The organism is Paraglaciecola sp. T6c, from assembly GCF_000014225.1.
Lineage (GTDB): Bacteria > Pseudomonadota > Gammaproteobacteria > Enterobacterales > Alteromonadaceae > Paraglaciecola > Paraglaciecola atlantica_A.
Genome location: NC_008228.1, coordinates 2,076,172 through 2,306,857, shown reverse-complemented (window position 1 = coordinate 2,306,857; position 230,686 = coordinate 2,076,172). Strand labels below are relative to the sequence as shown.

The window sequence follows — 230,686 nt, the reverse complement described above, 5'->3', positions numbered from 1 at the left end:
TTTCTCATTCAGTATTTCCTTATGCGCGAAATCTAATGTGCGTTTAATTCAGCGCTAAACTGGGTGAATCAACTTAGGATAAGATCATATAGCGTGATGGGAGTAACGCTTTCACAGTGCGACTTTGTGCGCTTTGCACAAAGCTAGCAATGAAAAAGTACCATTGCTGTCGTTAATAATATCGACACCTAAGCGAAAACTATTTAAACAACGTCAATATCATCCATACCCTAGCTCGTGTCACGAAGATACTTTTTGAGACATGCCGTGACATACTGATTTACCAGTTTATGAACTCAGGCGCTGTCTGCCGTTTGCTCCCTTCCCAATCGCAATGATTGAGCGTTTTCTCGTCATTTTGAGGGCATCGAAGTCACTTTTAATACACGGCGCGAACATAACGTTGAGGTGCACCACTGACTCAATTCAGCTGCGCTGGCTAATTAATTAAAACATCGATTGACTGTGCTCACTTCTCTTTCTAAAAGCAGGATCCTTGCACGAACCAAAGCTGCTAACTTGCGTGCTGAAGGCCCAATAAACTGCTGTTATGTCCTTTTAAGCTAGTTATCAAAATTCACTCAAATTCCGCTCGGTTACGATCACCAACGGCAAGGCCCATTGCGATTTCCTTAATCTCGAAGGTTAAATTCCTGATAGGAAAGTTACGGATATTCGCTAAGATAATAACAGTCAGCTTGTCATCTGTATAACGGTGTAAATTTGTTAAAAAGCCATCCATCGACCCGCCATGTCTTGTTAAGGTACCATTATTTTTGCCAGCGGCTCTTTGATATTGCTGCACCCTAAATCCATAGCCATAATCTCCAAAATCATTGTTCTCACCGGCAAACAACAACCTTTGGCTCTTTTCTGATAAAAGTTGGTTGTTGTATAGTGATTGTTCCCAAGTGAGTAAATCATCCACTGTAGAATAAATATCCCCAGAGCCCAACGCATAAGACACAATGTTTTCTGCCCTGTTGGTACCCAAAAATCCTTTGCGGTAACCATTTGCTCTATTAACAGGGACATTATTCAGACGTTCAACGCCTGAGCTGCCCATTTTCAAGGGAGAAAAAATCTCATCTTGAAGAACTTGAGCATACGTCTTGCCCGTCACGTTCTCTATTGCAATGGCGGCTAGGTGATAATTTAAATTTGAATATTGATATTGTGTTCCAGGCACAAAGGCCAAACTCGCAGTATTGATAATGGCCAATATCTCGTCTGAAGAAACATCTTTATCTTCAAAACTCGCTAGTCTTTCTAAATGCTGAGGAAGACCTGACTGATGCTTTAGTAACAGGTGTAACGTTAAGTCTTGGCCAATATTTTTACGTAAATTCGGTATGTAGGTAGATATCGGGGCGGTTAAATTCAATTTACCTTTATCAACTAATTTCATCACGGTAACAGCGGTAAATGATTTTGTTAATGAACCTATCAAGAACTTGTGATCCACTGTGTTGGGTATACTATTATTTTCATCAGCATTTCCATATGCAGATTTAAAGATCACCTTCCCTTCTTTAGCAACTAATACGACCCCTTTAAAAGCTTCTTCCTCAACATATTTCCCAATATGCTTATCAATTTTTTGTGATACAAAACTTGTTTGTTCTGCAAAACAAAAATGGCTAATACACACGAGAATAAGAAACTGACCTAGTAATTTTATGAGCATGAAAATCCTTTTTTAAATACAAGCTCGTTATAATGACACCCATGATAAAAATGGTCAATTTTCAGGGCTAAACTAGACTAGATTTGCGTCTCATTTTTGTCAGGTAGATGGATAATGCCTCAACCTCGAAAAAGCCAAATTAGTTTAATCGACACGCCCTATTTTATTCACGACATCCATGTCGTTCACTTCTTAGAAGCCAGCTAAAGCTGCTCAAATTTTTCCCGATAAATTTGTTATTGTGTTTCTCGCTGCGTTCGCCAGTCATATTTATCCGGCATTAATAAATATTCTGGTCAAAGTCACGAGCATCGCCGTGGTTGGGTAGAAGAGCGTATGTTGTTTTTATCAACGGTGTTTACCATCGATAGCGCGGCTACCGTATTTGTGCCTGTGCGGTTATGAATAATCAGTAAAAATGTCAGGAGCATTTTACAACAGCTTTAGCTGGCCCTAAGGGTGTATGGCAGGATGCTTTAAGCAGACTCTTGTGGCACTTTGTGTTGATAATGCGTTGGCAGTTAACTGAGCCGTTAACGAAGTGTTGAAGTGTTATGACAAATTACGCAAGGATACCTTGTTGACTCAAAAATTTATAAGAGGCAAAGCATTGAGCCATGGGGAACTCATTATTGTGCATGGGGTATGTGTATATTTTTCCATGTGTTTTTTGATTAAAAAATGTGACTCCGCTTCAATATTGAATCGAAACGATGCCAACTCTATGCAGTATAGAAAAGGCTTAACGTCGTTATCACTCAAAAGCTATTTTCACACTCTCTTTCACACCCTCTTTCACAATTCATTACATGATAAAGCACATTTTATAATCCACTCGAAGCGGTCTAGACATAGTCATTAGCTCAATGAGCAACAAACTATAAATCTAGACCAAATGTGTTGTGTCAGGTTCGCGTCCTTTGATTTTTTAAAGTGATCGCGTAATCTCGTCACTACTGTTAACAACCTGCAAAGCTGCGCTTGTTACAAATCCGCCGGCATCATCAAAGTTGATACGTATCCAATTGCTGCCTTGTAGTAGATCATGTGACACAGGTATTTCAATGACGCCAAAGAAACTTGCGCGTCCGTTGCGAGTTTTACCTTGTTTCTGGTCATACCCTCTGAAGTCAGTAGGCACTTCAACTGGTACGTTATTCACGTTTACTGTCGGTGTGAGCGATTTACCGTGTTCTCGACCAATACCTAAACGTAAAACGGCTTCGCCTTGTGCTCCTACCTCCACATCTTTGATATTAAAATACATATCCACGTTCGCTTTTATAGGCTGCTTATAGGTAGTGGCATAATATTTGTTCTGTTGGTTCACCTTATCAATGTTAATTTTATTGTGGTAAGTAATTGTCATGATTTGGGTACTTTCTTTCGGCAAAGAAACGGTTTTAGGTACCGATGACATTGTTTTAGTAGCCAATTTTGCATGGTTGTTATTATCATAAGACAAGGTTTTTACTTGGACTGATTTGATCGTATTTCCATCGATCCCAAGTGCTTTTAATGCAACATCAGTATCTTGAAACTCTAAACTCGTCATTATGATATGTGCTTTATTATTCTGTACATATGCATCGACCATGATATCAAGATCAGATGCCCAACTGTCTACATGTATACCTTTAACCTCAGACCACAATTCGAAGAATTTTACTAAGTCAGTGTAGATCCAATCGGTTCCTGTTTGCCCTGCTTTTTCAAATTGTTGTCTCATTAATCTATTTTCATAAGGGTAGCCGGTGTCGCCATGACGACCCCATTCAGCTTTCACGGGAATAAAAGGAATTGCTTTAGCTATAACGTCAGGACGTTCTAGAAAATGGGTTAATAGTGCATTATAACCGCGTAACTTTTCAGCATCTCTTACCTGTGACCATGGTTTGTTTCGCAAAGCATGTACAGATGCACCATATTCTGAAATTAATAATGGTTTAGTACGACCGAATTTAATATTTGAATATTGCTCTAGCATATCGAGTGTTGCTTCGACATTACTGCCTCGTCGATATTCCTCTCCTCGAGGGTGAGTTGGAAAGTCATACAGATGAATAGAAAATACGTCCATATCGGCACCTGCCGTATCAATGAAAAATTTGTCATTACTTTCCCAGCGTTCAAAATTATCCCAATCATAGTTAGGAAAGGCAACGGTATAGCCTGCAACCTTAATATTTTTGTTTAATGCTTGATTATTACTTTTACGAATTTCTTGCGCGACACTTTTATGGTATTTGAAGATATCAGCTATAGGTGCCTTATCTCGTCCGTCTTTAGGTGCAATATTTAGATCATACAAAGGTTCATTTACAACTTCTAAATAAGCAGGTTTAGGCGCACCTGCAGCTGTGTTCGTTTGCGCAAAATATTTTTGTAGAAACTGCCCCATGTAATGGCCTGTGGCGGTACCAATAGGCTCTTGGTCAGTGTTTTTTTGTGAGAATGCCCAATTACTATTACCAATATTAGTGCCGTCAGGATAATAAGGATGTACTTGCCCACCAACAACCATATCTTTAGATCTATTTTTAAAGCGTCTGGCGTTAACAAACCGAGTAGCGTTACTGTTTTCAAACGAGTTAATTGCGGCATTGCCCTTCGTAGTTAAAACAGATTCATCAATAAAGCCTAAACGATTACCATCTTGCTTTTGAGCAAATAATTGATTTTTCATGTATCCCGTATCACGGCCAAAATACACATCATAACCATTAATAAAGCTACCAATTAGATCTGATTTGGCGTTGTTGCCTTTGTTATCATGATCCCATTCATTTTCTGTTGGGGCCGAATGCAATGAGATGAATTTTTCACGGTTAAAGCGCTCAATATTACCTATACGATGTTTAGTGTCTAAATTAACATCAACAGAAACTTTATTTTCCGCTGCATGAACAATGTTAAAACTGTTGGAAGTCGTTGTAAGCAAAAGCGTTACAGCGACTTTTTGTAGAGACCATTTATTATTGTATTTTTTTATCATTATAAATTTTACCTTACCATTTCTTATTTCAATAACTTACCAGATGTCGCGTTTATCATTTTGCGTTGTAGCAACGTAAAATATAGCGTTTAGTACTCAACAAAAATCAACACTGAGTAAGAAGGCTTAAATGTTGTGTCGTAATAAAATATCCATGTTGCCATTATTTTTTCATAGTAATTCGAACAAGCTATTACCAATGGCCACAGACTAGCGATAGATTACCCATTCATTAACCCGTTAACTTTAGGTTAATTTTTTTCACGCTAACGATAATATATTTATTAACAATAAATTGTCAACAATGCACAAAATTTCATATGTATTTAACAATTAGTGATAATACTCATCTTAAAACTGAGTGATTTGCGGTGCTCAAATACACTTGATTTTTATGGGTCGATGAATATTCTGAAAAAACTTACGCGCATCCCCGAGGCTCGGTAGCAGAGCGTTTATTGTTTTTATCTACGGTATTCGCCATAGATAGCGCGGCTACCGTATTTGTGACTATGCGGTCATGAATAATCAGTAAAAATGTCGGGAACATTTTACAACAGCTTTAGCTGGCCCGAAGGGCGTAAGGCAGGATGCCTGAAGTAGACTCAGGTGGTGCTTTGTGTGGATAAAGTCTTGGCTGATAATTGGGATAGCGATGAAGTGTTGAGGCGCTATCACAAGCTACACAGAGGCACTTTGCTGACTCAGAAATTTATGAATGGCGATACGCTGAGCCAAGGCGAGCTAATCACCTTTGATGAGACCGTTGAAACCTATCGGTAACGTTTGTATGACATAAGCTGGTTTATGCGTGATTTGAATGAGTATATTGCTCGTGAAGCTAATAAAGAGGATGGTTGCACCGGTCGTTTTTATTCGCCGCCATCCTTGGCGCTCTCCCTGCGGGCCAGCTAAAGCTGTTCTAATTTACTCCTGATAAATTAGTGGGAAGGACGATTTAAATCACAAGCCCTATTAGATGAGAGTGCGGTCTTAGCGTGTATGGCCTATGTGGACTTGAATCCCATTCGTGCAAAAATGGCAAAAACACCCGAAACGTCAAAGCACACCAGTATCAAAAAACGTGCTCAGGCGGTTAAAAATAAACGAGAGCAACCGAGTGCTTTAATGCCGTTTGTAGGAAATCATCGTGAAAATATGCCTCAAGGTATCGCTTACTCACTCAAAGGCTATTGTGAATTGGTAGACACAACAGGCCGATGCATTCGAGGTGATAAGGCCGATCATATTGATAACACTCACAGTCCTATTCTACAAAGATTGGGATTAGACGCTGCTCAGTGGTTAACCTTAACCACTGAGTTCGAAAAACACTTCTGCTACGCAGCTGGCGCGGAGCAAATGATGAATGCGTTTAAGCGCCATACCCATCATCAACGGCTGCGAGGAATGACCAAAGCGAAAGCGTTGTTAAGGCGCGCCTAAATCAATTTCGAACCGTACAATCATGCATATCTTGTAGCGTTGCCGCGTGCACAAAAACTGACCTTGCGCTGCTTTTTCTTCGTAAAAGCGCAATATTCCAGTAAAAATTCTCGATCATTGAGATCAAAAGTACCTTGACGCTAGTTGAGTGGTATTGCCCCCTTCTGAACAATAGAGTTTTTATACGATTCTAAAGATGGGTGTCTATGTAATTGTGCCAGTAAGAATCCCTGATCGTTCAGATGAAAAGTACCTCAACGCTTCTTTAGGGGCATTTCCCACTCTGAGCAAGAGTCTTTTTATTAGATTCTAAAGATGGGTGTCTATGTAATTGTGTTATGTGGGGCTTGTTGCTCATTCAAATTGATGAATAAAAGTGATTTGCAGATCACGCTGACTTGTTTTGTTGCTCATAATTAAGTCCTGTTTAGTAAAGCTCAGGAATAACTAGTTTCAAGCCTAGAAAAATTTATCACTTCTAATTCGATAACAATCCAAATTAAGACCCAGAGTAACGATGTCATTTTGGTGAACAAAATATGCAACTGATATCCAAGATACAAGAACTGTATATTGTGACAATTATGGGGCGATTAAAGGACGCTAATTTAGAGAGGCATTCAATGAATGGGGTAAATCATTGAAAAATAAGAGATAGATTGCTCGGTGTGATAGGATTTACTCCGCACATCCCTTCCCCTATAAATATGTCGCCCTGCGGGCCGTGCTGCGCACGTTCAAAATTGTTCCCGACAACTTTGTGAACACGACTGTGATCGCTTCGCGCTGATTTCATAGGTTCAGAGATATTTGATAGAGTAGGAATTCTTGGTATAGGAATTTGAGGGCAGTTGAATTGGTCGGTGTGATAGGATTTGAACCTACGACCCCTGACACCCCATGACAGTGCGCTACCAAGCTGCGCTACACACCGACCGAAGACGCGCATAATACGGAAATCTGGCGTTTTTGCAATGAGAAATATGCTTTACCTTGTTCGTTCGCTTATTTGTTGTTCAAACTGCAGCTTATTCGATCGGTTTGACCGTTTTTCTGTCACGTTCTTCACTCTTTTTATCCGTCACTTTCGCTTGCCATTGTGCATATTCTGGCGATCTACCAGCTCGAACGTCTCTGGCGCCTGACTTTGCGCGCAGTGCAACTCGATTAATCACTTGCCCAAGCCTTAGCACCCTACCCGTCTTCGTATCGCACATTATAAAACTGATTTCCAACGATACTGTATTCACTCAACAGTGTGCGGCTTTAAGGTCAATCAAAGTGAATGAATACCAATGTCGCTCCGGTCTGATGTGACACTACCCGACAAAGTAACGAACAAACCCCAACGTGTGGGGTTATGCTTTCGTGCTGCGCTCACTCATTGGCAGTAAAGACGCACTAGCCATGCTTTACGAACCATGGCATAGCGAATGAGTGCGCCGCTAATAACGGCATATGAAGCGAAACGCCACACTAGTCGATAAGATTAAAGCTCGTTACTCGGCGTGAACTCAATGCTTGGCCATTGTTCGTTGGCTTCAACCAAATGCTTAGGAATGTCTTCTTTCCACGCTTTGTACACGTCAGGGTTTTTGTTTACATACAAGGTGCCATCAACGATTTCAAAAGCTTTGCCGTCGATGTCGAATTTTTTACCGAAGGTAGCACCAAAGGCACAGAAACCGCCATATGCAGGAGCATATTTATCTGGGTTGCCATTAAATGCATCTCGGTTCGCAGCACTGCTAAAACGATAAATGGCATCATTATGCACAGCAGTATATTCCGCTTTACCTAGCACAGGTTTGTTTTGCGTAAAGTAAGCAACGGCGTCATGACCGGCTAAAATAACGTCGTTGCTATCGGTTTGGGTATCAACGCCGGCGAAACTGAAGCTTGATACCGTAATGGCAACAGCAGTAAAGAGTGATTTAAGGGTAAATAGTTTTTTCATTTTTATGTCCTCGGTTTAGATGTTCAAAAATTGAAGCAGTCAACGAGGAATAGTGTAAACAGTGGTGAGTATTGCCACTATGTCTATAAAACCAGAGGTTATGTCACAACGTCTATGGATGTATTAAATCAATTATTCGCGACCTTTAAAGTCTCTGCAAACGTCTTCCACAACGGGCAATACTGTGGCAGTTGGGCCATCAATACTTCGGGCACACATTACATGAACTTTCATGTTGTTAGCCACGGCACGTGTTTTTTGACCTTGCCTAGCGTTAAACGTGAGAGTGAACATGAAGGTGATAAACACAGCGAATGCGACCAAAAGCAAAACACCGTTATCGAATTGGTACAGGGCGATGTCGTGTTGTTCCCCCGCGATAGCGAGCACGTCATCAGTGGCGATTTAGGATCGTCGGCAGTGGTCAATACCGCGGCTTCTCAGAACTATGCAAGTGGCATCCATCCCAGTGCTACCGGGTTAGTCTGTGGTTATTTCAGCCATCACCATCCGCTTGTCGCTAGTGTAACAAAGCATTTACCCAGCGTTATCATCATAAAACACCAAACAGTCAGCACCAGTGCGTCGGGGTTAAACTATTTACTTGATGCCCTGCTAGATGAATCAAAGCAGCCTAATAAAGGATCTGCACTGATTATGGGCCGTATCGCCGAGGCGATTCTAGCCATCATTTTTCGGGAACATTTGCCAGCGGACAATGGCATGCTTGCGGCCACGGCTCACCCAAAACTGGGAGCCGCTATGGCAGCTATTCACAGCGAGCCTGACAAAAAATGGACCGTGGAAATGCTCGCCCAGCGGTGCTTTATGTCGCGAGCGGGTTTTAACGAATTATTCAAGTCTGTGCTGCACCAATCCCCGATGGAATATGTTACGCAGTGGCGTTTAGGCCTAGCCTACAGGATGTTAGCCGATGAAAACGTGACGACCTTGCATGCGGCGCTTGCTAGTGGCTACGAAAATGAGTCGTCATTTTCAAAAGCGTTCAAGCGGGTACTTGGTGTTAGCCCCGGTGCGGTGCGGGCTTTAAGTGAACAGCAGTAGCATAAAATGGAAGCAAAACGGTTGGCGTGTCATTCCCAACCACTGTAATAGGCGCGTGCAATTTAATAGGCACATGCAATGTTAAATAACCAAGCCTTTACTGAGTGCTTGTTTTGTCATCGCCGCTAATGCGGCTGGCAATGGCGCCTTCTTGGTTTTTGTATTTGGCATCAACACGCGCGTTATAAGGCTTTTCTGCAAAATCTGACATCACTTCAAAGCTCAGCGCACCTATTTTCATGCCTGGCTTTAACGCAAGTGGCAATTTACCGCTGTTGAAAAACTCTAGCACTATGTTGCCTGACCACCCGGGATCAATGCGATGCGCAGTAACATGCACCATCAGCCCTAACCGCGCCAGTGACGAGCGACCATCTAACCAACCAACAATGTTGCCGGGCAAAGTCACTGACTCAAGGGTCACTGCGAGCGCTAACTCACCTGGGTGTAAATAGAATGACTTGTCCTGCCCAACGCTGATTTCGTCACTCATCACAGTGTTTAGTGCTTCTTGAACCTGCGCCTTAGGGCCGCTCAAATCAATGTATGGCGCTTGGTGCTCAGTGAACACACGAAATTTGTTGCCTAATCGAATGTCGACGGTTACGCCACTGATCTCAGCATAATCAGGCTCAGGGGTAATCGATATCTTGCCTTCTTGAAGATGGGTCAGAATGTCTTTGTCGCACAAACGCATAATGTTTAACTCAGTAAATAGGTTTTGGGTATTTGGCGAATCATAAAAGATGACAGCCGCTTAGCCGCGCAATTATGCGTAGCTAAGAGGCTATGTTCAACGTTTTTAAATATTTTGTATGCGCAAGTCCATCAAACCATTCATATAAAGCTGTTTTGAAACAGCTGCTGCACATTTTAGGTAGGTGTGGCTTAGGGGGTCGTTTGGCTCTGCCACCAATAAAGGCGTACCTTCATCGGTATGTTGACGAATTTTAATGTTTAATGGTAATTGGCCAAGTAATGGCACCTTATTACGCTTGGCCAATTCCACTCCGCCGTCTTGAGCAAAGATATGCTCTTGATGACCGCACTTGGGGCAAATGTACAAGCTCATGTTTTCAATGAGGCCCAGCACCGGCACATCGACCTTATTAAACATCGCAATGCCTTTTCTGGCATCTGCTACCGCTAAATCTTGTGGGGTGGTCACGATCACAGCAGCACTGACTGGCATTTGTTGAGCGAGCGTTAATTGAATGTCCCCCGTGCCCGGCGGCATATCAACAATTAAGTAATCTAGCTCTGGCCAGTCGGTTTCACGCAATAATTGTTCAAGGGCTTTACTGGCCATCGGCCCTCGCCACACTGTCGCATTCTCAGCTGGCACAAAATAACCAATAGAGCTTGCAACCAAGCCGTGGGCCGCAAAGGGTATTATGGTTTTATCATCTCGAGAGGCAGGCGTTGAGTCGGTATTACCCAACATGATTGGGATTGAAGGGCCATAAATGTCAGCATCTAATAACCCCACTTTTGCCCCTTGTGCCATCAATGCATAGGCGATGTTCACACTGGTGGTCGACTTACCCACCCCGCCTTTACCTGAAGCAACGGCAATGATGTTTTTAATGTTAGGGACTTTAGCTACTTTCGTGGGCGATGCGTGAATGTCTGTTTCGATGACTACGTTCTGTATAGGTAGCTTTTGCTCGTCCGCTACTTTTTTAATACGCGCTACTAGCACATCATGAACGGCTGCGGCAGCAAAAGGTAAAGTGATGAGAACATCTTCACCGGAGACCGTCACCCATGTACCGACGTGCTTGTCAGTGAGTTCGAATTGCGCCGCGAGTTGCTTTGAAACCAATGACTGACGTTTTTGCTCTGGTGTTGACCGGCTAAATAACATGACACTCCTACTTAATAACGATGATTTTGGCCCTAGGTAGCTATTAGCTAATGCAATGGCGGCTTATTTTCGATACCATTTGCGGCCTTTTTAATTAAACTAAGAAACCGAAATAAACATGTCGTCACAACCACGTAAAATTCTTGTTACCAGCGCCCTTCCCTATGCAAATGGCTCCATTCACTTGGGTCACCTTTTAGAGCATATCCAAACGGATATCTGGACGCGTTTTCAACGAATGTGTGGCCACGAAATATACAGTGTATGTGCCGACGATGCACATGGTACGCCCGTTATGCTCAAAGCCCAAGAGCTAGGTATTACGCCAGAGGAAATGGTGGCGCGTACCCGTGAAGAGCATCATCAAGATTTGCTCGACTTCTTCGTAGAATATGACAACTACCACGTTACCCACAGTGACGAAAACAAAGAGCTGTCTGAACTGATTTACAACCGCTTAAACGATGCGGGATATATTTCAAAGCGCACTATCAGCCAGTTGTTTGACCCTGAAAAGAACATGTTTTTGCCGGATCGCTTTGTAAAAGGCACTTGCCCTAGCTGTGGTGCTGAAGATCAAAACGGCGATAGCTGTGATAACTGCGGTGCGACTTACGACCCCACAGAAATGAAGAACCCACGCTCAGTGGTTTCAGGCGCGACGCCGATTTTAAAAGACTCAGAGCATTTCTTCTTCGACTTACCGCAATTTTCAGACATGCTGCAAAACTGGCTGAAAAGCGATGCCTTGCAAAGCGAAATCAGCAACAAGCTTGAAGAATGGTTTGAAAAAGGCCTACAACAGTGGGATATCAGTCGCGACGCACCTTACTTCGGGTTTGAAATTCCCGGTGCACCCAACAAATTCTTTTATGTATGGGTTGATGCACCCGTCGGGTACATGGCGAGCTTTAAAAACTTGTGTGATCGCAGCGGCATTAACTTCGATGAATACTGGGGCGCTGACTCTGACGCTGAGCTATACCATTTTATCGGTAAAGACATTACCTATTTTCACTGTCTATTCTGGCCAGCCATGCTTGAAGGCGCCGGTTTCAGAAAGCCTACGGGCGTTAACGTGCACGGTTTTGTCACCGTTAACGGTGCCAAAATGTCTAAGTCAAAAGGTACTTTTATTAAGGGCCGGACTTATTTAGAACATTTAAACCCCGAGTATCTGCGTTATTACTTCGCCTCTAAACTGGGCGCGAACGTGACAGATATCGACCTTAACTTTGAAGATTTCGCACAGAAAGTTAATTCAGACTTAGTAGGCAAAGTCGTTAACATCGCCAGTCGTTGTGCCAGCTTTATCACCAAGCGTTTCGACGGCAAGCTGTCAGACAACGTGCTTGAGCCTGCGTTAGTAGCTGAATTTCAACATGCACAAGCGAGCATCGCCCAAGCATTTGAAGAGCGCCAATATCACAAAGCCATTCGCGAAATTATGGCACTAGCGGACAAAGCTAATCAGTTCATTGATGCCAACGCCCCTTGGGTCACCATCAAAGATGAAAGTAAACAAGCCTTCACTCACGATGTATGTTCATTGGGTATAAACTTGTTCCGCCTGTTAATGGTGTATTTAAAACCCGTTGTGCCCAAATTAGCCGAGCAAGCCGAAGCCTTCTTGAACGATGATTTAAGCTGGAGCAGCGCCCAAAGTGTACTAACTGGCCATGAAATCAATAAATTCAAAGCATTAATGCAACGAGTAGATATGGACAAGGTGAACGCCATGGTGGATGACTCAAAAGAAAACCTAGCACCGACGGTAACGCTAGACCCAAACAGCCCGTTGGCGAAAGACCCTATCAGTGACACGATCGAGTTTGATGACTTCGCTAAAATAGACCTGCGTATTGCTAAAATAGTGGTCGCTGAGCACGTCGAAAAAGCGGACAAGTTATTGCGTTTAGAGCTTGATTTAGGCGGTGAGACCCGCCAAGTATTCGCAGGCATTAAATCTGCTTACCAACCAGAAGATTTGGTGGGTAAGTTAACGGTTATGGTGGCAAACCTAGCGCCGCGTAAAATGCGTTTTGGCATGTCTGAAGGCATGGTGCTAGCAGCAGGTCCTGGCGGCAAAGACTTGTGGATCATGGAGCCACACGAAGGCGCACAACCTGGCATGAAAGTGAAGTAACACCTTACTTCAGCCAATTAACTAAATAGCCAATAAGCCCGCTTAGGACAACTCCTAAGTGGGCTTTTTTATGTGTGCAACACCTGCTCGCTGATGTCAGCTTTGCGGCTTTTCACTGTTGACACTACCCGCACGAATACTCGCCCCTACCGCACTAAATTTTGGTTTAAGCTGCCATTTAGGCTTGATAGGCGACAAAGGCACCGTGCGCTTTTTCGCGACGATAACGTACATGCTAGCCAACTGAGGTAAAAAACGCTTGCACCAACGGGTGATGATATTATTCGGTTTAGTGATAAAAAATTTTGAGTACGGCCGGTAAGTAACTTGAGTCACTTCAAACCCCAATAAATGCAACCAGTCTTTAATACGCGGGACGCTAAAAAAACGCGCTTCTTGCAAAATACTCTGGCGGTTAAACCAGACTAACTTTCGCAAGCCAGTTAAGCTGAGCGGGTTAAAGCCCACAATCACCAAATCGCCATCAGGCATAATGGCTCTGTCTACTTCCCGTAAAATTTGATGAGGGTCTTGGGCAAAGTCCAATTCATGGGCTAATACAAACCCGTCTACACTGCTCTCTTTTAGCGCCATGTCGCGAGACAACGAGCGCATGCCAGCCGTCTCATGCTCTTTTGCAACCATGTTGACACAATGCTTAATTGAGCACTTACTTAAAGTTAACTCACTGCTTAAATTACCCACCTTAACCAAGTGGTAACCAAAAAACTGTTGAGTGATGATATCGAGTTCGCTTTCTACAATGGCTTTGCGCTCTGCACCATTGGGTAGCGTCGACCATGAGCGGGGGTAACGTGGTTTTTTGTCAAGTAACGCTGGCTTCATCAATACAATACAAACCTATTTTTACCGAAAATGTAGCAACATATTACACATTTAGTAGTCAACATATTGCAGACTAGTACATGCACATGGATTTTGAATATGTATAATGTCGGATTACTTTACACCTGTTTCATTATTGTTGTCACTGGAGATTATTATGTCATCCCTGAAAATAAGACCAATTAAAGCATTCGAGGATAATTATATTTGGTGCCTAATCAACGGTGAAACCTGCACAGTGGTTGACCCAGGTGACGCTAAACCCGTCATTAAATTCTGCAGCCGCAACAATTTAACGTTAACAGACATACTGATCACCCATCATCATAGCGACCACACAGGTGGTGTAAATGACTTGCTACAAGCCTTCGAAAACGTCAACGTTTATGGCCCACAAAACCCACAAATCCAATCGATTACTCAGCGCTTACAGGCTGGCGACACCGTTCAACTACCATCACTAGATGTTGAATTTAAGGTACTAGAAGTGCCCGGCCATACGCTTGATCATATTGCGTATGTAGGTTCATGCGGATTATTCTGTGGTGATACGCTCTTTTCTGCTGGTTGTGGCAGACTGTTCGAAGGAACGCCACAGCAGATGTATCAATCTTTAGGGCAACTAACGGCTTTGGCTGACGACACGAAAGTGTACTGTACACACGAATATACCTTAGCCAATATTAAATTTGCTCAAGCTGCTGAACCAAATAATGAAGCACTATTGAACTATAAAGGTTGGGCAGAATCTCAAAGGGTTGATTTAAAACCTACCTTGCCCTCAACAATAGGCCAGCAAAAAGCGATTAATCCGTTTTTGCGCGCGAGTAGCAAGGAAGTCATACAACATGCTGAGCATTACGCCGGTAGAACACTCGCAACACCTGAATCAGTGTTTACTGCGCTTCGTGCATGGAAAGACAATTTTTAAAACAGAATAAACATAAAAGGAACGCCTAGTGCGCTTACATACCCTACTATGCCTATCGCTAGTGTCTATTTTACCGGCCTGTCAGATGATGGAGCCTCATTCAGACATAGCTGAACAGATAGACCAAGAGCACGAAATAGCGCAAGAAATTGCCATGACATGCGAACAATCCGGTGAGTTAGCTGATCAGGCATTCGACTGTGAAGCGGCGGATGAAGGTATTATACCTGTCACCCACCCAGAAGAAGAGGTCGAGGTCACAATTGAACCAGAGCCAATCCCGCAAGACGTTGCCGCACTCGACGTATGGCAATACGTGGGTCAACACCTCGCTTTGGACTTTGAAGACAACAAACGCATTGCTAGTCAGCGCAACTGGTACCTAAAACACCCCAGCTACATGCAACGTGTTGCAAAGCGTGCTAAGCCATTTTTGTACCTGATTGTAGAGCGCCTTGAAAGTGAAAATATGCCTATGGAACTAGCGCTTTTACCCATAGTAGAAAGCGCCTTTGACCCTTTCGCCTATTCACATGGCCGCGCTGCGGGTATGTGGCAATTCGTACCGGCAACGGGCAAACGTTTTGGCATGAAGCAAACATGGTGGTATGACGGGCGCCGTGATGTCATGGCATCAACTGATGGCGCAATTGCTTACTTGAAGTACTTAAACGAAATGTTTGACGGCAACTGGTTACACGCCCTTGCAGCTTACAACAGCGGTGAAGGTCGTGTTATGCGCGCCATTAAAAAGAATAAAAAAGCGGGTAAAAGCACAGAATACTGGGCCCTAGATTTACCCAGAGAGACCCGCGCTTACGTCCCCAAATTATTGGCCTTGGCAGACATACTTAGAAACGCAGAAACCTATGCGTTCAAATGGCCTGTTATCGAAAATATCAAAGTGACTGAAGAAGTCGATGTCGGCTCGCAAATTGATTTGGCCCTTGCTGCTGATATGGCAGGTCTTACGGTTGAAGAGCTGCATGCGTTAAACCCAGGTTATAATCGCTGGGCTACCGACCCCGAAGGGCCGTTTAAGCTGCTTGTGCCAGTGGATAAAGCAGACACCTTTAGTGACGCTATTGCGGCAACCGAAACCAAAGAGCGTTTAAACTGGGTTCGCCACAAAATTAAGAGCGGCGACAGTCTGTTGAAACTAGCGCACAAATATCACACTACCACAGACATTATTAGCCAAGTAAATGAGTTAAAAGGCAATGTGATCCGCGCTGGGGAATACTTGGTTATACCTGTGGCATTAAAATCACTGGACTTTTATTCACTCTCTCAAGAGCAGCGCTTAGCGGATACGCAGTCTAAGCACAAAAGCGGGACGTATCAGGTCAAGCACAGAGTCAAAAATGGCGACACCATGTGGGATATAAGTCGTAAATATAAAGTCAACATGCGCAGCTTAGCCAAGTGGAATGGTATGGCCCCTACGGACATGTTGCGCCCAGGTAAAGAGCTAGTGGTATGGCTTAAGGGCAAGGACAGCAAAAAACACAGCGATGCGGTAATACGCACCCTCACCTACACAGTGCGCGGCGGTGATTCATTGGCCAGAATCGCGCAAAAATTTAAGGTCAATGTGTCAGACTTGGTCGCATGGAATCAAATAAGTACCCAAAAATACCTACAACCCGGCCAGAAGCTTAAAATCAAGGTGGATGTCACTCGCACCTAAGTGCGAGTGCTTTACTTTATCAAGAGAAGCTAACACTTTTGGTTTCTCTTGACCCGAGTTCTCTTGGGTCTACGTATTTTCCCTCTTTCTCATTAACCAGCCTTTCTTGTTTAACCAATCTTTCCTTTTGCTAAGTGCCCCTTTAGCCAAGCCCTTCCAGCCCTAAATGACCGTTATCGGATGCCTAGCTAGGAAAGTGCTTGGCTAATAAAGGGCTTGGCCAAGAGAGTGCCCGGGCAAAAAAGAGCCCTGCGAACTAGCGCGCTGCCGCTCGATACATAAACTCAATCCGATTGCCGCTAGGCTCATACACCATCATATGCTTGTTCGGCCCATTACCCGCTTGCTCAGGCGCAAACTCTATCTTTACCTGCTTGTCTTGCAAGAAGGTCTCATGCAGCGCATTCAAGGTCGCTTCGCTGCTGACTCTAAGTGCCAAGTGATGCAAGCCAACATTATTTTTGCGATCAAATGCCACAGCCGCACTAGGGTCAGTCACGCGCCACAACGTAATAACAACACTGTTATTTGATAGAAACACAGATGGGTACTTTTCATCACGGCTCAGTACATGAAACCCTGCATACTGGGTAAAAAATCGCTCTGATGCCTGCAAGTCACTCACCGCTAGCCCGACGTGATCAACGCCTTGAACGCTTTGTTCTTGCGCTTGTATCTGCTTGGGTGCCTGTGCATGCACTAACGTGGTTGCTGAAAACATTACGCCCAGCCCAACCGATAATAAAAATCGCTTCATTAATACTCTTCTCTTCGGATAGTTAATATTCAAATGAACAGAACGGGATGCTCAATACTATCTTTCATCGATACATGACTTCCCCTGACTTAGTTACGCCTTTTATTTTACGCCTAATGCTCCCTAGAAGGGCTCATTACACCCAGCCAGTTCAAAAGTACCATAACCCTTATTTGTGATAATTCCGTCATAAAACCAGAGAGAAACAGTGCGGCCTTTTTATTCAGCATGTCCAAGTAAGCTTCATTTTATGAGTGAATGTATAAGTGTCTTTGCTAAAAAATGGCTAGCGTGCATTTCAAGCCAATCGGACTCAACACCGGCGCGTATTATCAATCATAGGATCAATTAGAAGATTAGGCAGAGAAGTCAGGAAACAAACAAAATGCCACAAGCAACCGATGACAGAATGTAACGCTGGCCCAAATTGCATGGGCCCTACTTTCCTTAACAGCATCACTATTACTTGGGTTCACAAAAAAGGGAGCTCTATTCTACGAGAGGATCCCCCAGCGCCTCGCTAAGCGGCTAAAAAACGTAGGCTAAAATGTGAAGCGAAACAGAGCAAACTCTTAGCAGCCCCATTTGAAGTACTTGTTGTATTGGTGTAACACAAATAGGGAATAGATTATTAACTAGACTTAAAATCCGAGCTTAAAACATCAAGCTCTTTAAGTTTACTCTCAAGTTTGTCCACCTTTTTCATTGTTATGATGGCAAAAGTAAACGCTGACATACCCATTGACATGCCTATGATCCCAAATATAAATCCTAAATCTTCCATAATGTTATTCCTCTATGACATTGCGCATTAATGAAAATGAAACTCTAACCCTCTTTGGCAATATAACGCTTAGTTAAACAGAAAACACGAAGTGCTTTGGCCGAGGGCCAGCGAGTGATTTTCTGATTGAGCTTTTTGTATGAATTAAATTCAAAAAAAAAATATATAAAGACACCCAATAAAAATATAAAGACACCCATGATAAAAATGGTCAATTTTAAAAAAATATAAAGACACCCATGATAAAAATGGTCAATTTTCAGGGCTGAACTAGACTTGATGTGTGTTTCATTATGTCAGGTAGATGGATTATGCCTCAACCTCGAAAAAGCCAAATCAGTTTAATCGATACCCCTTATTTTATTCACAACATCCATGTCGTTCACTTCTTCGAAGCCAGCTAAAGCTGTTCAAATTTTATTCCCGATAAATTTGTCATTGCGTTTCGCGCTGCGTGCGGCGTTCTTTCTTGTGTGGAATAGATAAATACTCTGGCCAGAGTTACGAGCATCGTCGAGCTTGGGTAGAGGAGCGTTTGTTGTTTTTATCTACGGTATTTTCCATCGATAGCGCGGCTACCGCATTTGTGCCTATGCGGTCATGAATAATCAGTAAAAATGTCGGGAACATTTTACAACAGCTTTAGCTGGCCCGAAGGGCGTAAGGCAGGATGCCTGAAGTAGACTCATGTGGTGCTATGTGTGGATAAAACAATGGCTGATAATTGGGATAGCGATGAAGTGTTGAGGCGCTACCATAAGCTGCACAGAGGCACTTTGCTGACTCAGAAGTTTATGAATGGCGATACACTGAGCCAAGGAGAGCTAATCACCTTTGATGAGACCGTTGATACCTATCGGCAACGTTTGTACGACATAAGCTGGTTTATGCGTGACTTGAATGAGTATGTTGCTCGTGAAGCTAACAAAGAGGATGGTTGCACCGGTCGTTTTTATTCGCCGCCATCCTTGGCGCTCTCCCTGCGGGCCAGCTAAAGCTGTTCTAATTTACTCCTGATAAATGGACGATTTAAATCACAAGCCCTATTAGATGAGAGTGCGGTCTTAGCGTGTATGGCCTATGTGGACTTGAATCCCATTCGTGCAAAAATGGCAAAAACACCCGAAACGTCAAAGCACACCAGTATCAAAAAACGTGCTCAGGCGGTTAAAAATAAACGAGAGCAACCGAGTGCTTTAATGCCGTTTGTAGGAAACCCTCGTGAAGAAATGCCCAAAGGCATCGCTTATTCACTTAAAGACTATTGTGAATTGGTAGACACGACAGGCCGATGCATTCGTGAGGACAAGGCCGGTCATATTGATAACACTCACAGTCCTATTTTACAAAGATTAGGATTAGACGCTGCTCAATGGCTAACATTAACGACCGAGTTTGAAAAACACTTCTGCTACGCAGCAGGTGCGGAGCAAATGATGAATGCATTCAAGCGCCACACCCATCATCAACGACTGCGGGGAATGACCAAAGCAAAAGAATTGTTAAAGCGTGCTTGAAACAACCCTAAAGGACACATTCCCTACATATCTTGTAGCTTAGCCCCTTGCCTAAAAATTGACCTTAAACGCAGTTTCCTTCCTGTAGGTGCAATATTCCAGTAGGAATACCTAATCGTTCAGATGAAAAGTACCTCAACGCTTCTTTAGAGGCATTTCCCCACTCTGAGCAGGAGAGTTTTTGATACGATTCTAAAGATGGGTGTCTATGTAAGTATTATTAAGGCGCGCCTAAAACATTCCAACTAACACATATCATGCATATCTTGTAGCCTAATCCCTTGCCTAAAAATTGACCTTGCGCGCCGTTTCCTTCCTCTACGCTCACTTTTCCAGTAATAATCCCCAACCATATAGACCAAAAGTACCTTGACGCCTGTTGAGGGGTATTTTCCGTTCTAAGCAGGAGAGTTTTTTACACGATTATTAAGATGGCTGTCTCTTTAAGTAAGTATCCTATGCATGTGTTTTTATAAAATTCTAAAGATGGGTGTCTATGTAAGTATTTTCCTAAACAGGAGAGTTTTTTACACGATTCTCAAGATGGCTGTCTCTTTAAGTACTGTCTCTTTAAGTAATGGGCTACAATCCGAGCGAAGCGACAGTGCCCACGTGTTACTGTCCCAGCGAGCCTGCGAGCGACTTAATGTGGTTGTTAGCTCCCGATCTATTTTTTCGCATTCCAATCTTTAAGGATTTTCTTTTGGCTTACCATGCTGAAAACCCATTCACGACCTTGTTTTTCCTTTTTGAAGAGTTTCATATCTACAAGGCCATTTAGTGCAGAAGATGCAGTATTATAGGAACATCCTAAGTTTTCTTTAACATTCGAAGCCGTAAAAAAATGAGCAACACCACTCCGTGCTACTTGGAATATTTTCTGCTGTTTATCAGATAATTTTTTATATAAACCAGATTTCCATAGCCAAACATTAAACTCTTCAGCTTCTTTTAGAGTCCGTTGGTAAGAACCCTTAAACTTGTTTATAGCTCTAATAATTATTGAGCATTGATAATCAATGAAATAAGTCAAATCCATTTCGTCTGATTCTGTATAAAGATAACTTTTCCCGTATTGAACAGGTGCATTTTTCAATAGCAGACTTATAGTGATGTATCTAAATGCAGAAAAATCATTTTTAAACATATACCAATAGAAAAGAGCCCTTGCAACTCGCCCATTTCCATCTCTAAATGGATGCTCAAAACCGATGAGAAAATGAATTATGATTGCCTTTACCAATGGATGGAAGTAGTCACGATTATCTGTATCGTGATGACATTTATTTACCCAACTACAGACTTTTTTCAAACGAGCTTTCAGGTTTTCTGCTAAAGGCGGCTGATGAACAATATTACCCTCAGCATTAACAACTTTCACATCGTCAGTTTTCCGAAACACACCGGGTGTGTAGTTGTCATCGTCAATCCCATCAACGCCGATTTGATGTAAGTCCCTAATAAAATCAGGTGTTAGATCTTTTTCTCTATTCTCCCATGCGAAATTCATCATCTTGAAATTACCGATGATCATTTTTTCATCTAAGCTTCTAGGCTTTCGTTTCCTTTTCAACAAGTCTTTTGCAACTTCAGTAGTAGTAGCAGCCCCTTCGAGTTGACTGCTGCTTATTGCTTCATCTTCGACCAAATCATTTAATAAGTATTCGAGGTGCTTTTCTTCACCGATTTTTGAACACATCCACTCGAGAGAAGCGCTTGTTGTATTCCTGTCTGTTTCACTTATGGCTTTTTGAATGTTGGGAGTCAGAAAAAAACGCCCCACTTCATTGGAATCACCAAGAGGAAGAATTCTTTTTAATTGTCTCAATCTAGCAGTTTTTACAATTGACCATGCTAAATCTTTATCTAAATCTTTGGAAAATCTATACCGAAGCTGGTCATAGTGAAGGTACCTTCCTTTATTATCGGTAGGAGATAAAAGTTCGATATATTCTTTCAGGTGCTCACTGTGCTTCTCCAAAGCGAGCTGCAAGGGGTTACTGATAAGTTCTTTTGGTGGAGAAGCAATCATAGTAATCTCAAAGTTGTGAATAATTGAGATAAGAGTATATTAAAAACTAGATTTTGTCTCAAAAAAGTTTAAAATTGAGATAAGGGAGCTAACAATATTAATAGGCGGAAAAGTTCCGTGATTGCATCCGCATATTAAACACGGAACTTTTCCGCCTTTCTCCATCTGTCTTTCTTAGCATACACTGTAACTTGTTGTACAGGTTAAAATTTTTCCATCTTTATGTTTTTTGGTTGTGGAAACATGGAAAAATTACGTGATCCTGCTGTTTACTGGAATAAGCAACCAACTTGTATATAAACACAGCAACTACCTCCTACCCACATTTGTATTTAATGGCATTTTTTATTGAGGCGAGAGGCGCGAGCTTTGGTCTGAACTTTATGATGACTCGTTGGGATATTCTTGTTTTGCATTCTTGTTTTACATTCTTGCGCAGCCACTCGCCAGGAAGAGGCTGACTAAAGCCGTCGCAATAAAAAGGCCAGCTAATCAGCTGGCCTTGAATGTCACTTTTAAAACCCGAAAAAGACTAACCCTTGCGCCACGTTGTGCCGCTGGGGCCATCTTCAAGAATAATATTGAGGGCATTTAAACCATCTCGCGCGGCATCGGCTGCGGCCCAGTCTTTAGCGGCGCGGGCATCGTTACGCGCTTTGATTAACCCTTCGATTTCTGCCACTTCATCATCATCTTGCTGCTCGCCTTGCAAATATTCACTTGGGCTGCGTTGTAAAATGCCTAGCACCTTGCCTAAATTAATCAGCACGCCGGCCAAATCACTGGCTCGCTCATGCCCTTCTTGCCCTTCAGCTTTGGCTCGGTTGAGCTCTTTGGCTACGTCAAACAACACTGCCATGGCCTCAGGTGTGTTGAAGTCATCATCCATGGCTTTATCAAAGCGAGTGAGGTAATCAGCACTGTGCATATCGACTTGGGTATTTGCTTTTACGTCCCGAAGAGACGTATACAAGCGCTCAAGTGCACTGCGCGCTTGGGTAATATTACTTTGTGAATAACTCAATTGACTTCGATAGTGAGCTGACATCAAGAAATAACGCAATGTTTCAGCATCATGTTGCTGTAACACATCCCTTAATGTGAAGAAGTTGCCTAACGATTTAGACATTTTCTCACTGTCGACTTGCACCATACCCGCATGCACCCAATAATTTACGTACGGGGTGTCATAAGCGCAGCATGATTGCGCCACTTCATTTTCATGATGAGGGAAAATCAAATCAGAGCCACCGCCGTGAATATCGAAGTGCTCACCCAAATGTTTTTGATTCATGGCTGAACACTCAATATGCCAGCCAGGGCGTCCGTCTCCCCATGGGGATTGCCAACTTGGCTCACCAGGCTTTGCGGTTTTCCATAAAACGAAATCCATAGGGTCGTCTTTGTCGCTGTCAACATCAACGCGCGAGCCCATGTTCAATTGGTCTAGGTCTTGTTTACTTAGTTTGCCGTAATCCGCATAGCTGCTCACATCAAATAACACATCCCCTGATTTAGCCTGATAAGCGTGGCCGCGCTGAATGAGGCGCTCGATAATCGCGATAATTTCAGGCATGTGGGTCGTCACGCGGGGTTCAATGTCTGGGGCAAGCAAGCCTATCGCGGCGAAATCGTCGTGCATCATGGCGATAGTGCGCTCAGTTAGTTCACTGGTCGTTTCGCCATTTTCATTCGCACGTTGAATGATTTTGTCATCAATATCCGTGATGTTTCGCACATAATTCACCTCATAGCCTTTGTGGCGTAAGTAGCGCACCATTAAATCAAAACTCAAGTACGTGCGTGCGTGCCCCATGTGCGACAGGTCATACACTGTGATACCGCACACGTACAACCCCACCTTTGATTCATGTAAAGGTGTAAAGAGCTCTTTTTGTCGAGTCAGGGTATTGTATATGTGTAGCATTAACCGTTTTCCTATTAATAAAAGTTCAGTAACGTAAAAGGTGAGCAAAGGAGCCCAGAGCGCCGATTCTATCACTGTGTCACTCCCCTCGCATTAATCAATATGAATCAACTGCTTAAAAAGCGCGTCGCTTTACGTTAGAATGGCGAACTTTTATTTTTTATGATTCACCTGAGGGCATTAAAATGGTCACAATTCATACTAACTACGGCGTCATTAACGTAGAGCTTTTCGCAGACAAAGCGCCTGAGACAGTTGCTAACTTTTTGAGTTATGCCAAAGAAGGGTTTTACGACAACACAATCTTTCACCGTGTTATCGATGGTTTCATGGTACAAGGCGGTGGCTTCGAGCCCGGCATGGAGCAAAAAGCAACTAAAGCGACCATTAAAAATGAAGCTAACAATGGCCTTGCCAACGAAGTAGGCACATTGGCTATGGCACGTACAAATGAGCCGCATTCTGCTAGCTCACAGTTTTTCATCAACGTGGCTAACAACAGCTTCTTGAACTTCCGCAGCGAATCTGGCGATGGCTGGGGTTACTGCGTATTTGCTAAAGTGACTGACGGCATGGACGTGGTCAACAAGATCAAAGACGTTAAAACGGGCAACTCTGGTTATCACCAAGATGTGCCTGTAGAAGATGTGGTTATTCAGAAAGTTGAAGTTAGCGAATAATCTATTTTTCGAGGCCTGTTTATTCTGAACAGGCCTTTTATCGAGTCTCCCCCATGTCTTTTACCTACTTTATTGCCGATTTACATCTATCTGCTGAGCGCGAAGATATTAGCCACTGTTTATTTCAGTTTCTTGCGCACGACGCACGACAAGCAGATGCACTTTATGTGTTAGGCGATTTGTTTGAAGCTTGGATTGGCGATGACAATCAAACCCCATTCAATCAGCAGGTCGCCAGCGCGTTCAAGCAGGTGGCAGAGGCTGGAGTAGAGGTCTTTTTTATTCATGGCAATCGCGATTTCTTGATCCGCGAACGCTTCGCGAAACAAGCTGGCTTTACCTTATTGCCAGAACAAGTAGTGATTGATTTATACGGCACACCCACCTTGATCACCCATGGTGATGAACTGTGCACAAAAGACGTGGCCTATCAAAAATTCCGTAAAAAAGCCCGTGGTTGGTGGTGGCCAAGGTTAGTCTTGTGCTTACCCTTGAAAACACGGCAAAAAATTGCTGATAACGGCCGAGCAGCCAGTAAAGAAAACCAAAAGCAGCTCACCAATGACATCATGGATGTGACGGAGCAAGAAGTGATCGACACTATGGCGCGCTATAATGTACAACGCTTAATACATGGGCATACTCATCGCCCAGCCATTCACGAACTGACTGTCAACGGCCAACCAGCCAAGCGCATCGTCTTAGGCGATTGGTACGATCAAGGCAGTATTTTGAAAGTGACAAAAGACTCGCTCTCGTTAACGGCACATCCCTTCTTTACGCCTAAAGCGTAAGCAGCCCTTAGGGGCCTGATTCTGCTTCCAGTTAATAGTGCATGTATCCTGTTTAAACAGACAACATTATTCAACGCAAAAAAAACGGTTGCCATTTTGGCAACCGTTTATATGTTTTAGGATCAGTTGTATGAGCGGTTAACCCCTACAATACGTGCCCTACTCGAACACCATTGATTTGCCTCTACCATGGGACTCAGAGCCGGCTTGTAGCTCCCCACCACGATTGATGATCGTGTGTAAATCACCGAACCGGCGAGCTTCCATGGTGTAGCCCATATCTTCTAATGATGTAATCACTTCTGGTGCAATCCCATCATGGTGGCGAATGACATCTTTAGGCAATAATTGGTGATGAAAACGCGGTGCATCCACGGTATCTTGGGCGCTCATATTAAACTCTAACGCGTTCAAAATAGACGTATAAACCGAGCTAATAATCGTGGTGCCACCGGGTGAGCCCGTCACTACACTCACCTCACCGTCTTTGAGTACGATGGTGGGAGTCATTGAAGAGAGCATGCGCTTTTTAGGATGAATTTCGTTTGCTTCGCCGCCAACTGCACCAAACACATTTGCTACCCCTGGCTTAGCACTGAAGTCATCCATTTCATCGTTTAATAAAAAGCCTGCGCCTTCTACCACCACACCACTGCCAAACCCTAAGTTGATCGTGGTGGTGTTTGACACTGCATTGCCCCATTTATCCACAATCGAAAAATGCGTGGTTTCTTCGCTTTCTTTCAAACCTGGCTTGATTAACTCAGTGACTGAGATGCTGTCCATGCTGATATCAGCGCCGCGCTTAGCAATGTAATTTGGGTCAATTAGCTCAGATACCGGCACTTGAACAAAATCTGGGTCCCCTAAGTACTCAGCTCTATCGGCAAACACGCGTTTACCTGCCTCTGCTAATAAATGTATGTAGGGCGCAGAATTATGCTCGAGCTTGTCTTTGCCCTTGGTGAGCTGGTCATACATGGTTAACCACTGAATTATCGCGATACCGCCTGAGCTCGGTGGTGGTGAGGTTAGCACATCGTATTCACGCCATTTTGCACTGATAGGTTGGCGAGCTTTAGCTTCATACTCTGCTAAATCTTGTTCTGTGATCAGGCCCTTATGGTTAGCCATAAAATCAGCGATGATTTTTGCTGTTTTCCCCTTATAGAAACCATCACGTCCTTGATCGCGAATAAGTGCTAACGTTGCGCCAAGCTCAGCTTGTTTAAACACTTCCCCTGTTTTGGCAGACGCGAAATAATCATCAAAATTGACCTCAAAGCCTTTGTCTTTTAACCGCTTGCTATAACGGCCAATGTAACCAGCGAGTTTTTCGGGCATGACGAAGCCATCCTTCGCTAATTTAACGGCAGGGTCGACTAGGTCTTTCCACGGCAATGTGCCGTACTTTTCATGGGCTAGCCACATGCCCGCCACTGTGCCGGGTACGCCTGATGATAAAATGCCAATCACAGATTGATATGGCACCACATTACCCTGTGCATCAAGGTACATATCACGATGGGCTGCAAGTGGCGCTTGCTCGCGATAGTCGATAAAGTCAGACTCCTTGTCTTTGTACACCAGCATGAAACCACCACCGCCAATGTTGCCTGCTTCAGGTAATGTGACCGCAAGCACAAATTGTGCAGCTATTGCGGCATCAACCGCGTTTCCACCTTTTTGCATGATCTGCTTTGCCACGTCCGCACTAAAGGCATCGGGCATAGCGACTGCCGCTTTTTGCTGCTGCGCTGCTGAGGTGTCATGCTGGCTTTGTGTTTTTGCTGCGCCCTGCTCTTGCTGAGCTCCACAAGCGCTGAGCATAAAAATTGAAAATAACACGAATGAAAATTTCATCAGACTTCCTAATAGTGACTGTTTAAAACGTTCAGCACATCACTTTTGTCAGCGTAATTTTTGTGATTAACAAAAGCACAAAAGTGATGCACGAGCAATAACGCTTATAGCATGATCAAGCTAGCAATAAAGTACGCAATAAATGCCAAGGCTCCGCCAAATAAGGCGTAGGGCATTTGTGTACGAACGTGCGTGAGCAAATCACACCCTGATGCAATCGACGATACGGCTGTGGTGTCAGATATCGGCGAACAGTGATCGCCAAATACCCCGCCGCCTAAAATTGCGGCAAGCACTAGCGAAGGGGGTAAACCTAAGGTTTGAATCAGTGGCACACCAATAGGAATAAGAATGGCGAAAGTACCCCAACTTGTTCCCGTGGTGAAAGACATGATCCCTCCCGCTAAAAACAGCACAGGAACTATCAATGACAGTGGCAAATAATCACCCACTAAATTAGCGACAAAAATGCCTGTTCCCAGTTCTTTGAGGCTGCCGCCCAACGTCAGTGAAAACAGCACAATAGTCACTAGTGGTAAAATTTCACCCATCCCTTTGAACCCTTCGTCTACCAATTCTTTATGGGTGTATTTTTTAGCGCTTATTAATAATAAATACGCGACCATACACGCCAGCACAGTTGCATACAGCACAGATTTGCTACCGCTTCCTGCGGCAATATCTCCATCCCCCGTCCACAACATAAAGCCAATCATACCGAATATCATGGTACCAAGAGGAACAAGCATGAACCGCGCTTTACTAGGGGGGATGGGCAAACTGACATCGTTATTCTGCTGCATCTCGCGCTCGGCTTCGCGCAAGGGCCCGTGTACTTTATCTGTGACGATAGTGTAGGTGACGATAAGTAACGCAATAATAGCGTAGAAATTAAACGGAATAGTGCCCCATAAAATGGAGACTGGAGACTCTTCTAATTCGTAATTACTTAATAAGCCAAGAACAAACGCCCCCCAGCCATTAAGTAAAATTAAGATACAAACAGGTGCGCTGGTACTGTCGATAACATACGCTAACCGTGCGCGACTCATTTTAAATTTATCGTATAATCCGCGAGATAAAATGCCCGACGCTAATACACTCAAGTTGGACTCAATAAACACTACTATGCCAGTAAACATTGTCAACAAACCCACTTGCCGCTTACTTTTAGCCACGCCTTTATTGATCAACATTTCAACTGTTGCGGTTACCCCACCCGAGTTACGTATATAGGCTAGCAAAGCACCAATTAACACACTGAATATGAGAATGCGTGTATTACCAGCGGAACTCGCTATTTCAATGACTCGCTCAATGGAGCCAATAATGCCGTTGAATAAAAACTCACTACCGTTTCGATAGGCCAGCAATGCTTCAGCTGAGAAAATGGCGAGAATCAATGCCAAGATGACTTCTTTGCGCCAAAAAACCACCACGATTGCGATAATCGGCGGCAGGATAGAATACCATTCCATATAGAACCTTATATATGCGCCAGTGCGCTATTATTATTGTGTGTTGAACGGGGAGTGTTGCCTCAAATAAATATTTACTCTTAAGGAGTAAGTATTTGAATAAATTATCACGCTTTGGAGGTACTCGTCAGCAACATTACACTATTTTTCGTAAGGTTTTAAATACTATTGAATTGCTAGAGCCGTGGTGTACTTAATTTGTTCCATGGCAAAACTGGATGTGACATCCGACAACTCAACGCCCCCTACCAGTTTTTTATAAAAGACGTCGAAGGCCTTCATATCGGCGACCACCACTTTTAGCATATAGTCGTACTCGCCACTCATACGGTAAAATTCAACAATTTCTTCTATTCCGGCGGCGTACTCAGCAAATCGGCTCAACCAATTAATATCATGTTGCCCGGCTTTGACTTGCACAAAGACGGTCATTCCTAGGTTTAATTTGTCTGCATCTAATAAGGCCACACGTTTCTTAATCACCCCCTGTTTTTCTAGGTTTTGAATACGCCGCCAACAAGGCGTTGTACTCAAACCGATGCGCTCAGCAATATCGTTAACAGATAGCGTGGCATCATCTTGCAATAGCCTTAAAATTTCTTTATCTAGCCTATCCATAAAAATTATTTCCACAATTACCAAAATTATAGGAATTAATTTACAAAAATAGTCAAACAAACGCAATTGTTAGAAATTTATTCCTTCGCGCTCATGGCATAGTATTTAGTAGATTTTTCTTCAATCAATGGAATACCAAGCATGTCGACCGAAGCCCTATCAATTGCTGTAAACAATACGCATGATGACAACCACAATCTACCAGCTGACCCTAAAAGCCCTTCAGCGACCTTCACCAGAGGGCGTATTTATGAAGATATCACTCAAACCATTGGCAACACGCCTCTGGTACGCTTGAGTCGCTTGGGCAAGAAGTACAGTACGCTTGGTGAAATACTCGCTAAAGTGGAATACTTTAATCCTGCAGGTTCAATTAAAGACCGCCCTGCACTGGCCATGATCAATGCACTCATGCTTTCAGATTCATTTGATGAAAATACTCAGATCATTGAAGCAACCTCAGGCAATAACGGCGTTGCCTGCGCATGGATATGTGCCATGAAAGGCATTCCTTTGACCATAGTGATCCCTGAGCATATGTCGATTGAACGTCAAAAATTGATTAAGCACTATGGCGCGAAAGTGATCACCACACCAAAAGACTTAGGCACTAAGGGCGCTATCGATAAGGCAAAAGCCTTGGTAGGAGAAACGCGAAGCGCTGTGATGCTTGATCAGTTCGGCAACCAAGCGAATCCTGATATGCATTTTAACAGTACCGCACAGGAGATTTGGCGCGACACCAATGGAGAAGTTGACGTGCTGATCGCTGGCGTCGGCACAGGCGGCACCATCACTGGTATCGCCAAAGCGCTTAAAATTCGTAACCCTAAAATAAAAATCATTGCGGTAGAGCCGGCATCTTGCCCTGTGTTGAGTGAGGGTCGTGGCGGTGTGCACAAAATTCAAGGACTAAGTTCAGGGCACGTGCCTGACGTATTAGATGTCAGTTTGTTAGATGAAATCATGACCGTGAGTAACGAAGACGCTATTGCGTATGCTAGGGAACTTGCTCGCGTAGAGAGTTTGCCAGTGGGTATTTCATCCGGCGCAGCGGCATACGCGGCTGTTCAAGTCGCTCAGCGAGCAGAGCTTACGGGCAAAAATATAGTGACTATCTTAGCGGATACCGCAGAGCGTTATTTCAGTACTGACTTATTTGCTCAGGAGTAACGTGAATGCTCATGACGATACGCAGATATCGGTGAGCCGAAAACCTTCTATCACCATCCCGATTTTGGCGCTAATGTTTTAGCGCCTTTTTATCGCCGCCAATGTGCTAACGCGCTTTTACGAATGATCTATAGAGCAGCGCGTTATTTTGGCGAATGGCCGTTATAGGCATGATTAAACGGCTGTCGTTTTCCCTCATTTTGTTGATTGCCTTGGGCAAAGTTGATGTCGTCAATATGACGCAGCTTGCGCCACGGTCTATCACTGACAAAGAGCATCACCAAGATACCCGCTGAAATAGCACCGGCAACTTTAAACAATAAAATTGCGGCCATAAAAAATAAGGCACCAGAGGTCTGTTGTGGGATATTCGCCAAAGGCAGAAAAGCAGTTATAACGATGGCAAGAACGGCGACGGCAAATAGAAGTGATACAAGTGTTTTATTATTAGACATTATTAGTTCCTCTAAAAATTCCTTTTTGTGTGACTTGTCCCTAATGCACTTTCGTATGCAAGACCACTACAATATAGCCATCAAAGTGAGGGCTATCAAACTGATTTTGAGGGAATATTGAGCGTAAAATGAGGCGTATCAATTTTACGGTAAATAAAACTCGCCCAATACATAAATGGGCACTACGCATTAATTAAATTCGAAAAATAACGCCGCAAGGCTTAAAGACGCGACCAACAATAATACCAATCCATTGATACCGAAATTGTCGTTCTTTCTTCTAGTTCGCTTACGCTTCATTAGTAAAACCGTCAAACTCAACGCTACGCAGGCAAATAGCAAAGCGACTAAATAGGTACTTAAAGAAGACGACCATTGTTCGCGGCCAGTCACCCCCCAAAAATCTTGCACACCTGTCACGAATTCCGGGCGGGCATAATGAAACACGATTAAGGCAGCCAGGAAGACCACCCAGCCCACAACATTCACCCCAACCATGGTTTGAAATAATTTATCGTTCTCTACCCGTGTTTTACGACGGTTTTCGCCTTGCCAACTTTGCTTGTCTATTTCCATTGTCTGCTCGTATCCGATTTTTCTTGAGTCTAAGCGCCACCTGAGTAAGATTACACACCTTGTGAAATTAGCCAACAAACGGACGTAAAATAATAGCCATCAGCGCCTATATTTCACACAAATTGGATCGTTAAGTACCGAAGATTAGCTATTTTAACCGAATATACAGCGTTATCATGGCACTTCCCCCTAAAAGAATGACATAATTTAGCATTGCTAAATTTTACTAAATACCCAAAGTGGTTTGGAGAGAAAACATGGCGCAAGCCCCAGTGGCAGATATTTTTGCCGGTAAATATTCAGTAGGTCAGCAGGTCACCGTAAAAGGTTGGGTGAGAACCCGCCGTGACTCGAAAGCTGGTTTATCCTTCGTTGCTTTGCATGACGGAAGTTGCTTTGACCCTATTCAGGTCATCGCCCTGAATACCCTGAATAATTATGCCGACATTCAACGGTTAACCACTAGCTGCTCCATCATCGCCACTGGCGTGCTTAAGGAATCGCAAGGCCAAGGCCAATCGCTTGAAATAGAAGCCGATGAGATTGAAATCGTTGGCTGGGTAGAAAACCCAGATACCTACCCTATGGCCCCGAAGCGCCATAGTTTAGAATACCTTCGCGAACACGCTCATTTGCGCCCAAGAACAAACGTGATTGGCGCAGTGACCCGTGTACGAAACTGTTTGTCTCAAGCAATTCATCGCTTTTTCCATGAAAACGGTTATTGCTGGGTGAGCACACCTATCTTAACCGCCAGCGATACCGAAGGCGCAGGCGAAATGTTTCGCGTGTCTACTCTAGACATGATGAATGTACCAACAACCGAACAAGGTCAAGTTGATTTCAGCCAAGACTTCTTTGGGAAAGAAACCTTCCTAACGGTATCAGGGCAATTAAACGGTGAGACATACGCGACAGCGATGTCAAAAATCTATACGTTTGGTCCAACGTTTCGTGCAGAAAATTCAAACACCAGCCGTCACTTAGCTGAATTTTGGATGATTGAGCCTGAAGTGGCGTTTGCCGATCTGAGCGATATCGCTCAATTGTCTGAAGATTTGCTTAAATACGTGTTTAAAGCAGTACTGGCTGAACGCGCTGATGACATGGCCTTCTTCGCACAGCGGATCAACAAGGATGCGATAACGCGGTTAGAAAAAGTCATAGAGCAAGACTTCGTGCGCATGGACTACACCGACGCCATTGAGATTTTGCAAAATTGTGGCAAGAAGTTCGAGTTCCCAGTTTCCTGGGGCGTTGACTTGTCGTCAGAGCACGAGCGCTATTTGGCAGAAGAGCATGTAGGCGCGCCAATTATCATGCAGAACTATCCAAAAGACATAAAAGCGTTTTATATGCGTATTAACGACGACAATAAAACCGTTGCCGCTATGGATGTACTCGCTCCCGGGATCGGTGAGATCATTGGTGGTTCACAACGTGAAGAACGCCTTGACGTATTTGATCGTCGCTTAGCTGAAATGGGATTAGATCAAGAAGATTACAGTTGGTACCGCGATTTACGTCGCTATGGCACAGTGCCTCACTCTGGTTTTGGTCTCGGTTTCGAACGGTTAGTTGCTTATGTCACTGGCATGCAAAACGTCCGAGACGTAATTGCTTTCCCACGTACACCGGGTAATGCAAACTACTAAATCTGTCCCCTCCAATATAAGCCACCTACTTGGGTGGCTTTTTTATACCAGTCAGTAACAAAAGCCCTCTGTTTTCAGCTATATGCTTGAATTAAAGCACTTTATTACAATTTCTTACATCCAAGCGTCATTCTCGTTCTATTAATTTAATGAATGTTCTGTATAATCCAACATTACCTCAAATGATGGATTATTTAGGCTACCCTAAGCCTAATTAGAGCGTAAAGTGAAAATACTATGAATTTAAATAGAATAGATCTTAATCTTTTTGCCGTATTCGATGCGATATATACCGCCGGTAGTTTGACTAAAGCGGCAGACGTATTGTGTATCACACAACCGGCGGTCAGTAACTCACTCGCACGCCTACGAGAAATGTTGAACGACCCGCTGTTTGTGCGCACAGGCCACAGCATGACGCCGACTCCAGCGGCGCAGAATATCATCGGTCCCGCTCGCGAAGCACTGGGCTTATTGCGTAAAAGTGTGCAGGAAAGTCATACATTCGATCCCGCTACAGCAGAAATAAGCTACAACTTCGCTGCCAGAGACTTACTCGAAGCGAGTATTATGCCGAGGCTCACCGCTCAGCTGCAGAACGTAGCGCCAAACATAACGCTCACCAATTACGATATTTCGCGCAGCAATATTGTGTCTGCGATGGCAAGTGGTAGTTTAGATTTTTACGCGGATGCCTCCTCGGCATTTGTTGATCCACATTTGTGTAAACAGAAAATTGCAGAAGATAGGTTTGTTGTCATCGCGCGGCGCAATCACCCAGCACTAAGCCAAGGGTTAAATTTAGACACTTTCTTACAGCTTGGGCACATCAATATTTCTCAGCGCCGCACGGGTGCGGGTCCAATTGATGTTGCACTGGATAAACTCAATTTAAAACGGCGTGTGGTGATGCGTGGCCAACACTTTTTGACCGTGCCTGCGGTGATTGTAAAGACCGATTTAATCGCATGTGTGCCATATCATCTTGCTAAGCATTATGATTGCTCAATATACGAATTACCTTTTGAATTGGCTCCAGTAGAATACTTTTTGTACTGGCATGTGAGTGCGGATCATGATCACGCGCATATGTGGCTTCGCGAACAAATCGCTGAAGTTGTCACGACGTTTCATCCCAGTGTGTCAGTCTCATAACGACTATTATACGTTTTCATTGAATCACGCCCATGTGCTTTATGCTTGGGCGTTTAATCTTTTCGTTTATGACTTCTCGCTTCTCACACTCACTTTAAAGCCGCTTTTTAAACCTCTTCCCCGCCATACTGATTGGCCAAATCGTCAAGTTCAGAGCAGGTGTAATCAAACCCTTTACCGTCGAATTGGTATTTAACACTCACGGTATCAGAACCTTTGGACAGTTTGGCTTTAACAGCCACATTGCCCGATGATGACGTCCAATGCGTCAACTCATTAAGAAATCGGTTGGCCACTTGGGCGTCACTAAATTGAAATTGAAGTTCGCTGATCAACACTGTGTTCTCACATTATATAATTAGGCTATGGTGGCGTGCGGCGCATTCTGCAAAGAGCGACTTTGCAGCCGCGCATATTAATAAAGGTTATGTTAGCTGTCTAGGGTGGTATTTTCTCGTCCCCCCTTCACCCTTAGCGTTTTCCATAAAAAAGCCGCTTCAAAGAGCGGCTAGGTAATCTAAGAAGAAAGATGATGTATTTTAACGCAAATCCATCTCTTGAATAATTTCATGGGCGATATCAGGGGTGGTGCACTCAGGTTTTTTGTGTAAATCCCCTTTCAACTGACCTTTGCGGTGCTTGAGCGCAGCATCTAGCTTTTTGGCTGCCTTAGAAATAGCAGGATACATAACCGGATTCTCTGCTGAGGCCGAAATACGTGAGCCCTCATATTGGGTGCTGATTTCTACATCGAACTCGCCATGCTCTTTGGAAATAATGATATCAAGGGCGATTAAAGTTGGAAAATGGCTGGCTAGCTTAGAAAATTTTTCGTTTACATGTTCTTTTACGGTATCGCTTAATTCTACATGGTGACCTGAAAGATTTATTTTCATAGGTTTTCCTTTTGGATTAACGTTACTTCTTTGTTGTACTGTATTTCTTACTGTACGTCTTCTTGTTGCTAGTAATAGACCTTGGGGCTGCGTTTTAAAAAACAAGCACTCCACGCGTCATTTCACATTTAATTGCTTTTATTGGCTATCATTCGCTGAACTTACGTACAACATGTACATTTTGCGTGCGAATTGCTTTTCTTATTCCCTCCCTATGGTCTTTATCGCATAGATCGTCGTACGAATGCTAATAACCTCTTATTCATTGAAATCAATAAATAAGACCCCAGTGTTATTAGGCCATGAGCAAAGATATGCTCAGCCTTATTAAAACAACACCGCCATCATAAGCGGTTTATTTACGCGAGGAATACTAGACTTTAGGAGAAATAAAATGAGCAAGACGTTAATAATAGGTGCAAGCGGACAGATCGGCAAAATGACCACACAGAAGCTACTTGACGATGGCACGACGGTTGTTGGGCTAGTAAGAGACAAGTCTAAATTAAGCGATATCAAGAGCGAGAACTTAGACGTAGTGGAAGGTGATTTAGAACAAGATTTTAGTCATGCATTTAAAGGTTGCGATAGAGTCATATTCGCAGCGGGTTCTGGCGGTAGTACCGGCGCAGATAAAACCATGCTTATCGATTTATGGTCTGCGTGCAAGGCGGTAGATTATGCAAAAGCAGCAAATGTGTCTCAATTCGTTATGATCAGCTCTATCGGCGCCGATGACCCAGCGCAAGGCTCAGATGAGATGAAGCCCTATTTAGTCGCTAAGCACATGGCCGACGAGCATTTAATAAATAGCGGTCTCAATTACACTGTTTTACGTCCGGGTAGTTTAAAAGATGAAGATGCCAAAGGCGGTTTCCAAACCGCTAAACCCGACAGTAAAGAAAAGATGATCATCACCCGAGAAGACGTCGCCGATGCGTTGGTATTCGTGCTAGGCAACCAAAATGTAAACAACAGCACGTACGAGTTGTTTAATGGTAACCAATCCCTTGAGCAAGCTTTCGCTTAAAGCGCTGTACCATCATTAGTTCATAGAAACCGGCCCTCTTCACACTGAGGGCTTTTTTATCCCTACTACTTAGCTATTAACAACCGAAGTCTCCCTTCTAAACCCGCTGTATCCCGCTATAGACCTATATCCTACTTCTAAAGTATGAGTTTTTTTGTGCAAAGGAAGCATGGTGCTGAGCAACGCTTGCCGCCTATTCTAGTACCCGAACTAGCACATTGGCTTCATCCCTTAAGGGTAAATCCTTTGAACCAAACATACGCTGAATTTTCCAGTCAATGATACGAGGTACATTATGATCTATGCAAACCCAGGCAGCGCTGATGCTGTAATCAATTTTAAAGCTAAGTATGAAAACTTTATCGGCGGTGAATGGGTAGCGCCAGTTAAAGGTGTTTACTTTAATAATCTAACCCCTGTTACTGGCGAAGAATTTTGTGAGATCCCTCGCTCTAGTGCAGAAGATATTGAATTGGCGATTGATGCAGCTCATGCCGCAAAAGACGCATGGGGTAAAACCTCTGTGCAAGAGCGCTCAAATATCCTATTAAAAATAGCGGACCGCTTGGAAGAAAACCTGACCAGACTCGCTGTTGCAGAAACGTGGGACAATGGTAAACCCATCAGAGAGACCATGGGCGCAGATATTCCATTAGCCGTCGACCATTTCCGGTATTACGCTGGCTGCATAAGAGCCCAAGAAGGTACACTCTCGCAAATTGATGACAACACAGTTGCCTATCACTTTCATGAGCCAATGGGCGTTGTAGGGCAAATTATCCCATGGAACTTCCCTATTTTAATGGCAGCATGGAAATTAGCGCCAGCACTCGCAGCAGGTAATTGCATCGTGCTTAAACCTGCTGAGCAAACACCTGCAAGTATCCTTGTGTTGGCCGAATTGATTGCTGATATCCTACCTGCGGGCGTGCTTAATATCGTTAACGGTTTCGGCAAAGAAGCCGGTGAAGCTTTAGCAACAAGTACACGCATTGCAAAAATTGCTTTTACTGGTTCAACTGCGGTAGGCGGCCACATTTTAAAATGTGCAGCTGAAAATCTCATTCCCTCTACGGTAGAACTTGGTGGTAAATCCCCGAATATTTTCTTCAAAGACATTACCAACTTTGAAGATGATTACCTCGATAAATGCGCTGAAGGTTTTGCTTTGGGTTTCTTCAACCAAGGGGAAGTCTGTACATGCCCTTCACGTGCCTTAGTGCAAGAAGATATCTTCGATGAGTTTATGGAGCGTGTTCTAGAAAAAACGAAAAAAATCATTCGTGGCAATCCTCTTGATGACAGCACTATGGTAGGTGCTCAGGTATCGAAAATTCAGTTCGATAAAATTATGGGTTACATTGATATTGGCCGTGAAGAAGGCGCTTCCGTGTTAACTGGAGGGTTCTCTGAAGAATCTGCACCGGCAATTGATGATGGGTACTACATTCAGCCTACTATCCTCAAAGGCGACAACTCAATGCGTGTTTTCCAAGAAGAAATTTTTGGGCCTGTTATTTCAGTCACTACGTTCAAAACGCCAGAAGAAGCGGTCGCTATCGCTAATGACACCGCTTACGGTTTAGGTGCAGGCGTTTGGACCCGAGACGCTAATTTAGCGCACAAGATGGGGCGGGCAATAGAATCAGGTCGCGTATGGACCAATTGTTATCACCTGTACCCTGCTCACGCAGCTTTTGGTGGATACAAAAAATCTGGCATAGGCCGCGAAACGCACAAAATGATGTTAGATCATTATCAACAAACCAAGAACTTGTTGGTGAGTTATGACACTGCTCCACTAGGTTTCTTCTAAGCTGAAGAAGTACATGCCGCCTGATTCTGTCCGCAGGCGGTATGTACATTTATTCGCTGATCCAACATGCGTTTATCTTACCAACTGAATTACCTAGCCTTGATTATTGGCACATTGTTGACCCTTTTTTCATTGGTCAGTCACGCCGATACTGTTCCGGCGAACATCGCACATATATTTCCAAGCGCAACCCGGATCGAGGCCCCCCTTGAGGATGTTGCTGTTACGCCTGTATACCAATTGAACGAGTTACTTGGCTATACCTTTGAATCTGACGATTTCACACAATTCATTGGTTTTTCGGGGCAAACAATCAACCTTCTCATCGGTTTGGATACCAAAGGTATCATCACTGGTATTAAGGTCCTTAATCATAATGAACCGATTTTTTTGCATGGCCTAGGCGAAGAAGCCATGTTCAGTTTTATCGCACAATACCCTGGGCACTCAATCAAAGAACGTTTCATCATCAATAGCCGTGAACAACACTCGGCTGATAATACCTACTTTGATGGCGTGACCCGAGCGACAATTTCCGTTCTTGTTATCAATGACACCATCATCGCATCGGCGCTTAAAGTCGCTAGGCAAAAACTTGACGGATTTCTAGCGGCGCATCCTCATCAAATTAAGCAAGATTTCTATCATCCATTGACCTTTAAACAACTGCTCGAAAAAAAGTATATCCATCATTGGGTGGTAAGCACCAAAGAGGCAATGAACATTTCCCCCAAGTTAGCGCAGAAAGTGAAACGCTTAGCGGATGGCCACGATGACTTTATTGATATCTACGTGGCGTTCGTCAACATCCCTATGATTGGCAGAAACCTGTTGGGCGACCAAGAATATAAGCGACTTATAGAAGAGCTGTCGCCCGGCGAGCACGCGTTAATGCTATTCAATAAAGGACAATACTCCTTTATCAGTGAAGAGTTTATTCCCCAAACAACCTCGAGCCGGTTAAACGCTGAGCAAGGTGGGTTTCCGGTAGACGTTCGAGATATAGATTTTTACAGCTTCTACCCACCAAGCTTTGCTATGCAGTTACCAAAGTTTGATGATCAGCGTGTGTTCCGCATTAAATCTCAATCTGGATTTGATATAAGCCAACCATTCAATTTGAACTTATCAGTAAGCTATCACTCGTCCTTCTTGAATCAACAAGAGCATGCATTTCCTTTTACGATCACCCCAAACCCAGACTTGTTTGAAGAAACACCTGATGCTTTAAGTCAAGTCAGTCAGCGTCCATTATGGCAGAAAATATGGTTAGATCGCCCGGTGCAAATTGGTCTCACCCTGCTCTATCTACTGTTCGTTTTATGGGTGTTCGTCACGCAACACTCCCTAGCGAAAAGCCAAACCAAAGTACATCGACTGCGTTTTGCCAGTTTAATATTTGTATTATTTTTTGTCGGTTTCTACGCCCAAGGCCAACTCTCCGTGGTGAATATATACACCCTACTCCTTGCCCTAGGAAGCGACTTTAATATTACGGTTTTCCTGCTCGACCCGGTTATTTTTATCTTATGGGTGTTTGTGTTTGTAACCCTATTTTTATGGGGTCGGGGGGTGTTTTGCGGCTGGCTATGCCCTTTTGGCGCACTGCAAGAATTTATGGGCATGCTGGCAATTAGGCTGCGTATTCGCCAACTAAAAATTTCACCGAGACATCACAAGTTTGCCCAAAAGATAAAATACTTAGTGCTTCTCGGGCTAGTGGCATGTTCATTCTATTCCCTGACATTGGCAGAAAAGCTAGCCGAAATTGAGCCATTTAAAACATCAATTACATTGAATTTCGTGCGCTACTGGCCTTTCGTTCTTTATGCTCTGGTATTGCTGGCTCTGAGTTTAAAGATTCACAAAGTGTACTGTCGCTATTTATGCCCATTAGGTGCTGGCTTAGCAGTACTAGGACGTTACCCGTTGTTTAAGTGGCTAACGCGCCGCAAAGAATGTGGTAGCCCTTGTCAGCTTTGTCGCAATAAAAAATGTGCGATCGACGCCATAAGACCCACTGGTAACATTGATTATAATGAATGTATTCAATGCCTTGAGTGTCTTGTTACCATTGAGAGTCCGCAACTATGTGTGGTGGACAAATACAATAAAAAATCAATAAGAGTACGAGAAGTAAAATAACGCTGAGCAGAAAATCAGCGTAGTTGGTGCACAACGTGTGCAATATCAGTGTGATTGCAACATAAGCTAAAGCTAGGCTTTTACCCTACTCATCTGCTTTGGTAAACGCATTTTGCACTATATGATGAGTTAAAGAGCAGTATGAGCAGTCAAAAAGCAGTCGCAACGTGACGTTAGATTTCGGCTCACAACAAAATATAAAGGCTTTAAATAATGTCCAATATAAAAACAATAACAGCCATCACCCGCTCCATTGACCCAGCGATTGCCGCCCAAGAATTACGTCAACAACTATCAGCCCCACATATTACGTTTGTACTTTTCTATTGCTCATCTGTGTATTCATTACAGCGCTTAGCATCCAATATGGCGTCCGCTTTTGACGGCGTTGATTTAGTCGGTTGCACCACCGCCGGTGAAATTACCCCTAATGGCTACGAACAGCACTCCATTATCGCCATTGGCTTTAGTGCTTCTCATTTTGCTATTAGCGCGCAAATCGTCGAATCAATGGAGAACTTCACGTTAATAGATGCTCAGGAAACCATTAACAAGCTAACCGAAAATTGCTATGTCAAAAAACTTACTACGATCAAAAATCATTCATTTATATTGACGTTACTCGATGGTTTATCCGCCGACGAGGAGCAATTCTTGGTGACTCTTAATTCTGCGTCAGGCGGCATACCTCATTTTGGCGGCTCTGCGGGTGACGACATACATTTAGCCACAACGCATGTGTTCTACCAAGGGTCCTTCTACCAAAACGCGGCTATCGTATTGATGGTAAATACCACATGTGCTTTTGAAGTCTTCAGTTGTAATCATATCAAACACCCCACAAGTAAAGTCGTCGTCACCGCAGCGGATGCTGACAGTCGTACTGTGTTTGAGTTAAATGCTGAACCTGCCGCGCTCGAGTATGCAAGACTATTAAATGTCACCGTAGGTGAGCTTAGCCCAGAGTTATTTGCTCTGTACCCCTTGGCAGTTAAAGTCGGAGGGCAATACTATATTCGTTCTATTCAAAAAGTGAATGAAGCTGACTTGAGCCTGACCTTCTACTGCGCCGTAGATGTAGGTATTGTGCTGAGCACTGTGGTGATGGATGATATTTTCGCATCCCTTAGCAGCGAGTTGAGCCGCATGACCTCCCAATATGGGGAGCCTGAATTAGTATTGACTTGCGATTGTTTCTTACGCCGCCTCGAAATCGAGCAGCGCCAGCAACTCAAGCAAGCTAAGGAATTGCAACAGCGATACAACATACGTGGTTTCAACACCTATGGAGAACATATTGATGGCACGCATTTAAATCAAACGTTCACCGGCGTTTTCATTGCCGGGGGTAACGAATGAGTGGTCAAGACGTGCAGCAGGAGTTGGCCCAGTTAAGGGCTGAAAACAAGAAGCTTAAAAAAATTAACGATGCACTCATATCTAGAGTTGAACAAGGCGGCGGTAATCAATATGCGCCCTACGCGGCGTTCGAACATTCTGTACATTTAGCCGAACAAGTCAGGGAAAAGACCCAAATTTTAAATGAAACCTTGGCCGAGGTTGAGCATAGTCATCGCGCACTAAAGCAAGCCAATGAAGATGCGAATATATTTAAACAGCGTTTTATCGATGCCATAGAGAGTATCTCTGAAGCCTTTGTACTGCTCGATAGTGACGGCTTGATACTGCTGCAAAATTCTAACTTTGCCACGTTCTGGGGTAAAACAGGGTTGGCCATTCAAGAAGGTGCTAACTTCAACGATTTGAAAGATAGAGCAAAATCCAGCGGTATGATCAGGCGTGCAAGCCCAGGTGGCGAACAAAGCAGTCCTGTGTATCAATTAGCCGATGGACGTTGGTTTCAACTCAACGAGCGGCGCACAAGCGAAGGTGGTTGGGTGATGTTGTACACTGACATCACAGAAGTCAAGGTAGCTGAAACCGCCCGCTACGAACAAGGCATGATCCAAAAGTCCATGTTGCTACAAGGCCTAATAGACAACTTATCCCAAGGGGTTGTCATGATCAGTAGCGCCAACCAGATTGAGGTATGGAATAACCGGTTTGTGCAAATGAGTCAGCTCTCCCCTAATCAATTGCGCTCCATGCCTTACTTTCAGCATTTAACCAATTTAACCGAATTGGAACTTGGCGAACGACCTCGAAATAAAGACGGTTACTATGTACAAACCCTCTCAAACGGCACCGTATTAGAAATACGCGACCACAGATTACTCAACGGTAAATTAATCAAAACCTATACGGATATCACAGTTCGACATCGCTATGCGGAATCTCTGGAGAAAAGCGAACGTTGGCTACGACTCATCACAGATAACGTACCCGCCATGATCGCGTATATTGGCAGTGATTTGAAATTTCAATTTACCAACCAAGTCTATGTAGATTGGTACGGTTGGCCCCAAGGCAGTTTAGATGGTGAATCAATCAAAGATAGTCGGGTAGATTCTGATTACCGCCAGCTTCGCCCCTATATTGAACGTGCTCTAAAAGGGGAGAGTGTCAGCTTTGAGATAGCGGAAAAAAATCACGCTGGTGAATCTCGGTATTTGTTAAAGTCCTACGTACCTAATCGCAGTAGTGACGGTAATGTACAAGGATTTTTTGTTTTAGTCAGAGACGTAACAGAACGTAGACGCAACGCTGTCGCCTTGCAAAAAGCCCACGACCAGCTTGAAATTCGTGTGGCTGAGCGCACGTCCCAGCTCAAAAGCCTCAATGATGAACTCATTATTGAGGCAGAAGAGCGCAGGCTTGCACAGGTCAACCTCACCACGGCTAAACGTGAAGCTGAGTTTGCCAACATTTCAAAAACAAAGTTTCTTGCCGCAGTCAGTCATGACTTACTGCAGCCGCTTAACGCAGCCCAACTTTTCACCAGCTCATTAGGCGAAACGCTCGTTAATGCGGAGTCCCTCCCGCTGGTCAACTCATTAACCAATTCCTTAGATGATTTAGAAAATTTGATCAGTACGCTAATAGACATCTCCAAGCTAGATGCCGGCGTAGTCAAAGCAGATAAAGGAATATTTAAACTCTCAGAGCTACTGGATAACTTAGCCAATGAATACCGGCAAGCCACCGGCCAATACAATATCGAATTGCGCTATGTGCCATCAAACATCATGGTGTATAGCGACAGCGTATTACTTGCACGCATTCTACGTAATTTTATGTCGAACGCGTTTCGATATGCCGCTCAAGGTAAGGTATTACTAGGGTGTAAACGCAGGGGAGATCACGTGGCAATAGAAATATGGGATACCGGCTCCGGCATTGCACAAGATCAACTCACCGAAATTTTTAAAGAATTTAAACGCTTAAAATCATCACAAAGCGCCTTTGGCAATGGCCTAGGCTTAGGGCTGGCCATAGTCGATAAAATTGCTCATGTGTTAGGCCATAAAATCACCGTCAATTCTGAGTTGGGCAAAGGTTCTGTGTTTTCCGTTACCGTACCCATATCTGCGAAGCAGGAGCTGCCAAAACACTTGGCCAACGTACAGACGTTCGTTAGCCCAACAGATTTTTCACATTGCCGGATTTGGTTAGTCGATAACGACATCAGTGTTTGCGAAGGAATGTCGCATTTACTCTCCGGCTGGGGCTGCCATACGGTTACCGCGGTGAGCTTAGAGGCGTTAAAGGAAAAGGTGAATATTGCTCACGATGAGGTGGATATTCTAATGGTCGATTACCACTTAAACGATGGTGAACTGGGCGTGGATGTGGCACACCATATTAATCAAACTCGGCGAAGCGCCCTCCCGACTATTATGATCACAGCCAACTACAGTCAGTCACTCAAAAACGAAATCAAGAACAGCAAAATATTGTTGCTTAATAAACCGGTAAAACCCATGAAACTGAAAACATCAATGCTCTATTTGTTGCGTAAAGCTTAGCGTTTTAAATATTGATTAAAGTCGATATCGCCGCAACCCACCACCACTTTCACACGGTTTGTAGCGCCCAACTTTTTAAGGATAGATGACACATGAGACTTAATGGTTGTCTCTGAAATATGCAGATTATAAGCAATCTGTTTATTGGCCTCACCTTTGGTTAAATGTTTTAACACAATGAGTTCACGGCGAGTCAAGAGTGATATTTTTTCGGGAGAAATTTCACATTCATTGGTCTGATTAGCAACAGCCTGACTGCGCATAATATTCGGCGGTAAATACACGTTTCCAGCAAACACACTCTGAATAGCCTCGCCAATCACCTGCTTTGAGGAAGACTTAGCAATGAAGCCAACAGCACCATAAGAAAGGGTCTGCAATATTTTTTGCTTTTCAGTTTCAGCCGAAACAATAACCACTGGCGTGGTGGGGCATTCATTACGAACATCCAGTAAACCGTTAAGCCCCGTCATGCCGGGCATGTTCAAATCGAGCAAGATCAGGTCTATTTCGTCATTGCTTTTGACTAACTCAAGCGTTGATTCAATATCTTCTGTTTCGTAGGTAGTAGAGCCTGGAAACGCAGAACTGATCGTATTGATTATCGCTTCACGAAATAAAGGGTGATCATCAGCAACTAGAATTTTATACATGATGCTTAACACTATGTTTTAAATAAAATATTCTACCTTATTTAGCGCTCCTAACCCACCCGAAATTAACAGTTTTTTAACACAAAAATGCAGTAAAACGGTGGGTTTTACTGCATCAGGTAATAAAACTTTCCGATTAATCATCAACTCCAATTAAAATACTCGGCGTTCCCCCAGATGATATACGAACAGCATCGTTTGCCACCCTTTGCATTTCTTCGCTTGCCAGTGTTTTTTGCAATGCATTTATCGAGCTAAACAGCATACTAAACATCTGATAGTACTTGGGTATTTCATCCCCGACAGCAGTAAACTTAGTCACTGTGTAAGGTAGCTCGTCCGTTTTAGGAATGTGTAATGCCTGATGAAGCATGGCTAAATGCAAAACATAGTCCCCCTCAAACTGTACTTTGTCTTTTGGTTGTGGATACAGCACCATTAATTTTACGCTTTGCATTATGCTAACTCCTGTGTTCGTTGCTTTTCATTCAGCTTAAAATGTCACCACGGCACCAACAGAAACCGTGTCATTGTCCTCCCCTGCCAAAGAATTCGTTACGTCTGCTTCAGTGTGGTTGTATTCGAAAACGGCGGTGAGTCCCGGGCGCAGCGTATTGAAATAAGCCAACCCCGTATTGGTATGTTCGGCATCCAATACACTGTCAGTGTTTTCCACTTCAGTTCTGCCGTGGGTGACAACAAATCTATGGTCGTGCAGGGTATAAGACGCTTGAAATAACATACCGTCAGTCTCGATCACCTCAGGGCCAACCAACTGATCTAGCCCTGCAACATGCCCTAAGCCTTTAGTGCTATACCCCGACGCACTCAGTGCCAAGCCCGCAAACTTTACTTTCGCACCATAGCCCACGCCTGATTGATCTTGTTCTATTCCATCAACTTCACTGGATTGGCTAACACCACTTAACCACGCCATAAATGAGCCACTGTCAAACGTGGAGTTGTACATTAATTCGGCCTCAAAACGCGGTAAATCTTCAGAAGAATCAGATGACACTTTGTTAGGGTCCATCAGGCCCACCGCAATTTTGAAACCATTGAATTCAGGCGACCTATAAGTGATCTGCGCCTTAGGGAAAGGATACGTATAGCCAGTACTAATGTTACCGAATGTCACATTACCGCCATCGACTAGACCAAAAAAGTCAGAGGTTTGGCCAAAGCCCAAGAGCAATTCATCGTTTAAAATATTGGCGCGGTTAAACAGACCGAAGTCTTTACCGATAAGCACTTCCCCCCAATCGGCTTTGACTGTTGCATAAAATTGGCGAACGTCAATCAACGAGCCGGTCCCTAAATCAGCGGGAGAGGCGTCCCGATTATTATCAGAATCGTTTATGGACACCCAAAAAGAAGAGCGCATTTCAATCTTCATGTCTGATAACTGATTTGAAAAGTTAAAGCCTACATTATTCGGTAAAAACCCCATACGTACTCGAGATTGATCTCTGTCAGTACCGACCCCGCCTGCATCGGTGGTTTCAATTGAACTATTGGAATAGAAAGCATTGACCAAGCCGTCAGCGCTGAAGCTCAAACCGTCGTTTTCGTATATGTCTATTTTAGCCGCAGCACTGAAAGAAGAAGCGATCGCCACTGACAAGAGGCCAAATTTCGTTAATGTGTTCATGATTGTGTTTCCCGTTTTTTGTTATCGTTCAACGGGATCATATAAACACCAGACTGGGTAAAGAATTGAACGAGATAACGAAATCACGCGTTATTTAGTATGACGAAAAAGAACTAGTACTTAAGGAGGGACGCATTTTGCAAACACAACCGTCGGTAGTAGCCGAGCAAAATCGAATAAATAAGTCAGTGAGTGTGTTTTTTGATAGCCCTTAAGAGCAAGCGCATCGCTAGCCAAGTAGAAAGTAGAAGTACAGGAACAGAAATGCCCTTCACTAGGGTTTTATCCAGCGCTAAATCAACCGATGCGAGCGCATTTAGTACGTAATCCAGCAGACTCATGGAGTAATACACAATCGCCACAATTGACACACCTTCCACTATTTGTTGCAAGCGTAACTGCACTTCCCCCCTTCGGTTGATCGCAGCGAGCAATTTTTGGTTCTGTTGTTCAATCGATAAATCAACACGTGTTCGCAGTAAACCACTTGCCCGTTCGATGCGACAGGTTAACGCGTCTAATCGGCGCGTTAACGCCTGACACGTTTTAACACCAGGGCCAAGCCTTCGAGTGACAAACTCACTTAAGCGTTCTTTGTGGTTTAGCTCTTGCTCTTTGAGCTGAGTAATGCGTGAGCACACAAGTTCGTAGTAGGCATCCGTGGCACTAAATCGATAGCTAATATCAGCCAGTATTTGCTCTGTTTGATTGGCTAAATGCGATAAAGCGCTGAGCATTTCTCCATCATCAGCATCCTTAGTGCTCGCCATACTTTGATTTATTGCCACTAAGCGCTGCTCTATTTGTGCTACATCAGCAGACAACGCTTTAGCAATGGGCAAACTTAACAGCGCCATCATTTGATATGTTTCAATTTCCAGCAAACGCTGCACTAAGCGACCTGCTTGATAGGTATTCAATGCCGATGACTGAATATAAACTCGGGAAAAACCATCGCTGTGAACTCGAAAGGAAGTGAACACGTTGGCTCGCCCACTGGCTACCGTGCTACCGAAGACTTGATAGTTTTCAAACGCTTGAAAGAGTGATGTATCGCTGAAGGGCTCATCACTCAATACCAAGTTAACCGCACTAACAAGCTCACCCACTAATGAGTCAAACCATTGCTGGGGCACAAACTCAATAGCAAAACTGTCAAATAAAGCCTCACTGACGCCCTTTCTGATAAAGGTGTAACTGGAGAATTCTAAGTGTCGTTCCCAGCGGATCTCGAAACCCGTGAAATGCTGATAATAGCAACACGCATCCAACTCTGGAGGTGGCGCATTATAACGTGCACACAAGGTGCATAGTTGCTGAAACTCTTTCCCTCTCTGGTCTTGGTTAATTCGCACAGCAATGTGGCTAACAGTGGAACAAGTCGCCATTTGGACACTGGGCCGGTTATGCAATTCTTGACTCAAGCTTTGTCGTGTTTCTGATACCCAAAGACGAGGTCTATTTTTAGTAACGTCGGTCACAGCTTCGCTATTAACTTCCCTATTAGCTTCTCTATTAAGTCGTATCGTCATTCTGATGACTTCATCATTTTGCTAGTCAGCGCACATCAAATAACACTGCCTGCAAGCAAGCTTGGGTATTTTGCTAATAAAGCGGCTTGCCAGCTAAGTTCAGCAGCGCCGGATTCTGTTCGCGGACGCGTTAGAACAACTGATTCTTGATGTACGATACGACTCGGCGACTGACTCAAGAATAGAATTCGATCGGCTAAGTACACTGCCTCTTGCAAATCGTGCGTCACAAAAATCACGCTGCACCCTTGCCGCTGACAAAATTTAATAAGCAATAAACGCAGACGAGCTGCCGTAGGGGCATCAAGTGAATTAAACGGCTCATCAAGTAGCAACAATTTGGGGTTAATAAGAAAAGCACGGGCGATACTGACTCTGCGCTGCATACCTCCAGACAACGTGCGAGGGTAGCAGTTTTGTTTGCCTTCTAGCCCAACACTGGACAGTAATTCATCGATGGTGTCCGAGTGGCTGTTTGGCTGTACTAACCTCAAGTTTTGCTCAACCGTTAACCAAGGCATCAATCTGGGTTGTTGAAAGATGTATCCAATTGGAGGACACATTTGTTCGTTCAAAGGCTCGCCATCAAATACAATATTGCCCGCCTCGCTTGGTTCGAGGCCACTTATTAAATTGAGCAAGGTTGTTTTACCGCAGCCCGAAGGGCCAATGATCGCAACGAACTCCCCTGCCCCTAAATCAAATTCGATATTATCGAGTACATTCGTGCCTTGTATGTACTGTTTATTTTCGATGCGAACGGTAAGTTCAGCCATGCACACTTCCCCGAGCGATTAACCTATCAAGTGGACGAAAAACAACGGCTTCGATACACAGTATGATGCTGATAAAGGCACATGTGTAAGCTAAAATACCAGTGATATCAAAGAACTGAAATTGGGTATTTAGTGCAAAGCCCACTCCGTCACTGCGTCCAAGTAACTCTACAACGAGGACAATTTTCCAGATCAATGACAGCCCAGAGCGAGCGGATGCCATGATAAAGGGATACAATTGCGGCAAAAACACCTTGAAAAAGGTACGCCTGGGTGACAATCGATAGATTTTAGCCACGGCCAGCAAATCGTGATCCACGACCCGCGCGCCTTCTCGGATCATCACCACAACCGTAGGGATTTTGTTTAGCACCACCGCGGCAATCGCAGCACTTTCCACCAAACCGAACCAAATATAACACAGCAAAATGGTTACCAAAGCAGGTACATTTAAAGCGATGATCAACGCCGTATCAGTCAATCGATTGAGCTTTGAATACGTTCCCATCAGCACGCCTATGACGACACCAATGAGCATTGAAATAACAAAACTGATGGCCACACGCTTGAGCGTGACCCATAGATTTAAAAGCATATCTCCTTGGGTGAGATGAAAATGAATGCTGCTGAGCACCCCAGTGCAGCTAGGGAAATCAGGGCTGGCCACAAACCACGCGGCCGCTTGCCAGATTGCCCCAACGAGCAAGACTGTCCCTATACGGATAAACAACCAGCGACGCGTAGCCTGGCTCAAAAATGACATTGAGGACAAGCAGGCAACAATAGCAGGCAGGTTTGCGCAACGAGAAGGAATGTCATTGAGCGCTTTCATCTTCAACCACAGGGTGCCAGGTCAATAAACGCTGGTCAAACGCATAGAACGTATGCTCATCTAGGGATGTGGCATTGCCTACCAAGTTGTGTCCACCATGCTCCGCCAACACAGTAAATATGTCTTTCGTTGCCATTAATTCCTCAGGACCAAATCGATGCAACAAGCCCCTTCGATATTCGGTTTGTAACCCCGTAAACACCTCATCATTTTCAGCTTTAGTTAAATGGCGAATTCGCGCCCATTCATCATCTGATGAGTAAAGAATTTGCTTTGCGGCCAGTGATGCTCGCAAGAAACCTTTGATGCTCTTCGCATGCTGATCAGCCCAAGGTTTTTTGAATGCCCAGCCCAGCAGAGGCACATCGTTTTCAATGTGAAGGGCGTGTAATATTTCTGGCACCGTGACCAATAGTCGATACCCTTTGGCTTTTAAGCGTGCACCGTAGTGCCAAAAGTTGATCCCCGCATCAAGCTCGCCTCTGAGCATAAGGACGTTAAGTAGAACAGGAGACATAAAACTCGGCGCGGTTTTGTTTTTTATATCAAAACCATATTGAGCTTTTGCATATGCCTGCAGTAACAACCAGTTTTTATCCACCTCGCCACCAGCAATACCGACTTTTTTATTCGCTAAATCGCGAACATCCTTAGCAGATGAATCTTTTGGAACATACAAGCCCCCGGTAGCAATAGAAGTGGGGAAAAGTGTAATGTCTTTATCGTTAGCGCGTTGGCGATTTACCCATAGCCAATCAGTTAGAATGATGTCCACTGCATTACTTTGCAAAGCCACAGCGGAAGCATTTTTACTGCCCAAAGATAATACGTCTAACGTGAATCCGTATTTTTTATCCAGCTTGTGGTGTTTAATTACATCCACTTCCCAATTAACCGTGCCGTATTTCAACACCCCCAGGCGCACGTTCGGCGTCGTCTGTGCAAAGGCTTTCATACTCATAGCCATCACGATCACAACCAAGCTAAATATCAGTAAACGTCGTATTTCTGCGCCCTTGAACATTGACTACTCCTCTTACGCTTAATCGCCCCAATTGCTGACTAGACTTGTTTAAATCTGTACCCGCTTTTTAATAGCTGACATGTAATTCAAGCATTAAAATCTTGCTTCAATGCCCAAATGAATCGCTCTGGGTTGGCCTCCAAAGTAGCGATAAGAGCCAAACGCATAATCTGCGCGACTGGCATATCGCTCGTCTAGTACATTCTCTAGTCGCGCCAAAAGACGCACTTTATCAGTCAGCGAAAATTGACCACGAAGTTGCAACAAATTGTGCCCTTGGTATTCATGTTCATTCGATGGATCTAGGTAGTAACTACCCACGTGCGCCCATTCGAGCTCCAACGATGAGTCTTCAGTGGGCTGCCAAGCGAGACGCACATTGCCCAACTGACGTGGAGCCGTATCAATGTCGTTCCCTTTCAGTACACCGCTATTGGCATGTTCTGATTCGTATTGGTGAATCGCGTAGGTGTAATTAACCGCAATAGATACGTTACTAAGTATTGGATAATCAAGCCCCACTTCCACGCCTTTGTGAGACGTTTCAGCATCAGTTACATTCAGGCCATCATCATCTCTGAAGAAGAAGTGATCTTTAGTCATATAAAAAGCCACCAGCTCAAAGTTCATATCAAGTGCTAAGCCTCTTACCCCAACCTCTTGGCTCCGAATTTCTTCTGATTCAATTTGTCCTGCTACTTGCTGGTTTTGAATTCGGTACAAGTCGGTCGTCTGCGGTGCTCTGAATCCCTGAGACCAATCAGCAAAAAGCGCGACGCTCTCGTTCATCAAATAATTAAACCCTATCTTGCTGCTGACGTTATCGAAATCATCTTTGCTGTCAGCCGGGCGTTGATACAAACATGCCACAGGCTCATTGTTACCATTAACACATGGGCTGCCGTCAGCCTGTGTGGTTCCATCAGCAAGCCTGTTCTTGTAATCGTAATGGGTACTATCAAAACGCACACTGGCAGACATTCGCAACGCGTGACTGTATTGCCAGTCGGCTTGAACATAAGGAGCTAACGTCAACACATCAACCTCATAGTCGTAATGCACACCTTGCTGGCGCGCTTTACCAAAGCTAAAGGTACTGGCCTTTTGTTGGGTTTCAGTGAGCTCGCCTGAAGTCCACTCTGCATCAGCCCCCATAACAAGGGCGAGGCGCGGGTCAAATTGCCAATGATAACTACTGGTCAATCCAAAACTGGAGTGGCTATTTTCTTCTATCGCTTCAGAGGGTAAGTAATGCTGGCGAAACTCCATATCATTCGTTCGAACGTAAGGCGTAAGCACAAAATATCTGTCATCAGACAAAGTACGTTGCCACTTACTCGCAACACGCATTGATGACCATTTTCGGTAGGCGTCGTCTTCGCAGTTTTTTTCCATTGCTTGGGTGTCTTTAAACAAGCGGTCATCTGCGTAAGTAGATTCAAAGCAACCTTCCCCATTGTCGCCAGAGGCAATAAAACCCGCGGTATTTTGGTCAAGTACGAAGCCCGCAACACTGGTCGTTATCGCGTTGAGATCATCACGGTATTCATGACGCAGCCCCACTTTGGCTGACGTGAAATCACTGTCGTCTTGGTAGCCGCCATTGTCTATTAATTGCGTATTAATGCTTAAGCCGTGTGCACCAAAATCATTGCCCAGAGTACCTTGCACTTGATAGTGCTCGTTTGGCCCAAGTAACAAAGATACGTCCCCGCCGTCACGTACCGCTTGATTAATCACATTCACCACACCGTGAACCGCATTTGACCCATAAATCGCGCTCGCTGGGCCACGTACGATATCCACTTCTTGTGCTTGTGCTAAGTTAAGCTCTGATAAGCCGTTGTTATTTGCAAAACCTGCTGCACGTGTTGCAATGCCATCTTCTAAAATTAAAAAAGCCCCCCCTGCACCCGGTCCGGTCAGTACGGGAGAGCGCAAAGAAGGCAAAGACTCCATGCCATTATTGGCTTGTACATACACTCCACTCGCGCGATTAAGTAGATCGCTTGGATAAACCGAGCTTACCGTTTGAATATCTTGGCGATTGATGCGCGCCAAATTACCAGTCAGTGTTAATAGGTTTTCCGCTTGACGCGTGCCTGTCACAACAATGACATCAGATATATCAGTCGTTGTAACCTGTGACTCAGACCGGTCCTCTTTGAACATATTGGCTTTGGCAGTATTTGCCTCGGCAGCTTTGGCTTCGGCGATACTCGCTGCAACCAAGCTGGTAACAGCCAGCATGGAAAGCTGAAAAACGGGGATTCTTTTTTTAACTGACTCTCGAAACATCACAGTTCTCAAAGTATTCGATAATGTATGTTTTATGCTATTGCTCACCTGGTTTTTATTCTTTCCTCCTTTAGTATGACTACTCTCGTCAATTAAGGCAGAAAGACGGCATTTTCGATGAATGTCAGCATGCTTAGTCATTAAAACTGTACCTGCACATTGGCCGTTACTCGTCTTGGACTGCCTGGGCCAACAAAAAAAGCCTCATCAATTTCAGGGTATACATCCTCTAACACCTCGTCTGGCTCACCATAGGTACCAAAGGTATGGTATTGGCGGTCAAAGGCGTTATCGATCCGCGCTGAAAGCTGCACAGACTCACTTACTTGATACTTGGCATACACATTGGCAATCGCGTAAGACGATATTTTTTTATTCTCATTTGCTTCATCCCCGCGGTAATACGATGACGATGAGAACAACCACTCGGCGCCTACACTCAGTGCTTCGTTCAGTGCCCAATCGGTGTGCATTTTCACTTGATGCTGAGGCTGGCCAGGGATCGTGTCTCCAGCTTCCACTTGTCGACCTCCTCCTAAGGGATTATTCGGACTAAATGTGACAAATTCTGATTCGAAAGTAGCGTCTAAGTAGCTGTAATTGGCACCAAAGCTAAGGTTTTCTCGCTGATGCAAGAAAGACAGTTCTGCCCCTTGCCGATTGGTTTTATCAACATTGATAAAGTAGCCCTCTGACTGCGTCACACCCGCTTGTTGAAAAATAATGTCATCCACGCTTTTGGTGCGATATAAAGTGGCCGTTAGCGTATTAGCATCAGTGTGATAATCAACTGACGCCTCAATGGTTTTCGCAACGACTTTATTCAATGGCGGATCGGCCACAAAACCATTGGGTAATTTACACGGGTCATCTTCATCGGCACAACTTAGCTCTGCTGGGCTTGGCATACGTGACGACTCGCTGTAACTCAGTGATATATCCCATTTTTGAGAAACAGAATACTGAACGCCTAACGCTGGGTTGAAACGATTGAAATGGTGCTCGCCGTTTAACGAGCCCTCACCAACATCTATCCTGTCATGCATCGATATTTTACTGTCGTTATAGCGCCCAGAGACACTGAGTAACCAGCGCTCATCAAAGCGCACTGAGTAACCTGAGTAGAGGTAGTGTTCATAAGTTTTTACCCCTAGTCTCACTTGAGACTCACTATCAAAAAATCCTGTGGGTGATACTGAACGGTCATCCTCTGGTGTGCTGTTATGCAAAATACCAAACTCGGTATCACTGATAAAATCGATATCAGCTTGATCAATTCCGCCACCAATGACCCACTCATGCTCTGCGTGCTGAGTTTTTTTACTGTGCATAAGCTGCAAAGCTACGCCATAACTTTTGTTTTCAGTAGCGCTTTGGTTCAACGTGCCGTCTATATCGTCAGCGTCCACATCAGAAATGTCACTGAAGCTTACCTCTGGGGCATGACCCACAAACTCAACCCGCTCTACCTCGTCATCTTCTTCCTCACACAAGGTAACAACATTATTAAACTCACATTCTTCGTAGTCGCTGTCATCACCGTTAGTGGTGTCAATATTGTTGCGTCTGTAATAGCTGTTTGCTTGCATTGTAAAACCGTTGCCTAACGCTGACTCACTACTAAGCGCAAACATGCGGTGATCGTTTTCGGTTTTATCCGGGTAGGTGTAAATGGCGTCGTACCCCTGGGCGACTTGTAATCCCTCGGGCACAGCACCATTGCCGGTCAGGGCGTTGTCATTAGCCGCGGCGAATAACTCAAGGTGATGAATATCCCCTTGGTAGGTTAGTGTGCCTAGCACCTGTTTCAAATCACTGCTTGAAAAGTCTCGCCAGCCGTCTTCGCTCAAACGGTTAATCGCCACATAATAGCCCCAACGGCCATTGTTTCCGCCGCTTTGCACCGTCGCTTGGCGTTGACCGAAGCTGGCTATTTGTAGGTCCAGTTCATTACGCACGAAGGTGAAACCATTTTTGACCCGCATGTCTAATGCACCGCCTAAGGTATTTTGCCCAAAACTAGGGTTCGAGCCCGAGTACAACGCGACGCTATCAAGGGCAGCAAAAGGAATAAGATCCCAGTTGACGGTATCGCCAAATGGTTCGTTAAATCGAATACCGTTGAGGTATAAAGAAATACCTTGTGGTAACCCAAGCAAAGGCGACGCGGTAAATCCGCGGTACTGCACGTCAGGTTGAAAAGGATTGTTCTGTACATCGTTGATATGCACACTGTTTAAGCGATTTTTCATGTGTTGCGACAGCGAGAGCGCATTGCTTTGCGCTAGCTCCTCTGTGCTAATGGTTTGTATACTGCCAATGATACTGGTGGTGTTGTGTTCACTAAAAAGAGGATTTTGGCCAAACACACTGATTGTTTCAAGACTGGCGATTTCACTTGCCATGCCCTCAAAACTTAACATTACACCGACTGCGACTACATATCTCATCATCAATTCCATTGCGTTAGTTAACACTTCAACAAGGAAATTAACGGATAGATGCCTTTGCTACAACTTACGCCAAGAAAAGAAAAAACCAAAACAATCCATATAATTCATAACGTTAACTAAAATTCATTCTTAAGCCTCCTTCTAAAGTAGGAGGCCATTCCTGCCAAAGTCAGCGCACATTACTGCTTGTAAAGCAGGGAGACATTATCCACGACCTCGAAACGTCACTAGGGCTATAACGCAAGTCACCAAGGCGCTGCTAAAAACCACGGTAAAAGCAAGTTCATTAACTTGCCCGTACAGCGCAAATCGCAATAACTCGACACAGTGCGTAAAGGGGTTAAACTGGCAGATCCAAAACAACACGGCGCTTGCTTCTTGCATTTTCCATAAGGGATACAGTGCACTGGACAAGAAAAACATCGGAAAAATGACAAAGTTCATCACGCCTGCAAAGTTCTCTAGCTGAGTAATAAGATTCGCGAGCATTAATCCCAGCGCGCTGAGAAAAAACGATATCAAGAAAATAGCAGGTACAGCATATAGGTATCCGGTAAATTCAATATCGACTCCCACTAATCGAGTGATGAACAAAAATATAAGCACTTGAAAGGTCGACAAAATAGCACCGGCCACGAGTTTACTAAAAAGCAAAAAGGGCCGAGGCATTGGGCTCATAAGTAAGACTTTCATACTGCCCATCTCTCGGTCATACACCATAGACAACGAGCTTTGCATGCAATGAAACAAGATGATCATGCCGCCAAGCCCGGGCGTAATATATTGCTGATAGGTGATGTAGGTACTGTAGGGTTCCATTATTGAGATCCCCAGCGCAGATCGAAACCCAGCCGCAAACACAACCAGCCACAGCAATGGTCGCACCAATACGCTCAATAAGCGGGTCCTTTGTTGTAAGAAGCGCAATACCTCTCGCTTAACAATGCCCTTCATGCAGTATAAGTACGTTGCAAGGTTCATAGTGCCTCCATGCTGGCGGTTAACGTACGGTAAAGCTGAGGCACATCATCGACATCGAATTGGGCACATAAATCTCGGGTAACCCCTTGCGCTTTAACTTGCCCACTATTAAGCACAACCAAGCTGTCTTGTGCACTGACTTCATCCATCAGATGCGTCGCCCACAACACACAAAGGCCTTGTCGCTGGGTTAAGGTGCGCACGTATTTGATGATCAGCGCGCGGCTCTCTATATCAAGCCCTACGGTAGGTTCATCAAGTAATAGTACCTTAGGCTGATGTAACAGGGCTCGGGCTATTTCTACCCGCCGGCGATGGCCCCCATTCAAGGCTCTGACTTTCACAGCCAGCTTGTCATTGAGGGATAACCCCAACAGTATGTCACCAATATTACTCAGAGCATTCGCCGACGAAATACCGTGCAGCGATGCGTGGTACAACAAGTTTTGTTGAACGGTTAAATCTAGGTCCAAGGTGTTTTGTTGAAACACCACTCCCATTGACCGCATGATGTCCTTGCGGGCGCTTTGCAGGCTCAAACCACATACTTTGATGTCACTATTGGCCTCATGGTCAGCAAGGCGTTTGTTGGCGCTTGCGTTAGCTCCCGGGGCAGACTTTAAACCGGTAAGCAAAGAAAATAAGGTACTTTTACCCGCACCGTTTGGTCCAAGCAGAATATTGATACCCTGTGGTAGGGTTAAATTCACGCAATCAAGCACGCGCTTTTTGCCATAGCGGTATGACAAATTTCGCACCTCGATACTGGAGTGGGTTATTTTATGACTGGGTTGGTTGTTGTTCGAAATTTTTTGCCCAACCGGGTTAAGCTTCGCGTCTGATGGCTTGTTCATTGCGCACCACGCACAACTACGCCCCATGGGTAACGCCCTACTTTGATAGAATGCGTGACCTTACGCTTTGCAATATTGATTACCGACACATCCCCGCTAACACCATTGGTGGTTAACAGCTTGCTTTGGTCTTGATTAAACGCCAGTTGCCAAACCCGTCTGCCTACCAGTAAATATTCTTCGATATTCATGCTAGGCACATCAATGACCGCCACATGATTGGCTGGGCCAAGTGCAACGAATGCTGTTTTTCCGTCACCGCTTAACTCTACCCCTACTGGCTGTACTTTGTCCCTATGCACCCCTGAAATAGCGAAAGTAAATTCATGAATAACCTGACGGGTATTAACGTCAAACACGCTCAAGGTGCCACCAATTTCAGAGCTAACCCAGAGCTGCTTGCCATCTTGTGAAAACTTTGCCGATCTGGGGCGTGCGCCGACTAATGAATTATCGATGTTTTCGTAGGTTTCTGTGTCTATCCAGTGCACCATATTGGTTGTTTCCGAGGTAACCACAACCAGTTTACCGTCGGGGCTGACAGCTAGCCCCTCGGGCTCTACACCCACATCGATTTGTGTAATCACTTGTCTCGATGCTATATCAATTACCGTGAGCAGGGCATCATCTTCGTTCGAGGTATAAATGATTTTGCCATTGGGATGCAGCGCAATGGTTTCGGGGTCTTCTCCTGACGGTAAGTCTCCTATAACGGTTTCATTAACTAAATCAATGATCTGAATACTGTCAGAATCACTGGCACACAGATAAGCAATAGTGCCATCATGGCTCTGTACCAACCCTCTGGGTCGTTGACCAACGTCAAACTCTCGCAGCACTTTGTGCTGTGCAAGATTGATGACCGAAATCGTGTTGTCCTTTTCATTGGAAACGTAAGCGAGTTCTTGGGCGTGTACCAAAGTGATTACATTGCAGCCAAGCAACATCCCCAGCATTAGCGATATATTCAAAACGTTCTTTTTCATATGTGACCTCTGGTGATATTGGCGGCTCATTCGCAGCGCATCTCGCGTGCATCAAAACCCAAGGTATCAAGTTCGTTTGTGGGATGTAGCATGCCCGCTTGGGGCGATTCAGACACAAAAGCGTTGGGTTGCACCAACGCCAAAGGCATTCTTAACTGACCATTCCATGAACGAAAGCTGAGCTTACGCCCTTTATATGCAGCCAATTCAAAGTCATCAGAATGAATATAATCAATCAACTCTGCCGGTTTACCTGAACCTGTTTGCTGGGCCGCTTGAGCGACACTTCGCACTGCCAAATAAGCACTGAAATCTAATTCATTCATGTCTCTTGCCGCCATTTTGCGAAAACGACTTTGCAATTGCGCCGCCCCCCACTGCTCTATGACTCGATGCCATGCCAGTGCTTCTAGCCCTGCTGAACCGATAACTGGCCTTGGCAAATATGTGTTGTAAGGAATGAATTCGGCGAAGTCCTTGTGAGCATCAGCGACAAAGACCACATCATAGGGGCGCGAAGTTTGGGTAAATAGCGGAATTTCTTGCTGAGTACTGCGGCGCAAGTCAGTGTTAAAGTCCCACACTTTTTGTTCGATAATGTTTAATCCAAAACGTTTCGCTGCAAGAGAAAACGCATATGCTATATGCTCATCGGCCACTCCCTTGCCTTTGATCAACAGTATTTTAGATAACCGTTTTGCCACAAGCCATTGTGCCAATGCGTCTGACTTCATTCGGTAACTTGGGACTGTGTGTAACACAGATGACAAACACAAGGTGTGGCGCATATCATCCGCCGGCTCACTGACATTAAACACCAGCACAGGTTTGTTTTTCGCCCATTTGTCTATGGTTTCAAACACACCGCTGTCCGCACTGACAAGAAATACAAACACACCCTTTTTAAACTGCTGATCAATACGCTTGAGCACTTCTTGAGGAGCGTGCAACTCAAACTGAGATAATGTGAAAGATTGACCAATGAATTTACCTGTTGAGTTAGCATCAGCCACCGCTAACTGCGCGCCAGGCAAACCACTGTTTTCAGGTAACACATTGATATTGCTGAACGTTGCCACGGGCGCGTTCAATAGCTTCAAATAATTCACCTCATAGCTAAGGGGAACATTTTTAGCGACCGAATGGCCATTCCATAGCAAAATACAAACCGTAGACAAAACCCAAGTGAGACGGTTAATAACGCTTATTTTCTGCTTCTTTAAACGGCTTGTTTGCGTGTTCATAGTCCGCTCTTCTCCTTACGCTAAATTTCACATTACTTTGCACACTACAGTTCATGCTAAAACGACTTTTAACATCAGCATATAGAAGAACACCCCTGTTGGAAATTCTAGGCCACATCCGCTAACCGCATGAATTTAAAGAGTTAAGTGTGTTTTCGCTGAGAAACTTTGTTAAAAATCATCCTAAAGGATGAGATTTAATCTAGCTAAAGTGCAATGTGTGAATGCCCCGTAGATGGGTAAGCTAACCCTCGTTGATTAAATGACTAACCAGTTACATACAAAGAGGATAAACGGTGATGATTAGACATACATTAAGCCGCAGCATTTTTATAGCAGCCATAACGACTTGTTCTTTTGGTTTGGCTGCACATGGCTCTGTGACGCCGCAGAGTGTTGATACCTCAACCATACCCGAGTTAGGCGAAGAATGGTCTGACACAAATCCGTACCGTGACGTAGAAGGTCACGATCGGGACGAGATTTTGCGAGTTGGCTCATCAGCTTACAATCAGAACTGTGCCCGGTGTCATGGCTTAGGCGGTGTCTCTGGTGGTATAGCACCGGATTTACGCATGCTAGCCCCTGACTACGATGGCGACGAATGGTACGTATATCGCGTGCAAAATGGGGCTGTCCGAAACGGTGCTGTTTACATGCCTAAGATGACCGAACACCTCAATCAAGAAGCATTGTGGGCCATTCGCAGCTGGTTAGAGTCTGTCAGTGACACCCAGTAAAACCTTACATCGGGTTATATGGGCGGCTTACGCGCTGTTTATCTGCCAAACAAGTCTGGCCCGCCCTTTCGATGACATCATACAAACCGACTTTATCACGGTAGCGGTTTATCGCGATTTCGTGCCTTTTTCGTTTCAACAAAATGGCCAAGATCTGGGCATTGATGTGGAAATAGCCAAGCATATTGCCCAGCAACTAGGCGTAAAGCTCAAGTTAAAATGGGCCACTGCGGATGAGTCCGTAGAAGATGACCTGCGAAATAATATCTGGAAGGGGCATTTCCTCGATCGCACCGTGGCAGACCTAATGCTGCGGGTCCCCTACGATAAAAAATACAGCTTGAAACGCGATGACATAGGTGAATTGGTGAACGGCCAAGTGCATATGTTTGCGCCTTACCACGTGGAATCTTGGCAGATAGTGTTTGATCAATCAGCGATTGAGTCTGTGCCAACAATTGCGGTTTTCCAATACCACGATATAGGCGTTGAAAACGATTCTATCCCTCAGTTTTATTTGATGTCAGCCTTTGCTGGCCGCATGCGCGACAGAAGCAAGCAATTTGTCACCATCCCTTTGGCGATACAAGCAATGCAAGCAAAAGAAGTGGATGCTGTGATGGGCATGCGCAGTCAAATCAGTTACTACCAAAGCCATTTAAACAACCAGCGCTATCCTTTGGCACAAAACGGTTTCCCGAATATTGGCAAACAAAAGTGGGACATCGGCATGGCCGTCAAGGCGGATTATCGCCAGTTGGGTTATGCCATAGGCGATATTGTTGAGCAAATGACGAAAGACGGCAGCATGAGAAAAATATTTGAGGATTACCAGATTACATATGAAATCCCTGAATATTACTCTCCCTGAACGTACGCCTTAAGCTCTCCTACTAAGTGATGAATAAATATCCTACGCCTGAGTCATAGAGCCAATTAAACGCACAGAATACTATGCATCTACCCTAATAAAGGTTCCGTTTTAACGATATGAAATAGACAGCAATGACCTTAATTAGACCCTGAATTCAAACACGCAAAAAACTAAAATTTCATGAGGAAATAACGATGAACAATAAAGGTATGAAAGCAGTATTGTCATTATCAGTGCTCATATCCATTGCACTGTCCCCTGCGGTATCCGCAAACGTTACAGACAAAGATATTTTAAATGACCAAGCGACCACAGATGATGTGGTGTCGTATGGCATGGGTCTTAAAGGTCAACGCTACAGCCCCCTGTCAAAAATTAACGGCGACACGGTGCAAGAAATACGTCCCGTTTGGGCATTTTCATTAGGTGGCGAAAAGCAGCGAGGGCAAGAGTCACAACCTTTAATTAAAGATGGCGTTATGTACGTCACGGGTTCGTATTCTCGGGTTTATGCCATTGACGCCAACACGGGTGACGAACTTTGGCAATATGATGCCCGCTTGCCTGACGGTATTATGCCCTGTTGCGATGTGATCAATCGCGGTGTCGCCCTGTATGGTGAACTCGTTATTTTCGGTACGTTAGACGCCAAATTAGTCGCTTTGAATAAAGACACAGGTAAAGTGGTTTGGAAGAAAAAAGTCGAAGATTATAAAGCCGGTTACTCTATCACCGCAGCTCCCATTATCGTTAAAGGCAAGATCATTACTGGTGTAGCCGGCGGTGAATTTGGCGTAGTCGGTAAAGTGCGTGCTTACGATGCAGTCAATGGCCAACTCGTGTGGGAGCGCCCTACGGTTGAAGGCCATATGGGTTACATATGGAAAGATGGAAAGAAAACCGAGAACGGCATATCGGGTGGAAAGCCCGGCCAAACGTGGCCTGGCGATTTATGGAAATCCGGTGGCGCTGCGCCTTGGTTAGGCGGCACTTATGATCCTGATGTAGATTTACTCTTCTTCGGCACAGGTAACCCTGCCCCGTGGAACTCTCACCTTCGCCCGGGTGACAATTTATTTTCTTCGTCTCGTTTAGCCATTGACCCAGACACAGGTAAAATAGTGTGGCACTTTCAATCGACTCCTCACGATGGTTGGGATTTTGATGGCGTAAATGAACTGATTTCTTTCGATTACAAAGACAATGGCAAAACCATCAAAGCGGCAGGCTCTGCGGATAGAAACGGCTTCTTCTATGTATTGAATCGTGAGAACGGTGATTACATTCGAGGCTTCCCGTTTGCTGATAAAATCACATGGGCTTCCGGATTAGACAAAAATGGGCGCCCTATCTTCGTGGATAGCAACCGCCCTGGCGATCCATCGGAGTCAAAAGACGGCACGCAAGGCACATCCGTGGTGTCTGCACCTGCTTTCTTGGGTGCTAAAAACTGGATGCCTATGGCCTACAGCAAGGACACCGAATTGTTTTATGTACCATCCAACGAGTGGGAAATGGACATATGGAATGAACCTACCGCCTATAAAAAGGGTGCTGCTTACCTAGGTGCTGGTTTTACTATTAAACCCATCAACGAGGGATATATAGGCGTATTAAAAGCAATCGACCCTAAAACAGGCAAAGAAGTGTGGCGCTACCAAAACTACGCGCCATTATGGGGAGGCGTTTTAGCCACCGCAGGTAACTTAGTGTTTATGGGTAACCCTGAAGGTTATTTACTCGCGTTTGATGCTAAAACGGGAGAAATAAAATACAAGTTCAATACCGGCTCAGGCATAGTTGGCTCACCCGTTACCTGGGAAATGGACGGAGAACAGTACATTTCAGTATTATCAGGCTGGGGGGGCGCCGTTCCACTTTGGGGTGGTGATGTAGCACAGCGCGTTAAACACTTTAACCAAGGTGGCAGCGTCTGGACTTTTAAACTTCCTAAATAGTCCACGACCGATCTGCTCGCTATTCCTACGGTGTTAAAGATAGCGCTAAAGAGAGTCTTAAAGAAATCAAGACCAGCCTAGCTGGTCTTTTTTTTTCGCAACTCGGTAGCATCATACGACGCTTTAATGCCAGTAAACAGCAGCTACGTTTTATCTGCACATTTCACTATTAACCTTATTTATATAATGACTGACACCTGTTTGCACACTCTGCTTTATTTCCTTGCTACTATTTCTCATATCTATGCTGTGTACGTTGAAATCTACTTTAAGATGTACACTGCGAATTTATAAAAAGAATAGGGAACGAGATGTATTATCTGCTGACGTACGATGTTGAGCCTGACTATCTAAAAAAGCGTGAAGCGCACCGAGATGAGCACTTGAAGCTGGCCCAAGCAGCCTGCGAACGGGGTGAGCTGCGTTTAGGCGGCGCACTCACCGAACCTACGTTAGGCGCGGCCTTGGTATTCGAAGGTGCCTCACCTAACGTCGCCGAAGAGTTTGCAAAAAATGACCCTTATGTGCGCCACGGACTAGTTAAAAACTGGCATGTGAATGAATGGGCGATTGTCATAGGTGCAGGCATTGAGCCTATCTAACCCAAGAATTTAAAACTCAAAACCTGATGTTACTGACAAACTTGACGTCGATTACTCACTAGGAGCCCTGATGCCGTTAGCCCAATTAAATATTGCCACCACTTTATACCCAATTGACGCACCTGAAATGGCTGATTTTGTGAATAATTTAGCGCCTATTAATGCCATAGCAGAGGCAAGCGCAGGTTTTATTTGGCGCTTACAAGATGACAGCGGAGATGCCACGCACATCCATGCTTTTGATGATCCGAACATGATTGTGAATATGTCAGTGTGGGAATCAATTGATGCCTTAAAGGCTTTTATGTTTAAGACACATCACAGAGATTTTATGCGCCGTAAAAAAGAATGGTTTCAACACAGTGACGTAGACACCTATGTGTTGTGGTGGATCCCACAAGGACATACGCCCAGCCTTGATGAAGCTATCAGCAAGCTTACTCTTTTGCGCGATAACAGTGAATCGCCCAGTGCATTCACATTCAAACGTCAATTCAGTGAAGATGAATTTCTCTCACTTAATCAACATGCCATGTAAGTATCGGTTTAACGCTAGTCGCTTTATTATTAGAAGCAAATATCATAAATGAACGGCGCCTATTTCGCCGTAAAACAGCAATATCACACCAAGAAGTTTAACAGTGAGTCTATTTACGTCATAACGGAGCGGCAATGAGACACCTTATTCTTTTAGGACTTCTTTTTTATCTAGGCATGAATAGCAAGGTCAATGCATTGACAATATCGCCGTTATTCTCAGACCATATGGTATTGCAGCGAGAAAAACCTGTTCGAATTTGGGGTGAAGCACCTGCAGCCCAAAAAATCACAGTTAGTTTATTGGGGCAACACTACCTTACCCAATCGGATCACAATGGTGATTGGGAAATCGTGTTGCCAGCGCACGATAAAGCCGGGCCTTTTACGCTAACAGTTGAGGCTGATGAATCAAAAACCCTACATGATGTGTATTACGGCGAAGTATGGATAGCCAGCGGACAATCCAACATGGAGTGGAAGTTAAAAGGAGATGTTGTTGGCAATCAACAAGAAATCATTACGGCAAATCGGCCTCTCATTCGCTTTTTCGATATACCCGATACAGTTGCTGCCACTAAACAGCGTCACTTACCTGATAGCCATTGGCAGGTCGCTTCGCCCCACACCGTTGGTTATTTTTCTGCGGTTGCCTGGTTTTTTGCTCGAAAACTACAACAGCAAGAAGATGTTGCTGTGGGCATTATCGAGAGCAATTGGGGCGGCACACCGGCTGAATCTTGGATTGATTTGGACGTTGTCGCTGCCACGCCAGGGTATGCCGAAAAGAGTGCAAAGGTTAAAGCACAGCACAACTGGCCCAAAATACTTGCTGATAACAAAGCGAAGAACGTAAAAAAATGGCAACGGATAGACGATCTCGAAGGGGCAAAGCGACAAGAAGCTAACGGATTAAATTATGACGATAGCCATTGGCAAAACATAGAATTGCCCAACAAAACGCCGTTGCATCATTTCGTTTGGCTACGCAAAGAGTTCACGTTGACTAATCTACCCAACTCTCCCATCACGTTAAGTTTCGGCGATATCGTGCAGAACGCTTTTATCTTTATTAACGGCCAACACTTAGCGAGCGAAGACTGGAAGACCCATGAGTCAGTTCACGCTATACCCACAGCATTGTTGCGACAAGGCACAAACATTATCACGCTGCGTGTTAATAGCGACTGGGATAATCGAGTGATTGTCGGTAAAAAAGGGCAAATATTTTTAGACATAGACGGCTCAAAAATCGACCTCTCTTCACACTGGCGGTTCAATAACAGCATCGAAGCTCCGATGCCTAAAGTGACCAATTACAGCTTTACCCCAGGCTTTGTGTACAATGCGATGATCTACCCATTACTGCCTTTTACCACCCAAGGCGTGATTTGGTATCAAGGTGAAAGCAACATCAACAAGCACGAGTATTACCACACCCTTTTTAGCAACTTAATCGTTAACTGGCGTGAGCGAGCTCAAGCTCCTGAATTGCCATTCTTTTTCGTACAAATATCCGCTTATCTTCCACCAAGTGAATTGCAGCCTGATAGCAAATGGGCTTACCTGCGAGATGCCCAGCGACAAACCTTATCAGTACCGAATACCGCAATGGCGGTGTCAATAGACGTTGGCAGTGCTGACGATTTACACCCCAAGCAAAAACGCCAAGTCGCAGAGCGTTTGTGGCGCCAAGCCGCATTCAAGATATACGGGCATAGCCTGGTGACAAGTGGCCCCGACTTTGTGCGCTCAAATACTAATCAAGGCGCAATTAAGCTTGAATTTAACAACGCCGAGGGACTCAGAACGACTGACAATACCCCATTAAAAGGCTTTATTATTGCCGGCGCTAACAAAGTATTTCGTAAGGCGCTTGCGCACATTGAAGGCGCAACAGTCATCGTTTCTCACCCAGAGATTAACAAGCCCGTTGCAGTGCGTTACGCCTGGGCCAATAACCCTATTGCCAACCTTACAAATAATGAAAACTTACCTGCGGTGCCCTTTAGAACAGACGACTGGCTTGAAGGTGATGTCAGCGCAAATTAGCACTGCGTTTTGTTAAGTATTTAGTGTTCAAGATTAATGTTGAGACTTAGCATTAGGATGATGATTAAGGCAAGAGGCACAGCGCTTGACACTGATGGCGCTGAGTTAAGACTGGATGCGCGCTTTTGAGCTAAACGCTGACACTGCATAACCGACAACTAGAGCATTCAATCGAAATAGCGTAAATCGATGAGCGCCAAATCGCTGAAACTTAGTTAACTTTAAGCTCAGCGACGATAAATAATGCTGCTTAGCTATCAACGTAGCGGTATTTATTGATAAGCTAAATTTGCGATTTTAACCGCAGCCGACCTTGCTTTGATGCAATAGCCTAAGGGTTTTGCTTTATGCGAATATCACGATAAAAGACTTCTGCTCCCTCTGATTGAAATTCAATTCTTCCTTTTGTGAGCGGCACGTGTTCCCCATCAATCACTTGCCTTGACTGATAACCACGAAACACCTCGTGGCCGTTAATTTTATGAATAACCATAGTGTCATCTGCAATAACTTCCATGGAGTCCCACTGGCCGATCGGATTCTCAAACTCGCCTAACTTCAATACACGGTTAGCGATGTCTTTACACAGTGGCATATCCGGATCGTAGCGGTAGAAATGCCAGTCTCCGTCATTTGCATCGCCGCAATGAGTATCAATTAAAACACCATCAAGACTGTGATAATCACCGCTATCGCCTACTTGAATTTGCATTTCGTGGCTACGCATCCAGTGATTCATCGATGCGCCAGCCTCTCCTACCGCAAAATACAATACACCGCTGTCACGGGGTAAGTTTTCTCTGGGGGGCCATTTCTTATCGCCCCATTTCACGTCAAATTTAAGATGAAAATTCTCGTATTCTTTGATAGTGCTGATACCGCCCCATTCTTCTCCTGAAATACGTAGCATCCCATCATGCACGCTGAACACATTTTTAGGGTCATTGTTGATACCGCGAACAGGCAAGTTGTCAGGATCTTGATAATTGCTGTCTTCAGGTTGGTAACTCACAAAGGTGTACCAGCCTTGCAAGTCTTTACCGTTAAAGAGCGACACCCACTCATCTTCAGGCTCGTCTACTGCAGAGGCTTTTACGTCCAAAGTACGGTTATTCACCGCGTTATTCATCTCCCCTTTAGCTTCACTGGTAGAGTTTGATGATTCAGGTGTTTGTTCACGGTTACAACCTGATAAAGCTAAACACACGGCTATTGAAAAATGTAAGAGGGTTTTATTGTTCGCCATTTTAGTTTCAATTTTTATTATGATTTATTCATCCCACCAGTGTAAGGAATTAGACGCCAAATTCGATAATCAAAACAGGTAACCGGTTTGTGTTATTCCACAACATAGTGGCTGACAACCTCACCGAAAAACAAGCCAGACAGTGTACCCCGCGTTTTCACACTTTTTTGCGGCATTTCCCCCTCTGAGCAAGAGTCTTTTTATAAGATTCTAAAGATGGGTGTCTATGTAATTCCGTGTATGCGTCCCAGCGAACGAAGTGAGTGACTTGATTTTTTTGTTAGGTGACATGCTAAATACTACCTTGAATAAGCATTGCTAACACACCCAGCGAAAAGTAAATGATTGGCAACAAATCCCAGTGGCCGTAATGACCATAAATTTTGTAACTACGGACTGATTGCCAAACCGACAATGCAAATACTACTAAATATGATGCTGCAATAGCGACAACCTTAATGCTAGAAACTGCCGGCTCATTAGTGAAACCAGCTCCAAAAGCGAGAGACATTAAGCATATAAACAAGGTTAGCGGCAACAGGATGATGCCCCCGATTAATAAACTAAAATTCCTTGTAAGCCATGAGAACACTTTGGCACCTAACGCTTCACATATGGGGCGCAGACTTGCTGGCTATAATTGCGCGAAGCGCCAGCCAGCGAGTATGCGTCCCAATGAGCAGAGCGAATGAACATAATGTGTTTGTTATGTACCATTTTCAATTAGTGCACCGCTCTTGGAGTTTGCTTAAAAAGCCTTTAGATAGTTGGAATGAAGCTGGAGTAAAAACCTCCAAGCTATCGTTACCAGCTTGCCCGTCAATAGTTAACTCGTAATAACTAATTTTTCCGTTTTCTTCACTGGTGGAAACCATTAGTGCATAGTTAGTTTTAGCTTTAACTTCAGCAAATACACTAAAGAAACATTGCTTATCAACTGTTCGTTCTAAAGCTTTTCCATAGCCAACTTTCTTATCAAGCTTAGCTTCGCAGCCTCCAAGAACTACCAACATTAAAGTAACAATAAATACCTTCATTTTATCTTGGTACATAACGCTCAACACTAACGAATCCCCTCATAATTATGAGCAGAAACAATAATATAGACACGCATAGCGCCATTTGATGTCTTTTATCAAGAAAGAGGATTTCGCCAAAAACCAACTAGATAACAACACCATGCGTGATATTCATATCTTACACGATTTGCTTAAAAAACAATGCCCTAATCTACATGCCAAACGTCTTTCCGCTTTGATGGTTGCCACCCAATCTTTGCTAGATGGCCAGCAACTATCGTTGACCGAATTAGGACGCAATATCTCAGGCTCCGTGGCCCCGAAACACAACATTAAACGCATCGACAGGCTGCTTGGTAATAACAACCTACATAATGAACGGCTCGACATCTATCGTTGGCACGCTCGCTTGCTTTGCGGTGCTAACCCCATGCCCGTTGTCCTTGTGGATTGGTCTGATGTGCGTGAGCAGCTCAGGCATTTAACCTTACGTGCATCGGTCAGTGTTCAGAAAGGAAGCAAGACACCCGTGGTAAAAATGGTCAATTTTCAGGGCTGAACTAGACTTGGTTGGTGTCTCATTTTTGTCAGGTAGATGAGTTATGCCTCAACCTCGAAAAAGCCAAATTAGTTTAATCGATACGCCTTATTACCATTGTGTTTCCCGCTGCGTACGCCAGTCATTCTTGTGCGGAGTCGATGCGCATTCAGGGCAAAGTTACGAGCATCGCCGAGGTTGGGTAGAAGAGCGTTTATTGTTTTTATCTACGGTATTCGCCATAGACATTTGTGCCTATGCGGTCATGAATAATCACACGCATGTGGTGCTATGTGTGGATAAAACAATGGCTGCTCATTGGGCTAACGATGAAGTATTGAGACGCTACCACAAGCTACACAGAGGCACATTGCTGACTCAAAAATTCATGAATGGCGATACGCTGAGCCAAGGAGAGCTAATCACCTTTGATGAGACCGTTGAAACATATCGGCAACGTTTGTACGACATAAGCTGGTTTATGCGTGACTTAAATGAGTACATTGCTCGTGAAGCCAATAAAGAGGATGGCTGCACTGGCCGTTTCTGGGAGGGGCGATTTAAATCTCAGGCCTTATTAGATGAAAGTGCCGTACTGGCGTGTATGGCCTATGTAGATTTAAACCCCATTCGCGCAAAAATGGCAAACACACCCGAAACGTCAAAGCACACCAGTATCAAAAAGCGCATTCATGCCGCTAAGAATCAACAATCACAACCGTGCATTTTAATGCCCTTTGTAGGAAATCCTCGTGAAGAAATGCCTCAAGGTATCGCATATTCACTCAAAGACTATTGTGAATTGGTAGACACGACAGGCCGATTCATTCGAGATGATAAGGCCGGTCATATCGATAATATCCACAGTCCTATTCTACAAAGATTAGGCTTAGATGCTGCTCAGTGGTTAACATTAACCACTGAGTTCGAAAAACACTTCTGCTACGCAGCAGGTGCGGAGCAAATGATGAATGCATTTAAACGCCACACCCATCATCAACGGCTGCGAGGAATGGCCAAAGCGAGAGAATTATTAAAGCGTGCTTGAAACAACCTTAAAGGACCCATTCCCATCGCAGCTTGTAGCTTAGCCCCTTGCCTAAAAATCGACCTTAAACGCCGTTTCCTTCCTATAGGCGCAATATTCCAGTAGGAATCCCTGATCGTTCAGATGACAAGTACCTAAACGCTTCTTTAGAGGCATATCCCCATTCTGAGCAGGTGTGCTTTTTAATACGATTCTAAAGATGGGTGTCTATGTAATTGGCTAAAGATGGGTGTCTATGTAATTCTAAAGATGGGTGTCTATGTAATTGTCTATGTAATTGAAGATGGGTGTCTATGTAATTGCTCAGAGACGGGGTCATGTGGGAAGCGCCAAAGGCTACAAATTAGCTATTGACGCCATAGTCTCTTGTTAGGTTGCGAGCTATAACCCAGAGTAGATAACTTCAACTTCATGCCCCGTATATCTTCGTTCATGGTCTGTATAGACGTATATTAATACTGCACAATCATAAAGAAAGTAACGTACGCAATTATAATTATTGTCTTTAAGCGACGCCTCAAATCGTCCGAAGTCACTATCATAGTGATACCCAATGTAGAGCTTATCGAGTGAGCTTTTTATTTTTTCTAGTGGGTCTCCAGACTGAAGTAAGTTACTTAGGTCTTTATCGAGTTCAGAGGCTGTGACGCCTCCAATATTCTTTTGGCAATAGGTCAACAAAAAAACTACTGGGACCAAAAGAATCAAAAATTTCTTCATAGCAACCTAACGCCCTAATCTAACGAATCCCCTCATAATTATGAGCAGAAACAATAACATAGACACGCATAGCGCCATTTGATCTAATAAATTTCGCCAAAAACCAACTAGATAACAACACCATGCGTGATATTCATATCTTACACGATTTGCTTAAAAAACAATGCCCTAATCTACATGCCAAACGTCTTTCCGCTTTGATGGTTGCCACCCAATCTTTGCTAGATGGCCAGCAACTATCGTTGACCGAATTAGGACGCAATATCTCAGGCTCCGTGGCCCCGAAACACAACATTAAACGCATCGACAGGCTGCTTGGTAATAACAACCTACATAATGAACGGCTCGACATCTATCGTTGGCACGCTCGCTTGCTTTGCGGTGCTAACCCCATGCCGGTTGTCCTTGTGGATTGGTCTGATGTGCGTGAGCAGCTCAGGCATTTAACCTTACGTGCATCGGTCAGTGTTCAGGGGCGCTCTGTCACGCTTTATGAGCGCGTATTTTCATTCGGTGAATACAATTCACCTGTTAGTCATAATCCGTTTTTACGGGAGTTGGCGAGTATCCTGCCGTCGGGTTGTTGCCCGTTGATTGTGACCGATGCAGGCTATCGTAACCCTTGGTTTCGTGAAGTCGAAAAGCATGGATGGTTCTGGCTAGGCCGAGTGCGCGGTGATGTGGGATTTAAGCGTGATGGGCAAGCATCATGGCAAAGTAATAAGTCGTTTTATCCCAGTGCAAATTCTCGGGCCAAATACCTTGGGTGTGGGCAATTAGGGCGTAAAAGCCCGCTTCATGCACACCTGCATTTGTACAAAGCAAAGGCCAAACATCGAAAGGACAACCGCTCTTCAAAGGCAGGTCGAAACCACACCGCCCAGCAAAGCTATCGTGCCGGTAGCAAAGAGCCTTGGCTACTCGCCACTAACCTTCCCGAGAACGATAAACTTAACTCAAAACAGCTGGTTTCTCTTTACGCAAGACGGATGCAAATAGAAGAAACCTTCCGCGATATTAAAAGCCCTCAATACGGAATGGGACTGCGCCACAGCAACAGTCGCTGTACCAAACGATTCGACATATTACTGCTGATAGCGATGCTCGCAGAATGGCTATTACGGTTACTCGGTATCATTGCTCAAAAACAAAATTGGGAAAGAGCATTTCAAGCTAACACCATCCGTCATCGGCGCGTGTTATCTATCATTAGGCTAGGCAGAGAAGTCAGGAAAAGGGCAAAAGATTACAGGATGAACTCAGCCCAAATGACATGGGCTATCGCCCAATATATTACCTGGGTTCACAAAGAAGGAAGACCAATTCTATGAGGGGATCCCCCAGCGCCCTAATAACGGGCAAAAAATTGTTGGCTAAAATGTTGAACGAAGTGAAAACAGCAAACTGTTTTTTGTCCGTTTGAAGGTCTTGTATGGATAATAACTCAGGTAAATCATCCTGATTTTAATCGGGGTGAGGTAAAGTGAGACCCAAGCTTTAGCAGCAACTAAAGCCTTCTTTTGTGGTAGTTCGATTGAGCGATGGCTCCTCAGTTGAGAGACCGATAACAAGAAAGAACACCACAAAGGACTCCAAGCAAAACACTCGAATAGTCTACTGGGTCTCAACCCGCATTATGCAAGCAAGAGTTAGCTTATTATGAATCCAAAAACAAATCAAAGCGTTAACGTCGGTGTCGATACGGGCAAGTTTCAATTGGATATTTATATCCGCCCTCACGATATTTATTTCACTGTTTCTAACGATGAAAAGGGTATCAAAGAAGCCATTAAAAAAATCCAACAGCATTCGCCTGGGCGTATCGTCATTGAAGCAACTGGCCGATTAGAAATGCCGTTTATTATCGCGTGTGCAAATGCTAATTTACCCTTCGTTGTCGCCAATCCCATTCACATTAAACGCTTTGCTGGGGCGATAGGTCAGCGAGCTAAAACAGACAAACTAGATGCTCAATTGATTGCTCATTATGGTGAAGCTATTCAGCCTAAGTTATCTCAACTAAAACCAGATACTATGCAGGCTATGAGTGATTTAGTTGCAAGGCGAAATCAATTGCTCGTCATGCAAACAATGGAAAAAAACCGCCTGCAAATTCTACCAAAAGAACTCGCCATGACCATCAAACCTATTCTCACTGCCTTTAAGAATCAGATAACCAAAATCGAGAATAAAATTGTCGCGCTCATTGAATCTTGTCCTGATTATCAAGCGAAGAATTGCATCTTACAGAGCATGAAAGGAATAGGAAAAATAGCCTCCGCTTCCATCATCAGTAACCTGCCAGAGTTAGGTTACATGACCAACAAACAAGCCTCTGCGTTAGTCGGTGTGGCTCCCATGAATCGAGAAAGTGGGCGCTATAAAGGGTTGCGGAAAATCCAAGGTGGCAGACATCAAGTCAGAACCGTTTTGTACATGGCGATGATGTCAGCGATACAAAGTAACCCCGTATTTAAGGAAACATATCAACGATTAGTCGCAGCAGGAAAGCCTAAGAAAGTGGCTATTATTGCGTGCATTAGAAAGATGGTTGTTATCTTAAATTCAATGCTCAGAGACGGGGTCATGTGGGAAGCGCCGAAGACTACAAATTAGCTATTGACGCCATAGTCTCTTGTTATGCATTTATTTGCGGCTAACTCTAATTGGCGCTGGACTTTTATAGGTGGAATCACGATAAGAGTTTTCACACTGAGTGCAGTTCCAGTACCCATTTTTATGGGGAGATTGAAGCCTGACTAATTGAGTGTCAACATCATAGCAACGTTGACAAAAGGGCCCGTCTTTATTATCGCCTTCGACTTTAAAGTAATATGGCTCTTGCCAAGTGATATTTTGTTGTACAAGTAGCGATTTTTTAAGCTCACTTATTTCATTGTCTTTATCTGACATTAATTCTTTAAAATCTGCAATTTCAATTTTCGCATCAGCAAGTGCATCGATTAATTCTGCTAATTGAAATTTCATCTCAGCAGCCTCTAAAGAAGCACCACTATCTTTGATTATTTTTGCAATATCTGATGCGGCTTTTATTCCTGACAAAGCACCTGTGATAGCTGCGATTTCCATTGCGACTCCTTGGTATTAATGCATAACAATATTAATAGCCGGAAAGGTTCCGTGATTGGATCCGCGTATTAAACACGGAACTTTTCCGCCTTTCACCATCTGTCCTTTTTAGCATACACGGCAACTTATTGTACAGGTTGAACTTTTCCGGTTATGGGCTTCTCACCTGTGGAAACACGGAAAAATTCCTAAATCTTGCTGTTATACGGATTATTCACCAATACTGTACAGGTATACAGTTATTTGAAGAGAGTTATCTTATGCCTAAATCGATGTTCTTGAATATGATAAAGGATGAAATGTACCAATTACGTTATTCAAAGCGCACTATTGAAGCTTATCTTAAGTGGATCAGTAGCTATATTCATTTTCATCAGAAAAAACACCCTAATTTAATGCATGATAAAGAGGTAGAAGCCTTCCTTTCACATTTAGTTTTAGAGTTAGATGTGGCTGCATCAACCCAAAAATCAGCATTAAATGCCTTGGTATTTCTATATCGCGATATAATTCGTCAACCGTTAAATTTTAAACTTAATTTTATTAAAAGTACTCGCCAGCAAAAACTGCCAATCGTTCTCACTACTGATGAAGTGAGGAATTTACTTGCAGTTGTAAGTGCTCAACAGAAACTTGCGGTATCAATTTTATATGCAAATGGCTTGCGTTTAATGGAATGTGTGAGATTGAGAGTCCAAGATATAGATTTTGATTTCAAATCCGTACGGGTTTGGAATGGTGAAGGTGGTAAACATCGAATTGTTACATTAGCCGATGAGCTTATACCTAGTTTGCAACAACAGATCACTGTCGTAAGACAATATCTGGATGCAGACTTGTTAAACCCAGAATACGATGGCGTTTATCTACCTCATCGTCTAAGGCTTAAGTTTAAGAACGCCAATCGCTCGTTACCATGGCAATATGTGTTTGCTTCGCGTCAACTATCGACAGATCCTGAAGACCAATCATTAAGGCGTCATCATATTGATGGGTCTACGGTGCAAAAAGTAATACGACATGCCGCTAAAAAAGCCAATATCCCTAAAATCGTTACCCCGCACACGCTTCGCCACTCATTTAAAAAATGCGTCCTTGCATTTTTCCCTACGGGCCATCCTTCGGATGTTCAAATTTAATTCCAGACAAATTTGTGCGACCCATCTTTTACAATCAGGCGCTGATATTCGCACTGTGCAAGACCAGCTAGGCCACAGTGATTTACGCACTACGCAAATATACACCCACATTTTACAGCGCGGCGGTAACTCTGTGGTTAGCCCTTTATCAAGGCTATGATGCACTTTTAAAAAGGCCCGTAAAAATAACCAGCGGCCTATCCTGTTTACGTGCCTGAAAACGTAACGAGTTATAGGAAGGCCTATGTAAAATCCTATATGAAGGCTTAAACAAAAGATGACTTAGCACTTTATGCAATGTATTAAAAAGTGCTTATAACGACCGTTCCCTACTTGTTATTTGTTATTTGCTTATTGGCTATATCTGAAGCCTTTTTCGATAAGTTGTTGGATCTTTTGCTCCATGGCATTCACTAGCGCTGGGTAATCCTTGGCACGGTTCGTTTGCTCACCAACATCATCCGTTAGGTCAAATAGCTGTGGCGTTAACGCAAATCCCATTTCTATGTCTTTATTACCGAGCCAATTTGGTAACCCTTTTTCTTTACTGATTGCTTTGATGTATTTCCAATTATGCTTACGCAGACCTAACGTCCCGACGGCTTCTTCTAATAAGTAGGTGCGCGCATTGTTGGTTTTGCCTAAAAACGCGTGCATTACATCAAGGCTGTCAATGGCTTCTGTTTTTGCCAAAGGCTGCTTTACTAAACCTGCCAGTGAAGCATAAATATCGACTTGAGAAATAAGCGCGCTGCTACGTATATGAGTGGTGTTACCCGGCCAATATACAATCATAGGGACGCGCGTCCCTCCTTCAAAGACACTGTATTTACCGCCGCGAAAAGGCCCAGCGGGCAAATGTTCGCCTAGCATTTCGGCGGCCATATCATCGTAGCCATCGTCTAATACCGGTCCGTTATCACTGGTAAATATCACTAAGGTGTTATCGGCTACACCTTGAGTGGTTAGCGCTTGCATAACTCTGCCGACAACCCAATCCATTTGTGCAATCGCATCACCTCTTGGCCCCATGGTACTTTTACCTTTGAAACGTTCGTTAGGTAACCTTGGCACGTGTATATCCTGAAAGGAGAAGAACAAGAAGAACGGGTCTTTCTTACTTCTTTCAATAAATTCGACCGCTTTTTGCGAAAACACGTCGGGAAACTCTTCATCTACCCACAAGGCCTTTTCTCCACCACTCATGCTGCCGATGCGGCTTATCCCATTCACGATCGTTTGGCTGTGCTGTAGGTCTGCTTTCATGCGCAGCAACTCTGGGTTGTCAACGCCGGTAGGCCTATCTCCTACTTTGTGATCGTAACTGACTTCAATAGGGTCACTGCTTTCTAAGTTGACCACTTCATGACCTTCTAAATACACAGTGGGTACCCTGTCGCCGGTTGCCGGCAACAAAAAGCTGTAATCAAACCCAATTTCTAATGGCCCTGGTTTAACGTCTTGGTTCCAATCAACTGAGCCTTCGCCTAAACCTAGATGCCATTTTCCTATCACCCCCGTGGTGTAACCGGCTTTTTGCAACATGCTTGGCAAAGTCGCTTTGCCCGGTCGAATTAGTGCGGGGGCATCGCCAGGTAAAATAGCGGCGTTTTGCCGAAATCCGTGTTCACCGGTGAGCAGGGAGTAGCGCGAAGGCGTGCACGTTGATGCAGTGCTGTGGGCGTCAGTAAAATTAACGCCTTTGCTCGCTAGCGCATCTAGATTAGGTGTGTCTACCCCTATCGCACCATTTGGAGAAATATCCCCATAACCTAGATCATCTACGTAAAAAATAACTACATTGGGCTTTTGAGATGCCTGCTGTTTCAGTAAAGGATGTTCTACTGCGCACGCTGAGGCCACAGCTGATAAGGCAGTAACGCCCATGATCAAGGGTAAATAGCGTGACATTGCTGTTCTGTTAAACATCATTTTGAATTTGCTCCTAAATAGTGAATGAACTCTTGAGCTCTTGATCTCTTAAACTTTTACAGCAATTAACCAACGACTTTACTGGTAGTGCCATTTAGCGATCCAAGGATCCTGAGTCTCTTGTTGAAATATTTTAAGCTGGTGTATGAGTTCATGTTTTACACGACTGAACTGGGGTAAGTCAGCGAGATTATGCTGCTCTTGAGGGTCGTTTTGCATATCAAACAACTCAAACTCAGGGCGATGTAAAAAGTCCTCGATCTGGCGACCCGCATATTGAGTGTTTCCGCGGCGACGCACATCTTGCCAGATTAAGGACTGCTGCAAGTCCGCAGCAAAGGGGTAACTTAGCTCATGGGCAATATTCCAAATCAACTTATATTGCTTGGTTCTAACCATGCGCATGGGGTAATACATCATCACTTCGTGCATGGTGTGAGAGGCATATACATGTTCCCAGCCTTTAGGCTGTTCGTTTTCTAAAATTGCTTTGAATGATTTGCCCTGAACAGTGGTCGTCATTGGTTTAACGTTTGCGTAATCTAAAATAGTCGGGGTTAAATCAAGCCAAGAGACCAACTGATGGTGACGGGTACAGTTTTGAATGTTTTTTGTACAGGAAACAGCGTTATTTTTCTGCGCTGGCGCTTTGACAATTAACGGCAGATGAATACCTGCATCGTACAAATTGGTTTTCGCACCAGGAAATGCAATGCCATTATCTGACAAATACAAAATTAACGTGTTGTCGTATTTACCCTGTGCTTTGAGTATTTCAACCAGCTTGCCTACACCTTGGTCAAGACGAGAGATAGCCTGATAGTATTGAGCTATTTCTTTTTGTGCAGCGGGTGTGTCGGGTAAGTACGGTGGCACCAACACGTCATCAGGCTGATACACGACCTCTTCGATGCCCGGGTACCCCTGTTCACGGTTACCAAATCGGTTTGGCTCGGGATAGGTCTCAAACGGGTAACCTCGATGCGGGTCGTCACTGGCAAAATACAAAAAGAACGGCGCGCTGTCGCGACGGATAAATGCTTCGCTTTTTTGAGCCATTTCAACTGGGCTGCGTGCGATTGAGGTCATATCATTGGCTGCGCCTTCTGATAACACGTCATCAAATTTAAATACGCTGTTTGGCCCTAAGTGATATTTACCTATTCTGGCTGTTCGATAGCCGTTTTCACTGAGCGTGACCGGCAATGATTGCACGTCATCAAAACTACTGAAATGGTGCTGCTTATGCTGCAAGCCATACATCCCATTGGTGTGATTATGTTGACCGGTTAACATAACTGAGCGACTAGGGCTACAACTTGACACAGTGGCAAACGCATTCACAAACCGAGCGCCCTCTCTTGCCAGCGCATCGATATTTGGGGTTTGGATCACGTTATTGCCGTATGCCCCTATGGCATCTAACCCGTGATCATCTGCCACAATCATTACCACATTTGGCCTGTTAACTAGGTTATTCTTACTTTGCTCGCTTTGTGCAGCAACGGTTGCTGCACAAAGCACCAAGGTAATGATGCACAGAATATGCGCTTTAATGCATTTCACGATAAACAACCCTACTGATTTGCGTGGCACATCCACTACCCGCCGTGTTAACGCCGAGCGAAGGAGAATAAAACAACAGAGCAAGCATACCGCTAAGCCCCCTGTTCTTTTTCTTACGCGAAGGATACAACCAACACACTTAGCTATTGCTGACTCATGCGCTGCTGAGGCATCCATCGCTTAAAAACGACCTCTAAGGTCAGCCCAGCGGGTTGCCATACAGCTAGGTGGATCAGAAAGTATACGACACACCGACCAACACTTGTCTTTCAGTGGCGATCCAATGATATGGGTCATACTTATCCCCTGCGCGATATTCGAAATGATCGCGTCTAAGCAGGTTTAAAGCATCCAAAGTGAATCGGAAGCTCTCAGAAACGTTGTAGGCCAGCGATAAATCGAGTTGGCCAAATCCTTCTTGGGCGACTTCTGTGGTCACTAAAAAGTCTGAACGGTAGTTATATGACAAACGGCCTGAAACTAAATCATCTTCGTAAATGGCGACCAAGTTGTAACTGTTGTCTGATAGGCCCTCTAGTGAAATATTAGGCAGTAATGGATTCGGCGAGGGCACATCTGAGTCCACGTAGGTGTAATTCGCCTGTACGCCTAAACCATCAAATGGTGCGGGTAAAAAATCAAAGAACTGTTGGTAAGCAAGCTCTAAACCACGCACTGTGCCAGAACCGCCATTGCTTTTACGCAGGATAACAAAGTCATTGCCACCAATGGTTTCTTGGCTTTCAGAGGTTTGTAAGAAGCCGTCAATGTCTTTGTAGAAAATAGCAGATGACGCCATACCACCACTGGCAAAGTAGTACTCAAGGCTTAAATCTAAATTGGTTGCGGTGAATGGGTCTAAATCTGGGTTACCGCCGGTGCCGCGACCTTGCTCAAAGTTGAGGTTTAACGACGGGGCCAAATCACCAAAATGAGGGCGCGAAAATGTTTTCGAACCCGCTAAGCGAAGCAGCAGCTCATCGTTCAATTCAACTTTCAAATTGAACGAGGGCAAGAATTCACTGTAATTCTTTTCACTTTTTGTGCCTTGGTAAATAGGCGCTCCACTTTCGTCCGCATTTCCGGTATCGAAAAAATAATCCGCTGTCGTATCGGTTTGCACGTAACGCCCGCCGATATCGCCACTTATGAAATAGCCCCCCACTTCGGTTTCAAGGTTGGCTTTTATATATAGGGCGGTCACATCTTCTTCATATTCGAATGAATCTCTGGGGTTTTCAGTTTCTGATTGCCCTGTGAAGCCATAAAATTCACGAATTTCATCGTTGCGAGACAACAAGTAATTAGGATTAACGCCAACATAATCATTGGGGAAATTGCCACCGTCATACTCGTCCATAAAATCGTCCCACGCACTGGGCTCGACTAAATTAAGCGGGTCGTCACTGCCATAGGTCGCGCCCGAGGCATCAAATATATGGTTGTTTTGAATATTCTTGGTGGTGCCTAAACTGGCGAAGCGCAAACCCGCTTCGATGGAACGTACCAATCCTTCGTCAAATGCGTAATCAATATCCAGCTTGGCCGCAGATTCATCTGCTTGTAACTGGCGGCTTTCATGACGCCATTGAACGATATCGAAATTACCCTCATCTGTTACGTCAAAAGTACCAAAGTCCACCGAGGGCGGCTGATTTGGTATCCCGCTGTTATTTATCGTAACAGGCAAGGCGTCCCAACTGTCACGAATACGGGTATTGTGGAAGTTGGTGTCGTTGTCGGTATCAACGTAACTCACCTCCCCTTCGATACTCCACGGCCCAGCAACTGTTTCAAAGCCCAGCGCTAAATCGTATGTCGTGGTGTACCTGTCATCAATCATGCTCAGAACATCAAAGTTCATGTCGCTCAACGTAACCGACCTAGGGTAAACGTTGTTTTCATCTATATTAGAAAAATCAGCGTCAACGGTATTTGCACCATCAAAGCCCCACACGAACTCTTGGCGCAACTGCGTTGTGGAATAATCGGTGTAACCAGAGTCGAAATAGAATTTAGTATCGCTGTTCAGAGAGACATCAATGCCTAAAGAGTAAACCGTACGCTCTCTATCCCCCCATGCTGGGGATGAGTTGAGAGAAGCACTGGTTTTGGCACCATCAGGCGCAGTGCCACCTGCAAAATCGCCCACGATGGACGTGGCACTAGAGTTACGCACTAGGTCTTCACGGTATTCTCGCTCTAAGTAAGAAACACCAAAGATAACCCCTATTTCACCGCCATTGTTGCCGTAATCCCAGATATTGCCAGCCACTAAAGAACCGCGTGGTGACCATTCTTTGGATAAATCACCATAGTGCTCTTTCACACTACCGGCAATTGTAGGGCCGCTTAAACTTAAAGCATCGGTGCGCTCTATATCGACCACTCCCCCAATGCCGCCCTCTAATATGTCAGCTGAAACTGATTTATATACCACCACGGAGCCAACCAATTCTGCGGGAATATCTTCAAAGCTGGCAAAGCGGTTGATACTGACACCGGAGGCACCGCCAAAATAGTTTCGCCCGTTTAATAAGGTTGCGACTTCGTCTAAGCCACGAATAGACACACCGGATGCTTCACCCCGAGAGCGCGATATTTGAATCCCTGGAATACGTTGCAACGATTCAGCGACATTTAAATCCGGAAACTTACCAATATCTTCCGCTGAAATAACGTCTGCTACCTGACCGGACTCTTGTTTGCGCGCCACTGAGCTGGCAATACTCGAACGTATGCCTACCACTGAAATTTGCTCGATATCTTCATTGGCACCTGTGTCAGTCGGACTTTCTTGGGCCCATAATTGACCAGTGCTGATAATCATAGCGATGGATGATGCTAGAAGGGTGTGTTTTGTTGTGGCTCTCATTTCGTTCTCCATGAATTCAATTCTTATGTATTCGTTATTCGGTCTGTTCTATGAGCTTATCTTTGCCAGGTCTCTACATTCCCACCAACTTCAGCAATTACCCACTTCAAACTTGTAAATAAATTAGCATGTGATTAACAAGATAACAACACTTCAAATGAAAACAGTTTCCTTAATATAAGAAAACAAACAATGCGAGCACCCCCCTAACTATATAGCCTTATAGGATTAAAATATTAGTAAAACCTTACGAACTCTGTATCAAAAAGAATAAAACCACTACCAATGATAACGGTTTACCCTAAAATGACACGATACAGGGAAACGTTGCAGTGGATGAAAAAAGGACGGGTTATATGCAGAAAAAGCCCATAGTCGCAGCAGGGGCATGAGAAGCTTTTGTATATGGCGGGTATAGAAGACAAGGACCCAGATAGGTGAACAAGAGGAACAATAGGTAGAAGAACAGGTGGAAGAACAAGGAGGTGAACAGGCAGGTAAACATCCGTGTTTGGCACTGGAAAAAGCAGTACTGGTGCAACGCGTAGCCTGTGATAGCGACTTATTTAACCAGTACTACAAACCCGAAACGTTAGACAAACATAAAGGGCGCGGTTCGACTTTGCTTGTTGATTGCGACATGTTTCGGTTCGCCTTGGGCAACCACAGCCCCGCCCTTATCACCGGCTTCTGGGCCAATATCAATGACCCAATCACTGCTACTGGCGACACGCATATCGTGCTCAACCATGATCACCGTGTTGCCGGCATCCACCAGTCCGTTTAATTGCGACATCAACATAGCAACATCTTTTGGATGTAAGCCTGTGGTGGGCTCATCTAAGACGTACAGCGTGTCACCTTTTTGTACTCGCTGTAGCTCAGTGGCTAGTTTGATACGCTGAGCTTCACCGCCTGATAGCTCCGTGGCAGGTTGGCCAAGGCGTAAGTACCCCAGCCCTACTTTGAGTAACGCATCTAATGCTCGAAGCACGGGCGGCTGACCCGCAAAAAATGTGTGGGCTGCCTCGACCGTCAAATCCAGCACATCAGCAATGTTTTTGTCGCGATACGTAATTTCTAAGGTTTTGTCGTTATAGCGACGACCTTGGCAGACCGGGCAAGGTGAATAAACACTAGGTAAGAAGAGCAACTCAACACTCACAAACCCCACCCCGTCGCAATTACTGCAGCGGCCTTTGGTGACATTGAACGAAAAGCGACCTGCGTCGTAACGTCTTTTTTTCGACTCATCGGTGTTGGCAAACAAGGTACGGACGTGATCAAATAACCCAGTGTAAGTCGCTAAATTGGAGCGCGGTGTTCTGCCTATGGGCTTTTGATCTACCGTTATTAAGCGTTTCACGTGCGCTAGGCCGTCAACAATATGCCCACCTGTGCTCGTCTGGGTTTCTTGTTCCAGCAAATCGGCTTCATCAGTTGGCACATCAACGGTTTTCTTTACGCCTAAGGCCTCATTCACCAGCTCAACCAATGCTTGACTGACTAAACTTGATTTGCCCGAGCCAGACACCCCCGTCACTGTTGTCATCACGCCTAAAGGAAACGCCACGTCGATGCCTTGCAAATTATTTCGCTCGATTGAAGCAAGCTTTAACCACGCCTTTGCCTCGCGTGGTGTACGCTCCTCACCCACTGACTGTTCGAACAAATGCTTAGCCGTATGCGAGCGTAAATTACCTTCGAGTCCTTCAACTGGGCCGTTATAAATAATGTCGCCGCCATGCGTCCCTGCATCCGGCCCTACATCGACTATCCAATCAGCATGGCGAATAACACTCACATCATGCTCGACCATAAACACTGAATTACCCGCCGTAATCAATTCATCAAGAGCCGCCAGTAGCGCCTTTTTATCGGCTGGATGCAGTCCAGCGGATGGCTCATCTAGTACATAAACCACACCAAATAGCTGGGAGCGGATTTGTGTTGCCAAGCGCAAACGCTGCAATTCCCCCGGCGAAAGTGTAGTAGTGCTTCGCTCCAGTGATAAATAGCCAAGACCAAGATGCGTTAGAGCCTCAACTCTCGCTAAAATATCACTGGCTAAGCGCTGAGCCACGATGATCTTTTCTCTGTCCTGTAATTCATCACTGGGTTTGGTACGCGCTGTTGCACGTAATCTTTCGGCCAAGTCCGTTAAGGTTAATTGCGATAACTGTCCAATATCCAAACCCGTAAAGGTGACCGATAATGACGCCCGCTTGAGCTTCTTACCTTCACACTCGGGGCACTGTGAAATCTGCATAAACTGCGATACGCGCTTTTTCGTACGCGGACTTTGCGTCGTGGCAAAAGAGTGTAAAACAAAGCGCTGGGCGCTGGTGAACGTGCCCATATAGCTGGGCGCTTCGCCATTTTCAATGGCGGCTTGAGTCTGGGCTAAATTGTACTCAGGATAGACTGGCACTGTGGGGGTTTCATCGGTGAATAAAATCCACTGCCTGGCTTTTTTAGGCAAGTCCCGCCATGGGGTATCGATGTCGTAGCCAAGAGAGACCAGAATTCGGCTTAAATTGGCCCCTTGCCATGCAGGAGGCCACGCGGCAATTGCTTTGTCTCGTATGGTTTTACTGTCGTCAGGCACCAATAGTGCTTCGGTCACATCGAAAACACGCCCGATGCCATGGCATTTGGGGCAAGCGCCTTGGGCGGTATTTGGCGAAAATGAGTCAGCGTATAAAATAGATTGACCAACGGGGTAATCACCCGCGCGGGAATAAAGCATCCGTAGGCCATTTGATATGGTGGTAACACTGCCAACAGAAGAACGCACTGAAGGCGTGCCTCTTTGCTGCTGCAGGGCAACAGCGGGCGGCAAGCCATCAATAGCGTCAACATCAGGCTCTTCTACCTGATCAATTAGTCTTCGTGCATACGGTGAAACCGAGTCTAGGTAACGTCGTTGAGATTCAGCAAACAATGTACCAAATGCCAGCGAGGATTTACCTGAGCCTGAAATGCCGGTAAACACCACCAAGGCGTTACGTGGTATATCAAGACTCACATTCTTTAGGTTGTGTACGCGCGCACCACGCACCCCAATACAGTGCTCTGGTCGGCTGAGTATATGGCTGGCTTTGTCTTGAGGGATGATTAACTCTCCTTTGAATCAGAAAATACTTGTGGTTTTAGTACATGACTCGCTGAAAAAAGTTCACAACAATGCTTTATAAAAACACTGTAAAACTCAGGATAAAGCCCTCAAGAAATCAAGAGAAATGGTATTGTGTTTGCAGATAAGCCAGTAGAGCATTGCCTTAGGGATTTACACCAAAGGGAATGCCCCCTAGATAGGCATTTACTCAGTTAATTTTTTAACACCGGGCTTGGCAAGAATTTCCAAGTAAAAAGAGGCTAGTTCGTTTTTTTCGGCTTCATCAATATGTTGGTTAATCGAACCAAGATGGATGACTTGTGCATTGGCCTCATCCACGCCAAAACGACAGTCAAAATCCCAGTAATCAGCGCCCTCTGGAAGTGACTTTTTTCTCTCTCGTCTAAGGTATTTCTTTACTTCAAACTTAATTGCTTCGACTAATCTTGGCAGTTTGATTTTCGGATGAGACAGAACGAAGGTTTTTTTCATGGTAATTACTCGTATTAGCCAAATTCATATATGGCATTCAATAGAAAGGGTATGGTGTTGCGTTTGGGCTTGTACAGGCCAGTACGCTAGCAAAGGTAGGTTAATCTTCACCCAGTTAAATAAGCTTGTTTAAATAAGAAAAGTGTCACCAACGGATGTTTTCATAATAAAGATTATACAAGAACTGATGTTCAATAGATGTACTTATTCACAATTAATCCTGTTTCGTATTTGCTAACGTCATTGCGCAATGGCGCGAATAAAACCGTGATCCCCTTTTAATTGCATGATTGCTAACAACCCAGCTAAGAAAATGTCACTTCAGGGCCTTTACTTACCCAATTCAACACTGCTAACGATGTACATAAGACGGCTTTCATTCACCGCCACAATAGTCTTTGACATCAAGCCAAAAGCGCCATAACAATACCCGTTAAGGGAATCACTCGTTTCAAAGGCCATCTATGCTGTTACTCATAAGTGCGTATTTACCCGTTGCAGTTCTCATCTACTTGATGACGAAAAAACACAGTGTAGCGGCCAGCAAAGCATTGCCTTTGAGTGCATTAATTGCCTACCTGTTAGTAGTGTTTGTATTTGATTTTGAGCTACGGCTCGTGAATGCCTCGGTCATCAGCGGTTTGTTGTTGGCGCTTACCCCTATCATGATTATCGCCGGGGCAATTTTTCTGTTTCGGTGCATGGAGGTTACCGGGGCGTTAGGTATCATCCGTAGCTGGCTAAATCACATCAGCAGTAATGCAATCGCCCAGCTTATGGTCGTAGGTTGGGCTTTTGCCTTTTTGATTGAAGGCGCAAGCGGGTTTGGCACCCCTGCGGCCATCGCAGCGCCAATACTCGTCGGATTGGGCTTCCCTGCCCTTAGGGTCGCCATTGCCTGTCTTATTTTCAATACCATACCAGTTACGTTTGGCGCCGTGGGGACACCTATTTGGTTTGGCTTAGCCTTAACCGAACTCCCCCCTGTGTTACTGCAAGATGTTGCTTGGAAGTCGGCGGCTATTAATACGGTTGCAGCCCCCTTTATCGTCATGGCGGCACTGGCGTTAGTGGTCGAGAAAAAAAGCCAGCTTAAGCAAAACTGGCTATTTATTGTGTTATCAACCTTCTCTTGCACCCTACCGTATTTGATATTGAGCCACATATCGGTGGAGTTCCCCTCCCTAGTGGGCGGCTTTATCGGCCTAATACTTACCTTGTTATTGGCCAAGTATAATATTGGCCTACAACAACGCCAAAATAACCGCCAACCTTCGGCGCAAGCATCGGTACAGGTATCAATGCCCACGCTGATAAAAGCCAGTTTTGCGCTGTGGGGAACAATATTGCTATTGGTCGTGACACGTATCCCTGAGCTGGGCATCAAGAGCTTACTGCAACTCACATCACCCGCATGGGTCAGCAGCGCTGGGCCCTTAGGCGACATCAGTATCAGTGCATCTCTGGTTATTAAACTCGAACGCATACTGCAAACGCCCATAAACTGGCAGCACAACACCTTGTATGTGCCCTCCATTTTACCATTCGTATTAATGGGTTGTTTAACGCTGTGGTTGTTTAAGAGTGGCTCATTCACAAACGTAGTGAGTCACACTAAAAACAGTATGAAAAAACCAGTGATTGCGCTTTTGGGCGCCTTAGTCTTTGTCAACATGATGATGCTCACTGAAGAATATTCTGCGGTGAGTTTAATCGGTCAACATTTAGCAGGCATTAGTGGCCAGTACTGGGGGTTCTTCGCCCCATTTCTTGGTGCATTGGGCTCTTTCTTTTCGGGTTCAGCCACCATATCAAACCTCACATTTGCCGGTATTCAGCAGACCATTGCCAGCGATTTGCAGTTGAATGTCACAACGATTTTGGCTTTACAATCGGTAGGCGCCGCCATGGGGAACATGGTTTGTATCAACAATATAGTGGCAGTGTCGTCTATTCTCGCGCTACAAAATAGTGAGGGCTACATTCTCAAACGCAGCATGCTGGTATTACTACTCTACGGTTTAATTGCTGGGAGCATGGGGATGGTTTTCGCTTAGTGGCGTTTGGTTTTGGTTTGTTTTTCATGCGCGCCCGCGCCCCACGTAAAGGTGGCTCGCGTAAGCGAGCTTTGGGCTACTGTTCTGTTATTTCGTGTCATTGTTAGCCAGCGCACGCGCTAATCTAGTCTCTATTTTTAGGGCCTGCGTCGCGTGCACAATGTCGGCGTTAACGATGAGATTCAAATAGGCTAAATATTCTTTATATTCTGCGTTAGGCGATAGGATCCACTGTTAACAAATTGATCACATACCCTTACTACATGTTTCAGCCGACACACTGCCCTCTAGCGACCGTAAAATCACCAAAGAAGCATAAAATCTAGGCGCTGAATACCTCTGAGAATTTGCTTAAAAAGTGTGCATGCAATAGTCTACGTTTCACATAACCACTTGATACTTAAGATTTTATATATTCATGAATTGGATCAAACGTGTTGTTTTCCTTACCTGTGGTTGCGTGTTTCTTATGCATGGCGTCCATGGTCAACAATATAGTGAGGTGGGTTTACCCATCAGCAAAGTGTTTGGCTTACAAGAGCACAATGGTAGTGATCAGAACTGGTGGTTAAGTCAAAGTGAAAATGGGTTTATTTACGTAGGTTCAGGTACCGGCATCACTCAATTTGATGGTGAACGGTGGCGTAAATATGTCACACCGAACAGTACACGTGTGCGCGCGTTAGCCCATTGGAAAAATAACCATATTTACGCGGGCACAATCGATGATTTGGGGGTTTATCAACCCGATGATTCTGGGCAATTGATTTTTCGGTCTTTGATAGCTGACTGGCCTACTGAAACCCGTCAATTTGGTGAAATCTGGTCCGTGGCGGCCAGTGAAGAAGGCGTTGCCTATGTCAGTAACAAGCAAGTTTACTTTTGGGATGGAACACAGATACATACCGTCCCTGGCGCAATAGGCGGTAAGCATCGCATATTTTCCGTCGGTAAGGGGTTTGTATATAAAACGAAAGACAGCAGCACAATACACAAGCTCAGCATTACCAGCACAGATAGCACAACCACGTTTTTAGTCACCTCAACCCCTTTAGCTCTTCCTAAAGACGCTTATGTACGTAAAATATTCACCAACCGTCAAAATGAGATGACAATCATTACTGCACAGCACGGTATTTTCGTTGAGCGAAACAACGCTTTGCAGCGCGTACTGGCACCTCATGCGTTGCCCCCAAAGACCCATCTATATAATGCTATTCAGGCCAGCGACGGTCTTTACTACCTCGTCTCTTTGTACAACGGCCTCTTAATCATGAATGAATCGTTTGAACTCGTCAGGCGCTATCAAAGCGAACACCACATCCACATGAGCACGCTGTATTCAGCGCTTGAAGATCACCAGGGTAATATCTGGTTATCCGGTATTCCTGGTCTGGTCAAAATGCTGCCGCCTCAGCGAGTCAGTGAGTTTCCTATTGGTGATAACTCCACCATCATAGATAAGCTCAGTCACATCAATGGGCATGTAGTTGCCGCAGGAGACGGTCTGTTTCAGCTAAACGCGTCACAATCTGTAACGAGTCCCCCTGCGTTTTGGCCAATCATTGCGTCGAAAAATATCAATTTTGATGCCATCGAATACCATGATTTCTTACTCTTTGCCGGTGAAGGCGGCGTTTATGCGCGAGCGCTGGGCGATCCCCAAGGCGAATTGACTAATATATTACGCTCTAGCTGGGCCCGTTCTATTAAGGTCGATCCTGTTACTCAAACCCTTTTTGTTTCCACGTATGACGGGTTGTTCCATATCGAGCACGCGCAAGGGAATTGGAATAGTACCTTTATCGAAGGCACAGCGGACGAACTGGAATTTGTCGCAATTGAAGATGAAGGCGTCGTTTGGGCAGGCACCGCCAGTCAAGAGCTTTACCGGATCGAGAACGCACAGTTCTCCCCGCACTCGTTGAATCCACAACACACTTTGAGTGTACAAAAATTTACCGCGGCCGATGGCTTAGGGCCGGGTAATGTTATGCCATTTACGTTATCTTCTGGGGTGGTTATGGGCACCAGCAACGGCATGATGGACTATCAAGCAAACCGCACTCCCGCCCTTCAATACGTTAAGGACTACCCCGCAATATTCACCACAGAACAACAGGACATATTTCGGCTCTATGAGGATGCAAATGACAGGATCTGGTTTCGTATAGGCCAACACACGGGCTACATTAAAAAAGACCAGAGCGGACAATGGCAAGTATTCGATGCCATGTTCAAGCCGTTTTCAAGCGTTGGGTTTAACGATTTCTTAACCACAGATCAAAACACCCTGTGGTTTGCGCAAAAATCTGGGCAGCTCTACAAAGCCAACATCAAACATTTTGAGACTGTACCCCAGCGTGCAAATCTTCATGTTCACCAAGTCAGTAATGTCGATAACAATGCTGTTATTTATGGCAATATCGCCAGCGAAAATGACATGCCTGAGTTAGATCAAACTAATAACTCTGTGCGCATGCACTTTGCGCTTAGTGATAGCCATATTTTACGCCCCACACGTTACCGGCACCGCCTGTTAGGCAGCAGCCACGATGCATGGAGCGATTGGAGCCATGAACACCAAAAAGACTTTACCCTGCTACCCGGCGGCGACTTTATATTTCAACTTGAAGCACAAGATGCCTGGGCAAGAGAGTACAAAACCGAGCTTCCCTTTGCCGTAAAACCTGTGTGGTATCTCAGCACCCTCGCTTGGTTTGCGTATCTGCTTATACTCCTTACATTACTGGCCCTCAGTGGTTGGCTCACTCAGCGCTGGCGCACAGGGAAACTACGAGAGCACAATGCCCTGTTAGAAAAAACTGTTGCAGATAGAACGTTAGAAATCAGTCACAAAGTGCAAGAACTTGAACAACAACAAGTGCTTAAAGAGCGTTTTTTCAACAATGTTTCACATGAATTTCGCACACCGCTCACACTGACCATTGCGCCGTTACAAGATGTGCTCAATGACCACCCCGCCCTTGACAGCAGCTTGGCATTACCCGTTAAAACCGCGCTTAGAAACGCAAAAAACATGCTGCAATTGGTAGGCAACATTTTGGACATCAACCGCTTGAATATCGGCCAATTTCCCCTGCGCGTAGCCCAATACAATGTCGTTGACCTCGTACATCGCGTTACGACAAGATTCGAGGGATTAGCGAAACAACAGCAGCAAACTATCTCACTGCACAATATTGCCGATCCTATTAGTCTGTATTTCGACTTAGACCAACTCGATAAATGCATGACAAATTTGTTATCAAACGCACTGAAATACAGTGGTCGTGATAGTGAAATAGACATCACGCTGATTAATACCGAAACACACGTAGGTATTGAGGTGCGCGATAATGGCCCGGGCATCGAGCCCGCTCAACAGAACAATGTGTTCGAACGTTATTTTCAAGGAGAGTCATCAGAGCATATAACTCAGCCCGGCACAGGAATAGGGTTAGCGCTAATTAAAGAGCTGATTGAGCTGCATCATGGCACAGTCGAGTTACAAAGCGAAAAGGGTCAAGGTTGCCGTTTTACCTTATGGCTGCAACGCGGTCAGCAACATTTTTCATCAGCCCAATTAGCCGAGTCGATTTCTTATCCGTCTGAACCTTGTCCACCTCAAGCCAATGTTACTCACGTTTTACCCGATAAACTCATCAAAGATGAAACCTGGAGCGATACAGAGCAGCACGATATCACCACAGTATTGGTGATAGATGATAATGCCGAACTGCGGCAATTCATCGCGCTTCGCCTATCCGGCTATTATCGTATTACGCAGGCAGAAAATGGTGAAGAAGGCTTAGCTAAAGCGATATCAGTCCTGCCTGATGTAATCATCTGTGATGTGATGATGCCTAAAATGGATGGCTTAACGCTTATGCATCACCTGAGGGGCAACCAACACACCCGTAGCATCCCCATTATTCTTCTCAGTGCAAAATCTGCCAAGCGCGATACCGTTGAAGGATTGCAACGTGGAGCGGACGATTACTTGACTAAACCGTTTGACACCTCTGAGCTAGTAGCTCGCGTCGACGCCCAATTAAGAGGCAGAAAGTTAATTCGTGAAAAGCTGGAAGCTGAATTTGCTAGTGCCGATTTACCGGTTAATGACAGTCCTAATTTTACCGATAAACTGCGTTCGAACATCATTCAACATTTAACCGATCCAGAATTTACCGTCGATCAACTCGCTGAGTCGTTAGCCATGAGTCGACGCTCTTTAAGCCGAAAATGCCAATCTGAGTGTCAGCAAACGATTGTTCAATTTATGACAGAAGTACGCATGCAAAGCGCACTCAAACTATTGAATGAAAGTAAACTCAGTGTCAGTGAAATTGCCTACGGTACGGGATACGAAAGTTTGTCTTACTTCTCTCGTACTTTTAAAAAGTTCTACGGAAAAGCTCCCTCTACCATAAGTCAGTCATAATCTGCGGGGTATCCCACAAGCCCATCAAGGAGACACAGAATCCTCAATTGTTATTTCGGCATTGCGCAATGCCTGATATCCGCTGCATTAAATAACTAGCCCCTCAGCGAAAATTCGATGGAATTGGGGTTAACCAAGCCCCCTGTCTATCAATTGGCCATTTTGTACAACTAATTGGCTCAATACTTCAAACCTATTTTGCTTTCTAACCCTATGATAATCCTTAGTAAATCGAACTAGAAAAAGATTGATTCATTGAGCCTAATCGAATGGGTTGTGCACATTATTTCAACTCGCGAAAAGCAGCAAAAGCGAATTTGCAACGCCATAACCAAATGCACATGACCCAGTAAAATTGATTAATTGACACTTTGAGTAAAACGCCATTTAGAGCGCCCATAGCAGCAAGGAACTACCACTATGAATACACGAGCAGTCCACATTAGATCTCTAACGAATGATATCAGTGCAATCCAGCCTACCAGCGCGCAGGCAATGCAGCCGTTACATCACCCCAATAGACTAAGCCAAGTCGCTTTAGCTATCACCATTGCACTGGCAAGTCAGCAGTCCTTCGCTGGTGTGCAAACCGACGAGAATACCCGTTCAAATGTGTCAATGGGCAGCTTTAATTTTGGCGTGTCAGACCAAAGCGTTTGGGCGCCTGATGGCCCGAGCAGCTTCAAAGTGGACTGGGAGTTAACAAGCAAAGAGTGGGACTCTGTGTTTGGCAGACCGCCCAGAGCCCGCTTAGGTGTAGGCAGAGTTGAAGGCGGTTGTTTTCTAGGAGCCTGTGCGTATTTTGGCGCAGCAGCGGGCGTGCAGCTTGAAGCCTATATGTTACCTTATTTGAACCTTAACCTTGAGCCTGGCACCTTCGATGCCACTGCTCATTACACCCCTACTGTCAGCTATCAATTTGAGGGCTTAGGGACCGATAGATTTTCCCTCGATACGCGTTCTGGGTTACATGAAGAAAACTCTAGCTTCTCAGTAGATGCGCCGCGATTTGAGCTTAAAACGGGGTTAAATATTCAAACCAATTTAAGCCTATTTGCTGAGGCGTGCATAGTAGACTGCTTTATCGATGAGAAATACGTCATACCCGGCACCACCACTAATTTTGATATCGACTTACTAAGAATTGATTCCTTCAAGGGCGAGTTTGCGTACCTCAATCTTGATATAAATGAAGTATCCGCTCAGGACATTGTCGACTTTATCTCGGGTGATGCCAACGTCGTGGATGCGTTTTATCATCAAATTACCACCGAAGATGTGGCGAATAAAGTCAAAGAGCAAGCGGACAAACGACTCAGTGAAGGGAAAGCCAGCACCGTTAAAAATTTACTGGAAATTGATACCGGTCCTATCTCTATTGATCTATCAAACCCTTTTACTGAAAACGCACAAGGCAGTATTAACAACGGCAGCTTTTCCGCCAGTCTTGGGGGCGATTTACTTGATGTCAGCTTGGATATAGACGAAGTCATCGGCTATGCCTTTGGCTTGACCAGTGGCGGCACGCTTGCGTTTGAAGAAGGTCCATTAACGGCTCAACTCACAATAGGTGACATCAACGCTGGGCCCACCGTTGATTTAATTCAAGATATCAGCGTGACGCCAGAGCTGATGGTCAACATGCAGTTCGATAATGAAATATTTGTCGCCGGGCGCATCGGTAAACAAACCTCTTACTATGGTGCATGGGACAGCCTGCCAGATTTCGCGCTACTCGCTGACTCAAACATACTGCGTGATGGTGAGCAACCTCAAGACAAAACCGTTAATGCCAGTACCGCATTTTCATTAAACGCCACGGTTAAAAATCGCACATATTTGGATATCGGAGCACAAGTATCAGGCGAGCTGCTATCTGCCTCAATCGATATTGATGATTTTACCGCCCTAGCGATTGGCCCCTTGTTGTCATTCCAAGAAGAAGCATCGTTATTTGAAGTGGATGTTTACAATAATTCCTTCGCACTTAATCACTGGTCAAGCATAGACGCCAACGGTGTTGAAACAGGCGTAAAAACCTTGCAAGGTGAGAACCTCTCGTTCAATGGCTTTGGCGAAATAGTCTTTCAAGGTAGAGGTCAAGGTGATTTCAATAGCGGCGCGAGCGACGCATATTATTATGATGACGACCGCATCGATCAGTATCTAACCGCAGATGAATTGATTAAATATGATGCAGGCGAGCGCTACTACAACCAAATACAAGACAGCTCGCTCAAAAATAGACTGTACCAAGAGTACACCGTTGACCAGTATCAAGCGGGTCAAATCATGCAAGACGGTAAATTAACCGTCAATTCAAATCGCACTATGACCATTGAAGCTGAAGCAAGTGTTGAAATGGGCATGGACAATAACTATCGCGTGCGCAATATTTTCGAAGAAACCGAAGACCGCACAGAGTTAGGGCTTGTTAACCAAGGGCAACTTAACGTTTACGGGGAAATATACAGCAACGCCGGTATTGAAAATCAACAATACGTGTTTCGAAACACAAGCGATGCGCAAATTTTTGTTGGTGGTAACGGCTGGCTTAAGTTTGACGGGAATATGCAAAATCAGGGTGAAATCAACAATTATGGACGAATAGAAAATACCGCGGAAGCGAGCTGGTCAACAGGAAAAATTGCCAATAAAGTGGGGGCTAACTTTGATGTGTACGGCAGCTTCGAGCTCATCAACAATCACCAAATATCTGAGCAATACTCCAACGATGGCACTGTGGGTGTGTATAAAGGGGGCGAGCTGGTCGTTAAATCATCCACTGGCCAAGGGTCTTTAAACAACACTGGTACCCTATCCATTGAGCACGGCGCAGAGCTTCGCACCCACAATACGACGAATTTAGCGACGACGGTGATCAATAATCAAGGTTTAGTCGAGAATGCAGGGTATGTGTTCAACAGCGCTCGAAGCACCATTAATAATGGCACGACATCAAGTGTTTCCCCTGACAACATTGCCAATTCAATGGTCGCATGGCAATCCTCTCGCACATCCATTGAGCAGCAGTACAATGCGGACGGAGGCTACCTAGACACCAATCAACAAATGGAAAAAGCGGCTAACGCCAATCGTAACGCCAAGTTATATTGGCATGACGATCCGTGGTCGAACGAAGCGACCTATGCAACGACCTCAAACACCTTAAATAACTATCGTAAAGACGGCGGTACGCTAGACCAAGCCTATCAGGCAGTACAAAGTGAAGTAGATACCCTAAAAGCGGCCGGGTTTGGCGTTTGGGAAAACAACAAAGACGCCTTACTCGTTAACGAAGGCACTTTTAATAACAATGCTGTAATGGTCAATCACGTTGGCGCACACTTATACAATGAGGGCGCACTGAACAATAACGGTTACCTCAGTAATACTGGGCGGTTGGTAAGCCAAAATAGCAGCGGGATCATCAATAAAGGCCTGATAGAAAACGGTACTGGTTCGGTGAAACTAGCCAATATTTCTACGCTGGTGGTAATGGACCACTTAGATAACACCGGACACATTATCAACCACGATACGATGACAAATTATGGCGAGATATATCATGAACAAGGAAATGCCCAGTCACCATTACAACCGAAGATCACCAACCATGGACTGCTTTCAAACGTAGGTACGATGCATAGTGCTGCCCAGTTGAGCAACGAGCAAGGCGCACAAATTGACAACTACGGCCATATTGAAAACAACAGCACACTGAACAATCACGGCTTTTTAAATAACGGCATCGAAAATCAAGCGGCATCAACGATCAACGATAATGCCAGCGTCATTGCCAATGCACAGCTATTCAATAATACGTCCCGCGCGCTAGAAGTAGAAGATATTCAGTTAACAAAGCTACTGACTAAATTCGAAAATGAAAGTGCTCGCCAATCGCTCAATGGCTTTAAAGGAGAAGTAAGCGATGCCAGCACGAATGCGTTTGCTATTCACCTCTATGAGAAATACTTGGTGTCTGATCAAGCCTACGGTTACGGACCACAAGCAGGCACATTGGAAGACAACCGCGAGTCTATCCGCGATTGGGTCACCAGTAGAGGTCAGTTGCGCCAGGAAACCAAAGATGCGTGCCATAACAATATGCTTGAGTGTTATAAAATTTATTACGGTGATCGAAACGATGTAAACGACAGCGTTAATGCAATAAATTACGTTTTAGGGGATAACAATACTGGTATACAACATTACAGTTTGTACGCAGATTCCGGCCTAGAGCAGAATATTAATGGTGCCCAGGGTGAACACGGTGACAATCAGAATCGCTTCGAATGGACCATGTTGATGATGCTCAATGCAGAAGGGTTAGGCCTTAACTCTGTATTGGATTTGGAAGCGATGCAAAACATTTATCCGGGTCAGTTAAATCCCCAAGATGAAGCACGTTTGTTTAAATCTAATTACTTCGCCTACGGCGACAGAAGCAATTTTGGCAGTGGCGATATTATCGGTTTAGATGCGCTATATGCGCTGTGGATTGACAAAGCCTTCCTAGAAACCAGCGGAGGATACGGCCGTCACGGTAAAAGCTTTACCTTGAATGACGTTAATGTAAACCAAAATTCAGCATCTTATGCGTTGGTATCTTTGTATCAAGGCGTGCATCAGTCGACGGCACAAATCATGGGGCTAAACGAGACACTCAGTGGCCTCAATGTCGAATTGAGTAACGTGACTTCAATCGATGCAACACTAATTAACAATGACACCATCAATAATTATGGGGTGATAAACAATAGAGGCCGCATCACTAATCAAACAGGTAGCATCATTAATAATGACGGCGCCCTTATTAACGCCGCAGGCGCTAACATCGATAACCATGGCTCGATTGTGACAGATAACAACGGCGTTTTATTATCCTCAGGCACAATGGTCAATACGGGTACGCTTGACGTTAAATCTGGCACCATAATCAACGAAGGGTCACTCATCAATAATGGCGATATCCTGCTGTCAGCATTGTTCAGTGATGATGGTGGCGAGCAGGCAACGGTTGATAATGCGGTGTTTACCAACCGTGGATATATGGAAAATAACGCCTCAGGGCTGATTGAAGTGGGCATTAATAGCCAACAGGTCGATACGGTAGCGGGCACCGCTAGCGGTAACTATTTTGAAAGTACATTTGAAAATATAGGCCAACTGGTGAATCGCGGTCGTATTGTGATAAACGATATACTGTTTAATAGCGGAGTTATTGCGAATCTAGAAGGTGCTGAGTTCGAAAATAACGGTCTTATCAATAATGCCAGAGGGAGTCTTATTTCCTTTGCTGACAGCGCCACCTTAGATGGGTCAGTCATCAACAACGGGCTCATTGCTGTTGCCGATAGCGAGTTGCTAACCCTCACGGGGGGAATAATGGGAGCAGGAACGTTTGCGGGTGATGTTTTGTTATCAGGCACAAATATCAGCCCAGGCAATAGCCCAGGTTTAATGACCTTTGATGGCAACGTGAGTGCGCTGGATACCAGCTGGGTGTTCGAAATTATGGGTACCGAGCGCGGCATAAGTTACGACGCTATCGATATTACAGGCAATCTAACTTGGTTGGATTTATACCACTCGTTCACTGTCTATTCTTTCATCGATTTTGACACAGTGATGAATTTTGATTTCAACTTCTTAAATGTCTCCGGTGATATTTTAGACGGTGATGGCAACGTAATAATAGACTTAACAACAACTATGCTGACATTTAGCGACAACTGGTTTGGTCGCTGGATTGCAGGCTCTGATGGTTGGTCCCTAGCGTTAGAGTATATCGCTGACGAACTCACCTATGATATGCAATACGCGCATTTACAACGTGATAATACCAGCGATGTACCAGAGCCACCGGTGTGGATGTTCCTTTTCTTTAGCGCGGCGTTTTTCATACTGCGTAAAGACGGCCCCGCACCCAAGCGAAAAGAGGATTTGCTTCCATAAAACCCGCTGTGCAACCATGAGCCACCGGCAAGGTATTGCATCACCTCGCAGGTGACTCATGTGATGTCTTGCCGAATGTGGTCCAGTCATGTTTTGTATTACCCTTAGGGATAACGTTCAACCGATAAGGTTAAGGATACCCGTGTCTCAAGCGTAGGCATTTACTTCGAACTCAGCACCTTGCTGATAAAAGTAAACACATTGCTATCTTTGCATCTCAGCTATGAAAGACAATCAACTGTCATGTGCATCGCAAACCATTTCCGCTATAATCGCGTCAAATTGGCGTTCGCCTCGATCTACGACTTTATTGATCCATTACACTATTTGAGCATTTGATGACTGTTGAAACCTTTAATCCAAAACAAACTACGACCTTAGAAACACCGATAAAAACTATCGAAGCTGATAAGCCAAGTACTTTATCCACCGGTTCGCGGATTGGTTTTGTCAGCCTAGGCTGCCCGAAAAACCTAGTGGATTCAGAGCGTATCTTGACTCAGTTACGCACAGAAGGGTATGACGTGGTCAACACCTATAACGATGCGGATTTAGTCATTGTAAATACCTGTGGTTTTATTGATACCGCCGTACAAGAATCGCTGGATACCATAGGCGAAGCACTGGCTGAAAATGGCAAAGTTATCGTCACCGGTTGCTTAGGCATCAAAGAAGATGAAATACGCGAGGTGCATCCCAACGTATTGGCCATTACCGGCCCTCATGCGTATGAAGAAGTGGTAAATCAGGTACATGAGCATTTGCCTCAGCCAAGTTATAACCCGTATATGAATTTAGTGCCGGATATTGGCGTTAAGCTGACGCCGCGCCATTATGCTTATTTGAAAATATCTGAAGGCTGTAACCACAGATGCACCTTTTGCATTATTCCTTCCATGCGCGGCGATTTGGTTAGCCGCCCTATTGGTGAGATTTTAGATGAAGCCCAGCGCTTAAAAAACGCTGGGGTCAAAGAGCTATTGGTTATTTCACAAGACACCAGCGCTTATGGCGTAGACGTTAAAAACAAAATGGGCTTCTGGAATGGTATGCCGGTAAAAACAGGCATGACAGAGCTGTGCGAAAAGCTCGGTGAGATGGGCATGTGGGTACGATTGCATTACGTTTACCCCTATCCATCTGTTGATAAAGTCATGCCGTTAATGGCCTCGGGTAAAGTGTTGCCTTACCTAGATATTCCCTTTCAGCATGCCAGCCCGCGTATTCTTAAATTGATGAAGCGCCCCGCCGCCGCTGAGCGCACGATGGAGCGTATTAAGAAATGGCGCGAACTGTGCCCAGAGTTAGTTATCCGCTCTACCTTTATTGTGGGCTTTCCAGGTGAAACCGAAGAAGACTTCCAAATGCTGCTCGACTTTTTAGACGATGCTCAGCTTGAGCGCGTGGGCTGCTTTAAATACTCAGATGTTGAAGGCGCGAAAGCGAACGACTTGCCGGACCCGGTCAGTGAAGAAGTCAAACAAGAGCGTTTCGAGCGCTTTATGCAGAAACAGCAACAAATCAGCAGCGCGAAATTACAGCGTAGAATTGGTTCAACCATTCAAGTGCTCATCGATGAAGTAGACGAAGAAGGCGCCATTGGACGCAGTTTCGCTGATGCACCTGAAATCGACGGCCTTGTATACTTGAACGGTGATGTTGAACTGAAACCTGGCGACATAATTACCGCCACAGTTGAACACGCTGATGAATACGACCTATGGGCCTCGCGTACTATAAACTGTGACTTGAGTGCTTAAACGTGGAGTCATCGATTTCTGATTTAGCTCAAGTGATTCAAATCGTGGTTGCGCCAGTCTTTATGCTGACTGGCATCGCTGGCTTTTTAAACGTGATGTCAGGTCGCTTGGGACGCATTGTCGATAGAGCGCGCATAATTGAGCGCCGCGTGGCCATTCTTAAAAACCCTGACAAACTCAAAATCTCCCAAGTCGAGCTTAAATACCTGTGGCGCCGGATTAAAATTATTAACCGCTCTATCGGAATGTGTACCGCTTCGGCGCTTTTTGTCTGTTCAGTGGTATGTTGCTTGTTTATCGGCGAGTTTTTGCTGATGGACTTAACCAAAGCCGTAGTGATTTTATTCGTTATCGCGCTTTTGCTCCTGATCGTTGCCTTGGTATCGTTTTTAAAAGAAGTGCAATTGGCTACCCGTACATTGCAAATGGGCAAAGAATTCGACGACGAATAACCGATGTTGAGTCAAATAGTTGAGTAAAATAAAGAGCGGTTTGCAAACAGATAATGAAGCGTAAGAGGTAATAGGATGTCAAGCACAACACAGCCCATTTGTATTGTCACCGGTGGTAGCTTAGGGATAGGCGCTGCCATTTGTCAGCTATTTGCCCAAAAAGGCTACCGAGTATTTAATTTAGATTTACAGGCCCCACCTCAGCCTGATGTCGCTGTTCATTGGCATCAATGCGATGTATCAAACGTGACACAAGTGAGAAATATTATTGCCAGTATCCGCAGTGAACATTCAAAAATTGACTGCTTGGTGTCTAACGCTGGCGTGCATCTGTCCGCCAATATCGAGCAAACCAGTGAAGACGTGCTTGACCAGATGTTTGCGATTAATGTCAAAGGGGCTTACGCCGCCATTCAAGGCGTGCTGCCAAGCATGGTTAAGCATGGTGGCGGTTCCATTATTTTAATGGCCTCTGATCAAGCGCTAATTGCCAAGCAAAATTCTTTTGCATATAACTTGACCAAATCCGCTTTGGCATCAATGGCAAAAACGACCGCGCTGGATTATGCCAAATACAATATTCGCGCGAATGCAGTATGCCCAGGGACAATAGAAACCCCTCTGTATCATAAAGCAATTGATAGTTACCTTGAAAAGTCAGGGCGCGATAGTGACGAAGTACACGCAGAAGAAGCCGCGTTGCAACCTCTTGGGCGTCTAGGCCAGCCAAACGAAGTGGCGCAGCTTTGTTACTTTTTAGCAAGTGAACAGGCGGGTTTTATCACCGGTAGTTTGCAAGTCATCGATGGCGGTTATACCGCCCAGTAGTCGTTTTACAGCGTTACACGTAAGCGGCAGACAGAAACGGAAAAAGCAAATAGTAATATGGACATTATCGACCCACATCTGCACCTTTTTAACCTAAGTGATGGTCAATACAGCTGGTTAAAACCCGAAAATCCCCCCCACTGGCCAGACAAAAACACTATTCATCGTGACGTTAATCAAGCTGAACTGCAGCTAGATTCTGGGTTGGATCTAGCCGGTTTTGTGCACATTGAGGCGGGTTTTGACAACGCTCAACCGTGGCGAGAACTTGATTGGCTAGCACAACACTGCACCCTGGCCTTTAAGAGTGTGGCAGGTGGTGATCTAACATCTGAGCAATTTCCCGAGGTGTTGGCTAATTTGCGACGCCGACCGTCACTTGTCGGTGTTAGGCACATTCTTGATGACGATGCTCACGCCTTGCTAAGCAGCTCGGTGTTTCGAAAAAACTTGGCCCTGTTGGCTGAGCATGGTTTGAGTTTCGATGCGCAGTTTTCATTATCGGATTCTCAAGCCACACAAGTGCTATGCAAGGTGCTTAATAATACACCAACCTTACGCGTGATCATCAATCATGCAGGTTGGCCGCCTCTTCAATCTAATACCCATAACTGGCTGCAAGCCTTTGACCGATGGCAACACAACCTTGGTGCACTCGGGCAATACCCAAATGTGGCAATAAAGCTTTCTGGCTGGGAAATGCAGAATCGTGCGTACACTGAAGCAGACATGCAAACAGTGATGATGGCCTGCTTACAAATACTGGGTGAGCGCCGAGTGATGCTTGCCAGTAATTTTCCGCTAACTACCTTCAGCCAATCTTATGCTGACTTGTGGCAAACTTATGGCGCACTTTTAACGTCAGTCGAAGTGCATGAACCTGCCCAAGCAGAGCCAGATAACAGATTAAAAAGCCTACTGCTGTATAAAAACAGTGCGAGTTGGTATCAATTTTAAGCATGCACCAAGGCACTTTGCGCCAGTGTTGAGCCCCGCCCATCTCTTGTATTGCACTGCTGCCTGTTAAGCGTTTAGACTAGCCACTCAAACGATAGAAAGTGAGTAAGTTTAAGTGAAAAAACAGCACAAAAACCTGTATCAATGGCCCTTAATTTTGCTCACGGCAAGCCTATTTGGCTGTGCCGGCAATGAACCGAAACCCATACAAACTACAGATCATTTCAGTACTCAAATAGGCGATGACGGCGAGACTCAATTTGCCTTTGGTTTATCATGGTTTAATTTACCCGAAGAAGACACAGACAATAGAGGCGAACGCGGCGGCAGACGTGGCGGTCGTGATGGCAGCAGAGACGCAAGACTTGGCGGGCAAAGCAACCGCCCTATCGGCTCGAATTTAAACCCGCAGCCAAATAATGAAACCAAATTGGCGCTTGAAGACAAAGCCGTGCTGCATTTAAAGCAAACCCTAGATAAACGCGATCTGTGTCCCAATGGTTATACCATCGACGATATTATTTGGGAGCCCAGACGCATTCGCCTGATGGGAATGTGCAAGTAAGAGCGTGCAAGTAAAATCGTTTATATAACTAACGCCCATCTATTTGATCGGGGTTGGTTATGATTTCTCAAAATACCTGTTTTCAGCAAAAAGGATCAACACTATGCAAAGCATTAAAACTCGTGCGGCGGTTGCTTGGGCAGCCGGCGAACCATTATCCATTGAAGAAGTTGATTTGATGCCGCCACAAAAAGGCGAAGTACTTATTAAAGTCATCGCCACTGGCGTATGTCATACCGATGCCTACACGCTGTCGGGCGAAGATCCGGAAGGCATCTTTCCTGCTATTTTAGGCCATGAGGGCGCCGGGATTGTTGAAGCCATTGGCGAAGGCGTGACGTCTGTCGAAGTGGGCGATCATGTTATTCCGTTATACACGCCAGAATGCGGCGAGTGTAAATTTTGCTTGTCAGGAAAAACTAACCTATGCCAAGCAATACGTGCCACACAGGGTAAAGGCTTAATGCCAGATGGCACCACACGTTTTTCAAAAAATGGCAAACCTATTTATCATTACATGGGCACATCTACCTTCGCGGAGCACACAGTCGTGCCTGAAATTGCCTTAGCGAAAATCCCAAAAGAAGCCCCTCTTGAAAAAGTATGTTTACTTGGTTGCGGCGTCACCACGGGTATGGGCGCGGTCACTAACACCGCCAAAGTGCAAGAAGGCGACACGGTAGCGGTATTCGGTTTAGGCGGCATCGGTTTATCTGTGCTAATTGGCGCGAAAATGGCCAACGCGGGTCGTATCATCGCAATTGATGTGAACGAAGATAAATTTAAAATTGCTAAGCAACTTGGCGCGACCGATGTGGTGAACCCAAAAGATTTTGACAAATCCATTCAAGAAGTCATTGTGGATATGACTGATGGCGGCGTAGATTACTCGTTTGAGTGCATCGGCAATGTGAATGTGATGCGCTCAGCACTTGAATGTTGTCATAAAGGCTGGGGCGAATCGGTGATCATTGGTGTGGCCGGTGCGGGCCAAGAAATCTCTACTCGACCGTTCCAACTTGTTACTGGTCGAGTATGGCGCGGTTCAGCATTTGGTGGTGTGAAAGGTCGCAGCCAATTACCTGATTATGTACAACGCTACATGGATGGCGAATTCGAGCTTGATACCTTCATTACCCACACTATGCCACTAGAAGACATCAATACGGCGTTTGATTTAATGCACGAAGGGAAATCCATCCGCTCAGTGGTGCATTATTAATGAGCGGTCAACAGCAAATGAGCGCTGCCTCAAGCGACACTTCGAGCATAATCGAAGTGTCAGCAAATCGTTGCTTTGGCGGTTGGCAGAAGCGTTTTAGCCACCAATCCGCTGTACTGAACTGTGAAATGCACTTTAGCGTGTATTTGCCCCCAGCCGCTGAACTAAGCAAACCGCTGCCTGTAGTCTATTGGTTAAGCGGATTCACCTGTACAGATGAAAACTTTGTCACCAAAGCCGGTGCACAGCGCGTTGCCAGTGAGCTGGGCATCATGCTTGTCATACCTGACACCAGCCCGCGAGGTGATGCTGTACCTGATGCTGACGACAAAGCCTATGACTTAGGTTTAGGGGCAGGATTTTATGTGAATGCAACCCAAGCCCCTTGGGCTGAGCATTACCGCATGTACGACTACATCGTCGACGAACTGCCCGTCCTCATTCAGCAGCACTTCAAAGTACAACCTAAAGCAGCGATTGCAGGGCATTCAATGGGCGGCCACGGTGCGCTTATGATTGCCTTGTCAAATGTGAAACGCTTTAGTTCCGTGTCGGCCTTTTCACCGATTGTGAATCCGATGGAATGCCCGTGGGGACAAAAAGCCTTCAGTCATTATTTAGGTGACGATAAAAGCGAATGGCAACAATACGACAGCTGTGAGCTAATGCGCCAGCAAGGCCAATTTTTACAATTGCCTATGTTGATTGATCAAGGCCTAGCGGATGACTTTTACCAAAGCCAAAAGTTAGCCAAACCGCTTGAGACGATAGCACAAGAGATAAACTACCCAGCTGAGTTTCGATACCACAACGGTTATGATCATAGCTACTTTTTCATCAGCAGCTTTATTGAAGATCACTTGCGCTTTCACGCTAAGCATTTAGCCGAGTCGTAGGCCGTTACTGCTCAGCACGAACGTCTATGCGGCTAAACTAATGCAAAATTACGTTTATAAAAAATAACACCGTATTAAACAAAAAAACGCCAAGTGGTTTTCCCCACTTGGCGTTTTTATTCGCGCCATAATTATAGCGTTCTGCTTATTGGCCTGAATTAAAAGCCCCAATAAACCTTAATAACAGCTTAGCTATTTGGCCACATAAGCGTGAGCCGATGCGCTGAAAATAGCGTTCATCAACATCACATTTAACCCGTCAAGATACGCCCGAGTGGTTGGCTCTTGAGTAAACGCGATCACCATTCCATTCCCGCTAGGTTGATGAATAAGAAATGGCTTATACGCCAATTGCTTTTTATTTTCTTGCCATAGGTAACCACTGGCCAGTACGTCTTTTTCACTCTTAAACCATGCAAGGTTTTTCCCTGAAGCTAATCGAATCGGCGCGAAGATATCATTCCCATAAACAAGCCCCACCACTTCAGGGGCAACGCCTGCGGTAAGCCAGTGCTCTTGGTCGACTTCCACATTGGCTAAGATCCCAGCAACGAAATCAGGACTCTCTTCACTGTTTTCACTGTTTTTGACCAAATCTTCGCGGTTGACATAGGCTTTACCCGCTACGGTTGATGATTCATCATCAGACTCGTCCGCGCTGCCCTCCTCTTTTATGGCTAACTCGCGTTTTATATCCAGTAAACCAATGTCGGCTTCAGCCGCAAAGCGCGTTGCACTGCCAAGGGTAATTAGCACCCCGCCCGCTTCAACCCATTGTTTTATATTCTGCGCCCCAGCCTGACCTAAGCCATTGTGATAACGCCCTGCCGGTAAAATCAGGACCTGATAATGACGTAAATCTGCGCTTGCCAATGTCGAGGTACGAATGGCATTCACCGGATAACCAAATTGCTGCTCTATCACGAAACGGGTGTTACCCGCGCTGAGCGATGAAGTGGGGTCATCCCAGGCCATGGCGATTTTTGGCGCGCTCAATAGGTGGGTATCATTGCTACCAAAACTGGGGCCGTCTGTTACCCAGCTAGTGTTCACACCATCGACTATGGCACCACTTTGGGCTGCTAAATCTTGCACCGCTGCAGCAATAGCATTGTCATTAGCGGCCACTTCGATAATTAAGCTGCCCGCTGGATAGCGTTTCTTATCATCTAAGGTAAACGCTCGGTCAGCGGTTTTGAGGGGGACATTTTGCTGTAACGCAGCAGTTAAAAAGCGTCCTGCGGCCATATCACCCCAAGGTACAATGTAAGCCACGGTGGCATGTGGGTTTATTACTTTTCCTTCAAGGGTGTCAGTCATTTTCACTAAGCGGTGATCACCTGATACCCCTTTGCCGCAGGTGTTTACCTCTAGGTTATACATTAGGGGTAAAGACCAGCCTGTTACATCGTAAATTTGATCACCTAGCTTGCGTTCTCGGCGACGCTCTTGCTCTTTAATAAACGCGTTACTCATGTCGACTTGCTGAGTAAACGTAGTTTTTACAAAACGCCCTCGAGGTTGAGCCGTGTCGATGTAATAGCTGCCTGGCGCATAGGTTTCACCACACAGTTTCACTTTTTCAGTAGTTTGATAAACATCTACGCCGTGCTCGGTCATTAGTTTCGCCAGCTTGAAGTTGCCAGCGCGGTCTCGTTTGTTGGGCAAAATGAAAACCCGCTCTTTCTTATCAGACTTACCTGCATCGATCGCATCTACCTGATACTGGTAGTAGTCCTTGAGTAACTTGCTGCGTTGGTTAGCAACGGTTTCAGCAGTGGAAATAGACGCTACAAAATGTCGTAATACTGTATCTTCGTAACTTAAGTCATTACCGTCCATGCGGCGAAAAATTTCGCCCCTAGATGATGCTACTTCGTAGGTCGATGCAGCAGCGCCATAAAAAGTCGGCCAACTATCACCATAGCCAGGATAAAAGGCATCAAAGATTTCTCGGGTAAAATAATCAAAGCCATTGGCATCAAAATGCTTAGCATTATTGCGCCCCACCAAGTTGATATTGTCGATTTGTGCTTTGGTCATATGTGGGTTAACTGGTTGCGCTGATGGGGCAAAGTAGTAACTTTCATCGCCACCCATTTCGTGTAAATCAATGACCACCAATGGACGATATTTATTCATACTGGCAATACGGCCTTTGGTTTCAGGTTGGGTAATGGCAAGCCAATCGCGGTTCATATCAAATAGATAATGGTTTGCCCGACCACGGGGCCAAGGTTCATTGTGCTCAGCAGATAATCTGTCGCTGCTGTGCATCATGCCCACAGTAGAATAATAGTTGGCGATAAAGCGACTTCGACCATCAGGGTTTTGCAATGGGTCGATAAATACAATGCTGTTTTGCATGATGTTATCGACCGTTGCATCCCCTTTTCCCGCCAGCAAATGATAAGCCGTCATCATTGCTGCATCGGTACTGCTTATTTCATTGCCATGCACGCTGTACTCTAACCACACAGAGGAGGGTAACGCGGTCATTAGATTTTTGGCTTTACTTTTATTGGTAACACGCGGGTCTGATAATGCCTGCATATCTGTCGAGAATTGCGCCAGGTTAGCGATGTTCTGCTTAGTACCGATGGCTGCATAAATAAGCTTTCGCCCTTCCCATGTTTCCCCGTATTCGAAAAGTTTAATCTGCTCAGGAGCTGCTTGTTGCAGGGCTTCAAAAAAGCGCAGCATGTCTGAATGCGACGTTATACGCTGGCCCACAGAGTAACCCAACACACTTTGCATCGTAGGGATTGCATTATCATACTGAACCGCTGGCCAATTGGCGGCTTCAGTGAGAGATTTTGGCGTAGCAGTAAGTGGTGTCGAATTAGGCTGCGGCGCGGCAAGTGCGAATGCACTCATGCACGTCAACGCACCGAAAAGCAGTGGTTTAAAAGCGTGTTTAAGAATCATATTGTTCCCTGATGTTCTGGATGTAAGTGTGCTTTAGTCGGCTTTTTATAGCCGACTTTTATTATTCAGACATATCATACCCAAAGTACCCAACGATCCCAGTGATTAGCCTACAAAATCGTAAACAAATATTCCGTGCTAGCGCTGTACTTGAACCTTGTCATGGTTCTTTTATTAGTCATTTTTAGCCTGTGTCCTTGCCATCCTCAGCGCCCAGAACATAAAGCAAACATCCACCCTGCTTTATCGTGCCAAACCGCGCCTTATCGTATACGCAATGAATTTGACTCAAACATACTATGTTTAACTTGTTAATATGTATAAACCTACTAAATTACACACCATTAACAACCGAGCAGTATTTGCAACAAGCATTCATTGTCATTAGTGCTTGTTGCATCAAGTACCGCTTGCAACAGAAAAATGTAGTGTGAACTCATAAGGATCGGAACATGACAATCGTTAAACACTTTCGTTTATTACCTTTAGGCATCGCTGTCTCTGCAGCACTGATTAGTGCCAACACCTATGCGCAACAAACTGACGAAACAGAAGTCATTCAAGTTAGAGGAATAAGAAGTAGTCTGAGTGAAGCGATGGACCTAAAGAAATCGGCCCCTTCGATACAAGACAGTATAGTGGCCGAAGATATTGGTAAGTTTCCAGATCAAAATGTAGCCGAGTCTTTACAGCGGATTTCTGGTGTGATGATTTCGCGAAATAATGGTGAGGGTTCAAAAATTTCGGTTCGTGGCATGGGTCCACAATTTAATGCCGTGAAAATTAATAATCGAACGATTGCCACGACAGACAGAGGCCGAGAGTTTGATTTTCAAGCGTTACCTTCAGAATTGATATCGGGCGCGGACGTGATTAAAGCATCGCGCGCCAACATAGCCGAAGGAAGCTTAGGGGCCTACGTAAATATATCGACGGCCCGACCTTTAGATAGCACGGGCTTTAATGCTGCCACATCAGCAAATATTAGCTACAACGACTTGGCTGACGAGTACGGTAATAGAGTGTCAGCCATTATTAGCAATACCTTTGCTGATGATCAATTTGGCATTTTGTTTGGATTTTCTCGTCAAAAAACCACCAATAGAGTCGATGCTGCAGGCACCACCCATTGGGGCTCATTTCAAGCGGACAACCAAGCCTGGATCACAGGCCCCACTAAAGACATTAATGGCCAAGATATCACCCAAGGCACTATTTGGTATCCTGGTAGAGGCACCTTTACTCTGGATATTGAAGAGCGTGAGCGCACAAGTGCAAACGTCACCTTTCAATGGCAACCCGACGAAGACACCACACATACCTTCGATGCTCTATACACGGACTTGAGCCGGCAAGCTGGTAGCAACGGTATTCAAGTGCCGCTGCAGGGTTCTGGTTGGAGTGACGTAGTCGTATCTGAAAATTACACCTTGCTTGAGGGCAAGCGAAATCAAAAACCAATTGATGTGCTTATGCAAGAACGTGGGCAAGACTCCGACACCTTGGCACTTGGATTAAATAGTGAGTTCTATCGTAGCAGCTGGAAATTGGTGAGCGATTTGTCGTATTCAAAATCCACCGCAACACCCAAAGCCAACACACTTGTAGCGCATGCCGTAAATCCTAATTACGACGATTCGTTAGATATCTTTGACCCCAACTACGTTGATGGACAGATCAAAGGCCTAACCATTAATGACTACCTGAATGTTGATAACTACGGCGATATTATGTCCATCGACACGTCTGTTGATTACGGTAACCCAGCGGCCATACGCACGCACTGGAATGACATTCAACACAAAGAGCTTGAAGATGAAATTTTTGAAGCCAAGTTCGATGCGAGTTATACCCTAGATTCTGGGCCAATCAGATCAGTTGATATGGGCGTGGCCTATTCGGATCGTGAAAAGTCCCAGCAAGTCTTTAAAATCAATCATGGCTGCTATAATACGGATTTATGGGTGCAGCCCGAAATAACCACACCTGAAGAACAATACCTGTTCGATAACACTCTTTTACCCTACAACACATGTGGCCAACACATTGATTTAGAAGACAGCTTATTTCGTACAAATAACGTTAACTTCTTAGCAGATGAAAGCGGCACCTTCCCGCGTAATTTTGTGCTAGTAAATGATTTCAACGCTTATAAAGAAGCCATTGCAGATATTCGTCAGGAGCCTAATTGGACTCAAGAATACTTAGCCCCCGCCGAGTCTGTTGCGAACACAGAAGAAACCTTTGCTCTATACAGCCAACTCAATTTGGAGGGTGATGTACGAGACATTTTGATCAGCGGCAACGTCGGTTTACGCTATGTAAAAACCAAAACATCATCTGAGGGTCATCGCCGCTTTCGTGACTCAATCAGTGATGTTTACGAGCAAAACGAAGGCGTCATAGTAGAAATTGTTTATACGGATCCTGAAGCGTTAACGGTTGAAAAAGACTATTCGCACTTTCTGCCAAGTGCCAATTTAAACGTTGATTTCGGTAATGGCGTTTTTATAAAAGGTGCCGCCGCCAAAGTTATCACGCGCCCTGCCCTTGAAGATACTGGCGTAAACAGCACCTACCCTTTGCGTATTCGCGCTGATCAGTACAATACGAAAAGTGGTAATCCGTATTTAGAACCCTACGAAGCAACTCAGTATGACTTGTCGTTAGAGTATTACGCCGACAACGGCGATGCCTACTCAGCAGGCCTGTTTTACAAAGACATAGGCACGTTCATATCGCAAAAGACAGTGCAAAAAGATACGGGTTACGTCGCCGTGAATCAGGATTGGGGGACCTTTTATGAATACTCAGAAGAGCAAACCAATCGTAGCGGCGGCAAAGTCAGCGGTATTGAAGTGGCAGCGTTGCACTACTTTGATTATTTACCCGGTTGGCTAAGTGGCTTCGGTATTCAAGCTAACTACACCTACACCGACAGCAAAGACGATGAAGCGGCGAAAGACGAGATAACACGTGAAAACGTGTTATCTGCGGGCAGTGGTTTAGAAGGCTTTTCAAAGAATGCTTACAACGTTATCGGCTTTTATGAGCAGGAAGGCTTTCAAGCGCGCTTAGCATATAACTGGCGTGACAATTACCTGAAATACCGCTCAGGCCCAGTGATAGGAAGTAACGGTTTGCCTCAACACGTGCAAGACTATGGTCAATTTGATTTCAGCACCTCATACGACATAAACGAAACCTTCACTGTCAGCGCTGAAGCCATCAACCTGACCAATGAAAAAATAGTCGAATATGCCGATGTGCGAGAACGAGTCACTCAGATTCAATACTCAGGAAGACGTTTTCAACTCGGTGTGAAAGCGACTTTCTAATCCTTTTTACCCAACATGCCTCGACACGCCCTTGGATCACTCAGTCTAAGGGCGTGTCGCTTTTGTTTTAGCCAAGGTTTTATAACAGAAAATACAATCTACATTGAGCGATAAAGCCAAGTCATGATTATGTTAACAAATCATAAAACGCCAATGTCACGCCATTCGTCCAACCAAACCCTTGCTGTACTTCGTACTCCCCGCCATCCGCTAAGCTATCAAGTGAGTGCACATTGTATTTTTCCATGATGTTTCCGCTTTTGATAAAATGAGCGTCTACGGTTTTTAACCAGCGCTGCATAACGTTCCTCGCATCTTCCTTGTAGCCATAATTGCGTAAACCGATAACAGCAAACCAGTGCAATGGCGCCCAACCATTGGGGGAATCCCATTGCTGACTCGTCGCATTCAAAGTGGTTAATAATCCCCCCTCTTGCAAAAATGTCGACATTAATGTGCTCTTAACGCTTCTTGCCTGCTGAGCACTTGCAATATCGACAAATAAGGGCAATGTTGCTGCTAGCGAGCGTACGTTGAGTGGCTGTTGTTTAATGAACTGGTAATCGAAGTAAAACTGTTCTTGGTCTGACCAAAAATAACGGTCGATGGCTTCTTTGCGTGCATCTGCTCGAGCATTGAAGTGTGCCGCTTGATCATGATGGTTAAGCAGCCCATGGTATTTGGCCAAGTTACGTTCTAAACGGTACAACAAGCAATTTAAATCCACGGGAACAATTTCCGTGGTTTCTATTGAAGCAAGTTCATGACTGTCAGCCAACCAGCGTGAGCTAAAATCCCAACCAGATTCACACGCCGCACGAATATTTCGATAGAATTCAGCTCTTTGCTCTTGTGGCAAGTTCCGTGCTAACTCAATGTCTTCTAGATATGACTCAGTGCGTGGAGTGGCAAGGTTATCCCAATATCGATTCAGTATCGCGCCACACGGCATACGTACCACTCGCTCTGCAGCTTCGCCGCCATTAATGAGCTTGTCTTCGTTGCGCATCCAGAACCGGTGCTCTTGCTCCATGCCTTCAATGCATCGTAAAACAAATTCAGTGTCTGGTGCATTATCATGATTAACACACAGCTCCACCATCATTCCTAACACAGGCGGTTGAGAGCGAGAAAAGTAATAGCTACGATTGCCATTAGGGATACAGCCTAACCGCTCTTGCAATTCAATAAAGTTCAACACCATATCTTTAATAAGGTGGGTATAACCTGATTGGTTTAACCCTAGCGCGGTAAAATAGCTATCCCAGTAATATATTTCACGAAACCGGCCACCTGGCACTATGTACGAGTGTTCCAGCGCTAATAATGTGCTCATCGTATCTTTACGATCAGGCTGGCGTATCAACTTAGGCCATAGCTGTTGTATGTATTCTTTTAGGGTTACCTTGGCTGTAGAATCATTTAATTCAATATCTGCCGGTAGGGTAAAATGGCTGTCTACAAATGCAACGAGAGAGAAATTCGCCAGAGATTTATGACGCTCATATTGTTCCACAACCTCTTTCCAACTCGAACGTGGCGTAGCGTCGCAAATCGTTTTACTGTCGTTAAAAAGCGCTTCAAGTTGAATGCGTCTAAATAATTCACTTTCAAAAAATACAATGCTTGGGTGGTCAAATGAAATCGAGTCACTCATGGTCCTACGCTCCTTCAACTGACACAGAACGATTGTTCACGGAAAGTTTTCTAAAAATATACAAACTCAGCATGATCATCATAATAGGAATAAGTGACATGTAAAAGGCGTGTTGTCCGCCAAACTTGTCGAAAACGACTCCCGTGAGGATCGAGCCAAACGTTCCCCCTAGCGCGGAGAAAATAACGATCAACCCTGTCATTTTTGCGTGCTGTTTATTGGGTAATGCACTGAGTACTACTGAGTTAATAAGCGGATAAATCGGCGCCATAAATAAGCCAATTGCAGGCAGTAAATAAGCTGCAAGCGGTGCGTCAAAAATGCCCGTGACCACTTGGCCTTCAGCAACTTGTGTCATGGGTAAGGTCAGCAGTATGGTTAGAAACATCATGACCAAACAGGCATTAATAAACACGTACCAAGGGACAAATCGCAACAAAAAACCAGCCAACAAACGACCAAGCGCAATCATGGCCGCAAAGATACTGGTCAATTGAATACTGATGTCTACGGGTAAGCCCAACACTTCACGATTAAACGTGGGTAGCCACGAGCCAATCCCCTGCTCTATCAATACGTAAAGGAATACTGAAATAACGAAAATGAGCACCAATGGTTGATACGTTAGCTTGAGCATGTCAACAAACTCACTTAGTGCATTGTCTTGATTTGCCTTAAAAGGTTCACGCTCAATCGGTGCGAAATACACAAATATGGCGGCTAAGCTAATCAAGCCACCTAATAGGTAATACACGTTCAACCACTCAAGGGAAGCAGGATCATCAGCGTTAATGAACCCACTGAAAACCCAATAGCCAGAGAGCACGCCGACCATAAAAATACCTTCTACCGTGTTCATCAGTGATGAGTGACTCTCTGTATTGTCACTGAGCTGCCCTATCAATGAATACACAGATATTTTGACCAAGGCGAACGCGGTACCGATAACGGCAAACAGTATCTTAATAAAAAAGAACTCGGCAAAAAGCGGGGTCAGTAAACACACCACAGCGACCAGTACTAAACCCAAACAAAGTGCAACTTGATATCCTATGCGAGGAATAAATGACGCAACAAAAAACGACACAAAGGCAATAGACAAGTCCTTAAAACCTTCTAATGTACTAGCGTCAGTTTTGCTGACATCAAAACTGGTGATCGACTGTAAGATCACCGTGCCCACACTGTTGAGCAGAACAGCAAACACGAAATAGCACAGTGAGATAGCAATAATGGTCAGCATTCGATTCATTGGATAGGTCTACTTTTGAGAGAATGAGTAGAAGTGTAAATTGTAAGTTAACAAAATGCAATCGTTTGCATTCAATAATACTTTAAATGTTGAATTGGTATTTACGGGTTATGTTTCGTTGATTGACGCGCCACTAGTGCGATGTCTATCAAAGAAGAGTCGACTTTTCTACCTTCAAACTGCGCAATTAGCTTGTCGACCATCACTTGTGCAGCACGCTGGGTATTTTGTTTAATCGTTGTTAATGAAGGGTACGACAATTCAGCCATCATAATGTCATCAAACCCAACGATAGCAACGTCGCTAGGAATGCCAATGTAACGTTCTTTCAATGCGCGCATTGCGCCTAAGGCAACCATATCGCTACAAGCGACGATGCCGTCGAAAAACAGCCCTTTGGATAAAATAAGTTCACTGATTTTGGCATATGCTGCACTGCTAGTAATGTCACATGCGACGGTGAATGCCCGGTCAAATGTGATCGAGTGCGCTTCAAGCGCATCTTGATACCCCCGGTAACGTCCAGTCATCTCCATATGCTCAGGGTCGCCCAAGAATAAGATATTTTTGCATCCACCAGTAATCAAATGTTGTGTGGCGATCTCGCCGCCTAAATGATTATTACTGCCGACAGCGGCATAATTAGACTCGGTTTTTGGATCGCCCCATACCACCATAGGTACATCAGATTCAGCCACTTCTTTTACTTTTTCATCACTCTTGCCTTGGCCTACAACGATAAGACCATCTGCACGCTGACTGTTAATAAAATAGTTAGCCCAATTGTCTGTGGCCATAAACGAATTAGATAACAATAAGTCATAGCCTCTGGTATTTAAGGCTTGGTTTAGATCGCCCACAATTTTCAATAAAAACGGGTCGCTGATACTCTGTTCAGTGTGATCGATTAGGTTAAGAATAACCGCCACTACTTTGGTTTTTTGGGTGCGTAAACGACTTGCGGCGGTATTGATACTAAAATTGTGTGACGCCGCTAACGCTTGAATGCGTACCCGCGTGTCTTTTTTAATCAAAGGGTTGTCACTCAACGCGCGAGATACTGTAGATGCAGACACCCCAGCCAGACCAGCCAAGTCGTTCAAGGTCAATTTTTTGTTACTTTTCAATCTATTACCCAAATTTATTGATTCATTGCACGCGATTATTGAATTAGCTACTTATACCATTGCCCGTTGAAAAGTGAGCACTCAGCGAGCGTTTAAAAGAAATGCCTCAGCGGCTTTTACTCTGCGTTCTCACTCTTTGAAAGGGAACAACCATTACTGCATAGCGACGCCTTAATCAAAAACCGCTGGACGCATTCTGAGGCGGCACTTATTTATGCGAATTGGTATTATTAGTAAAGCCTGCTAAGTCTAGTGTAATCGTTTTTAAACAAGACTACACCCTCCCCCAGCAAGAAGCCTCAAACAAATTCCCTGTGAAATCAACACATTCCACACTAAATGCAAACGATTGCAAAATACCAATTGCAATCGTTTGCATTTATACATATCGTTAACACCACACTAACAACAGGACAGTCAAGCACATGAATTTAACAACACACAAACTGAATTCTCTAGCTCTGAGCATTTCGATGGCACTGATGTTGCCAAGCACGGTATTGGCGCAACAAGAAGATGACCAAAGTAACAAAAATGAGAATAACTATATTGAGCAAATCGTGGTCACGGGCAGTGCCAGCGGTACTGCAGTGCGCAAAGTAGAAGCAAGTTACGCTACAACCCTTATCAGCGCGGCTGACATTAAAAAACTTGCCCCTAAAAGCACAGCTGACCTGTTCAAAGCAATCCCTGGCGTTTGGGCCGAGAGCTCAGGTGGGGTGTCTGGTGCTAATGTATTCGTTCGCGGATTTCCTGGCGGCGGCGATGCACCGTTTTTAACCTTACAAGTTCAGGGCGTGCCTATTTTTCCTCCTTCAACACTATCTTTCCTTGAAAATTCGTCGCTGTTTCGCATTGATGAAACCATTGACATCGTCGATGCATTGCGCGGTGGACCAGCCTCTGTAGTATCCAGCGGCCAACCCGGTTTGACCACTAACTTTTTGCTGAAAGAAGGGTCTGATGAAACTGAAGGCTCAATTAAATATTCCACCTCAGACTATGACTTACAACGTGTTGATGCGGTTGTTTCTGGAAAATTAGCGGAAGATCTTTACTTCATGTTTGGTGGTTATGTTCAGCAAAGCCCAGGCATTCGTGATGCTGGCTTTAACTCTGAAAAAGGCAACCAGTTCACCCTTAACATCACTAAAGTGTTGGATAACGGTAAAATCAACTTTTTCACCCGCACCACTGACGATCACGGTGCATGGTACTTACCTACCCCATTAGTGGATGGCGTTGATAACAGCTACACCCAACTTGGCACACTTAATCGTCAAGCCACGATTCAATATGGGCCAGAAGGCACATCTGAATCAGTCGATTTTGGTGAAGGACGTGGTTTTAAAGGCACGGTAACAGGGGGAAGTGTGAACCTAGAGTTTGGTGAAGGATGGACATTTGTTGATCGCTTCGCGCATCTATCTGGCGATGCCGATACCTTCGGCTTAGTCCCTAATGGCAACCCAACACTGTTATCGAGCGTGGCTGATAATGGTGTATCAGCCACCGGCGCCGTAACAGGTGACGTATATGACGGCGATACGTTAGTCCAGCAAATTGGTCGCTGGGTAGTCCGTAAAGATATCGAATCTTTTACCAATGATGTGGCTGTCACGAAACAAACGGATAAATATAAAGCGTCTTTAGGATTATATGTTGCCAACTTTTCATCAGATGATTGGTGGAGCATCGGCAATCAGTCATATCATGTTATTCGCCCCAGTGGTGAGAATCTGACGGGTATCGATTGTAACGATAATCAAGACAGTTGCGACTGGAACTACGATTTAAATGCCACCGGGGATGGCACAACCAAAGCGATTTACGCCGCTTTTGAATATAAGTTAACGGATACCCTTACCGCTGATGTTGGGGTGCGTGATGAAAACCACACCATTGATTACACCGTAGATGAAGGCCTAGACGGCATGATTACCAAAGCGGTTCAATATGATGAATCTGACGTGGCATTTACCGCTGGGGTGAATTGGCAGTTCCAACGTGAACGAGGTGTTTTTCTGCGTTATAGCGAAGGCAGCAAAATGCCTTACTTTGATGACCTACGAGAAAATTTTAATAGCTTCTCATCAGGTGAAGACTTGATCACAGACGTGACCCAAATAGAACTAGGTTATAAATTAGCTGAAGCGAACTACACCGTTTATGCCACAGGCTTTTACAACGAAGTACAGGGTGACCGCTTTCAAGCAGTACCAGGTGCTCCAGTCCAAACACTGACTAACGAAGCTTATGGTGTTGAAATAGACGCAAATTACTTTGCAGACAACGGTTTTTCTATCTCGTTGAATTCGACTATTCAAGAAACTGAAATTACTGAAAGCCCTACTAACAAAGGTAATGAAGCACAGCGTCAACCAGGTTGGCAGGTACGCTTGACGCCAAGCTATGACTTTGAGTTTGAAGACTTCTTTGCCACCTTATATGGCACCATTTCTATGGTCGATGATAGATTTGCCAATAACGAAAACACGGTCGTTTTAGACGGTTATGAAAAATACGACGTAGGGGTCATAGTGCAAGGTGACTCTGGATTAACCTTCGAGTTAGCGGTGCAAAATATCACTGATGAAGATGCATTAACAGAAGGTGACCCACGTAATCCTAGCGCGCCCAATGGTCGTTACATTTTACCCAGAACGGCAACCTTCAGCGTCAGTTACGCATTTTAATTACAGCTTATGAACCCCAAAAGCGTGTTATGCCTATTCCCTGCGTTATATACATAGCGCGCTTTTGTCACTGCTTTGTCTGTGTAAATGCTGGTTTATAAAGTGCAGGCTATAAAGCGCCAGTTTTAAGTTACTGCATCCAAAGCGCTAATAACTTGCGCTACATCCTCATCTGTCGTGGCCCAATTACTTAACGCAGCGCGAATAATAGGCTCGCCCTTCCACGCCCCACGGGTTAACAGTACCTGACTTGAGGCATTCAATTTCGCCATGCATTCACCACTTGTGATGCCAACCACGTCATTGTTTGGTTTAAACAGCACAACAGTTAATTCGCAGGGCTTTAATAGGTATATTTATCTGTACGGTGCAGCCACATCGGAAATGCGCGGAAACGACGAGAGTTTTCGATGCCCATCGACATACGAGACACCGTATTTTAAGGGGTGGCTTAATACGGCGCACTCACCTCACAGCTCTGTTTTAATAAATCCATATCTTGCCTATATGTTGCGTTCCCCGCCCACACACACCCACAACCGTAGGGGACGTTTAGCCATTTATGGCAATCAAGGGCAATGCTATCGGTGCGCCTATGCCTCGGGGTTCTCGGCTTCTCTATTTACTAAGCGCTCAAAAATACCAGACGCCGCATCATCGTATAACCAAGTTTGATGTATCTTGCAAAGGCCCGGGAATTGGTCGGCGCGTGACGGCAGAGGTACCGATAAGTGTATTCGTCAACATCAAGAGAGAACCCTGGGCGGTTAATCAGCCTATATAGCTAGTGCTGGCGTGTAACATTGGCAAAGGATATAACGCCACGCGTATAAACAAGGTGAGTAGCGCCCTTAGGCTGAACAGTGACGAATACATCGCATTTTTACATGCGCAGTTACCAACAAAAGCTGATGTGTACGCCCCCAGCGGCGGCTTAATACTGTGGCTAACACTGCCTGAGATAGATACCCAAACACTTGCGGACGAACTCAGCAGTATGACGTGTATGTAGAAGCAGGGGCTCAGTTCTCAAGCTCTCGCTATTATCACGACAGTCTGCGTCTGAACGCGTAATAACATAACGAGTGTAATACCTCCCTATTTAAATCCCGTCACACATTTGCACTAGTTCTGCACACTTCAAGGCAATATTCACGGGTTATACACTAAGGCTTGCTTGGCAAATGCGTTATTATACGCGTAGCGAATGTCGACCCTCTGAAAACTTAAACAAGCAATCAATGCGATTGATTCACGCATATAGGTGTTTAGTCTAAACGACGTTTGATCTAAGCGACATTTGCTCTATTCAAACATGGTTAAGCTCTACTCATATCAATCGAGTTTAATGCGACCACATTACACAAGGTGCCCTATGACCCGCTGTCATACATTAACACGCAGTAATATATGCACATTATCCGCTAACAAAACACGAATGATTAATACACTTAGCGTGGCGTTTATTGCGCTCGCCGCCCCTCTTGCAATCACCGCCTGCAGCGATGAAAAACCATCGACTCAAAAATCGATTGCGGTGCAAAGTACAACAACCGATGCATCCCAAGTGAATATCAATCTATTTAGTCTTAATGCATTGGCCAAGCAACCAGAAATCGTGGCATGCACATTAGAAAATGGCGATGACGCCCAATGTGCAAAATTGGTGGTGAAATACCTGCCTGATGAGATGGAAATAGGCCCATTTTGTCCTAAGACCCTCGATGATAAAGGCGGCATTTGGGACTGGGACGGCTCAAAGGCAGGCTTATATCGCTTAGATAAAGACTTTCTCAGCATGCTAAACGAGCAAGGCTACACTTTTTATGATGACGATGGCACGGTGCATATTGTGGATAATGCCACCGCCAAGCCCACTGTCGATCACGCATGTATTCAGGTATCAAAAGACCAAGACGTAAAAATCACTTTATTGATACCGACCTCGCCCGTATTGGCTGAGTCAGCATCTCGGTTAGGCGTAGTATCTAAAGTGGGGATTGCTCTGGCTGGCGTGCCGATTTTCTCAGATGCCCCCAGTGTGCAGCGCACAGGCCATTTACCTGCGTTAGATACCTGTGCAGGCCATGTTGACCCTGGAGGTTGGTATCATTATCACGGCACGTCCAGCGATATTGATAGTGTGTACGCACATGAGCATGTGGAGGCTAATTGCACTAACTTAACCCAAGATCCAGCTGCCCTTTTCGGTTATGCCTTTGATGGCGTGCCCATTTATGGGAGTGTCGATGCCGATAATGTTATGCCGACAGACTTAGACGAATGCAATGGCCACACAGGCTTGATTGGCGACAGTGGTATCAGCGCTTATCATTACCATTCAACCAATACATTTCCAAATTTACCTAAATGCTTAAAAGGCGTGGTGGCTAAAAACAATTTCTCAACTACCGCCCAAGCAGGCGTTGGCGCCCATCCACCAGCAGGGACTAAAATTACCCGTAACGAGCCCCCCGGTGGCGGTCGCCCCCAAAATATGGGTAGAGACGGTAATATGGCCCCCCCTGGATTCGATAAAGCAGCGGAAAAACTTGGCGTGACGCAAGCGCAGTTGATGCAAGCCATGGACGATGCAGGCGGCCCCCAAGCTGATTTGGCCAAAGTAGCCAAAGCACTGAATGTAAGTGAGGCAAAATTAAAGGCCGCCCTACCCGAGCGGCCAAACCACTAACCCTTATATATCCAAATGCGCCCATAACCATAGGGTCAATGCCTGTGAGCGCTCTAAAACGCCAGTTCATAGCCTTTGCGCTTTTGATATTTTGTTATGTTCGTTCATCGAGACATTCAAAGCCACCCATCTCGAACTCACGGCAAATAAGCGGGCGGTTCTCATATATGGTGCACAGCATAGTTTCTCGGTCGACCGCTGCGCACCAGCCGTCTTCTAAACGAAGCATGATTTCCCCGCCCCACTTGTCCTGCGCGATATATTTCTCCGGCACGCCTGTTTCAGTTATCAACATCACCTCAAGGCGGCAGCAATTCGCTCGGCACGTACTGCATGTTATGTCTTCGTTGACCGGTATGTTGGTGACATCTATTGTCGTACTTTGTTCTGATTTCATCTGTTGAGTATAAATATGCCGCTGCTGATAAAGCGAATTTTACACTATTTGCTTTAGTTCAGGCGCCATAAAATGACGACAACATGTCTAAACATTGTTGTATCTGGCCTTGGAGTGCTGCAACTGAACGACATCATTTGCAGTCTGTCTCATTGGGTATTCTTGATAACTAATGACTGTGCTAACTTATTCAAAAATAAAAACCAATAAAACAAAAACAACAGGGAACATTTAAGTGAAATTAATCAAAAAATCGATCGCGCTGGCGATGCTGGTTGGCCCATTGGCCATAACGGCCAGTAACGCCTTGGCTCAGACCACAGAAAACACCCTCAAACTGCAAGATGTATTCACTTTAGAATATGCCTCAGGCCTGGATATTACCAAGGATGGTGAAACCGTTTATTTCGTGCGTAACTACATGGACATTCAAAACGATAAAAAACGTGGCAACATCTGGAAGGTCGATAAAAATAACGTAATGACTCCAGTGACCAATGGCTTACATGCTGATTTCAGCCCTACCTTGTCACCTGATGAAAGCAAGTTAGCTTATATCTCGACCGCAAGCGGCTCAGCGCAAATCCACATCAAATGGCTAAACACCGGGCAAACAGGTCAAATGACCCATCTAACGGGCTCTCCGTCTAATCTTAGCTGGTCACCCGACGGTAAAATGCTTGCCTTTAGTCAGTTTGTGAAAGGCACGCCTAAATCCCCCGTGAATTTGTCAGGCAAACCGGAGGGTGCCAAGTGGGCGGACTCGGCTATTTTTATTGACGATTTATTTTATCGGGCAGACGGTGCGGGTTATATCCCGGCAGGAAATAACCAAATTTTTGTACTCTCAGCGGATGGCGGCACCCCTCGGCAACTCACCCAAGGTGAGTTTAACCACGGGGGCAGTATCAGTTGGAGCAGCGATAGCAAAGCCATTGTTTTCTCGGCAAATCGGCACCCCGACAGTGATTTAGAGCTCACCGATGACAACGTATATAAGGTGGATGTAGCCAGTGGCGAGATGCTGCAGCTAACCGATCGTATTGGTCCAGATAACAGCCCATTGGTCTCTCCTGACGGCAAATTGATTGCCTATTTGGGATACGATGAAAAGTACACTAACTACGAGAATACTCAGCTTTACATCATGGATGCTAATGGTGGCGTGAGTCGCTCCCTTACCTCTGAGTTCGACCGCTCGGTAGGCAGTATACAATGGGCGAGCGATAGCAAAGGCGTGTACCTAAGTTATGACGATAGCGGCGAAACCTATGTGGCTTACCAGCCCTTACAAGGTGACCGAAAGATTGTTGCTGACAAAGTTGGCGGCTTGGCGTTTGGGCGACCTTACTCGGGCGGTGAGTTTGATGTAGCCAACAATGGCACCGTGGCGTTCACTTACTCAAACCCACAGCGCCCAGCTGACATTGCTATCAAAAAAGGTGACAAGGCCACGTTACTCACCCAATTAAATGAAGATGCCCTCGCCCATAAAGACATAGCAAGCATCAAACCATTGAGCCTTAAGTCGTCTTTTGACGAATTGCCTATTCAGGCATGGGTTGCTTACCCGCCGGGGTTTGAACAAGGCAAAAAAGAAGGCAAACGCTACCCGCTTATCTTAGAGATACACGGGGGGCCGGTCGCCAATTACGGGCCGCATTTTTCCACTGAAATTCAGCTAATGGCAGCGCAAGGTTATGTAGTGGTATACGCAAACCCACGAGGCAGTGATAGCTACGGAAAAGACTTCGCGCAAACTATCGATAAAAACTACCCAAGCCAGGATTACGATGATTTGATGTCCACGGTAGATGCCGTGATTGCTCAAGGCGCAATCGATGAGAAAAACTTATTTGTGACAGGTGGCTCAGGTGGCGGTACCTTGACTGCGTGGATTGTGGGTCACACCGAGCGTTTTACCGCAGCCGTTGTCGCTAAACCGGTAATAAACTGGTACAGCTTTGTATTAACGTCTGATTTTTACCCGTTTTTCTATAAGAATTGGTTTGGTAAAAAGCCTTGGGAAGCGCAAGACTTATACATGAAGCACTCGCCTATCAGTTACGTAGGCAACGTCACCACCCCCACTATGTTACTCACTGGTGAGTCAGATCACCGCACGCCGATTTCGGAAACAGAGCAGTATTATCAAGCGTTGAAATTACAGGGCGTTGAATCAGCAATGGTGCGTATACCGGGCGCATCACACGGAATTTACGCTAGGCCAAGTAACTTAATGGCAAAGGTCGGCTATATCCTTTGGTGGTTTGATGAGCATCGCACAGATAAAGACACACCTAAGAGCAAATAATAGCTGATTGAGCTTAGGTTATGATGCAATACAAGCAGGCTTGAATATCACGTTCGTGCCTGCTTTTTTATTTCTGTTAGTAATGCAGCCGCTCACGGTTTTATAAGTATCAATTGTTCAAAAACGTGAATTGGCTTGGGTTAAGAACTTGCGCTCTTCTTCGGTCGAATTGCGCTGCAAAATATCGTTCCTATGGGGATAACGACCAAATCGCTGAATAATCGCCATGTGCTTTAATTCAAAATTATAGGTATGTTGACTTGCTTTGTTTTCAAACAAAGGCTGTGCTTGCTGGTGAATCGTTAAGGATTCACTGTGCATAAACGGCATGTACATAAAATTACGCTGAGACTCACCCAGTTCATCATCCGCTTTCACGACTAGTGCTTCTTGTGCTAAAGCAAGTGCTAGCGGGTCATACATAAATGCCCGAGGCGTATCGCGGTAAATATTTCGCGAGAACTGATCTATCACGATGATTTCCGCCAAGCGCCCTAGCGCTGTGCTACGCCAATGTTTCAGCTCGCATTGTATCGCTTGCTGATGCTCGTCGGAAAATCGTTCCTTTAGTTCGGCATCAAAAGCAGCACTTTTTTGCCACCACTGGGATGGCGTAAGTTCATTAAACCAAAACTCAATAATGTCTTCGTAAGCCATCTTTTTATTTTCCAGTTAATTAATTAGTGGATACTTCATGGGCAAATTTGAAGCACTCAAAGGCAGTAATAGGTGCTAAAACAAAAACAGGAACTTGTTTTTTAGCCGCTAAGAAAGTAGCTTAACACGATAATAATAAGGAACACCTCATGAGCGACACATCTTCTAATGCGCTGCAACTGCAGTCTGCCATCGCACTTTTACAACAAGGTAAATTACAACAAGCTAGACATAGCTTTCAGCACTTATGCAACCAAGCACCAAATCTCACTCATGCGTGGTTTGGGTTGGCCTTTGCCTGCTCTCAGTTGGAAGATTTTGTAGCGTCTATTTCAGCGATCGAAAACGTGTTGGCAAAAGAGCCTAAAAACGTCAAGGCATTAATTTTCAAGGCGGACCAACTGGCGTATAACCAGCAAGAGCGAAGCGCCCTAGCATTCTATGAAGGAGCGTTGCAGTTAACAGAAGGTCAGCAAAACTTACCCGATGAAATTGTTCGCGGTTTGCAACGAGGTTTAGCACTTCGTGAAAAGCATGATAATCAATATTCTGATTACTTGCTCGAAGCGCTGCAAAAAAAGGGGTATCAACGGGGTAAAACAAGTCGTCGCTTCGATGAGGCGCTAGATATTAGTTTTGGTAAAAAAGAAATATTCCTGCAACAACCCACACGGTTTTACTTTCCAGGTTTACCTCAAAGAGCATTCTTTGAACGTGATGAGTTCCCTTGGCTCGGTGAGTTGGAAGCAAAAACACCCGAAATAAAAGCAGAGCTAGAAGTAATGTTAGGAGGAAAAGAGCTGTTTTCCCCCTATCTAGATAGCGGCAGCAATGAGCCAAATTTTGTTAAACATCTTGATATTGTCGATAGTTTAAACTGGTCAGCGGCCTACTTATGGCATTATGGTAAGTTAGACGAATCAATCACTCGCCAGTGCCCAATAACTACGCAAGCGCTTAATTCTGCTCCCTTACCTTTCATCGCGGGGCAAACCCCGGTGGCGCTGTTTTCCAAACTAAAAGCAGGTGTTAAAATTCCCCCCCACCATGGGTTATTGAACACTCGGTTGATATGTCATTTGCCCATTATTGTACCGAAAGATTGTGGTGGTTTACGGGTTGGAAACCAAACCCGAGAATGGGAGGAAGGTAAAGCCCTTATTTTTGATGACAGCGTAGAGCACGAAGCATGGAATCATAGCAACGACGAGCGTGTGGTGTTGCTATTTGATATATGGCGACCAGAATTGACTGAAGATGAACGGCGCTTGATCACAGATATGTTAGTGGCTGTTGACGAGTACCCTGATTTATAACCCTGACCTGTGACCCTGCCAGCAACCAATCCATGCCCTAACGAATAATATGGCAGGTCATTCTAATCACGTCAGCTCGACATCAAGCGGGAAACAAAGCTAAACGGCGTTGATTAGCTCGCTTTTCGTCTGAAAATTTTGCCAATGCCGAGCCAAAATACCCCTTCTAGCATAATGCCTAACACGAAAAAAGCCACCACTCCTGTCATACTCCCTGCGGAATAACACAGTAACGCAGCAAGAATGACTGCAATAGATAGTAACACCCTGTATATCACGTTCATGACCATCTCCTTGTTTCGTTTCTTTGAGTTGAACTAGTTAGCTATCACACTAAATAACGCTTTTTTCTTAGTATAAATTAAAACAGCTGCACGTGCTCGGGACTAGCTTATAACTGCAACAAAGTGTGACTACCCTTTAAACGCCTAGCACGGGTTTTGTATTAGCCTAAGGTATAGAGCCTTATACCTTAGTATCACCTGGTAGATTTTTTAATCACGCTATATGGCGTTTAATAACCTCAACGAAACAAACAATATTTAAAACCCATTAAATGGAACCGAGGAATTGACCATGTTGAAAATTGTTAAAACTTCTATCGCTATCGCTGCTACCTCTATTATCTTCGCTGCCCCTGCACAAGCGGACGTAGCCGAAGCATTACAAAATATATGCACTATCGTAAAAGCCGATGATAAAGGCGAGTTACGCAAAAAAATGAAACGCGTGCAGTCTGATTATCGCCTTAAGTTACAAGATTACTACTCTGGTATCAGCTGTGGAGGCAATAGCCTTATCCGCACCGCGATGCTAAATGATGCGGTTGAAACTGGCACCCTAATGGTTAAAAAAATGCCTAAAAGTGATTTAAGCTCTCCTGAAAAAGACGGCAAAACGGTTGTGGCCTGGGCATCAGAAAATGGCCTAACCGCCTCACCTATTGTTGCTGTTCTAAACGACCGCATCTAGTTATTGTATAACGCGATACTGTTTAGCGTGTTGGCGACCAATTTACTCAACGTGTTGGAACTGACGCAAGTAAAAAGACAATGATTAATTTTGTTGTTCAACACGCACCAAAAACGAAACGGGCCTCATTTGAGGCCCGTTTTTTGTTTAACAAGTGTTTTCAGAATCCAGTCAGAGCGAGAGCTAAGACGAGAGTCGAGACAAGAGTCAAGACAAGAGTCAGAAAACTAAGGGTTAAGTGACATTTTGCCTTTTACTTCTCGGCCCATTACTTTATTCAATGCATCTTTGGCTTGTGCTAAAGGTAATGCTTCATCTACCACCACTTTCACTTTGCCTTGCACATACCAGGTTAATAACTCTTTCATATTTTGTGCGAAGTCTTGAGGTTGATGCTGAGTAAACGAGCCCCAAAACACGCCAACAACGGAATAACCTTTCACCAATGATAAATTCACTGGAAATTCAGGAATAGTACCACCTGCAAAACCAACAACCAGTAATCGACCGTTCCAGGCCATAGAGCGTGAGCAGGCGTGGAATGTATCACCGCCAACACATTCGTATACCACATCGACGCCTTTGCCATTGGTGACGTCTTTAATTGCGCTCTTTAAGTCAACTTCACTGTAATTGATGAGAATGTCAGCACCATTGGCTTTGGCCATGTCGAGCTTTTCTTGAGTCGAACACACTGCTATGACTTTTGCGCCCATTTGTTTACCAATTTGCACGGCAGCAAGTCCAGTGCCACCAGCAGCGCCAGTGACTAGCAAGGTTTCACCCGGCTGTATATTAGCTCGCTGCTTAAGGCCATGATGAGCTGTAGCGTGGGCTGTTACTAGACCTGCCGCTTCATCAAAGGATATTTCGTCTGGCAGCGGCATGACATGTGTCGCAGCACAGGCAACTTTCTGGGCGTAACCGCCTAACATACACAAAGCGATGACGCGTTGGCCAACTTTAAGATGTGGAACGCCTTCACCGATTTCGCTGATCACGCCTGCTACTTCGTTACCCGGTATAAACGGTACTTCAGGCTTCATTTGATATAGCCCTTGTACGATTAACCCATCAGGGAAGTTAACTCCGCAGGCTTTAATGTCGACGACGACTTGGCCCTTATCCGCTTTTGGGTCGGGTACGTCTTTGTATTCCAAGTCCTCTACTGGACCAAAAGCATTACATACGATGGCTTTCATGTTTGACTCCGTTATCTGTTAAAACGCCGCTTAATCGGCGGCGTATGTAGCTGTTATTTACTTAAGAATTTTTAAGGCGTATTGCGCTAAAGGTTGCACAAGCTTGCCTACTTGCAGCGCTTGTTTATTCGACGCATTGCCATCAACCGCTCGCTTAGCCACGCCTTGGGCGATAGCCCCTAGTCTGAAAAAGCTGAATGCCAAATAAAAATTCCAGTTCTCTATCCCATTAATACCTACCAGTTTGCAGTATTGTGCAACGTATTCTTCTTCACTTGGAATACCCAGTGCGGCTCTGTCGACATCACCCAGCCCGGTCGCTTTACCTACGTTATCTGGTAGGCGTAATTGCATACACTGGTAAGCTAAATCGGCATAGGGATGACCTAAAGTCGATAACTCCCAATCCAGCACAGCAATAATGTCTGTTGAATCTTTGGCGAACATCAAATTGTCCATACGATAATCACCGTGTACTAACGAGACTTTGCCATCATCAGCTGGAATGTTGGTTTCTAACCAGCTTATGAGTTGATCCATTTCAGGAATTTCGTGGGTTTCAGATAAACGGTATTGCTTGGTCCAGCGACTTATTTGGCGCTCAAAGTAATTACCCGGCTTTCCATAGTCCCCAAGGCCGACCTCATCCACATTAACACTATGCATGGTCGCCATGACCGTGACCATATTCTGGTACATGGTGCTGCGGGTTTGTTTATCGGCCATTTCAGGTAACGAACTGTCCCAATAGACGTTGCCGTCCATAAACTCCATGACATAAAACATACTGCCAATAACATCAACGTCTTCACAAAGATGATAAACCTTGGCCACTGGGACATCAGTGTTTTCCAATGCTTTAATAACACGATATTCACGGTCAACCGCATGGGCCGACTTCAACAACTTACCCGGCGGTTGGCGACGTAACACATAGGTTGCGTTCGCAGTTTGCAATTTAAAAGTAGGGTTTGACTGCCCACCTGCAAATTTAGTGGCCTTTACAGGGCCACTAAAACCGGCAATATGTTGCGCTAAATAGGTGGCTAATTTTGCTTCATCTAATTGCTCTACAGCGCTTTGCTTACTCATGGGTCACACTCCAATTATGCGTTGTGATCTTTAATTAAATTGCGTCCCAGCTGCATCATGTGCACTTGATCTGGGCCATCAGCTAAGCGAATTGTGCGCGCGTACGCGTAGCTAGCTGACAAGATAAAGTCTTGGCTGGTACCCGCTGCACCATGCATCTGTATTGACTGATCAATCACATTACACGCCATAGAAGGGGCGACTATTTTAATCGCCGCAATGATGTCTCGTGCGACCTTGTTGCCATAACGATCCATCTTGTCAGCCGCTTTTAGCGTTAGCAACCTCGCTTGTTCAATCTCGCAATGCATTTTAGCAATGCTTTCACGTACCGATTGTTGCTTGCTCAATGGCTGACCAAAGGCAATCCTCGACTCTACTCGCTCGCAGGCCAAATCAAGCGCACGCTGTGCACACCCAATCAAGCGCATGCAATGATGAATTCGGCCCGGCCCCAAACGACCTTGCGCGATTTCAAACCCTCTACCTTCCCCCATCAATAAACTGGAAGCAGGCACGCGTACGTCCTCGAACAATACTTCAGCGTGACCTACCGGCTCATCATAGAATCCCATTGCGCTCAGCGGGCGTAAAACGGTTACACCTTTCGTATCGATAGGCACCAATACTTGTGACTGTTGTTCATGACGGGCGGCATTGGGGTCCGTTTTACCCATTACCACTAAAATTTTACAGTCTTCATTCATGGCACCACTGGTATACCACTTACGTCCATTGATGACGTACTCATCACCGTCACGCACAATGGATGTTTCAATATTGGTGGCATCAGACGAGGCTACTGCAGGCTCGGTCATCGCAAAACCAGAGCGCACTTTGCCTTCAAGAAGAGGCTCTAACCAGCGTTTTTTATCTTCTTGTGAGCCATAACGGGCAAGCACTTCCATATTGCCTGTATCAGGTGCGCTGCAGTTGAATACTTCTGAACTGAACATGACACGCCCCATTATTTCACATAAAGGAGCGTACTCAAGGTTGTTTAAACCGGCACCATAGGGCAAATACTCTTCGGGTAAAAATAGATTCCACAAGCCTGCTGCTTTGGCCTTTTCCTTTAACTCTTCAATCAAAGGTAAGGTTTTCCAGCGAGTTTCTGGATTAGCAGAAGCAGCCTGAACATCTGCAAGATATTGCTTTTCGTTAGGGTAAATGTGCTCGTCCATAAAGGCTTCTAAACGGGCGATAAGATCTTGTGTTTTTTCTGAGTAATCGAAATTCATAGTATTTTATTCCATTTAACTAAACGTGACGGCACCAACACGCTCGGGTATATCAAGGTGAGGTACATTATTGAAGCTGCTTAACCGCACGGTGTCGCGATTAAAAAAGAAATGACTGTAGCTGGCGTTTCGCACTTGCATGTTCAGCTCGATAACATGCTTCGCCTCAAGCTCAAGAACAATGCTCATTAGCATAGAGATAGCCCCACCCGAGCTCACCAATAGGACAGGTTTATCGTGACTTTTCTGCCCCAATACATCGAGTACATCAAATACACGTTGGCGAAATTGCACCCAAGTTTCATTGAGCATACTGGGGTCGAGTTGCTCAGCAGACCAAGCGCCCATGGCTTTTTTCAGCAACCGATAAAACTCTGCTGGAGGAGCGCCTTTTTGCACCGCATCATTTGGGTGCTGGGCTAAATAAGCGGCTGCGATATTTTGAAAATCGAACTCATTTAACCCCGTATGTGTCGAAGTCTCAATTTCGGTGCGTAACCCCTTACAGATGCCGGCCGCCGTTTCTTGATGACGAACCATCTCCCCTAACCAAAGCTGACCGAACGTCATATTCCGTTGAGCGAAATACTCACCCAACCAAACTGACTGCTGATGACCTAACTCGCTAAGTTTGTCGTAATTGGCAGCACCAAAAGACGCCTGACCGTGTCGCACGATATAAAACTCTGACATTTAACCACCTCAATATGAAACTGAAATGATAGTAGAGACAAAGCTATTATTAGTTTAATTGATTCTTTTAATGGTTTTGTATTGATTTACATTATGCTGAATCCCTATCGCAGCAACGGTGCGGCGTACAATCCAACTGGTTGATATGAGGGGTTTAAATCCACCTTTAACATTTTACTAACGTATTATTTACTTTAGTGTGAAAAACTTGCACTCTTATGCTCATCTGACTAGTTGCTGCTCAGGCAATGTGTTGGATATCGTCGCTCCTCACAGCAAAAATTCGAATAATAAGCCGTGAGGGCTCAGAGCTAACACATTGAGAGAAGTATAAAATGCCCATTTTACCTAATCGCTTAAAACGTACCCCCGCCGCCTCATTTATTGGTTTAGCACTTGCGCTAAACGCAGGGCTCTCTATCGCCCAAGACGTCGCTCCTGATGACAAAGGGCTCGAGACCATTACCGTCACTGCGCAAAAACGCGCGCAAAATCTGCAAGAAGTCCCCGTTTCTGTTACCGCTTTCAACGGCGAAGCAATGGCAGAGGCGGTTATCAAAGATATGTATGACTTGCAAACAAACGTACCCGGTCTAGGGGCCTTTCAAAGCCAAAGTGCGACAAATTCTAGTTTCTCCATTCGTGGTGTTGGCACCTCTTCGCAAAACTTTGGTTTGGAGTCCTCGGTTGGCCTATACGTTGATGGAGTTTATCGCGCTCGTCAAAATTCCATGATCAACAACTTAGTTGATGTCGCTGCTGTAGAAGTACTGCGAGGCCCTCAAGGTACATTATTTGGTAAAAACACTCCTTCCGGTGCGATTTTGTTATCCACAGTAGCCCCTAGCCACGGCGGCGGAGATGGATTTGTTGAAGCCACGGTGGGTAATTACGGACTAGTGAATTTGTCGGGTGCTGTGTCTCTATCCGCGATAGAAGACGTTTTAGCCTTTCGCGTAACAGGGTTTTCAAGTGATCGTGACGGTACCATAGATGATGTAAATTTTGGCGAAGATGTACTCAATGACAGAAATCGTTTTGGTGGTCGCTTACAAGCACTGTATACCCCAAGCGAAGATGTGTCTCTTCGTGTGATTGCTGACTATGCAGAAATAGACGAAATTTGCTGTGGCGCCCCAGTGCAACTAAGCAACTTTCAAGCAAATGAAATTCCAGGAAAGTTTGGCACCGATGCGGCGATAGACCAATTAGGCGGAACACGCTTTGAAGGTGGAGAGGCCTTTTTTGATAGAGAAGTAGCCGTTTCATTTTTACCTGTAGCGACCATGAAAGACCGCGGGCTTTCTGCTGAACTCGATTGGGAATTAGACGAAAATTACACTTTTGTATCAATCTCGGCGATACGCGCGTTTGACTCCTACGACAATATTGACAGTGATTTCACGGACGCAGATTTATTTGGTACTTTGAACGACTCTGAGCAAAGCTCTTTTTCTCAGGAATTTCGCCTAGATTATACCAGCGAAGATTTGAACTTTATTTTAGGCGCTTATTATTTTACTCAAGACTTAGATCTAAACTATAGCCTTTACACTGACAACATATTCGAAGGCTTCGCGCTGAGCGTGTTGGGCCAAACAGTTGATGGGTTAACCGGTGCTCCTGGCACGTTTGACGCGTTATTAGGTGGTATTGATGGCCTTGCCTCCGCAGGGTTAATTGCCCCAAGAGCGGCTGCAGCTCCAGCAGGTACAGGCTTTGATCACATGGCCGAGCAGGAACATAAAAGCTATGCCATTTTTGGGCAATTTGATTACAAACTCACTGATGAATTCACCCTAACCGCAGGATTACGTTTCACCAAAGAGAAAAAAGACTTACTCACTGTTTTCACTGAAGTCGGGCCAGGCATCAATGGTTTGGCTGACAACACTCCTGTGGATTTAGTATCGGCGTTAACCGTTGCCGGCGGTATTGCCGCGGGGGCAATTGATTTGACCACGGCAGAAGGCCAAGCCACATTGGGCACATTCCAAGGTTTCAGTGAAGCAGGTTGGGCATTTCCACTGTTAGGAGATACCACTCGCCCGCGCAGCAATATTGAAGAAAGTTTAAGTGACGACCAAATCAGTGGTACGTTGAAACTGAGCTACCAACCTAACGCCGACACGTTATTGTATGCCTCATACGGTAACGGCTATAAATCAGGCGGTACTAATACCGATCGGATCGCGGCCAGCTTTAACCCAATCTTTGACGCCGAAACGTCTCAGTCCTTTGAAGTGGGGATCAAGAAAGATTTCCGCGAGCAAAATTTGCGGGTAAATGCCGCTGCCCATTACACCACGGTTGATGACTTTCAAGCGAACACCTTTACAGGAAATGGTTTCAACTTACAAAACGCCGGTGACTATGAAATATCAGGCATGGAGTTAGAAGCAACGTGGATCCCCATGGACACCGTGGAAGTGAACTTCGGTTATGCGTTAGTAAATGCTGAATATAAAACCTTCGAAGCTGGCAACTGCTGGACGGCTTATTCATGGCATACAGGTATTGACGACCCAGGTCGTGTTAATCCAACTGATGGATTTTGTGACCGCTCGGGAGACCGCCCTGGAGGCGAGCCTGAAAACTACGCGGTGTTAAGTGTCAAGAAAGACTTTGAATTGAGTGATAGCATTTATGCCTATATTCAAGGTGAATACAGTTACACCGGTGATGTGATACTAGATGGCAGTAACGATCCGTATGCGGTCCAAGATTCCTACAATATATTGAACTTACGTTTGTTCATGAACTTCACTGAATACGATATGGACGTGATTTTGTGGGGCCGTAATATATTGGATGAAGAGTACATTAACCGCACCAACTTCAACACACCATTGCAAGAGGGTAAGTTAAACGCCTATATGGCCGAGCCTGCCACTTATGGAATTACGGTGAAAAAACGTTTTTAATGTAGAAACGTAAATAAAACCGGCACCTGAGAAATAGTTGTATTTCATCAAGTAGCCGGTTTTTTATTGCCTGAAATTTGTTGGTTGAATTGATATCATTTTGGTTCAACGCGCATACCTAGGAACACTTTTGAATTTATTAATGTTAAGCAGCTCACGTGCAGGTGATGAAGAATATTTAACCCATGCCAGTCAAATGATTGCTCGGCATTTAGCTCGGTGTGAGCGTATCGTGTTTATTCCCTACGCTGGCGTCACCATTGATTGGCCGAACTACACCCAAAAAGTACAAGCCGCTTTGCCAAAGCTCAATATTGTTGGCATCGAGTCTTTTGATGATCCCGTGACTGCCATCGCTCAAGCCGATGCTGTTATGGTGGGAGGCGGCAACACATTTCATTTATTAAACCAGCTTTATGTAAAAGGCCTCATAAACCCTATTCGTGAACGAGCGAAAAACGGTATGCCCTATGTTGGCTGGAGCGCGGGCTCCAATATTTGTGGGAATACAATTCGTACGACTAATGACATGCCAATAGTCTATCCCCCTTCGTTTGAGGCGCTTAATTTAGTACCTTTTCAACTTAACCCTCATTACAGCGATTATCAACCGCCTGGCCACAACGGAGAAACACGCGCCCAGCGAATAGCCGAGTTTTGTGTTTTAAACCCAGGGATGCCGGTGTTGGGTATTAAAGAAGGCACGGCATTGGTTCGACAAGGTGACACGTTGACGCTACAAGGACCTCACAATGGGGTTGTGTTTAAAGCTGAGCACCAAAGCGTGATCCAGCCTTTGCAAGATTGTTCTTCGTATTTAGTCGTGGGCGCTGAATAGATAAGCATAGATAAATCAAATAGTGACAATTCACAACTGGCGCTTGTTTTCGTTTAATAACACCCCCACCTGTCACTGATTAGCCGGCCTTTAGGACAAGTAATATGACAGGTACCACTGCGTTTTCAATTTTAGATTTAGCCCCCATTGTGCAAGGGCAAAACATTTCTCAGACACTCGAAAACAGTCGTCAGATGGCGGTGCAAGCAGAGCAATTGGGTTACAACCGAGTTTGGTTAGCGGAGCATCATGGTATGCGCGGTGTCGGCAGTTCAGCTACTTCGGTGGTGCTTGGTCACATTGGCGCTGCCACCCGCAAGATTCGGATAGGATCCGGTGGCGTCATGTTACCTAACCATTCCCCGCTTATCATTGCCGAACAATTTGGTACCTTGGCTGCACTTTTCCCTGACAGGGTTGACTTAGGATTGGGACGTGCACCAGGCACGGACATGGCAACAGCAAGAGCGTTAAGACGTAATATGCAAGCCAGTGTGGAAGACTACCCTAATGATATTCGCGCCCTGCAAGCTTATTTAGGAACACCAAGTGCTGAGCAAGCGATCCTCGCTATTCCAGGTTGTGACAGTCACGTGCCACTGTGGTTACTTGGTTCGAGTTTATACAGTGCCCAATTAGCAGCACAATTTGGTTTGCCTTATTCATTTGCGTCCCATTTCGCACCAGATGCTTTATTTGATGCATTGAATATATATCGCGGCCAGTTCAAACCGTCAGTGCAATTAGATCAGCCTTACACGATGGCAGGTGTGATGGCTGTTATTGCTGACACAGATGAAGAAGCACAATACTTATATACCTCATTACAACAACAATTTGCTAATTTGCGCCGAGGGGCGAACAAGCCATTCGCAAGGCCAGTTGATGAGATCACTGCCGTGTGCAGCCCGGCGGAACTGTCAATGATTGCTCACACATTACAGTATGCCATTGTTGGCTCTGCCGAGACTGCACATTCCCAATTAGCACGATTCATTGAGAACACTAGGGTAGATGAGGTGATTTTTTCCTTTCCCATACATGATCAAAACGCTCGTTTGCACAGTATGAAATTGTTAGCAGAGAGTCAAAATATGGCGAAAGCCTAGTAAATTAGGCTAACTTTGTACTGTTTTCAGGATTAATAGATGACTTTGTGTGAAATTGCTCTAAAAATAGGTTCAACCAATATGATTTAGACAACCCACCACAAATCGGCTTTATTAACGCGAAAGGTAGATAATGAATTTTCGAGGCGCTCTAACAGTAAACACAAGGTGGATGACGCTTGTTTTCTTCCTTTTGTCTGTTAATGCGTTGGCTGAAGCGAAAACGAACATTATCGAGGTAGCCGTGGGCTGGTCCAAACCACCCTATGTTAACTCGGCGGATAACAGTGGGTTTGAGCTTGATCTCGCTCGCCACGTTTTTACTAAAATGGGTTATACCTTTAAACCAATCTATGTCCCCTATGGACGTAGCCTCAGCATGTTAAAAAACCAGAACGTTCAGGCTGCGCTAACAGTCAGTGAAAAAGCGGATGTATCCGGTATTTCCGTAAGTGATGTTTACATCGAATACCAAAATGTGGCGGTGACACTACAGGCCAGAGATATTAAGTTAAAACAGCCGAAAGATTTACAGCAGTATGTCATGTCAGCTTATCAAACCGCTTCTAAGAATCTCGGCGAAGAGTTTACACTTGCCGCCCACAAAGCTCCTCTTTACGTTGAACTGCCGGACCAGCAGAAGCAAGTCGCGATGCTGTTAAATGGCAATGTGTCGGTGGTGATCATGGACGTAAACATTTTTACTCACCTGCAGGCCCTGCTAGAGCCCAGTCATCAACTGACCCCGGTGACTGTGCATAACCTTTTTGCGCCAAATCGTTACAGAGTGGGTTTCTCAAACCAGCAGCTTAGAGATAGATTCAACCAAGCGTTACTCGAAGTACAAGAATCTGAGGCATTTGAAGAACTTGTGCAAAAATACAGCATGTACCGAGATGATGCCAAATTGAACTAAGCTACGCCTATTCTTTCACCACTGATTAACCTGCGCCTCAACGTCCAGTAGGGTAGTTTCCCCTTAGCATTCCAGCGCGTAAAACGGCTATACAAAATGCAAATGTTACTTAACTTAATTCCTTAGGCAGATTCACGCTATTAACGTATAAAGGCGTAATGACGCCAAAACATAAACGTTTGCGATGAATTTTTTCGTTAACAATAAGCGGCAAAAAAATTGCTTCATGTGTACTATCGTGTCCATTCTATATCATCAACTATACGGCGCTAGATTCATCTAGTTTAGTGAACTTCAGGAGATTTCATGTACCCTCTACGTACTTTTTTTGGCCCCTATTTATCTAACTTTAAACACTTTATACCTGCCATTGGGAGCACAACGCTGATCGTTTCACTCATTGGCTTAAGCGGTTGCAGCGAAAGCTCTAAAATAGACCCTGCTGTGACCTTTGGCGAAGAGCCCACTTTGGTTGAACCTAACAGCACACTTATCCCTAATGTGAGCATTGCCAGTGCTGTAGGCTGGCCTGAGGGCGAGAAACCTACGACCCCTTTGGATTCAATCCAAGTGAATCGCTTCGCAATGGATTTAGATCATCCAAGATGGCTTTACACTTTGCCAAACGGTGATGTTTTGGTGGCTGAGAGTAACAAGCCGCAGAAAGACCAAGACGATAGCGGAATTAAGGACTGGATTGCCGGCAAAATTATGGCAAAGGCTGGTGCGGGCACTCCAAGTGCAGATCGTATCACTTTATTAAGAGACGCTGATAAGGACGGTGTGGCGGAAACGAAAACCCGATTCTTGCAAAACCTTCACTCTCCCTTTGGCATGACACTCATCGGCAATACCTTGTATGTTGCCAATACGGATGCCGTGGTGAGTTTTCCTTATCAGCAAGGCCAAACTGAGATCACAGCCGCAGGTACAGAGTTAATAAAACTGCCTGGGGGGGAACTCAATCATCATTGGACCAAAAACCTTATCGCCAATAAGGACGGCACTAAACTTTATGCCTCGATTGGCTCCAACAGTAATATTGCAGAAAATGGATTTGAAGCCGAAATTGGCCGGGCCGCAATTTGGGAAATCGACATTGCAACAGGTGAGCATCGTGTTTTCGCTTCTGGATTACGCAACCCCGTAGGCATGACTTGGGTCGACGATACGTTATGGACAGCAGTTAATGAGCGAGATGAGTTGGGTAACGATTTAGTGCCTGATTATATGACGTCAGTTCAAGAAAACGGGTTTTACGGTTGGCCCTATAGTTACTACGGGCAAAATATTGATACCCGAGTCGAGCAGCGAGAGCCTGAGTTAGTAGCGCGCGCCATTAAACCCGATTATGCATTAGGCGCTCACACCGCATCGCTAGGGTTAATGTACTCTCGAGGTGGGCATGCACTAAACGATGTAAGCGAAGGCATGTTCATCGGCCAGCATGGCTCTTGGAACCGTGAACCTAAAGCTGGTTATAAAGTCATTTTTGTACCTTTTAAAAATCAACAACCTGCGGGGAAACCTATTGATATTCTGACAGGATTTTTAAACCAAGAAGATGAAGCCCGAGGCCGCCCTGTCGGGGTTGAGTTTGATAAGAGCGGCAATTTATTAGTGGCAGATGATGTAGGCAATATAATATGGCGGGTATCACCTAGTGATAGCAATGTTACTCATAATCTAAGTTCTAGCGAGTAAGATAGAACCCAGCACTTACTCAGACACGAGTAAGTGCCCTTCGCGTTTTTTGATATGCGCAAGCGTGCTACAACCTAGCCAATACTCGGCAATTTCGGTGTATTTTTTAGGTCCTCTGAATTTCAATGTGTGGTCTTTGACTGCAGCGGAAAAATCCTCCCAGCCCATCCAAATTTTGGTAAGTTCGCGCGCAGCCACTTCAATGTTTACATCTACATTAAACCCTCTGTCCACGTAACATAAATCCACTTGCCCATTTTCGAATATCAACCAATACTCGCTTTTATTCTCAGGCATGTCAGTCAGCAAAAAATGGGCAATAAAAAGGTTAGGCAAATCCTCATGTATTCTCACATTACGTCGAATGTCCCACATCAAGAAACTACCATCAATATTATCCAATGATGGCTCGGTTTCTAACCACTCCTGCCCCCAGCTAGCCATCGAGAAAACCACTGACTCAAGGGCTTTACCTGATTCAGTCAACACATAATCAACTTGTCCTGTTGCCTGCTTTTCTTGGCGCGTTATCAAGCCAATATTGACCAGCTCTTTCAAGCGGTTCGACAGCAATGTGCGCGACATTCGCGGCACTCCTCGGCTTATGTCATTAAAGTTTGTTGAACCAAACAGTAACTCTCTAAAGATCAATAATGTCCATTTATTGCATAGAAAAGCTGCAGACATTGCTAGTGGGCAATACTGCCCATAGGGGGTTGTATTCACAGTGGTATTCCTCAGTGAAAAGTCAATTTAGCATACGCCCTAAACGTGTATTTAGCACCCTAGCCAGTAAACAACTTGTACCCCCTAGTGCAAAATGTTCACTAGACTGCATTTTTACTAACGCCTACCCTTGGTTATAAATCAACCAAAGGAGTGACGATATGAACATTCATATTATGGGCCTTGATGGCCAAAAAAAGGATATAAATACACAACAGTTTGAACAGTACACTTCCTCTATTCGCGGTGAGGTGTTACTACCTGACACTGCCGGTTACGCAGAGGCTCGTGCACTATGGAATGGCATGATAGACATCTGCCCCGCCCTCATCGTCCGCTGCAGTGGAACCGCAGATGTGGTAACAACCATACAATTCGCTCGAAAGAATGAACTGTTAATCTCATTGAAAGGCGGTGGCCACAATATTGCGGGCAGCGCGTTATGTGATGGCGGCCTAACGATAGATATGAGCTGTATGAAAGGCATCTCCGTTGATCCTACGGCGCGCATAGCAAGAGTGCAAAGCGGCGTTTGCTTGGGAGATATTGATCACGAGACTCAACGCTTCGGTCTGGCAGTCCCGACTGGTATTAATTCAACAACGGGGATTGCAGGTCTGGCGTTGGGTGGCGGATATGGTTGGTTAAGCCGAGCTTTTGGGCATACCGTTGATAATATTATTAGCGTTGATCTAGTTGATGCTCAGGGCGATTTTCTGCATGTATCAGAGCAGGAAAACAGCGAACTATTTTGGGCTATACGTGGCGGCAGCGGTAATTTTGGGGTAGTAACACAATTTGAATTGAAATTGCATCCTGTTGGACCGATGGTATTTGGCGGTCCGGCTGTATTTCCCCTTACCGAAGCGAAATCAATTCTACGCACATATCGCGACATCGCCAAATCAATGCCGGATGAAGCAAGTTGCTGGCCTGTCATGCGCAAAGCACCGCCCTTTCCCTTTCTGGCCCCCGAACATCACGGTGAGCCCGTCATTATTCTGCCGATGATATACGTGGGAGATATAGCAAAAGGTGAAGAGGCACTCGCCCCACTTCGCAGTATTGCAAAGCCTTTAGCAGATGCGGTTGGCCCAGTCCCTTACGCTGCGTGGCAAGCAGCATTCGATCCACTGCTTGCACCAGGGGCGCGAAATTATTGGAAATCTAGCGACTTTACCGAAATGACTGACGAGCTTATCGATACGTTAGTCAACGCAGCCGAACAGTTACCATCAGATGAATGTGAAATTTTTACGGCTCAGCTAGGCGGCGCTGCATCTCGAGTGGCGCCTGATGCCATGGCCTTTCCCCATCGCTCAACAGCGTACACGGTAAATATTCATGGGCGTTGGCAAACCACTGATGGGGACGACGCAGGTAAAGCCTGGGTTAGAGAACTGTTTAATCAACTTGAGACGTTCTCAACGGGCAGCGTATACGTCAATTTTGTGCCCGAATATGACGAAGAGCGCTCAATTGGCCCTTATGGTGCTAACAGGCCAAAATTAGAAGAAATTAAAAGTCGTGTTGATAAACTAAACTTGTTTCGCAGTAATATTAACATTCAGCCCAGAGCCTAAATAGACCGCTAACGCTTTCAAAAGCGCTGCATGCACGTATCTGTCTAAGTATGTGCAGCGCCTCGCGATGTTCTTCCTTTCAAAACAACACTATATACCTCGCGTTATGGGCTATATTCATATTGCTAAACACAGGGACAAAGAGTTTATTCGTGCGGTTTTGGCCCCTACTCAAAGCCAACATAAAGGGAATCGAATGAAAATTTCATTGTTTTACGCTTTAACATTGAGCGCATTGCTGACATTGATCGGCTGCACCAACAGCATAAATCAGACAAGCCAGAAAATATCTAATCCAGGTGCTCAACAAGCCTCTGCCCCAGCGCTCATTTCTCGGGAGGTTTTATTTGGTAACCCCACTCGCTATCAAGGTCGCATCAGCCCAGATGGTAATAAGATGAGTTTTAGAGCGCCAGTTGATGGCGTGATGAACCTATGGGTGGGCAACTTAGGGGACTTCAACAGTGCAGTGCCAATAACGCATGACACCGGTCGTGGGATCCCTACCCACTTTTGGTCACTCGACAGTCAATACGTGTTTTTCATCCAAGACAAAGATGGAGATGAGAACTGGCATTTACACCGGATTGATATCGCCAGTGGCAACATCAGAGATTTAACCCCCTATGCGGGTGTGCAAGCCGATCAAATGCACCAAAATGTAAATCACCCCGGTACTATCATAGTAGGTATGAACGATCGCGATGCCAAGTGGCACGATGTATATCAAGTCAATGTAGCCACAGGGGAGCGCACATTACTGGAGCAAAATAACGGCTATACCAAATATACGTTAGACAATAACTTGCAGGTCCGCCTAGCAGTGAAAACCGCACCAGATAGGTCGAGCCAAGTGTTTACTAAAATAAAAGATAAATGGCGTTTGTGGTTCGAGGTACCCTTTTTAGATTCTGAACCCTTTAACATTATTGGCTTTGATAAAGATAATCAGGGCATATATATGCTCGATACGCGAGAGCGAAACACGGCTGCACTCGTTTATCTACTTTTGGGTGAGACCACTCCTAAGGTCATCGCCAGTGATAACAAAGTAGATGTATCAAATGTGCTGTTGCACCCAAGCAGTCACGAACCCTTAGCGTATGCATTGAATTACATTCAACCTGTATGGCACGCAATTGGCAGTACACTCCAAACACCCATCAAACGGTTGAACAGCCAACTTAGTGGCGGCTCTCAGGTGTTAGCCCAAACGTTGGACAATTCCCTGTGGACTGTATTCACTGACCAAAGCAATCAATCCCCCATTTATAAGGTATTTGATACCACAAGCGGCGAATTAAACAATATGTTTGTGACGCAGCCAAAGGTTAACGACCTGCCTCTTTCTACCATGCATGGTGTAGTTATCCCTTCACGTGATGACCTTGAATTGGTTAGTTACTTGTCGCTACCTTTGGATGCAGATCTCGACCAAGATGGTAAACCGGAGCGTCCGTCTCCGCTGGTTTTATTGGTTCATGGCGGCCCATGGGCACGGGATGTATTCGGCTTTGATTCTACTGCGCAGTGGTTAACGAATCGAGGTTACAGTGTGTTACAGGTTAACTTTCGCGCCTCTACAGGATTTGGCAAGGACTTTTTCAATGCTGGAAATAAAGAATGGGCCGGTGCTATGCATAACGATCTTATCGATGCAAAGAAGTGGGCCATTGAGCAAGGCATTACTACAGATGACCGAGTCGCCATTATGGGTGGCAGTTATGGTGGCTATGCAACCTTAACCGGACTGACTTTTACCCCTGAAGCGTTTGCATGTGGAGTCGATATTGTCGGTCCATCAAACCTAGTCACCTTACTCGATTCAATCCCGCCTTACTGGGAGAGCTTTCGTCAGAAGTTCTACGAAGCCGTGGGCGACCCTACAACCGAAGAAGGCTTAGCACTGCTTAAAGCACGATCACCTATTACACATGTGGACAAAATCGTTAAGCCGTTACTCATAGGGCAAGGTGCTAACGACCCACGTGTAAAACAAGCTGAGTCCGACCAAATCGTTAATGCGATGAAAAATCGTGACATCCCAGTGACCTATGTACTCTACCCAGACGAAGGGCATGGCTTTAGTAAACCAGAAAACAATCTGTCATTTTTCGCTGTAGCAGAAGCATTTTTGGGTTCTTGTTTAGGCGGGCGAATAGAGCCCATAGGTGATGATTTCAGTAATTCCAGCATTGAGATGATTCATGGAAGCGAATTTATCTCAGGATTAGATGAGCATATGTCTGAGTCGGAAGAATAGTCCTTCAAAGGTAAGCAAGGGAGCTTAGGCTCCTTTTTAACACTTTGCAGCAGAGTACCAAGTTAGGAATATTCAGGAGCGCCAAAGTTGAACCAAGACAATTAGCGCGACTGATGCAATAGCAAGTAACCCAAAGAGTCTAACTATATGCTTATTTAGATTTTCGGACTCGGTATTTTTGACCGAAGTCTCCTTACCAGCGAATAGTACGAAGCAAATGATAGGAGCAATAAGATAACCCAGCCCTACAAGGGGGCTATTGAAAGAGATATCTCTGAAAAGTTCTCGGCATTCATTGTAACAACCACTGCTGATGGCTGCACAAAGGGCTGGGTTAGCATAAAGTGAAGTCATTAGCAGAAGAAACGGTCTGATGGTTTTGTTCATCACTCGATTGATAAATCCTTTTTACACATTATTCTTGGCGTAAGCCTGCTGCTGTTGAGTATCCTATTCTAGCGAGTTTTAGTCATAAAAAAACCCGCTACAAAAGCGGGTTTTTATGAGTACTAAGCAAGCTTACCAACCGGTAATTTCGCGAAGACCTTGACCAATGTCAGCAAGTGAGCGAACAGTCTTAACGCCTGCATCTTCAAGTGCTTTAAATTTGTCGTCAGCAGTACCTTTACCACCAGAGATAATCGCACCAGCATGACCCATGCGCTTACCAGCAGGAGCAGTTACACCAGCAATGTAAGAAACAACAGGTTTAGTGATGTTAGCTTTGATGAATGCAGCTGCTTCTTCTTCAGCCGTTCCGCCGATTTCACCAATCATTACGATTGCTTCAGTCTTAGGATCGTCTTGGAACATCTGTAGGATGTCAATGAAGTTAGAGCCTGGGATAGGGTCGCCACCGATACCAACACACGTAGACTGGCCGAAACCTTCATCTGTTGTTTGCTTAACAGCTTCATACGTCAACGTACCAGAGCGAGAAACGATACCGACTTTACCTGGCTTGTGAATGTGACCAGGCATGATGCCAATCTTACACTCGCCTGGGGTGATAACACCTGGGCAGTTAGGACCGATCATACGCACGCCTTTACGATTTACGTATTCTTTAACGTAAAGCATATCAAGCGTAGGGATACCTTCAGTGATACAAACGATCAATTCGATACCTGCATCTGCAGCTTCAACGATAGAGTCTTTACAGAAAGGCGCTGGTACATAGATAACAGTCGCAGTAGCGCCTGTTTCTTGAACCGCTTCACGTACTGTATTGAAAACAGGCAAACCAAGATGAGTTGTGCCGCCTTTACCAGGCGTAACACCACCGACCATTTGCGTACCGTATTCGATAGCTTGTTCTGAGTGGAAAGTACCTTGTCCACCAGTGAAACCTTGACAGATTACCTTGGTGTTTTTGTCGATTAGTACGCTCATGCAGCACCTCCGGCAGCTTTAACAACTTGTTTCGCAGCATCCGTTAAGCTAGAAGCGGCGATGATATCTAAACCTGAGTTAGCCAATACATCACGGCCAAGCTCTGCGTTTGTACCTTCTAAACGTACAACAACAGGAATGGTTACACCCACTTCTTTAACTGCACCGATAATACCTTCAGCGATCATGTCACAACGCACGATACCACCGAAAATGTTAACCAAAACGGCTGCAACATTTGAATCAGAAAGGATGATTTTGAATGCTTCAGCAACACGCTCTTTGGTTGCACCGCCGCCAACATCTAGGAAGTTAGCTGGTGAGCCACCGTGCAAGTTAACGATGTCCATAGTGCCCATTGCTAGGCCTGCACCATTAACCATGCAACCGATGTTGCCATCAAGTGCTACGTAGTTAAGTTCCCACTTAGCCGCTTGTGCTTCACGTGCATCTTCCTGTGAAGGATCGTGCATTTCTTGAAGCTTAGGCTGACGATATGCAGCGTTGCTGTCCATCGCTACTTTCGCGTCAAGACAATGAAGGTTACCGTCGTCTTTAATAACAAGCGGGTTTACTTCGATTAGTGCAATGTCTTTTTCTTCGAACAATTTAGCCAAACCCATGAAGATTTGAGTAAACTGTTTGATTTGAACGCCTTTAAGACCAAGTTTAAACGCGATTTCGCGAGCTTGGTAAGGTTGAGCACCTACTAGAGGATCGATCTCAGCCTTAAGAATTTTTTCAGGTGTTTCTTCAGCAACGGTCTCAATTTCAACACCACCTTCGGTAGATGCCATGAAAACTACGCGACGAGAAGCACGGTCAACAACTGCACCTAGGTACAATTCTTGAGCAATATCTGTACAGCTTTCAACCAAGATTTTGCTTACTGGTTGCCCAGCTTCATCTGTCTGATAAGTCACCAAATTTTGACCAAGCCATTTTTGAGCAAATGCCTTGATTTCATCTTTGTTTTTAACAAGCTTAACGCCACCTGCTTTACCGCGACCACCAGCGTGAACCTGACATTTCACAACCCATTCAGTACCGCCAATACGATCTGCAGCTTCAACTGCCGCCTGCGGAGTTTCCGCAGCATATCCTTCAGATACAGGTAAACCGTATTCAGCGAATAATTGTTTACCCTGATATTCATGCAAATTCATGGTTTTCTATCCGTTTTGTTTAAGAAAAAAGCCGCGCTTGGCAGCTTGATTTTGTTAGCCGATATTATAGAAACAACAACGGCAAGAAACGAGTAAGTCAATGACTTACCCGCTTAGATCCTATTAAACATCCAGTAGCAGACGCGTTGGATCTTCTAACATTTCCTTGATCGTAACTAAGAAACCAACAGACTCTTTACCGTCGATGATTCTATGATCATAAGAAAGTGCTAAATACATCATAGGCAAAATTTCTACTTTGCCATTCACCGCCATAGGACGATCTTGGATTTTATGCATTCCCAAGATAGCGCTCTGTGGTGGATTAATAATAGGGGTTGAAAGCAATGATCCAAACACACCACCATTAGTGATAGTGAAGTTACCACCTTGCATATCAGCCATTGACAATTTACCGTCACGCCCTTTAAGTGCAAGTGCTTTGATGCCACCTTCGATACCAGCCATACCCAGTGTATCGCAATCGCGCAATACAGGTGTAACCAAACCGCGAGGAGTAGACACTGCAATCGATACATCGAAGTAGTTATGGTAACAAATATCATCACCGTCAAGAGACGCATTCACTTCTGGGAAGCGTTTAAGCGCTTCTGTTACTGCTTTAACGTAGAAAGACATGAAACCTAAACGAATACCGTGACGTTTCTCGAACGACTCTTGATATTGCTTACGTAATTCCATGATAGGCTTCATATTAACTTCGTTGAACGTTGTCAACATAGCCGTAGAGTTTTTCGCTTCAAGCAAACGACTCGCGATTGTCTTACGAAGACGTGTCATAGGTACACGTTTTTCAGAACGCTCACCGCCTAGTGAAGGCGTCGCCGGTGCGTCAGCTTTTGCTGGTGCTGCACTCTTAGCTGGCGCAGACAATGATTTCTCAACGTCTTCTTTAGTCACACGACCGCCTTTACCTGTACCTTTGATGCTCGCAGCATCAATGCCTTTTTCAGCTAATAGACGGCGTACTGAAGGGCTTAAGGCGTCATTGTCTGAACCGCCTGTATCACTACTAGCGGCAGCAGTGGCTTCAGCTTTAGCGGGCGCAGCGCCTGCAGCAAAATTAGCAATCACTTGCTCACCCATTACCGTTTCGCCTTCTTGAGCGAGAATGTCACTCAAGGTGCCATCGGCTGGAGCAACCACTTCTAAAACCACTTTATCGGTTTCAATATCTACCAAGTTTTGGTCACGAGAGACCGATTCGCCTGGTTGAACATGCCATGTTGCTACGGTTGCATCTGCCACTGATTCGGGCAGAACAGGTACTTTAATCTCCACTGACTCACCTTTATTACTGGATGTTTTCTCTGCTGCTGGTGCACTTTGCTCTTTTGCTTGAGATGCGCCAGCCCCTTCTTCAAATTTTGCGATTATCTGCTCGCCTAGTACTGTTGCACCTTCTTCATCTAGGATGTCGCTTAATACGCCATCTGCAGGAGCAACCACTTCAAGTACCACTTTATCGGTTTCGATATCGACCAAGTTTTGATCGCGAGTAACCTGTTCACCTACCTTCACATGCCAAGTGGCAATTGATGCATCGGCCACAGATTCTGGCAATACCGGTACTTTAATATCTATTGACATACTGGATCCTTATTTAATAGTTAATGCATCATCAACCAACTCTTTTTGTTGCTGGTTGTGAACAGAAATATACCCTACCGCTGGCGACGCAGATGCGTTACGACCGGCATAGCTTAATTTTGCGCCGTTAGGAATAGCTGACCAAAAGTGGTGTTGACTACAATACCAAGCACCTTGGTTTTGTGGCTCTTCTTGACACCAAACCCAATCAGTAACGTGTTTGAACTTATTGACGATAGGCTCAATTTCAGCGTGCGGGAACGGATAGAGTTGCTCAATACGAATAATAGCAACATCATCCTGCTCACTCTTACGGCGCTGATCAAGTAAGTCATAATACACTTTGCCTGAACACATCACGACGCGCTTCACCTTCGAGGCATCCATTTCGTCAATTTCATCAATCACGTTTTGGAATACGCCAGTCGACAACTCCTCAAGAGAAGAAACGGCCAATGGATGGCGTAACAATGATTTAGGTGACATAACAATTAGTGGCTTACGCATCGGGCGAATAGCCTGACGACGCAACATGTTGAAAACCTGAGCTGGCGTTGATGGTACGCACACCTGCCAGTTATGGTCAGCACACATTTGTAAGAAACGCTCTAAACGTGCCGAGCTATGCTCTGGGCCTTGACCTTCGTAACCATGAGGAAGCAGCATAGTAAGACCGCATAGTCGGCCCCATTTGGCTTCACCTGAACTTAGGAATTGGTCAATAACCACCTGAGCACCGTTGGCGAAATCACCAAATTGAGCTTCCCAAATGGTCAGTGTACCTGGTTCTGCCGTGGCATACCCGAATTCAAAGGCCAGCACAGCCGCTTCTGATAATACAGAATCGTATATTTCCATGGTCCCCTGTTCTGGGTGTAAATGCGCAAGTGGCATATACGCTTCGCCATCACCTTGACCATGCAATACAGCATGACGGTGGAAGAAGGTACCACGACCAGAATCTTGACCTGTCATACGGATGTTTGAGCCACGGTCAACGATAGAGGCGTAAGCTAGATTTTCGGCCATTCCCCAGTCAAGTAATTTTTCACCAGCAACCATAGCGCGACGGTCTTGATATAGCTTGGCTACGCGAGATTGTAACTTGTGATCTTCTGGATAAGTACATAACTTATCGCCGAGATCTTTAAGCTTCTCTACACTGATTTGCCCCTCATAAGGTGCAGTCCAGTCGTGGCCAAGATACGGAGTCCAATCCACTGAATGCTCAGTCATTGGGCGCCACTCTTCTACCACACAAGCTCCGTGATCAAGTGCTGCGCGATAATCAGATACTAACTTGTCTATTTCATGAGATTCAATAGAGCCTTCGGCTAGCAATTGCTCGGCATAAAGCTGACGAGGAACAGCGTGCTTTTTAATCTTCTTGTACATCAACGGCTGTGTCGCACTCGGCTCATCGGCTTCGTTGTGTCCGTGACGGCGGTAACAGACTAAATCAATTACCACGTCGCGTTTAAATTTATTACGATAATCAAGGGCTAGCTTAGTCACAAACATAACGGCTTCAGGATCATCTGAATTTACGTGGAAGATAGGCGCCTGTACCATTTTAGCAATATCAGTACAGTATTGAGTTGAACGCGTATCTTCCGTATTGGATGTGGTGAAACCAACTTGGTTGTTGATAACGATGCGAACCGTACCGCCCACTTTGAAACCACGTGTTTGAGACATGTTAAATGTCTCTTGCACTACACCCTGACCAGCAATAGCGGAATCACCATGAATAGTAATCGGTAATACCACAGAGCCATCTTCACAGTTTCTGCGATCTAGACGCGCGCGCACCGAGCCGATAACCACTGGATTAACAATTTCTAAATGAGACGGGTTGAAAGCAAGTGCTAAATGCACGTTGCCGCCTGGGGTAGCGTAATCTGACGAGTAGCCAGCATGGTATTTAACATCGCCAGCACCTAAAGTGTTGTCGTGCTTACCAGAGAATTCATCAAATAAAACCGACGGGTTTTTGCCTAGTACGTTAACAAGAACGTTAATACGTCCTCGGTGAGCCATACCGACAACCACTTCTTTCGTGCCACATTCGCCAGCATGACTAATCAAGCCTTTGAGCATAGGCACTAATGCGTCACCGCCTTCAAGAGAGAAACGTTTAGCTCCTGGGAATTTAGCCCCTAGGTATTTCTCCATGCCATCAGCAGAAATTAGGCCTTTAAGAATGGCGACCTTCTCATCTCGAGAAATTTCAGGTTTAGCTTGTACAGATTCAATTCTATCTTGTAACCAGCGCTTTTGTTCTGTATCGGTAATGTGCATGTACTCAGTACCAATTGAGCCACAATAAGTACGGTTAAGTGATTTGAACAAATCACCTAATTTCATACTGTCTTGGCCTATGGCGTAAGAGCCGACATTATATACAGTGTCGAAATCTTTTTCTGATAACGAGTGATGCGACAATTCAAGATCGCGAACTCTGGGTTGTTTCCAAAGTTCTAATGGATCAAGATTTGCGTGCTGGTGACCGCGAAAACGGTATGCATTAATAAGCTGTAAAACTTTAACTTGTTTCTCATCGCTGGCATGAGATGTACCAGTAGAAACAGTCCCTGCTCGAGCAACAGGACCCAGTGCAGCTAATGCTCGAAATTGGTCACGAATTTCACTGTGCTTAGTCTCAAGTTCAGCTCCTTCGACCTTAGGTAATTTGTCGAAAATAGCACGCCATTCGTCAGATACGCTTTTCGCGTCTTCAAGATATGCTTCGTATAGTTCTTCTACATAAGCAGCGTTGCCACCAGCCATGTGAGAAGAATCCCACCATGCTTTCATCACGCTTTGTTGCATTGTTGTCCCTTGAATTTTATTAAGACTCACAATTAAATGTGCAGATGCACACGACCTTTTAAAGGTTTGCTGATGCTCACCTTAACTTACAGTTTGTAAACTAAAAAAATAGCCACCCGATTTGGGATGGCTATTTAGACATTATCATTCTGCAGAGATAACTTACAGAATTAAAAACTAAACAGCCCGCTGTAACAGCATGGACTTGATGTGTCCAATTGCTTTGGTCGGGTTTAACCCTTTCGGACAAACGCTAACGCAGTTCATAATCCCATGACAACGGAACACACTAAATGCGTCATCTAGATCGCCCAAGCGTTGTTCAGTCGCGGTATCACGGCTATCAGCTAAGAAACGGTAAGCGTGCAATAAGCCCGCAGGACCAATGAACTTGTCAGGGTTCCACCAAAATGAAGGACAAGAGGTTGAACAGCAAGCACATAAGATACACTCGTACAAACCATCTAACTTCTCGCGCTCTTCAGGTGATTGTAAAAACTCACGTGCTGGCGGTTGATTGTTGTCGTTAATCAAGAACGGCTTGATTTTTTCGTACTGGGTATAGAACTGAGTCATATCAACGACTAAGTCACGTACCACAGGTAAACCAGGCAAAGGGCGAACAACGATTTTCTTGCTACCAAGGGCAGACAAAGGCGTGATGCACGCCAAACCGTTTTTACCGTTCATGTTTACACCGTCAGAACCACAAACACCTTCACGGCATGAGCGACGGAATGACAACGTTGGATCTTGTTCTTTCAACGCGATAAGTGCATCAAGCACCATCATGTCTTGACCTTCTTCAACCTCAAGTTTGTAGTCTTGCATACGAGGAGCATTGTCTACATCTGGGTTATAGCGATAAACAGAAAATGATAATTGCATATGCTTAACTCCTCTTAGTAAGTTCTAGCTTTCGGTGGGAAAGCTTCACGTAGTTTAGGTGTCATGTTTACGTCACGTTTTAACATTTTGTCACCTTCAGGCAAGTAAACAGAGTGACACAACCAGTTGTCGTCATCACGGTCAGGGAAATCGAAACGACTGTGCGCGCCACGGCTTTCTGTACGGAAATTAGCGGCTACAGCTGTGCTGTATGCGGTTTCCATCAAGTTGTCTAGTTCAAGACACTCTATACGCGCTGTGTTGAAATCGCTGCTCTTGTCATCAAGACGAGCTGATTTCAAACGCTCACGAATTTCGCCGAGCTCTTTAAGACCTTCAGCCATTGCATCGCCTTCACGGAATACCGAGAAGTTAAGCTGCATGCATTTCTGTAAGTCTTTCTTAATCTGTACAGGGTCTTCACCTTTACCAGATTCTGAGTTTTCCCAGCGATTAAAGCGCACGAGTGCAGCGTCGATGTCATCTGAAGACGCTTCGCGGCTTTCAATTTCGTCGATAGCTTTACCAAGGTGTAGTCCAGTCGCACGACCAAATACCACCAAATCAAGTAACGAGTTACCGCCAAGACGGTTTGCACCGTGTACAGATACACATGCAATTTCACCACAAGCGAATAAACCTTGAATTGGCTTTTCGTTGCCTTGTGCATCAATGCTTAACGCTTGACCGTTCACGTTGGTTGGAATACCCCCCATCATGTAATGACAGGTAGGAATCACTGGAATAGGTTCTTTTACAGGATCAACGTGGGCAAACGTACGTGACAATTCAAGAATACCAGGCAAACGAGACTCAAGTACGTCTTTACCTAAGTGATCAAGTTTTAACTTAAGGTGCGTACCCCAAGGGCCTTCACAGCCACGGCCTTCGCGTATTTCAGTCATCATTGAGCGGGCAACAACATCGCGACCAGCCAAATCTTTTGCATTTGGCGCATAACGCTCCATGAAGCGCTCGCCATCTTTGTTAAGTAGGTAACCGCCTTCACCGCGACACCCTTCAGTTACCAGTGTTCCTGCACCAGCGATACCCGTAGGATGGAACTGCCACATTTCCATGTCTTGCATAGGTACACCAGCACGAATGGCCATGCCAACACCGTCACCCGTGTTAATGTGGGCGTTGGTAGTAGAAGCGAATATACGCCCTGCTCCACCTGTTGCTAACACAACCGCTTTTGATTTAAAGAAAACCACTTCACCGCTTTCGATATCAATTGCGGTACATCCAACAACGTCACCATCTTGGTTTTTAACTAAATCAAGGGCATACCATTCACTGAACACTTTGGTTTTATTTTTTACGTTTTGTTGATACAACAAATGCAAAAGCGCATGGCCGGTTCGGTCAGCTGCAGCTGCAGTGCGTGCACCCTGTTCGCCACCAAAGTTCTGAGATTGACCGCCGAAAGGACGTTGGTAAATTTTACCGTTTTCGAAACGAGAAAAAGGCAAACCCATGTTTTCCATTTCGATAATGGCTTCAGGGCCTGTTTTACACATGTATTCAATGGCATCTTGATCGCCAATATAGTCTGACCCTTTTACGGTGTCGTACATGTGCCATTCCCAGTTATCTTCGTGGGAGTTACCCAGTGCTACCGTAATACCACCTTGGGCAGATACTGTGTGTGAACGTGTTGGAAATACTTTAGATAGTAATGCGCAAGATTTTCCTGATTCAGAAATCTGCAATGCTGCGCGCATGCCTGCACCACCGGCACCAATTACTACCGCATCGAACTCGTGAACTGGAATACTCATTTATAGACCCCACAAAACAAATAAACCTACAGCAACATAGACAAACGCCACTAGGTTAATAAAAAATTGCACAACAGCGCGAAGGGCTGTTGATTTGACGTAATCGGTTAGCACTTGCCAAAAACCAATTCTAATGTGCAGCATCACAGACACTAACGCTGCAAAAGTGAATACTTTCATGCCTAAAGAAGAAAACAACTCGTGCCAGATCTCATAGGTCACTGTTGGGGTGCTAAGGAAAAACCACAGCATGTATAAAGTAAACGCAGTCATGATGATGGCAGTGGCACGCACAGTAACGTAATCCTGAACGCCGTCACGCTTAAAGTTAGCTTGGTTAGTTAGCATAATAAAACTCCTACAACGACAGTCAGAACAATCCATAAACCGATAACGATTTTCGCACTGATATTCCCTGACTCAAGTTCTTCCCAGTAACCCATGTCCATCACTAAATGGCGCAGACCGCCAAGAATGTGGTAGGTGAGCGCTGAAATGGTAGCGATAGCGATTATTTTACCGATAACTCCCGACATCTGTTCTTGCACAAATGCAAAACCGTCTGGAGAAGATACAGATTCCGCCCAAGCCCAGATCACAAACAACAACGCAAAAAACATTGCGACGCCGGTAATGCGATGAAGGATAGAAGTTATAGCTGCAGGGGGAAAACTGATTGTGTTTAATTGTAAATTAACTGGTCTCTGCTTTTTCACGTTTTGATGCCTGTTTTACCCGTAGGTTGTCTAGTCATTGTTTGGTAATGTGTTGCACCTTACCAATCGCTTAAAGATACATGTGTCCTACCGCCTAGATTGTTGCCATATTGTAAACAAGTTGTTGCTTTTATTATTCATGTTAACAAGAGCTAGACGACAGGCACGAGTATATCCAGCGACGCCAATAAATACAATTGTTGTTCGTTATTAACGGTTTATAATCAAGCATAAATTATATGCATAATTAGAATGAATATTCAGGGTAGAATGAGGGTGAATAATTATTAAGCGAAAATGGTTTTAAATTGACTTATGGCGTCAACCTGAGTACAAATAGCGCCAATTTTTCCCGATAATCATCATAAAATGCGGTTTATCGCAAACAGAACATTTCTGAGGAGAGCAATACATGGCAGACAATAAAGCCACTTTGAAAGCAGGTGATGTAGAGGTCGAACTTCCGATTCTATCTGGTACTGCAGGGCATGATGTAATCGATGTACGTACGTTGGGAGCCAGCGGTTATTTCACTTTCGATCCGGGCTTTATGGCGACAGGCTCATGTGAGTCGTCAATCACATACATAGACGGCGCAAAAGGTATTTTGCTCCATCGCGGCTACTCAATTGAAGATTTAGCACGCGACGCTGACTACATTGAAGTATGTTACATGTTGTTACATGACAAGACGCCAACGACTGAAGAGTATCGTGAATTTAAAGACACCATCACGCGCCATACCTTGGTTCACGATCAGGTTAATAACTTCTTCCGTGGATTCCGCCGTGATGCCCACCCTATGGCGATGTTGTGCGGTACAGTTGGCGCAATGGCTTCGTTCTATCACGATGATTTAGACATTTCAGACGCAGATCAACGACTACGCAGTGCGTATCGTTTAGTCGCTAAAATGCCGACTTTGGTCGCCATGTGTTACAAGTACAATATTGGTCAACCATTTGTCTATCCACGTAACGATTTGTCATACGCTGAAAACTTCTTAAATATGATGTTCTCTGTACCGGCTGAAAATTACAAAATCAGCCCTGTGGTAGCTCGCGCAGTAGACAGAATCTTTACATTGCACGCAGACCATGAGCAGAACGCGTCTACGTCTACCGTACGTTTAGCGGGTTCATCTGGCGCTAATCCTTATGCATGTATTGCCGCTGGTGTTGCATCATTATGGGGCCCTGCTCACGGTGGTGCTAATGAAGCTTGTTTAAACATGCTGCAAGAAATTGGTTCAGTGGATCGCATTCCTGAATTTATCGACCGCGCGAAAGATAAGAACGATCCTTTCCGCTTAATGGGCTTTGGTCACCGTGTTTACAAAAACTTTGACCCTCGTGCAACCGTTATGCGTGAAAGCTGTCACGAAGTATTGGCTGAATTAAACATTGACGATCCGTTGTTGAATGTTGCCATGGAGCTAGAGCGTATTGCCCTTAGCGACCCATACTTCGCTGAGAAGAAATTGTTCCCAAATGTAGATTTTTACTCTGGCATTATTCTTAAGGCAATTGGTATTCCAACGAATATGTTTACCTGTATTTTTGCTTTAGCAAGAACGGTAGGTTGGGTATCTCACTGGCATGAAATGTTGAGCCAGCCAGGTCAGAAAATCGGCCGTCCTCGTCAACTATACACTGGCGAAGCACAACGAAAATACAACAAAATCGACAAATAATGTTGATAATTGAATAAAAAAATAGCGCCAATTGGCGCTATTTTTTTATGTGGCTTTAGGCAATAACGTCGTCACTGCCTATTATTTTTAATGCTATTTCAATATGTCTAATAACTCTTTTGTTTTAGCCTGCATAAGTGGTATGTCACCTCGTGACTCCACATTAAGTCTTACAACGGGTTCCGTATTAGACTTACGCAAATTAAAGCGCCATTTATCAAACTCTAAACCAATACCATCTGTGTAATCCACTACAGTTGCTTTACTTTCGTAAGCCTGCAAAATTTTCGCGATAGACGCATCTGGATTTTCTAACGTAGAATTAATTTCACCTGATGATGGGAATGCAGCAATCCGTTGAGCGACCATTTCTGATAAAGGTTTATTTTGTAAACACAGTAGTTCAGCGACCAATAACCAAGGGATCATACCTGAGTCACAGTAAGCGAAATCACGGAAATAGTGATGAGCACTCATCTCTCCGCCATATACTGCATCGTCTGCACGCATACGCTCTTTGATGAATGCGTGGCCTGTTTTACTCTTAATCGGCACACCACCTGCATTTTTCACGATGTCTTCGGTATTCCAATACACCCGGGGATCGTAAATAATTTTGGCCCCAGGGTCTTTTTCTAAAAAGGCTTGCGCTAACAAACCAACGATGTAATACCCTTCGACGAACTCACCTTTTTCATCGAATAAAAAACAACGGTCAAAGTCACCATCCCATGCTATTCCCATATTTGCCTTATTCTGGATAACTGCATTTGCAGTATCCGCGCGGCTCTCTGGTAACAAAGGATTAGGTATACCGTTTGGAAAATGTCCATCAGGTTGGTGATGAATTTTTATAAATTCGATGGGCACGCCTTTTTGTAAAAAGGCAGATTCTATTGCATCCAAGGCTTTACCTGCTGCCCCATTGCCCGCATTTACCACCAATTTAAGGGGTGAGAAATTATTAACGTTTACATAGCTTTGCATATGTTCAACATAAGCATCCATGATAGAGATGACGTTATATTGACCACTTGCTTGTAACTTTTCAGGCGCAACACTACATTTTCCCTGAATGAATTCATCGTCAGTAACAAACGCTGTTGAATATTGCTTAAGACCAGTCTCTACTTCGCTTTCACTGAAACTTTCAGCTAAGGCTTGTACTGCGAACAACCCCGTATCTCCGCTAACTGGGCGTGAGCCCTCTTTTACAAGCTTCATTCCATTGTAATCTATAGGGTTGTGACTCGCTGTCACTTCTACGCCGCCATCAACACCAAGATGTTTGGTGGCAAAATAAATTTCCTCGGTGCCCGTCATGCCTAAATCGCTGACGGAGGCTCCGCCATCAATCAAGCCGGCAGACAATGCGAGCTTCAATGGCTCGGAAGTAAGACGCACGTCCCCCCCCACTACTACCGTTTTCGCACTAAAGTGCTGAGCAAACGCCCGTCCTATACGATAAGCAATGCGCTCGTCCAACTGTTCAATCAGCTTGCCGCGAATGTCGTAGGCTTTAAAACAGGTAATCTTCATTTCATCAAATCCTTGTCACTCATTATTCTTATTTAGACTCAACGCGACCGTAGCGATCAGAAAAACGCACAATGTCGTCTTCGCCCAAGTAGGTACCTGATTGCACTTCAATAAGCTCTAAAGGGATTTTTCCTGGGTTTTCTAATGCGTGAATAACGCCAACCGGGATATAAGTTGATTGGTTTTCGCATAACAGTAAGGTTTCTTCACCGTTGGTGACTTTGGCCGTGCCCGCTACTACGATCCAGTGCTCTGCTCTGTGATGATGCATTTGCACGGAAAGCTTTTCTCCCGGTTTAACCGTAATACGCTTCACTTGAAAACGTTCACCGTTATCGATTGAGTCGTAACTGCCCCATGGACGGAATACTTCGCGGTGAAATTCAAACTCTGGTCGTTTTTCCGCTTTAAGTTTGTTCACTACATTTTTGATATTTTGTACTTTATCTTTGTGGGCAACCAAAACCGCATCTTTGGTCTCAACCACAACGACATCATCTAAGCCAACCACCGAAATAAGGCGCTGCTCAGCGTTAATATAACTGTTGTGAACGTCATCTAATATCGCATCACCGATGATCACGTTTTGATTTTCATCTTTTTCTTTTGCTGTTTCCCATAAGGAAGACCAACTGCCCACGTCGCTCCAACCTGCATCTAATGGCACAACAGCGGCTGAATCAGTCTTTTCCATTACAGCGTAATCGATAGAATCATCAGGGCATGTAGCAAATATATCTGCATCAACCCGCACGAATTCTAAATCTGGGGCTTCTGTCGCAATCGCACGTTTACAGATATCCAACATGTCGGGGGCGTACTTTTCGAGTTCTTCTAAATAACGGCTCGCCTTAAATAAAAACATACCGCTGTTCCAGAAATAGTTCCCTGAGTCTACATATTGCTGCGCCGTAGCCAAGTCAGGTTTCTCAACAAACTCAGCCACATCAAAGCCCACTTCTGCTTGCGCTACTTTTGCACCGCTACGAATATAGCCGTAACCCGTATGCGCGCTGTCTGGCACTATGCCGAATGTGACTAACTTACCCTGCTCTGCCAGCACTTCGGCTTGGGCAATGGCTTTATGAAACGCTTTGTTATCATTGATCAAATGATCCGCAGCAAGTACCAACAAGGTAGGGTCTTCCCCCTTTAGCGAGGCATGTAACGCAGCGAGTGCAATCGCAGGAGCGGTGTTGCGCCCCATAGGCTCTAATAAAATGCCACCGTGCTCTATGTTTTGCTGGCGTAACTGCTCTGCGACAAGAAAGCGATGAGAATCGTTACAAATGACGATAGGTTGTTCTGCTTGAGTCCCCTCTAAGCGCGCAACAGTATCTTGCAACATCGTCAAATTCGACGTTAAGCGTAAAAACTGCTTAGGCAATGCCGCACGAGATTTTGGCCATAAACGGCTTCCGCTACCACCGGCTAAAACGACTGGTTTCATTTCACTTTCCTTTTTAATTATCTTTACTATTTTACGGCTAATATTTTGTGCTGGAATACTATTAAAAGCCCGCGATTAATTCAATGTACTGGGCGTTTATATGCTTAAAAAACCACGCTTTTTAACGTTTATTAAGCGTTGTACTCAGCAATTATCAAAATACCGGGCTAAGAACGAAGCTGACTACTTGCAAAAAGCGTACCTTACCCTGATATAATAACTATTAGATATTAAGATACGATTACGTTTTTATACTCTCAGTCAATTAACATGGGTCCAATAGCATGAGTCAATTTTCACAACGCTTCGGCGGCACGCAGCGTTTATATGGCATAAATGAAACAGACACTCTACGTGCATCCCATGTATGTATTGTTGGCATTGGTGGTGTCGGCTCTTGGGTAGCAGAAGCGTTAGCACGCAGCGCCATAGGCCATATCACGTTAATCGACCTGGATGACATTTGCGTTACCAACACCAATCGGCAAATTCACGCTTTGCAAAGTACTATTGGCGAGGCAAAAGTCGATGCCATGCGTGAGCGTATTTTACAAATTAATCCTGACTGTAAGGTCGATGTTATCGAGGATTTCGTTACCCCAGATAATGCCAAGGAACTCCTTAACAAACATATGGACTACGTAGTCGAGGCCACGGATAGCGTAAAAGCGAAAGCCGCAATGATTGCTCACTGCAAGCGCACTAAAATCCCTATCATCACAATAGGTGGAGCCGGGGGTCAAATTGATCCTACGCAAATAGCGGTAGCTGACTTGGCTAAAACCATTCAAGACCCATTAGCCGCTAAGCTGCGCTACGTATTGCGGAAAGAATACGGTTTTACTACTAATTCAAAACGGCGTTTTGCCATCGATTGCGTTTTCTCTACCGAACAGCTGCGTTATCCTCAAGAGAATGGCTCCGTTTGCCAAACAAAAAACTTAACCGATGGCAGCGTCAAACTTGACTGCAGTAATGGTTTTGGTGCATCAGTAGCAGTCACGGCTTCATTTGGCTTTGTTGCAGCGGCCCGAGTGATGAAAAAAATCCTATATAAAGCGAGTCAGACCGTCTAGCGTTCCTTCTACCGCGCAAAAATTTTATATATTTGCTCTATATTTCTTATAGTCAAGGTACCCACTTATCAATAACCAAACTGAAATGGCGGATAGTAAAAACATCGTATTTTCAGCAAGTTGCAGTACCTCCTCACTGAGAACAGATGTGGCAAAAATCAATAGCAAGTAATAAGGTAAATTCAGTAAGCCTGCAAACCAAACCACGTTGAACGATCTATTTTGCTCACCTTGTTTGAACATGTAAAAAGCTAACGAATTAATATGGATCATAGCAATCAATAAGTATTTGATGGAAAGCCCTTCGGTTGCTTTGTCATCTTCATGTTGGACGCCCGACGTGGCTTCAGACTTACTGTGATCAGGTACTTGAATAGTGCCATGATATACGCCGTCTGTTTCTGGGCTCTTTTTTTCATTATTGGGTTTCGCGAGTCGATGTCCAAGACAGTAATTAATGCACGACCCCAACGTTGCCGCGACGACCATACACAAAGTCAAATACACTATATCCTGCCACTGCGGCTTGGCTAACACCACGAGCAACACCGCGAAAAACTGGCCAGGAAAATAGAACCCCACATACACTATCGACTCAGCCAAAATAATAATCAGAATCAACGCATATAAGTATCCAGCAAAAGCAACTTTGAGCTCTTCAAGTATCGTTATGCCAGAGGGCATAATGTCTAGATGGATGAGTAACGAAAAAACACCGATCGAAAGTAAAGCAGAAAGCGGTAACAAAGAGTGATAACGCATAAGATTGCAGTTGAGTAAATAATGAGTAATTTACGCTAAATCAGAGATTTGAGATCAACTTAAGTTGTTTTTGAAAGCAACAGCCCCTAGCATAGCCCTATCCTTTCGATAAAATAGAAACCTAATGTATCGTGCAAAAACGACTCTAGAGCAATGGCGAATACTGCAAGCCGTTGTCGATCACGGTGGCTATGCTCACGCGGCGGCTCATTTAAATAAAAGCCAGTCGTCCTTGAATCATGCGGTTGCTAAGCTTCAAGACCAACTTGATGTAAAGCTGCTTGAGGTTAAAGGGCGAAAAGCATTCCTCACCGAAGCCGGTGAAGTCATGCTGCGTCGCTCTCGCCATCTAACGCAAAACGTGCAAGATTTAGAAGAATTAGCCGCGAACATCAACCAAGATTGGGAGCCCGAAATTACCATTGCTGTTGACTTAGCCTACCCAAAGAAGCTCCTTTATCCGGCATTGAAAACATTTTATCCTGAAAGCCGAGGCAGCCGGTTACGCATTATCGAAACAGTATTAACCGGTACAGAGGAAGCGATTACCGAGGGCTGGGCTGACATAGTGATATCACCACTAATGCCCAGAGGTTTTTTAGGTGAGCCGATTGCGGAATGTTTATTACATCCCGTTTGTCACCCCGAACATCAACTTGCAGCACTAGATGGCCCCGTCGAATTAAATGACTTACAGCAACACCTTCAACTCGTTATTAAAGATACATCCAACACCCCAAGCGAAAAACAAGGCTGGTTAAAATCAGAACAGCGTTGGACAGTCAGCACCTTTGAAACGGCAATTGATTTATTGTTGCAAAATATTGGCTTTTGCTGGCTACCAGATTTTATCATCGAAGATTTAATTGCTTCGAATTCGCTTCACCGTTTGCCCATAAAAGGCAGTAGCTTACGCCCGCTGATTTGTTATGTGGTTAAACCTAAACCAGACTCTTGTGGGCCTGGCACACAGTTGCTTTATCAAACACTGATTCAACAAAGCACCTTTAATAGCTTTTACAATAGCTCGCTCAGTGACTCTTACACTAACTCGTATAAAGAATAATAACGTCAATATTGGAGACCAAGATGCAAATGACCCAAGAAGAACTCACCCAACTTATGATCGATAGCGCTCAAAATGCTATTGAAACGACCGAGCAAGAGTTCGGCATCATCTTAGATGAAACAGAACAAAGTCTTTCTTTAGTAGATGATGTTATTTTGAGTTGGCTTGGCAAGTATGAATCCCAAGCGTTAGAAGATAACGCCGTATTCACTATTTGTAATATATACGGGGCTTATGTCGGCGAGTTATTTCGCCACAAAGTCGGCGGATTTTGGAAGTACGATGAATCCGATAAGCGCGCACCCTATGTCGTGCTGGAATACGCTGGAAACACCTACGCATTCGCAGGGATCTGTTATCAACGCCTAGTCAATGACAGTCAGGTCAGCGTGAAAAACTATTTCGAGCAAGCGGTCGCCAATAACGTTCAATAATGTGTTAATACACTGCTTCGGCGCCCGCCCGCCGAAGCAGTTTAACCATTCAAATGAAAAGAAGAAAAGGAATTGAAGTGATAAAATCAAGATTCTCGTTCGTTTACGCTTTCCCTGTGTAGGTATTTATTGAAGCGCAACCGGCGAGAAAATAGTAATAGCTCGATTATCTTGGTTGCTCTTTAGGACCCATTCCTTCTTCTGCCTTCATCCAGTCACGCGTCAACAAGGTTAAATGCAGATTTTTTTTGACCCAGTAGAAATAAATACAATCTAGCAATAGAGTTAACGCAATAAGCCACGAAAAGCCCCAGTTTTGTTTAGCGGCGATAAAAACGTGAAAGCCGATATCAACAAATAGACTTAAGAGAATAAAGGGCTTGATTAAACGAAAAGAGAATCGTGCTCGGGTGTCCCATAACTTTGTGCGAAAACTAATTAGTAAAACAACCAGAAATCCAGGCAAAGCAATCAACAAACTAGAATAGAAGTAGCTATTGTGCGGATAAAACAGCGCTAACAAGGCTCCGCTATCTTGACGAAATGTCAATGAAGCGACAAATACCCACATAGGGCGACAAATATAAAATAAACACCATAAAATAGATTTTGATGGCTTAACACGCCCAGCGTCGTCGTAATATTTTAAGGGTAACAGTAATCGCATAAATCGAGCCGTTTACAGGTTAAAGTGTTTTAGCAAAGTGATGGCTGGAGATAACAAATCCTGAGCGTAAGTAAAACTTGTGGGCTTGAAAGCGCTGGACACCCGAGTCAAGATGGATTTGCGCGCAGTTCTTCGTTTTAGCGTGCTCTTCTAACCAGTTAAGCATCGCAAACCCAATACCTTTGGAGCGTGTATCTTTATCTGTGACTAAATCGTCGATGTACAAATGCTTACCCCAAGCAAGATTTTGGCTTATGCGAAAACCAGCAAGACCAGCGATGCCATTGCTGTATTTAGCTTGTAATAATTGGAATCCTTCGCCCTTTTGCACCTTAACTTGCTCAATAAACTGCGCTTTACTCAGATGCGGTCGAAGCTGACTCATAAGCGAAAAACACTCGTTTAACTGCGTTTTCGTAGTCACAAGGCTAAGTGTCATGTCTACCATAGGGCTATTCCTTTGGGGCAACAAAGGAATCACGCATATCTGACAGCACATCTTCAATGTCAGACAGTCCCTCGACGGATAAGTACACGCTCATTTGGCTCTCAATGGACACCTTCTCTCCTACCGTTGCAATAAACTGGGTATCCGCAAGTCCGTTTTGTACCCGCTCGAAGAACTCGCGCGCCAAAGCCTCGTTAATACTGCGTAAACAAACAACAAACTGCTCACTGCCAACCCGCCCGACAATGTCTTCTTCTCTTGTGACTTTATGTAAGCATTCTGAAACAGCAGTCAGCGCCCTTTCTTCAGCAATATGGCCGTATTTTTGTTTTACCGTTCGAGCATTACTAATATCGATGAGCGCGAGCGCATTGGTCCGTCCATCTTGTGCTGTCGGTAGACGGCGCATAAGTGCAATCACTGCTCTTTCATTCAACAAACCGGTCAACGCATCAGTACTCACTCGCTTTATGTAGCGTTTGACCACAAAGAAATACACACCCGCTAACAGCATAATAAACGCTAAACTCAACAACACAATCGAGCGGTATTTTTGCGCCTCTTGCTGTTCCAGTTCGCTTTCTAATGAGGTGATTTGACCGTGAAGGTTCGCTACACCTAATACGCGTCCCGAGTGTTGTTGATCTAAAATTTGCTGATTACTCACCTCGGCGTAGTGCCTAAAGGTTCTTTGCGCCTGTATTAGATTACCGGTGTAAAAATACGCATGCGTCATGACCCAAAGGTAGTCTCTTTTTGCCAAGAATTTTTTGTGCTCACTGCTACTTAACGCTTCTTGTTCAGCTAAAAAGCTCTGCACACATTGTGCGTCGTCATCGTGGATACACAGGGCAACCGCGTATAACTTTGCGTTACGATGAATGATTTTGCTACTCACTTTAGGTAGGTAGAAATGTAACTTTAGTAGGCTATTACGCAAATTCTCATACTCTTCTATTCGAAAGTAATAGCGACTCTCTGCGTAGTGTAACCAAGTATTCGTTAACGGCGTATTCACGCCCAAATTTGCTTTTCTAAATATTTCGATGTTTTCTTTCGCCGCGACAAAATCTCCACTGGCCATATTGGCACTGATTGCGCTAATCAGCGTCGCTAATTGGTTGCTAGTTTCATACACTTCAAGCCCCATGTGGTAAGACTTTAAATATTGTTCAGCGGCTAATTCGTTCTGCCCTATGCTGCCGTACAGCAACCCAATGTTATTATGGATATGAGCGATAGCGGCCACATCACCAATTTCTAAAAACTGTTCTAGCAACGCATACAATTTACCCAGCTTGACTGAGATGTCAGTGTTATGTTGGTTACATACAGTAATTAAACCTAATTGTGCGCTCAAATAAATATCAGAGAATCGGTCTCGAGCGAGATCTTGTGCTTGAGCATAATAGTCACAGCGTTGGGGGTTTTCCTGCACATCAAGAATGAAACCGGCCTGATATAGCGCCCCGGCATACAAAGCACTGCTTTTACTAACCGCTTCATCTTCAAGCAAGGCGTCCAAAATATCTTGTGCCTGACTGTATTGACCGACACAAATCAATGAATGGGACTTTATCAAACTCAGTCGATCTTTTTGCGCCTTGGCTAAATCATCGTTGGCTAAGTAACTATCCAAGGTTGGGGTAATGTTGCTTTTAGGACAATCATAAGTCGCTGCTTGCCCAGCAATAATGAATTTTTCTACTTCTTCACTATGCTCCCCATAAGCGTAAGACGCACACAGCCAAAACAAGACGTTTATCGCCAACAACGCTTTCACAACATCACCATACTCTTATACTAAAGGAGGGGGTAAACCATAGTGTTTCAAAAAAATTTTATCCAGCATTAAATGCACGCCACTGCACAGAAATCGTGCAATTGGGGGATAAACTTGCCTTAAGTCACGTTTAACCTCAACAATCGTTGAAAAATCAATCAACTTGGTTGTAATGCATCGGCATATGCAAAGATAGCAGGCGCCCCACCAGTGTGCCAAAAAAGCACATTACTGTTTGAAGCAAAACGACCTTGACGGATCATGTCAATTAAACCGCCCATCGCCCGTCCAGTGTATACAGGGTCTAACAATATCCCTTCAAGTTGGGCGCACAAAGATATCGCTTCACGCTCTAAATTGCCCACCACGCCATATCCTTGGCCGATATAATCATCGATTAACTGTACATCATCCACTGTACCATCGTAGTTAATCGAGAATGTTCGAGCGGTATCCTCGATCAGCGTTTGCAGCTGAGATTTAAAGCTATCTTTGCCTTGCTCATCTTTATCAATATTGATTCCAATAATATTACTGGCGGCATCACACAGCGCTTTTCCAAGCACTAATCCGCAATGGGTTGCTCCCGAGCTAGACGCGAAGACAATATCTGAAAATTCAATTACTTGACTACTAGCGTGACACTGCTGTTGTAGCTCTTTGAAGGCGTCGATAAACCCGGCTGAACCTATGGTATTAGAGCCCCCATACGGTACAACATAAGGTCTCTTTCCTTGCTTTTGCAACGTGCTGACAATATCAGGAATATCTTCACCTTTGCGCTTCTGACCAGCCCAATGAATACGTGCTCCAAATAGCTGGTCAAGAAGTAGGTTTCCGTTCGCGCTAATTGGGGCCTGCCCGCCCAAGATCAAATGGCATTCTACCCCCAAGGTAGCGGCTGCTGCGGCAGTCTGCCTGCAATGATTTGACTGAGCCGCACCTGCAGTAACGATACAATCACAGCCTTGGGCTAGCCCATCAGCTAATAAGTATTCGAGTTTACGGGTTTTGTTGCCCCCAAGCGCTAAACCGGTAAGGTCATCTCGCTTGATATAAATCTGCGGGCCAACAAGATGAGCTGATAAACGGGCTAATTTATGAATGGGCGTAGGGAAAACGCCCAATTCTATTTTTTTAAGGGCGCTTAAGGGCATTCTGGCTCTCTACCATTGTGAATAAATACACCAACACACGATACTGTGTTTGTGCGCTAAAATTTAAGGGAAGGGTCGGCGAGAATACGCTTCAAGTCTTCAGGAGTATCAATGCCTGCGGGCGGCGTTTTACGCGCGATATCAACATGAATTTTCTCACCGTGCCACAACACACGCAATTGCTCTAATGACTCGATTTGCTCTAATCCTGACGGTGACATGTTCACATATTGTTTTATAAAACCCGCACGATAGGCATAAATCCCCACATGGCGCAGGTAGTAATCACCGATTTCATCAATGATATCTTCATCCAAAAAGCGCGCCCGATCATAAGGTATTGTTGCCCGCGTGAAATACATAGCATAACCTTGCTTGTCTAACACGACTTTGACGGCATTAGGATTAAATGCTTCTTCTACATCGACTATTTTAACCGCCAAAGTGGCCATTTCGGCTTGTTGATGATGATGTAGGTTTTCTGCCACTTGTTGTATGTTCTCAGCAGGAATAAACGGCTCATCACCTTGAACGTTAACCACAATTTCCTGAGACAGCATGTCCTGCATTTCCACCACTTCAGCCAATCTCTCAGTACCAGACTCATGATGAGCCCCAGTCATGCAATATTTTCCCCCAAAATCACTCACCGCTTTTGCGATGCGGGCATCGTCAGTGGCTACAATCACATTTGACGCACCTGATTCAATAGCGCGATCATATACATGTTGCACCATAGGCTTACCATTGATTTCGACTAGGGGTTTGCCCGGAAATCGAGTGGAGGCGTAACGTGCAGGAATGATAACGTTGAAGTTCATATGGCAACCTTACTATTTAATTTTTTCTAGTTCTTCGCTTGATAGCACCAGTGCTTCTGTTTCAAGCAACACTGGGATATTTTGCTCGATTGGATAAGCTAAACGATCGAAACGACATACCAAGCGTTCATTACCATTGCTGTCTTTGTTTAAAATAAGCGTACCTTTGCACACAGGACAGGCTACGATTTCCAGTAGTTTTTTATCAAACGCCATCTTTTATCTCACTTTACGTTGCGTAATTTCATTAATAATTGTTGTTCAAACTCGCTATCAAGATTGGCATCCACCGGTAAATACCACCAATCATCGTGGGCGAATGCTCGGCATTTAACCGCGTCTTTCTCTGTCATCAGCACCCGCTCTTTAGGCAAATCACTTGCTTGAAACGCGTGGTGATCCACAAAACTCAAACAGCTTTTAAGCTTTACCTTGTGCCGCTCTAATAATTTATAAAATCGTTCCGGGTGACCAATACCGGCCGCTGCAATAACCGGAGCATCCAGCTCACTTAGCGCTAAGTGCAGAGTTGGGTTATTCAGGTTGACCAACTCACTCGGCGCTAATGACATTAGCCATTCACCACTTTGCGTGTTCTGGCCATTGACCACAACAAAGTCTACTTGCCCTAAGCGAGCGGTAGATTCTCTCAGCGGCCCAGATGGCAGCAAAAAATGGTTTCCGGTACGCCGTTTGGCGTCCATCACCACAATTTCAATATCTCGTTGCAGCGCATAATGCTGCAAGCCGTCATCACAAATTATGACGTCACAATCGTGCTCTTCGACTAAACACTGGGCGCCGCGTCCGCGATGGGGATCAACCACCATGGGGCAATGAATGCGCTGGCGCATCAATACGGGTTCGTCTCCAACTTCGCTTGGTTGACTATTGCGTGTCACCGCGCAAGGATAATCACGGCTATTACCGCCGTACCCTCTGCTAAGGACCCCAGGCCGATACCCATTTGCCTGTAGAAACTGGGCTAAATGCACAACAAGAGGTGTTTTACCGTTGCCCCCCACGCTGATATTACCCACGATAATCACTGGCGCAGACACCTTGACTGAGCTTTTCAAGCCAGTCAAAAACGCCCATCTTCTGGCCTTAGAAATCAGCCAGAAGAGCACAGTCAATGGCATTAATAACAGAATGCTCGGCCATTTGTACCAAGGTTGCTGATACCAAACACGCTCTATCCATCTCACGCGTCAGTTTGCCCGTCGCCGAATTGTAATTTATGTAGCTGAGCATACGCGCCGTCCTCGGATAATAACGAAGCATGATCCCCCTGCTCTAAAATACGCCCTCTCTCAATAACCAATATCTGATCGGCACTTTCAATGGTAGATAAGCGATGAGCCACAACAATGCTGGTACGATCTTGCTGCAGCGTTTCGAGCGCATCCTGGATCAATCGCTCTGACTCCGTATCAAGCGCCGATGTTGCCTCATCAAGAATAAGCACAGGTGCATCAAGCAGCACAGCACGGGCAATGGCCAAACGTTGACGTTGTCCGCCAGACAGCATCAAGCCATTTTCACCGATGAGTGTTTCCATGCCGTTGGGTAACTGCTCTATAAATTCTAAAGCGTGGGCAGTTTTTGCCGCAGCCAACACTTGCTCGGGGGTAACGCGCCCTTCTGAGCCGTAAGCAATGTTATTAGCAATCGTATCGTTAAAAAGTGTGACGTGCTGAGACACTAGCGCAAACTGGCGACGTAAATCCTTCAGTTTGAAATCTTGCAATGGCACATCGTCGAGTAAGATAGTCCCTTGCTGCGCATCATAAAAACGAGTTAATAGGCTCGATATGGTTGATTTACCACTGCCTGAACGCCCTACCAGAGCAAAGGTTTTCCCTGGCTCTACCGTGAATGACATATCCGATAACGCGGCCTCTTCCTTATTAGGATAATGGAAGGTCACGTCTCTGAACTCTAATTTGCCCTTGGCTTTGTCTAGCACTTTGCTGCCGGTATCTTTTTCTATAGCATTGTCTAGCACTGAGAAGATACTCACGCATGCAGCCATGCCTTTTTGAAACTCACTGTTTACCGTGGTGAGCTGTTTCAACGGTTTAAGTAGCATGGTCATAGCCACCACGACGGTTACAAACGTTCCAGGAGTTAAATCAGTGATGAAATTCGGTTTACTAGAGATGTATAACACGACGGCCAGTGCAACAGAGGCAATCACTTGAATCGATGACACACTGAGAATTTGCGCAATTACCAGCTTCATATTCTGCTGACGATTATTGTTGTTCTTTTTAGCGAAACGCGAGGCTTCTAAATCTTGCCCGCCAAACATCAATACCACTTTGTGGCCTTTAATAATTTGCTCTGCAGAGGATGTTAAGTTACCCATGGCTTGCTGAATATTTTTACTCACCAGACGAAATCGCTTGCTCACAACAGATACAATCATGGCCACAAGCGGGCCAATCAAAATAAAGACTAACGACAACTGCCAAGAATGATAGAACATCCAAAATAATAAGCCAAAGACCAACGCGCCTTCTCTGACCAAGGTTAAGAACGCTTTGCCTGCTGCGCCAGCGACTTGCTCGGTATCGTAAATAACTTTTGAGATAAGCTGCCCAGAGGGATGATGATCGTGAAACTCAACGGGCAAATGCATGTACTGATGAAACAATTGCTCGCGCATCTTCATCACCACCTGGCTTGATATCCAAGACAAGGTATAGGTACCCATAAAATTAAATATGCCACGGGCGATAAAAACGGGGATAACAAAATAAGCAGCTATGCGCAGATAATCGTAATCCCACTTGCCCCCATTGCCATCAATAATAGGTTGCAGCAAGGAAATCACATAAGCATCGATCAGGGAGTACCCGACCATGCCAATAATCGCTACACCAAAGGCAAGCTTGAAGTCTTTTAGGTAAACGGCGAAGCGTTTGAACACATTTTGCGTAGGTAAAGTATGAGTCATGAAGGCGTTAGAATTCGACTTAGTTAAGGTTACACAGGGATATTGTAACTGTTGAGGTGAAAATCCCCAACTATCAATTATTTAATGCTCAGTTTTCAATCAATTGTCTGATTTGCATACCAGTATGGGGAGATATTCTGGCGAAATGTACTCACCTGAGCGCCACTGTCGTTAATGCTTATTTGAACCTGCCCATGCTTTGATGTGCGATACAGCTGTGCATCTGTTTGTTGATACCGCTCTACCACGGCCGTTTTTGGAAATCCCCACCGATTCATGAACCCTTGACTGAACACAACAAAGTCGGGCTTTACCGTATCAATAAATACCCTAGAGGAAGAGGTATTACTGCCATGATGAGGGGCAATTAGCACATCCGATCGTAAAGCTGTGCCGTAACCGGCTATTAACTTTGCCTCTACCGAGGCGTCTATATCCCCAGTTAACAACAGACTAAAATCACCGTCGCTAATTCGCAGTACGCAAGAACTATTGTTATCGCTATACAAATTCGGGTCGTCTGGCCACAAGGCCTTGACGCTCAGCCCTTGCCACGTGAGCTGCCAATTTTGCCTACACAAGTCTTGTGTGGTGAACAGGGTCTCTATCGCCATTTTCTGACGTAGCGCCGGCAAACTGCCGCTGTGGTCATTATCAAAATGACTCACAACGAGCGCACTCACTTCACGCAAGCCTTTGCTTCTCAGAAAAGGCAACAACACGCTATCGGCCATATTAAACCCACTGGGGTACGCCGCTCCTACATCGTAAACCAAAGCTTTGTCAGCTTTGAGCACCACAACCGATAAGCCCTGCCCCACGTCCAGCACATTGATTTGCCAGTCGCGTTTGGCAGGGGTGAGTCCAAACGTTAGTAATGGTATACAAAGCACCAGCGCTAGCAGGCGCGGTATTAGCCCCCTTGGCAACAAAAAAGTTAGCGCTGCAATAGTAAAGCAAACCCACACAATCCCAGGTATGGCTTGAATGCTAAAAGCGGCTCCGGACCAACTCTCCATTAGACTGAGTTTATCCAGTAGAAACTGTAACCCTACATCCACCAGGGTAAATACATGTTTCCAGTACGGTATGGATAGCAACATCATTATCACTCCTAGCAAACACATGGGCACAATGATCAGTGTTACAACAGGAACCGCCACTAAATTGATGACAGGCGACACGACTGATACAAATGAGAACTGCCACGCCACCAAAGGCAGCATTAAGAGGCTTAGGGCCAGCTGTAAACGGCACATACTAGCAAACCAGGTTTTAATCGAAAATCCTCGATGGCGCACCGGCCAGCGCCAAAATACGAAGCCGATAATTGAGACCGCTCCAAAACTCAGCCAGAAGCTTTGACCAAAAAGACTCAAAGGAAAAAGTACAATAAATGCGCTCACTCCTACCAACAAAATTCGTCCAAACCCCCAATGGGTGCAACTAAAAACAAGCAAGGCCGTTAGCGCCAACATAAGCCATGCCCGTAGCGCTGGTAAACCGAAGCCTGCTAAATAGGCATACCCTAGCGTGGTAATAAGCGTGATGAAGACGCTGATGAAATAGAAGTTAGCGTTTTGCCCCTTGATTAACACTCGGTAACAAAAAAGTAAGATACTGGCGATAAGCAAATAACAAATACTGCCTACAAGGGCCAAATGTAGGCCAGATATTGCTATCAAATGGGCGATACCAGTCCGTTGTACCAAAGACCAATCATCAGGTGTCAGTAGCCCTCTATGCCCCAAAGAAAGCGCTGCAATCCAGGGCGTTGTATCCAGCTTTAAAGCCATAATATCGTCGAGCAGACGCTGGCGAACAGAACTATCAGATCCAACTAGACTATTGTTTTCATTAGTTTTTACGTAGCCCGTTGCCACAACACTTTGACTAAACAGCCACTGCTGATAATGAAAACCACCTTGATTCGCCAGCCCATGAGGAGGCTTTAACTTAACCCACAATTGAGCCAACTGCCCTTGCTTTAAACGCCATGTTGGCTGCGTCCAACTGAGGCGGATTAGCACATCCTTGGCTAACGCCCTGTCATCAATACTGGATATCTTGAGGTTAAATCGTGCGCTATTTTCGTCATCGATTAAACTTTTCACCTGCCCTTTAACCCACACACCTTGGGTAAAATCGCTTGATGGTAGTTGCCAAGTTTGCTGCCAATGCCCTACACTTGCCATCCAAAAAATGCCGAGTAGAAAGCTGCAACTTAAAGATTTAATACTCAAAAGGGTTGAATTACCCTTAGGTAAACGCCAAAGCAGTATGGCAAGCGTTAGAATTATTGGTAGAATGGCGAGCGCAGGCAGAGACAACCAGAAAAGCGCAGATATGCTTGCTGCAATAAAACTGAAAAGTCTTCCGTCCATAGTGCTAAGCACATCCTGTAGATCACTTCTCAACACATTATAGGGAATCATGCTGAAAAAGTTCATTAAACGCTTTTTACCGGACCATCATAAAATTAAAAAGCAAAAAGCATTGAAGATATTCGGCTCCTTGTTGCACGACCCAAATCTTTGGCATCTTAATCGTCGTTCAGCATCTGGCGCGTTTGGTCTAGGTCTTTTTTTCGCATTCTGGCCGGTGCCATTTCAGATGTGGCTATCCGCCGGGGCAGCCATTCCCCTTAGGGTCAACTTGCCACTTTCGGTCGCCACAGTATGGATCACCAACCCTTTCACTATGCCGCCAATTTTTTATGGGGCGTACTTAGTCGGCGCAACGATCCTAGGCACTGACACGCAAGCGTTTCACTTCCAATTAAGTTGGGACTGGGTAGTACAAAGCTTAGAGACCATAGGGCCGGCATTCTTACTAGGCTGTGGCGTGTGCTCAATCGTTTTTGGTTTAGCGGGCTTCCTTGGTTTAAATTACATCTGGCGCTGGTCTGTGGTGAAAGCATGGCAGGTTCGCCAAGCAAAATACGCTGCCAAGCAAGCTAAATTGAAGCAACCTTAATAAAGCAAAAAAACCAGCCTTAGTAGGCTGGCTTTAACTCAAGAGACTGGCACAGGCAGCTCTATATGTAACGCCTGTGCTCAGCTAAATAACCCAGAAGTAAGAACAGGCTCACAATACACAATCCGCGATACATACTGGGTATCATCATCAAGATTAATTTTACGTGTGGCGTGGTAAAAATCACCAACGCCCCGTAGCCAAACGCACAAATAAGCACGAATACAGATGTGCGAATAATGAAGTGATATGGCGACAATATATGTTTAACTTTTTTATTCAGTATATCCCCATAGATTACCAATACTGTCGCCACGATCGTCATCGAAATTTCAGTATAATATGGACTTGTCCAACGGGTTAAGGTCGCTAACGCATCGAAAATAAATGATGTATCCATGCTTTAACCTTCAAGGTCGGCGAACATGGCTAACATGTCATCTTCGTTCATGACTTTTACCCCCAAATCCTGAGCTTTAGTTAACTTAGAGCCGGCCTTTTCACCGGCCACTAAGCAATCGGTTTTAGCCGATACACTGCCCGATACTTTTGCTCCCAAGCTTTGCAACTTCGCTTTAGCCGAGTTTCGGTCCATCACATTTAACGTCCCGGTGAGCACGTATACCTGCCCTGCAAGCGGCAACTCATCTAATGCTAGCTTTTCGATTTTTGGCCAATGTACACCGGCCTCTAACAGTGCACTAATCACTTCGAGGTTGTGCTCTTCCTTGAAAAAGTTAAACACGTGCTGAGCCACAATAACACCGACATCCGATACTGCTTGTAGCGCGTCCAGATCTGCTTGCTCAATAGCCTCTAACGTTAAAAAGTGTTGTGCTAAATTCTGCGCTGTCGCCTCGCCCACTTCACGGATGCCTAAAGAATATAAGAATTTAGCTAATGTGGTTTTTTTGCTTTTTTCTAAGGCGTTAACTAAATTTACCGCCGATTTTTCGCCCATTCGCTCCATACTTGATAAAGGAGCGATATCCAGAGCAAAAAAATCAGCCGGGCTTTTAACCATTTCAGCGTCGACTAATTGCTCAATTAATTTATCCCCGAGGCCATCCACGTCAAGCGCTTTGCGTGATGCAAAATGCTTCATGGCTTCTTTACGCTGAGCCTTGCAGTACAAGCCTCCCGTGCAGCGAGCCACGGCTTCGCCTTCTAGTTTTTCAATCGCTGAATCACAGACCGGGCAACTTTCAGGGAATACAATGTCTTTAGCGTCATCTGGGCGCTTATCTGCCACTATCGCCACTATCTGCGGGATAACATCTCCTGCTCGGCGAATAATGACGCTGTCACCAATCTTGATACCTAAACGATTGATTTCATCTTGATTATGCAGCGTAGCGTTAGAAACCGTCACGCCTCCAACAAACGTCGGTTCGAGCCTTGCTACTGGCGTAATTGCACCGGTTCTGCCGACTTGAAACTCAACGTCGAGCAAGGTGCTCATCTCTTCTTGCGCAGGAAACTTATGGGCTATCGCCCAGCGCGGCGCACGAGCTACAAAACCCAGCTCTTGCTGCATGGCAATATTATCAACTTTGAATACTACGCCGTCTATGTCATAGCTTAGCTGGCTTCGCAGCTCTCCAATCTTATGAAAATAGGTTAAGCACTGTGTTGCGCCCTGCGTCACCTCAAGCTCTTTGCTCAAAGGTAGGCCCCATTCGCTTAACTGAGCTAAGCGCGATGAATGCGTTTCGCCCAGAGGTTGTTGTTCGTTTTCGACCAAGCCCAGCGAGTAACTGTAAAAGAGCAAAGGTCGTGCTGCGGTGATCTTCGGGTCAAGCTGACGCAAACTCCCGGCAGCGGCATTTCTCGGGTTAACAAACGGTTTTTTACCCTTTTTAATCTGTGCTTCATTTAAAGTAACGAAGCCTGCTCGGGTCATGATGACTTCACCGCGCACTTCTAATCGGCTCGGAAAGTTCTCTCCTCGCAAGCGCAAAGGCACGTTAGCAATGGTACGTACGTTAGTCGTGATGTTTTCACCTACTCGACCATCGCCCCGTGTGGCAGCGCGAACTAACTGCCCGTTTTCGTACAAAATACTCACCGCTAGGCCATCAAGTTTAGGCTCGCAGCTAAAACTAATTTCACTGCTTATCTTTAAACGGTCTTTGATGCGCTTTTCAAATGCCTGCATGTCATCTTCATCGAACGCATTATCAAGAGACAACATGGGTACTTCGTGCTCAACCTGTTCGAACGCGCTAAGAGCTGCTCCGCCCACTTTTTGCGAGGGAGAATCCGGGCTGCGTAGATCAGGGTGGTTATTTTCAATGTCCAGCAATTCACGCATTAAGCGATCATATTCGGCATCAGGCACGGATGGGTTGTCCTGTACGTAGTATTGGTAATTGTACTCGTTGATGGTGTTAATAATTTGCGTCAGCCTTTGAGCAGGCGACAGAGCATTAGACATATAATGTTCCAAGATATTCAAAGAAAACAGGGAGCAGGCGCTCCCCAAAATTAACGGTGTATCATTCTCTTACGTTCAAATTCACGGATGCGTTCGACGTATTGTTGTAACCCTTGTTTAGTTAACATACTGCGGCGGCCATCCAGTATTTGGCCATTAAATTCATCGGCAATTTTACGCGTGGCATTGTGCATCATATTAAAAACTTGATGAGGGTCACCCTCAATGGGCAAGATCATAAACAACGTGATCCCCTGCGTGGTAAAGTTCTCTAAATTGTCAATGTCAAACACCCCGGGCTTGAACATATTAGCCAAGCTAAACAATACGGGACCTTTACCGTTGGCATTAACATGGCGATGAAAAATATCCTGATCACCAAATTTAAAGCCTAATGTTAGTAACATAGGCAACAACGTAGCACCTTGAATGGGCGCGTCTTCTGCTGTTTTTACATTTAATACCAACACTTCTTGCGGCTGCTCTTGCGCTTTCTGCTCAGTGTCACTTTTCTGCGGCTCGTCAACATGATGGTCGTTGCTTTGTTGCTGCTCGTCAAAATCAATGTTCAATTGATCCTCAGCGAACTTGGGCTCTTTGCGCTTACGACTCGCACCTTCATTTTTTCGCGTATGCATGACTTTTTGTGTTACTTGTGAATCAAGCTGCGGCTCCTGGTTTTGTCTGCTCACGGCGGACGAATCGGCAGAAGTTTGCGTTTGAGCAGCATCATTGGCCTTCAGCAGAAAAGTAGGTGGTTCAGGGATATCGCTCGCTTGCTTAGTACTGGCACTGGTGTAGTGATTATTTTGTGGGGTATATTCAGGCTTTGGTTGCGTTACTACCGAAGCATACACTTTGCCAGGCGTAACCGGTGTCTTTGGCTCTGACGTGGGTGCTTCGGTTTTAGGGGCTAAGTCTGGGTTTTCAACGCCGTTTTCATCATTTTTTGCCCCCTTTTCGTCTGCCTTCGCTTGCTGAGTTTCACTGTCAAACGCCAAATCATCATCGGCATAACTTGCCAACGTATCGTCAGCAATTTCGCCTAGATCATCTTTAGCGTGATGAGTGTTGCTTTGTACATCAGGGGCTTTAGCGTTACGACTGACCACACGCACTGGGCCCACACCGAGATCGTCAAAGTCACTTTGAAAATCACCCGCTCCTTGGGCGTCACCCTCGGCACCGGTGATGTCATCATCCAGTGAAAACTGAGGTTCAGATCCCCCGTCATCCTTGATACTGCGGTGATGTCCGGCTGCAAATTTCGCCTTCGATTTTGCCTTGCCCGACGACTTGCGAGATACCCATAAGCCATGAATCAATACCCCAGCAATTGCCACGGTACCTACTATAAATAACGTCCAGCGTAATACATCTTCCATCGAATTAACTCATACCCTTTTTTATTATGCTTGCGCGATAGCTAAAGCTTGTTCCACATCAACAGCGACCATACGTGATACACCCGGCTCAGCCATGGTGACCCCCGTTAAGTGACTAGCCATTTCCATCGCAATTTTGTTATGGGTGATATAAATAAATTGCACACTGGTAGACATTTCGCTTACCAGCTTACAAAAACGCCCCACATTGGCATCATCCAACGGTGCATCGACTTCATCCAACAAACAAAAAGGTGCTGGATTCAGTTGAAAAATTGCGAAAACCAATGATAAAGCGGTCAGCGCTTTTTCTCCACCAGAAAGCAGATGAATTGTGCTATTTTTCTTGCCCGGTGGTCGCGCCATAATACTCACCCCTGTTTCCAGTAAATCGTCATCGGTCAAGGCTAAGTAGGCAGAGCCGCCCCCAAAGACCTTAGGAAACAGAGTTTGTAAGCCATTATTGACTTGATCAAAAGTCGTTTTAAAGCGACTTCTGGTTTCTTTGTCAATTTTACGTATTGCTTGCTCTAACGTGTCAAGAGCGGATTCAAGATCTTGATTTTGTTCATCTAAATGTTGTTTGCGCTGAGCTTGAATATCGTATTCTTCAACGGCAGCTAAGTTAACAGCCCCAAGCCTAGCGACTGCAGCAACGGTGCGCTCTAAATATTCTTGCCAGCGCTTTTCGTCGCTATTTTCGCCTATTGCCTCAAGTAAAGGCTGTAACTGCACTTTAGCTTCGCTGAGTTGTTCGATAACGCTTTTGGCACGAACGCGGTAACCTTCACACGCTAATTGGCTAGTTTGTACATCTTGCTGCATCTGTTGAATCTGCGCATTAATGCTTTGCTGACCTTTTTCAATTACCGCGAGTTGGTGCTCAAGTTCACCCAAGGCTGTGTTTAGCGTTTGCTGCTTATCATCCAGTTGCTTATGCTCTGTTAACATTGCCTGTAGAGCCCCAGCTTGCTCATCGAGTGGAGTAGACAATAGCGATAACTCGTTGTTCAACTGTTCTTTTTTATACAACATATTTTGCAATTGAGCACGCTCGCGCGCTTGAATGGTCTGTACATTTTGTACTTCCGCTTGTTGACCTTTTAAGGTTAAGGCGTGTTGATGTTGTTGATTTTTTAGATTATCAACTTGATGGCGCTGCTCTCGAAGTTGATTGTTAAACGCTTCACGCTGCCGCTCTATATCGTTTTGCTGCTCTTCTAGCCCTAACAGTGTTTCAGCCAACTCTTCGGTCTGCGCAGTAGTTTCGGTCAGTTCGGCTTGCTCTTTAAGCAAGATGTCTTGTTGGCGCTTAAGTTCCGCTTGCAGTTTTGTCACGCGCTGAGCGTTCGTTTGCTGTTGCTGAACCAACCATTGGTGGTGATTTTTATGCTCGCTTAGTGCTTCACTGCAACGAGATAAATTGCCCTGTGCTTGCTCTTTAAGTGTACTTAAATGCTCAACGTTTTCTTGCGCTTGCTCGTTAGTGCCCTGTGCTTCTTCGCACTGTTGTTGTATAGCCGGCAGCGCAGATTCAAGAGCGGCGATAGCGTTAGCGCGCTGTATACTGCCGCCGGCATCTTCACTGCAACCATCGAGCGCCCAATCCTTACCAAGCCATAATCCATCTGCGCTGACAATACTTTGCCCGCGGGTTAATGCGTTACGCGCAGCCAAAGCCTCTTGCCGGGTACGAGCGATACGAATATCCGCCATCCACTGAGGAATGACACTGTCACCGAGCACGGTTGCCAAAGTCCCTTCTTTACGCGCTAAATCGCCGCTTTGGTCGTTGTTATTATTGACGACTAAGGCAATGCCTTGGCACTGCGCTTCTTCAAACACGCCAATATCGTCAATGTTATTCACAATAAGTGCATTTTTCCACTGGTCTGTAACTGCTTCGACAGCCTTTTCCCATCCTGAGTTTACGGTCAACGCAGCCTGCCATGGTTGGCTATCAATGCCCTTTTCCAGTAAATATTGTTGATAATCTTCATGACCTCTTGCTAAATTTTGTACGCCTTGCAAAGCTTTTATTTGCGCCTCTATGGTTTGCAATTCACCTTGTACTTTTGTTTGTGCGTCGCTGAATTTTCGCCAATCTAACTGAGCTTGATGCAAAGCCTCGTTTCGAAGCTGGTATTGTAACTGCGCCTCATCATATTGCTCTTGGATGAGTTCTTGCGCCGTTTTGGCCTCATCTATTTGCGTTGCAAACTCGTCCGTTTTTAGACTATTGATCTCACTGGTAATTTCACTTATGCGCTCTTCACTGCGCATTTGCATAGCTAAAATTGATTGGATTTGGCTATGATAACGTTGCGCTTGTTGCTTGTATTTTTGAAAGGTTTGTTCTTGCTCTCGCCATTGATTTTGCTCGGCTGAGGTGCGCTCTTCTGTATTTTGCAATTGCCAGATAGCATCTTCTAGTGCTTGTTGTGCTAATTCATGTTCTGGCCCATGTTGTTCAATCACGTCGGTTAACTCAGCCAACCGAGTGACACTAGCCTGCAGCTCAACCTCACTGTCTTTTACTGCCTCATTTAGAGTGCTCAATTCTTGCTTAATTTGGCCAATGCGTTGTTTACTATGCAGTTGGTTTTGTTCTAGGCGAGTGATGTCGGTGCCAAGACGAAAATACCCTTGTTGTGTATCTTGCAGTTGCTGTTTGAGTTCTTGCTGGCGTGTACGATAAACTGTTATTTCTTTTTCATCTCCTCGTTGGCGGGCAATAAAGGCTTCTAGGTCTGCCTCTTGCTGATGCGTTTGTTGCTCTAGGCTAACTATTTTGGCGTTAAAGTTAGACCAACGCATGGCCGCCAATTCATTTCGATATTGTCGCTCCTGCTGTTTTAGTTCTTTATATTTCTTTGCAGCTGATGCTTGTTTTTCCAATTTTTGTAATTGCGCACCTAACTCACCGCGGACATCTTCTAAGCGCTCTAAGTTTTCTTTGGTGTGGCGAATGCGGTTTTCAGTTTCTCTGCGACGCTCTTTGTACTTGGAAATACCTGCCGCTTCTTCAATAAAGACTCGCAGCTCTTGGGGTTTTGATTCGATCAGCCTTGAAATAGTGCCCTGTTCAATGATCGCGTAACTACGCGGGCCAAGCCCTGTGCCGAGGAACAAATCGGTGACATCTCTGCGACGACACTTGCTGTTGTTTAAAAAATAACTCGACTGGCCATCTTTGGTGACTAAGCGCTTAACGGATATCTCATTGTAACTGGCAAATTCCCCTTGAATACGCCCAGAGGTGTTATCAAATACGAGCTCAACGGTGCATTGAGATACCGGTTTTCTTGCCGTGGAGCCATTGAAAATAACGTCGATCATGGCATCGCCACGTAAGTTTTTCGCAGAGCTTTCACCTAATACCCAGCGCACAGCATCTATCACATTGGATTTTCCGCAGCCGTTCGGCCCGACTATGGCGGTCATATCATCAACAAAGGGGATGCTGGTAGGATCTACAAAAGACTTAAACCCCGCGAGCTTTATTTTCTTTAAACGCATGAATAAAAAGAGGATTCCGGTTTTATCGTTATTATGGGAAACAGTGGAAATGTAGCAAAACTCACCCCATGTAACAATTGACGTTTTGTCGCGACCATGTTCGCCAGTATAATACCCTAAGATCGCAACAATATTTGCTAATTAATTCAAGGTATTAGACATTTTTTGGCGAACCAACGATAAACGCACAATTAAGCTATCGACAAACCGATAAACAGTATACAAAAGAGGCAACACATTGAATTACTTCTTACAGGGCTTTTCCCTTATTCAAACTAAAGGCTTAAAACGTTTCGTTTTTATTCCGCTGGCAGTAAACCTGATCTTATTTTCAGTGGCTCTGTACGCTCTTTTTGGGCAAATAGACGGGGCTATTATTTGGCTCGTTGATTTAATACCCGATTGGCTAGGCTGGCTCAAATCGGCTTTGAGTTATATTATCTGGCCTCTTGCTGTTGTCACTATCTTGCTGGTTTTCGCCCTTATCTTTGGCACGCTTGCCAACTGGATTGCAGCCCCCTTCAACGGTTTACTAGCCGAAAAGGTTGAGAAACACCTGACAGGGCAAGACTTAGGCGACACAGGCGTATTAGATGTTGTGAAAGACATTCCCCGCACATTAGGCCGTGAATTTTCAAAACTCGCTTATTATATCCCCCGCGCATTGGGTTTCTTGTTGTTGTTTTTTATCTTGCCGGTCTTCGGCCAAGTGCTATGGTTTTTGTTCACCGCTTGGATGATGGCAATCCAATATTGTGATTACCCATTTGATAATCACAAAGTATCGTTTAAAGATATGCGACGTACCTTAAATCAAAGCCGTGGAAACTGTTTTAGCTTTGGAATTGGGGTCAGCGTTTTTTCGATGATCCCCATCGTCAACTTTATAGTTATGCCCGTAGCCATATGCGGTGCAACCGCCATGTGGGTAGACAACCTGAAACCCAAATTACTCAACGACAATCAACACTAATTCGTCAGTGCTGGCGAATTAGCCGTTGTAACTGGGATGCGCTCACTGGGCGGGTAAGTGCGGTTTTTACTCGCTTAGCCCCTTGCTCATGTTTGCTGTTAGGCGCAGATAACGCTTCGACTAACGCTACAATACGTGTGTTTGCTGGGGTGGGAACTCCCACTCTTGCCCCCTCGTCTACTACAGCTCCGTTTAAATACTGGATTTCTGTTGGCTTATTTTGAGACATGTCCCACCACATAGATGTACGCACGTTAGGGTCGACGGCAAGCATTTTATTCGCCACTAACTTAAACAAAAAGTTGGGCAACTTAAGGACATGGGGTACAAGGTTAGCGGGTAGCGCAGTGACTTTTGGTAACTCAAGTCCTAGTTCTTTTGAGACACCCAATAACTCTTGCATCATAGCAGCAATAACAATCCGATAGCCTCGTTGCTCTAACATGCTTTTCACTGGGATATCTGCCAAGGCATTGATGCTATTGCCTAGATTCAATTGTAACTTGGCCCATAGCAATGACTGCATGTCTTTGGTGATGCTGACCGGCAGAAGTTCGCTGTCCAACGTAGCGTGCAAATCCTCACTAATAACAGGTCTATTCGCTTGCTCTATTGTTAAGTGGCCCTCTGAGCCGCGATGCAAATGGCCTTTTTCAAGCTCAACGACGTTAAACGGCACCATCACTCGAAGTACAGTATTGTGTGGATAAGCATTTTTGACTGGTTTGTCTGAGCCTAGGCCATTTTGGCAGCACAAAATGACCGTGTTTTTATTGACTAGCGGCGCAATTTCGAGCAAAGCGCGTTCAACGCCATGGCATTTAACGGTCAACCATAAAAAATCACAGGATATTTGCTCAGGCTTGAGCTTTGCGAGAATTTCACTATCGAGAAAATTGAGATTTTCTACTTGTGCATAATGCTCTTGATAATCCGTTAGCACAACGCCCTCAGCTAAATTGCGCTTCACAGCTGCACGGCAAACAAGTGCTACATTTAGCCCTAAATGATGCATACTTGCGCCTAGGTAACTGCCTATTAATCCGGCTCCAAAAACTACGTGAGACGACATACGGCTCCTTTTAACAGATTGATAATATTCATTTAATTTGCAGCAAATTAACACATACACTTATAGAACAAACAAAAATTTCATACAATACTCCTTTATGCCAAGTTCGAGCCGAACACTTTGACCTATTTGTACAACATTTTTAAACACCTATTCGTATATGCAGCGCTATTAATACTCGTTGTTTATTTTGTTGAGGCACAACCTGCCTTATTACTGGACTGGTTTTCTCCCCTGCCTTGGATTGGATATTTATCTCTTTCAATTTCAGCGGTGATCGCGCTTCAATTTGGTCGTAGCAGATTGTTTTGGGTCTGCGTTTTACTGGCTATATTACTGTTTTTTACCCATGGAGAAATAGCCCTTTCATCGGCGTTTAACCGCTATCTACCGCTAATATTCTTGGTCATACTCGGTTATTTGAGTTGCGCTAAAGACAGTGGGTTTTCTGCTTACAACTTGGTTATCACCTTGGCGAAGATTTTTGTCGTCGCCATCGTCAGCTATTTGGTGCTGGAGTACATTCCTGCGGTTACCCAAAATAGCCTAAGTCCAATTTATACGTTCGCCAATCATATTGACCCACGTTTAAACGCCTTGTATTCGCCATTTGAGTGGTTAGTCGTGATATTTACCCTCGCATTATGCTTTGTGCGTTTTATTTTGATCTCAGATAATAACCATGGCGCTTTACTTCTCGCGGTGGTGCTTATCGCAATGATGCCCGCTTATGCAACGTTTGAATTACACAATGTATTGGCGTTGGTCTTAGCCACCAGCTTTTTGTACGCCATGCTAAAAGACAGCTTTAATATGGCTTTCAAGGATGAGCTTACGTCTATCCCTTCACGAAGAGCCTTAATGCAATACGTCAATACGCTGGGGCGAAAATATGTGGTGGTGATGGCGGATATCGACTACTTCAAAAAATTTAACGATACCTACGGCCATGACGTCGGCGACGAAGTCCTTAGATTAGTCGCCAGTCGCTTAAACAAAGTGGGCGGTGGCGGAAAAGCGTTTCGCTTTGGCGGCGAAGAATTCATTTTGATTTTCCCTCGTAAATCACCACAACAAGCGTTGCCCTTTGTAGAACAAATACGCCAAATGATCGCAGATTACCCTATCGCCTTACGGGATAAGCCTCGGCCAAAGAAACGTCCTAAAGCCGCCGCAGGGAAAGGCTCTACATCAAAAAATAGTCAAGGAAAAACGGTTAAAATCACTGCTAGTTTTGGTGTTGCAAAGCGAAGCAGTCAGTTCAGCCAATTTAGCGATATCATGAAACAAGCAGATATTGCCCTCTATGCCGCCAAAAAAGCAGGACGTAATTGCGTTCAATTGGCAAAACAACCTGAGTAGCCTTATGTCAATTCAACATATTTTAGTTATAGGCTATGTTTGGCCAGAGCCTAACTCTTCAGCTGCAGGCCAACATATGATGAGCCTGCTGACACTTTTCATGCAGCAAGGTTGGTCTGTTAGTTTTGCGAGTCCGGCGGTTCAAGGTGAGCATAAAATTAATCTCACTGAGTTTGGTATAAGCGAACACAGCATTGCCCTTAACTGCAGCAGTTTTGATGACTTTATTTTGAATCAAGCACCAGATGTCGTGGTGTTCGACCGTTTTATGTTGGAAGAACAGTTCGGTTGGCGTGTTGCTAAGCACTGCCCAAATGCACTTCGCGTACTTGATACGGAAGATATGCACAGTTTACGTGATGCTCGTCACCGTGCATTCAAGCAAGGCAGAGACATCACTGAAAGCGATCTTAAAAGCGATTTGGCGTTACGTGAAATCGCATCCATATACCGCTGCGATCTCAGTTTAATCATATCGAGTTTCGAATACACCCTGCTGCAAAATACCTTTTGTGTGCCAGCAAACCTGCTATATCACTGCCCGTTTATGCTTGATATTGAAGACATAACGCAACGATATCCCAACCTGTCTTTTTCGCAGCGCCAGCACTTTGTCAGCATTGGTAATTTTCGCCACGAGCCAAATTGGAACGCCGTACTGTGGCTAAAATCCGAAATTTGGCCCTTGATACGACAAGCGTTACCCACTGCTGAGCTGCATATTTACGGGGCTTATCCGCCCCCTAAAGCAACCCAACTACATAACCCGAAACAAGGGTTTTATATTAAAGGTTGGGCACAAGATGCTAAAGCGGTGATGGCTAATGCCAAGGTGTGCTTAGCCCCCTTAAGGTTTGGCGCTGGCATCAAGGGCAAATTGGCAGAAGCGATGCTGTGTAATACGCCCAGCGTAACCACATCCATCGGGGCTGAAGGTATGTGTGATGAAGCACTATGGCCAGGTGCCATTGCTAATATCGCGGAACAGTTCGCGCAAAACGCAGTGGCTTTGTATCAAGACGAAGGGCTATGGCTAAGGTGCCAACAGCACATTGAACAGGCACTACTTCGGTTCGATAAACGCACCATTGGGCCGGCTTTGATTTCGCGTATTATTGAAACCAAGTGCACGTTATCAGCACATAGGTTGAAGAACTTCACTGGTAGCATGTTGCAACACCATCACCATAAAAGTACCCAATATATGGCCCAATGGATTGAAGCCAAAAATCGTTCAATTGATAATTCAGAGGGCGATAAATAATGCAATCTCACATGACACTATCGATTGTTTTTCATACAAAAACTAACACTAAAATGGTATATATTTCATTCACTAAACTAAGTAATATTACCGGTTTTTAAACATATCGGAATTTTGTGTTGAGCACTTCCCAGCGTAGTAACTTACTCAGTATCGGGTTCAAAGTGCCCATTATGTTGCTTGTTATGGCGATTGCGGTAGCGATTAGCGGTTACTTAACGTTGTCCGACTCGGTAGAAGAACAAAGCCGACTGCAGCAGCAATCCATGTCTCCAGCTTTTGATTTAGTCACGCAGGAGTTGGTTAAGCCGCTGCACACTGCACAAATACTTGCCAATACCCAAACCTTGCGCCGATTGATGAATGCTCAAATCATCGATGACAAGGCGATACTCGATTTAGTCAAGCGTATGTCCATGGACTACAACATGGACTTTTTTGTTGCCAGTGAAAACAGTCGCAAACAATATAACGCCAATGGCAGCACACTAGAGTTAAAAGAAGGCGAAGTTGAATGGTATTTTCGCGTTAAGGAACAAACTCACAATGTGGCAGCAGCGTTAGGTAACAGACAAGATATTCACATTTATTTTGACGTGAAAGTATTCAATGATCAGGGTGCATTTCTCGGGTTTATTGGGGTGGGTAAACGCTTAAAAACGTTCTTGGACGCATTTGATAGCTACAAAGATGCTTTCGGTTACGATTTCGTGTTTGTGGATAATAATCAAGATGTTGTACTGGCATCAGATCCTGACCTATTGGCTGATGGAAAACGTATTCTGTCAGTTGAGCAGCTATCTTGGTTTCAAGCATTGACCGCAGAACAAAAATTATTGCCAAGCTTGAATAATATCATCGTTAAGACCCCTGATTATATCAACCTCATCGCACAGATAGACCTTAAGGCTTTGCACTGGAAGCTCTACCTTCTTACTCCGCTATCATCACGTAAAACCGCCAGCACCGATGCATACACCAGCCATACCTCGTTTGTTTTGTTGATTATTTTTGTGGTTTTTGTGACAGCTCATGTCATTATTCGTTTTTTTGAGCGCGAGTCGGCTAAAAAACATCAGCTTGATCCTCTTACTCAATTACATAATCGTGAATATGTGCAATGGCGTTTTGACAAAATAGTCAGAGCCAATCAAGAAGCCAGTTTAATTATGGTCGATGTGGACAATTTTAAACGTATCAATGATTCCCGCGGGCATAATGTAGGCGATAAAGTGTTGGTAGAATTTGCGGTGTTACTGCAAAGTGAATTACGTGAGCACGATGCGATAGCCCGCTGGGGCGGCGAAGAGTTTGTTATTTTATTGCCCGCGACAAAACTTGAGACAGCCAAAGCGATTGCCCAGCGCACCTGCACGCTAATTGCTGCTCAACCGATTGCACTTCAGGATGAAGCTGATTTAGCGATTTCAGCCAGCTTTGGCGTTACCTATGCCGTGAAAGCACGTTCATTAGAGAGAATGGTAAAAGTCGCAGATGACGCATTATATGAGGCTAAGCACGCTGGTAAAAATTGCGTACGTGTTCATAAAATGAATTAGTCAGAATAGGTCTAGCTAAGCATTAATGATATTAAAAAACGATTACTACCCCGTGTTATAATCAATTTTTAATTAAGTCAGCTCGGAGATATTGTGCTCGCTCGTGTTCGCAACAAGGTATTGTTTAGCTCTAAACGCCTTTCAGCCTATTTAGTCACCTACCCTAATCAACATAAGGTCATGGCTCATATTGACCCAATCGCCAAGGGTAAATACTACAAATTCAATATCGTGTTAAGACAGCCCAAAGTGGGTGGTGTGTTTCATTGTCAAAAGTGCATTATCAATTTGTTCGGCCGGGTTTATCTTTTCAGACCGGATAAATACGAACACAGCGTTACTCGTATTGAACAAGGTGAGCGTAAACTTCTCAGCTTCGCTGTGACGATTTAATCATGGTTGTAACAACACGCTGACCGTGTAGCCACTTAAGTATCAGAGTCTATTGACCCACCAGCCCAGTAATAACGCACATGAGAAGCTTAATAAGGTGCCCAGCATCATGTACTCAGTTAGCTTCATGTCTTTTTCTTTTGTTAAGTCGCCAAATCGAAAAATCGTTTTGGCTGCTAGCAAAAAGCCTACACCCGCAAATTGGCCAATCAACACAAACGAGATAATTAAGCACCTTTCTATATAGCCGATCCAGCGCCCTGCAGATGCAAGACCCGTTTGTTTATCCGCTAATTGTGCGGTGTAATTATCCAGAGCGATTGTTATGGCTATCGATACCGGCCGACACGCAATCACATAGGCACACGTTATGGCTACATATTTCACTTTTAGGAGCAAATATAGCTGTGTTTTTATCTCGGCCAAGCCAATACCACTAAGCGCTAGTGCAGCCAAAGCGATGATCACGATATGAAAGAATTGGTCTAATAAGAAGTAGCTCAGTTTGTTTGGTTGATAAGACTTCCATACATCGATAAGCAGATGTGAAAAGCCTATCACGACAATGGCTATCCAGCCTTGTGCAGTTAAGAAGCCGGCCAACCATATGGCAGTAGTGAGCAGAACAACATGAGACAGTACATGTTTACCTAGCCCCCATGAGGCAAAATGATGATTATTTCGACAGGTTACCCAGCTATCTTTCTGAATATAAAAATCACCCAGTATGTGAGCTGCAATCATCAATAAAAACAATACCATTAGTCACTTTCCTTGCTTAATTTTTCCTCAAAAAAAACAACATAGGCTTTAATCAAATCCGCGCTAATACGCGCTAAATGCTTAGTCACGTTTTGTTGACTGGTTGACAATGCATTGGCTAACTGGGTGTGAGTGGGAAAATCCATACTTAAATAATGAAAAAGCACCCTCGCTTGTTTTTGCGTGTGCGAATACAACACGTTATCTAAAAACTGCGTTGCTAGCACAAGTGCATCAAAAAATGCGCCCCCCTCATGATGTAAGCTAATGTGCCCACTAGGTGTACTGTCCAGTCCTCTACCTGATAAGGTAAATGCGCTTCCTTGTGAAACACTGGGTTTGTTACCGTCAATAAGCTGCTCCCCCAAGCCTACAGACAGCGTAATTCCCAAAGGTCGTTGAGTTGCATCAGTACTAAAGAGTAGGCTTTTAAGCTCAATTGCTGCGCGCATAGCATGTTGTGGCTGCTTGAAAATAAGCTGCAAACTATCACCACGATAGATTTCGCCTTTTGCAGCAAATCGTGTTTGGCATTTGGCGAGATAATCATCCATGATACTGACCGCACACTGGTAATCTTTCGCAGGCATGGCTGTCGAGTCTACTAGGTCTCCGGTTAAAACAGCGATCATACGTGTACCTCAGGTCGTAGCCTTTATCGATTAGGCAATCAGTTTACGATAAATCTGACGGTTCATGCAATTAAAACAACCAAATTAGATTGTTAAGTTAAATAACAACCAAAAATGATTGTTTTTATTCATTACAACCAAAAATGACTGTTATTGCCACAAACACGATCAACTATTCATTTTAAGTAAACGTAAGAGGTAAGCTACATGGGCGCCATCAGTAGCATATAGAGGAAGAATCAATCATGAAGCAGCCTATTATTGGTTACGTAAAAGATGACGAAGACCATTGGGTAGCGAAACTCGGCTGTGGTCACCATCAACATGTACGGCACGATCCTCCGTGGACAAACAGGCCTTGGGTGATAACAAAACAAGGCCGTGAGCAACATCTGAACATGGACCTTGAATGCAAAAAATGTGACCAACAGGCTCCCCGAGATTTTACCCTGTCAGATCCTATGGATTAAGGTTAGTTGAGTGCCGACAGCTATCAACACTCACATAACACTTGGGCTGAGGTGAAAAAAAATAAGACTATTTTGCTGAGTAACCGTCTTTAAAGTCAGACCAATGCGTGACAATGTGATCAACCACACTACCACCGACTATGACAATATTTTCCACGGTTTCGGCAAATCCTCCGGCGGTTTCACCCGGAGCAGGGTCAAGATGCGCTAACGTAGATTCATTAGGATTTCCTTGGTCAAAATTCACCGCACCTCGTAAACTGAGCATTCTGTCAGTACCCACTGTCCGCGCGAGTACTTGGGCAATCGCCACTCCTTCCATTTCTGCGATCATGTAGTCATCTGCCCCATATAGCTCACTCATGTATTGTGCTTCAGCTGACAGACCTGGGCCATGAAAGAAAGTATCACCGGCGATATGCGTGCCCACAGTCACTGCTGGTTTACGTCGCGCTTGCGGTTCAGGGTAACGCATACGATACGCCTGAGCCGAAGGTGAGTCTTTTAGCTGAGCATTTTTTGATAAAGAAACCGCGAAATTAACTAACGCAGGGTTAAGCTGATAGCGACGAATATCTTCATAACCTTTCCTAGGCATAAATACAGGCGCTCCTGCCTCGCCTTCTTCTGGCATCCAGCGGTGCCCCAAATCGTAATCGATTAACCAACTGCCCCAATTAACATCCGCGATGGTGCCCTGCGAGGGAGGAATTCCGCCCACGCCACTGATCATGAAATAACTATGAGAGAAATCAAACTGGCTATTTAAAACTATCGCGAGCATTGAGGATGAAGACGCCACTTTGCCCATGCCTAACACCGACCCACACACGCCATTTTTATTACAAAATACCGGCGTCAACGCCCCCGGGATCGTGATTGGTTGGGCCTCGGCAAAATAACGCTCATACCAATGTTGAAATTCTCCCGCTTTATCCCCTTGATTTGCACCGATTTCAAACATGCCGGCTATAAACACTTTTACAGCAATCGGCTTTTTCTCTGCCCCAATCACTGACACACTTACTAATAGGCACAAGGCACAGACTAAATACTTCAACGAATTACTCCCGAATGAACGAATAACAAATGAATAGGCCATTAATGAAAAATCACTAATGCATAAATAACAAAGGCAAAATAAAATACTGGCTGCGACATAGCAATAACCACACCTGATATGTAAAAAAATAAGCGCTTATAAATCAACATATTGAACAGAAGTGTACAGTTTAAACCACCGACAGCCGCACCAATAAAGAGCAAGCATGCAGTCACAGTAGTGCAAAATTCGTTGTTATCACACCCATCCTTGGTTACCGTACTTATCATCTAAAGTAACAGGCTAACTGATGCTACAAACAAACGATACTGGCCTTGTTGTTATCGATATACAAGGCAACTTAGCCCATCAGGTGTTTCAAAGCGAAGCACTGCTTCATAATACACTTACGCTCATCAACGCTGCTCAAATATTAGCTATCCCCAATATATGCCTAGAGCAAGCCCCACTTAAATTAGGTCCGACAGTTCCACTGTTAGCCGAAGAGCTTACGCACCATCCCCTTATCACTAAGCACACCTTTAACGCATGTGATACACAGACGTTTGTAGACACACTACACGATAGCCAAAAGGACAACTGGCTTGTCTGTGGCATAGAAGCACATGTATGTGTTTATCAGACGGTGCTTGGCATGCTGGACTTAGGCTATCACGTAGAAGTGGTCAGCGACGCTGTCTCATCGAGAGCCCAAGAGAATAAAGCGTTAGCGATAGAGAAATTAAGCGCACGCGGAGCAAGCATCACAAGCGTAGAAATGGCTTTATTTGAGCTAATAAAAGACTGCCGTTCACCTGCTTTTAAGACTATTCTACCCTTGATAAAATAATTCACGCTCATCTTTCGCATTCGTTTTCCGCGCTAATAGCCACATCAGCTCATTTTTATACATCCCAACTAACGTGAGTGAACCTGGTGTTGAATTTGTTCAATCACGGCTTGCAAGCCATTGCCTCTTGATTGACTCACATGCTTACCTAGCCCCAGCGCGTGTAAATAATCATGCAGACTAAATTGCTTTATTTGACGCACCGTTAGACGCGCTAATGGCTCAAAAATGATGGCCAATAACCCGCGTACGATTTTACTTGGCGAATGAGCAGCTAAAATAAGGTGATCATCGCGTACAACGCATTTCAGCCACACTTGGCTCTCACAGCCCATCACTTCGTATTGCCCAGTGTGATCCTCAGGAAGCAATTTATGCAATTGTTTACCGGCGAGCATAATTTGCCGGTAGGTTTCATCCCAGCCCTTGGCCTGTCGTATGCTCAGCGCCAGTGGCATAGTGTCAAAATCAAACGCCTTGTCATTCCATGCTTCATTTTGCGGTGCAGTGTTTTTCACCACTGCTACTGACGTTAAATCTTGGCTGGCGTTTATAGAATCAGGGCGCAGCGAGCTTACAATACCTTGTAGCACGTCAATGAAATGATGTATTTCTGGCAAGGTATTGTAGCCACTCAAGGAAACCCGCACCGTGCCATCAATTGAGAGCGCCTGCATCAATGGCATAGCACAATGATGACCTACCCTAACCGCGATATTATGCTCGTTAAGCAATAGCCCAAGATCCTGGTTGTTGATCCCATCGACAGTGAATGATTGCACGCAAACGCTGTTTTCAAGGTCCCCCCATAAACGTATACCTGAAATGCTTCGCAAGCCATTAACTAACGAGGTATACAGGGCTTGCTCTTGTTCATGGATTACCGATTGATGCGTCTTTAAAAAAGACACGGCCGCCCCTAAACCCAACACGCCAGCAATATTAGGTGTGCCGGCCTCAAATTTGAACGGTAATCCTTGAAAGGTTGTACCTGAAAAACTCACCTTTTCAATCATTTCACCACCGGTTTGGTACGGCGGTAAACCATCGAGTAATACTTGGCGGCCATACAAAACGCCAATTCCCGTTGGGCCAAACATCTTATGACCACTGAAAGCATAAAAATCACAATCAAGCGCCTGCACGTCTACGGGTAAATGAGCAATAGCCTGGGCACCATCAATTAGCGTTAATGCCCCATGCTTTTTAGCATGAGCGATAATGTGCGAAATTGGGTTTATATTTCCCAGCGCATTAGAGACATGACTAACCGCTACCAAAGCAGTTTTATCGGTGATTAAACTTTTAATGTTTGCTAACTGCAGCACACCATCTTTATTCACTGGGATCACTTTTATGTGCAGTCCCAGTTCATTAGCGATTTGCTGCCAAGGTACAATGTTCGCGTGGTGCTCCAGCGCAGACAACACAATCTCATCACCAGATTCCACGTGCCCCTTGGCCAATACGTTAGCCAATAAGTTAATGCTTTCTGTTGTGCCCTTGGTCCAAATGATTTCTTTTTCACTGCTGGCATTGATCAATGCAGCGACATCTTTACGCACCTGCTCAAAGGCGTTTGTGGTGTCAGCAGATACTCGGTGGCTAGCACGGTGTACATTCGCATTTTGCTGGGAGTAAAAGCGAGTTATGGTATCAATAACTGGCTGCGGCTTTTGTGTGGTGGCACCATTATCGAAATATAGCCAAGGCGATCCGTCATTTTGTTGGTGAAAAATGGGAAATTGCTGACGTAAAAACAACTCAGACATAACACGCTCAAACATAATCAATAAAGGCTGCGAATTGTTGTTAATATCAGCGGCTTTATCAAGTCAATTTGGCTATTTACACCCACTAATAAAAAATAACTGCGCGCTTTTCTAAAAGTAGAAATCAAATGGCTATTGATTAAGCGATTTTAACAATTCAACTAAGCGGATAATTTTAATATTGGATAACTGGCGGTAATCAAAGTATGGGCAAACCACTGTGCGGGCAATCTGATCAATAGCAAACTCTTCACCGTGCCATGTTAAGTTCAAACCTGCAGTCTGAACTAAAGATTTTGCATAAGTACGGCCCATTATAATGTGATACGCATTATGAATTGTGCCCGTTATAGCGTTATCAGCGCAGCCGTTGCCGTAATTAGGCAAGTCTTGCTGTGGTAAGGGCGGGTTAAAAAGCAAAGCGGTCTGACTGTCTTTTTGCAGCAAGACTGTATCCCTATAGACTTGCCAGCTTGCACAGCCCGCACCGGGCAAACATGCATCTAATACGGGATCCGCACTTCGCCAAGCAAACACTAATTTTGCATAAACATTAAAGACTTTACGCCAGCCATTACCACACTGTCGATTGAGCGCTTCAATGTCCCCCGTGCAAAAGGGGCGCATTGTATTTAGTAGAGATAAATCTTGGTAATTTGGCCGATTGGCGATATAGACGTTGATGCGGGCGTGGTTAACCCCTAGGCCCGCATCATCACTAGCCTCAGCATAAAGAGAAGACGTCACTAGGATTCTGTTTGCAGTTCCTCATTAATACATTCAAGCATTTCCTGGGCTTCAAGCATGATCCCTTCTTCATCTTCACTCAATGGGAACACCAACACCAAGGTACCATTTTGTTGCATACCGGGTAACCACACCTGATGCCACTGGGCAAAGTCAATTTGCTTCGGCTCACAATCTGGGAAGTCATTTTTAACCCAAGCTTGCGCAAATTCAGCGTAAGGCCATACGGGTATACAAGCATCATCTTCAGCTTTAAGCATTAGCCAGCCATTGTCGCCGAATAATCCCCACAAATGCTGACGCTCAATCATACGAGTAATAGCGTAATCAAAACGCTCTTCTGGTAATAACTTGCTAAGGGCAATAAATTCTTCCGCTGAAATTTCCGTCATGTTGAGTTCCTGAATTTTGAATGAAAGTAATGAGTTACTACGCACCTGTGCGCGCTATTTTAGTGTGGCGCACGTAGCAGACTTGCGCAAATTTTAAGCCTAAAACTTGATTTTTCCTTAGTTTTGACCTGTTGTTTAACAACACAAGGAAGAGGTGCAAGTCAATGTCGGAAAAATCGGTGGCGCAGAATACCCCATCCCCGTCTAAAACGCCAAAAAGACGCCTATTTTTGTTGTTTATTATTCTGCTTTGTGCGGCGGGGTTATATACCTATTTGTACTACAGCAACATCGAAGAAGGCTCAAGTAACAACAATCTGTACCGGATCCTGTACGAAGCATCCAATACGCTAAACGAAAATCTAGATAAAATTAAACGCGCTCATGATTATAGCGAAAGTGAAACCTCGATACGCTCCCTTATGCCGAGCTATCAACGCACATCCGACAACTTAACCAGAGAAACGGCAACAACGCTGCTTTACCAATTATCGGCGCAGCAAATTCACATTAAAGATGTTAGTGAAACAGCCACCGCAAGTACACTAGAAACGAAAGCCCCCGAAGAAACCTCCCCTTCAAGCAACAGTGAGTTTGATGCGAGCGACGTCTCCCCAGCGACTAAAATCGAACCAGGAATACAAGCTCAAGGGAAAATTACAGACTCAAACGCCTTGGGCGATAGCGCAAACGTGAGTGACAACGCCATATCTGCAACTGGCACAGATAGCGAGCAACTTCCAGAAACGGCACCAAAATTACAAAAAAAGTTTAGCGCAACTTTAGATGTAGAGGATATTCTGCCTACCCCCCAAGCAGGTTTTAGCCAATATTTATTTGCCAGTAAAGAAGGAGAAGTACTCGCCTCGGTGGGTCATGAAAAAACCATATCCATTGTTGATTTAACCAGCATTAACCGTGCCTTTTTACGCCAAGAATCGCGCTCTTTGTTGTCCATGGCTGAAGAGGCTGATATTAAAGGCAAAGTCCCTTTGCCAAGTTACAGTAGCCATATCGATATCACTTTGTCTTATGGAAAATATCGCGTATTTGCTTTCCCTTTCGCACTAGACATTCCTTTGCAGTATGAGCACGAGGGTGAAACCAACACCTTAAATCATCTGTATCTCATTGGGCTAATGCCCAGAGCCAAACTAATCCAACAAAGCACAACCAGTTGGAATGCGTCATTATTGGTCGTCAGCATTGTGAGTCTGCTATTTATGTTGGCCCTCGTGCGTTTGTTTCTGTTGCCGGTTACCCATTCGATCACCCCAGCCACGCGTAATCTCACCCACCTCATCAGTTACGCTTTCTTTATCGTGGTTTTGTCTTTGCTTTTGGCTTATTTACAAAAGTACGTTGTACGCTACGACAAAGACCTGCGGGCCATGGACTATGGCTCAACAATCGCCCAAGAAATGGAGCACGACGTCTACGAAGTATTTAACAAACTCGCCCAGTACCGTACTTTTTACCAAATCCTGCAAAAAAGCACAGATACACACAAAAATGACGGCCAAACGCGAGCACGTGATAAGCGACAAACTCAGCTCGACTTATTAGACAATTTTCATCAGGGGTTACTGAGTATCACAGATAACCCGTGCCTCAACGTTGAAGATCACAAACTCGCGCCAGATGAGCTTAAACGTGCTCAAGCCGAGCATGGTGCAAGCAATAAAGCGCCGCCCAATTTCAGCAATTTACCCAACGCTGCCGTCAACGCAAAAAATCAATTCTTTATTCGTTACGCCTGCAAAGGTACACAGCTTACAATTGAAAGCGATCTTCACAAGGCTAACTTGTTCGACTATCTAAACGATGATGACACCTTGCCAGACGACGCGCAGATCATCGACTTTTTCGCACAAAATTTAGCTCTGGAACACTTTCCCGATGAAAGTCTAGACACATACGTTGCCTCATCACCGCAAGCAAATCCCCCGCTAAAAATACTCAATATTTTTCTGCTCAACAAAGATGGCTTTATTTTGACACCGTCCTTTTACTTTGTTGAAAACAATGTATTACCTGCAGGATTTGAGTTATCTAACCGAGACTATTTCAAAAAAATTCGCGATCAAAAAGGCTGGCGATTACCCCCTAAAAATGACGATACTCTTCAATCTAATGGATACAACCAAGTCTTCATTCAGCGCCTGCTCAACGTCAATAATGCGACCCGTGGCACCACCATCTCGATGCCGCTGCACGATGGCAGCAATACAGGCATTCACAGTCACGCCAGTGGGTATAACGTCCAAAGCGAGCCCAGCAATAAACGCTATGCCGATGTGATTGCCGCCGATGTATTGCTACCCAGTATTAGCCTAGCCAAACCGGCCCCAATGGACATGACGTTCATGGTGGTCGACAGAGATAACGGTGACGTATTATTTCACAGTGACGCTAGCCGCTCCTTAGTGGAAAACCTTTATTATTCAGGTAATCACAGCCCTGTACTCAGCCAACGGATCCGCGCAGCACTGGACAATACGGATGCTGAAAATTCAACGGTTAACCAAGCAATCGATGGGTTTTATCACGGCCAAGCAGGCCGCTTTTTTGTACGACCCAGTGTGATTGATCAGTGGGCGGTGGTGGTGTTTTACCCCAACGACAGCCTAGATGCGCTGATGACAAGTCAGTTTATGTTTCTGTGCATTAGTTTTGCCGTATTTGTGACGTTCTTAACATGCACGAGTTGGTTGCTTGGCCGACTATTCGATACCGATAGACTCAAGCAAGTAGTGAATTTACCCGCCACCTTTGATACCAAAGAAATGCTGCATATAAGCTCCACGCTCATTGGCATCATGTACTGCCTTTTCACGTTTACCCACCTCGCTATTTATCCGCAAGAGAGTGCTGGATATTGGGTGACATTTATCGCCATTGGTACCCTACTGGTCATATTTTATTTTGGTTACCGTGGGTACAAGTTACTTTTTGAATCCGCAGGAGAAAGTTTCTCTATTCATGGTAAGGGAACAAAAGGTGCTGTCTTTCTAGCGTTAGGGTTAGGCGCTCTCGCTCTAGTACAAGCACTATACCTTAAGTCCGTCATGACGATCCCGCTGAAAAATTTAGCGCATTATTATCAATATCAAGATTGCAATAAGCTGAATCGAGAGCGAGCAGAAATTGCCGCTTTAGGTCTCACGCGTTTTCCAAATTCTATTACCAAGCATCGTATGAAAGCCGCGGCTTTATTGAAAGGTAGTGGCGAGAGCAACAAGCCAATGACACAGCAAACAAACATGCGCAGTTTAAAGAAACAGTGTGAACACTACTCCACTGCTGTAACCCCAAACGACTTCCCTAATGCGCTGGATTTGATAAGCGCGACTCAAGATTGGCCTTGGTTAGACTCCTTTATTGCTTTTTCGCACACACCTGAGATGAACGAACCTCACGAGCAGATTGATGAAGGAAAATCCAACGAAACGCAATATACCGAAGACGACGTTGCTACAACAGGTGGCGAAACCATTAAAAGCGCTTACGATCGTTTAGCGAATTATGATCTCACTATGCCCGTTTGGGCAATGATATTAGGGGTCATTGCGATTACGCTGATGCTGATCGCCTGGCTTCACTTTAATCGAGTGACGTTGTGGCAAAGATTGTATTACTCGTCGTTTTTCTTACGACACATACGTGGCCTAAATTTACCCATGCGCAATGAGGACTGTGAGCAAATTTCACCGCATTTAACGCTCAAGGTAGACTCAGCCAAGCCTAACGGTATTGATCTAACCACGTTGCTTCACTTAACACCGCTAACAGAAGAAGGCGCAGTGTCTAAGCCGCATATAATACTTCAAGAAACACAACAGAAGACAGAACAAAAAAACCAAGGCAAAGAGACAACAGGGGCACAGTCATTGGCCTGCTTTGCTTTATTACTGCAAAACAGTCCATGTTTGCAACATTTTAAGCAAGAAAAAGTCGATTTACCCAATGTGAAAATGGTGCTGCACATCGGCCCTGAAATGACGGGGTTCGCTATCGAAATGTGGGATATTGAGGTGTGTTTAGAAGTCCCCAAACTCAGGAATGAGCTACTGGGTTTACTCATGGAGCTTAAATCACTGGTGCTGCTCGGTAAAATTGAAAGCTTAACCCTGTACGCTGGTTTCTATAGTTTGCAACGAGTTAAAATGAAAGATCCCCTAGGTCAGGTAAACGATACAGCCAAATTAGCCCACGCTGATTACTTATCTTGGGCTGACTGTTTGCTGGATTTCAATGTCATCTTACCGGCGAAAATCACTCAGCAAATCGACCAAGACGTACTACACGACGAAATAGACATGTTCAGAGATTTAGCCTGCTTGTTCGCTATAACAGAGCCGCGTGCTGTGCCCACTGATGAACTGGTACTTCCTCTTAAAGGGCCCAATTTTAGCTCGGTTTCCAGAGCACTCAACTGGTTCGCTAAAGAGAACCTGCATCGGGTATACGACAACGTAAAACAACCGCCTAGCAAGCTCTACAGTACCCGATATTGGGCCACCATTAATTACATATTGTTAAAAGCAGGGGCATTGTATCGCTACAAGTGGGAGTTATGCTCCAACGCTGAAAAACTCGCTTTATACAATCTTGCAAAAGGGCAATATATCAACCCTAAAAATAGCGAAATGATAGAGCACCTCGCGTTAGCGGGCTTAATAAAAGTTGAACGCCGGCATGTGGCTATTATCAATCAAAGCTTTGCGCATTTTGTGTTACATGCTGAAAGCCCAGAATCCATGAGTCAGTTAGTGAATGACGGAGAAGCAGGCACATGGAAAAGCTATAGAGTACCGCTAGGCTTGTTGTTGGTCTTAGTCATAGGTGCTGTCGCTCTTACCTCTGGTCAGTCGCTGTACATCATCGCCGCTTCATTAGCGGGGGTGATTGGTACCATTGCCAGTTTAACCACCAGCGCCAATATGCTGCGGGGGCACTTACGGGAGTAAACGCTTAGCTAGCCCACTCCCTCGCTGACAACGCCTTGCCACACTGATCGACAAGGCCTGCTCGTCACTATACAAGTTGAACGATTTCTTCGCCCGCGTAAGGCCAGTGTACAGCAGCTCTCGGCTGAGCAATCTCGCTTGAGAGCGCGTTTCAATGCGTGGCAAGCACAAATAAACATGATCAAACTCAGACCCTTGGCTTTTGTGTATCGTCATGGCGTAAACCGTATCATGGGGAGGTAACCGACTGGGCAACACCCCACGCAAGGTGTTTTGCTCAGTAACAAACCACACTTTCATCAGACCTTCGTTTTCCTCGTCAGGCATGGCAATACCAATATCACCATTAAACAAGCCTAAACTATGGTCGTTTTGCTTAAGCATAACGGGCCGGCCAATATAGAAATCTCGACCTAGTTCAATGGCTCCGTGTTTATTCAGCTCAGACTCAATCAAGACATTCATTTGCTTTACGCCCCAACTCGCCTCTTTTTGCGCGCACAAGACTTGTTGTTGCTGTAATAACGCAAAGACCTCAATACCCTGCGTGCTAAGGGTTCCTCGGGCGCAGACCTGCCTTACGCGCTCGAAATATCGTTGGTAATCCGGCAGCAGTCTATTCACCAAGGCTTTTGGATCATCACTGGTTTGCCATACTACATCTTGGTAAACATCATCTGAAAATAATGCTTTGGCATTCGCCAATCGCCCCATGTTAATAGCCCGCGCTAAGCGGCCAATACCACTTTTCTCACTGAAACGATAACTCTTGTGCAGCAAGGCAAGGCTATTGCTAATCGGCGCCTTATTTAGGGTATTGATGTTTAACTCAATCTGGCACAGGTCTTTTACCACACCAAGTGCTTGATCACTGTATGGCGGGGATTGATTGAAGACAGTGGGCGAAAAATTCAATGCCGCAGAACAGATATCAGACAGCACACTGCCCGCCTCTACCGAAGCGAGTTGGTCTTTATCACCTAATAAAACAATCTTTGCATGCCTAGGCAAAGCCGCAAATAGCTTACTCATTAAGGGTAAATCAACCATGGACGCTTCATCCACTATCAGCACATCGACGTGCAAGGGGTGTTGCTGGTTAAAGCGAAAATAAGGGCTATTTGGAATACTGCCCAATAACCTATGAATAGTGCTGCACTGACTAGGTAAATCAGGCTTTAAGGCGTCCGGTAGTTTGTCCATGGCGGCACTGATAGACTGGCTCAAACGCGCAGCGGCTTTTCCTGTTGGCGCAGCCAGTTTAATTTGCAGTTTTTTGCCTTTATGTCGCGCCAAGCCCTGTAAAAGAGCCATCAACCGGATCACAGTGGTTGTTTTCCCTGTCCCTGGTCCACCGGTGATCACACTCACGCTTTGGCTCGCCGCAAGACACACCGCCACTTTTTGCCAATCTATTTCAGGCTCCCGCTGGGCGTGGCCATGACCACTTTGACGGTTTACATCATTAAGGTCTCTTTCATCACCTACATCATCGGGTGCTGAAACAAACAATTGCCCTAGCAATGCTCTGCCCTGTTCAATATCTAAGGTACTCGTGCGCCCTGTCATGCTGTTTATTTTTTCTGCCAGTTGCACTTCGTACTGCCAATAACGCTGCATGTAAAGTTCATGCCCCTGTAAAATCAAAGGCTTACTTTGAGACTGATGTTCCTGCGCCTGATGAGTGTGTAACTGCTTGGCCGATAACTGCTGGGCCGGTAAATGCTGGGCCGAAGAATAACGATCATGCGATGAAGTATTGTTACCTGTATCAGAACGGGTATCTGAACCGGCCACAGCATCAGATGCTTGATTAAAGCGCGGCTCTTCAACTACCGAAACGCAGCTAGATGCCTCTAAAATAGACATAAGCACAGGCGCAGAATCGAAACGATAAAAGGGTAAAAATGGCTGATAAAATCCATCGAGATTGAGGCAGCTATCTTGCTCGCCCAATCGGCTGCTGAGATAAGCAGCGAGTAAACCCAGCGCGTGAATGCCAGCGGTGTTTACCGCCAATTTATTACGCTCGTGAAGCATAATAAACTCAGCAAATGCCACGTCCAATGGGCGAATTCGACCTACACTCAACAAGCTTTGTAGAATACTGGCAGTCGTGGGCGGCTCCGGTGATGCCTGAACTTGTGTTTGCTGACTCTGTGGGGTTGATACATCATTTTTTATCATCAATTTGCTTACCATAAGTCTAACTGTCCTTGCGCAGCGGGCGCATCATCGCCGCTATCCTTGCTGTTTTTAGCTGCCGTTGACGATGCAAGTTGAGGCTCACTGTTAACCTGATATTCGCCATTAAACAGTGCATCTAAATCTTCTATCAAGGCTTGCGCTGGCATCAAATAAAATACTCCATTTCCAGACTTTTCACTGTGCATTCCACGCAAGAAGGTGTAATAGGCACCGCCTATGTCATCAGCGTAGGCATAATCCGATTTTTTACTTTTAAGCCAACGATGCAGCGCCAAGGTATAGAGAATGGCTTGCAAATAGTAATCATGCTCTTCCATGGCATTGGCCATGGCTTCACCGTGATAATCAGCAAATTCTGCCCCCAAATAGTTCGATTTGTAATCCAGCACGTAAAATTTGCCTTGGTACTGCAGCGTTAAATCAATAAAGCCTTTTAACATGCCGTTGAGTTGCTCAAATTGATAATGATGTTGACGCTGTGGAATATGCTGATTAAGGATGTGATTAAACGTCTGCGCTTTTACCTCTAAAAGCGGCAGGTAAAATTCCATTTCAACCAGCACTTGGTTTTTAGCAAGCGCTGATAAACTCAGATGTTCTCCGTTTTGCTGAATATTTGAGGACTCTGCGGTCAACTTGGACTGCAGCACATCGCGCAGCCACTTATCAACCACAGCAAACCACTTTTGTTCAATGCCATACCAAGTGCCTTTCTCGATGATCACGTCCATTAAATTAATCGGGTTGGTGAAATCGATAGACTCAAGCACGCCGTGCAAAAATGAACCCGCTTGGGCGCCCTTCACAAACGTAAACTGATCCAGCACCTCTTGCTCTGCGCCTACTTCATCAATATCGCTAATACCATGTATATCATCGAGAACACGATTAGGCTCATTTGCTTGTGGCAAGGCAGTCTCATCGTCTAACAGCATCTGCTCGCTGTCGTTATGAACTTCAACGCTTGGGTTGTCTTGTGTTGCTTCAGCCGCCATTTGCGGCGCAATATATTCACCAGCCTCCGGTTCAGTTTTAGACTGTGTATTGGCGCTAGCGTAGGCACTGATTACATCCAACTTATCTGCGCCCTCATCTTGACCTGGGGCAACGAATTCATGATGCTGCTGGCTACTGATGGCTGAATAACTGGTTAAACGCCAGCGCCGAGTAACAGGCTTAGGCAATACCGCAGCGCGCAGCATGGCGTTACTGTTAGTTTGCAGACTTTCTTTGCTATCTTGCGACAGTAAGAACTGTTTAAACTCGGTCGCTTTTCGCTCGGCGTCTTGTGCGGTAAATCCGAGATAGTCCACATCAATCGTCTGGCTTAAATCGTCTAATCGCTGAGTAATCACAGCATCACTCACCTGTGTGCCTTGATTAAACAGTACTCGGCCCAGCGCAGTTTGCATCAACTGTGACTCTTTCTTACGCTGTGGATGACTGTTATTCCACAAGCCGATAAAGCAATAATGTACCGCGCGGGTCAGCGCGACATACAACAAACGTATGTCTTCAGCGAGACGTTCGTGATCGGCCAAAGCAAGGTTCTCGTCTGCGCCTAAAAAGTCGATCACTAAACCGTCTTTTTCATTGTGATAAATCGCTTCTTTCATCTCTCGGCAGCGGCTGGCAAAAGGTATAAATACCAAGGGATATTCCAATCCTTTGCTGGTATGTTGGGTGATGATTTGCACCAAATTCTGTTCAGTTTCCAAGCGAATTTGTTGGCCTTCGTTGTCATTATCTGGCTCGGCCAAATGCGCTTGAAACCAATGTAAAATCTGACTTTCACCTGACATCAACTGGCTTTGTACTTGTAGTAGCTCCACTAAGTGACGCAGATCGGTCAAGCGGCGCTGGCCATCATGATATTGGCCGACAAGGCGCTCAGCGATTTTAAAATGGCGCATTAAAATATTCAGCGCCATCATTAAACCTTGTCGCTGCCATAACTGATGCCAATAAGCGAATTGCTCTACCAACTTTTGCCACTGCCATTCATCGCTGAATAGCGCATCTAAGGTGGTGGCGTCGTAGCAAAATAACTCACTGGCGATTGCGCCCCGTAAATAACGGTCATTACTGGGATTTGCCAACGCTTGAATAATCGCAAATAAATCCACTGCGGTTTGACTCGCAAACACACTTTTACGCGCTAAAAACATACTATCAACACCTAGCGCAGCAAGGGCCTGTTTGATGGTGTCCGCTTCGTTTCTGTCTCGTACTAAAACGCAGCAATCCCCTGGTCTCACTGGTCGCTGCTTAATTTGGGCTTCACCTGAGGCGCCTTGGTGAATAAACTGAGCAATACTCAACGCACACTGTTGAGCAAGAGCACTTTGTGCCTCCCCCCAACCAATCGGGAGTCCATCATTACTGGTCAAGTGATGAAAGGCTAAGCTGTTATGAGCTTGACCAACAACCTGTAAACCGCTTTGTTGCTCAACGCTTGCCACCGCTTGAAACGGAATGCTGTCTTTAAATAAGAAACCCGCTTCGCTTTGGGTGAAGAGTGTATTAACCCCCTCCACTAAGCTCGGCTGTGAACGCCAATTGGTGCCCAGCGTAAATTGTCGCGAGGCATCCACCAACTTTTTCGCTGCAATGTAGGTATGAATATCAGCCCCGCGAAAGGCGTAAATCGCTTGTTTAGGATCGCCAATCGCCACCCAACACGGCGTAACATCGCCAAACTGCTGTGTGTAAATAATGCGGAAAATATCAAACTGCACTGGGTCAGTATCTTGAAACTCATCAATCAATGCCGCTGGGTAACTAAGTTGTATCGCTTGAGCCAGTGACTGGTGAGCGGTGTCGAGCTTATCACGGTGACTTAGCTCGCTGTCTGGCTCGATAACCTGCCCACTGTTCGACTCGACTTGGGCTAGCAAAGCGCGGTGCAAGCTACTCAGTAAGTCATCTGGCGAGAGCAACTGTAGGCGTTGCTTATTGGAGGCTAGGTTAGTACTGATATGCTTAAGTGCATCTAAACTGTGCGCTAACAAGAGCTGGTCGTGGCACTGCTTTTGTAAATGAGCAAGTGTTTCAAAACGGGAGAAGTCTAAGTGCGCTAAGCTCTTAGACGTTTTCTTCATCGCGCTGAGTACTTTTGCTGGGCTAAAGGTGGTCCATAAGTCTTTATCAAAATCAGCACGACTGTCATCGCTTAAGCAAAAAGCCTGCATTTTGGCAATAAAATCCGCTTTGCCTAGCTTGGTATTCGCTTTGAGGTCAGCATCGATAATTTGCTGAGCAACCTCGTTCTCTCGCCACCAGCGTTTGGTATCTTGCAGCGCTTTAATGTATTTATCAACGCTTTCGTGACTCGTCTTAACATCCACTGTTTGCAAAGGAGTCACGTGGCGATACAGCAACGAACGCAAGGCCGATTGCAACGCCTGGGGGCAGTGCCATATATCCAGCAACTCGTTCAGTACCTGACTCGGTAGATGCACAATATGCCCGCGCCAGTAATCTTCAACCGCCAGTTTTAACCACTGTGACTCATCCAATACGAGACTCTGCTCATACATTGCGCCGCTTTCAAACGCATGCAAACTCAGCATACGCTGACAGAAGCCATGTATGGTATATACAGCCGCATCATCCATCTGCTTAATGGCCAATAACAGTCGATGACAGTCGAGCTCAATATTGTCACTTCGCTCAATGAGATATTGAGTGAAGTCATCACTGCTGACCCCAGCATAAAAATCTAAATAAGCACGTTGTAATCGCTGGCGAATGCGCTGTTTTAGTTCCGCCGTCGCGGCGTTAGTAAAGGTCACGACTAGAATTTTATCGACGCTTAAGGGTGTGCACTCGTCCCCTAGCAACAAGCGCAAATACAAGTTTACTATGGTATAGGTTTTACCGGTACCTGCACTGGCCTCAATCAATGATGCCCCAGTGAGCGGAAAGGTTTTGGTGTTTAACGGGATCATGAGGCCTCTCCCAATGCGTCAAACAGCGGGTCAAATAAAGCATGGCTGACTTCACTGAATGCACAGAAGTGCTGGTTTAGATCTGGGCAAACCCGGCGAATATGTGGCTCTTCCCCTTCTCCTTTGGCGAAATAGCTGCCATAAAAAGCGTTTTTCGCCTTCATCAGTGCTTTTGCTTCATCACCGACACTAAGCCATTCGTAAGCGGTTTTAGGATAAAAGTGTAAAACCTGCAGCTGGCCTAATCGCCAATAACGTATGAATATCGCCAGTTGGGTTTTCGCTTCATCTTTATCGACAGCACCAATGCTAAAGGGCTCTTTATCCTCCACGCCAATGTAATAGGCGCGTTGGTGTTTTGCCACACTGCCGTTAGCACACAGGGCTAACCAGGTTAGCCATAGTTGCAATACGTTATTGCCTTTGACTTTGCCCGGTCGCCATAGCACCAAATTGCCACCGTATAGATTGTCTACCCAGCCGGTTATCTGAATACGTTGAGTACTTGTTGCTGACACCGAATTTTGTGTTGATGAGTTCGTGTTGGCATTTAGTTCACTTGCCGGGACGGGTGAAATATCCAACAAGTAGCTCAACTCAAAGTTAACTTCTGCTCGCGTGGGCGGCACCTCATCCAGCGGCCCGCCAATCAATGCCACCAACGCATCAATTAACGCTCGGGATTGTTTACGAATGGGCTGCAAACTTATGTCGGCAATATTTCCTGTGGGCAATTTACCCTCTGCCCGTAAACGCGTTGTCCAATCCTGTTGCTGCGTGGTGACAAAACGCTCGTTCAACACATAGCGCGACAACGCATCAAGCTCAAACGGCTCATCGTCACTTTGAACGTCATAAACACGGGTCAAACGGGTTTGCCAGCGCTGGCTGAAAAACGCCTTCGCGGGATTGCTAAAGAATATCAACAATTCGTCTAACTCGACCTCTGTCACTTGAGCAAGCTCAGGCAAGGAAAATAACGGCGCAGGACAAAAATCCACTTCTTTATCACTGTGCACACTGCCATCTGTCAGCTGCTGCGCTAATGCCAGCCAAGGAGTTTGAAAACTAGCCATCGCGCTTGGCAACGGTTCCTCTTCGTGGGCATCGCGTTTAGTCGCAAAATACACAGGATTAAATGGCTGCAATGCATGCTCATGATAAATATGCTTTGCTAAATTATCGGCGCATGTTTTGGTTTCTAAGCTCTCATCACCTGCCAAGCAGAAGGTTTGTTGTGTGTACTCAAGTAACTCGCTAAGCAAAATTGATGGGCTACGCGGCGAGTTATCTTTAGCGCTAAAGCCCTGAAAACTTAAATACAGTCGCTTACGCGCAGATAAAATGGCCTCTAAAAACAGGTATCTGTCATCTAGCCTGCGAGAGCGGTCTCCCCTACGCCCTTTGCCGATGCGCATTAAATCGAAACCAACCGGCACCACTTGCCTTGGGTAATCACCATCGTTTAAACCAAGCAAGCACACCACTTTAAACGGCACACTGCGCATGGGCATTAAGGTACAAAAATTCACATAACCGGCTAAAAAGCGCTGGCCTACGCCTTTGCTGGATAAACTTTGCTCTAGCTCAGCGAGGAAAACATCATGCACAATTTCACCACTGAATTGATGCTCGTGTACTGTCATTTGCTCCAGTGATTGGCGCAGTTGTAGCACATACGTTTGGTCATCATCGTCAGGCAAATACAGCTGTTCAATGAGTGACAGAGCACCTTTGATTTTCGCATGCAAACTGGCCGCACTTTGGCAAAAGGCTAACGCGTTGCCAAGCTCGCGACTGAACAAATAAAACTTACCTAAAGCCACAACGTGCTGGCCTTCGATGTGTTCATAAGGTGCAATTGGCTCATGAGCATCATCAAACATGCTTTCACCGCCCATGGCATAGCCGGCCAACAAACGTTGTAAACCAAACAACCAGGTATTTTGCGGTTCGTTGGGCAATGCCCAGCGTGTTTTATCTTGGCCATCCCAGCCCCAACGCACACCTGCATCAGCTAGCCATACACTTAATAAGTCAAATTCCTCTGGGGTGATATCAAATTTTCGCTGTACTGCTGGCACTTCACACAAGGCCAGTACATCGGATAAACCGATCCGGCTTTGATGTAGCGACATCAGTTGAATAAAGCTATTGAGTAGAGGCGACTCTTGCTGGGCGTTGCGATCGGAAATAGCATAAGGAATATGCAGCGCTTTGTCTGTGCCGCCAAATACACCATCAATGATCGGTGCATAGCTTGCCACGTCCGGCATCATTACAATCACATCCCCCGGGTGTAGCTCAGGGTGATCAGCAAAAAGGTGCAATAGCTGGTCATGTAAGACTTCGAGCTCACGTACTGCTGAATGACACGCATGTACTTGCAAGGTCATGTCGTCTTCAGCCAGAGGTATCTTAGGGTATTCTTCACCGTTTGTTAGCAGCTCTTGTGCGGGTAGTGGCTCTATCGCCCCGCGATGAGTTAACGCCAATACTTCGTGCTGCATATGTTCAAGCAAGCTTTCGGGCTCTTGCTCGATAAACGCATCATGCAATTCAACCTCTAAGCCCAAGATCATGTCTTGGTAGTCTCGCCCTTGCTTGCCCCAAGAGGCGAGCAACGGGTTGCCAACCAATAGGTAATCATCCATACCGCTTAAGCCACTTTGGGCATCTTCACTTGCTTGAGCGAGTAAGCTTTGCAATTTGGCTTGCAGTACTTGTTTGTTGTCTACTATATCGCCCCAGTAATGGGCGCTGGGGTTAAACCAAAAGATGATCACGTCGCGACTTTTCGCTAACGCGGAGAAAATTTCAAGTTGTTGCACAGGCATCGCTGACAGGCCAAACACAAACAAGGGTTTCAGCTCATCTTTGCTGCTTTTAGTGTCCTCAAGCTCGGCCATTAAGCGTGTATGCAAATTCGCCCTATGATAAGGAGACTCATCCAGCTCTTTGGCATATTCAACCAAAGCTCGCCATAAAATAGGTTGCCAAGGTTGGGCGGACACGTCGGTATCGGCTACGTTATTTTCGCCTTGTTCCCAAGCCAGGATCCACTCTGGGCGATAGACCAAATATTGATCGTAAATATCGGCTATTTTTTGGCATAACTGATAAAGCTTAAGCGGCTGTTGATCATCTAAATACTGGGCAATGCTGGCAAATTCAGTTCTATCACTCATTTCAGGCAATATGCTCATGAGCTTCCACGTCATGTTGTCTTTAGTAAAGGCAGACTGCTCAGGTAAATCGTTTACGTGGCCTTTGTATAATTGCCAGATATAGCTTGAGGGTAACGGGAAATCGATATTGGCAGAAATACCCAATGCCTGGGCAATTTCTATTTTTAGCCACTGTGCCATACCGGGGCTTTGCACTAACACCACGTCGGGGGAAAAGATATCATCTAGGCTGCTTTTACTCTCGCCTAACCACCCGATGAGATAAGCGGCGAGACTTTCCATTTTATTAGACTGAACCAGATGCAACATAGCTAACTACACTCGGGAAATTGATGCCCAAGTGTAGCAAAAATACTGTTTATAAAACCACTATTGATTACTGAATTAGCATTCGTTGCACAGTGAGAAAAACGAACGAGGTCAATAGGTTGAACACGCCTTAACTGGCTATTCAAAGGACAGAAAGCCGAGACCCACTGTTCGTTCGCACCTTGCTGGCTCTTGGCGTTTTAACAACGGGTCATTTAGGAAATTATCGGCTTAGGTAATTTGATTTGCCTTCAACGCCGCAATGATGTCTGCTGGCTCTGCACGGGTGCGGTAATCTACATCCACAAAGCGCCAAATCACTTTAGCGTCGGCATTTAATACGAATGTGGCGGGAATAGGTAGCATGCTGCCATTACCATTATTGATGCTGGCTAAGTCTAAACCGCGATCTTTACGCATATGCTGTAATATTAGCTCGGGTACTTCCCACGCCACACCATAGGACGCAGCTACGCGGGCATCCTGATCTGATAACACATGAAACCCTAATTCACTTATCTCACTTTTACTTAAGCTGTCGTCGGGCACTTGCGGGCTTATAGCGACTAATTCAGCGCCTAATTCGTGAATGTCACCCAATATCGACTGAAGGGCTCTTAGCTGTAAATTACAATAAGGGCACCAGTCGCCGCGATAAAACGTGGCCACTACTGGGCCTTTCGTGCGCAAATAGGATAACGCCACGTCTTGACCTTGGGCATTTGGCAACGTGAATGTTGGCGCCTGCTGGCCGATTTCGATAGCCTCGCTGCCTTGCTCAAACTCATGAGCTTTGGCCATTAACTCATCCATCGCTTGCATAAATTCAGGTTTGGCTTGTCGTGATTTCGCGACTTGCGCCTCGGTTTGTTCTTTTAAAGTGGACATTTTTCTCCTTATCGTGCTGTCGTAATCATGCTGTCGTTCTGGGCATTGCGGTAATCGGTAAGTGACTAGCCCAATTTGATATGCGATATGCGATACACCTAGATTCCGGCGCCACACAGATAAATCGCTTAGGTGTATTTACCACATAAATAAAAGGCGCGAGCAATAAAAAAGCGCCATGTTCACACTGTCAGAGTGAGCATGGCGCTATTTGTTCCGCACTGGCTAACATTCAAATAAAATAATAATCCTAGCGACCTGTTTTTCCTTTCACTAATGCAGGAAAGCGCATGATCTTGAACTCTCCTTTACTGGCATTTTCACCACCGTTTAGCACAGCAGAGCGATGCAATTCATTAACTGTAAAGTAGATATAATCATCCGGTCCATAAGCAAAGCCATCGGGCCACACGATGCGCTGATCTTTATACAAGGTGCGGCTGTTACCTGCGCTATCCGTTACTTCAATGGCACCTTGGGTCACAGAGGTGACATACACATTACCACCACCATCAATGGTAATACCGTCAGACAATGATTTATCACCGTAACGCTGTATTTTGTCTTCAAGTGCATCCATATCAAGACTTAAATCCACTAAGTCATCGGTTTTCACGCGATAGATAGACGTACCTGACATGGCACCGAAATACAGCCAATTAGAATCAACATCAATAGTGATCGGGTTGACGCCTAGTCTTGCAGGCTGGCCACCTAAGGTAATCACTCTGCCTTCTATTATCATGTCCACATCTTCGGCTTGAGTAAACTCACTGCCTTCTAGAACACGTCTGGCTTGCCCCGTTTTGATATCGACTATCACCATGGCGGCGCGGTTATCTGACGCGGTATCTGCAAGGTATATTTTGCCGTGTTTGTTGTCTATCGCCAAATCATTCAAAAAAGAGCCCGGCGTGATCATGGGCTTGGCAATATAAATAATTTTTTCAAGGGTTTCTGAGCGTGTATTCCAGCCCACTAAACGACCTGCGTGGTCATCTGATGATGTATCTAGCATCCACAACACGCCGTTTTGATCCACATTCAAACCCAGCACATCGTACAAACCGATTTGGTTCTCATCCGGTTTAGATGCCCACGCTTCGCTTGGGTAAGGTTTCACCGAACCATCATTAAACAGTTCGACAATCTTCACCGGCTGACCATAAAAACCGTGCACACTTAAGAATTTACGTCCATCTGGACCAATGGCAATATTCCCAGGAGGAGTCGTTTCATCAAGCGATGCATAGGTTTCCAACTCGTGGCTGATTTCTTGTTGGGCATGGGACTCTGTGGGTGCTCGGCTTTGTGCCAAGGCAACGTGTGAATTCAGTGCAGCCACGCTTAGCAAGGTAAGCGCTGTGATAGTGGAGCGGAATTCGCGGAATGAACTAACCGTTAATGTCATATAAGTTCTCAATGAGTGTGTTCAAATTAGTGTATTTAAATGAGTGCGTTAGCGTGTATGTATTGATTTGCGTAGCTTACTTTTACTCATGGCGTTTTTGCACATGGCGTACCAGACCTTATTAAGGCTAAACGAATTTCATTGGATGTTATTAATGATGTTATTAATAAAAGCGTTACTTGAGGTGAATCAAAACCTTGCAGGTCGCAAAGCTAAAACCGGCAGTCGCTCTAGAAGCCCGCTAACACCAGTTTACCTACCATCGTTTGAGACTCGAGCAATTGATGCGCTTTCACTAAATTTTCAACGTTGATTTTGCCTAACTCCCTACCCAATGTGGTCATCAAAGTACCGTTATCAACCAACAGAGCAATTTGATTTAGTATGTCGTGCTGGGTTTGCATATCGGTTGTTTCGAATAACGAGCGAGTAAACATGAACTCCCAATGCAGTGATACGCTTTTACGTTTTAATGCCACCACATTTAATGACGCGGGGTCATCTATCAAAGCAAATTTACCTTGCGGGGTAATGCACTGGACTATTTGTTCAAAATGCTGGTCGGTATTGGTCAAACTAACAATGTTATCGACAGAGTCAAAACCCAGCGCTGTGAGCTGTTCCGCCAACGGTTGATGGTGATTTATCACATGGTCGGCACCTAATTTACGTACCCAATTTGCGCTATTTTCACGAGATGCGGTGGCAATGATGGTCACACTCGTCAGCTGTTTCGCCAACTGCAGCATGATCGATCCCACACCGCCTGCTGCGCCAATGATCAACAAGCTTTGCTTGCTGTCTCGGTTGAGTTGCAAACGATCAAATAGCAATTCCCATGCAGTTATCGCAGTCAGCGGCAAGGCCGCAGCTTGTGCATCGGAGATTGAGGTGGGTGCTAAGCCAACAATACGTTCGTCAACAAGTTGAAATTCAGCGTTACTGCCTTGACGTGACATATCACCTGCATAAAAAACCCGGTCGCCCACATTAAAGAGTGTCACGTTCTCACCCACGGCTTTTACAATACCGACACCGTCATAACCCAATACTTTTGCATCTGGCGATGGGTTAATTCTGCCGCGCAATTTTGTATCCACTGGGTTAACGGACACGGCTTTGACTTCAATTAACAAGTCTCTCGCTGATGGGACGGGCATGTCGAGGGTATATTCTTGCAACGACTCAGCAGTCGCGATTTCACTTGGTTTTTTATAACCGATGGCTTTCATCACACTCTCCAATCATTCACTCAGTTATTGGCTATAGTTGCATGGCATTGTAAATCACTTTCATTGGATAAAAAGGACGTCTTGCACGAAACATTTTCAAAAAATTATTGTAAGTGCAGCATGAGTCCTCTGGCATTAGTAGTAGGTAAAAACAGTAGGTAAATTTACTTCCAAAAAAAACTATAAATGTATATACATTTGCTATACATTAAAAGCTGATAAATCACGATTCGGATGACAACCCTTTGAGCGTTAAAAAGGCGAAGAAGAAAAATAGTCAGTTAATTGTCCGCATTAATGACCAAGAGCGCGCTGAGTTTGTAAACTTATGTGAAGAGCTTGATACCAGTGCGGCCCGTGAAGTGCGTAGATTTATCCGTCAGTTCATCAATGAGCAGAATCGCCCTTCGATCGACACATAAAATCAAGAAGCGACTGCTTACATGACACCTTTCTCGTATATAAAAAAGGAATACTCTAATGGCTAAATCAAATACCAAAGCGCTTAAGAAAGAAATTAAAAACCGCAAAGCTAAAATTGCTAAGCAAGAAAGCAAAGTGAAGAAGTTAAAAAAACAACTTAAGAAAGCAAAATAGGCGCACTGCGCATACTAGCCAGAAGGGCCTCTCCCTCTGGCTTTTTATATTAGTTAATGAACTGAACCGATTCTCCCTCTTCGATTAAGCCAGTTTACTTTTTCCTACAGTAAGATTAATCAGAGGTTCCGAGTAATTTAGCGAATGTAAATCCCATTGCCGCGCCAAACACAAGGTGCAAAATAAGGGTCATGACAGGCGCCATTATACCCATGCTCAACCCGAATAGACCTGCACCACTCATAGGCATAGGACCTATCATCATTAATAACCATGCCAAGATACCAAATGTCATTCCTTTAGCTACTTGAGAGCCTCCGGGAAGGATACCGTTAAAAACAGCAAATGCCCCGCCCCAAGCAACCGAGCCAAGCACAAAATGCATTATCCACCCAGTAGTAAGACTAATCTGTGTACCCATTTTCTCAGCTGCCATGGTTGACATCATATGAATCGGATCTAACTCTGGCATCACGCCCATGTTCTTTTTCACCATCATCAATCCCGTTAGCACCAATGTACCGACGAAACCTGCAATAATCCCTTTAACAAAGACTGATATATTAAACGACATGTACTTGACCTCTTTAATTTGTAATGTATGTAGTGACAATAGCATTGACGACCAAGCCTTAGGTTGATGTTTATAACCTTCTTCTAGATAAGAACGTGAAGTTGCTAACTATCTTACAAATAAATCATTCGCTTAAAAGCACGAACCGAGCTCACTCATTACCCAAAACATCCTTAAGACAGCGTGAGACATCGAACCAAAGCGTGTTGATTATTCGTTTGTAGCGACATTTTAGTGGTTATTTTTGGTAGTTATATAATATGCTATTACACAAAATTAAAAACCTCTGTTGAGTGGGTAGCATTTGAGTGTATTACGTAATGAATACAATGTATGTTAAGCGTTGAAAGGGGATAACAACGTCAATAACTGTAAGCAGGAAATAACGTAAATGACTTATACGCCTCAATCCAAATCCGCTTTAAATTTTATCGCCGGCGGCGGGGAAATGGGCGCTAGAATACGCGCATACGATTGGCAGTCCTCCCCGATTGGACAGCCCGAAGATTGGCCGCAATCTTTAAAAACCAGCGTAAGACTGCTGTTATCCAGTGGCCATCCCATGTTTATTTGGTGGGGTGAACATCTTATTCAATTTTACAATGACGCTTACGCCAGTACGCTAGGCCCAGAACGCCATCCCAGTGCGTTAGGCCAACAAGGCCGAGACTGTTGGGCCGAAATTTGGCCTGAAATCGCCCCGCAAATGGAGCAGGTTTTAACTGGAAAAGGCCACACTTGGCACGAGAACCAACGTTTGTTCATTACACGTAATGGTGTGCGTGAAGAAATGTATTGGACCTATAGTTACAGCCCAATTGACGATCCAAATTCGGCAAACGGCATCGGTGGTGTTTTAGTCGTGTGTAACGAGACAACCGAGCAGGTGTTAGCAGAGCACGCCATGAAAACGGCCGAAGCTCGTTGGCGCTCATTGTTCGACCAAGCTCCCAGTTTTATGTGCATAGTGCAAGGGCCTGAACACCGCTTTGAATACGCCAATCTCAACTACTTCAAACTACTAGGCAAACAAGATTTTCTAGGCGAAAAGGTAATTGACGTTGTTCCTGAGGTCGACGCTCAAGGGTTTATCGCCCTACTAGACAAGGTCTTTGAAAGCGGTGAAAGCCACCACGGTATTGAAATGCCCCTCGTTGTGGGCAATGGTGCCCCTATCTATATCGACTTTATTTATCAGCCAATAATGAACGCGAGCGGTCACGTCAGCGGAATATTAGTAGAGGGCAATAATGTCACCGAGCGCGTTATGGCGAATCGTTCACTGCAGGAACAAGACAAGCTTAAAGACGAATTTCTCGCCATGCTAGCCCACGAGTTACGTAATCCATTAGCCCCTATTCGCAATGTGAGCGAAATATTGCTCAACATGGAGCAACGCGATCCAAAGCTAAAAAACATCGGTGATATTCTGGCCCGCCAAGTACGTCACATGACTCACCTCATGGATGACTTACTGGATGTGTCTCGTATCAGTCAAAACCTAATCAATTTGCAGCTTGAACCTACCAACTTCTCTGATATCGTCGATTTAACCATAGAATCTCAGCAAAGTGCGCTGGATACCAAACAACATACTCTTGAGGTAGTCGATACCCCGCAAGATTTATATGTTAACGGCGACAGCACTCGCTTGGTTCAATCTTTAAGCAACGTGTTGAACAACGCCATTAAATACACTCCTGAGGGTGGCCACATTACACTTGAGTGTGTGGCAGACATTGAAACTGTGCAGGTGATTATTAGTGACAATGGCTACGGAATTTGCCCTTCGATGCAGGGTAAGGTGTTTGAACTTTTTGCCCAAGTACAGCAAACGTTAGATCGCTCCCAAGGTGGCTTGGGTATTGGTCTAAATATCGTTCAGCGTTTAGTGCAAATGCATGGCGGGTCCATCTCGGTGAGTAGCCAAGGTCTGGGTCATGGTTCATGCTTTACCATTACCTTGCCTAGAATAACCGCCCCTCAAAAAATGGCTGCCGAGGCCGCATTTGCCCTAAAAGCAGAGAAACGAATTTTGATAGTCGATGACAACAAAGATTCTGCGGATACTCTATCAGAGTTATTAGCGATGCAAGGGCACAAAGTGACTGCCGTTTACACCGCTCATGATGCACTCAGTGATATTGAAAAAATAGAACCTGATGTTGTCTTACTCGATATAGGTTTACCCGATATGAATGGCTATGAAGTTGCCCAGCAAATCCTTGTCAAAAAGTTGAAGCCTCTGTTGGTTGCTCTTACAGGATACGGTCAAGCCGAGGATGTACGTAAAGCCAAGGAAGCAGGGTTTGATTATCACTTCACTAAACCCGTGAATTTCAGCGAGCTGAATCACATTTTTGCGCAAAAATAACCCGCATCAACACAGATTAAACAGACACTCGGCGTCAAGAGAGATTACTCCCAAAACACAATATTTAGGTAATGTGATGCGCATATAAACGCCCTGCCTGGTGGCTCTGTCTTAATCTAGCGTTGAGTCAATCCATCATCCCTTTTATATGCGCCGCTACGCTGCGCCCCAGAGCATTCAACACATAGCCCCCCTCCAAAGTAGACACCATCTTGGCATTGCAATGCTTAACGGCCAGTTTTTTAAGCTCTGCGGTTAACCAGTAAAAGTCCGTTTCGACCAAATTAAAGTGCCCCATATCATCTTCATAGTGGCTGTCAAAACCGGCAGAGATTAAGATAAGTTGCGGAGCAAAGGCATCTATTTTAGGCAACCACTGCTCGCTAATGGCTTGCATAAATTCATCACCATAAGTCCCCGCGGGCAAAGGCAGGTTTAAAATATGCTCGTTCCCTGGCCCCATGTTGTAAGGGAAAAAAGGCGACTCAAATGATGAGCAAAACAGCACGCGTTTATCGTTGAAAAAAATGTCTTCAGTACCGTTACCGTGGTGTACGTCAAAATCAATAATGGCAACACGCTCTAAACCATATTGCGCCATAGCGTAAGCCGCAGCTACCGCAATATTATTAAAAAAGCAGAAGCCCATGGCTTTGGCATGCTCGGCGTGGTGACCCGGCGGGCGCACTGCGCAAAACGCCTGTTCGGCCTTGTCTTGCATCACTAAGTCCACGGCCATCACATTCGCCCCAGCTGCATATAACGCCGCGTGTAAACTGTGCTGCCCTAATTGGGTGTCGGGTGCTAACTCTATAACGCCTTCTTTGGGGGCACTGGCGAAGACATGATCCACATAGGCTTTGTCGTGTGCTAAGTACAACTGCTCTTTTGTGGCCTGAATTGCCTGTTGTTTATCAATAATAAAATCGAGCCTTGACGCAATAAGCTGATCGTTAATCGCATGTAATCGGTCTGGGCTATCTGGGTGATCTGTGCCTGCCTCATGCAAACCGCAACCCGGGTGGCTTATAAAAACAAAACTCATTATTACTTGTCCAAATTCAAGGTTAGATTAACTTCGCCCATCTCTTGTGAAGGTTGGCGCTCGAAATGCGCACTTTCAAAAACTCTAATCATATTGCGGTTATCCGCCCTGACCACCGCTAACATTCTTGTTAACCCCCTTTGCTTTGCAATAACGATCATTTCTGCCAATAGTTGTTTAGCCATGCCCTTTCCGTGAAACGATTCTCGGGTGACAAATGCCGCTTCACAGCTTTTATTGTCGGCACACAAGTAGTAACGCCCCACGGCCTGAATTTCTGACGCCGAACCTTGCTGCCTAACAATGCACAAGGCTAAGTCGTGACTCTGATCAACACTGACCAAATTACACGACTTTTCACGGGTCATTTGTGTGGGGTAATGGTTATAACGGTAAAACAGGGTTTCTTTGGTATGGGAATAGAAGAACTCTTGCAGACGACGTTCGTCTGCTGGGTTGAGTGGCCGTAGGTCAAACGATTGATTATCAATCTTCATCGTCTTAAACCCTAATGGACCGAGTTCAGGCACATCTCGAGGATAATTCTTTTGATAGTTCGGCACCCAATAATGCTCACGCACTTTGGCCAACAGTTGTTCACGAAATTTAGGGTGCGCTACACGAATTAGCTCCAGCGCTCGCTCTCGAATACTTCGCCCCTTAAGAGATGCGACACCAAATTCGGTGACTACATAATGCACATGGCCGCGGCTCGTCACCACCCCACTTCCCTCTGTGATAAAAGGCACTATACGCGAAATGGTGCCTCCCTTTGCAGTAGAGGGCATGGCAATAATCGGTTTACCTCCAGGCGACATAGCAGCACCACGAATAAAATCCACCTGCCCGCCAATGCCACTATAAAACTGATAACCAATGGAATCGGCAACCACTTGGCCCGTTAAGTCCACTTCCAGTGCGCTATTTATCGCCACCATTTTATGATTACGCGCAATATTCGCCGGCGAGTTCAGATAATCACTGGGGTAGAACTCCACGTGGGGATTGTTATCAACAAAGTCATATAGCTTTTTGCTGCCTAAACAAAAACTCGCCACTGTTTTACCGGGGTGAAAGGTTTTTTTACGGTTGTTGATCACGCCCTTAGCAATCAAATCGATAATACCGTCTGTAATTAATTCACTGTGCACGCCTAAGTCTTTGTGGTTCTGCAAGTAATACAGCACCGCATTGGGTATTTTCCCCACTCCTAGTTGCAGCGTGGCGCCATCGTCAACCAACATGGCAACGTATTGGCCGATACGCTCTGTGATTTTATCTGGTTCGTAAATAGGCAGCTCTGGGAGCGCTTGCTCCACTTCGATGCATGCCGCTATGTCGTCAATTCGAATAAACGTATGGCCGCTGGTACGTGGCATCGATGTATTGATTTGAGCAATCACGTACTTGGCTTTTTTAACTGCCGCCAGATTCACATCAACGGCCACACCTAACGAACAATAACCGTATTTGTCAGGCGGGCTGACCATGATAAAGGCGGCATCTAAAGGCAAGATATCCTGCTCAAACAGTGAAGGGACTTCAGATAAAAAACACGGCGTGTAATCGACCCGCCCCTCAGCCACCGCTTGACGGACTTTTTCGCCGCCAATAAACAAGGCGTTTACTTTGAATAAATCACTGAAATGCGGGTCAACCCAACGACTGTCTGACAATGCATTAAATTGCACCAGCTCTATGTCTTTTAAATCTCCGCTATTGGCGATTAAATCATCAATGAGTGCGTTAGGAACGGCAGCATTCGAGCCAATAAAAATACGATTGCCAGACTTAAGTAACGCTTGCCAGTCAGGCCTATTAGGTAAGGCGGTTTTCATAATCACTCCTTAGATATACTCACATCGACTATGCCACAGAGTATCGGTGTCGGCATTAAGACGTTGGTCTGTCGTCTGTGGCAAGGCCACAAATATTGATGGCGTATTATTCGATAGAACACCGAGGTAAGTCACGCACTTAAGCAGCGCAAACTTGATGTGAAACAAAGTCTGCCCCCTAAAATACGCTACATTGAAATGACGTTTTAATTACATTTCATTTTCAATACGTCCGACGTATTGAACTGAAAAAGGATTGTCATGGCTATTATCTATTTTTGGGGTGCAGCGCAGGAAGTGACTGGCTCGTGTCATTTAATTGAGTCTGCAAGCTTCGGTAAAATCCTGCTCGATTGCGGTATGCATCAAGGGGGGAGCTCAATTGATCGCATTGGTGACGAAGGCTTTCCGTTCAACCCTGCATCCATTGACGCAGTGCTGTTATCCCATGCCCATCTCGACCATAGCGGCATGTTACCTAAACTCGTCCATGATGGATTTACCGGCCCCATATACTGCACCTCAGAAACGGCGGATTTACTGGTGGTAATGTTGCAAGACTCGGTCAGCATTTACATGGGTGACTTAGCCCGTGAAAACCGCCGGCTAGCCCGTAAAGGTAAGCCTCTACTTGAGCCTGAATACTCAGAAGAAGATGTCATGCAAGTCATCGCTCAGTGCGAGTCGCAAAGCTACAACAAGGCGCTTAAGCTTGCTGAGCAAACCACAGCGTGCTTTCACGATGCTGGACATATTCTCGGCTCAGCGATTATCGAACTTAGCTTCGAAGAAAGAGGCGAGCAGAAAAAATTGGTCTTCTCTGGGGATTTAGGCAACAAAAGCGCCGTATTAATGAACGACCCATGCATACTGACCAAAGCTGATATTGTATTAATGGAAAGCACCTATGGCGATCGCAATCACAAGTCTATCGATAATACGGTATCTGAGCTTAAAACCATTTTAAAGGATACCGAAAACCGAGGCGGCAATATTATGATCCCTGCGTTTGCAGTAGGACGTACCCAAGAAATACTGTTCTACCTAGGTCAATTACACCAACAAGGTTTATTAGACAATTGGCAGGTTATTCTCGACAGTCCCATGGCAATTGAAGTGACGCGCGTTTACGACAAGTGGTTTAGTGCGCTCGATAGTGACGAAATTGAACAAGCCAGCCCTAACGCACACTCCATATTAAAAGACTTCATTCCGCGCTTGTTTTTGTCCGTGGCACCGGATGAGTCCATGATGATCAATAAAATTAAAAAAGGGGCGCTAATTATTGCCGGCAGCGGCATGTGTACCGGAGGACGGATACGCCACCATTTCAAACAGCGCATTTGGGATTCACGCAACGCCATTATCTTTTGTGGATACCAAGCAAATGGCACGCTCGGTAGGTTGCTGGTTGACGGCCTACAGCATTTAAAATTGTTTGGTGATGATTACGTGGTCAAAGCACAAATAGAAACGCTGGGCGGCTTTTCTGCTCATGCAGGGCAAAATGAACTCGTAGAATGGGTGAGCCATTTTGAGAACAACCCGAAAGTTGTGTTAGTGCACGGTGAGCCTAAAGCCCAAGAAGCGTTAGCACAGAAATTATGGGAAGATAAAAACATCAGAGCCGTGATCCCCAGTTTGGGCCAAAGCTTGGTGTTTTGAAGTCGTACTGCTTTTGCGCTTCGTGCAGTCTTTCAAGCAGGTCGCGAAAGGAATTTGCTTACAAAAAAGCAGTCAATACTGAGTATTTACTGCTTATTTTAACATCATATTTTTAGCACTTAGCTGTTACCAAGTCTCTTTAATCAAGCCTATTTAAAACAACCTTTTTAAAACATTCATTCTAGTGCGCACATTTTAAGGCGTGCGCGTTAGCACAAGCGTGTTAAGAGAGGTGCGCGAGCATCGCTTGCAATGGATGCTTAGGTTTTTCACCTTCTATACGCGCAACCTGGCTGCGACATGAATACCCAGTGGCTAAGATTTGAGAAGTCTTAAATTTCGCCACAGCCTTTTCCCAGCTCAGAGCATAAATGCCTTTTGATTGTTCTAGGTGGCTTGCTTCATGACCAAACGTGCCAGCCATGCCGCAGCACCCCACTGAAATCGGCGTAAGTGACATGCCCATACGCTGGAACAGTTGCTGCCAATGTTTCTCACTTTCAGGCAGAGCCGTTTTCTCTGTACAGTGACCGAAGAATGCATACTCGGTATCAGGCGTGTTGCCTTGCTCGGGCAAGGTAATTGTCGCTAGCCATTCGTGAACTAGCTTCACCTCAAAGTTGCCTCTGGTATCACCTAACACTTTTTTGTATTCATCTCGATAGCACAGCACTAATGACGGGTCGACACCCACCATAGGTATGCCCAGCGGTGCTAGCTTGTTTAAAAAGTCTGCACTGTCTTTTGCCGTCGCGGCAAATTCTTTCAAGAAACCTTTCACATGTTGGGGTTTACCATTAGGCATAAAGGGCAAAAGAATAGGCTCGAATCCTAGGCACTCAACGAGTTTAACCAAATCATGCAGCAAACCTGCTTCATAAAAGCTGGTGAAAGGGTCCTGTACAATCAACACTTTCTTGGCCCGCTCGTTCGCGCTCAAGGCTTGCAACGTCCCTAAATTAAAATGACTGGCTTCGTGTCCTGCGAGTTGCTTTTTCAATGACGGGGAAGACAATAACGGCGTGTCTACATAACCCACCGTTTTCTTAATAAGCTTGTTCATCCACGCTTGTTTTAAAAAAGCATTTATCAGTTTTGGCGCTTTGGCCATCAGCGGCGCCATGGCTTCAATATTACCCACCAAATAATCTTTCGCGGGGCGCATATAACGTTGATAGTAGATAGATAAAAAACGCGCTCGAAACGTGGGTACATCCACACTCACAGGGCATTGGCTAGAACAGGCCTTACATGCTAAGCAGCCATCCATCACTTCTAACACTTCATGGGAAAAGTCCTTAGATTGGGCTTTTCCCATAGAGTTATTCAAGCGCTTTAAGAGGTTTTGACTCTTGCCTTGTAATTCAAGGGCATTCACGTCTACTTGATTACTGGCTAACAAACGCAACCATTCACGCATTGCCCCTGCTCGTCCTTTGGGACTGTGACGACGGTCAGAGGTGATTTTACTCGATGGGCACATGGTGGATGTGGTGTCATAATTGAAGCATAAACCATTGCCGTTACAGTTCATCGCTGGCTCAAATGCATCGCGCACGCTAATCGGTATCTGGCGGTCAAACTCACCGCGTTTCACGCCACCAACACTGACTAAAGATGCACTGCTTTCAATCGGTGTGCAGATTTTTCCTGGGTTCATTTTGTTGTGAGGGTCAAACGCCGCTTTTATTTTTCGTAGCTCTGCATATAACTCTTCACCGAAAAATGCCGGCGCATATTCACTGCGATAGCCTTTGCCATGTTCGCCCCACAATAATCCGCCATATTTAGCGACCAAGGCCGAAACTTCATTAGATATATCTGGGATTGTCGCTTCTTGCTCAGGGTCGCACATATCCAGCGCTGGGCGCACATGTAACACCCCAGCATCAACGTGACCAAACATACCGTAATGTAAATTACGGGCATCAAGTAACGCCCGAAACTCCATAATAAAATCAGCCAAATTCTCTGGCGGTACGCCTGTATCTTCGACAAACGCCAAGGGCTTTTTACGGCCCTTCGTTTTACCCAATAACCCCACAGATTTTTTACGCATCGCATAAATTTTGCCAATATCGGCGTTGTCATAAGTGATTTGATAACCAATTACGCCACCTTCATTGCTTTCAAGCGCAGCATCTAATTTAGCGCTCAGCAAGGTGATTTTTTCTCGCAACGCTTCTTCTGAATCACCATTGTACTCGACCATGTTTAGGCCCAGCACTTCCTTGTTTTCCACCTCAGTAATGAGCTCTTTGACTTGATGCCAAATGATATCTTGCTTCGCTAGGTTTAAAACGTTGCTATCAACTGTTTCTACAGATGTTGCGTTTGCCGCCACCATATGCGGCGCATGGCGCAGCGCTGACTCAAAAGAATCGTACTTAATATTCACCAAGGCTTTGTGTTTAGAAATAGGAGTGACGTTCAGTTTGGCTTCTGCCACAAACACCAAGGAGCCTTCAGAGCCAGTGATAACACGGCTAATATCGACTTTGGTTAAATCGTCATTTAATGCATGCTCTAAATCGTAACCGGTTAAGAAGCGGTTCATACGAGGAAATTTAGCTAAGATCTGTTCGCGCTTGTCCACACAGGTTGCCAAAATTTGTTTAACCAACCTACCCGTAATGTTCTGTTGCTGTGCAACCTGCTTGGCCTGCTCCATGTCCATTGGGGCGGTCTCTAGCAATGTGCCGTCAGCCAATACAGAGGTTAAGCCTAAAACGTGATCGCTGGTTTTACCGTACACCAATGAGCCCTGCCCTGAAGCGTCAGTACTGATCATACCGCCAATGGTCGCACGGTTGCTGGTCGATAAATCTGGCGCGAAAAACAAACCGTAAGGGCGAAGCGCGTCGTTTAACTGATCTTTCACCACACCTGCTTGTACTTTTACCCAGCGTTCTTGCGGATTAATTTCAAGAATGTTGTTCATATGCCGTGACACGTCAACAATAACGCCTGACGTCAAAGACTGCCCGTTGGTACCCGTACCGCCGCCTCTCGCGCTAAAAGCAACATCGTTATATTGACTAGCAAGCTCACCAATTACTTGTAAATCAGCCACTGACTTGGGTAGCACCACACCTTGAGGCAACGCTTGATAAATAGAGTTATCGGTCGCCACGGCAAGACGGCTGGCATAGCTAAACTCTATGTCGCCACTAAATTCACTGCGCCTCAAAGCTGAGAAAAAAGCGTGATAATTGGATTGCGGGCCGGATTCAACGTCTAAAGCGGGTAATTCGTGCTGGGGCATAATGTTCTTTTTTCTCACGGTTTAACAATTGCGCGCCATTGTACAACCTAAGCGCCTCTAACATCTAATACGCGAAAGGAATTATTTAGTTTTTATCTAGGTTAATTATTCCGTATAGCCCAATTTTTTGCGCAAATTGTGCCCTTATCCCATACTATTGTAACGCCTGCTACTTGCTTACGTCATACTCGGTAACAAGTATGCAGTTGCAACTTTCCTATTCGTGTCGTAAAAGTGAACCCTGAAAAAAGGAATATATGCAAAATGAAAAATCTACGTATTGGGTTAGGCGCACTGTTGGTTATTGCAGGCATTGTGCTGTTTATCATCCCAGGCTCAATGTTGCTGGTATTAGCAGGTTTATTGTTGCTCAGTGTTGACGTACCTGTTGCCAGAACTTGGCTAAAACGTTGCCAAACGAGTATGGCTCGCTCATCCGCCAAGCTTGACCGCGTATTGCTCAATCGAAAATTACGAGATTAAGCTTCTTTTCGTCGACTTGGTTATCTTTCTTAAGCTTTTCTCCCCTGCATTAGCACAATATTTTTTTAATAAAAAGTCCAAAAAAAAGGCTGTCTCATGACAGCCTTTTTACCTGTAGGGCACTGATTTTATTATTATTGTTATTCAGCGGTGTATTTTAGCGCCTGTTACTTCTTGTGCTTTTCCCCTAAGTACAACCAAGTCTCGACGACTGTATCAGGATTTAACGATACGCTGTCGATACCTTGCTCAACTAACCATGCGGCTAAGTCTTCATGATCAGATGGGCCTTGGCCACAAATGCCCACATACTTACCGCGTTTTTTCGCTGCTTGGATCGCCATTGCGAGCAACGCTTTCACCGCAGGGTCACGCTCGTCAAACAAGTGCGCAATCACGCCTGAATCGCGGTCAAGACCAAGGGCTAACTGGGTCATATCGTTTGAACCAATCGAGAAGCCATCGAAGATATCCAAGAACTGATCAGCCAATAATGCATTTGACGGTAATTCACACATCATAATGACGCGTAAACCATTTTCACCTTGCACTAAACCTTGCTCTTTAAGCAATTCGATAACGCTGCGACCTTCTTCAAGCGTACGCACGAATGGGATCATGATCTCGACATTCGTCAAACCCATTTTATTACGTACCCGCTTAATGGCTTCACATTCAAGTGCAAAGCAATCACGGAAGCTTTCAGAAATATAACGGCTCGCACCACGGAAACCCAACATAGGGTTTTCTTCGTCTGGCTCGTACTGATACCCGCCCACCAAGTTGTAGTACTCGTTGGATTTAAAGTCAGACATACGCACAATGACTTTTTTAGGTGAGAAAGCAGCACCGATTGTGGCGATCCCTTCTACCAATTTCTCAATATAAAACTCAACTGGCGATGCGTAACCCGCGATCATTTCGCTGATTTCTTCTTTAAGTTCAGAAGGCTGGGCATCAAAGTTAAGCAAGGCTTTTGGATGCACGCCAATCATACGGTTTATGATGAACTCTAAACGTGCAAGGCCAACGCCTTCATTCGGCAAGCGAGCAAAATCGAACGCTCTGTCAGGGTTACCCACGTTCATCATCACTTTAAGGGGGATTTCAGGCATAGAATCGATGCGAGACGTCACCACGTCAAAATCGAGCACGTCACCATAGATAAAGCCTGTGTCGCCTTCGGCACATGAAACGGTAATATTGTCACCGTTATTAATCAGGTCTGTGGCGTTGCCACAGCCGACAACAGCCGGAATACCCAACTCACGAGCGATAATAGCTGCGTGACAAGTACGCCCGCCACGATTGGTAACAATCGCTGAGGCTTTTTTCATGATGGGCTCCCAATCAGGGTCGGTCATATCCGTTACCAACACATCACCGGCTTGGATTTTGTCCATCTCTTCAATGGAGCCAAGCACTTTTGCCACGCCAGCACCAATTTTATGACCGATAGAGCGACCTTCACATACAACACTCGCTTTGCCGTTTAAGCGGAAGCGCTCAATCACTTGAATGTCTTCTCGGCTGCGAACTGTTTCTGGGCGTGCTTGTACGATATAAAGTTTACCGTCGATGCCGTCTTTAGCCCATTCGATATCCATCGCGCGTTTGTAGTGTTTCTCGATGATTTGCGCTTGTTTGGCTAACTCTTGAACTTCGTCATCTGTCAGCGAGAAAACCACACTGTCGGCTTTATCGATATCAACAATTTCCACTTGCTTGCCATGGCTCAAATCATCAGAGTAAATCATCTTGGTTAATTTACTGCCGAGATTACGACGTACCACTGCTGGCAAGCCTTTGTCTAATGTTGGCTTATGTACATAAAATTCATCTGGGTTAACGGCACCTTGCACCACCATTTCACCCAAACCGTATGATGACGTGATAAATACCACATCTTCAAAACCTGATTCAGTGTCAATGGTGAACATCACGCCTGACGCGGCGCAGTCACTGCGTACCATGCGTTGAATACCTGCAGATAATGCCACGCCTTTGTGGTCATAACCTTGGTGTACGCGATAAGAAATGGCACGATCGTTAAATAAAGAGGCATAAACGTGCTTGATGGCAACCATCACGGCATCAATGCCCTTTACGTTTAGAAATGTTTCTTGCTGTCCGGCGAATGAAGCATCAGGCATATCTTCAGCCGTTGCAGATGAACGTACGGCAAATGACGCTTCGTCTCCTGCATCACCCTGCAAGGTTTTGAATGCAGATGTGATGTCTGCTTCTAGTTCAGGCAAAAATGGGGTGTCGATGATCCACTGGCGGATCGTTTTACCCGCATCGCCTAAGGCAGGAATGTCATTCACATCCAACGTATCAAGCAAATCGTGAATGCGGGCCTCAAGGCCACTTTGTTCTAAGAAAAGATTAAACGCTGACGCAGTCGTAGCAAAACCACCGGGTACTTGTACACCAGCATTTGAAAGATTCGAAATCATTTCGCCAAGGGATGCATTTTTACCACCGACGACGCCCACGTCGTCCATTCCCAATTGCTGATACCAAAGCACATTTTCTTGCATTTAATTCGTCTCCAAGATGAACTCAATTGTAAAAGCTGCCAACGATGACAACCCCAGATAGTTAGTCAAAATGACGCCTGCTAAACGTCGAAAAAAATTATATTTCTCAAGTGCCTAGCTTTTTACGTGAGGGATTTTAGAATGCAGTTCAGAAGAAAGTAAAATTTAATTTATTTATGTAATTATATTACTACATTGTTAAGGAAATGTTATGCGAACGGCTTACTATATTTCAGACGGAACAGCGATAACTTCGGAGGTATTTGGCCATGCATTGCTGTCATTATTCACGATCGAGTTCGAACATATCACAGTTCCTTTTGTTGAAACTGAAGAACAAGCGAAACAAGTTGTTAAAAAAATATCTGAAAGTTTTCAAGATGATGGTCAGCGCCCTTTGGTGTTTTACACGATAGTGAATACCGAAGTGCGCAAAATAATCTCTAAATCGGTGGGCATTAACTACAATTTTCTCGACCAATTTGTTGCCCCATTAGAAATCGTTTTGGGCGTGCCTTCAAAACCAGAAAAACATCGCACTCATAGCATTCATGAAAAAACCTATGACATCAGAATAGAAGCAGTTAACTACGCCTTGGCGAACGATGATGGATCAAATTTACAAGAGTATGACGAAGCCGATATTATTTTGGTTGGCGTATCACGCTCAGGTAAAACTCCCACCAGCTTATATTTAGCGCTGCAATACGGCATCAAGGCGGCAAACTACCCTTTCACCGAAGAAGACATGGGAGATATTTTAAAAATGCCCCCTGCCCTCAAACGCTACAAAGACAAAATGTTTGGCTTAACCATTGAAGCTCAGCGCCTGCATCAAATACGTTCTGAGCGCCGTGCTAACAGCCGCTATGCGTCGCTGCAACAGTGCCGCATGGAATTGCGCGAAGTTGAAAACCTTTACCGCAAGGAAAAAATTCCTTTTCTAAATAGCACTCGTTATTCCATAGAGGAAATTTCAGCGAAAATCTTGGCTACCACAGGCCTGCAACGCAAGAAGTACTAGTAAATAACGCACCGGTTACTCATGAGGCACTCAGAGGTACTGGAAGAGTTACGGTAAGAGGCACTCAACACCATCAAAAAATACACTGCTGGCATTTTTACCGTACAAAAGAATCTGTAACAATTGTCACAACCACTGTTATTGATTTGCCATAACCATTCAGTAAGCTGGTCGCAAACATTCTATAAGGCCAGCTTATGTTTACCCACTTCGACCCATCCCTATTTACGTTTTTACAGCAACTAGAAAAAAACAACGACAGGGAGTGGTTCAATACGAATAAACAGCGTTACGAAGACTTAGTGCGCGGGCCTGCGCTTGAATTTATTACCGAGATGCAGAACTGGATCCCGATGATTTCTCCCCATTATGAAGCCACGCCCAAGAAAATGGGAGGCTCATTAATGCGGGTATATCGAGACGTGCGCTTCTCAAAGGACAAGTCCCCTTATAAAACCAACGTGGGCATTCAATTTCGCCACGAAATAGGCAAAGACGTGCACTCGCCTGGGTTTTATATGCACATTGCCAGTGAAGAATGTTTCCTTGCTGTGGGCACATGGCACCCGCAACCCGATGCACTGCGCGCTATTCGAGAGCATATTCAGCGTAAACCTTCTGTCTATCAAGATGCTATCGAGCACGCCCCGTTTACTGAGTATTACCATATGGCAGGCGATTCCCTGATCCGTCCACCAAAAGGCTACGACACTGAATCCCCAATGATTGAAGAAATTAAACGCAAAGATTTTATTGCTATTTGCCCGCTGGATAAAAAGCAGTTATTAGAAGGTAATGTGTGTGAGTTGGCCGCGACCCGTTATGGCCGAGCGCAGCCTTTACAGAAGTTTTTATGTGATGCACTAGGGCTAAGGTTTTAGGCTAGCTAACTACATTTAAGCACCAAGCGCGTAAAGATAACTATGCGCGCCCACCAGTGACTTTATTGGCACGCCCTTCCTCTTTGGCTTTTTCCGCCCGGCGGCGACGCGCTTCTTTAGGGTCGGCAATTAGCGGGCGATAAATCTCGATTCGATCACCATCTTGGGGTACATCACTTAACTTACAGGTACGATTCCAAATACCGACTTTGCTTTTTGACAGGTCAATATCGTCAAAGCGCTGCAGTATACCTGATGCCTTTATCGCCTCTTCAACGGTGTGGCCCATTTCAACCACCACTTCTAACAAGGCTTGGCGATCAGGCAACGCATAGGCTACTTCTAGATTAATTTGTTTGTCAGTCATGTATAAATCTCTTTTGCTCGCTGTGTAAAAGCGACCACCATATTCGCTGCAATCGCATTAAAAACACGGCCAAAGGCCATTTCCACTAAGCGACTCGAAAAAGCAAAATCTAGATTTAATTCGATTTTACACGCGCTGTCAGAAAGCGCCTTGAAGGTCCAGCCGCCACGCAGTTCTGAGAAAGGCCCGTCGACCAAATTCATTCTAATGTACTCACCGCGAGATAACTCGTTACGTGTACTAAACCATTGTTTGATACCCGCTTTTGAAATCAGCAAAGAGGCTTCCATGCTGTGTTCGTCTGCATGGGTTACTTTTGTCTGAGCACAACCAGGTAAAAATTCTGGATAACGTTGCACGTCATTTATCAAATCAAACATTGATTCAGCACTAAACGCTACCAGAGCGCTGCGGGTCACATTAGGCATCAATTCCCCTTGAAATGGGTCTGTCGGTTTTTATAGGCGCAAAATACTAGCATAAAATCAGATATCTATTTCAATATCAGTGATTTTTGTTGTACCCCGTTAGACAACCATTATAATACGGCGCCATGAAATCAAAGAAGTCAAAATCAACTAACAACACCATCGCATTGAATAAAAAGGCGCGGCACGACTATATCTTGCAAGATAAAATCGAAGCTGGCATTGAATTACAAGGATGGGAAGTTAAAAGCATTCGTTCAGGCAAAGTCAATTTGTCTGACAGCTACGTTACCTTACACAAAGGCGAAGCCTTTTTAGTGGGTAGTACTATTCAACCTCTTAACCAAGCATCAAGCCACGTAGTATGTGAGCCTTTGCGTCAGCGTAAACTCTTACTCAACAAACGTGAGCTCGACAAACTGATAGGCTCAGTCGAGCGCCAAGGGTACTCAATTTTAGCCACCGCCATGTACTGGAAGAAAAACTGGGTAAAAGTAGAAATTTACTTAGGTAAAGGTAAGCACGAGCATGATAAACGTGATGCCGTGAAAGACCGAGATTGGGCGAGAGACAAAGAACGCATGATGAAGCATAAAGTCTAGGCTTTATGCCCCATGCCCCATGCTTCATGCTTCATGCTTCATGCTTCATGCTTCATGCTTCATGCTTCATGCTTCATGCTTCATGCTTCATGCAGGCAACGATATGCATTCATTGTCATAAAGGGCGCAACAGCGCCTTTGTTAACTCAGCTCATTCCTAAAACGTTTGCGATAACGCTTCGTTAGCTTGGCCGCGAATTTGATCCAATATCAGGCTGATAACCGGTGACAACTTCCCTTTCGGGTTTTTTCCCTCACCGACTCTGCGAATTTGTCTTTTCACCAGCGCCATGGTTGCCAAGCCTGACAGGGTTTTGTCTTTCCATGTCACCTTGGGTGACGCGCTGGTAATAGCATGGTTACCTTGCCACTGATTGAGTAAATGAGGCCCAATCCCCTTCAGTTCATTTACGATACTGGATGAGTAAGGTGCTAGTACGATACCCGGTGAGTTAGGTGTGAGAAAACACCAGTTCAATGATCCCAAGGTTTTCTTTCGTTGCAGCTTCGACTAGGCGATTTTCTACCTTTAAGCCACTTGGTAAACGAAAAGCAGAAAATACACCAAAGCTAGCGTGCGCCAAATACAGCTGATAAGGTTCTTTCAACGTCTGGGTTTTCCATTAGCTGAAATACCCTCTGCTGCCACAACAAAAGATGACTTTGGTCATGGCTTAATCCTTAAGCTATTAAACACGGAACGCTAAACGCCAAGAAGCAGAGCCGTTACTGGCTGAAATTCAACATCAATCAGATCGCGTTGATAAACTCATCAACCTATTGAACAAAAACTGGGCAGATGGTAAATGTTTACCTGAACAAACTTTAAGCAAATGCTGAGCAAACTGCGCAATGAAGCGAATTATTAGCTGCTTTCGCTACGCATATTAGTGATTTCCCCCGCGTCTATGGTACAATGCTCCCCGTTGGTAGTTTGCAACCAACAACATTTGGGGCTGATTTTGGATTCGACAAGATTCTTGAGGCTTTAGGTGCATGCAGAGGAGCGGTTTGCCTCTTAAAAAGCCGCATTTAAATAGTCGCAAACGACGAAAACTACGCTCTAGCCGCTTAATAACCGGCTAAGCCCTTCCACTCATACTCTTTCTGCTAGTAGAGGTTCGGAAGGTCATCCCAGCAGAATAGCGAGGGAACCTTGTCTAAGGGTGAACCGCGAAATAGTATTAGGCCCGCTATGAGAAATCCTGTCTGCCGGAGTTCGAAATAGTTAAATAAAAGACAGAATAAGCATGTAGTACCGACGGTTAACGTTTTTTGGACGCGGGTTCAACTCCCGCCAGCTCCACCAAACATCGCGATGAAAAGGCTCTTCAGAAATGAAGAGCCTTTTTTTGTTTTTGGATTACTGAGATACCTTGTCAGAGTAATTCTAATAACGCGCCCTTCCCTATTTCAAAACATCAACTTCAGGCATCGGACCGATAATCCTCTGAGATTTTTTGAGGCTAACTTCTATAATTAGTTTACTTTCTTATCATGGGTGTCTTCGTAATTTTTTCTGTTTTTCTAATAATTTTTTATGTTGTTCTGCTTTTTGCTCAATCACGTGTATTAATTTCCTATAAAGGTAATTGATAACGCTAAGATATTTCCCAATAAGGCTGCGCTGGCTATCCATATTGAATACGTTGCTAATTTGTTTGATTTCTCTGAGTTTTGAGTAGAGATATAAGACAAGAAATTAAAATATGTTTCGGTGTTTAACTGCCAATTCCCAGGGTTGTTATGCACATATGTATTATCAATTGTAGTTAAACTTTCCATACTGTCTGGACCATTAGGCTGTAAACAAATCTCTTTTATTATTTCCGCGATTCGGTAATCGCTCACTCCATTCAGTTCTTGTGTTTTAGCTGCTTCACAAATACTAAATTTTTCTTTTTTTTCACTTTTCCTAAGTACAAATGCCGTAACACGAAGTACATCTGGATCTGACTTTTTTGCTTCTGGTATTTGCACTAAATATTCCTACATATCTATTAACTATTTTCAAATTAAATCGAGCTGCCATATCTGCAATTGACCAACAAAGATACAACCTGCTCTGATTCTAACAACGGAAAGATGTACTTATTGAATATAATTACGGATGACAGAGAAAGGATACGAATATCCGGTTAAAAGTGTTTTATCCATTTGATAACTAAAGTAACTTTTACTGTATTAGAGTTCAATTTATCAGTGATAGTATTTTTTAGGAGGCTGTATCTAACCGAGTCATTTTTTTGTTGTAATTAGTACCTAGTGCTTAATTTCAGCTTGCAATCTTTTCCACAAAGGTTTGATTTGTTTTCGAATTGAATTAGAGCCCATGACTTCAGCTGCACAATGCGCATAGGTAATGAAGTTTCTTCGGCCTAGATACGAATGCTTACTATACAATTTTTTCTTATAGAGTTGCGTTGGTAATAAGCCTCTCTTTACCCTTTTCTCGTTTCGTACTTTCTGCGTTCTTTTAGCTAATTTAACCGCTTTTTTCATTCGTTCAGAATACTTTGCCAACCCAGCACTGCGTAACATTTTACGTTTGCCATCGAAAAGAAAACCCAAATATTGCAGTGGTTTATTAGAAAATAACTCTGACCCCTTTAATACAAATTGCCGCTTTTCAGTTTTACCGTGATTAATCTCTATTTTTAGGCTTTCAATTGCATCGGTAACAAACTGATCAATGGATGAAACGAACTGTTTGGCAGCATCAGGTATTATAAAAAGCATATCATCACAATAACGAAAATAAACACCACCTTGGCCTTCTAAAGCCTCTTTTACTCGCTGGTCAAAATCCAGCATGTAAATATTGGATAGAAGAGCGCTGATAGGTGTACCTTGTGGAATACCTTTATTAGGTCTCGGATTTTTGGATATAAGATTATTTTCTCTAACATACTTTCGAAACTGCTCGGCTGTGCAGAGTCGCTTGTTTTGTACTTTGGGGTTGTGAATAGACAGCCCTAAACTGCCAAACAATTTACATTTATCAACTTGAGTAAATTTAGTAAGTGATTTAAACACTTTATAATGATCATCTGGTAAGGTTTTAACACCGAGAAGTGTTTGCCATTGTGACTTTAAAACACCATGATCCAAAGTATCAAAAAACTTAGATACGTCATAGCCAATTGCGGTACAAGGCCCTACCTGATTAATTGCTTCGAATGCATCGTTGGCAAAATGTATATTACTTTTACCCTTACTTCGAAAAGCTAGAACGTTGTCATCTAAATTTAACTCAGCTACTTTTACTTCGTATTCCTTACTTAATAATTGCGCATAGTAACTATAGATTGCAGCATCACTATGAGCCGCGTAAGCAATGGGTCTTGGCTTCTTATGTTTAATCAGTTTCCCATTATCGTCGGATCTGACTTTAATTTTAGTAACTTCGAAATTAATAAGTGGGTAAAAGGCATGCTTAGCAACTGCCTCTGGGTTGGTGGCAATTGAGATTGC

General features: G+C 44.9%; 167 protein-coding genes, 1 tRNA gene, 1 other RNA gene and 6 pseudogenes (2 of these 175 running past the window's edge). 73 read left to right on the top strand and 102 right to left on the bottom strand.

Translation table 11 applies throughout. The annotated features are described in order from the left end of the window. On the bottom strand, positions 1 to 8 hold the start of the coding sequence (locus tag PATL_RS09720) for a hypothetical protein (RefSeq protein ID WP_041713637.1). 178 nt of this gene lie to the left of the window's left edge; the window shows 8 of its 186 coding nt (coding positions 1-8); it begins with the start codon at positions 6 to 8; its stop codon lies off the left edge, out of view. Positions 9 to 577: 569 nt separating this feature from the next. Beyond that, complete coding sequence (locus PATL_RS09715; RefSeq protein WP_011574720.1) at positions 578 to 1,687, bottom strand: serine hydrolase domain-containing protein; 1,110 nt, start codon at positions 1,685 to 1,687, stop codon at positions 578 to 580. A 114-nt stretch (positions 1,688 to 1,801) separates the two neighbouring features. On the opposite strand from PATL_RS09715, the pseudogene PATL_RS22905 reads away from it, so the two are divergent. After that, positions 1,802 to 2,097 (top strand): annotated as a pseudogene (locus PATL_RS22905) (hypothetical protein); the annotation flags it as partial. Between the two features lie 518 nt (positions 2,098 to 2,615). On the opposite strand, the gene PATL_RS09710 reads toward PATL_RS22905, so the two are convergent. After that, positions 2,616 to 4,682, bottom strand: coding sequence for a hypothetical protein (locus tag PATL_RS09710; protein WP_011574719.1), 2,067 nt, complete (start codon positions 4,680 to 4,682; stop codon positions 2,616 to 2,618). A gap of 609 nt (positions 4,683 to 5,291) precedes the next feature. Here PATL_RS09710 and PATL_RS22900 point away from each other — a divergent pair. Further along, positions 5,292 to 6,128 (top strand): annotated as a pseudogene (locus tag PATL_RS22900) (transposase); the annotation flags it as partial. A gap of 857 nt (positions 6,129 to 6,985) precedes the next feature. Here the strand turns inward: PATL_RS22900 and PATL_RS09700 are convergent. The 3 genes from PATL_RS09700 to PATL_RS09690 form a co-directional block, all read right to left on the bottom strand. Further along, positions 6,986 to 7,062 (bottom strand) — tRNA-Pro (locus PATL_RS09700). A gap of 94 nt (positions 7,063 to 7,156) precedes the next feature. Next, positions 7,157 to 7,345 (bottom strand): hypothetical protein, encoded by a 189-nt coding sequence (locus tag PATL_RS09695; protein ID WP_041713635.1) that lies wholly within the window; start codon positions 7,343 to 7,345, stop codon positions 7,157 to 7,159. 272 nt (positions 7,346 to 7,617) lie between these two features. Next, positions 7,618 to 8,085: a YHS domain-containing (seleno)protein gene (locus PATL_RS09690; protein WP_011574717.1), complete on the bottom strand. Its 468-nt coding sequence runs from the start codon at positions 8,083 to 8,085 to the stop codon at positions 7,618 to 7,620. Positions 8,086 to 8,199: 114 nt separating this feature from the next. On the opposite strand from PATL_RS09690, the gene PATL_RS09685 reads away from it, so the two are divergent. Beyond that, positions 8,200 to 9,150 carry an AraC family transcriptional regulator gene (locus tag PATL_RS09685; RefSeq protein WP_011574716.1) on the top strand — a complete coding sequence of 317 codons (951 nt, stop codon included), beginning with the start codon at positions 8,200 to 8,202 and terminating at the stop codon, positions 9,148 to 9,150. A gap of 97 nt (positions 9,151 to 9,247) precedes the next feature. Here PATL_RS09685 and dcd read toward each other — a convergent pair whose 3' ends face one another. Together dcd and apbC are read right to left on the bottom strand one after the other, a co-directional pair. Continuing rightward, on the bottom strand, positions 9,248 to 9,847 hold the full coding sequence (gene dcd, locus PATL_RS09680; RefSeq protein WP_011574715.1) for a dCTP deaminase: 600 nt from the start codon (positions 9,845 to 9,847) through the stop codon (positions 9,248 to 9,250). Positions 9,848 to 9,952: 105 nt separating this feature from the next. After that, positions 9,953 to 11,017, bottom strand: a complete 1,065-nt coding sequence (gene apbC, locus PATL_RS09675; RefSeq protein WP_011574714.1) for an iron-sulfur cluster carrier protein ApbC — start codon at positions 11,015 to 11,017, stop codon at positions 9,953 to 9,955. A gap of 118 nt (positions 11,018 to 11,135) precedes the next feature. Between apbC and metG the strand changes: the two genes are divergently transcribed. Beyond that, on the top strand, positions 11,136 to 13,163 hold the full coding sequence (metG, locus tag PATL_RS09670) for a methionine--tRNA ligase (RefSeq protein ID WP_011574713.1): 2,028 nt from the start codon (positions 11,136 to 11,138) through the stop codon (positions 13,161 to 13,163). Between the two features lie 96 nt (positions 13,164 to 13,259). Here metG and PATL_RS09665 read toward each other — a convergent pair whose 3' ends face one another. Continuing rightward, a complete protein-coding gene (locus PATL_RS09665; RefSeq protein ID WP_011574712.1) occupies positions 13,260 to 14,009 on the bottom strand; it encodes a methyltransferase domain-containing protein in 750 nt (249 codons plus the stop codon). A 157-nt stretch (positions 14,010 to 14,166) separates the two neighbouring features. On the opposite strand from PATL_RS09665, the gene gloB reads away from it, so the two are divergent. Beyond that, on the top strand, positions 14,167 to 14,940 hold the full coding sequence (gloB, locus tag PATL_RS09660; RefSeq protein ID WP_011574711.1) for a hydroxyacylglutathione hydrolase: 774 nt from the start codon (positions 14,167 to 14,169) through the stop codon (positions 14,938 to 14,940). Between the two features lie 28 nt (positions 14,941 to 14,968). Next, entirely contained in the window at positions 14,969 to 16,630 is a 1,662-nt protein-coding gene (locus PATL_RS09655; protein WP_011574710.1) for a LysM peptidoglycan-binding domain-containing protein, read from the top strand. Between the two features lie 256 nt (positions 16,631 to 16,886). Here the strand turns inward: PATL_RS09655 and PATL_RS09650 are convergent, their stop codons facing one another. Together PATL_RS09650 and PATL_RS22805 are read right to left on the bottom strand one after the other, a co-directional pair. Then, the gene (locus PATL_RS09650) at positions 16,887 to 17,387 is read right to left on the bottom strand and encodes a VOC family protein (RefSeq protein WP_011574709.1); all 501 of its coding nucleotides are present in this window, start codon (positions 17,385 to 17,387) and stop codon (positions 16,887 to 16,889) included. Positions 17,388 to 18,018: 631 nt separating this feature from the next. After that, positions 18,019 to 18,171, bottom strand: a complete 153-nt coding sequence (locus PATL_RS22805) for a hypothetical protein (protein WP_198136264.1) — start codon at positions 18,169 to 18,171, stop codon at positions 18,019 to 18,021. A gap of 311 nt (positions 18,172 to 18,482) precedes the next feature. Between PATL_RS22805 and PATL_RS22675 the strand changes: the two are divergent. Next, a pseudogene (locus PATL_RS22675) lies at positions 18,483 to 19,688 on the top strand (transposase). 667 nt (positions 19,689 to 20,355) lie between these two features. Here the strand turns inward: PATL_RS22675 and PATL_RS09640 are convergent. Beyond that, positions 20,356 to 21,720, bottom strand: coding sequence for a Fic family protein (locus tag PATL_RS09640; RefSeq protein WP_011574705.1), 1,365 nt, complete (start codon positions 21,718 to 21,720; stop codon positions 20,356 to 20,358). A 532-nt stretch (positions 21,721 to 22,252) separates the two neighbouring features. Next, complete coding sequence (gene cysS, locus PATL_RS09635; RefSeq protein WP_011574704.1) at positions 22,253 to 23,647, bottom strand: cysteine--tRNA ligase; 1,395 nt, start codon at positions 23,645 to 23,647, stop codon at positions 22,253 to 22,255. A gap of 185 nt (positions 23,648 to 23,832) precedes the next feature. Here cysS and PATL_RS09630 point away from each other — a divergent pair, with 185 nt between their 5' ends. Then, on the top strand, positions 23,833 to 24,327 hold the full coding sequence (locus PATL_RS09630; RefSeq protein ID WP_006993772.1) for a peptidylprolyl isomerase: 495 nt from the start codon (positions 23,833 to 23,835) through the stop codon (positions 24,325 to 24,327). 53 nt (positions 24,328 to 24,380) lie between these two features. Further along, the gene (gene lpxH, locus PATL_RS09625) at positions 24,381 to 25,121 is read left to right on the top strand and encodes a UDP-2,3-diacylglucosamine diphosphatase (RefSeq protein ID WP_011574703.1); all 741 of its coding nucleotides are present in this window, start codon (positions 24,381 to 24,383) and stop codon (positions 25,119 to 25,121) included. 159 nt (positions 25,122 to 25,280) lie between these two features. Here the strand turns inward: lpxH and ggt are convergent, their stop codons facing one another. The 3 genes from ggt to PATL_RS09610 form a co-directional block, all read right to left on the bottom strand. Next, on the bottom strand, positions 25,281 to 26,984 hold the full coding sequence (gene ggt / locus PATL_RS09620; protein WP_011574702.1) for a gamma-glutamyltransferase: 1,704 nt from the start codon (positions 26,982 to 26,984) through the stop codon (positions 25,281 to 25,283). Positions 26,985 to 27,088: 104 nt separating this feature from the next. Further along, positions 27,089 to 28,462 (bottom strand): Na+/H+ antiporter NhaC family protein, encoded by a 1,374-nt coding sequence (locus PATL_RS09615; protein WP_011574701.1) that lies wholly within the window; start codon positions 28,460 to 28,462, stop codon positions 27,089 to 27,091. 165 nt (positions 28,463 to 28,627) lie between these two features. Beyond that, the gene (locus PATL_RS09610) at positions 28,628 to 29,080 is read right to left on the bottom strand and encodes an Lrp/AsnC family transcriptional regulator (RefSeq protein ID WP_011574700.1); all 453 of its coding nucleotides are present in this window, start codon (positions 29,078 to 29,080) and stop codon (positions 28,628 to 28,630) included. Positions 29,081 to 29,221: 141 nt separating this feature from the next. Here PATL_RS09610 and cysK point away from each other — a divergent pair, with 141 nt between their 5' ends. Further along, on the top strand, positions 29,222 to 30,253 hold the full coding sequence (gene cysK, locus PATL_RS09605; RefSeq protein ID WP_011574699.1) for a cysteine synthase A: 1,032 nt from the start codon (positions 29,222 to 29,224) through the stop codon (positions 30,251 to 30,253). Between the two features lie 143 nt (positions 30,254 to 30,396). On the opposite strand, the gene PATL_RS09600 is transcribed toward cysK, so the two are convergent. Both PATL_RS09600 and PATL_RS09595 read right to left on the bottom strand, forming a co-directional pair. Further along, positions 30,397 to 30,708, bottom strand: coding sequence for a hypothetical protein (locus PATL_RS09600; protein WP_011574698.1), 312 nt, complete (start codon positions 30,706 to 30,708; stop codon positions 30,397 to 30,399). Between the two features lie 189 nt (positions 30,709 to 30,897). Further along, on the bottom strand, positions 30,898 to 31,284 hold the full coding sequence (locus tag PATL_RS09595; RefSeq protein ID WP_011574697.1) for a hypothetical protein: 387 nt from the start codon (positions 31,282 to 31,284) through the stop codon (positions 30,898 to 30,900). A 257-nt stretch (positions 31,285 to 31,541) separates the two neighbouring features. Here PATL_RS09595 and asnS point away from each other — a divergent pair, with 257 nt between their 5' ends. Continuing rightward, positions 31,542 to 32,939, top strand: coding sequence for an asparagine--tRNA ligase (gene asnS, locus PATL_RS09590; RefSeq protein ID WP_011574696.1), 1,398 nt, complete (start codon positions 31,542 to 31,544; stop codon positions 32,937 to 32,939). Between the two features lie 237 nt (positions 32,940 to 33,176). Next, positions 33,177 to 34,094: a LysR family transcriptional regulator gene (locus tag PATL_RS09585; protein WP_011574695.1), complete on the top strand. Its 918-nt coding sequence runs from the start codon at positions 33,177 to 33,179 to the stop codon at positions 34,092 to 34,094. Positions 34,095 to 34,201: 107 nt separating this feature from the next. Here PATL_RS09585 and PATL_RS09580 read toward each other — a convergent pair whose 3' ends face one another. Then, a complete protein-coding gene (locus PATL_RS09580) occupies positions 34,202 to 34,432 on the bottom strand; it encodes a hypothetical protein (protein WP_011574694.1) in 231 nt (76 codons plus the stop codon). Between the two features lie 201 nt (positions 34,433 to 34,633). Next, the gene (gene raiA, locus PATL_RS09575; RefSeq protein WP_006993757.1) at positions 34,634 to 34,990 is read right to left on the bottom strand and encodes a ribosome hibernation-promoting factor, HPF/YfiA family; all 357 of its coding nucleotides are present in this window, start codon (positions 34,988 to 34,990) and stop codon (positions 34,634 to 34,636) included. Positions 34,991 to 35,384: 394 nt separating this feature from the next. Between raiA and PATL_RS09570 the strand changes: the two genes are divergently transcribed. From PATL_RS09570 to PATL_RS09550, 5 genes are all read left to right on the top strand, one after another. Then, entirely contained in the window at positions 35,385 to 36,020 is a 636-nt protein-coding gene (locus tag PATL_RS09570; RefSeq protein WP_011574693.1) for an SDR family oxidoreductase, read from the top strand. A 295-nt stretch (positions 36,021 to 36,315) separates the two neighbouring features. Then, complete coding sequence (locus PATL_RS09565; protein ID WP_011574692.1) at positions 36,316 to 37,836, top strand: acetaldehyde dehydrogenase ExaC; 1,521 nt, start codon at positions 36,316 to 36,318, stop codon at positions 37,834 to 37,836. 66 nt (positions 37,837 to 37,902) lie between these two features. Then, positions 37,903 to 39,981, top strand: a complete 2,079-nt coding sequence (locus tag PATL_RS09560) for a 4Fe-4S binding protein (protein ID WP_011574691.1) — start codon at positions 37,903 to 37,905, stop codon at positions 39,979 to 39,981. Positions 39,982 to 40,194: 213 nt separating this feature from the next. Continuing rightward, entirely contained in the window at positions 40,195 to 41,340 is a 1,146-nt protein-coding gene (nosP, locus tag PATL_RS09555) for a nitric oxide-sensing protein NosP (RefSeq protein ID WP_011574690.1), read from the top strand. Beyond that, positions 41,337 to 43,907, top strand: coding sequence for a hybrid sensor histidine kinase/response regulator (locus PATL_RS09550; RefSeq protein WP_011574689.1), 2,571 nt, complete (start codon positions 41,337 to 41,339; stop codon positions 43,905 to 43,907). The genes nosP and PATL_RS09550 overlap by 4 nt, the downstream gene beginning before the upstream one ends. Here the strand turns inward: PATL_RS09550 and PATL_RS09545 are convergent. The 13 genes from PATL_RS09545 to PATL_RS09485 all read right to left on the bottom strand — a co-directional run bounded on the left by PATL_RS09545 (position 43,904) and on the right by PATL_RS09485 (position 59,191). Further along, a complete protein-coding gene (locus tag PATL_RS09545; RefSeq protein ID WP_011574688.1) occupies positions 43,904 to 44,560 on the bottom strand; it encodes a response regulator in 657 nt (218 codons plus the stop codon). The two genes, PATL_RS09550 and PATL_RS09545, sit on opposite strands and share 4 nt — an antisense overlap. Before the next feature lie 136 nt (positions 44,561 to 44,696). Beyond that, on the bottom strand, positions 44,697 to 45,017 hold the full coding sequence (locus PATL_RS09540) for an EthD family reductase (RefSeq protein WP_011574687.1): 321 nt from the start codon (positions 45,015 to 45,017) through the stop codon (positions 44,697 to 44,699). 36 nt (positions 45,018 to 45,053) lie between these two features. After that, the gene (locus tag PATL_RS09535) at positions 45,054 to 46,211 is read right to left on the bottom strand and encodes a porin (RefSeq protein ID WP_011574686.1); all 1,158 of its coding nucleotides are present in this window, start codon (positions 46,209 to 46,211) and stop codon (positions 45,054 to 45,056) included. Positions 46,212 to 46,396: 185 nt separating this feature from the next. Next, positions 46,397 to 47,743 (bottom strand): DUF3422 family protein, encoded by a 1,347-nt coding sequence (locus tag PATL_RS09530; RefSeq protein ID WP_011574685.1) that lies wholly within the window; start codon positions 47,741 to 47,743, stop codon positions 46,397 to 46,399. 35 nt (positions 47,744 to 47,778) lie between these two features. After that, positions 47,779 to 48,519 (bottom strand): ABC transporter ATP-binding protein, encoded by a 741-nt coding sequence (locus PATL_RS09525; protein WP_011574684.1) that lies wholly within the window; start codon positions 48,517 to 48,519, stop codon positions 47,779 to 47,781. Next, entirely contained in the window at positions 48,512 to 49,351 is an 840-nt protein-coding gene (locus PATL_RS09520) for an ABC transporter permease (RefSeq protein WP_041713630.1), read from the bottom strand. Before PATL_RS09520 ends, PATL_RS09525 begins: the two co-directional genes overlap by 8 nt. After that, positions 49,335 to 50,375 (bottom strand): ABC transporter substrate-binding protein, encoded by a 1,041-nt coding sequence (locus PATL_RS09515; RefSeq protein ID WP_011574682.1) that lies wholly within the window; start codon positions 50,373 to 50,375, stop codon positions 49,335 to 49,337. Before PATL_RS09515 ends, PATL_RS09520 begins: the two co-directional genes overlap by 17 nt. 93 nt (positions 50,376 to 50,468) lie before the next feature. Further along, positions 50,469 to 52,673 (bottom strand): TonB-dependent receptor, encoded by a 2,205-nt coding sequence (locus tag PATL_RS09510; protein ID WP_041714373.1) that lies wholly within the window; start codon positions 52,671 to 52,673, stop codon positions 50,469 to 50,471. A gap of 140 nt (positions 52,674 to 52,813) precedes the next feature. Next, on the bottom strand, positions 52,814 to 55,126 hold the full coding sequence (locus PATL_RS09505; protein ID WP_232283314.1) for a TonB-dependent receptor: 2,313 nt from the start codon (positions 55,124 to 55,126) through the stop codon (positions 52,814 to 52,816). Positions 55,127 to 55,330: 204 nt separating this feature from the next. Next, the gene (locus PATL_RS09500) at positions 55,331 to 56,107 is read right to left on the bottom strand and encodes an ABC transporter permease (protein WP_011574679.1); all 777 of its coding nucleotides are present in this window, start codon (positions 56,105 to 56,107) and stop codon (positions 55,331 to 55,333) included. Then, entirely contained in the window at positions 56,104 to 56,961 is an 858-nt protein-coding gene (locus PATL_RS09495) for an ABC transporter ATP-binding protein (RefSeq protein ID WP_011574678.1), read from the bottom strand. Before PATL_RS09495 ends, PATL_RS09500 begins: the two co-directional genes overlap by 4 nt. Then, entirely contained in the window at positions 56,958 to 57,947 is a 990-nt protein-coding gene (locus PATL_RS09490; RefSeq protein ID WP_011574677.1) for a YVTN family beta-propeller repeat protein, read from the bottom strand. Before PATL_RS09490 ends, PATL_RS09495 begins: the two co-directional genes overlap by 4 nt. A gap of 26 nt (positions 57,948 to 57,973) precedes the next feature. Then, on the bottom strand, positions 57,974 to 59,191 hold the full coding sequence (locus PATL_RS09485) for an ABC transporter substrate-binding protein (protein ID WP_011574676.1): 1,218 nt from the start codon (positions 59,189 to 59,191) through the stop codon (positions 57,974 to 57,976). Between the two features lie 299 nt (positions 59,192 to 59,490). Between PATL_RS09485 and pedF the strand changes: the two genes are divergently transcribed. The 6 genes from pedF (at position 59,491) to PATL_RS09455 (ending at position 65,954) form a co-directional block, all read left to right on the top strand. Next, positions 59,491 to 59,931 carry a cytochrome c-550 PedF gene (gene pedF, locus PATL_RS09480; protein ID WP_011574675.1) on the top strand — a complete coding sequence of 147 codons (441 nt, stop codon included), beginning with the start codon at positions 59,491 to 59,493 and terminating at the stop codon, positions 59,929 to 59,931. Further along, positions 59,918 to 60,802, top strand: coding sequence for a substrate-binding periplasmic protein (locus PATL_RS09475; protein ID WP_011574674.1), 885 nt, complete (start codon positions 59,918 to 59,920; stop codon positions 60,800 to 60,802). Before pedF ends, PATL_RS09475 begins: the two co-directional genes overlap by 14 nt. Before the next feature lie 197 nt (positions 60,803 to 60,999). Beyond that, positions 61,000 to 62,763, top strand: a complete 1,764-nt coding sequence (locus tag PATL_RS09470; RefSeq protein WP_011574673.1) for a PQQ-dependent methanol/ethanol family dehydrogenase — start codon at positions 61,000 to 61,002, stop codon at positions 62,761 to 62,763. A 311-nt stretch (positions 62,764 to 63,074) separates the two neighbouring features. Further along, positions 63,075 to 63,365, top strand: a complete 291-nt coding sequence (locus PATL_RS09465) for a YciI-like protein (protein WP_011574672.1) — start codon at positions 63,075 to 63,077, stop codon at positions 63,363 to 63,365. 70 nt (positions 63,366 to 63,435) lie between these two features. Continuing rightward, entirely contained in the window at positions 63,436 to 63,903 is a 468-nt protein-coding gene (locus PATL_RS09460; RefSeq protein ID WP_011574671.1) for a DUF3291 domain-containing protein, read from the top strand. 134 nt (positions 63,904 to 64,037) lie between these two features. Further along, entirely contained in the window at positions 64,038 to 65,954 is a 1,917-nt protein-coding gene (locus PATL_RS09455) for a sialate O-acetylesterase (RefSeq protein WP_011574670.1), read from the top strand. A 331-nt stretch (positions 65,955 to 66,285) separates the two neighbouring features. Here PATL_RS09455 and PATL_RS09450 read toward each other — a convergent pair whose 3' ends face one another. Next, entirely contained in the window at positions 66,286 to 67,200 is a 915-nt protein-coding gene (locus PATL_RS09450) for a 3-keto-disaccharide hydrolase (RefSeq protein ID WP_011574669.1), read from the bottom strand. A 719-nt stretch (positions 67,201 to 67,919) separates the two neighbouring features. Then, entirely contained in the window at positions 67,920 to 68,252 is a 333-nt protein-coding gene (locus PATL_RS09440; RefSeq protein WP_041713621.1) for a hypothetical protein, read from the bottom strand. Between the two features lie 127 nt (positions 68,253 to 68,379). Here PATL_RS09440 and PATL_RS09435 point away from each other — a divergent pair. From PATL_RS09435 to PATL_RS09415, 4 genes and pseudogenes are all read left to right on the top strand, one after another. Continuing rightward, a pseudogene (locus tag PATL_RS09435) lies at positions 68,380 to 68,730 on the top strand (IS4 family transposase); the annotation flags it as partial. A gap of 91 nt (positions 68,731 to 68,821) precedes the next feature. Then, positions 68,822 to 69,805, top strand: coding sequence for a hypothetical protein (locus PATL_RS09430; protein ID WP_011574666.1), 984 nt, complete (start codon positions 68,822 to 68,824; stop codon positions 69,803 to 69,805). Between the two features lie 842 nt (positions 69,806 to 70,647). Continuing rightward, positions 70,648 to 71,856 (top strand): IS4-like element ISPat1 family transposase, encoded by a 1,209-nt coding sequence (locus PATL_RS09420; protein WP_011574664.1) that lies wholly within the window; start codon positions 70,648 to 70,650, stop codon positions 71,854 to 71,856. Positions 71,857 to 72,184: 328 nt separating this feature from the next. Then, entirely contained in the window at positions 72,185 to 73,141 is a 957-nt protein-coding gene (locus PATL_RS09415; RefSeq protein WP_011573729.1) for an IS110-like element IS492 family transposase, read from the top strand. Between the two features lie 30 nt (positions 73,142 to 73,171). On the opposite strand, the gene PATL_RS09410 is transcribed toward PATL_RS09415, so the two are convergent. Continuing rightward, positions 73,172 to 73,615: a hypothetical protein gene (locus tag PATL_RS09410; RefSeq protein ID WP_011574663.1), complete on the bottom strand. Its 444-nt coding sequence runs from the start codon at positions 73,613 to 73,615 to the stop codon at positions 73,172 to 73,174. Positions 73,616 to 73,875: 260 nt separating this feature from the next. On the opposite strand from PATL_RS09410, the pseudogene PATL_RS09405 reads away from it, so the two are divergent. Beyond that, positions 73,876 to 74,914: pseudogene (locus tag PATL_RS09405) on the top strand (integron integrase). Positions 74,915 to 75,105: 191 nt separating this feature from the next. Here PATL_RS09405 and PATL_RS09400 read toward each other — a convergent pair. The 5 genes from PATL_RS09400 to PATL_RS09380 form a co-directional block, all read right to left on the bottom strand. After that, positions 75,106 to 76,686, bottom strand: a complete 1,581-nt coding sequence (locus PATL_RS09400; RefSeq protein ID WP_011574661.1) for a sulfatase family protein — start codon at positions 76,684 to 76,686, stop codon at positions 75,106 to 75,108. Positions 76,687 to 76,764: 78 nt separating this feature from the next. After that, a complete protein-coding gene (locus tag PATL_RS09395) occupies positions 76,765 to 78,282 on the bottom strand; it encodes a sulfatase family protein (RefSeq protein WP_232283313.1) in 1,518 nt (505 codons plus the stop codon). Between the two features lie 202 nt (positions 78,283 to 78,484). Next, entirely contained in the window at positions 78,485 to 81,127 is a 2,643-nt protein-coding gene (locus PATL_RS09390) for a TonB-dependent receptor (RefSeq protein WP_011574659.1), read from the bottom strand. A gap of 592 nt (positions 81,128 to 81,719) precedes the next feature. Continuing rightward, complete coding sequence (locus PATL_RS09385; protein ID WP_041713619.1) at positions 81,720 to 84,155, bottom strand: excinuclease ABC subunit UvrA; 2,436 nt, start codon at positions 84,153 to 84,155, stop codon at positions 81,720 to 81,722. Positions 84,156 to 84,449: 294 nt separating this feature from the next. Beyond that, a complete protein-coding gene (locus PATL_RS09380) occupies positions 84,450 to 84,737 on the bottom strand; it encodes a DUF6172 family protein (RefSeq protein ID WP_011574657.1) in 288 nt (95 codons plus the stop codon). A 464-nt stretch (positions 84,738 to 85,201) separates the two neighbouring features. Here PATL_RS09380 and PATL_RS09375 point away from each other — a divergent pair, with 464 nt between their 5' ends. The 10 genes from PATL_RS09375 (at position 85,202) to fghA (ending at position 103,876) form a co-directional block, all read left to right on the top strand. Then, on the top strand, positions 85,202 to 86,794 hold the full coding sequence (locus tag PATL_RS09375) for an L-lactate permease (protein ID WP_011574656.1): 1,593 nt from the start codon (positions 85,202 to 85,204) through the stop codon (positions 86,792 to 86,794). A gap of 418 nt (positions 86,795 to 87,212) precedes the next feature. Beyond that, positions 87,213 to 91,238 carry a hybrid sensor histidine kinase/response regulator transcription factor gene (locus PATL_RS09370; RefSeq protein WP_011574655.1) on the top strand — a complete coding sequence of 1,342 codons (4,026 nt, stop codon included), beginning with the start codon at positions 87,213 to 87,215 and terminating at the stop codon, positions 91,236 to 91,238. 420 nt (positions 91,239 to 91,658) lie between these two features. Further along, positions 91,659 to 97,196 carry a hypothetical protein gene (locus PATL_RS09365; RefSeq protein WP_011574654.1) on the top strand — a complete coding sequence of 1,846 codons (5,538 nt, stop codon included), beginning with the start codon at positions 91,659 to 91,661 and terminating at the stop codon, positions 97,194 to 97,196. Positions 97,197 to 97,534: 338 nt separating this feature from the next. Then, positions 97,535 to 98,956: a 30S ribosomal protein S12 methylthiotransferase RimO gene (gene rimO / locus PATL_RS09360; protein WP_011574653.1), complete on the top strand. Its 1,422-nt coding sequence runs from the start codon at positions 97,535 to 97,537 to the stop codon at positions 98,954 to 98,956. Between the two features lie 2 nt (positions 98,957 to 98,958). Next, on the top strand, positions 98,959 to 99,408 hold the full coding sequence (locus PATL_RS09355) for a DUF2721 domain-containing protein (protein ID WP_011574652.1): 450 nt from the start codon (positions 98,959 to 98,961) through the stop codon (positions 99,406 to 99,408). Between the two features lie 75 nt (positions 99,409 to 99,483). Continuing rightward, on the top strand, positions 99,484 to 100,236 hold the full coding sequence (locus tag PATL_RS09350; RefSeq protein WP_011574651.1) for an SDR family NAD(P)-dependent oxidoreductase: 753 nt from the start codon (positions 99,484 to 99,486) through the stop codon (positions 100,234 to 100,236). Positions 100,237 to 100,293: 57 nt separating this feature from the next. After that, positions 100,294 to 101,193 carry an amidohydrolase family protein gene (locus PATL_RS09345; protein ID WP_011574650.1) on the top strand — a complete coding sequence of 300 codons (900 nt, stop codon included), beginning with the start codon at positions 100,294 to 100,296 and terminating at the stop codon, positions 101,191 to 101,193. 115 nt (positions 101,194 to 101,308) lie between these two features. Beyond that, positions 101,309 to 101,758: a hypothetical protein gene (locus PATL_RS09340; protein ID WP_011574649.1), complete on the top strand. Its 450-nt coding sequence runs from the start codon at positions 101,309 to 101,311 to the stop codon at positions 101,756 to 101,758. Positions 101,759 to 101,861: 103 nt separating this feature from the next. Continuing rightward, on the top strand, positions 101,862 to 102,980 hold the full coding sequence (locus PATL_RS09335) for an S-(hydroxymethyl)glutathione dehydrogenase/class III alcohol dehydrogenase (RefSeq protein ID WP_011574648.1): 1,119 nt from the start codon (positions 101,862 to 101,864) through the stop codon (positions 102,978 to 102,980). Next, positions 102,980 to 103,876: an S-formylglutathione hydrolase gene (gene fghA, locus PATL_RS09330; RefSeq protein ID WP_011574647.1), complete on the top strand. Its 897-nt coding sequence runs from the start codon at positions 102,980 to 102,982 to the stop codon at positions 103,874 to 103,876. Before PATL_RS09335 ends, fghA begins: the two co-directional genes overlap by 1 nt. 192 nt (positions 103,877 to 104,068) lie before the next feature. On the opposite strand, the gene PATL_RS09325 is transcribed toward fghA, so the two are convergent. After that, a complete protein-coding gene (locus tag PATL_RS09325) occupies positions 104,069 to 106,804 on the bottom strand; it encodes a M14 family metallopeptidase (RefSeq protein WP_011574646.1) in 2,736 nt (911 codons plus the stop codon). Positions 106,805 to 107,256: 452 nt separating this feature from the next. Here PATL_RS09325 and PATL_RS09320 point away from each other — a divergent pair, with 452 nt between their 5' ends. After that, entirely contained in the window at positions 107,257 to 110,142 is a 2,886-nt protein-coding gene (locus PATL_RS09320) for a TonB-dependent receptor (RefSeq protein ID WP_011574645.1), read from the top strand. A gap of 127 nt (positions 110,143 to 110,269) precedes the next feature. Here PATL_RS09320 and treF read toward each other — a convergent pair whose 3' ends face one another. The 3 genes from treF to PATL_RS09305 form a co-directional block, all read right to left on the bottom strand. Further along, a complete protein-coding gene (treF, locus tag PATL_RS09315; RefSeq protein WP_011574644.1) occupies positions 110,270 to 111,799 on the bottom strand; it encodes an alpha,alpha-trehalase TreF in 1,530 nt (509 codons plus the stop codon). 4 nt (positions 111,800 to 111,803) lie between these two features. Then, positions 111,804 to 113,042: an MFS transporter gene (locus PATL_RS09310; protein ID WP_041714363.1), complete on the bottom strand. Its 1,239-nt coding sequence runs from the start codon at positions 113,040 to 113,042 to the stop codon at positions 111,804 to 111,806. A 110-nt stretch (positions 113,043 to 113,152) separates the two neighbouring features. After that, the gene (locus PATL_RS09305; RefSeq protein ID WP_081429930.1) at positions 113,153 to 114,196 is read right to left on the bottom strand and encodes a LacI family DNA-binding transcriptional regulator; all 1,044 of its coding nucleotides are present in this window, start codon (positions 114,194 to 114,196) and stop codon (positions 113,153 to 113,155) included. Between the two features lie 407 nt (positions 114,197 to 114,603). Between PATL_RS09305 and PATL_RS09300 the strand changes: the two genes are divergently transcribed. Beyond that, positions 114,604 to 116,874 carry a TonB-dependent receptor gene (locus PATL_RS09300; protein ID WP_011574641.1) on the top strand — a complete coding sequence of 757 codons (2,271 nt, stop codon included), beginning with the start codon at positions 114,604 to 114,606 and terminating at the stop codon, positions 116,872 to 116,874. Positions 116,875 to 116,999: 125 nt separating this feature from the next. Here PATL_RS09300 and PATL_RS22800 read toward each other — a convergent pair whose 3' ends face one another. Beyond that, a complete protein-coding gene (locus tag PATL_RS22800) occupies positions 117,000 to 117,146 on the bottom strand; it encodes a hypothetical protein (protein WP_198136263.1) in 147 nt (48 codons plus the stop codon). Between the two features lie 515 nt (positions 117,147 to 117,661). Between PATL_RS22800 and PATL_RS09290 the strand changes: the two genes are divergently transcribed. Together PATL_RS09290 and PATL_RS09285 are read left to right on the top strand one after the other, a co-directional pair. Continuing rightward, positions 117,662 to 117,886, top strand: coding sequence for a hypothetical protein (locus PATL_RS09290; protein ID WP_041713614.1), 225 nt, complete (start codon positions 117,662 to 117,664; stop codon positions 117,884 to 117,886). Positions 117,887 to 118,249: 363 nt separating this feature from the next. Continuing rightward, positions 118,250 to 119,566, top strand: a complete 1,317-nt coding sequence (locus PATL_RS09285; protein ID WP_011574640.1) for a YHYH protein — start codon at positions 118,250 to 118,252, stop codon at positions 119,564 to 119,566. A 94-nt stretch (positions 119,567 to 119,660) separates the two neighbouring features. On the opposite strand, the gene PATL_RS09280 is transcribed toward PATL_RS09285, so the two are convergent. Continuing rightward, positions 119,661 to 119,963 carry a YkgJ family cysteine cluster protein gene (locus PATL_RS09280; protein ID WP_011574639.1) on the bottom strand — a complete coding sequence of 101 codons (303 nt, stop codon included), beginning with the start codon at positions 119,961 to 119,963 and terminating at the stop codon, positions 119,661 to 119,663. A 235-nt stretch (positions 119,964 to 120,198) separates the two neighbouring features. Between PATL_RS09280 and PATL_RS09275 the strand changes: the two genes are divergently transcribed. After that, a complete protein-coding gene (locus PATL_RS09275) occupies positions 120,199 to 122,277 on the top strand; it encodes a S9 family peptidase (protein WP_011574638.1) in 2,079 nt (692 codons plus the stop codon). 117 nt (positions 122,278 to 122,394) lie between these two features. Here the strand turns inward: PATL_RS09275 and PATL_RS09270 are convergent, their stop codons facing one another. Continuing rightward, a complete protein-coding gene (locus PATL_RS09270) occupies positions 122,395 to 122,934 on the bottom strand; it encodes a DUF924 family protein (protein ID WP_011574637.1) in 540 nt (179 codons plus the stop codon). Between the two features lie 149 nt (positions 122,935 to 123,083). Here PATL_RS09270 and PATL_RS09265 point away from each other — a divergent pair, with 149 nt between their 5' ends. Then, positions 123,084 to 124,250 (top strand): aspartyl/asparaginyl beta-hydroxylase domain-containing protein, encoded by a 1,167-nt coding sequence (locus PATL_RS09265; RefSeq protein WP_011574636.1) that lies wholly within the window; start codon positions 123,084 to 123,086, stop codon positions 124,248 to 124,250. Positions 124,251 to 124,363: 113 nt separating this feature from the next. On the opposite strand, the gene PATL_RS22795 is transcribed toward PATL_RS09265, so the two are convergent. Next, positions 124,364 to 124,534, bottom strand: a complete 171-nt coding sequence (locus tag PATL_RS22795) for a hypothetical protein (RefSeq protein ID WP_198136262.1) — start codon at positions 124,532 to 124,534, stop codon at positions 124,364 to 124,366. A gap of 292 nt (positions 124,535 to 124,826) precedes the next feature. On the opposite strand from PATL_RS22795, the gene PATL_RS09260 reads away from it, so the two are divergent. Then, positions 124,827 to 125,222 carry a DUF3718 domain-containing protein gene (locus PATL_RS09260; protein WP_011574635.1) on the top strand — a complete coding sequence of 132 codons (396 nt, stop codon included), beginning with the start codon at positions 124,827 to 124,829 and terminating at the stop codon, positions 125,220 to 125,222. A 227-nt stretch (positions 125,223 to 125,449) separates the two neighbouring features. On the opposite strand, the gene PATL_RS09255 is transcribed toward PATL_RS09260, so the two are convergent. Genes PATL_RS09255 through PATL_RS09240 form a run of 4 tightly spaced genes read right to left on the bottom strand, consistent with a single transcriptional unit; the run spans position 125,450 to position 129,450 of the window. Continuing rightward, complete coding sequence (locus PATL_RS09255; RefSeq protein ID WP_011574634.1) at positions 125,450 to 126,424, bottom strand: NADPH:quinone oxidoreductase family protein; 975 nt, start codon at positions 126,422 to 126,424, stop codon at positions 125,450 to 125,452. Positions 126,425 to 126,481: 57 nt separating this feature from the next. Continuing rightward, positions 126,482 to 127,516 carry a phosphotransferase family protein gene (locus PATL_RS09250; protein ID WP_011574633.1) on the bottom strand — a complete coding sequence of 345 codons (1,035 nt, stop codon included), beginning with the start codon at positions 127,514 to 127,516 and terminating at the stop codon, positions 126,482 to 126,484. Between the two features lie 14 nt (positions 127,517 to 127,530). Beyond that, positions 127,531 to 128,757 (bottom strand): acyl-CoA dehydrogenase family protein, encoded by a 1,227-nt coding sequence (locus PATL_RS09245; RefSeq protein WP_011574632.1) that lies wholly within the window; start codon positions 128,755 to 128,757, stop codon positions 127,531 to 127,533. Positions 128,758 to 128,772: 15 nt separating this feature from the next. Then, positions 128,773 to 129,450: a histidine phosphatase family protein gene (locus PATL_RS09240; RefSeq protein WP_011574631.1), complete on the bottom strand. Its 678-nt coding sequence runs from the start codon at positions 129,448 to 129,450 to the stop codon at positions 128,773 to 128,775. A gap of 335 nt (positions 129,451 to 129,785) precedes the next feature. Between PATL_RS09240 and PATL_RS09235 the strand changes: the two genes are divergently transcribed. The 5 genes from PATL_RS09235 to PATL_RS09215 all read left to right on the top strand — a co-directional run bounded on the left by PATL_RS09235 (position 129,786) and on the right by PATL_RS09215 (position 136,941). Then, positions 129,786 to 132,374, top strand: a complete 2,589-nt coding sequence (locus tag PATL_RS09235) for a TonB-dependent receptor (RefSeq protein WP_011574630.1) — start codon at positions 129,786 to 129,788, stop codon at positions 132,372 to 132,374. A gap of 130 nt (positions 132,375 to 132,504) precedes the next feature. Beyond that, positions 132,505 to 133,212, top strand: coding sequence for a dipeptidase PepE (pepE, locus tag PATL_RS09230; protein ID WP_041713611.1), 708 nt, complete (start codon positions 132,505 to 132,507; stop codon positions 133,210 to 133,212). Positions 133,213 to 133,316: 104 nt separating this feature from the next. Continuing rightward, a complete protein-coding gene (locus PATL_RS09225; protein WP_011574628.1) occupies positions 133,317 to 134,321 on the top strand; it encodes an LLM class flavin-dependent oxidoreductase in 1,005 nt (334 codons plus the stop codon). Positions 134,322 to 134,454: 133 nt separating this feature from the next. Next, a complete protein-coding gene (locus PATL_RS09220; protein WP_011574627.1) occupies positions 134,455 to 135,237 on the top strand; it encodes a substrate-binding periplasmic protein in 783 nt (260 codons plus the stop codon). A gap of 306 nt (positions 135,238 to 135,543) precedes the next feature. After that, positions 135,544 to 136,941 (top strand): PQQ-dependent sugar dehydrogenase, encoded by a 1,398-nt coding sequence (locus PATL_RS09215; protein ID WP_011574626.1) that lies wholly within the window; start codon positions 135,544 to 135,546, stop codon positions 136,939 to 136,941. Positions 136,942 to 136,956: 15 nt separating this feature from the next. On the opposite strand, the gene PATL_RS09210 is transcribed toward PATL_RS09215, so the two are convergent. Then, a complete protein-coding gene (locus PATL_RS09210) occupies positions 136,957 to 137,667 on the bottom strand; it encodes a winged helix-turn-helix transcriptional regulator (protein WP_011574625.1) in 711 nt (236 codons plus the stop codon). Positions 137,668 to 137,828: 161 nt separating this feature from the next. Between PATL_RS09210 and PATL_RS09205 the strand changes: the two genes are divergently transcribed. Further along, positions 137,829 to 139,250 carry an FAD-binding oxidoreductase gene (locus PATL_RS09205; protein WP_011574624.1) on the top strand — a complete coding sequence of 474 codons (1,422 nt, stop codon included), beginning with the start codon at positions 137,829 to 137,831 and terminating at the stop codon, positions 139,248 to 139,250. Positions 139,251 to 139,446: 196 nt separating this feature from the next. Further along, positions 139,447 to 141,513: a S9 family peptidase gene (locus tag PATL_RS09200; RefSeq protein WP_041713607.1), complete on the top strand. Its 2,067-nt coding sequence runs from the start codon at positions 139,447 to 139,449 to the stop codon at positions 141,511 to 141,513. A gap of 519 nt (positions 141,514 to 142,032) precedes the next feature. On the opposite strand, the gene sucD is transcribed toward PATL_RS09200, so the two are convergent. From sucD to sdhC, 8 genes are all read right to left on the bottom strand, one after another. Then, positions 142,033 to 142,905, bottom strand: coding sequence for a succinate--CoA ligase subunit alpha (gene sucD / locus PATL_RS09190; protein ID WP_011574622.1), 873 nt, complete (start codon positions 142,903 to 142,905; stop codon positions 142,033 to 142,035). Further along, positions 142,902 to 144,071, bottom strand: a complete 1,170-nt coding sequence (gene sucC, locus PATL_RS09185) for an ADP-forming succinate--CoA ligase subunit beta (protein WP_011574621.1) — start codon at positions 144,069 to 144,071, stop codon at positions 142,902 to 142,904. The genes sucD and sucC overlap by 4 nt, the downstream gene beginning before the upstream one ends. Before the next feature lie 123 nt (positions 144,072 to 144,194). Beyond that, positions 144,195 to 145,682, bottom strand: coding sequence for a 2-oxoglutarate dehydrogenase complex dihydrolipoyllysine-residue succinyltransferase (gene odhB / locus PATL_RS09180; RefSeq protein ID WP_011574620.1), 1,488 nt, complete (start codon positions 145,680 to 145,682; stop codon positions 144,195 to 144,197). A 9-nt stretch (positions 145,683 to 145,691) separates the two neighbouring features. After that, complete coding sequence (gene sucA, locus PATL_RS09175) at positions 145,692 to 148,514, bottom strand: 2-oxoglutarate dehydrogenase E1 component (RefSeq protein ID WP_011574619.1); 2,823 nt, start codon at positions 148,512 to 148,514, stop codon at positions 145,692 to 145,694. A gap of 177 nt (positions 148,515 to 148,691) precedes the next feature. Next, a complete protein-coding gene (locus tag PATL_RS09170; RefSeq protein WP_006993808.1) occupies positions 148,692 to 149,402 on the bottom strand; it encodes a succinate dehydrogenase iron-sulfur subunit in 711 nt (236 codons plus the stop codon). 14 nt (positions 149,403 to 149,416) lie between these two features. Next, entirely contained in the window at positions 149,417 to 151,186 is a 1,770-nt protein-coding gene (gene sdhA / locus PATL_RS09165) for a succinate dehydrogenase flavoprotein subunit (protein ID WP_011574618.1), read from the bottom strand. Continuing rightward, the gene (gene sdhD / locus PATL_RS09160; protein ID WP_011574617.1) at positions 151,187 to 151,534 is read right to left on the bottom strand and encodes a succinate dehydrogenase, hydrophobic membrane anchor protein; all 348 of its coding nucleotides are present in this window, start codon (positions 151,532 to 151,534) and stop codon (positions 151,187 to 151,189) included. It abuts the gene before it with no gap. Next, positions 151,528 to 151,902 (bottom strand): succinate dehydrogenase, cytochrome b556 subunit, encoded by a 375-nt coding sequence (gene sdhC / locus PATL_RS09155; protein WP_011574616.1) that lies wholly within the window; start codon positions 151,900 to 151,902, stop codon positions 151,528 to 151,530. The genes sdhD and sdhC overlap by 7 nt, the downstream gene beginning before the upstream one ends. 412 nt (positions 151,903 to 152,314) lie before the next feature. Between sdhC and gltA the strand changes: the two genes are divergently transcribed. Beyond that, positions 152,315 to 153,595, top strand: coding sequence for a citrate synthase (gene gltA / locus PATL_RS09150; protein WP_011574615.1), 1,281 nt, complete (start codon positions 152,315 to 152,317; stop codon positions 153,593 to 153,595). 93 nt (positions 153,596 to 153,688) lie between these two features. Here the strand turns inward: gltA and PATL_RS09145 are convergent, their stop codons facing one another. Both PATL_RS09145 and PATL_RS09140 read right to left on the bottom strand, forming a co-directional pair. Beyond that, the gene (locus PATL_RS09145; RefSeq protein WP_011574614.1) at positions 153,689 to 155,134 is read right to left on the bottom strand and encodes a phosphomannomutase/phosphoglucomutase; all 1,446 of its coding nucleotides are present in this window, start codon (positions 155,132 to 155,134) and stop codon (positions 153,689 to 153,691) included. A gap of 28 nt (positions 155,135 to 155,162) precedes the next feature. After that, positions 155,163 to 156,584: a mannose-1-phosphate guanylyltransferase/mannose-6-phosphate isomerase gene (locus PATL_RS09140; RefSeq protein WP_011574613.1), complete on the bottom strand. Its 1,422-nt coding sequence runs from the start codon at positions 156,582 to 156,584 to the stop codon at positions 155,163 to 155,165. Between the two features lie 284 nt (positions 156,585 to 156,868). Here PATL_RS09140 and tcdA point away from each other — a divergent pair, with 284 nt between their 5' ends. Beyond that, positions 156,869 to 157,660 carry a tRNA cyclic N6-threonylcarbamoyladenosine(37) synthase TcdA gene (gene tcdA, locus PATL_RS09135; RefSeq protein WP_011574612.1) on the top strand — a complete coding sequence of 264 codons (792 nt, stop codon included), beginning with the start codon at positions 156,869 to 156,871 and terminating at the stop codon, positions 157,658 to 157,660. Positions 157,661 to 157,684: 24 nt separating this feature from the next. On the opposite strand, the gene PATL_RS09130 is transcribed toward tcdA, so the two are convergent. Beyond that, a complete protein-coding gene (locus PATL_RS09130) occupies positions 157,685 to 158,422 on the bottom strand; it encodes a hypothetical protein (protein WP_011574611.1) in 738 nt (245 codons plus the stop codon). Positions 158,423 to 158,546: 124 nt separating this feature from the next. On the opposite strand from PATL_RS09130, the gene PATL_RS09125 reads away from it, so the two are divergent. Further along, positions 158,547 to 159,488 (top strand): LysR family transcriptional regulator, encoded by a 942-nt coding sequence (locus PATL_RS09125; protein WP_011574610.1) that lies wholly within the window; start codon positions 158,547 to 158,549, stop codon positions 159,486 to 159,488. Positions 159,489 to 159,511: 23 nt separating this feature from the next. Further along, on the top strand, positions 159,512 to 159,925 hold the full coding sequence (locus PATL_RS09120; RefSeq protein WP_011574609.1) for a hypothetical protein: 414 nt from the start codon (positions 159,512 to 159,514) through the stop codon (positions 159,923 to 159,925). 166 nt (positions 159,926 to 160,091) lie between these two features. Here PATL_RS09120 and PATL_RS09115 read toward each other — a convergent pair whose 3' ends face one another. The 9 genes from PATL_RS09115 to PATL_RS09075 all read right to left on the bottom strand — a co-directional run bounded on the left by PATL_RS09115 (position 160,092) and on the right by PATL_RS09075 (position 170,147). Beyond that, positions 160,092 to 160,592: a DUF2919 family protein gene (locus PATL_RS09115; protein ID WP_011574608.1), complete on the bottom strand. Its 501-nt coding sequence runs from the start codon at positions 160,590 to 160,592 to the stop codon at positions 160,092 to 160,094. Positions 160,593 to 160,611: 19 nt separating this feature from the next. Continuing rightward, positions 160,612 to 160,977: a GNAT family N-acetyltransferase gene (locus PATL_RS09110; RefSeq protein ID WP_232283312.1), complete on the bottom strand. Its 366-nt coding sequence runs from the start codon at positions 160,975 to 160,977 to the stop codon at positions 160,612 to 160,614. 67 nt (positions 160,978 to 161,044) lie between these two features. Next, positions 161,045 to 162,823 carry a GGDEF domain-containing protein gene (locus PATL_RS09105; RefSeq protein ID WP_011574606.1) on the bottom strand — a complete coding sequence of 593 codons (1,779 nt, stop codon included), beginning with the start codon at positions 162,821 to 162,823 and terminating at the stop codon, positions 161,045 to 161,047. A 158-nt stretch (positions 162,824 to 162,981) separates the two neighbouring features. Beyond that, positions 162,982 to 163,980, bottom strand: a complete 999-nt coding sequence (locus tag PATL_RS09100) for a D-cysteine desulfhydrase family protein (RefSeq protein ID WP_011574605.1) — start codon at positions 163,978 to 163,980, stop codon at positions 162,982 to 162,984. A gap of 56 nt (positions 163,981 to 164,036) precedes the next feature. Further along, positions 164,037 to 164,801 carry a 3-deoxy-manno-octulosonate cytidylyltransferase gene (gene kdsB / locus PATL_RS09095; protein WP_011574604.1) on the bottom strand — a complete coding sequence of 255 codons (765 nt, stop codon included), beginning with the start codon at positions 164,799 to 164,801 and terminating at the stop codon, positions 164,037 to 164,039. 12 nt (positions 164,802 to 164,813) lie between these two features. Beyond that, positions 164,814 to 165,017, bottom strand: coding sequence for a Trm112 family protein (locus PATL_RS09090; protein ID WP_006992455.1), 204 nt, complete (start codon positions 165,015 to 165,017; stop codon positions 164,814 to 164,816). Between the two features lie 8 nt (positions 165,018 to 165,025). After that, positions 165,026 to 166,009, bottom strand: a complete 984-nt coding sequence (gene lpxK / locus PATL_RS09085; protein ID WP_041713602.1) for a tetraacyldisaccharide 4'-kinase — start codon at positions 166,007 to 166,009, stop codon at positions 165,026 to 165,028. Then, positions 166,006 to 167,763 carry a lipid A export permease/ATP-binding protein MsbA gene (gene msbA / locus PATL_RS09080; RefSeq protein WP_011574602.1) on the bottom strand — a complete coding sequence of 586 codons (1,758 nt, stop codon included), beginning with the start codon at positions 167,761 to 167,763 and terminating at the stop codon, positions 166,006 to 166,008. Before msbA ends, lpxK begins: the two co-directional genes overlap by 4 nt. Positions 167,764 to 167,858: 95 nt before the next feature. Next, positions 167,859 to 170,147 carry a DNA internalization-related competence protein ComEC/Rec2 gene (locus tag PATL_RS09075; protein ID WP_011574601.1) on the bottom strand — a complete coding sequence of 763 codons (2,289 nt, stop codon included), beginning with the start codon at positions 170,145 to 170,147 and terminating at the stop codon, positions 167,859 to 167,861. Between the two features lie 49 nt (positions 170,148 to 170,196). On the opposite strand from PATL_RS09075, the gene PATL_RS09070 reads away from it, so the two are divergent. Next, positions 170,197 to 170,739: a DUF2062 domain-containing protein gene (locus PATL_RS09070; protein WP_011574600.1), complete on the top strand. Its 543-nt coding sequence runs from the start codon at positions 170,197 to 170,199 to the stop codon at positions 170,737 to 170,739. A 61-nt stretch (positions 170,740 to 170,800) separates the two neighbouring features. On the opposite strand, the gene PATL_RS09065 is transcribed toward PATL_RS09070, so the two are convergent. Genes PATL_RS09065 through smc form a run of 4 tightly spaced genes read right to left on the bottom strand, consistent with a single transcriptional unit; the run spans position 170,801 to position 178,080 of the window. Then, positions 170,801 to 171,139 (bottom strand): DUF3392 domain-containing protein, encoded by a 339-nt coding sequence (locus tag PATL_RS09065; RefSeq protein ID WP_011574599.1) that lies wholly within the window; start codon positions 171,137 to 171,139, stop codon positions 170,801 to 170,803. A 3-nt stretch (positions 171,140 to 171,142) separates the two neighbouring features. After that, a complete protein-coding gene (ligA, locus tag PATL_RS09060; protein ID WP_011574598.1) occupies positions 171,143 to 173,176 on the bottom strand; it encodes an NAD-dependent DNA ligase LigA in 2,034 nt (677 codons plus the stop codon). Positions 173,177 to 173,226: 50 nt separating this feature from the next. Next, on the bottom strand, positions 173,227 to 174,561 hold the full coding sequence (gene zipA, locus PATL_RS09055; RefSeq protein ID WP_011574597.1) for a cell division protein ZipA: 1,335 nt from the start codon (positions 174,559 to 174,561) through the stop codon (positions 173,227 to 173,229). A 24-nt stretch (positions 174,562 to 174,585) separates the two neighbouring features. Then, positions 174,586 to 178,080 carry a chromosome segregation protein SMC gene (gene smc, locus PATL_RS09050; RefSeq protein WP_011574596.1) on the bottom strand — a complete coding sequence of 1,165 codons (3,495 nt, stop codon included), beginning with the start codon at positions 178,078 to 178,080 and terminating at the stop codon, positions 174,586 to 174,588. Positions 178,081 to 178,318: 238 nt separating this feature from the next. Here smc and cysZ point away from each other — a divergent pair, with 238 nt between their 5' ends. Then, a complete protein-coding gene (gene cysZ, locus PATL_RS09045) occupies positions 178,319 to 179,053 on the top strand; it encodes a sulfate transporter CysZ (RefSeq protein ID WP_011574595.1) in 735 nt (244 codons plus the stop codon). Between the two features lie 4 nt (positions 179,054 to 179,057). On the opposite strand, the gene PATL_RS09040 is transcribed toward cysZ, so the two are convergent. Next, complete coding sequence (locus tag PATL_RS09040; protein WP_011574594.1) at positions 179,058 to 180,125, bottom strand: 2-dehydropantoate 2-reductase; 1,068 nt, start codon at positions 180,123 to 180,125, stop codon at positions 179,058 to 179,060. 120 nt (positions 180,126 to 180,245) lie between these two features. Between PATL_RS09040 and PATL_RS09035 the strand changes: the two genes are divergently transcribed. The 4 genes from PATL_RS09035 to PATL_RS09020 all read left to right on the top strand — a co-directional run bounded on the left by PATL_RS09035 (position 180,246) and on the right by PATL_RS09020 (position 184,703). Beyond that, a complete protein-coding gene (locus PATL_RS09035) occupies positions 180,246 to 181,487 on the top strand; it encodes a GGDEF domain-containing protein (RefSeq protein WP_232283311.1) in 1,242 nt (413 codons plus the stop codon). A gap of 4 nt (positions 181,488 to 181,491) precedes the next feature. Further along, complete coding sequence (locus tag PATL_RS09030; RefSeq protein WP_011574592.1) at positions 181,492 to 182,751, top strand: glycosyltransferase; 1,260 nt, start codon at positions 181,492 to 181,494, stop codon at positions 182,749 to 182,751. A 116-nt stretch (positions 182,752 to 182,867) separates the two neighbouring features. Then, entirely contained in the window at positions 182,868 to 184,310 is a 1,443-nt protein-coding gene (locus PATL_RS09025; RefSeq protein WP_232283310.1) for a GGDEF domain-containing protein, read from the top strand. A gap of 93 nt (positions 184,311 to 184,403) precedes the next feature. After that, entirely contained in the window at positions 184,404 to 184,703 is a 300-nt protein-coding gene (locus PATL_RS09020; protein ID WP_011574590.1) for a hypothetical protein, read from the top strand. Positions 184,704 to 184,745: 42 nt separating this feature from the next. Here the strand turns inward: PATL_RS09020 and PATL_RS09015 are convergent, their stop codons facing one another. Together PATL_RS09015 and PATL_RS09010 are read right to left on the bottom strand one after the other, a co-directional pair. Continuing rightward, positions 184,746 to 185,465, bottom strand: a complete 720-nt coding sequence (locus tag PATL_RS09015; protein ID WP_011574589.1) for a DUF3307 domain-containing protein — start codon at positions 185,463 to 185,465, stop codon at positions 184,746 to 184,748. After that, the gene (locus PATL_RS09010) at positions 185,465 to 186,097 is read right to left on the bottom strand and encodes a hypothetical protein (protein ID WP_011574588.1); all 633 of its coding nucleotides are present in this window, start codon (positions 186,095 to 186,097) and stop codon (positions 185,465 to 185,467) included. Before PATL_RS09010 ends, PATL_RS09015 begins: the two co-directional genes overlap by 1 nt. Positions 186,098 to 186,342: 245 nt before the next feature. On the opposite strand from PATL_RS09010, the gene PATL_RS09005 reads away from it, so the two are divergent. Next, entirely contained in the window at positions 186,343 to 186,567 is a 225-nt protein-coding gene (locus tag PATL_RS09005) for a DUF3565 domain-containing protein (RefSeq protein ID WP_011574587.1), read from the top strand. A 67-nt stretch (positions 186,568 to 186,634) separates the two neighbouring features. Here PATL_RS09005 and PATL_RS09000 read toward each other — a convergent pair whose 3' ends face one another. Continuing rightward, positions 186,635 to 187,627 (bottom strand): purine-nucleoside phosphorylase, encoded by a 993-nt coding sequence (locus tag PATL_RS09000; protein ID WP_041714358.1) that lies wholly within the window; start codon positions 187,625 to 187,627, stop codon positions 186,635 to 186,637. Positions 187,628 to 187,919: 292 nt separating this feature from the next. Here PATL_RS09000 and PATL_RS08995 point away from each other — a divergent pair, with 292 nt between their 5' ends. Continuing rightward, positions 187,920 to 188,459 (top strand): hydrolase, encoded by a 540-nt coding sequence (locus PATL_RS08995; RefSeq protein WP_011574585.1) that lies wholly within the window; start codon positions 187,920 to 187,922, stop codon positions 188,457 to 188,459. A 68-nt stretch (positions 188,460 to 188,527) separates the two neighbouring features. Here the strand turns inward: PATL_RS08995 and PATL_RS08990 are convergent, their stop codons facing one another. From PATL_RS08990 to PATL_RS08980, 3 genes are all read right to left on the bottom strand, one after another. Further along, entirely contained in the window at positions 188,528 to 190,231 is a 1,704-nt protein-coding gene (locus PATL_RS08990) for a SufS family cysteine desulfurase (protein WP_041714357.1), read from the bottom strand. A gap of 132 nt (positions 190,232 to 190,363) precedes the next feature. After that, complete coding sequence (locus PATL_RS08985) at positions 190,364 to 190,978, bottom strand: DUF6942 family protein (protein ID WP_041713584.1); 615 nt, start codon at positions 190,976 to 190,978, stop codon at positions 190,364 to 190,366. Then, positions 190,978 to 191,370 carry a DUF2750 domain-containing protein gene (locus tag PATL_RS08980; RefSeq protein WP_011574582.1) on the bottom strand — a complete coding sequence of 131 codons (393 nt, stop codon included), beginning with the start codon at positions 191,368 to 191,370 and terminating at the stop codon, positions 190,978 to 190,980. The genes PATL_RS08985 and PATL_RS08980 overlap by 1 nt, the downstream gene beginning before the upstream one ends. Before the next feature lie 164 nt (positions 191,371 to 191,534). On the opposite strand from PATL_RS08980, the gene PATL_RS08975 reads away from it, so the two are divergent. Further along, complete coding sequence (locus PATL_RS08975; protein ID WP_011574581.1) at positions 191,535 to 196,340, top strand: cache domain-containing protein; 4,806 nt, start codon at positions 191,535 to 191,537, stop codon at positions 196,338 to 196,340. Here PATL_RS08975 and recD read toward each other — a convergent pair. The 6 genes from recD to PATL_RS08945 form a co-directional block, all read right to left on the bottom strand. Further along, positions 196,329 to 198,542: an exodeoxyribonuclease V subunit alpha gene (gene recD, locus PATL_RS08970; protein WP_011574580.1), complete on the bottom strand. Its 2,214-nt coding sequence runs from the start codon at positions 198,540 to 198,542 to the stop codon at positions 196,329 to 196,331. The two genes, PATL_RS08975 and recD, sit on opposite strands and share 12 nt — an antisense overlap. Next, positions 198,536 to 202,498 (bottom strand): exodeoxyribonuclease V subunit beta, encoded by a 3,963-nt coding sequence (recB, locus tag PATL_RS08965; RefSeq protein WP_011574579.1) that lies wholly within the window; start codon positions 202,496 to 202,498, stop codon positions 198,536 to 198,538. Before recB ends, recD begins: the two co-directional genes overlap by 7 nt. Beyond that, the gene (gene recC, locus PATL_RS08960; RefSeq protein ID WP_011574578.1) at positions 202,495 to 205,995 is read right to left on the bottom strand and encodes an exodeoxyribonuclease V subunit gamma; all 3,501 of its coding nucleotides are present in this window, start codon (positions 205,993 to 205,995) and stop codon (positions 202,495 to 202,497) included. Before recC ends, recB begins: the two co-directional genes overlap by 4 nt. A gap of 231 nt (positions 205,996 to 206,226) precedes the next feature. Further along, entirely contained in the window at positions 206,227 to 206,883 is a 657-nt protein-coding gene (locus PATL_RS08955) for a peroxiredoxin-like family protein (protein ID WP_011574577.1), read from the bottom strand. Between the two features lie 250 nt (positions 206,884 to 207,133). Beyond that, positions 207,134 to 208,294, bottom strand: a complete 1,161-nt coding sequence (locus tag PATL_RS08950; protein ID WP_011574576.1) for an L-dopachrome tautomerase-related protein — start codon at positions 208,292 to 208,294, stop codon at positions 207,134 to 207,136. 230 nt (positions 208,295 to 208,524) lie between these two features. Beyond that, positions 208,525 to 209,526, bottom strand: a complete 1,002-nt coding sequence (locus tag PATL_RS08945) for a zinc-binding alcohol dehydrogenase family protein (protein WP_011574575.1) — start codon at positions 209,524 to 209,526, stop codon at positions 208,525 to 208,527. A 245-nt stretch (positions 209,527 to 209,771) separates the two neighbouring features. On the opposite strand from PATL_RS08945, the gene PATL_RS22790 reads away from it, so the two are divergent. Beyond that, on the top strand, positions 209,772 to 209,948 hold the full coding sequence (locus PATL_RS22790) for a hypothetical protein (RefSeq protein ID WP_011574574.1): 177 nt from the start codon (positions 209,772 to 209,774) through the stop codon (positions 209,946 to 209,948). 290 nt (positions 209,949 to 210,238) lie between these two features. Here the strand turns inward: PATL_RS22790 and PATL_RS08940 are convergent, their stop codons facing one another. Then, positions 210,239 to 210,697, bottom strand: coding sequence for a DUF6789 family protein (locus PATL_RS08940; RefSeq protein ID WP_232283309.1), 459 nt, complete (start codon positions 210,695 to 210,697; stop codon positions 210,239 to 210,241). Between the two features lie 391 nt (positions 210,698 to 211,088). On the opposite strand from PATL_RS08940, the gene PATL_RS08935 reads away from it, so the two are divergent. Continuing rightward, positions 211,089 to 213,071, top strand: a complete 1,983-nt coding sequence (locus tag PATL_RS08935; RefSeq protein ID WP_011574572.1) for a PAS domain-containing hybrid sensor histidine kinase/response regulator — start codon at positions 211,089 to 211,091, stop codon at positions 213,069 to 213,071. A 127-nt stretch (positions 213,072 to 213,198) separates the two neighbouring features. On the opposite strand, the gene PATL_RS08930 is transcribed toward PATL_RS08935, so the two are convergent. Then, positions 213,199 to 214,116 carry a histone deacetylase family protein gene (locus PATL_RS08930; protein ID WP_011574571.1) on the bottom strand — a complete coding sequence of 306 codons (918 nt, stop codon included), beginning with the start codon at positions 214,114 to 214,116 and terminating at the stop codon, positions 213,199 to 213,201. Positions 214,117 to 214,118: 2 nt separating this feature from the next. Beyond that, positions 214,119 to 215,954, bottom strand: a complete 1,836-nt coding sequence (locus tag PATL_RS08925) for a GNAT family N-acetyltransferase (protein ID WP_011574570.1) — start codon at positions 215,952 to 215,954, stop codon at positions 214,119 to 214,121. A 261-nt stretch (positions 215,955 to 216,215) separates the two neighbouring features. Here PATL_RS08925 and PATL_RS08920 point away from each other — a divergent pair, with 261 nt between their 5' ends. After that, a complete protein-coding gene (locus tag PATL_RS08920; protein ID WP_011574569.1) occupies positions 216,216 to 217,619 on the top strand; it encodes an MBL fold metallo-hydrolase RNA specificity domain-containing protein in 1,404 nt (467 codons plus the stop codon). Positions 217,620 to 217,842: 223 nt separating this feature from the next. On the opposite strand, the gene PATL_RS08915 is transcribed toward PATL_RS08920, so the two are convergent. Next, on the bottom strand, positions 217,843 to 220,884 hold the full coding sequence (locus PATL_RS08915; protein WP_011574568.1) for a D-2-hydroxyglutarate dehydrogenase YdiJ: 3,042 nt from the start codon (positions 220,882 to 220,884) through the stop codon (positions 217,843 to 217,845). A 264-nt stretch (positions 220,885 to 221,148) separates the two neighbouring features. On the opposite strand from PATL_RS08915, the gene PATL_RS08910 reads away from it, so the two are divergent. Next, entirely contained in the window at positions 221,149 to 221,367 is a 219-nt protein-coding gene (locus PATL_RS08910) for a PGPGW domain-containing protein (protein ID WP_041713582.1), read from the top strand. A 167-nt stretch (positions 221,368 to 221,534) separates the two neighbouring features. Here PATL_RS08910 and ppsA read toward each other — a convergent pair whose 3' ends face one another. Further along, positions 221,535 to 223,910: a phosphoenolpyruvate synthase gene (ppsA, locus tag PATL_RS08905; RefSeq protein WP_011574566.1), complete on the bottom strand. Its 2,376-nt coding sequence runs from the start codon at positions 223,908 to 223,910 to the stop codon at positions 221,535 to 221,537. Between the two features lie 211 nt (positions 223,911 to 224,121). Between ppsA and PATL_RS08900 the strand changes: the two genes are divergently transcribed. Next, positions 224,122 to 224,934 (top strand): posphoenolpyruvate synthetase regulatory kinase/phosphorylase PpsR, encoded by an 813-nt coding sequence (locus tag PATL_RS08900; RefSeq protein WP_011574565.1) that lies wholly within the window; start codon positions 224,122 to 224,124, stop codon positions 224,932 to 224,934. 197 nt (positions 224,935 to 225,131) lie between these two features. Then, on the top strand, positions 225,132 to 225,815 hold the full coding sequence (locus PATL_RS08895) for a DUF2461 domain-containing protein (RefSeq protein WP_011574564.1): 684 nt from the start codon (positions 225,132 to 225,134) through the stop codon (positions 225,813 to 225,815). Between the two features lie 40 nt (positions 225,816 to 225,855). Here PATL_RS08895 and PATL_RS08890 read toward each other — a convergent pair whose 3' ends face one another. Both PATL_RS08890 and PATL_RS08885 read right to left on the bottom strand, forming a co-directional pair. Continuing rightward, on the bottom strand, positions 225,856 to 226,182 hold the full coding sequence (locus tag PATL_RS08890) for an RnfH family protein (RefSeq protein ID WP_011574563.1): 327 nt from the start codon (positions 226,180 to 226,182) through the stop codon (positions 225,856 to 225,858). Further along, a complete protein-coding gene (locus PATL_RS08885) occupies positions 226,179 to 226,610 on the bottom strand; it encodes a type II toxin-antitoxin system RatA family toxin (RefSeq protein WP_011574562.1) in 432 nt (143 codons plus the stop codon). The genes PATL_RS08890 and PATL_RS08885 overlap by 4 nt, the downstream gene beginning before the upstream one ends. A gap of 125 nt (positions 226,611 to 226,735) precedes the next feature. On the opposite strand from PATL_RS08885, the gene smpB reads away from it, so the two are divergent. Next, complete coding sequence (smpB, locus tag PATL_RS08880) at positions 226,736 to 227,212, top strand: SsrA-binding protein SmpB (RefSeq protein WP_006992410.1); 477 nt, start codon at positions 226,736 to 226,738, stop codon at positions 227,210 to 227,212. A gap of 141 nt (positions 227,213 to 227,353) precedes the next feature. Here smpB and PATL_RS22415 read toward each other — a convergent pair. Together PATL_RS22415 and PATL_RS22670 are read right to left on the bottom strand one after the other, a co-directional pair. After that, positions 227,354 to 227,549, bottom strand: a pseudogene (locus PATL_RS22415) (2,4-dienoyl-CoA reductase); the annotation flags it as partial. A 115-nt stretch (positions 227,550 to 227,664) separates the two neighbouring features. Continuing rightward, positions 227,665 to 227,820 carry a hypothetical protein gene (locus PATL_RS22670; RefSeq protein ID WP_157043406.1) on the bottom strand — a complete coding sequence of 52 codons (156 nt, stop codon included), beginning with the start codon at positions 227,818 to 227,820 and terminating at the stop codon, positions 227,665 to 227,667. A 344-nt stretch (positions 227,821 to 228,164) separates the two neighbouring features. Between PATL_RS22670 and ssrA the strand changes: the two genes are divergently transcribed. Beyond that, positions 228,165 to 228,521: a transfer-messenger RNA gene (gene ssrA, locus PATL_RS22405) on the top strand. 263 nt (positions 228,522 to 228,784) lie between these two features. On the opposite strand, the gene PATL_RS08870 is transcribed toward ssrA, so the two are convergent. Continuing rightward, complete coding sequence (locus PATL_RS08870) at positions 228,785 to 229,192, bottom strand: hypothetical protein (protein WP_011574560.1); 408 nt, start codon at positions 229,190 to 229,192, stop codon at positions 228,785 to 228,787. A gap of 282 nt (positions 229,193 to 229,474) precedes the next feature. Next, a protein-coding gene (gene drt2 / locus PATL_RS08865) for an antiviral reverse transcriptase Drt2 (protein WP_011574559.1) crosses the window boundary here: on the bottom strand, positions 229,475 to 230,686 show its 3' portion. It continues 78 nt past the right edge of the window; only the last 1,212 of its 1,290 coding nucleotides appear in the window; its start codon lies off the right edge, out of view; its stop codon occupies positions 229,475 to 229,477.

Excerpts from the sequence above, each read along its gene's own strand:
- PATL_RS09715 (WP_011574720.1), bottom strand. The coding sequence starts at position 1,687 with ATGCTCATAAAATTACTAGGTCAGTTTCTTATTCTCGTGTGTATTAGC.
- PATL_RS09710 (WP_011574719.1), bottom strand. The coding sequence starts at position 4,682 with ATGATAAAAAAATACAATAATAAATGGTCTCTACAAAAAGTCGCTGTA.
- PATL_RS09695 (WP_041713635.1), bottom strand. The coding sequence starts at position 7,345 with ATGTGCGATACGAAGACGGGTAGGGTGCTAAGGCTTGGGCAAGTGATT.
- PATL_RS09690 (WP_011574717.1), bottom strand. The coding sequence starts at position 8,085 with ATGAAAAAACTATTTACCCTTAAATCACTCTTTACTGCTGTTGCCATT.
- PATL_RS09685 (WP_011574716.1), top strand. The coding sequence starts at position 8,200 with ATGGATGTATTAAATCAATTATTCGCGACCTTTAAAGTCTCTGCAAAC.
- dcd (WP_011574715.1), bottom strand. The coding sequence starts at position 9,847 with ATGCGTTTGTGCGACAAAGACATTCTGACCCATCTTCAAGAAGGCAAG.
- apbC (WP_011574714.1), bottom strand. The coding sequence starts at position 11,017 with ATGTTATTTAGCCGGTCAACACCAGAGCAAAAACGTCAGTCATTGGTT.
- metG (WP_011574713.1), top strand. The coding sequence starts at position 11,136 with ATGTCGTCACAACCACGTAAAATTCTTGTTACCAGCGCCCTTCCCTAT.
- PATL_RS09665 (WP_011574712.1), bottom strand. The coding sequence starts at position 14,009 with ATGAAGCCAGCGTTACTTGACAAAAAACCACGTTACCCCCGCTCATGG.
- gloB (WP_011574711.1), top strand. The coding sequence starts at position 14,167 with ATGTCATCCCTGAAAATAAGACCAATTAAAGCATTCGAGGATAATTAT.
- PATL_RS09650 (WP_011574709.1), bottom strand. The coding sequence starts at position 17,387 with ATGAAGCGATTTTTATTATCGGTTGGGCTGGGCGTAATGTTTTCAGCA.
- PATL_RS22805 (WP_198136264.1), bottom strand. The coding sequence starts at position 18,171 with ATGGAAGATTTAGGATTTATATTTGGGATCATAGGCATGTCAATGGGT.
- PATL_RS09640 (WP_011574705.1), bottom strand. The coding sequence starts at position 21,720 with ATGATTGCTTCTCCACCAAAAGAACTTATCAGTAACCCCTTGCAGCTC.
- cysS (WP_011574704.1), bottom strand. The coding sequence starts at position 23,647 with ATGCTACACATATACAATACCCTGACTCGACAAAAAGAGCTCTTTACA.
- PATL_RS09630 (WP_006993772.1), top strand. The coding sequence starts at position 23,833 with ATGGTCACAATTCATACTAACTACGGCGTCATTAACGTAGAGCTTTTC.
- lpxH (WP_011574703.1), top strand. The coding sequence starts at position 24,381 with ATGTCTTTTACCTACTTTATTGCCGATTTACATCTATCTGCTGAGCGC.
- ggt (WP_011574702.1), bottom strand. The coding sequence starts at position 26,984 with ATGAAATTTTCATTCGTGTTATTTTCAATTTTTATGCTCAGCGCTTGT.
- PATL_RS09615 (WP_011574701.1), bottom strand. The coding sequence starts at position 28,462 with ATGGAATGGTATTCTATCCTGCCGCCGATTATCGCAATCGTGGTGGTT.
- PATL_RS09610 (WP_011574700.1), bottom strand. The coding sequence starts at position 29,080 with ATGGATAGGCTAGATAAAGAAATTTTAAGGCTATTGCAAGATGATGCC.
- cysK (WP_011574699.1), top strand. The coding sequence starts at position 29,222 with ATGTCGACCGAAGCCCTATCAATTGCTGTAAACAATACGCATGATGAC.
- PATL_RS09600 (WP_011574698.1), bottom strand. The coding sequence starts at position 30,708 with ATGTCTAATAATAAAACACTTGTATCACTTCTATTTGCCGTCGCCGTT.
- PATL_RS09595 (WP_011574697.1), bottom strand. The coding sequence starts at position 31,284 with ATGGAAATAGACAAGCAAAGTTGGCAAGGCGAAAACCGTCGTAAAACA.
- asnS (WP_011574696.1), top strand. The coding sequence starts at position 31,542 with ATGGCGCAAGCCCCAGTGGCAGATATTTTTGCCGGTAAATATTCAGTA.
- PATL_RS09585 (WP_011574695.1), top strand. The coding sequence starts at position 33,177 with ATGAATTTAAATAGAATAGATCTTAATCTTTTTGCCGTATTCGATGCG.
- raiA (WP_006993757.1), bottom strand. The coding sequence starts at position 34,990 with ATGAAAATAAATCTTTCAGGTCACCATGTAGAATTAAGCGATACCGTA.
- PATL_RS09570 (WP_011574693.1), top strand. The coding sequence starts at position 35,385 with ATGAGCAAGACGTTAATAATAGGTGCAAGCGGACAGATCGGCAAAATG.
- PATL_RS09565 (WP_011574692.1), top strand. The coding sequence starts at position 36,316 with ATGATCTATGCAAACCCAGGCAGCGCTGATGCTGTAATCAATTTTAAA.
- PATL_RS09560 (WP_011574691.1), top strand. The coding sequence starts at position 37,903 with ATGCGTTTATCTTACCAACTGAATTACCTAGCCTTGATTATTGGCACA.
- nosP (WP_011574690.1), top strand. The coding sequence starts at position 40,195 with ATGTCCAATATAAAAACAATAACAGCCATCACCCGCTCCATTGACCCA.
- PATL_RS09550 (WP_011574689.1), top strand. The coding sequence starts at position 41,337 with ATGAGTGGTCAAGACGTGCAGCAGGAGTTGGCCCAGTTAAGGGCTGAA.
- PATL_RS09545 (WP_011574688.1), bottom strand. The coding sequence starts at position 44,560 with ATGTATAAAATTCTAGTTGCTGATGATCACCCTTTATTTCGTGAAGCG.
- PATL_RS09540 (WP_011574687.1), bottom strand. The coding sequence starts at position 45,017 with ATGCAAAGCGTAAAATTAATGGTGCTGTATCCACAACCAAAAGACAAA.
- PATL_RS09535 (WP_011574686.1), bottom strand. The coding sequence starts at position 46,211 with ATGAACACATTAACGAAATTTGGCCTCTTGTCAGTGGCGATCGCTTCT.
- PATL_RS09530 (WP_011574685.1), bottom strand. The coding sequence starts at position 47,743 with ATGACGATACGACTTAATAGAGAAGCTAATAGGGAAGTTAATAGCGAA.
- PATL_RS09525 (WP_011574684.1), bottom strand. The coding sequence starts at position 48,519 with ATGGCTGAACTTACCGTTCGCATCGAAAATAAACAGTACATACAAGGC.
- PATL_RS09520 (WP_041713630.1), bottom strand. The coding sequence starts at position 49,351 with ATGAAAGCGCTCAATGACATTCCTTCTCGTTGCGCAAACCTGCCTGCT.
- PATL_RS09515 (WP_011574682.1), bottom strand. The coding sequence starts at position 50,375 with ATGTTCAAGGGCGCAGAAATACGACGTTTACTGATATTTAGCTTGGTT.
- PATL_RS09510 (WP_041714373.1), bottom strand. The coding sequence starts at position 52,673 with ATGTTTCGAGAGTCAGTTAAAAAAAGAATCCCCGTTTTTCAGCTTTCC.
- PATL_RS09505 (WP_232283314.1), bottom strand. The coding sequence starts at position 55,126 with ATGATGAGATATGTAGTCGCAGTCGGTGTAATGTTAAGTTTTGAGGGC.
- PATL_RS09500 (WP_011574679.1), bottom strand. The coding sequence starts at position 56,107 with ATGAACCTTGCAACGTACTTATACTGCATGAAGGGCATTGTTAAGCGA.
- PATL_RS09495 (WP_011574678.1), bottom strand. The coding sequence starts at position 56,961 with ATGAACAAGCCATCAGACGCGAAGCTTAACCCGGTTGGGCAAAAAATT.
- PATL_RS09490 (WP_011574677.1), bottom strand. The coding sequence starts at position 57,947 with ATGAAAAAGAACGTTTTGAATATATCGCTAATGCTGGGGATGTTGCTT.
- PATL_RS09485 (WP_011574676.1), bottom strand. The coding sequence starts at position 59,191 with ATGAACACGCAAACAAGCCGTTTAAAGAAGCAGAAAATAAGCGTTATT.
- pedF (WP_011574675.1), top strand. The coding sequence starts at position 59,491 with ATGATTAGACATACATTAAGCCGCAGCATTTTTATAGCAGCCATAACG.
- PATL_RS09470 (WP_011574673.1), top strand. The coding sequence starts at position 61,000 with ATGAACAATAAAGGTATGAAAGCAGTATTGTCATTATCAGTGCTCATA.
- PATL_RS09465 (WP_011574672.1), top strand. The coding sequence starts at position 63,075 with ATGTATTATCTGCTGACGTACGATGTTGAGCCTGACTATCTAAAAAAG.
- PATL_RS09460 (WP_011574671.1), top strand. The coding sequence starts at position 63,436 with ATGCCGTTAGCCCAATTAAATATTGCCACCACTTTATACCCAATTGAC.
- PATL_RS09455 (WP_011574670.1), top strand. The coding sequence starts at position 64,038 with ATGAGACACCTTATTCTTTTAGGACTTCTTTTTTATCTAGGCATGAAT.
- PATL_RS09450 (WP_011574669.1), bottom strand. The coding sequence starts at position 67,200 with ATGGCGAACAATAAAACCCTCTTACATTTTTCAATAGCCGTGTGTTTA.
- PATL_RS09440 (WP_041713621.1), bottom strand. The coding sequence starts at position 68,252 with ATGTACCAAGATAAAATGAAGGTATTTATTGTTACTTTAATGTTGGTA.
- PATL_RS09430 (WP_011574666.1), top strand. The coding sequence starts at position 68,822 with ATGCCTCAACCTCGAAAAAGCCAAATTAGTTTAATCGATACGCCTTAT.
- PATL_RS09420 (WP_011574664.1), top strand. The coding sequence starts at position 70,648 with ATGCGTGATATTCATATCTTACACGATTTGCTTAAAAAACAATGCCCT.
- PATL_RS09415 (WP_011573729.1), top strand. The coding sequence starts at position 72,185 with ATGAATCCAAAAACAAATCAAAGCGTTAACGTCGGTGTCGATACGGGC.
- PATL_RS09410 (WP_011574663.1), bottom strand. The coding sequence starts at position 73,615 with ATGGAAATCGCAGCTATCACAGGTGCTTTGTCAGGAATAAAAGCCGCA.
- PATL_RS09400 (WP_011574661.1), bottom strand. The coding sequence starts at position 76,686 with ATGATGTTTAACAGAACAGCAATGTCACGCTATTTACCCTTGATCATG.
- PATL_RS09390 (WP_011574659.1), bottom strand. The coding sequence starts at position 81,127 with ATGAGAGCCACAACAAAACACACCCTTCTAGCATCATCCATCGCTATG.
- PATL_RS09380 (WP_011574657.1), bottom strand. The coding sequence starts at position 84,737 with ATGAAAAAAACCTTCGTTCTGTCTCATCCGAAAATCAAACTGCCAAGA.
- PATL_RS09375 (WP_011574656.1), top strand. The coding sequence starts at position 85,202 with ATGCTGTTACTCATAAGTGCGTATTTACCCGTTGCAGTTCTCATCTAC.
- PATL_RS09370 (WP_011574655.1), top strand. The coding sequence starts at position 87,213 with ATGAATTGGATCAAACGTGTTGTTTTCCTTACCTGTGGTTGCGTGTTT.
- PATL_RS09365 (WP_011574654.1), top strand. The coding sequence starts at position 91,659 with ATGAATACACGAGCAGTCCACATTAGATCTCTAACGAATGATATCAGT.
- rimO (WP_011574653.1), top strand. The coding sequence starts at position 97,535 with ATGACTGTTGAAACCTTTAATCCAAAACAAACTACGACCTTAGAAACA.
- PATL_RS09350 (WP_011574651.1), top strand. The coding sequence starts at position 99,484 with ATGTCAAGCACAACACAGCCCATTTGTATTGTCACCGGTGGTAGCTTA.
- PATL_RS09345 (WP_011574650.1), top strand. The coding sequence starts at position 100,294 with ATGGACATTATCGACCCACATCTGCACCTTTTTAACCTAAGTGATGGT.
- PATL_RS09335 (WP_011574648.1), top strand. The coding sequence starts at position 101,862 with ATGCAAAGCATTAAAACTCGTGCGGCGGTTGCTTGGGCAGCCGGCGAA.
- fghA (WP_011574647.1), top strand. The coding sequence starts at position 102,980 with ATGAGCGGTCAACAGCAAATGAGCGCTGCCTCAAGCGACACTTCGAGC.
- PATL_RS09325 (WP_011574646.1), bottom strand. The coding sequence starts at position 106,804 with ATGATTCTTAAACACGCTTTTAAACCACTGCTTTTCGGTGCGTTGACG.
- PATL_RS09320 (WP_011574645.1), top strand. The coding sequence starts at position 107,257 with ATGACAATCGTTAAACACTTTCGTTTATTACCTTTAGGCATCGCTGTC.
- treF (WP_011574644.1), bottom strand. The coding sequence starts at position 111,799 with ATGAGTGACTCGATTTCATTTGACCACCCAAGCATTGTATTTTTTGAA.
- PATL_RS09310 (WP_041714363.1), bottom strand. The coding sequence starts at position 113,042 with ATGCTGACCATTATTGCTATCTCACTGTGCTATTTCGTGTTTGCTGTT.
- PATL_RS09300 (WP_011574641.1), top strand. The coding sequence starts at position 114,604 with ATGAATTTAACAACACACAAACTGAATTCTCTAGCTCTGAGCATTTCG.
- PATL_RS22800 (WP_198136263.1), bottom strand. The coding sequence starts at position 117,146 with ATGGCGAAATTGAATGCCTCAAGTCAGGTACTGTTAACCCGTGGGGCG.
- PATL_RS09285 (WP_011574640.1), top strand. The coding sequence starts at position 118,250 with ATGACCCGCTGTCATACATTAACACGCAGTAATATATGCACATTATCC.
- PATL_RS09280 (WP_011574639.1), bottom strand. The coding sequence starts at position 119,963 with ATGAAATCAGAACAAAGTACGACAATAGATGTCACCAACATACCGGTC.
- PATL_RS09270 (WP_011574637.1), bottom strand. The coding sequence starts at position 122,934 with ATGGCTTACGAAGACATTATTGAGTTTTGGTTTAATGAACTTACGCCA.
- PATL_RS09265 (WP_011574636.1), top strand. The coding sequence starts at position 123,084 with ATGAGCGACACATCTTCTAATGCGCTGCAACTGCAGTCTGCCATCGCA.
- PATL_RS22795 (WP_198136262.1), bottom strand. The coding sequence starts at position 124,534 with ATGAACGTGATATACAGGGTGTTACTATCTATTGCAGTCATTCTTGCT.
- PATL_RS09260 (WP_011574635.1), top strand. The coding sequence starts at position 124,827 with ATGTTGAAAATTGTTAAAACTTCTATCGCTATCGCTGCTACCTCTATT.
- PATL_RS09255 (WP_011574634.1), bottom strand. The coding sequence starts at position 126,424 with ATGAAAGCCATCGTATGTAATGCTTTTGGTCCAGTAGAGGACTTGGAA.
- PATL_RS09250 (WP_011574633.1), bottom strand. The coding sequence starts at position 127,516 with ATGAGTAAGCAAAGCGCTGTAGAGCAATTAGATGAAGCAAAATTAGCC.
- PATL_RS09245 (WP_011574632.1), bottom strand. The coding sequence starts at position 128,757 with ATGAATTTCGATTACTCAGAAAAAACACAAGATCTTATCGCCCGTTTA.
- PATL_RS09240 (WP_011574631.1), bottom strand. The coding sequence starts at position 129,450 with ATGTCAGAGTTTTATATCGTGCGACACGGTCAGGCGTCTTTTGGTGCT.
- PATL_RS09235 (WP_011574630.1), top strand. The coding sequence starts at position 129,786 with ATGCCCATTTTACCTAATCGCTTAAAACGTACCCCCGCCGCCTCATTT.
- PATL_RS09225 (WP_011574628.1), top strand. The coding sequence starts at position 133,317 with ATGACAGGTACCACTGCGTTTTCAATTTTAGATTTAGCCCCCATTGTG.
- PATL_RS09220 (WP_011574627.1), top strand. The coding sequence starts at position 134,455 with ATGAATTTTCGAGGCGCTCTAACAGTAAACACAAGGTGGATGACGCTT.
- PATL_RS09215 (WP_011574626.1), top strand. The coding sequence starts at position 135,544 with ATGTACCCTCTACGTACTTTTTTTGGCCCCTATTTATCTAACTTTAAA.
- PATL_RS09205 (WP_011574624.1), top strand. The coding sequence starts at position 137,829 with ATGAACATTCATATTATGGGCCTTGATGGCCAAAAAAAGGATATAAAT.
- PATL_RS09200 (WP_041713607.1), top strand. The coding sequence starts at position 139,447 with ATGAAAATTTCATTGTTTTACGCTTTAACATTGAGCGCATTGCTGACA.
- sucD (WP_011574622.1), bottom strand. The coding sequence starts at position 142,905 with ATGAGCGTACTAATCGACAAAAACACCAAGGTAATCTGTCAAGGTTTC.
- sucC (WP_011574621.1), bottom strand. The coding sequence starts at position 144,071 with ATGAATTTGCATGAATATCAGGGTAAACAATTATTCGCTGAATACGGT.
- odhB (WP_011574620.1), bottom strand. The coding sequence starts at position 145,682 with ATGTCAATAGATATTAAAGTACCGGTATTGCCAGAATCTGTGGCCGAT.
- sucA (WP_011574619.1), bottom strand. The coding sequence starts at position 148,514 with ATGCAACAAAGCGTGATGAAAGCATGGTGGGATTCTTCTCACATGGCT.
- PATL_RS09170 (WP_006993808.1), bottom strand. The coding sequence starts at position 149,402 with ATGCAATTATCATTTTCTGTTTATCGCTATAACCCAGATGTAGACAAT.
- sdhA (WP_011574618.1), bottom strand. The coding sequence starts at position 151,186 with ATGAGTATTCCAGTTCACGAGTTCGATGCGGTAGTAATTGGTGCCGGT.
- sdhD (WP_011574617.1), bottom strand. The coding sequence starts at position 151,534 with ATGCTAACTAACCAAGCTAACTTTAAGCGTGACGGCGTTCAGGATTAC.
- gltA (WP_011574615.1), top strand. The coding sequence starts at position 152,315 with ATGGCAGACAATAAAGCCACTTTGAAAGCAGGTGATGTAGAGGTCGAA.
- PATL_RS09145 (WP_011574614.1), bottom strand. The coding sequence starts at position 155,134 with ATGAAGATTACCTGTTTTAAAGCCTACGACATTCGCGGCAAGCTGATT.
- PATL_RS09140 (WP_011574613.1), bottom strand. The coding sequence starts at position 156,584 with ATGAAACCAGTCGTTTTAGCCGGTGGTAGCGGAAGCCGTTTATGGCCA.
- tcdA (WP_011574612.1), top strand. The coding sequence starts at position 156,869 with ATGAGTCAATTTTCACAACGCTTCGGCGGCACGCAGCGTTTATATGGC.
- PATL_RS09130 (WP_011574611.1), bottom strand. The coding sequence starts at position 158,422 with ATGCGTTATCACTCTTTGTTACCGCTTTCTGCTTTACTTTCGATCGGT.
- PATL_RS09125 (WP_011574610.1), top strand. The coding sequence starts at position 158,547 with ATGTATCGTGCAAAAACGACTCTAGAGCAATGGCGAATACTGCAAGCC.
- PATL_RS09120 (WP_011574609.1), top strand. The coding sequence starts at position 159,512 with ATGCAAATGACCCAAGAAGAACTCACCCAACTTATGATCGATAGCGCT.
- PATL_RS09115 (WP_011574608.1), bottom strand. The coding sequence starts at position 160,592 with ATGCGATTACTGTTACCCTTAAAATATTACGACGACGCTGGGCGTGTT.
- PATL_RS09110 (WP_232283312.1), bottom strand. The coding sequence starts at position 160,977 with ATGAGTCAGCTTCGACCGCATCTGAGTAAAGCGCAGTTTATTGAGCAA.
- PATL_RS09100 (WP_011574605.1), bottom strand. The coding sequence starts at position 163,980 with ATGCCCTTAAGCGCCCTTAAAAAAATAGAATTGGGCGTTTTCCCTACG.
- kdsB (WP_011574604.1), bottom strand. The coding sequence starts at position 164,801 with ATGAACTTCAACGTTATCATTCCTGCACGTTACGCCTCCACTCGATTT.
- PATL_RS09090 (WP_006992455.1), bottom strand. The coding sequence starts at position 165,017 with ATGGCGTTTGATAAAAAACTACTGGAAATCGTAGCCTGTCCTGTGTGC.
- msbA (WP_011574602.1), bottom strand. The coding sequence starts at position 167,763 with ATGACTCATACTTTACCTACGCAAAATGTGTTCAAACGCTTCGCCGTT.
- PATL_RS09075 (WP_011574601.1), bottom strand. The coding sequence starts at position 170,147 with ATGGACGGAAGACTTTTCAGTTTTATTGCAGCAAGCATATCTGCGCTT.
- PATL_RS09070 (WP_011574600.1), top strand. The coding sequence starts at position 170,197 with ATGCTGAAAAAGTTCATTAAACGCTTTTTACCGGACCATCATAAAATT.
- PATL_RS09065 (WP_011574599.1), bottom strand. The coding sequence starts at position 171,139 with ATGGATACATCATTTATTTTCGATGCGTTAGCGACCTTAACCCGTTGG.
- ligA (WP_011574598.1), bottom strand. The coding sequence starts at position 173,176 with ATGTCTAATGCTCTGTCGCCTGCTCAAAGGCTGACGCAAATTATTAAC.
- zipA (WP_011574597.1), bottom strand. The coding sequence starts at position 174,561 with ATGGAAGATGTATTACGCTGGACGTTATTTATAGTAGGTACCGTGGCA.
- smc (WP_011574596.1), bottom strand. The coding sequence starts at position 178,080 with ATGCGTTTAAAGAAAATAAAGCTCGCGGGGTTTAAGTCTTTTGTAGAT.
- PATL_RS09040 (WP_011574594.1), bottom strand. The coding sequence starts at position 180,125 with ATGTCGTCTCACGTAGTTTTTGGAGCCGGATTAATAGGCAGTTACCTA.
- PATL_RS09030 (WP_011574592.1), top strand. The coding sequence starts at position 181,492 with ATGTCAATTCAACATATTTTAGTTATAGGCTATGTTTGGCCAGAGCCT.
- PATL_RS09015 (WP_011574589.1), bottom strand. The coding sequence starts at position 185,465 with ATGGTATTGTTTTTATTGATGATTGCAGCTCACATACTGGGTGATTTT.
- PATL_RS09010 (WP_011574588.1), bottom strand. The coding sequence starts at position 186,097 with ATGATCGCTGTTTTAACCGGAGACCTAGTAGACTCGACAGCCATGCCT.
- PATL_RS09005 (WP_011574587.1), top strand. The coding sequence starts at position 186,343 with ATGAAGCAGCCTATTATTGGTTACGTAAAAGATGACGAAGACCATTGG.
- PATL_RS08995 (WP_011574585.1), top strand. The coding sequence starts at position 187,920 with ATGCTACAAACAAACGATACTGGCCTTGTTGTTATCGATATACAAGGC.
- PATL_RS08990 (WP_041714357.1), bottom strand. The coding sequence starts at position 190,231 with ATGTCTGAGTTGTTTTTACGTCAGCAATTTCCCATTTTTCACCAACAA.
- PATL_RS08980 (WP_011574582.1), bottom strand. The coding sequence starts at position 191,370 with ATGACGGAAATTTCAGCGGAAGAATTTATTGCCCTTAGCAAGTTATTA.
- PATL_RS08975 (WP_011574581.1), top strand. The coding sequence starts at position 191,535 with ATGTCGGAAAAATCGGTGGCGCAGAATACCCCATCCCCGTCTAAAACG.
- recD (WP_011574580.1), bottom strand. The coding sequence starts at position 198,542 with ATGGTAAGCAAATTGATGATAAAAAATGATGTATCAACCCCACAGAGT.
- recB (WP_011574579.1), bottom strand. The coding sequence starts at position 202,498 with ATGATCCCGTTAAACACCAAAACCTTTCCGCTCACTGGGGCATCATTG.
- recC (WP_011574578.1), bottom strand. The coding sequence starts at position 205,995 with ATGTTGCATCTGGTTCAGTCTAATAAAATGGAAAGTCTCGCCGCTTAT.
- PATL_RS08955 (WP_011574577.1), bottom strand. The coding sequence starts at position 206,883 with ATGTCCACTTTAAAAGAACAAACCGAGGCGCAAGTCGCGAAATCACGA.
- PATL_RS08950 (WP_011574576.1), bottom strand. The coding sequence starts at position 208,294 with ATGACATTAACGGTTAGTTCATTCCGCGAATTCCGCTCCACTATCACA.
- PATL_RS08945 (WP_011574575.1), bottom strand. The coding sequence starts at position 209,526 with ATGAAAGCCATCGGTTATAAAAAACCAAGTGAAATCGCGACTGCTGAG.
- PATL_RS08940 (WP_232283309.1), bottom strand. The coding sequence starts at position 210,697 with ATGTCGTTTAATATATCAGTCTTTGTTAAAGGGATTATTGCAGGTTTC.
- PATL_RS08935 (WP_011574572.1), top strand. The coding sequence starts at position 211,089 with ATGACTTATACGCCTCAATCCAAATCCGCTTTAAATTTTATCGCCGGC.
- PATL_RS08930 (WP_011574571.1), bottom strand. The coding sequence starts at position 214,116 with ATGAGTTTTGTTTTTATAAGCCACCCGGGTTGCGGTTTGCATGAGGCA.
- PATL_RS08925 (WP_011574570.1), bottom strand. The coding sequence starts at position 215,954 with ATGAAAACCGCCTTACCTAATAGGCCTGACTGGCAAGCGTTACTTAAG.
- PATL_RS08920 (WP_011574569.1), top strand. The coding sequence starts at position 216,216 with ATGGCTATTATCTATTTTTGGGGTGCAGCGCAGGAAGTGACTGGCTCG.
- PATL_RS08915 (WP_011574568.1), bottom strand. The coding sequence starts at position 220,884 with ATGCCCCAGCACGAATTACCCGCTTTAGACGTTGAATCCGGCCCGCAA.
- PATL_RS08910 (WP_041713582.1), top strand. The coding sequence starts at position 221,149 with ATGAAAAATCTACGTATTGGGTTAGGCGCACTGTTGGTTATTGCAGGC.
- ppsA (WP_011574566.1), bottom strand. The coding sequence starts at position 223,910 with ATGCAAGAAAATGTGCTTTGGTATCAGCAATTGGGAATGGACGACGTG.
- PATL_RS08900 (WP_011574565.1), top strand. The coding sequence starts at position 224,122 with ATGCGAACGGCTTACTATATTTCAGACGGAACAGCGATAACTTCGGAG.
- PATL_RS08895 (WP_011574564.1), top strand. The coding sequence starts at position 225,132 with ATGTTTACCCACTTCGACCCATCCCTATTTACGTTTTTACAGCAACTA.
- PATL_RS08890 (WP_011574563.1), bottom strand. The coding sequence starts at position 226,182 with ATGACTGACAAACAAATTAATCTAGAAGTAGCCTATGCGTTGCCTGAT.
- PATL_RS08885 (WP_011574562.1), bottom strand. The coding sequence starts at position 226,610 with ATGCCTAATGTGACCCGCAGCGCTCTGGTAGCGTTTAGTGCTGAATCA.
- smpB (WP_006992410.1), top strand. The coding sequence starts at position 226,736 with ATGAAATCAAAGAAGTCAAAATCAACTAACAACACCATCGCATTGAAT.